Below are 230,686 nucleotides of genomic sequence, written 5' to 3'. Positions count from 1 at the left end.
GCGTGTGTCACGAAAGCGACAGGTAAACTGGAACAGGAACTGGCAAGCGAAATGTATGGCCAGCATTTTTATTCATTGTTGCTTTTCTTCTATTATAAAATCGTACTGCTCAAATTGGCTCATGAACATTCCCAGATAGATGTGGAAAAAGATCAATCGGATACAGAACAGCTGATTTTCATGATCACTCAGTTTTCTGCAAAGTACTTATTCACTGAAGTGAATAGTACGGCAATCGGTAAAGAGCTTTTCAAAAAAACGGATGAAGCCTTCAGGATTGCCCCTCTCTACAGTGAGGTGAAGGAAACACTTTCCTACCTTTATCAAAATCAGGATAAACTGTCTGGGAAAAGAAGTAATTATCTTTTGCAAATACTAACGATTTATACGGTAGTCTCCGGGATATTCGGAATGAATCTATATATTGAAGATTGGAAAGGGAAATTACCATGGAAAGCGTATATGGATTACACCTTATACGAATGGGTAGCTGTCATTGTAACGACAAGCGGTCTCATCATTTCGGCCATCCTGGGCTTTATCTTCCTGAAAAAATGGCTCCAAGAGAAAAAAAGCCGAAAAAAAAGAATGCTCTAGAATCCTGAACATTATGTACATGACCCAGGCTGTAGGCAAACTCGATGAAGATTGAGTTTGCCTACGTTTTTTAGGGTTTGTACAATTTTGAACGTTGCCTCTAGGCGCTGGCTTTCCGCCTGCGGGTTTCCTTTGTTAGCAGACCCGGCAGAAAGGGAGCTGATTCCTTAAATCAACTTGATCTTTTTTGTGAACTGGACCTTCATCTATTTTTTCTAAAACAAAAGTCCTGTACATAATGTACAGGACTTTTGTTTTAGAAAAAACATGGTTAATTAGAAAAATGAAGAAATTCGGCATGTAAAATCCCCCATTCCCCTAATATTTTGCTAAACTATAGGTATATCATTCTAACTATTCATTAGGAGGAAATCATGAAGAAACTAGCTTTAGTTTCCAGCTTATTGTTGTTGAGCGTATTGTTTCTGGCCGGATGCTCGGATGAGCCAAGTCCGGAAGATCGCTTTGCGGCATACACGAAGCTTTGGAATAAACAGGATTTTGCGAAGATGTACGAGTATCTGTCGCCTGAGACAAAGAAGAAAATCAGTGCGGATGAATTTGCTAAGCGTTATGAGAAAATCTATACGGGCATAGAAGCCGACCAATTAAAGGTGGACTATAAACAGCCAAAAGAAGAGAAAGACCATAAAGATGGGGAAAAGGTAAGCCTTTCATATACCGTTGATATGTCCACTATGGCGGGTGCCGTCAGCTCTGATCATAAAGCGACACTTGTCAAGGAAGGGGAAGGCGAGGAAGAAAATTGGTATATCAAGTGGGATGAAAGCTACATATTCCCTCAATTGAAAGCTGGCGAGAAGGTATCGGTTGAATCGTATCCAGCCATTCGCGGGGAAATTGTCGATAGAAATGAACGCGGCCTTGCCATGAATGGAACGGTTGCAGAAGTGGGAATCGTGCCAGAGAAAATGGCCAATGAATCCGAAACGGTTAAAAAGGTCGCTGGAATCCTTAATATGTCCACCGACGAAGTGAATCAGAAATTAAAACAAACATGGGTAAAGCCAAGCTATTTCGTGCCCATCAAGAAAATGTCAAATGATAATACTGCAACCTTGGAAAAGCTATTAAGCATTGCTGGTGTATCTGTCAATAATACGGAAGAACGCATATATCCATATAAAGAGGCTACTGCCCATCTAATTGGATATGTCGGTGAGGCATCGGCCGAAGATCTGGAGAAATTGAAAGGAAAAGGATATACAGCAAGTGATGTTATTGGCAAACGCGGTCTTGAGGAAGTTTTGGAAGCGCGGCTTAAAGGCAAACCTGGCGGTAAAATCTTTATTAGAGCCGAAGATGGCGAAGAAAAAGTGATTGCTGAAAAGCCTGCTGAAGAGGGAGAAACAATTACATTGACCATCGACGCCGAGCTGCAAAAGGATATCTTCAAACAATATAAGAACGAAGCCGGATCGGCATCGGCAATTGATCCGAAGACAGGCGAAACGCTTGCACTTGTTTCAAGTCCGTCATTCGATCCTAATAAATATATTTTCGGAATAACGAAAGCGGAACAAAAAGCGCTTGAAGAAGACCCGGAAAAACCACTTTTGAACCGTTTCAGTTCGACGTTTGCACCTGGTTCAACCATTAAGGCCATCACTGCGGCAATCGCTTTGAAAAATGGCGTGGATCCGAAAGAGTCGATCAATATTCAAGGGAAAACATGGGCCAAATCAACATGGAAAGATCATTCCATTACAAGGGTTTCGGACCCTGGGGTTCCAATCGATATGGAAAAGGCTTTAATTTATTCAGACAATATTTACTTTGCCCAAAAAGCTCTGGGGCTTGGTAAGGAAAAATTCACAAATGGACTCAAGGCATTCGGATTTGATGAGCCTTTGAATTACGATTATCCGATCAAAGCATCGAGCATCGGTAAGATCGATAGTGAGGGACGTTTGGCTGACGCTGGATATGGTCAAGCGCAAGTCCAAATGAGTACGCTTCATCTCGCCATGACCTATTCAGCCTTTTTGAATGCAGGGAACATCCCGGCACCTTCGTTAATAACAGGAGATAAAATAGAAAAGAAAATATGGAAAGAAAATGCGATATCAGCTGACCAAGCAAATCAGGTCACCAAGATGCTGACACAAGTAGTGGAACATCCTAAGGGAAGCGGACATGGAATAGATGATCTTGGCATCAAAATCGCCGCTAAAACAGGAACTGCTGAAATCAAGGCATCCAAAAATGCGGACGGAACAGAAAATGGCTGGTTCGTTGCCATGGACACAGAAGACCCGGAACTTCTCATGGCATGGATGATTGAAGATGTAAAAGGCCGAGGCGGCAGCCATGTCGTTGTCGATCAAATGAAACCGGTGTTGAAGAAGTATTTGAAGTAAAGAAAAAAGTCACCCATCAGCAAGCATTTACCAAAATAAAAGCAGGACATGGTTTCTTCCATGTCCTGCTTTTATTTTGGTTGTGGATTCCGATTACACAATAAAGCCGGATTTGAAGGATAATGCGGCGTACATACAGAATGTAAAAAGAGAGTTCAGTAACCTACAAGTAAATAGTTTTCTCATGCCAATAGATTGAACAGGGTTAATTCAAAAGTCTTGAAAAGATAAATAGAAAAGGAATGAGGATGAAGGGGAATGAGAAGTTTAAAGTATTTGTTTATCGCTTTCTTTATCACTTTTTTTGCATTTCCTTCTCATGAAGCAACGGCTGTGGAAGAGAATACAACAATGGAAGTGAAACTGAAGAATTATTTGGGGAATAGAACCAGTGTTAAAATAACGGCAACCGGGGACTACCGTAATTCAGGGGGAGAGATATTCATCAAGGCGGGTGAAAGTCTGACTCTGAAAGCGGAGTCGGCTGAACTTGCCGTTTACAAAGGTTCTCAGAAAACGGGATCTTATGCTTCCTTTAAGGTAATGCCAGTTAAACCTGAAGCTTCATTGTCCATAAACGGCCGTCCGTATCAAGGCTCAATGACATTTACAGTGGAGGACGGTTACATCCGGCCAATCAATGCTGTTTACATTGAAGATTATCTAAAGGGCGTTGTCCCGCTGGAGATGCCCGCACTATGGCATGCCGAAGCCTTAAAAGCACAGGCGATTGCCGCCCGGACGTATGCACTTCGCCATCAATCGTCAATCATTGATGATACAGTTTCTTACCAAGTATATGGCGGGGCTGCCGGTCATTATCGAACTGATTCAGCCATTGATCAGACAAAGGGCATGGTAATCAAACATGATGGCGAAATAATCGAAGCGTTCTTTTCATCAAGCAATGGAGGGATGACCGAATCGAATTCAAATGTTTGGTCAAGAGGCAACCCTCTTGCATATTTATCTATCAAAAAAGATTTCTATGATTCAAAAACCAATTGGTCGATAACGCTGGACAAGCAGCAAATCGACCTGTCAAAAATGGATTTATCTAAACCTGAAGAATGGTGGACAAGTGTAGAGGAAAAAGATAAAACGGTTGTGCCGAAGCTGAAGGCTTGGCTGACGAATAATGGATATGCGAAGAAAGATATTAAAATAACGGAGATTCCCTTGTTAACTTTTACAGATGAAAAAACGGGAGGTCGGGTTACGAAAGGCTCCATACAAATGAATTTCTATGTAAGGGATCTCGTTGATGATAGGGGAAAACTTTTGCAGCAAACGGTTAAGCTTACTAATGTAGCGGCTTCCAAAATCAGGGGCATGGTGGGGCAAGAGGTGATGAAAAGCTATTTGGTTGACCATTCATCTTCCGATCCTTCCAAAATTGCAATCGAAGGATCAGGATATGGGCATGGGGTCGGACTAAGTCAGTTTGGAGCGAAAAACAGAGCGGAAGCTGGACACTCATATCAAGATATTTTGGGTTTTTATTATCCTGACACAATTATAGAAAAGGAATATGGACCAGGCGCTGGATCTAAAACGGATATTGTTGTAAAGGAAGAACCGAATTCAGTAAACATGAAAGCGAAGACGGATCATTTAAATGATGAGGTTGGAATCACATACTCCCTAAAAGAAGATGCTGTGGTAACTCTCACGATTAAAGATAGGAAAGGTAATGCCTTAGCTAGCCCAGTCCGTGATCAAACAATGAAAAAGGGTACCCATTCAGCTATCTGGAACATAATAGCGGTAAGTAACGGGACATATGAAGCAGAATTATCAGCAATGGAACGAGGCGGGAATGAAGGTTTGGAAACAATGGCGATAAAAATCAGTAGAGATTCGTCGGCACCTAAAATCACGGATGTCAAAACATCGGGTGATTACAGTACAGAGAAAGCGAACATAACGTATTCAATTAATGAAAACGCTAATGTAACGGTGGAAATCAAGAACAGTAAAGGTAAGGTTGTCGGCATCCTTTCTGAAAGGCAGTTCCATAAAGGCAGTCAATCGGCAACCTGGGATTTCAAAAATATGTCCAACGGGATATTTACGGTAAAAATCTCCGCTAAGGATGAGAGTGACAATCAGAAAACCATTTCAACGAAAATCTCGATTAGGAAGACGACGGGAATAGTGAAAGCAAACGAATTATCTATTAAAGAAAGTAGAAATGCAGCTTCTGAAACGATTGGCACTCTTCACAGGGAACAAGCCGTAACGATACTGGCTCAACAAGATGAATGGTATAAAGTGAAAAAGGGAAGCCAAATTGGGTATGTATTAAAAAAGCACATAAAAAAATAAATGAGTAGGACGCCATGTATGGCGTCTTTTTTTGACCTTATAAAGAGTAGAAGCACTACACTTACAAGAAAACAGCACGAATTCGCGAGTAAATCGCAAACTCACGAGTAAAAGCACTAAACTCACGAGTAAAGGGCGCAAACTCACGAGTAAAAGCACCAAACTCACGAGTAAGCGCCTCAAATTCACGAGTAAAAGCACCAAACTCACGAGTAAACGCCTCAAACTCACGAGTAACAGCACTAAACTCACGAGTAAATCGCAGATCAATGAGCAGATTCACCAACCTCATGAGTAAATGCTCCAAAACTTCAAAGAAATACCCCAAAACTTGAGTAAACGCATCTCAAAAGAAAGGTTAATGAGGAAGAAACTTAAAAGAGGATGTAATGATGTCATTCCTCTTTTGTTTTATGCTGCCCGGGTGTGAACGGAACACCGGCGGCTTTTGTGATGATTTTCGAAATATCCGTATTTTCAATGACTCCATCAAAGGCTTCACTGCCTGGACCCGAAGCGAAAACGGGAATCATATTGGCTGTGTGCCCTCCTGTGGAACTGGCCGCCCGTATGCTTCGATCAGCTATACCCGCCTTATAATGCCTGGCGATGGTGCTTCCGATTTCCCAATCTATTTGATGCTGTGGATAGACAAGCGTTTTATTTTTTCTTACGTTATCGATGAATTGATCGACTTCCTGATCCGTAAGGGATATATGTGCATACTTTTTGAATGTGGAAACGACGCTTTCTGGATTGATTTCATTATTTTTATCGAATGTAAGCTGTTTGGACATATATTCAGATGAAACCCTGATTTTTTTTAATGCCGTGATATCCATTGTTTCAGAAGCGGAGGTCCCCATTGTTTCGTGGTCTGCAAGTACAACGATCAACGTATCATTTCGATTTTTTGCCCAATTTACAACCTCTTTCACCGTTTGGTCAAATTCAATCGTTTCTTTCCATATTCCAGTGATATCGGCTGCATGCTCCATATGGTCAATACGCGCACCTTCGGCCATCAAGAAAAATCCCTTATCACCCCGTGATAAAATATCCAACGCTTTGGATGTCATTTCGGTTAGAGATGGCTCTTGAGAATGTAATACTTCTTTATCCAGTTTAAAATTCATATAGGTAGGGTGAAATAACCCTAAAAGTTTTTCCGGTTTATTTATGGAACTAAGTTCTTCTTTAGTCGTCGTAATCCCATAGCCAGCTTGTTTAAATTTACCGATTAAATCCTCGCCTTTCTGCTTATCCGCCTCGAAATAGCTGGCACCTCCGCCAAGGATGACGTCGATCCGGTTATCAAAGAGCTGCCTCGCGATATTTGCGCCGCCTGTCCAGCGGTTAGGAACACTTGCACCAAAGGCAGCGGGGGTGGCATCGACTACCATATTGGTTGAGATGATCCCGACTTTTTTTCCATTGTTCTGAAAGGCATCCAATACACTATCGACCTCTGAACCATTGGCATCGACTCCGATCGATTCATTGTTCGTTTTTATACCAGTGGCAATCGCGGATCCTCCTGCTGCCGAGTCAGTGACGTAATTATTGGCGGAATACGTGCGCATCAGGGCAACATGCTCCAGTTTTTCCAAATGCAGTGCACCTGTCTTTCCATATTCCAATTGCCGGGCAATTTCTATCGCCCCTAACCCCATGCCGTCGCCAATCAGCAATATGACATTCTTGGGGGTATTTTTTGATTCTGCTTGAATAGGGGAGCTCATGCAAATAAAACAAATCATAAGAACGCATAATCCAAAGCGATGTGGTTTATGTCTGGATTTTTTATTCATCTGTAATCCTCCATTGGGTGAAAGTCTTCCTATTATTTGTCTAAATCGATAAAAAAACCCCTCCCTGATATTCAGGATGGAGCTAATCTTTTTAGCACTGTTACCGGCAACCAGTCGGTTTTTGCGTAATTTATCTTTCAAAAAAAGAAAGAATTTCTATATAATTACAATATGAAGTTGATAATTTATAAACAGTAAATACTTAACTGATATAATTTCACTAAAGGTCAATTCAAATAATGGGAGAGAGAACCCTATGCTATCCAGTATGAAAAAGTTCTTCAAAGAAGGTTCTAAAGACTTGAAGAGAATTTATAAGTTGGTAGAAGAAGTGAATCGGCTAGAGGGTAAATATGAAAGATATTCAGATCTGGAATTAAGCGGAATGAAGGATAAATTTAAAAGCGTATTGGATGCTGGTGACAATATATTGGATATACAAGCCGAAGCTTTTGCGGTCGTGAGGGAGGCTTCCAAGCGAGTATTGAATCTTAGGCACCATGATGTTCAGATTGCAGGCGGTTTTGTCCTGAGTGAAGGGGGCATTGCACAAATGAATACGGGCGAGGGGAAGACGCTTGTCTCCACTTTGCCTAGCTATTTACATGCACTGTACGGTAATGGTGTGCATATTATTACGGCCAATGAATATTTGGCCAGACGTGATAAAGAGTTGATGGGAAAAATTCTAGAATATCTAGGACTGACGGTTGGTTTGAACATTTCCCAAATGGGGACTTCTGCAAAACGTAATGCGTATGCCGCAGATATCACATATGGGACGGCAACAGAGTTCGGTTTTGATTATTTGCGTGATAATATGGTCTACCGAAAAGAAGACAAGGTTCAAAGAGGACACCGATTTGCCATTGTCGATGAGATTGACAGCATCTTGATTGATGAAGCGAGGACACCATTAATCATTGCGGGCAGGGCAAGCGACGGAACCGAGCTTCACCAGATCACGGCACAAATCATGAAGTCATTTGTAGAAAATGAGGATTACGAGATTTACATCGATTCAAAGTCCGTCTTTTTCACGGATCAAGGGGCTTCCAGGATTGAAGCGGCCTTTGGTATCGACAATCTGTATGGAATGGAGCATCAAGAGCTATTACATAATGTTACACAGGCGCTAAAAGCCCATGCAATCATGAAATTGGATGTCGACTACATTGTCGTCGATGAAAAGATTGCAATCATCGATAAATTCACAGGCAGGGTGATGGAAGGGCGAAGTTTCAGTGAAGGGCTTCATCAAGCGATTGAGGCAAAAGAGGTCTTGGAGATTTCCGAAGAGAATGAAACACAGGCTATGATTACTGTCCAAAATTATTTTCGATTATATCATTCAATGACTGGGATGACAGGCAGTGCCATGCCATCCAAGTCTGAATTCTGGGAAATATATCAGCTCCCAGTCATTGAAATTCCAACTAATGAGCCTATTATTCGAGTTGATGAGGTTGATTTGATTTATAAAGATGAAACAAGCAAAATCAACAAAATCGTCACGGAAGTAAAACGGATTCATGATGGAGGCAGACCCATTCTGATCGGGACGACCTCCATTAAGCAATCTGAAAAAATTTCGGTTCAACTAGAGAAGGGGAGAATTAAACATCAAATCCTTAATGCGAAGACGGAAGAGGATGAAGCGGAAATCATCGCGAATGCCGGGCAAAAAAATCAAGTGATGCTGGCTACGAACATGGCTGGTAGAGGAACGGATATAATACTTGGAAATGATGTCAAGGAATTGGGCGGCCTTCATATTATCGGTACGGAGCGACACGAGAGCCGTCGGATCGATATGCAGCTAAGAGGACGTTCCGGCCGGCAGGGTGATCCTGGTTCAACACAATTCATCATTTCTTTGGAAGATGATTTGTTTGATTACTATGATGAAGAAGAAATCGGACGTTATATCAAGAAAATCAAAACGGATGAAAATGGATTGGTGCTGAGCCCTGCACCCGATAAATTCGTTAAATTGGTTCAGGAAACGGTAGAGCAAATGCATCAATCAAGCCGTTACCATTTATTGAAGTTAGAGCATGCATTAAATGAGCAGAGTAAAATCATCTATGCAATGAGAGATCGTATTCTTGAAATGGAGCCTGAACGGATGTCGGCCATTTTACTTGAATATATCAAAAAATACATTACTCGGCTCACAGTGAAATATTCCCCTGAACATAAGATGGAACCTGATTCCTCTGCCTTAATTGAAGAGCTTTCCCCTGTTTTCCAGGCGTTAGGTTGGCAGGCAAGTGATTTGCAGGATTTAGATGGCCAGATCCAAGGAAAAGCGTTGGATGCTTTTGGTGAATTGGAATCGAGATTGGTGATCTTTCAGGACGATGCAGAATGGGGAAACCAGTTGCGCGCTTTCATGCTGCAGCATATCGATACAAATTGGATGAACCACCTGGATCAAATGAACAGTGTGAAGGAAGGCGTTGGTTTAAGCGGATATGGTCAGCAGGACCCATATACGTTGTTTGAAAAAGAAGCTCTCAATCAATTTAACCTTCTATTAATTAAAATTGAGTCGGAGATAAGCATCCGCTTTATAGAATATATGAATAGCAATCAGGAAGATGAAGCTGCTTTGGAGGGTGAGGAGTGATGAGTTTATTTGAAAAAAGGGATAATACACAAAAGTTATCAGATCAGGATGACACCGTTCATACTTCCTTGATGTTTCACAAGGGGTGGGAAGTTTCCAAGCAAGAGGAATATGTATATAAATTCCACCATCAAAGGCTTCCTGCATTAAAACCGAACCAAATTTCATTATCCGGCATCAAGCTGACTAGGGTGGAAGATGATGTAATCATAGAGGCTTTTCTACGAAATTCAATAGGAAAAGCTGTCAGTTTTGATATCGTGGATTTACTGTTAGTTGATGGAGATGGAAAATTCCTCGCAAAAAAGGCATTCGATCTTTCAGAGCTTGGTGAGCTTCCAGCACTTTCAAGCATCCCCTGGCGTTTCTTATTCGAGGAAGGGGATATGTTGGCGGAATCGATTCCTGATGAAGGTTGGAAGATTGCTTTCGAATGGAAGAGAAAATAGGGAAGTACCCGCATGAGTCTAGCGTCAACCGGCAGCTATTTTGCCGGAGATCCAAAGCAAAGCCCTCATCCTGTTAGTGATGAAGGCTTTTTGTTTATAAAGGAAGTCATTAGTGCCAAATATTTATGCCGTTTTCTGTGTGCAATTTCTCATAAATGGCAACGCTAAGTAATATTTATAAGTAATCTTCCGCAATCAGGCTTAACTAAGGCTTGGAAATAATGAAGAGGAAAGTGGCAGGAGCATGAAGAATAACCGTAATCAACGATTGAAGGAGAGACTATTTGAGTTATTGTCATTCTCAATCGTGGCCATGCTTTTCATTTATACGAATGATAGGATGGGTAACGATCTTTCTATTGGGATAATTACGATAATCATCGGTGTTGCCGGTTTTATTGTTTATCTGAAGGAATGGATACCGAATCAAATCGTAAAGGGCATCATTTTTTCAGTTTTCCTTCTTTCGATCATGGTCTTTTTCCTTGGGGACATCTGGTTTTACCGTTATTATTCGACACCTATAACATCTTATATGTGGATGCAAAAAAGCAACCTGAATGGGCTTGGTGAAAGTATATTCAGTATGATGGAAGTGAAGGATGCAATCTTTCTTCTGGCAGGCATTCCAATCGCTGAGTCATTTGTGAAGAAAAAATACCCCCTCAAGCATATGGCACTCGTCCCGGCCGTAATATTCCTGATGATAGCAGGTTTGAAGCCGGTCAAGAACATCTTTATCGACAAAGTAGATATAACCAGGCGTTATGAGGCAAATACCTTCTTGCGAAACTGGGGCCCGATCGGTCATCACGCATTGGATACGTATGCCTACTTTACTGATTCGGGAAGGCCTGGAATGTCTTCACAAGAAAAGATGGCCGTTTCTGATTACTTCAATAAAAAGAAAAGAAAGGGAAACGGGCATTCAGGCTCCTTGGAGGGGAAGAATCTCATTATCATCCAGGTGGAATCTTTACAGGCGTTTCCGCTCTTTCAAAGCAGTGCCGGGCAGGAGGTCACTCCATTCATGAATGAACTGGCGAAAGGTGGGTTGTACTTCCCGCATGTATATCCGCAGACGGTATTTGGGAATTCATCAGACGGAGAGCTTATCGTGAATACCGGATTATTTCCTTTAAAGCAGGGTGCGACCTTTTTTCGATTCCCATATAATGATTTTCCGGGTCTTGCTAAGGAATTAAAAAAGTCGGATTATCAAAGTTTTGCTTTCCACGGAGATGAAGAGGACTTTTGGAATAGGCAGCATGCATATCCCTCGCTAGGGTTTGATGACTACCTTTCCATAGAGGATATGTCGCAAGATGAGATGATTTCGATGGGGTTGGGAGACCGCAGTTTCTTCAATCAAAGCTATGATTTCCTAAAAGATAAACAAAATCCCTATTACGCTTTTTTCGTTACATTGACCAGCCATGTACCTTTTTCACTGCCAAAGGAACAGATAACATTGAAGTCTGAAGTTGGAAAAGAGAACAGTTACCTGACTAAATATTTTGAAGCAATTCATTATACAGATTCAGCCATCGGGGATTTCGTAAAGAGGTTGAAGGATGACGGGAAATTGAAAGACAGCGTGATTGTCATTTACGGAGATCATGATGGGCTATTTTTAAAAGATAAACACGAGGTAGAAGCGTATTACGGTAGTAAAATTAGCGATGAAGAGTGGATTGAAAAATATATGCCCATTCCTGTGATCATTTATCAGGAGGATATGAAAGGGAGAACGATTGATAAGGTAGCGGGCCAAATCGATATTTTACCAACTCTATATGATCTGTTCAATATTAAGAGTTCTTCATACTTTGGAGAGAGCATGCTGAATGGCGAAAATGGTGATGCTTTGATATTAAAAGGGGATTATGGTACTCAAATGAAAATAAATGGGGAAGGTAAGGTCGAAGAATTTTCACCTGAAGACCAAAAGGAGATTGATCTGAGTGATCAAGTGATACGCTCTGATTACTTTAAACAAATGAAGGAAGAGAAAAAAGGTGAAAAAAAAGAGGATGACTGATAAAAGCCATCCTCTTTTTTCTTATAATCCCAAATGCGTTTTCACACGATTTTGGGCTTCGAGCTTTGTATCTTCCGGAACGATGTTGTACCAAACGCCATCTACCCGTTGATTGTCACCTTCAAGTGTATATTGTTCAATATTTTTGAGGGATGATTTGTAGTTATTTTGGATGCTCAACATTTCATTGAAACTTAAATTGGTTTCCACGTTTTTACCTAAAGCTTCGAATATATCGTCATAATTGGTAAGTGTCGATAGGCTTGACCCTTTTTTCATGACAGCTTGGATAACCTGGCGTTGCCGCATTTGCCGTCCATAATCCCCGCGGGGATCTTCCTTACGGATTCGGGAATAAATCAAGGCCTCTTTACCATTTAAGTCTATTGTGCCTTTATTGAAAGTATAGCCTTTATAGGCAAGGTCCATATCATTATCGACTGTGACGCCACCAACAGCATTCACAATATCCTGAAAGCCTTCCATATTCATTTTGACGTAATAATCAATCGGAATATCCAAATAGGCTTCCACTGTATTTATCGACATGGCAACTCCGCCATATGCATAGGCATGGTTCATTTTATCATTTATACCTTTACCGATGATCTCTGTACGCGTATCCCTCGGTAAACTCAATAACTCGATCGATTCTTTTTTAGGATTAACCGTCATGACAATCATCGTATCTGATCGACCTGAGTCATTTTCTCTTTCATCCACACCAAGAATCAGCAATGAAAATGGATCTTTGCTCTTGAACTTGATGTCCTCTACCCGTTTATCCGTTTTATGGGCTGTCCCCTGCATAGTGCTGATCGCACCAGCTAATGATTGATAAACTGAAGCGCCATAAACACCTGCGCCAATGAAAAGGATTAAAAGGGTGAAGCCGATTATTTTAAACGTTTTGCGTTTCTTTTTCTTTTTTTTATGTTCGGATCTCATTTTATATTCCTCCCTTAACCATCCCACAAAATGGAAGGTGTGAAAAAGTACCTAGTCGGTATTTTTAACTATACCTTTTTTTTGTCAAAAATAGAATAGTTTCTTTTTGTACTTAGAGTACATATTTACCTTTTTTCATCCAAAAAAACGAAGGATTCCAGAGAAACCGAATTCCTTCGTTAGTACAACATTAGAATGTTTCGTTAATAGTAACCTCTGAAAAGGATGCTATGATTCTTTTACATGAAATTGCCAGACTTTAAGGGAAAGTCTGGCAATTAAATCTTATAGACTTCTATAACCGATGATTTTACTCTTGAAATAAGAGTTTGAAGTAGTACTGATTGTTACTCCCTTGCTTGATGAGGCATGAATGAATTCCCCGCCGCCCAAGTAGATTCCCATATGGCTTATCACTGATTTATTGGAACCCGTTGCAAAGAATATAAGATCGCCGCTTTTCGGTGAAGTAACCTTTTTACCCATATCATAATATGTGGAAGATGAAAGCCTCGGCACGTCATACCCAGCCTTCTTGAATGTATAGTAAATGAATCCGCTGCAATCGAAACCTGATGGGGAGGAACCCGCCCACGAATATGGTGTACCAATTAATTTTTTTGCTTCGGAAACGAGCTTGGCCACTTTGTTCCCCGAACTTGGGGCTTCCACTTTTCCCTCATCGTTTTTATCCGCTGGGGCAGTACTTGCCGATTTACTTAGTTTTAGCTTTTGACCCACTCTGATTAAATCGGACTTTAAAGAGTTGATTGATTTAAGCTGAGTTACAGTCAAGTTGGTTTTTCTGGATATCTTGGAAAGAGTGTCACCTTTTACCACAATGTATGTAGACGAATTGACTGGGGTCTGTGTAACATTGGATGGTTTGGAGCTGCCGGGTAAATCAATGGTAGTGGTAGTGGTTGATTTAGATACGATAAGTTTGTTACCTGCATAAATTCTATCGGATTTTAAGTTATTCAGTTTCATCAATTCAGCAAGTGTAAGGTTATGCTTGTTTGCTATCCTGGTTAAGGTGTCACCTGAAACAATGGTATATGTGGTTTTCTTTGTTTTTTTCACGGAAACTGAAGAAGCATTGGATGTTGTTTTGGAGTTGGGTGTAATTAATTTTTGATTGATTTTCAAAAAGTCTGATTTTAAGTTATTAAGCTGTTTTAAGTCTTTTACCGTCGTATGATGCTTCTGGGCGATTTTACTTAAGTTATCACCGCTTTTGACAGTATATGTACCGGCAAGGGCAGGAGAAACAAAAGTCGAAGATAAAATGGCTAATGTCGAAAATGCGACAACACTTTTTTTCACAATTTTCCACCTCTAATATGTCTTTTTCCCTATTCTAACAAAATAAACAGGTTTAAACATATTACATTTTTGTTACAAGGGGAAAATAGTAGTATTTTACTGGTTTATATTGGCGAACTTTGAGTAATGTAATCTACAATATTTTCTATATTGTGAGTCTTTTTTCACATTGAGGGGTTTTGTGTTTTCTTTTGTAATTATATGTAAAAATAACCCTGTTTTTGGATGCGCATTTCCGTTTAAAAAATGAAAACCCACTTCGTAAAACGAAGTGGGTTTTTTATTTAAAAAGGAAATCAACTAAATTCCTGCTTGAATTTCCTGTGGAGTATTCATTCCATTTTTGGTTAAAGGAAGCGATCTTCAGTAATGAATGATCGGCGGCACGGATTTTCTTTAAGAGCTCTACTGTGGTAGATACCACGGGTCCGGGCATGGAAGAGGAGTAATCCTCCCAGAATCCCCGTTCCTGCACATACTTTTCTAAGTCATATGCAAAGAATATCATGGGTCTTTCCAAGAAAGAGAATTCAAATGGTATCGATGAGTAATCGGTTATTAAAAGATCCGTACTGATAAGCAGTTGGTTAACGTGAAATTCACTATCGACAGGATAAATGAATCCCGGGAATTTATCTTGTAAATCATGCTCTGCTTTAACTGCTGGATGCAGTTTTAGTAATAACGCATAATTTTCGCCCTGAAGTTCCTTGTAGAGCAATTCCAAATCAAGTGCAATCTCTCCGCTGTTCAAACCGTCATTACGGAATGTAGGGGCATACAGCATGATTTTCTTATGCTCAAGTTCTGGATACCTGTCCAGCAAAGCATTGCGGGCATTTCTTTTTGATTCATCATTGAAAAAGAAATCGGTCCGAGGTATCCCTGTCCTTAGGATATGCGATGCCGGCAGTTGAAAACTTTCTTGAAAAATCTCGGCCATTCTCTCTGAACCTGCCGTAACATAATCGAATTTGTTATATACCTCAAAAAATCTTTTCCTTGCACCGGCTGAGCGGTTTTGAATGGAAGGGTCTTTTGCCCCGAATTGCTTAACGGCACCGGCTGCATGCCACACTTGGACACATGTCACTTGCTTTTTGAATGCAATGGCTGAAAGAAAGCCAAAATAATTATCGATGATGATCCATTTTGATGTAGCCAGATGATAAATCGATCGGATCATGGCCATGATATTTTTTGATTCAAACGGAAGGACGATGGTTTCCCCATCGTCCTTAACTTGCATGGAACTGCTCGATTTCATTAAAAATATTTTTTGAACGGAAATGTCCTGCTTGTCCATTTCATCTGCGATATATTGGCAATTGTCCCCGAATGATGTGACAAAGGTCGTTTTGTCATATAAAGGGAAAAGTTTAAAGATAGAGAATAAAACTTTGAAACAAAAAAGATAAATCCCTATCGCGAATTCTTTAGCCATTAGTAACTTGTAAAAGGTCATCTTTAATTTGGGAAGTCGAAATGCCGATAGTTCTTGGAAGGTAGACCACTTCACAAACTTCGGATAATTCATCGAATTGGCCTTTCCAGTCATCGCCCATTACAAAGATATCTACACCTTCACGAACGATGTCTTCCCTCTTTTGTTCCCAATTGTCTTCCGGTATGACTTCATCCACATAGCGGATTGATTCAAGGATCATTTTTCTGTTTTCAAAACTATGATAAGCTTTTTTATCTTTTAAAGCATTGAATTCATCCGTGGAAATGGCAACGATCAGATAATCCCCTAAATCTTTAGCGCGTTTTAATAGATTGATATGACCCCAATGAAGCAAATCAAAGGTTCCGTAAGTGATTACTTTCTTCATCTTTATTCCTCCTTTAAGACTCTTAAACTGTTATTCAATCAAATTAATATATATTTGGTCTATTAGAATATGAAATGGAACAATAAAACAGGCAACTAGCATTTAAATTTCTGCTTGTTGTTTTCCTATATTTTTAGGCAATGGCATTCTCTAACTAATTATAACTTAATAGCTTTACAAATAAACCACAATTTTTTTACAAATAAACCACAATTTTTACATTGATGATTATTGTAAATATTATTTTTTAAGCTAAAATTAAATGTTGACTATTTTGTAGGGCATAATAAGGTGTCTATATGAATGTATGGTTTATACTGAATGGTATTTAAAAATAATTTCTCTTCACTTTACTTAAAGTAAGCTGATGAACGATTGATAAGAAAAATTATTATTCTTGCTGCAATCAGAATAAGCCATTCACAATTTTACCACGTTTAGGAGAGAACAACTAGAGGAGCTTCATTAATCCCTGTTTTCTAATAGTGAAGGTGAAGCGACAGAATTGTATGAAGGACAGATGATGGGCATATATTAGCCATAAATCTATCGCCTAACATTTTTTAAGTATCCAATTAATGAAGTGCAAGTATTGATTTGAAAGCGTTAACTTTGATGTCATGAAGACTTCTTTGCAATTAAGAGAATTGTTTTTGCTATTCCCTTTCCATTCTGGCAACATGGAAGAACGGCAGTACTTTCTTGGAAGTCTTATATTTACGAATGTTTTTAAGTTTTAGTATGTTTGTTTTCGATTATGTACTAACCAATATTGTCTTTTTTGTTCATTAGAGGATTTATAGTAAATATATGGGCAGTTCGCCTGTCTGTTAATGATATTGAGGAAAAACCTAAAAAAGTTTATGATTTTAAAGTACATTGAATGATTCGTTTTTATTTAAATAATTTGTAATAGGTGGTCTAAAATGATTAAAAAGCTTCTTGGAAAAGGGAAAGCAAAAAAAACTCCTAAAATTAAGCTGAAACAAGTTCTGACCATTGCGCAAGAGAAAGATACACTGTTGATAAAAGGTGAATTTTCAATAGAACATTATTGCGCAAAAGAACTATGGTTATATTCTAGGGATTACGAAGATCAAAAAATAAAAATAGCCGAGTCGGTGAGTTCATCTAAATTTGAGTTTAAAGTAGATTTGAAAGATTTAATGCGGAAATTAGACGGTGATGAACCGACTGTTTATGACTGTTATATAAAGGTTTCCGTTCCAGTTGAAAAGCTGAGCAAAAAAGCGATACTTAGTATCGAGCATAAAGCTGAATATGTAGAAGAGAACGAACAGGTTAATATCGAATATCCAATTCGTCTAGGGCGTTTCCAGGAAACGCACATGAACAATTTGAGTATTTATAACTATGAAGATAAACAAAGTATATTCTCTATAACAAATAAAGGGAATTTATCTCTTTACTTCAATAAAACCCCTAAAATTTCGATTAAGTCTCAAATTGAAAAAATCAAAAGCAAATCGAAGGCCATGCAAATTAATGGTCAAATTTTCACCAAGCATTCAAGGATCATAAAAGGTGAGGGCCTTGTAAAAGGAAGACAAAGTGACAAAGAATATCAGGCAAATATCTCTTTTATTCATAATAAGGAAATGAATATTAAGAAATATGGACTGAATCGTTATATATATGATTTGAGAGTGGATTTAGAACAATTAGTCAGTGCGGATTTGGAAGATGATGTATATGACATTTACATGAAATTACATTTGCATGATCAGGAAGAGCCGAAAATGGTACGCGTCGGAAGACCAACCACCAGAACTAAATTATTTACTAAAGAGACCGATGTCAGCTCGAATAATGGAGTTGCTATCGTCAATCCATACTATACCTTTAAAGCATCCAATTTATCATTGGAAGTGTTTAACTTCTCTACGGAAAGTTATCGATATTTAAAAAGGATGATGGGGTGGAGGCGGTTTTTGGCCTTATTTAAAAAGAAAAAGGATGTCTGGCTAATTGGAGAAAGAACGTATAAAGCCCAGGATACCGGATATCACTTTTTTAAATATATGAGGGAAAATCACCCAGAAAAAGAAGTGTATTATGTAATAGAAGAAAATTCAGTGGAAGCCAAGAACGTCGAGCCCTTTGGAAATATACTTTATTTCAAATCAAAGGATCATATTAAAAAGACTATGGAATCGACCCGTATCATTTCATCACATCATCCGGATTATTTATATCCTTTAAGAACTTCTGAATTTAAAAATCGTGTTAAGGGAGTTAAGGTATTTCTTCAACATGGTGTTATGGGCACGAAGAATATGGTGGCAAACTACGGGAAAAATGCAGTCTCAGGCTTTAGTACGGATGTTTTTCTGGTAAGTTCAGATTTCGAAAAGGATATGATTGTAACAGATTTTGGATACAACGAAAAAGAAGTATTCACGACGGGACTTTCGAGGTTCGACTCGCTGTTCAAGGATGATGTTTTAACTAAGCGGCAATTATTGATCATTCCAACATGGAGAGATTGGATTACATCCGATGAAATCTTTTTGGAAAGCGAGTATTTTGAAAGGTATCAGAAATTAGTGAATCACCCGGTTTTACATGAGTTATCTAAAAACAATGGATTCGAAATCATTTTTTGCCTTCACCCTAATATGCAGAAGTTCACGTCTTATTTCAAGGATGCCCCTGTCAGGGTGATCAGTCAGGGTGAAGTGGATGTCCAAAGATTAATTAAGGAAAGCGCGATTATGATCACGGACTATTCAAGTGTAGCGTTTGATTTTAGTTTCCTGCATAAACCGGTAATTTACTATCAATTTGATAGAGACCGTTTCATAGGGAAAAGACCGTCACATTTGGATTTGGATAACGATCTTCCGGGTGAAATCGTTGATGAATTGGATGAATTGTTAGGTGTATTAGCCGAATATGCCAACACTGATTTTGTCATGAAGAAAAAGTATATGGATAAGGCCAATCGTTTTATTAAATATCGCGATGTCCATTCTAATTCAAGGATATTCGAAGTGATTCAAAATGCAGAAAAAGATCAAAATTCAATAATTAAATTATATAACCATCCGATATCGAAACTCATTATGAATCGGTTCAGGAAAAGTGATAAGTATTTCCCTGTCATGAAAAAGGTTTATAAAATCATGTCCAAGGTTATCCCGGTTGACCGGAACCTTATTCTTTTTGAAAGTGGGATAGGGAAGCAATTCGCCGATAGCCCGAAGTATATTTATGAAGAACTGGTCAAAAGGGATAATAAATATAAAAAAGTTTGGGTGTATAATGGTAATTTACCAATAAAAGGTAAGAACACAAAGCTGATTAAACGCTTAAGTCCGGAATACTATTATTATTTAGCCAAAGCAGGTTATTGGATAAATAATCAAAACTTCCCTACCTATTTAAGCAAAAGGAAGGAAACGACATATATCCAGACTTGGCATGGTACCCCTTTGAAAAAAATGCTATTTGATATAGATAATATTCAGGGAAGAGACGATGGGTACTTAGATCGAGTGCATGGTGCAACGAGAACTTGGGATTATTTAATATCACCAAGTCCATACGCATCCAATGCATTCAGAAGCGCTTTCAAGTATGAAGGGGAAATTTTAGAAACGGGATATCCAAGAAATGATTTGTTTTACAGGGAAGATGCTTCAATGATTTCCAAGTCAGTGATGGAAAAACTGAAGATACCAAAAGGAAAAAAAGTCATCTTATATGCTCCTACATTCCGGGATAATCAAACTTCAAAAAACAATAAATTCATTTTCGAACTGAAATTTGATTTGGAAAGAATGAAGGAAGAATTAGGGGATGAATATATCCTGTTGTTAAGGATGCATGTTGTTATAAGTAATAATCTAAGCATCCCGAGTGAATTTGAGGATTTCGTGATAAATGTATCCAATTATTCAGATATTCAGGAACTTTACCTGATTTCTGATATATTGATCACGGATTATTCTTCAGTAATGTTCGATTTTGCTAATACTGCTCGGCCGATTTTGTACTACACTTATGATTTGGAAGATTACCGAGATAACATCCGTGGATTCTATATGGATTTTGAAAAGGAAGCACCAGGTCCATTTTTAAGTACAACTGAGGAGATTATCGAAACTATTACCAATATCGATGATATAAACATGCAATATAAAGAAAGATATGGTTTATTTAGAGAGAAGTATTGTGGAATAGAGGACGGTAAAGCTACCCGGAGAATCGTGGATAAATTTTTTAATGATTGATTCCTAAAATAAAGGGTATTGTTGCTTAAGTAACTGGTGAATTTGGCTGCCCAAGTCGAAACGTCTATGTTACCTCTAGACATAAAAGGAGAGAGGAATCGTATGAATTTCTTGGTACGTCAAAAAGCGAGGGAACTTTTAAAGAGCGGTAATATTCAATTGAAAAATAGTCCTGTAAGCTTAAGAAATAAATTTTTAGGAAAAGAAAAAAAAGTCACGGTAGTCACTGCTGCATATAATGCTGAAAAATTCATCAGAAAAACGATTGAATCAGTAATCAATCAAACCATCGGTATTGATCAGATTGAATACATCATTATTGATGATTGTTCGACAGATGGCACCAATAAAATCATTCAAGAGTATGCAGCCAAATATAAGAATATCTGTTCAGTTACCCTTCAAGAAAATAATGGGTCACCCGGGACTCCGAGAAACATTGGAATAGAATTGGGAACATCCAAATATATAACTTTTTTAGACGCGGATGACTGGCTTGCACATGATGGATTGGAAAGCCTCTATAACATCCTGGAGGAAACCGGTGATGATTATGTGGTGGGCAAAACGGTAAAAGTAGAATCCGGGTCAGAGAGCGTCATCGGTGAGTTTGCTTCCATTAAAGAAAGAAGAAGCATCACCCCTCTGGATGTTCCGCACTTTTTTTATCATATGGGTCCAACGGCAAGGATGATGAATCTGCCTATGGTTAAAGAAAATGAAATTGGTTTTCCGAATATGAAATTCGGTGAGGATAAATGGTTTTTTACTGATGTTTTCTTTAAAGTTAGAGCAGTATCAACTACTAAAAAACCTATTTATTATGTCAATAGAACGTCTGAAAACCCCTCTTCTTTAACACGTGTCACGAATGTGTTGGACAAAAGGAAAGCGGATATTGAAATAATAAAGTATATTCAATCCAAGGATATTGCCATTGAATTGAAAAAGGTGGCTCTTAACCGGATTTATGAGTACGATATTGTAAAAACGTTCGACAGTCAAACCTTTGTGAAATCCAAGAATAAAGAAGATTTTATAGAAATATTAAAGGAAGCTGTCGAAACAGCGAAAAACTTGTCATATGACTTCAAGAATGAATTTAAAGTACCTATTTATAAATTGGCACTTGAATTATTCATGGAGGATCGTGTTGATGATTTCATAAAGTTGTTTGAATGGTTAAAGCGAGATTCCAATAAAAAATATCATATAAAAGATGGTTTACCTTATTACGAACTTCCATTTCTGGAAGGTGAATATCGCTTTGTCAGGATACCGATGCTTGCCCGTGCACTGGATTCTTATATTATGGATAATGTCTACCACCAAAGGTTTGAGATTTATGGTGATGATATAAACAACATAGATTCTGTATTGATACGTGATAGGACAAGAATCGACAATGAAATCAATTGCGGAGTTCAAATAGAAGGTAATAGAGGCCATTTCACTGTTTCATTGGATGAAATTGATAAAATGGAAAAGTCCTTATTTACGTTGTTCATTCGCTACAATGATTATCAATTGGTGAATATTAAAAGGATCCTGAAAAATAAGATGACGTATAATAAGAAAAATGTGGAGTTTTATACAACAGTGGCAAATAATTTGGGACTGGCAATAAAGTCTTTGGAGTAGCTGTTAGAAGCACACCAAAAATAAGCTCTCCCTTCTATTGGGCGAGCTTATTTTTAATTCGATTTATTAACATGGTTCACTTATCATTAATCAATAAAAAGGGAGATCGGATATGTCAAATGAAAAAATACAAACCTCAAAGAGACCTTCCTTTCTATCGCTAGTTAAAAATAAGGCTAAAGCAATTATTTTAAGAGGATATAAAATGGCCTTTGCATTGGTGGGGACAGTATTGCCAGTGGACCGGAAGCTGGTTATTTTTGAGAGCTTTTTGGGCAAGCAGTATAGCTGCAATCCCCGGGCGATTTATGAATACTTGCAGAGTAACCATCCTGAATATAAAATGTATTGGAGCGTAGATAAAAGATATACAGCTCATTTCGAAGAGGCAGGCATCCCATATCTCAATCGCTTTTCATTTAGTTGGTTGCTCAAAATGACAAGAGCCCAGTATTGGGTAACGAACAGCAGGCTCCCGCTTTGGATTCCGAAGCCGAAGCACACGATCTATCTGCAAACGTGGCATGGTACTCCATTAAAGAAACTTGCGGCGGATATGAATGAGGTTCATATGCCTGGAACAACGACGGATAAATATAAAGAAAATTTCCATGCCGAATCAAGTAAATGGGATTATTTAATTTCACCGAACGCTTATTCAAGTGAAATTTTTGCACGTGCCTTCAATGTCGATACTGCTAAAATTCTGGAAACCGGTTATCCTCGCAATGATATACTTTACAATGGGAATAATCGTGATACAATCGACTCATTGAAACAGAAGTTGGGTATACCAATAGAGAAAAGGATCGTTTTATATGCACCAACTTGGAGGGACGATGAGTTTTATAGCAAGGGAAAATATAAGTTTGAAATAAAACTCGATCTGAATCGAATGAAACAGGAATTGGGGGAGGAGTATGTCATTTTGCTCCGTCTTCATTACTTGGTTTCCGAGAACTTGGATTTATCGGCGTATCAAGGATTCGCTTATGATTTATCCAGTTACGAAGATATTAGTCATTTGTATCTTATTTCGGATTTATTAATAACTGATTATTCCTCCGTATTCTTTGATTACGCAAATTTACAGCGTCCGATGCTTTTCTATGTATATGATATTGAAAATTACAGGGACAAGCTTCGCGGTTTTTACTTTGATTTCGAAAAGAGTGCACCTGGTTTGTTAGTCAAAACATCTGATGCGGTCATTGATAGTATCAAGACGATGAAATATGAAAATACCAATGATATCAATCATTTTCACGAGCGGTTTTGTGCACTCGAGGATGGCCAGGCTTCACGCCGTGTCGTAGAAAAAGTGTTTTTAGGAAGGTCTGTGTAATTTATGAGTTCAGCTTTGACCGTTTTAAAAGAACAAATCAATAATTTTTATTTGGTAAGGCGTTTATCTGTTTATGAGATGAAAAGTGCCAACAGCAATAACTACCTGGGAGTCTTATGGGAAATCATCAATCCAATGATACAGATTGCGATTTATTGGTTTGTATTCGGATTTATAATCCTAAATCGCGGGGAAAATTTCCTTCCATGGCTGATGGCAGGGATCGTTGTCTGGTTCTTTGTGAATCCTTCGATAACCCAAACGTCCAAATCCGTCTATTCCCGACTGAATATGGTATCCAAGATGAGCTTTCCGATGAGTGTAATTCCATCGTACGTCATCTTTGCCAAGTTGTATCAGCATCTCATGCTGCTGGGAGTCATCATCATCCTATTAGGTTTTACTGGATACCTTCCAACAGTTTATATCATACAACTGCCGTATTATGTTGCCGCGACGGTCTTGCTATTATTTTCAATTGGGTTAATCTCTTCAACATTATCAACCATTATTCGTGACGTTCATAATATAATCGTGTCCTTAATGAAAGTCTTGTTTTATTTAACACCAATCCTTTGGGTATTGGATGCTAAGGAGCACCCTATCATACTAAACATCATGAAGCTGAATCCGCTATATTATATTGTGGAAGGGTATCGGGCTTCATTGTTGGGGGAATCATGGTATCTAATAGCGCATTGGGAATATACCCTTTATTTCTGGGCAGTCGTTATCATCTTATTTTTGATAGGTTCCTCGCTGCATGTCAGGTTTAGAGATCGCTTTGTTGACTTTAAGTAAACTGGAAGTGAGAAAAATTGGAAAAATCGGTAATTGTCAAAGATATAACGAAAAAATATAAATTATATAATAAAAACTCGGAAAAATTATTGGATCTTCTTTTGCCCAAAAGCTATGGGGAAGAGTACTTTGCTCTGAGGAATGTAAGTTTTGAAGCGGAAAAGGGCGATGTAATAGGATTTGTCGGGGTCAACGGGTCAGGTAAGTCCACATTGTCCAATATTATCGCCGGCATCATCCCACCCACGGACGGAAATGTCCAAACTAACGGGAAAACGGCTTTGATTGCCGTTGCATCGGGCCTGAATAATCAGTTGACGGGCAGAGAAAACATCGAACTGAAAATGCTGATGCTCGGATTCGATAAAAATCGGATCAAAGAACTTGAGCCTGAGATCATTGAGTTTTCGGAACTTGGTAAGTTCATTGACCAACCGGTGAAATCCTACTCAAGCGGCATGAAGTCCAGGCTTGGTTTTTCCATTTCCGTGCATATCGATCCAGATATCCTGATTATTGATGAAGCCTTATCAGTCGGGGATAAAAACTTTGCTGAGAAGTGTTTAGAGAAAATGAACGAATTTAAGGCAAAAGGAAAAACGATGTTCTTTGTCAGCCATTCAATCGGTCAGATGAAGAAATTTTGCCAAAAGGCTTTATGGCTTGAATATGGAGAGTTAAAGGCATATGGTGCCATGAACGAAGTAATGCCGCAATATGAAGCATTCTTAAAAGAATATAACGCCATGTCTAAACAAGAACAGAAAAAATACCGTGAAGAACAAATGAAAAGGCGCAGTTCAGCACTGGTATGAAAGTGAAAAGCAGACCCGGGCTACGGGTCTGCTTTTTTTAGTTAAGCACTTTTTCATAAGCTTTCTCAAACCGCTCGGCAGCTGAAAGGTGGGAGTATTCGCTTTCCATTTTATATCTTGCTTTCGCAGCTAAATTTGCTGCATATTCAGGATCATTAAGCAGGTTGGAGATGGCTTGTGCAAGTGCGTCTTCATTTTTTTCCGCTACTAACAGACCATCTTCTCCATCAATGAGAATCTCCTTTAAACCTCCGATTGCACTTGCGATGACGGGTGAGCGGCAACTCATCGCTTCTAAGGCAGAAATGGAAGTCGCTTCTTCCACCCCGTGGGAATGAACGCTTGGGATGAGTACGATGTCCGATGCTTCATAGAGGTTATGCATTTTCTCGAACGGCACTGAACCGAGAAAAAGTACGGAATCTGATATTTTGAGCCTGGCTGCGGTTTCCTCGAGCCGGCTTCGCTGTTCACCCGTCCCTGCATAGACCAATACTGTTTCAGGATGGTTTTCCAGCACCTCCGGCAGAGAAAGAAGCGGGTATATGACACCGTTCTTTTCCGTCATTCTTCTCGGAACGAAAAGCATCTTTTTATGTAGCGGTATTTGAAAGTCCCGGCGAGTTTGCTCCCGCTTTGCGCTTTCGGGTTTGAAAGCAGACACGTCAATGAAGTTCTTGATCGTATCCGCTTCTATATGTGCCAAATGATTGATATAGTCTTTGATCCTTTGATCGACCGTCACTACTTTTGCAGCGGACTGATAAGCTTTCCTTTCTAGTTCGCGAATGATCAAATCTTCTTCACTATCCGGAAGAAGGGCGCCCCTGCTGACTGCCTCGAATGAATAATACCCATGGACGGTTTGCACCGTCGGTATCCCGGATTCGATGGAGGCAAGCGTTGCGAAAATGTCTTGAGCATTAATGACATCATAGTTCTTTTTCAAGGCTTTAATAGATGAAGCCAACAATTTTTGGCGTTGCCGGTCATTGAAAAGCTGGCCGCTACCCTGTTTTACTTTATTTAATAAAAATCCTGGGGCCTGGGCGAGCATTTTCCTCTTGAAAGGGTGTAATTGAGAGAAAGATAAAATGTCCACATTATGGCCCCGTGAAATTAACCCCTTTTTTAACGTAGTGATATGACTCGATAGCCCTCCTTCATGAGGGTAGTTGAAAATCGTTGTGATTAAAATGTCCATAGTGGCACTCCTTCTTCTAATGCATTAATTTGATGATCTGATTCTTTTCAGAGCTTGCAGGCTGCTTACTTTAAAAAGAATGGATAATGCGAGATATAGTCCGAATACTAGCAGCGATATGAACACTAATTCCATGATGATGGGCAACTTTAGGGTAAGCGGGTGGACCCAGAGAGCCATTCCGTAAATGACGGTTCCGATGATGGTAAGCTTGCTGCTTTCCTGAAAAACATCCCTGAAAGCGGCCTTGTCCGCTCTTGCTGTCTTCAGCCATAGGTAGACGAAAAGGTAGAGAGATTGCAGGAGCATGGAAATGCCCGATGCTAAAGCGATTCCGCCGACGCCGAGATAACGTGATAGGACCCAGCTGAGCAGGACGTTAAGCAATACGGCAATCAAGCAGGAATACATCGCCACTTTCGTTTTCTTCAAGGCGTAGAAAGCGTTCATCAAATAATCCCTCAGTGCAAAGAATGGGAGGCAGGCAGAATAAAAGACGAATGCCCTATAAGTCATTTCGGTTGCTGAAGCATCGAAAGCCCCGCGTTGGAAAGCCAGAGTGATTAAGCTGTTTCCGCTGATTAACATGACGACCATGAACGGAATCGCTAAAAATAACAGCGATTTCAACCCCTTTAAGGTCAAATTAAGGAAAGATTGATAGCCTATAAGCGCGCGCTCGACGATTGAAGGGTACAATACGGTAATCAGCGGCGTGAGGACAATGCTTAATGGCAGCCAAAGCAGGCGATTGGCATAGTTCAAGGCCGAGACGCTTCCGGTTTCGAGCGAGGTCGCAATAATCCGATCGACGACACTATTCAACTGGATCGCCAAAGCGGCGATAATGATTGGATAAAAGGTGTACAGTGTTTGTGCGATCTGCCGTTTATGAGGCAGGAAAGAGACGATGGGCCGGATACCGTACTGCTTCAATGATGGGTATTGGATAAGGAACTGGCTTGCTGCACCGAGCACAAACCCCCAAGCCAACCCTTCAATCCCAAACGGAGCAGCCAACAATACGGTAGCTGCGATAATTACCGTGTTTTGTGCAGTTGAAGTGAGTGCTGGCAGAATAAAACGCTTATTCGCATTGAGGACCCCCGTCGCCATGTAAGAAAGCGTGAAAAATAGTAAACTTGGCAGCATGATCCGGGTCAGTGACTCCGTCAGGACCAGTTCCGAATCAGAGAAACCCGGGGCCGTCAACACGACGAGCGGCTTTATGAAAATCATGCAGGCAATGGTCAGGATTCCGGCAACCAGCATAAAGAAAGAACCTAAAACACTGATGAATTCATCAGCTTTCAACGGGTTATCCGCCTTCTTTTCCAAGTAAATGGGGATAACGCCGGCCTGAAGACCGCTGCCGATAGCCGTAAAAAGAATGGTTGGTATAAGGCTTGCCACGAAAAAAACATCTGCCATCGATGATGCCCCGAAATAGGCGGCTATGATCGATTCCCGCCCGAATCCGAGGACTTTTCCAATGGCAGCAATAATAGTGACGAGCCCGACCGATTTAATGACATGTGAAAGAGTAGGCATATTTTCAATCCTTTAATATGATGTCCTTCTGTAAACAGAATCCTAAACAACTATAAAATATCAGCGTAAACATTTTATCTTCGAGAATATTGTAGAAAAGTCCTGCTAATAATGCGGCCAACATCAGGCAGATGGTGAACGCTGCCAAAGTGCCATTTTCCGATTTCAGGATTGTACGGCAGGTGAAAAAGATGAATGCAAGAACCGCAAGAAAGCCCAGCACACCAGTTTGCACCAGAATCTGGATATATTGATTATCGGTATACATCCTTTCACCAATTTGATATTCCCGATAAATTGGTGAGGAAAAGGATAGTGTGGCAGAATCTCCGAAGGTTGCTAACCCTGTACCGATTATCGGGTGATCTTTGAAAATCTCAATTCCCTTGATCAGGACATATAACCGGCCCCACTCTGTACTCTGGTGCAGTGTCTTATCAGAGAACATATCTGAAAAACGATTGGAAAGGGCATGTTCGTGTTCAGTAGAGGGGGTGCTGCCGATTATCACATTTTCCATGGGAATCGATGCGGACACCTCCACTTTACTTGATGCAAATAAAGCTGGGTAATAAATAAGAAGCAGGCCGAGACAAAATGCTCCTACAGCATATTTGAAAAATGGTTTATTTCTGGTCCATATCATAAAGACAAGCGCCGCGAACCCGAATGCAATCATCGTGCCCCGTGAATAGGTAAGCAGTAACGTTCCGGAAAACAGGATGGCAGCAAGAAAGACGATCCATTTATATTTTTTCATCGACTGAAATAGAAAGAAACTAAGGAATAACTGAATGCTTAAGAATAAGGCGAATACATTGGGATTGGCAGGTGCTCCATAAATCCTCATCCGGTTTGTCGGCGAAAGATTCCACATTTCCCATGAGTGTGGAAGCAGGATCGTACGAGAAAAGATTTTCTCCACTATGCCATGCAGGCAAAGTAAGATTGTAAATATTAGCATTACCTTCAAAAAGCGAAAGATATCCTTTCTTTCTAGATTTAATTCACCGATAATGTAAAGAAGCAAGAATGTGATAAGCAATGCACGAAGTTCAAATATGATGGGGAGGATTCCCACTCCGTTCATGAGTGCAGCTGCGGCGCCAATTAAACAAAACAACCAAAATGGCGCAGTAAAATGATATTTCGAAAATTGCCATTCGTTCTTTTTGAATCTTTCAATAAGCAAAGAAATGAATAAGGTGAGGATGATCAGGTCACCTGTATAGGTTAAGCCGCTATTCAGTTCCATAAATAAGGGACGGGCAGGGAAATAAATGAATAGAATTAATAACAGGTTTTTTTTATTTATACCGATAAAAACGAGCATCAACGCCGTTGCCAAGTAACCGGCGATAGGGTGAGGCACTGCAGATGGGACGAGCAGGCACAGTAATAGAATGGGTAACGATTGTTTTTCTAGAAACTTCAATTGATTAACCACCTTTGAATCAAAAATCACGTTCTATGATGTGTATGAAAAAATTTCTTGAATAATACCCCACCCTTTAGATGTATAGTACATATGAAAGGCTGAAGTGAAATGACAGAAAAGTTTGTTGAGATACTATCCATACCATTCATTGATAGCAATATGGATGAATTCATGAATGGAATGATATATCCAAGATTGATGAATCAGGAAAAAACGTTTGTCGTTACGGCAAATCCGGAAATAGTTGAGTATGCAAATGAACATCAGGATTATAAAGACATAATTTTATCTGCTGATTACATCACTCCGGATGGCGTTGGTATTATTATGGCCTCTAAATGGCTAAATCAACCTTTACAAGAGCGGATTACAGGATTCGACTTGATGAATGAATTATTTCGGGTCGCTGATGAAAGAGCGCTCAAGGTATACATGCTTGGAGCGGAGGAAAACGTGATTGAAGCGGCGGCCCTGAAAGTAAAAGAACTATACCCGGGTCTCGAGTTGGTCGGATACAATCATGGTTACATTGATATCAAGGATGATACCCTGCCTAAGTCGATAGCGGAACTTGAACCTGACATCATTTTGACTGCATTGGGGTTCCCTAGGCAGGAAAAATGGGTTTCCAGGCACTATGAGTTATTCAATAAAGGGTTATTCATGGGAGTTGGGGGGAGCTTTGATGTACTTGCGGGTAAGGTGAACCGCGCCCCGGTTTTCTGGCAAAAGATGCGTCTTGAATGGTTGTACCGACTTATCCAGCAACCTTCACGGTGGAAACGGATGCTTGCACTGCCAAGATTCGTATTAAAGGTTAGGCGATTGAGGAAATCGGTGCAGCGTTCCTGAACATAAGGAGTGGACTGGATGAGGATCTTGCATTTAAACGCCGGTAATGAAACCGGCGGCGGTATGTTTCATATAATGTCCTTACTGAACCAATTGAATAAAGAGGAGTGTTTGCTTGGTTTATTTGAAGATGGTGAACTTTACCGGCGGGCCATGTCCTCTGGGATACAAACCGAACTTTTCAGGCAACATTCCAAATATGACCTTTCAATTTTGAAACCTTTAAGGGACTTTATCCGTCAAAATAATATAGACATCATCCATACACATGGTCCGCGGGCGAATATATATGGTGCCTTTATAAAGCGCCTCGTTAAATGCCCTTGGCTTCTTACTGTTCACAGTTCACCCCATCATGACTTTTTGGGGCAGGGTGTAAAAGGAAAATTGTTTACGGGCCTTCATGTAAGGTCATTTCAATATGCCGATCATATACTGGCAGTTTCCGACCGCTTTAAGCAGGACTTGATTGACCAAGGAATCCATTCGTCCAAAATAACAAAGATCCTAAACGGAATTGACTTTGAAAAGGAATTGCCTTTCCCATTTCAAAGAGAAGATTTTGGGTTTGGGAAAGACGATTTCATCGTCATCATGCCTGCAAGGCTTGAGCCGGTGAAAGGTCATGAATTTGCTTTAGAAGCATTAAGCGAAGTTGTATCAGAGTTCCCCCATGTAAAGCTGTTGCTTGCAGGGGACGGGAGCAGGAGATCCGCTTTGGAAGAGATGGTCTCGGAAAAGGGATTATCAGATCACGTGCACTTTTTAGGGTATCGTGAAGATTTAGATCGAATCTACCCGTTGGGGGACATCACATTATTGACTTCCTTAAGCGAAAGTTTTCCACTGGTTTTACTTGAAGGAGCAAGATCGGGTCTTCCGGTAATCACAAGTAATGTCGGCGGTGTAAAGGAATTGATTCCCGATCGGGGCAAGGGCTGGATTACGGATATCGGCAATGTCGAACAGCTGAAATTGGCCATCTGCAATGCTTTAGAATTAAAAAAATCCGGCAACCTGACAAAGATAGGGGCGGATTTACAAAAATTTGCAAAAAACAACTTTTCTATAGAGATTTTAGCCAATAACGTATATAATGTTTATTTGAGGATGAAAAATTAAAATAAGCATTTATATATAGGTTTTCTTATAGATCGTTACGGGTATTAGATTTTTAGTTGAATTGAGGTGGTTTTTGATGTCGTTCCTGATGTTAATAGGGGCCTTGTTGGTATCCTTTTTATTATCCATTTTTTTGACTCCTTTTGTCGGAAAGCTGGCCTTTAAATTAGGAGCTACCGATAAACCGAATGAGCGAAAAGTGCATAGTAAAGTTATGCCGCGCATGGGCGGTTTAGCTATATTTTTGAGTTTTTTCATTACTTTCTTGCTTTTCATGAATGATTTTTGGGAGAAGTTGCCCCTCATGAATGATTTTTGGGAGAAGTTGCCCCTCATGAATGATTTTTGGGAGCATTTGCCCCTTCTGGTGGGAGCCCTTGTCATCATTTTGATCGGGATGGCAGATGATATTTTTGAATTAAGAGCTGCACCCAAATTCCTGGGCCAGGTTTTGGCTGCCCTCATTATCGTATTATGGGGCGGTCTTGAAGTGGAATTCATCAATTTGCCGTTCTTTATAGATACACTTGAATTTGGTGTTTTAAGTATACCGATAACCATTTTGTGGATTGTCAGCATCATTAATGCAATTAACCTAATAGATGGACTGGATGGTCTTGCAGGCGGTGTCTCAACGATCGCATTAGTGACAATTGCAACAATGGCCCTTATTAAAGGGGACCTATTTGTTGCTATGGTAGCATTGATCGTGATTGGAAGCACTCTTGGCTTTTTGAAATATAACTTTCATCCGGCAAAGATTTTCATGGGAGATACAGGCGCATTATTCTTAGGTTACATCATTGCCGTTCTGTCCCTGCAAGGGTTTAAAAACGTTACGATGATTTCATTGATCGTACCGATCATCATTTTGGGTGTGCCCATTTCGGATACATTTTTCGCGATTATCCGCAGGGTCGTCAATAAACAGCCAATTTCGGCTGCTGATAAATCCCATTTACATCACTGTTTGATAAACTTGGGATTCACTCATAAGCAGACTGTATTGCTCATTTACGCTTTAGCTGCTTGCTTTGGCTTAGCGGCAATAATCTTTCAATTTGCAACAGTGTGGGGAGCTTTGATACTTGTAACGGGACTCCTGCTGATCATAGAAATTTTTGTGGAGAAAATTGGTTTGGTCAATTCAAACTATCAGCCGTTGCTCAAGATGCTTAACTTTAAAAACAAACCATGATCATTTTGGAAATAGATTACTAGATTAGCTAAATTCGCTAGTGTATATATGAAAAGCCACCAACCGTTTAATGATACGGCTGGTGGCTTTTTTGCTCCTAACTGGAGGGGGCGCAAAGATAGCAAAAAAGGAAACCCCCACTCATAAAGAGTGGGGGTTTCACTTTATTCTTGTATTTGTGATTGAACTGCTTCAGTTTGAGTGGCTTCAGCTGGTCCCAGGTTCAAGTGAGATTGAAGCAACAGCTTAGTGTTTGCTAATGATGTTTCGTTCAGCTGATAATAATAGGTTCCGCTAATGGTAGAATCCTGACCTTCAAGTTTGATGGTTTCAAGATTAAGGCCTTTATCGGTAGTTACATATTTTATGAAACCTCTCATTTGTGAGAATTGAAGGTTCGTTGTCATATTGTCACCGACAGCTTCCATTACGTCCGTATATTTCGTTAGTGATCCAGCCGAGGTTGCTTTGGCGATGATGGCTTTCAGGACTTCCTGCTGACGCTCACCACGTTGGATATCACTGTCCTTTTTACGTGTCCGTGCAAACGCTAATGCTTCTTCACCATTAACGGTCTGTATTCCTTCTTCAAGGTGGATGGCATTCTTCTTGTCATTTGAATCCATTTCATTCAATTCATAAGGTACGTCGACTTCGATACCGTCCAATGAATTCACGACATCGATGAAAGCATTAAAGTTCATGCGAACATAATAATCGACAGGGATATCGAGTAACTCCTCAACGGTGTCCATCGTCGCTTTTGGTCCGCCGGCAGCATGGGCAGCGTTGATTTTTGTGGTTACGCCTTTGGCTGGTACGTACACATAGGAATCACGGGGAATGCTTAGTAGTTTTATAGATTTCTGATCTTTATTGAAAGTGGCCAGAATTAAAGCATCCGAGCGTGAGTTGCCTTTAAAATCACGTTCCTTACTATCATCGATTCCGATGAAAAGAATGGAGAAATTATCTTCGAGCGGGTCGATTGCTGCACTTCGCTTTGCTGATGCTTCCACAGGGTCATAGGAATCATTGAATACATTCTGGGCTTTCATATACAGCGTTGCAGCATAAGTAGAAGCACCCAGACCAAGTACCAGCAGGGGAACAAGCAATAACCAAAGCCTCTTTCGCCTTTTTTTCTTTGTTTTTTTAATTTTATAAACACGCCTAGTAGTAGACATCTTTTTCTTCTCCTTTTAAATAACGAACATCAGACATATATCGCTATTTTTCGAATCCTGCAGTTTATATTTCGTCATTTATTACACCTAATTTTACAATGATTTAATAATTTCGTAAAATAAATATTTCTTTTCAATTATATTACAGCATAAAAAAGGAAAAATATGCAGGAGTATATCAGGAGAATTCCTCTTCCAAATAAAGCATTTCTTCCTCAGTGATGTGGCCTTGGCCATTTGTCAGCTCTGTAATCCAAGCGGTATATGTCTCTTTTTGTGTTTCCTCGACATATACAAGGATATTGACCTGATCAAGGTACTGAATTTCCTTTATTTGATAAATGGAAGATCGCAATTCGTTTTCCAATTTTCCAAGCCAGGTGTAGTCGACGGTTGTCGAAATGACACGCATTAGTTTTCTAATGACCACACCAGTGGAATTTATTCCTTCTGAAGTCGCTTTGCTGTAAGCGCGAATGAGACCGCCAGCACCAAGTTTGATGCCGCCAAAATACCGTGTGACCACAACTGCGGTGTCTTTCAGATCCTTTTTCTTAAGCACTTCTAGGATAGGGACGCCTGCCGTTCCGCTCGGTTCCCCATCGTCGAGGGCTTTTTGGATTTGATTTTGTTCCCCGATCATATAGGCTGAACAATTATGTGTAGCATCTTTGTGCTTTTTCTTGATTTCCTGGATAAAGGCCTGTGCGGCATCTTCGGTTTCAACCCGGGCGATGTGGGAAATAAAACGCGATTTTTCAATGACGATTTCATGTTCGCCGCGACCTGCCACCGTTAAATATTGAGTGAGCATTACTATTCCACCTTCGTACTTCCTATTAGTTGATTTATTATAAGGCTTTGCGGAAAAAGTGGCAATGACGATTCATTTACATACCGCATGTGTAAAGAAACTTTAATATAAGATAAAGCTGTACGTGTTATAATTAATTTCATTGCCTGTTATTGTTATTAGCTGGTCATATATGCTTAAAAGAATAACATTGTAGGAAAAACATGGGTTCTGTGCCATTATCCTGGCTTTACCTTAACGTGTCCTCTCTTTTCAAGGATTTTGCCATTTAATAAATGCATCTGTTTCATATGATAATCAATGGAGCGGAATATCCCATTTGATTGAAAAGGATAATTTGTATTAGGATAATAGAAATGGCTTTCTGCCTTTAAAAGGCAGACTTAATGGCCGGGAATATGAGATGTATAGTAAATATGTACATTTTATGGAAATCATAAAAGGAAATTAACGTATTTTTAAACTTTTTTTGGTACAATATGTTCATGAAGGTTACTTCATACAAAAGTTTCCTGAAATTTAACCATTCATGAAAAAGGAAAAGAACTTTTTTCCATATACATAGTCTTTAAGACAATAAATTGTTTAAGTCTTTTGGTAAGTGGAGGGATCTTAATGTCCATAAAAAAGGTTGATGCTAAAGCATTGGACAAGATCTTAGAAACAATGGTGAGCACTGTTAGTGAAAGTAAGGACGAAGTCTTTGATATCGGCGAACAATGCCGAAAGGATTTCGAGTCATTATCAAAAGAGCTTGATGATGTGAAAATCAGGGTTGCCATTGTGATAACCGACAGCGATGCACTGGATTCAAAAGCCAGGTTTGCTCGAAAAAGGCTTTCAGAAGTCAGTATGCACTTCAACCATTTTTCTGAAGAACAGGTACGCGATGCTTATGAAAGGGCACATAAGCTACAAGTCGATTTACAAATTAACCGGCAATTGGAGAAAGAGCTCCGTAATCGCCGGGATGAGCTTGAGTTAAGGTTAAGGGGTTTACAGCAGACAATCGATAAAGCGGTGCATCTCGTCTCGCAAATATCGGTAGTACAGAACTATTTGACACAGGATCTTAAATTTGTCGGGGAAGCACTTCAAGAAGCGAAACGCAAACAGGACTTCGGCCTGAAAATAATCGAAGCCCAGGAGCAGGAACGTAAAAAGCTCTCACGTGAAATTCATGATGGGCCGGCGCAAATGCTGGCAAACGTCATGATGCGCTCAGATCTGATAGAACGAGTGCAACGGGAGAGAGGCCCTGATGAAGCGTTAGTTGAAATCCGCAGTTTAAAGGTCATGGTAAGGAATGCTTTATATGAAGTGCGCAGAATCATCTATGACCTTCGTCCTATGGCGCTTGATGATTTAGGACTAGTTCCTACCCTCAGAAAGTACCTGCAAACGACCGAAGACTATAATAATGGCGTGAATCTTAATTTCGTCAATCTTGGGCAGGTCAAAAGGCTTCCTTCCGATATGGAGGTCGCTTTATTCAGGCTGGTTCAAGAGGCAGTACAAAATTCATTGAAGCATGCGGACCCAAAACAGATTCAAGTTAAACTGTCCATTTCCAAGGAGATGGTGACCGTTGTCGTCAAGGATGATGGAAAGGGGTTTGACTCTTCGATTCAAAAAGAAGGTTCATTTGGCTTGGTAGGAATGAGAGAAAGAGTCGAGCTACTGGAAGGTGAAATGACGATAGATTCACAACCAGGGGCAGGCACTTTAGTATTTATACAAATTCCCTACCATATATAAACGATAGAGAATAGACTTTTTAAATAGAAACTAGGAGGAAGAAGCCGTTGAAGACTAGTATCATCATTATCGATGACCATCAGCTTTTCCGTGAAGGCGTAAAGCGCATATTAGATTTTGAATCATCCTTTGATGTTGTTGCCGAGGGTGATGACGGAAGCGAAGCTATGGATCTCGTTGAAACACATAAACCTGATGTTGTTATCATGGATATCAACATGCCGAACATGAATGGGGTCGAAGCGACAAAAATGCTCGTGAACCGTTACCCTGAAACAAAAGTCATCATCCTTTCCATTCATGATGATGAAAACTACGTACAGCACGCATTGAAAACAGGAGCACAAGGCTATCTGTTGAAAGAAATGGACGCGGATGCGTTGATTGATGCTGTGCGAGTAGTAGCTGAAGGCGGATCATACCTTCATCCAAAGGTGACCCATAACTTGGTTAAGGAATATCGCCGATTGGCAGCTGAAGAGGGTGCTGATCGTGATTCCGTACATACAATAGAAATCAGGAGGCCGCTTCACCTATTGACTCGACGCGAATGTGAAGTGCTCCAACTTTTAGCGGATGGTAAAAGCAACCGTGCCATCGGTGAAACTCTTTATATCAGTGAAAAAACAGTCAAGAACCATGTAAGTAACATTCTTCAGAAGATGAATGTGAATGACCGTACACAAGCGGTTGTCCTAGCTATCAAAAACGGCTGGGTAGAAGTGAAGTAATTAAAACGATCGATAAGTCCGGCTCTTCAGATTCCGCAATGCGTGCTGAAGGGCTGGATTTTTTTTGTAGGAAGGATGACTAACTGGATTCATATTTTTGGTAATGGAGAAAGCAATTTAATGCAAAAAAATGCATTTTCAGATAGAATGGTGAGTATGATATGAAGTAAATTTTTATAAGGATGGTACTATTATGAAAACTGCAGTCGTAACAGATAGCACTGCATATATACCTGAGGAAATACGTGATCGTTTACATATACATATGATGCCGCTTAATGTCATTTTTTCCAATGAAGCTTATCGGGAGGAAGTTGATATCACTGCGGATGAGTTTTATGAGGAAGTAAAGAGGCAGGAGAAATTGCCAACCACTTCACAGCCTCCAATAGGGAAGTTTGTCGAGAAGTTCGAGGAGCTGCAAAAAGACTATGATGATGTTATTTCCATTCATTTATCGAGCGGCATCAGCGGAACGTTTCAAGGAGCGGTATCGGCGGGTGAAATGGTCGATGGAATTAAGGTTCATGCCTTTGATTCGGAGATCAGCTGCATGGTACAGGGGTTTTATGTGATCGAGGCGGCAAAGATGGCACTTGATGGTAAAAGTGCAGAAGAAATCATGGCCAGGCTTGAAGAGATGAAGCCATCGGTCAGGGCATACTTCATGGTAGATGACCTTTCCCATCTGCAGCGCGGGGGACGCTTAAGCAGTGCTCAAGCATTGATTGGCAGTTTGCTTCAAGTGAAGCCGGTTCTCCATTTTGTTGATAAGGTCATCGTCCCATTCGAAAAAATCCGTACAAGAAAAAAAGCGATGAAACGGATTGCCGATTTGCTTGGAGAAGACGCGGCGAGCGGCGAGAAATATAAAGCCGTCATCATTCATGCAAAACGGGAAAGTGAAGCTAAAGACTGGAAAGAGGAACTTGAAGCCCGGTTCCCGAATGTCGAGTTCGACATCAGCTACTTCGGTCCAGTAATCGGAACGCATCTGGGCGAAGGCTCGATGGGGATGGGCTGGTATAAAATTTAAGCTATTTAACGCCTTTCCTAAGTGGAAGGTGTTTTTTTTATGAAGCAAAAGGGAATTCGGGAGTAAAAAGCGAATGATAAGGAGGAGCGTGATATATCAAGAAAAGGAGGTTGCAGTTTGGAAAAAATGAGCATTTCCCCGCCATATTCCCCGGAACTTCAGAACCATCTCACCGGAAAACATCTTTTGGCATTCGAAATCCCCTTCTCTCAAGAACTCCTCGCAGAGCACCTCAAGAATGGGTATGTCTCAGAAACTTGCGGCGTGCAATACGGTAACGGCAGTTATCACTGTGTACGCTGCGGTAACAAAGATCAAACTTTGTTTTATACATTCCCTTGCAAGATTTGCGATCAAGATTGCACTTACTGCCGCTCATGCATCATGATGGGACGGGTCAGTGAATGTGCAAAACTATTTAGGTGGACCGGACCCGGCATTCAGTTTCAGATTCCTGACATAGTGATGTGCTGGGAAGGCACTTTATCGGAAGGTCAACAAACTGCCTCCGACCTTGTCGTTGAAGCTGTAAACGGAAAAGGTGAACTCCTGGTATGGGCTGTATGCGGGGCAGGAAAGACGGAGGTCCTATTCCCGGCGATTGAGGCAGCATTGCATGCCGGGAAACGGATTTGTTTGGCAACACCCCGGACCGATGTCGTTCTCGAACTATCCCCTAGGTTAAAAAAAGCCTTTCCTGCCATTGAGGTCGCGACCCTCTATGCCGGCAGTGGCGATCGACATGGATTTTCGCCACTAACCGTTTCCACGACACATCAGCTTTTCCGTTTTATTGAAGCTTTCGATGTCATCATCGTTGATGAAGTCGATGCGTTTCCCTACTCAATTGATGATTCGCTGCATTATGCGGTCAATAAATCAAAAAAGGTTTCTGCGGCAACCATCTACTTGACCGCCACACCTTCGAAACGGATGCAGCGGCTATACCGCAGCGGCAAATTGAAAGCCGTCATAATACCGGCCCGTTATCATCGTCAGCCAATCCCTGTCCCTGAAATGAAGTGGAGCGGCAATTGGCAAAAAATATTTCTTCAAAAAAAGATTCCCCCAGCAATCATCGGATGGGTAAGTGAACGCCTTGAGCAGAACATCCCCTTCCTCTTGTTTTTTCCAAGCATTGAAGTGATGGAGCAGGTCATTCCGCTGTTTCAAATGCTGTCCCCAAAATTATCGATTGTCCACTCCCGGCACCCTGATCGAAAGGAAATAGTAATGGCATTAAGGAATGGCTTGGTTCCAGGATTACTGACCACGACCATACTGGAACGCGGCGTGACTATTGAGCGGTTGGAGGTAGCCGTGATCGGTGCTGAACATGAAGTGTTTTCTGATAGTGCTCTCGTTCAGATTGCTGGAAGGGTAGGGAGGAGTTTTGCTAATCCTGCAGGGACGATCACCTTTTTTCATTACGGTAAAAGTAAAGCGATGGTCGAGGCGGTTCACCATATTCAAATGATGAATAAAGATGCCAAGATAAGGGGGCTGCTCTATGAATAGATGTCTTGTTTGTGATGAAGGAATGAAGCAGGCATTGACATGGAGGAGCTTGCTTAAGCAGGCCGAGGCAAGAGCAGTCTGCGCAAGATGTGAGGGGAAGCTTAATAGGATTACCGGAGAAACATGTACAATGTGTTCAAGGGAGCTTGGTGGGGTTCATATTACCGGTGACCTCTGTCTGGATTGTTCAAGATGGGAAAGGAATAAGGAATGGAGCGGTTATTTGTCGAAGAACATATCGCTATTTCATTATAATGAATACTTAAAAGATATTATTGCTAAATATAAGTACCGTGGGGATTATGCATTAGCTGAGGTTTTCGTCCCTTTTTTGAAAGAAAGGTTAAAGGACATGGAGTTTGACCTGGTAACGGTCATCCCGCTTAGCCATGAACGGCTTACGGAACGTGGATTCAACCAGGTACAGGCCTTGGCAGACCTTCTTGGAATTCATACGGTTGAGATCTTGACAAGAATCCATACGGAAAAACAATCAAAAAAATCACGTCAAGAGAGAATATCATTACCGCAGGTTTTTCAGGTCATGCAGTTAGATTTGCTTGAGCATAAATCAATTTTGATCATCGATGACATTTACACGACAGGCACCACTCTCAGGCATGCAGCAAAGGCATTGATAACGGCTGGGGCCAAAGAAGTATCATCCATCACCCTGGCTAGGTGAAAAAGCTTATTTTAATAAAACATCCTAAAGTATCGCAGGTATTATTCGATATATACAGTACTGAAGAATATCGCTGTGATGGTGAAGGAGGGTCCTCGATGGAAGTATTCAACTGTCCAAGCTGTAATTCGTTATTCGTTATGACTAAATTCCGTGATGTATGCGATGCCTGTTATAAAGAAGAAGAAGACCAATATGATAAAGTGTATGCATATATTCGCAAGAAAATAAATAGAACGGCGTCCATGATGCAGGTGGTTAAGGAAACCGGCGTTGAAGATACGTTAATTATTAAATTTGTGAGAACAGGAAAGCTTAGAATTTCGCAGTTTCCCAATCTAGGAATTCCATGTGAAAAGTGTGGCGCTAACATCAAGAGCGGAAGGCTATGCGGCAAATGCAGCGATTCATTGCGTACGGATTTGCAGGCATTTGAATATGAGGAAAAGCGCCTGACTGAAATTCAAGGAAATGATAAAAAAAATACGTACTACATGAAGGATGATCAAAAAGGATAAATCATGGAAACATGATGCAGTATTTGTTAAAATATTCGATATTGAGAACAAGATTCGACAATGGGTGTCGAAGGAAAGATTACAAGAAACAATTAAAGAAATCCATTCCTTGTCGATAATAACGATAGGGAGAATAACACATTCCAGAGCCATTTCATGTGTTAAGGAATCGAAACATTATGGGATTTATAAAATCGACCGAAGGAGAGGATCTGGAATATGAAAATCAATAACGTCGGTATGACAGGTGTTAACCCTTATAATCTTCAAGCCAATAAAACAGGGAATATCAAGGAATCCAAGGTCAAATCCTCGGATAAAGTTGAAATTTCTTCAGCGGCAAAAGAAATGCAGCAATCGTCACCGATTCTTGCTGCAAGACAAGCAAGAGTGGATGAACTGAAAATCCAAGTTGAAAAAGGAAATTATAAATTGAATGCACAAGCAACGGCTAAGGGTCTCATCGATTTTTACCGGAAATGAATTTTTAATGAAAAAGCTTGAATGAAGAGGACGGAGCCATTTTCCGTCCTTCATTTATGAGTGAGGAGGCAGCAAAATGTCTGCACGGAACATCATCGGATCGCTTGAAAAATTGATCAAGTTTCATAAAAGCTTCAATCAATTGGCGATAAGAAAAACGGCCATTTTGAAAGCAAATGATACAGAGGCAATCACTGCCCTGCTAATTTCAGAACAAAAACATATTAAAGCGATCAGTCAGACGGATAAGGAAAGAGAAAGGGAAGTCGAGGAATTCCTTTCAGCCAATGGAACGGTGGGACAGCCTGCCTCCATCCATACCGTAACGGAACTGACAGGACCTGAAGAAACGGAAATCCTTGAAAGGCTAAAAGCGGAATTGATTGATGAGGTGGCAAAGCTGAAAGAGCGAAACAGTTTAAATCAGCAATTGATCTATCAGTCCCTTCAATTCATCAATGTCTCTTTGGATATTTTGAGGCCGCAGCACCAGAACCTGAATTATGGGGATTCGGTTGGGAAAACGGCGAAAATCGGCATGGGAATGTTTGATTCCAAAGCTTAATAAGCAGAAAAAAGATGGAGGTGTGAGCAAATGATTTCAACCTTTATGGGTCTTGAGACTGCCAAACGCGGATTATCCACCTCTCAAGGGGCCTTGTATACAACAGGAAATAACGTGGCCAATGCCAATACATTAGGATATTCAAGACAGCGGGTCAACCTGGTCCAGACGTCTGGCTTTCCTACTGTCGGTTTGAACAGCCCGCGCGTTGCCGGCCAAATCGGGACAGGGGTGGCTGCTGAAACGGTTCAGCGGATCCGGGACAGTTTCCTGGACGCACAATACAGGACACAAAGTAATAAAATCGGTTATTACGGGGCCATGAGCGAATCCCTGACGAAAATGGAAGGCGTCATGAACGAGCCGACCGACAGTGGATTAGCCGCCACGATGGAGAAGTTCTGGAATTCGCTGCAGGGGCTGACGGCGAATACGGAAAACTCCGGGGCGCGTGAGGTCGTTGCCTCGACGGGCGTCATGGTCGCGGATACCCTAAACTACTACTATAACTCGCTAACGAATGTTCAAACGGATATTGGAAATCAGGTAAGCGTCAAAGCGAACGAAATCAATACGCTAATCAGCAGTATTGATCAGCTTAACCAACAGATCAGCAAAGTGGAGCCGCATGGATATATCCCCAATGACCTTTATGATAAACGTGATGTACTCGTAGACAATCTCTCACAGCTTGTCAGCATTAAAGTGAATAACGTCATTCCGACGGATTACGGCAGAGCAAGCGATGTGGCCACAGGGCTATACAATATCGAATTGATGAAAGAAGACGGTTCGTCTTTTGTGCCGCCCATCAATCTAGTCAGTGTTAACCAAACCGGGATGGTGGGAACTTCGAAAGTTGAAGTTAGCCATGATAAAACGACAGGTATGGTGGATGGATTGAAGTTTGGTTCGAAAACATTGACGGATTACAATTTCTCGGGAGAACTATCCGGTCTGATCAAAAGCTTTGGCTATAAGAAGGCTGATGGCACGATCGCCGGCGCTTATCCTGATATGCTGAAAAAGCTCGATAATATGACGGCTGCTTTCGTGAATGAATTCAATGCCATCCATAAACAAGGCTATGCCCTGGGTGATGACAGCACTTCCACATTGAACTTCTTTGAAATCGAACCGGGTAAGAGTGCCGCCCAAAGCATCAAGGTGAATGGTGAAATCGTTAAGGATCCCACAAAAATTGCCGCAGGCGGTAAAAGTGGAGGGGCATCCGGTGATAATGAAAACGCCAAACTCCTGGCTGACCTTAAAAAGAAGGCGTTCAGTGAGTACTCGACTAAAGACCAAAACTCCGACGAATTGACGGGTAGCTTCGACACCTATTATTCCGGTATCATCGGAAAGCTTGGTGTGGATTCCCAAAGCGCCCAAAAGAACCTTTCCAACTCTGTCGTGCTTGCTGCCTCAGTCAATCAAAATAGGGAGTCTGTCAGTTCCGTATCCCTTGATGAAGAAATGACTGACATGATCAAATTCCAGCAGGCATACAACGCATCCGCAAGAATGATGACGATGATGGATGAAATGCTCGATAAAATCATAAACGGAATGGGTACAGTTGGCCGATGATAGGAGGAGACGAATATGCGGGTAACGCAATCGATGCTAACCAATAATATGCTGAGCAATTTAAGCAGCAGTTACGAAAAGATGTCCAGGCTGCAAGAGCAGGTTTCCTCTCAAAAGAAGTTCTCCAAGCCTTCCGATAACCCTGTTGCGGCCATGATGGGAATGGGGTACAGGACAAACCTCAATCAAATAGGGCAGTATCAAAGTAACATTGCCGAGGCGACCAATTGGATCGACAGCACGGATGATGCCATTACTGAAAGTGTTTCCGCCCTGCAGCGGATTCGTGAATTAACCGTTCAAGGCAGCAATGGCACGTATGAAGGGGAGCAACTTAAAACAATTACTGAAGAAATTAAACAATTAAAAGAACATCTCATAACTCTAGGCGACACACAGATTGGCGGGAAGTATATCTTTAACGGCCAGGATACGAATGTGAGACCGTCGTCCGTTAAAGATGGGAATGGAAATACCGTGTATGGCACAGGGGACATAAACCTTGAAGTTTTTTCGGGGATTTCCCTTAAAATCAATACGGACGGTTCCAAGATTTTTGGTGATGCACTAGCTGCCGGCGGAAGCATCGACCAGACAATCGAGGCACTCGAAAACGGCGGGGACGTGAGCGACACACTGGAAGGACTTGACGCAACGATAAATACTTTCTTAGGCATGCAGGCACAGGTTGGCGCAAGGCAGAATCGGATTGAGCTGATGACGGACCGTCTCAAGCAGCAGGAGGTTTTTGCCACTGAAATCCTTTCGAAAAATGAGGATGTCGATATCGAAAAGGCGATCATGGATTTGACGACCCAGGAAAGTGTCCATAGTGCTGCTTTAAGCATCGGAGCAAAGATCATGCAGCCGAGTTTATTGGATTTTCTTCGCTAAGCTATTCTTAAATGGATAGCTTTTTTCTATAAGGAGTGTTGATAATGCAGATTCCGCAAATTAGATTGCAAACCACCCCAATGAAGATTGGAGTGAATATAGAACAGCCTGTACAGCAGATCGAACAGAAGGCTGCGGTCCAATCAATCAAACAGCCGCAAGCGATCCTCGAGATTCAAATGACCCCAGGCAAGCTGACGATCGATCAGTCACAAGCAAGGGAAGACATGGATTTGAAAAGCCTTTCAGTAAGAGTCGATGAATTTGCGGAGCAGGGATATCAGGATTGGCTGGCGGGTATGGCAAGACGTGCCCAGCAGGGAACTGAGCTGAGGCATATTGAAAAAGGGGGTAATCCACTCGCTGAACAGGCTAGGCAAAACAGCAAAGGCCCTGAGAAGCAGTTCAATCTCGGCTGGATTCCCTCTCCATTCAGCGTAAAGCTTGACTACCAGCCAGCAGAAGTGAAGGTTGAAGCAACCGCCCAAAAACCGATCATTGATGCTCAAATCAATAGGGTTAACCATACATACACACCAGGTAGTGTGAATGTCGAAATTCTACAAAAAAATGCGCTGGATATAGATTTCATCAATTTAAATCCGGATGAGATAAGGTAGTGAAAACATAGATGATTCTACAAACAAAATTTCATGGCGAACTCGAATTGGCAGAGAAAGAGATTTATGTATTTGAAAGCGGGATACCAGGATTTTTAGAAGAAAAAGAGTTTTGCTTGCTAGCTTTGGATGACACGCCCTTTTTCGTCCTGCAATCGATAGAAACAAAAGAGCTTGCCTTCATTGTGACGAATCCATTTGAGGTGTTTCCTGATTACGAAGTGAAGCTTACGGATGAGGTGTTATCTTCTTTACAAATAGAAACGGAACTGGAAGTCATTACTTTCGTCATTTTAACGATTCAAGACCCTTTCAATGAAACGACGGCGAATCTCCAGGCCCCAATCATCATAAACGGCCCAAAAAAAGTCGGAAAGCAATTCATCATGAATGCTAGTGAATACCGTACAAAGCACAAACTGTTTGAACCTCCAGCGGAACAGGGGGGGAAAGGATGCTCGTTTTGACCAGAAAACCAAATGAAGCGATCATGATTGGGGATGATATCGAAATTACGATCCTGTCCGTCGAGGGGGAACAGATCAAACTGGGGATCAATGCCCCTAAAAACGTCGATATCCATAGGAAGGAAATCTACCTGTCCATTCAGCAGGAAAATAGAAAAGCCTCTAAAACAGAAACTATTTTTCTGGAAGGTATAAATGAGTATTTCAAGAAAAAATCGTAAAATCCGCTAAATATGTTTCCATGCAGGTCGATATTAAGTATACAACGATGGGCAGTGAAATAGGCGGCCGACTTAGTCACTGCCCATCGTAAACAACCACATGGACGTGGGGACTTAAGACTCAAGGAGGAAACAAAAATGATTATCAATCACAATATCTCAGCTCTAAACACGCACCGTCAATTATCAAGTGCAACGAATGCACAATCAAAATCAATGGAGAAACTAGCATCGGGCATGCGCATCAACCGTGCAGGCGATGACGCAGCCGGTCTAGCAATCTCTGAAAAAATGCGTGGACAAATCCGCGGATTGGACCAAGCTTCCCGTAACTCACAGGATGCCATCTCATTGATCCAAACTGCTGAAGGTGCATTAAACGAAACGACTGACATTCTTCAACGTATGCGTGAACTTGCTACACAAGCATCAACGGATACTAATACAACTAGTGACCGTGGAGAAATACAAAAGGAAATGGATTCATTAACATCTGAAATCAACCGTATCGGTAATACTACTGAATTCAATACTCAGAAACTATTGAATGGTTCTAAGGATTCTGATACAAAACTTTCTACTGCTAGCTTGACTGGTTCAGGGGCGGCAGGTGCTGTTACAACTGGCGGTACATTAAGTCTTAAAATCGATGGGAAAGATGTCGATGTTACAATCGGAGATGGTGATGCAGCTGCTGATATAGTGACTGCTATTAATACTGCAGCAAATACTGCACTTGGAACAACTGGTGAAGAGTATGCGTCCCTTGATGGTGATGGTGCTTTAAAGCTTGATACCTTAACTGCTGGCGCTAAAGGTTCCGTTGAAATAGTTGGTGCATCTGCTGGTACTGCTTTAGCTGATTTAAAAATAAGTAGTTCTTCTTCTACGGGTACTGATGCTGGCGCAGGTCTTCAATTCCAAATCGGTGCAAATGAAAACCAAAGTCTGACACTTGAAATCGATGACATGCGTGCTAGTAATCTAGGATTAACTGGTATTGGTGATGGATTCACTGCAACTACAAATGTAAGCAATGGTACAGATTCTAAAGGCGTTGAATCCGGTCTGGATGTTTCTAATGCTAAAAATGCATCTGCAGCAATCACAGTTATTCAATCTGCAATTGACACTGTATCAGCTGAACGTTCTAAACTAGGTGCTAACCAAAACCGATTAGAGCATACGATCAACAACTTAGGTACTTCTTCTGAAAACCTGACTGCTGCTGAATCACGTGTTCGTGATACAGATATGGCTAAAACAATGATGGAGCAAACTAAAAACTCTATCTTGGCGCAAGCATCTCAAGCAATGCTAGCTCAAGCCAACCAGCAACCGCAGGGCGTTCTTCAGTTACTTCGTTAATTGAATAGTTAGCTTAACAATAAGGGACTGACACTTTGTGTTAGTCTCTTTTTTTTTGTACTGATTGAAGTGTTAAGTAACACTGCGATGTAGAAAAAAAGAGAATACTGCCCCTTAATAAGAAAGGGATCATTCGTTTATGTCACCAAGGAATCTTATGGCTACAATCCTAATAGAGTATGATGGTACTGCAAAATACATAGATGAAGATGTCAGTAATGTGTATGGTGGAATGACTGGTTAATACAGCTATCAATCACAAGCCGGATGGGATATATCGATTCCTAGTATGTTCGTTGATTCATTTGAATAAAAAGAGAAGTCCTATAATTAAATAGTCAGTCATATTTTTTTCCAAAAGTAGAAGTGATTATCACCTCAGTTTTAACTTAGGTAAAAATAGCAATCTAACTGTTAAAACAAAGTTGATTGGAACGGAAGGTGCGAGACTCCTGCGGGAATACGCGTCCAAGGGAGACCCCGCAGGCGCAATGGCGCCGAGGAGGCTCCCGGACCGCCCGCGGAAAGCGAGTGCCTGGAGTGGAAGTCAACGGTCACAGTATAAAATCCTCAAAACGTGTGGGCAATTGGGGTTCCATCTTAGATTTCATAATTTTAAAACCAAAAAACTGTAGACTCCAGATATTTTTCTGGAGTTTTTTAGTAGAATCTCTTTAATAGCAAAGGGTCATTAATGAATGTCTGCAGGTGCAACCAAGATCTAAGAGTGACTAAATATAAAATCTTAATTACCGATATAAAAAGTAAAGATATCATATTGGGGGCTATTTAGATGCTGGAGAGTTTGTCCACAAATATCCTTTCCTCACAACTTAGAACAGCAATCTCGGAAGGAATCAGTTCATTTTATCAGCGGGAAATGAATACGCTAGCCTATTCGGAGCAAAGTGTGGAATCTACTGATATGCCATCAAAAGAAAAGGTGCAGGAAATGGTGGATAGTTTGAACACCTTCCTGAATCCGACACATACGGCGGTTCGTTTTGAATATCATGAGAAGCTGAATGAGTACTATGTCAAGGTAGTGGATGATGTAACGGATGAGACGATCAGGGAAATTCCCCCGAAGAAGTTATTGGACTTCTATGCGGCAATGACGGAGTTTGTCGGCATAATGGTGGATGAAAAAATATAAGCGGGTGATCAATTTTGGTACGAATCAGTGGTTTAGCAAGCGGGATGGACATTGATGAATTAGTTAAGAGCATGATGCAGGCAGAACGGGTGCCATTGGATAAACTGACACAGAAAAAGCAGTATTCCGAGTGGCAGCGCGATGATTACCGTTCGATAAATACAGCTTTATCAGAATTGGATACGCTCATTCGTGATGGAATTGGGAAGCAGTCTTCCTTCATTAAAAAGAAGGTGACGGTATCGAATCCAGATGCTGTATCAGTGAGAAATGTGAATTCGACCAGTGATTTTTCCGGGAATATAAAAGTGAATGGACTTGCCAAGGCAGCAACCATGACAAGTACAGAAAAAACAGCTGTTACCGACCCCAAAAAGAAACTATCGGAATTGGGAATCACGACTCCTCAAGATATTACGATACTGTCCATCAATAAGGATGGCGGTTTTGATACGGAAGTAAAAGATGGCGCAACAGTGGAAAAACCGTACACTCTTACCCTTAATGCGGACGATACGTTAGAAAGTGTAATAAATAAAATTAATGCAAACTCGGGAGTGACTCTATTTTTCGATGAAACGTCCCAGAAGTTTTCCATCACTGCTAAAAATACAGGTGATATAAAAGATCGGCCTGAAATTGAGTTAGGGAGTACCGGAGATTTCTTCAATGTGCTAAAAATGAGCAGTAACAATGAAGGAACTGGCGGCACAATAGGGGAAAATGCATCGATTACTTATAATGGACTGGACATTTCCCGGCCTTCGAATACGTTTCAGATTAATGGAGCGGAAATAACGGTAAAGCAAAAAACGACGGATACAGTCACATTCTCATCAACAGCTGATGTGGATGCCATCCTGGACACGATCACTCAGTTTGTGAATAAATACAATGATGTCATTAAAAAGGTTCAAGATAAAACGGGTGAAGCTAAATATCGCTCCTTTACCCCGCTTACCTCTGAGCAAAAGAAGGCAATGACCGAGGATGAAGTGAAGCTGTGGGAAGAAAAAGCGAAGAGCGGAACGTTAAAAAGCGATTCGACGTTAAAAAGCCTCCTGATCACAATGAGGTCATCCCTATACACCTCGGTGGATGGGATCACAGGAAAAAACAATCTCAGCAGTTTGGGGATCACCACCACCAAAAATTATTTGGAGGGCGGTAAATTAACGATTGATGAGGACAAGCTCCGGGCAGCCATTAGTGAGGATCCGAATGCGATTTATGATATGTTCATGGCCAATGGGCCAGAAAAGAGCGACAAAGGCCTCGCGCGCCGGTTAAGGGATGATATAGAATCATCAATGAAGGCGATTACTGAAAAAGCCGGAAAGGCCGGATTTGTTAATAACAATTTTACAATCGGAAAATTGGTTGATGGGCTGAATAAGAAGATTTCAACATTTGAGGCAAAGCTAACGAAATTGGAATCGCGCTATTACAACCAGTTCACGGCGATGGAAAAAGCGATTCAAAAGGCAAACAGCCAAAGTGCATCGTTAGCTTCTTATTTTAGTTAAGGTAAGTCGGAAAGGAAGTTAAATATGGCAATAAATAATCCTTATCAATCGTATCAGCAAAATTCAGTCAACACAGCATCCCCGGGAGAGCTTACATTAATGCTTTATAATGGCTGTTTGAAGTTCATCATGCTTGGGAAGAAGGCCATTGAAGCAGGAAATATCGAAGCGAAGAATACGAACATCATCAAGGCGCAAAATATCATCCGCGAATTGATGGTGACGCTGAATATGGATGCGGATGTATCCAAAGCTATGATGAGTCTATATGATTTCATGAACCGGCGTCTGATAGAAGCGAATATGAAAAATGATGTTTCTACCTTGGAAGAAGTGGAGGGCCTTGTTACTGAGTTCCGGAATACTTGGAAGGAAGTAATTCAAATCAATCGGAAAAAACAATTTACCCAAAGCGGTCAAGTGTAATGGTGATTAGGACCTTTCATGATTTGACTGTTGAATTACTTGCCGTTCTGGAAAATCACACGATTACAGAGCGTGATGATAAAATAGAAAGGATCACAAAGCTGATCGATCAGCGAGATGGACTTCTTTCTCGAATCAAACCGCCTTTTACTGCAGAAGAGCAGCAGCTGGGACGTGCAGCACTGTTGCTCAACCAAAAGGTCGATCACTTGCTGAAGCTCCAAAAGCAGGAGATAAAGCGGGATATCCAGGAAATAAACAAGAAGAAACGATCATCTAATAAATACACGAACCCGTATGAAAGTCTATCAGTGGATGGTGTGTTCTATGATAAAAGAAATTGATTATACGACCGTTTGGATTCCAAAAGGTTTTTATGTTAATTATTTTTAAATTTTCTGTAAATAAAATAGGCTTAATTTTTTCTTTATAGCATAGCATTTGATATAATGAAGCTAGGGCAGACATCAACCCCTTTCCAAACCTTCCGACAATTGTTTCATTATTTCGACATATTTCATGATGTGTTTCTAAAAGGAACCGGAGGGGTATTGTAGAATCTAACTGTATAGTCTTAATTTAAGGAGGACTCACTTTATGAATTACAACGTACGCGGTGAAAACATTGAGGTAACTCCAGCAATTCGAGAATACGTCGAAAAGAAAATTGGCAAGTTAGAACGATATTTTAACAATACACCAGATGCAAATGTGTTAGTGAATTTAAAAGTGAACAATAATACATCAAAGGTCGAAGTGACGATTCCCATGCAGAATTTGGTTCTTCGTGCTGAAGAGGAAAATGCGGATATGTATGCTGCCATTGACTTGATCAATGATAAGCTTGAACGCCAAATTCGTAAACATAAAACGAAGGTCAATCGTAAGTTCCGGAACAATCTATCAGCTGCACCAGATGCATTCGCCTTCAATATGGAAGTTGACGAAGTGGTGGATGAATTCGAAGACGATAATGATATTGAAGTGGTCCGCAATAAGCGCTTTGATTTAAAGCCGATGGACAGTGAAGAAGCGATTCTACAAATGAATATGCTTGGTCACAGTTTCTTCGTTTACACGAATGCGGATACTAATACAACGAACGTAGTGTACCGCCGAAAAGATGGACGCTATGGATTGATTGAACCTAGTTAATTATTATTCTAAGATCAAAAGCACAGCCCAGCCTTTGGGTTGTGCTTTTTTAATGCCTGTTGATAGAATTCGTTTGAAAAGGAAAAGAATGATTGCTTCTTTTGTTCTCTATAAAATACAAATCAACGAAAAATCCTTTTGAAGAACAATTATTGTTCTTTATTAAGATAAATAGTCAGTTTTACCTATTTAATAACCCCCTTCTTTTGCACTATACTCAAATTGTAAGTTCTTTAAAAAGAACGGCTGATTTTTTATATAAAACAATTTGATCAAGGTGCAGAGGGGTTGGATTACTTGTATCGAAAGAATTGCCATACTTGCCATAGGGCTTCTTTTAGCAGTGCGGAATATGGAAAGTGGCTTTGCCCGACCTGCGGTGAGGATTTAACTGCGCAAAAAGCCTTGGATGCACTTACAATGGAGAGAATCAATACAAAGCAACGAAATATTAAGAAGAGCAATATTCACTATTATACAAAAAAACGAAAATGAATTAGTCTATGATAAATTACCTGCACTATGAATTTTCTTAATTTTGTAATAATTTGTCGGATAAAAGTTTTTGCATTTAGGTAGATTACCGACATAAAATAGCAATATATGGAGTGGGTATCCGTTATAATATGATTATAAGTAATGTATTTGGTAATAAATACCACGACAAAGGCAAACTTATTGAAAGATGAGGGCGCAAAGGCACAGGTCTAAGGTCCTCGAGACTATGATGGCTGGTCTGCCTGAAATACAAGGAGTATTTTAGGAGGTAGAAGAGGTGGCTAATGTGGAAGTGGATCAAGAATGGGTGAAATTGATTTCAGAAGCAAGGAGCTTGGGTTTCAAAAAGGAGGAAATCAGTGCTTTTTTGAAACGGGAAAGCCTTGAGGTAACATTAGAGGAGAACAATGGAAAATAGCTTACGAAAAAGTTCGAGAACATCCCTATAAACAGTAATTCGATTCATTAGCTGTTTATAGGGTTTATTCTTCCTTGAGATTCTACAAGTCTAGCTTATTCAAACTGTATTCTTCAGGATTATGTAGGTAAACTAGTGTACTACCACTCTACTCTTCTTTATCTTTTCTCCATTTATTAAACTCGATGAATTCCCTGAATTGTTGTTTTGAGACACCCGAATTCATGGCTTCCTCAACGATTTTCATCCAGTCAGTGTCCAAGGTTTCCTTATTTGGTGCATCATAAAGCAGGGCATCAACAGGAATGTTTAGTACGGCGGAGATTTTTTCAAGAAATTGAATAGAAGGATTCGTTTGTAAGTTCCGCTCGAGCGAACTTAAATAAGACTTTGCCACACCCGCTTTATCGGCAAGTTCAGTCATCGACATTTTCTTTTCTTCTCGCAGTTTTTTTACACGTTCACCAATCATCAATACCACCTCGAAACATGTTCTATTTATCTTCCGCTAATAAGTGTCAGTAGCCAATCTTATCATTCAAAACAAGACGACTGTAAGGTTGGATTACCTTGACATGCTATCGCTAGAGAGGACACACAGCATCTAGTGATGGAAGGTTATGGATAATTCTCATTTGCATATGGAATAGTGGGGAGTTAGCAACATATTTTTTATACTTCCTTCTATTTTAACAGTTTTACTCCTCATTTATCCATTGTTTTTCGCAAGAATTGAATTCAGGTCTATACCAGGGAAGTGACATGAAGTTGTACCTCTATGATAGAAGTGGTAAAATTAAGCGTGCATTAGTAATAATAGAAGTGTGTTTCTTCTTACTTATATGAATTTTGTCATTGAACGATCATTACCATAATAGAGGAGCGTTATTGAATGCTTAATATATTAAATAAAGTTTTTGATCCGAATAAGCGAGAAATCAAACGTTTAGAAAAAATCGCCGATCAGGTCGAAGCGCTGGCTGATGAGACGGCGGGGTTATCGGATGAACAGTTGCGTGCCAAAACGGGTGAATTTAAAGAGCGTTATCAAAATGGGGAAACCGTTGATGATTTGCTTGTTGAGGCTTTTGCGGTTGCACGTGAAGGGGCAAAGCGTGCTCTGGGTTTATATCCTTACCGTGTTCAAATCATGGGTGGGGCATCACTTCATGATGGAAATATCTCCGAGATGAAAACAGGGGAAGGTAAAACCTTAACATCCACCATGCCGGTTTATTTAAACGCGCTTACCGGTAAAGGTGTACATGTCGTTACTGTCAATGAATACTTGGCACACCGTGATGCCACCGAGATGGGTGTATTGTATGATTTCCTTGGTTTGACCGTCGGGTTGAATTTGAACAGTCATTCTAAAGAAGAAAAACAGGCGGCGTACAATGCTGACATTACGTATAGTACGAATAATGAGTTAGGTTTTGATTATCTTCGTGACAATATGGTGTTATATAAAGAACAAATGGTACAGCGCCCGCTGCACTTCGCTGTCATTGATGAGGTCGATTCGATTTTGATCGATGAGGCAAGAACGCCATTGATCATTTCCGGCTCCGCACAAAAATCGGCTCAGCTGTATATCCAGGCCAATGCGTTTGTAAAAACCTTGAAAAAAGAAACCGACTACACATATGATGAAAAGACAAAAGGTGTTCAGCTGACGGAAGATGGGATGAATCGAGCTGAAAAAGCGTTTAATATCGATAATTTATTCGATATTAATCACGTTACTTTGAATCATCATATCAATCAGGCGTTAAAGGCACATGTTTCCATGCATTTGGATGTGGATTATGTTGTCCAGGAAGGCGAGATAGTCATCGTTGACCAATTCACTGGCCGTTTGATGAAAGGCCGCCGTTACAGTGAAGGTCTCCACCAAGCGATCGAAGCGAAAGAAGGACTTGAGATTCAAAATGAAAGCATGACTCTTGCGACGATTACATTCCAGAACTATTTCAGGATGTATGAAAAGCTTTCAGGTATGACCGGAACAGCCAAAACGGAAGAAGAAGAATTCCGCAATATTTATAATATGAATGTAATTGCGATCCCGACAAACAGGAATATCATCAGGGACGACAGGGCAGATCTTATATACGCGACAACTGATGGCAAATTCAAGGCTGTTGTGGAAGACATCGCCGAACGCTATACAAAGGGTCAGCCTGTGCTTGTCGGTACGGTTGCCATCGAAACATCTGAAGTCATATCTGCCTATTTATCAAAAAAAGGAATCCCTCACGATGTTTTGAATGCCAAGAACCATGAGCGTGAAGCGGAAATCATTGCGAATGCAGGTAATCAAGGCTCAGTTACGATCGCTACGAACATGGCAGGGCGCGGTACGGATATCAAGCTTGGAGAAGGTGTCAAGGAGCTTGGGGGCCTTGCTGTAATCGGTACGGAACGTCATGAAAGCAGGCGTATAGATAACCAGCTGCGTGGTCGGTCCGGCCGTCAGGGAGATCCAGGGGTCACTCAATTCTATTTATCAATGGAAGATGAATTGATGCGCCGCTTCGGTTCGGATAACATGAAAAACATGATGGCGCGCCTTGGTATGGATGATTCCCAGCCAATTCAAAGCAAAATGGTGACAAGGGCCGTTGAATCCGCACAGAAACGGGTCGAAGGCAATAACTTCGATTCACGTAAGCAATTACTGCAGTATGATGATGTTCTCCGTCAACAACGGGAAATTATCTATAAACAGCGTTTCGATGTCATGGAAAGTGACAACTTACGTGAAATCGTCGAAACGATGATCACGGCATCCATCCAGCGAAATGTTGTCGCGTTTGCACCAATGGGTGATGAGGAAGGCTGGAATTTACAAGGCCTTGTCGATTACCTGAATGGTAACCTATTCAATGAAGGTTCAATCACTGTAGCTGATTTGGAAGGGAAAAATGAATCGGAATTGGTTGAGTTCATTTTAGCAAAAGTGAAAGAAAGCTATGACCAAAAAGAAGAAGAGCTATCTGAAGAACAAATGCGTGAATTCGAAAAAGTAATCGTTCTTCGTGCCGTCGATAGCAAGTGGATGGACCATATTGATGCGATGGAGCAATTGCGCCAAGGGATCCACCTTCGTGCTTATGGCCAGATTGATCCGCTTCGTGAATATCAATCAGAAGGTTTCGCAATGTTTGAAGCGATGATTGCTTCAATGGAAGATGAAGTCGCAAAATACATCATGAAGGCCGAAATCCGAAACAATTTGGAACGTAAGGAAGTCATAAAAGGACAAGCGGTCAATCCGAAGGAAGAAGACGGGGGAAAAGTGAAAAAAGCCCCTGCCCGTAAAAAGGAAGACGTTGGCCGAAACGCGTTATGCCCATGCGGCAGCGGTAAAAAATATAAGAATTGCCATGGCAATTTAGGTTAAAGTTAGGTGTATAATGATTATGGGACGGTTAAGTGTAAGGCTTGCCGCCTCTTTTCATGTTTTGTTTGCATAAAGGTATACATTTGCATATAGTTTGTAGAGGTTTTATTTGTAATGAAGGGAATCCCTCTTCAGGGATTTTTTTTAACATACTTAATGAGGTGAAGAGAAATGGAATTAGCAGAAATTAGAAATGAACTTGAACGGACAGCGCAACGATTAACGGACTTTAGGGGGTCTCTTTGACTTAGATGAAAAAGAGGCACGAATCGCACAGCTAGAAAATGAGATGACACATCCCGATTTTTGGAATGATCAGCAAAAGGCACAAACTGTCATCAATGAAACGAATGGTTTAAAAGAACAAGTCAATCAATTATCCGACCTGAATGAATCATATGAAAATCTGGATTTGACATATGAATTAGTGAAAGAGGAGAACGATCAAGAACTTTTAGCGGAGCTGGAAGAAGAGATCACGGTTCTTGCACAAAAGATGAACGACTTTGAACTTCAACTTTTACTAAGTGAAGAATATGACTCGAAAAATGCCATTCTTGAACTGCATCCTGGTGCAGGCGGAACGGAGTCCCAGGATTGGGGTTCCATGCTGCTGCGCATGTATACAAGATGGGGTGAAAAAAGAGGCTTTAAAGTGGAAACCCTTGATTACCTTCCAGGTGATGAAGCTGGTATCAAGAGTGTCACTTTAATTTTCAAAGGCCATAACGCCTATGGTTATTTGAAAGCGGAAAAAGGGGTACACCGTCTTGTTCGTATTTCTCCTTTCGATTCCTCAGGACGACGCCATACTTCATTCGTTTCATGTGAAGTCATGCCGGAATTCGATGAAACGATCAATATAGAAATACGTACGGAAGATTTGAAAGTCGATACGTACCGGGCAAGTGGTGCAGGTGGTCAGCATATCAATACAACGGACTCGGCAGTCCGGATCACCCATATACCTACGAACACCGTGGTAACGTGCCAAAACGAGAGATCTCAAATCAAAAACAAGGCCCAAGCAATGAATATGCTGAAAGCCAAATTGTATCAACGTGAAATTGAACAGCAACAAGCGGATTTGGATGAAATCCGTGGTGAGCAAAAGGAAATTGGCTGGGGAAGCCAAATTCGTTCTTATGTTTTCCACCCGTATTCCATGGTTAAAGATCACCGTACCAGTGCGGAGACCGGAAACTTGGGAGCAGTCATGGATGGGGATATCGATATGTTCATTGATGCGTACCTGCGTTCAAAATTATAAGATCAGCCAGTCGGACCGGTTTCCCCGGTCCGGCTTTTTTGTGTTTTTTTCTTTTTAACGAATCTTCTGGCTGACATTTACAGGATTGAAAAGGGATGCTCTACCTCGTTCGGCCAATACTAGATAATAATGATGGTTCGAGGAGACTTATGCAAAATGAAGAAAAGATACCGGGAGCAGAAGCACCCTTTAATTCAAAAGTTAACGGAGTATGGATTGGTGATTGTCGGTTCATCCATAATTGCCATTGGTTTTAATGTATTCTTACTGCCTAACCAGGTCGCATCTGGCGGGGTCAGCGGGATTAGCACGATTCTCGATTCAACACTCGGTTGGGAGCCAGCCTACGTCCTTTGGGGTTTTAATATCCCTTTGTTCATTGCAGGGCTTATTATCCTTGGTAGACATTTTGGAGCCAAAAGCTTGATTGGAACCTTATTTCTGCCTTTAGTGGTATTTCTGACAAAGGATTGGGATGCATGGACGAATGATGCATTGCTTGGTTCAATTTGCGGGGGGATGATGGTCGGACTTGGGTTGGGGATCGTCTTTCGCGGGAAGGGTTCCACAGGGGGGACCGATTTGGCGGCACAGATTTTCCATAAGTATACCCATCTGTCATTGGGGACCTGTGTGGCTGTCATTGATGGAATCATCGTTTTAAGCGCTGCCATCGTTTTTGATATTGAAAAGGGGCTTTATGCATTGATTGGATTGTATGTGACAAGCAAGACGATCGACCTCGTCCAGATTGGATTGAACCGTTCGAAGATGTCATTAATTATCACGAATAAAGAAATGGAAGTAAGGGATGCTATCATACATGAGCTGGACCGGGGTGTAACAGGCATATCCGGGTATGGCGGCTATACGGATGTTACTCGTCCAATTTTGATGTGCGTAATAGACCAGTCGGAATTCACCAAATTGAAACAATTGGTGAAACTCGTTGACCCTAAAGCGTTTGTAATTGTAATGGATGCATCGGAGGTACTTGGGGAGGGTTTTAAACTGGATTGAAATTGGTATAATGTTCTTGTGCTGGTATAAATCAGAGGGGGTAAATTCAATGAAAATGAAGTGGTTAGCCTTAGTTTTGGGTACTTCTTTGGCCTTGGCTGCATGCGGTGGAAACGATGATGCTGCAGATAAAGAGCCTGCAAGTGAAAATAATGAAACGACTACGGCAGGTGCCGGTGATGCCGCAAAAATTTATGAAAACAAATGTTCAAGTTGTCATGCAGTGAATCTTGAAGGCGGCGTAGGACCGAATTTAACGAAGGTCGGTTCTAAGCTATCAAAAGCAGACATCGAAAAAGTCATTGCGAATGGTCAGGGCGGAATGCCAAAAGGTATAATCCAGGGCAAGGAAGCGAGCATGGTCGCTGAATGGCTTGCTGATCATAAATAATTATTAATGAAACGTTCTGCTTAGCAGGACGTTTCATTTAGTCTCCTTTAAATCCTCGAACAACTCACATTTAACCCCCTTTTCAAGCAATCAAATCCTGGAATTATTACATAGATGTTGATATATGTCTAACTGAAATGAAACTGTAATATTTTTTATGCTTAATTTGACAAAATATGATGTTATAATGTTTCTGTGCTCAAGTAAGAGAAATTCCTGTCAGATTTCAGTGAAAATTGTCGAAATAGCTGTCGATACATAGTGATAATCCAAGCAAATTAGGTGGTTTTAGAATGATAGAAATGATAGATGTGAAAAAGACATATCCAAATGGTGTAATTGCCATCAATGGAATCAATGTGAAAATAAAGCCAGGCGAGTTCGTTTATGTAGTGGGTCCGAGCGGTGCCGGAAAATCGACCTTCATCAAAATGATGTATAGGGAAGAAAAGCCTACAAGCGGTAATATCTTGGTCAATGGCCTTAGCCTGCCAAGTATCCGTAATTCGAAAGTTCCTCTATTCCGCCGTAATATCGGTATGGTATTCCAAGATTTTAAACTCCTTCAAACATTCACTGCATATGAAAATGTTGCTTTTGCCATGGAAGTTATTGAAAAGGAACCAGAAGAAATCAAAAAGAGAGTCATGGAAGTCCTTGATCTGGTTGGCATTAAACATAAAGCAAGAATGCTGCCCTCCGAGTTATCGGGTGGAGAACAGCAAAGGGTTGCAATAGCCCGTTCTATCGTAAATGATCCCAAGGTAGTCATAGCCGACGAGCCTACAGGTAATCTTGATCCCGAAACATCATGGGAAATCATGAACATATTTGAAGAAATTAATAAACGCGGAACTACACTTGTCATGGCCACTCATAATAGGGACATCGTCAACAATATTAAACGACGTGTCATTGCCATTGAAAGTGGAAAAATAGTTCGCGATGAACATCGAGGTGATTACGGATATGAAATTTAGAACATTGCTCCGTCACTTCCGTGAAAGTTTTAAAAATATTGGCCGTAATGGATGGATGACGTTTGCTTCAGTCAGTGCAGTAACGGTCACTCTAACTTTGGTTGGCGTCTTTTTAGTGCTCATGATGAATTTAAATCATATCGCGGGAAATGTGGAGAAAGATGTCGAAGTTCGTGCACATATTGATAATGCGGCGAATGATGACGATATAAAAACTATCGGTAAGCAAATTATGGAGATGAACGGCATTGAATCAGTGATCTTCTCTCCAAAGGATGAAGAGCTTACGAATTTAATAGATGATTTAGGAGATAATGGCGAGGCGTTTAAACCATTTGAACAGGATAACCCATTAAGGGACGTTTATGTTATCAAAACCAAATCTCCGCAAGATGTCATCAAGGTGGCAAAAGAAATCGAAGGTTTGGAGTATATCCAAAGTGTTAAATATGGACAAGGCTACGTCGAGAAACTATTCAGCTTTGTTAATATTGCTAGAAACATAGGGATCGTACTTATTGTAGGTTTACTATTTACTGCAATGTTCCTGATATCGAATACGATTAAAATTACCATTGTAGCCAGAAGAAAAGAAATTGAGATCATGAGATTGGTAGGAGCAACGAATACGTTCATCCGTTGGCCATTCTTCTTGGAGGGACTGTGGTTGGGAGTCCTCGGTTCCATTATTCCGATAGGTCTGATTGCAGTACTCTACTATAATCTTTATAAATACGCAGCACCGCAGATTACGTTCAAATTCATCGATTTCCTGCCTGCAAATCCGTTTATTTATCAAGTTTCGGCCATCCTCATCGTAATTGGAGCCGTTATCGGTATATGGGGCAGCTTGATGTCCGTCAGGAAGTTCTTGAAAGTATAAAAGTGTATCTTTGCTCGAAAGCCAAAAGAAGACAGACATAAATAGAGAGACGTTACAAGGCACGGATGTAACGGGTTGAAAGGGGAAATGAATCGTGAAAAAAAATATCATTGCCATGAATGCCTCCATCATGATCGGGTTGGGAAGCATTCTAGCGGCACCTTCGGTTTATGCTGAGTCGATTTCGGACTTAGAAAAACAGAAAGAATCCATCCAGGAAAAACGTTCGGGTGTTGAATCGAATATTTCCGACACGGAAAAGAAAATCGATAACCTGCAGGATAAGCAAATGACAGCAGAAGACCAAATCGCTGCCATTGAAGCAAAAATTGCAGAGTCCGCAAAAAAAATCGATGCTAAAAATGCTGAAATTAAACAAACGAAAAAAGAAATCGAGGCATTGAAAGAAGAGATTAAAGTATTAAAAGAGCGGATCGCCAAACGTAATGAAGTATTGAAGGAAAGGGCACTTTCTTTCCAGGAGACTGGCGGGGACGTGAACTACCTTGAAGTATTATTCGGATCATCCAGTTTTGGGGATTTAGTTGACCGTGTTGGAGCTGTAGCGACAATCGCTGAAGCGGACCGCGATATTTTAAAGCAGCATGAGCTGGATAAAAAGGATCTGGAAGAAAAGCAAAATGCCGTTGAAACGAAGCTTGCCAGTTTAGAAGTGGCAAAAGCTGAACTATTGGAAATTCAAAAGCAACAAAAACAGCAGAAGCAAGAAAAGGATGCTTTAGTTAAGAAATTAAAGCAACAAACTGAAAAGCATGAACATGAGAAGATGGGTCTAGAGGAAGAAAAAGCGAATCTTGCTGCTCAAGAAAAGGCCATCAAATCGGCCATCAGCTTAGAGCATCAACGTCTAGCCGAATTGGAAGCAGCTCGTAAAAAAGCGGCAGCCGAAGCGAAAAAACGTGCAGAGCAAGAAGCTGCTCAAGCGGCTGCACAAGCAGCATCACAAGCATCCGAATCAAAAAAACAATCCACTTCTTCAGGATATAGTGCAAAAAGCAACAGTTCATCATCATCTTCACAACCTTCGTCTAATGTAAGTCAAGCGCCAGCGCCAGCAGTATCATCGGGCACTTTCACTAGACCAAGTGCAGGATATGTATCTTCAACAATGGGTGAACGTTGGAATAAACAGCATGCTGGCATCGATATCGCTGCTAGCGGAACGGTTCCAGTTGTAGCGGCAGCCGACGGAGTCGTAAGCCGTTCTTACTTCTCAAGTTCATACGGTAACGTCGTCTTCGTTACCCATTCAATCGGCGGTCAGCAATGGACTACTGTGTATGCACACTTAAGTTCTAGACAAGTAGGCGAAGGTGCTGTAGTTGCCAAAGGTCAACAAGTTGGCATCATGGGTAACACAGGACATTCCTTCGGTCAGCATTTACACTTTGAGCTACATAAAGGCGCATGGAATTATAGCAAGTCAAATGCTGTTAATCCATTAGATTATATACCTAATTAATACCCAATATATGAACGAAAAAACAGATCAGGAAAAATTCCTGGTCTGTTTTTTTGTGTAATGTCATCATTTTCTATAAGCATATTTCTTCCATTCCCCTCATATAGTGAAATACATATCAGGTCAGAAATGGGGATAAATATGGTCAAAAAATGGGTACTTCCTCTAGCAATCGTCATGTCACTAGCCATTGGAGCAGTGGGGGGCATATATTGGACAAGCTTTCCGGCTAAGAATGAAGCAAAGGATGAAAGTCAAGAAATAACGAAGGATAAGGAATGGGCAAAAGTGGAACAAGCTTACGGTTTGATCGTAAGTCAGTATGTAGAACAGGTGGACGGCTCCAACCTGGTGGAGGGTGCCATCCAGGGCATGCTGTCAGCGCTGAAAGATCCTTATTCCGTATATATGGACAAGGAGACCGCCAAGCAATTCAATGAAACCCTGGACTCCTCTTTTGAAGGGATCGGGACTGAAATCGGAATGGAAGATGGTAAGGTCATAATTGTTTCTCCTTACAAAGACTCGCCTGCTGAAAAGGCTGGATTAAAGCCGAAAGATCAAATCCTTAAGGTGAATGGTGAAAGTGTAGAAGGTTTGGATCTGTATGAAACACGCCTGAAAATCCGCGGCAAAAAAGGATCTCCCGTCAAAATGGAAATAAAGCGGGCAGGGGTGGACAATCCACTTGAATTCAATATGGTGCGTGCCGAAATTCCGTTGGATACCGTATTTTCATCAATTAAGGAAGTTGCCGGAGAACAAATCGGTTATATCGAGTTGACCACTTTCTCGGAAAATACTGCGTCTGATTTCAAAAAGCAGATGAAAGAGCTCGAAAAGAAGGGAATCAAGGGCTTGGTCATAGATGTACGCGGCAACCCAGGTGGCCTTCTTTCTAGTGTGGAAACGATTCTTGGCGAGTTTATCACAAAAGACAAGCCTTATTTGCAAATTGCAGAAAGAACGGGTGAAAAACAATCGTTTTTTACAAGCCTTAAGAAAGCGAAAAGTTATCCCATTGCCGTCTTGACGGATAAAGGCAGCGCCTCGGCCTCGGAAATCCTAGCCGGCGCGATGCAAGAGGCGGGAGGCTATCCATTGGTTGGCGAGAAGACCTTCGGGAAAGGCACAGTACAGCAAGCTGTACCAATGGGTGATGGCAGTAAGATTAAACTTACATTATATAAGTGGCTGACGCCTTCAGGGAACTGGATCCATAAAAAAGGGATCGAACCGACAATCAAAGTGAAACAACCGGAGTATTTTGATGCCCATCAGCTGGCCATTGAGAAGGTGTTGCAGCGGGATATGAATGATGAACAAATCCAGTATGCCCAAAGCATTCTGAAAGGACTTGGATTTGAGCCGGGCCGTGAGGATGGATATTATGATTGGAGTACAGAAATCGCAGTAAAAGCATTCCAAAAACAATTTGGCCTGGAAGTGACTGGTAAGCTGGACGCTAAAACCGCAGCACATTTGGAATCCGCCATTCTGGAAAAGATCCAGGATGAAGATAATGATATTCAGTTACGCACGGCTTTGAATTATTTAGTGAAATAACTTGATGGCACCGTTCCCTTGGAGCGGTGCCTCTTTTGCATTTGTTTGAGTTCGCCTGCGAACATGGAGGCAGTATAGGGGAAACTTAAGATAAAGCTACTTTTTCTGCATCTTAATAGGCATGGAGGCTACATTTTTGATAGAATAGGAGGTAACTGACCAGAACGAAATTGACAAAATTTTGATTACTTTTGAGGATGGTGGAAAGAAATTGACAACGGATTGGCTGATAGCATGCTTAATGGGATTAGGAAAACTCTTCCTTCATCCTTTGCTTTATGTTTCGATTGCCTATTGTTTATTCATCGGCTATCTTCGCGTTAAACGGGAACGCCATGATTTTAATACGAAGATCTACAGTTTTTCCATGGAGCTGCGTTCCATGTTACCTCAAGGATTGATATGGGGATTGATCCTTTCCTTCCTTACGTTGGCTACTGGACTCGCCATTCCTATGGCGGCGCTGTTCATCATGGCAGTGGTAACGGTCTTGTCCATGCTATCCATGAAAAGGAGGTTTGTTTCCCCCGTTTATACAGTGGGACTCACCTTCTTTATCCTTTTCTTTTTATATGATAGAGATATCAAGCTTACGTTATTTCAGGATGCCTTTAATCAGCTGGATCGGTCCGTATATCCGACACTTGTCATTTTAATAGGGTTATTACTGATTGCTGAAGGGTTTTTGATTGTTGGCAACGGAAGTAAAAAGGTCTCTCCTCAGTTGGAGGTATCCAAGAGGGGGCAGCCGATAGGTGTGTATGTTTCACAGCGGATCTGGCTAATTCCCATGTTCGTTATGGTTCCTGGAGGACAACTTCCAGTGCCTTTCGAATGGTATCCGGTTTTTTCAATCGGGGACATATCCCTGTCGCCGATCGTACTGCCCATTTTAATCGGCTTTAAGCAAAAAGTGCATGGGACGCTCCCAGAACTGGCCATTAGGGCGCAAGGCAAAAAGGTAGGGGCATTGGGAATTGTGATTACGCTTTTGGCGGCAGTTGGCTACTGGTACCCCCCATTGGCAATCATGACGGCTGTATTAGCAATCCTCGGTCGTGAATTTCTGCATTATTCCCAAAAGGCAATGGATCAAAAGCTTCCTTTTTATTTTTCGAAAAGTAAGCTGGGTGTCCAGATCTTAGGCGTTATCCCTCAATCTCCGGCAGATAAAATGGGGTTGCTAAAAGGCGAGGTCATTTCGAAAATAAATGGTGTCGTCGTCAGGGAAGAAGAAGAGTTATACAGGGCGCTCCAAATAAACCGGGCACATTGCAAGCTTGAGGTCATCGATAATAATGAACAGATACGTTTTGTGCAAAGAGCTCTATTTGACGGGGAGCATTACGAATTGGGCCTCTTATTCGTTGACGATCAATTGAAGGAAAGCGGACAAGTGGGTTAATTGTGATTTTTCATAATCACTTGGAATAGCGTCTTAATTCCAGACTAATAATATTTAAAGATACTTTTATTTCGATGAAGAGACAAAACCTCATTGAAATGAATTTGAAAAAAAGAAACGGCCTTTCTCGATTTATATATCGAGAAAGGCCGTTTCTTATTATGAATATTACTTTTCAAGCATTATTTTTTCTATATCATCTAGCATTTTGTTAGCTGCAATAACACCGCCAGCCGTATTCCAAAATGCGTCATTAACCTCATATGCATTTCCTTTTTTCACTGCATCTAGGTTTTTCCAAAGAGGATCATTTGTCATTTCTTTTGCTGTACTTAGGGCTTGTTTGTCACCTTCAGGTGCGTATGTGAAGTAGAAAATAATATCTCCATCCATTTTAGGTATAACTTCTTTTCCTACCTCAATAGCAAAGTTTCCAAGTTTATTATCTGCAGTAAATAGTTCTTTCTGCTGCTCTGCACGTTTAAATCCTAATTGATCCAAAATTGCTCCAGAGAATGTATCTGTGTAATAAATACGTGTTGTTCCAGCCATAAAACGAACTACAGAAACTTCTTGATTTACCTTATCGCCCAGTTTAGTCTTTACATCTTCTGTGTGGGCATCGAATTCAGCAATTACATCGTTCCCTTTTTCTTCAAGGTTTAATGCTTTTGCATATAATTTAAAGTTTCCTTTCCAATCTGCATTAAGTGTTTCTGAAAAAACAGTAGGAGCAATGGCACTTAATTTGTCATATACGGCTTCCTGGCGAACTTTAGTGCCGATAATTAAATCAGGTTTTAATGCTGCAATTTTCTCTAAGTTTACCTCATGCTCAACACCAACAACTTCAACGTCATCCATATCCTCTTTAATATGATCGTACCAAGGATCTCCAGTCCAAGATTGAGCAGCTCCAACTGGTTTTACTCCTAAAGCTAGTAATGCTTCTGTACCTTCATTTGTTAGAACGACGACTCTTTCAGGCTGTTTTTCTAATTTTGTGGTTCCCATTGAATGCTCAATTGTATAGCTTGTATCTTCTTTTTTGTCATCAACCTTGTTTCCCTCTGCTTGATCATTCGAACTTCCGCAAGCTGCTAGTAGGAAGGCTGCAAATAAAGAAATAATAGTAAAAAGTGATCTAATCTTAAACATCTTATGTATTCCTCCTAATTTGAGCAAATGATAATCATTCGCACTTACCAGCATCATCATAAAATGAATATACTTTTATGTCAATATATAATTGAAAATGATTCTCAAAATCATTGGCATATACAAATTGGACGGCGAGCATTACGAATTAGCATACTGTTTGTTGACGATCGATTGAAAGAAAGTGGACAAGCAGGGTAATTGTGATTTTTCATAATCACTTGGAATAGCGTCGTAATTCCATGCTAAAAATTTATTATTCTTGATGTGATCGATATAGAAGAAAATAGTTGCCGAGACGATTTCATGTAGGCTAATAATAATTTCAATAATACTTATACTTCGATGAAGACAAAACCTCAATTGAAATGAATTTGAAAAAATGAAAAGGCCTTTCTCGAATTATATCGAGAAAGGCCTTTTTCAATAGAAATGTATTATTACTTTTCAAGCATGATCTTTTCTATATCTTCAAGCATTTTATTAGCTGCAATTACTCCGCCAGCTGTATTCCATGTTGCGTCGCTAACCTCATGGGCATTTCCATTTTTGACTGCATCAAGGTTTTTCCAAAGTGGATCATTCGTCCATTCTTTTGCTGTGCTTAGGGCTTGTTTGTCGCCTTCAGGAGCGTAAGTGAAGTAGAAGAGAATATCTCCATCCATTTTAGGGATGACTTCTTTCCCAACCTCAATGGCAAGGTTGCCTAATTTATTATCTGCAGTGAAAAGTTCCTTCTGTTGTTCTGCACGTTTAAATCCTAATTGATCGAAAATCACTCCAGAGAATGAATCTGTGTAATAAATACGAGTAGTTCCAGCCATGAAACGAACAATGGAAACTTCTTGATTTACTTTATCACCCAATTTAGCTTTAAGATCTTCTGTGTTTTTATCGAATTCTGCAATTACATCGTTCCCTTTTTCTTCAAGGTTCAAGGCTTTTGCATATAGTTTAAAGTTTTCTTTCCAATCTCCTCTTAACGTTTCCGAGAAAACGGTAGGGGCGATTGCATTTAATTTATCATAAACAGCTTCTTGGCGTATCTTGCTTCCGATAATCAAGTCAGGCTTCAGTGATGCGATTTTCTCTAAATTAACTTCATGTTCAACACCAACAACTTCGACCCCATCCATATCATCTTTAATATGGTCGTACCAAGGGTCACCAAGCCATGATTGAACGGCACCAACAGGTTTAATTCCTAAAGCAAGCAATGCTTCAGTGCCTTCATTTGTTAGAACGACCACTCTTTTAGGTGTTTCTTTTAACTTGGCAGTACCCATGGCATGCTCAATTGTGTAGCTTTTTTCCTCTTTCTTGTCTTCAGCTTTATTTCCATCGGCTTTCTCATCCGAATTCCCGCAAGCTGCTAGAAGGAAGACTGCAAATATTGTAAAAATCGTTAATAATGACTTAAATCTAAACATCTATGTATCCCTCCCAATTTTCCGGCAAATGATAATCATTCGCACTTAACAGCATCATCATAAAATGAATATACTTTTCTGTCAATATATAATTGAAAATGATTCTCAAATTCGTTGACATAATCCTGTTTAGACCAGTAAAATATTACTATACAAACGTGATTGGAAAGGTAACTGGATATGTTATTAAAAAATTCATGGCAGAAATGGATGGGGCTGTTCATTACCATTCTTTTGCTGCTATTTTTACTGTGCTCAAGCATTGTATACGGTTATACAGATACAACGTGGAAAATGGCCATCGATGCTTTTACCGATTTCAATGGGACGAACGAACACATTGTCATTCAATCAGTCAGACTTCCGCGGGCCCTGATAGCTTCGGCAATCGGTGCAAGTTTGGCCATTTCCGGGGTGTTAATGCAAACGCTAACTAAAAACCCCCTCGCATCTCCAGATATATTCGGGGTCAACGCCGGGGCGGGATTGGCGGTTGTAACAGGTGTCACCGTTTTTGGAATAAGTAATCTTCAAGTATTCACATGGCTGTCATTCATAGGGGCGGCCATAGCCGCGATAAGCATATATCTGATTGGAAGCATGGGACGAGGCGGCTTGACACCTATGAAGCTGACATTGGCTGGTGCAGCCATGACGGCCATGGTAGCTTCACTTACACAAGGTCTTCTTGTTTCTAATGAGGCTCTTTTAGAGCAAGTCCTATTCTGGCTTGCCGGATCCGTCTCCGGTAGAAGTCTGGACAATTTAGTTGCTGTCCTGCCTTATCTTGTCGTAGGCTGGGGCCTTGCCTTGATCATGTCCGGTAAAATGAATGTGTTGTCCATGGGTGAGGATGTTGCAAAAGGTCTTGGATTGAATATAGTTTTCCTTAAGCTGGTTCTGGGGCTGGCAATCATCCTTCTCGCTGGCGGATCAGTGGCGGTTGCGGGTCCGATTGGCTTTATAGGAATCGTCGTTCCACATCTTACCCGTTCTATAGTAGGCATCGATCATCGCTGGCTGATTCCCTTCTCTGGACTTTTCGGGGCGGTGCTTTTGATTGCGGCCGATGTCATATCCAGGTATATCCTGATGCCTCGAGAGGTTCCGGTCGGAGTCATGACAGCCATAATAGGGACCCCATTCTTTATTTATATAGCTAGAAAGGGGTTCAGCGGTCGATGAAGTCATATAAGAGCTTTCGTTTGTTTAATGAAAAAATATCATTCTTGATGGATAAAAAAGCTATGATCGTGATTTTCATATTATTTGTAGTCACTTCACTAGTGTTTGTGATCAGTACTGGCGTGGGTGAAATGAATATAAATCCGCTAAGTGTCCTCCAGGTCCTTTTCGGAGGGGGAACGGAGAGCGATCGGCTTATCATCCAATCTTTCCGCCTGCCTAGAATAATTGTTGCCCTGTTGGTGGGGATGGGCCTTGCTGTTGCTGGCGGAATCCTTCAAGGGATGATTCGGAATCCACTTGCTTCGCCTGATATCTTGGGGATAACGGGAGGAGCGACAGTGGCGGTCGTTGGATTCTTGGCCATTTTTAGTGATAAGAATCATTCATTAACGGTGAGCATCAATTGGCTGCCGTTAGCTGCGTTCATTGGGGCGACAGTCGTCGCCTTACTTGTTTATTCATTAGCCTGGAAAAATGGAGTTCCCCCGATCAGGCTTGTGTTGATCGGAATTGGGGTGATGGCCTTAATGAAGGCACTCACTACGATGATGATGATTCTTGGTCCAGTCTATCAAGCGAGCCAGGCCAACCTTTGGATCACGGGGTCAGTGTCTAACTCCACCTGGAATAATATCGCTGTTCTGGCACCATGGACGATTCTATTCCTATTAATCGCCTTCCTGTATGCCAGAAATATTAATTTACAGGAGCTTGGCGATGACCTTGCAACGGGTCTTGGGGGACATGTCCAAAAACAACGGTTTACATTATTGATGATCAGTACGGCCTTGATTGGGGGTTCCACAGCTTTTGCTGGAGGAATAGGCTTTGTTGGATTAATGGCCCCACACATGGCCAGAAGGCTTGTTGGTTCTAGTTTTGGAGTGTTACTGCCCACTTCAGCTTTGCTTGGCGGCATCCTGGTTATGGTGGCGGATTTGATTGGACGGACCCTATTCTCACCTTTGGAAATACCGGCTGGTGTCTTCACAGCGAGCATCGGGGCACCATACTTCATTTATTTACTTTATAAAACGAGGAATTCGTAACACCGGTAAATGTAGAAAGAAGCAGCCATCCCTAGGATGGCTGCTTCTTTATTAATTAAGCTTCTTTTGCAACTTCGATTTCGATGGTAAGCGTGATTTGATCGCCGATCAGTACGCCGCCTGTTTCTAAAGCTGCGTTATAGGTTAAACCATAATCACTGCGTTTGACTTTACCTTTTCCGCTAAAGCCTGCTTTTTCATTTCCCCATGGATCTTTTCCTTGGCCTTCGAAGGTGATGCTGAAAGTTTCTTCTTGTGTGATTCCATTAAGAGTCACATTTCCAGTTACATCGTATTCATCTTCATCCGTTTTCACAATTTTTGTTGATTTGAATGTTAATGTAGGGTTTTTTTCTACATCAAAGAAGTCAGCGGAACGCAAGTGATTATCCCGGTCTGCATTGCGTGTGTCAATACTGGCCACATCAACGGTAAAATCGATCTCTGCAGTTGTTAGATCCAATGGGTTTGCTAGAATGTTTGCTTCGAACTTATTAAAACTTCCTTTTACTTTAGCGATCATCATATGTTTTACGGAAAATTCAATAGCACTGTGAGTCGGGTCGACTGTCCATTTTGTATTGGTCATGATAATTCCTCCTAATTATTAATCTTGAATTTATATATCTTTAATTTGAGATATCTTAACTTAATGTAATTATAAGAGGTGGAAGCAATAGTGTCAAATGAAAGTTTTCCTTAATTTTGAAAACATGAAAAACCCTGTGCATTTATGAGGCACAGGGTTTTTCATTATGAAGAAAAGTAAAGCTGACTACCTTAATTAATTGGCATGATCTTTCTCTTCTTGATCGGTCACTTTACTTGGCCAAAAGGCATGGCGGCCAAGCAGGGCGGTAATCGCAGGAACAAGGAACGGGCGCACAATGAATGTGTCCATTAACACACCAAGAGCAGTAATGAGCCCGAATTGAACCAATACTTGAATCGGAAGTGTGGCTAGAACGGAAAAAGTGGCTGCCAAGATTATTCCGGCAGAAGTGATGACACCGCTAGTTTCGGCAACGCCTTTTCTGATGGCCTGCTTGATTGGCATCGTTTCTTTCTTACGCCAAATGCTTGAAACCATGAAAATGTTATAGTCTTCTCCAAGTGCAACAAGGAATACGAAAGAATAAAGTGGAATCGTCCCCTCTATGGCATCGACACCCATGAAATAGTGCAGGATTATCCAACCTAAGCCCATAGCGGCAAAGAATGAGAGAATCACTGTCCCCATTAAATACACCATGGCTGTCACAGATCGCAAGTAGGCTAAAAGGAGTAAGGAAATCAGGACGATGATGATCGGGATGATCATGAATTCATCTGCCTTTACGGTATCCCTTTTATCGAATTGCGTCGCAGTTTGCCCGCCAATCCAAACCTTATCTTCGACGGAAGATATATTGGCGGCCTTCAATTCTTTCTCCGCAATTGTGCGGATTTCCGGAATGGAATCAATTGCCTCGATATCATATGGGTTGATGTTGAATTTGACCTCATAGGATTGCAGATCTTCATTGGATTTACTTGTGACTGGATCGGCCACACTTTCAACAATATTCATCCCTTCTAATGTCGGCGCTAAATCGATATCTTCACCATTCGTGTCTACAACCACTGTGGCTGGTGCCAGTTCACCCGGTGAGTACGAGTCGGAAATGACAGAATAGCCTTCACGGGAGTTCATATCTTCAGGAAAGGAAGAGAGAATATCATATGAATATTTTATTTGTGAAGAATATCCAGCTAATACACTGAAGATGATCAAGCATGTAAGAATGACGGTCCATGGCTTGGTTGTGACGATATGACCAATCCAGTTACCGATGCGGCCTTCTTTATGCTTTTTGACGGCTTTTCCCTTTTTCTTAGCCCGTATTTCTTCCATTTCTGGTGTACGCGGAACGATTGGGTAGAAGGAAGCCCTTCCGAATACAGAAAGCAATGCCGGTACAAGTGTTAAAGCTGCCAGCATCATAATTAAAATGGACAAGCTGAATGGTACAGCGAAACGGTGGTAGGCTCCGTATTTCGCTACAAGCAATGTTAGCAGCGAGATGACGATCGTAAGGCCGCTCATCGCAATGGCGCCTGATGAATCTTTAAATGCGGCGATCATGGCTTTCCGTTTGCTTTCATGATTTCTTAATTCACTTCTGTAGTGAGAAATTAAAAATAGACAATAATCCGTTCCGGCACCGAATAATAATACGGTCATGATCGAAATGGCCTGTGAATCGACTGTAATCCAACCATGATCTGCCATGAATCCAAGGATCGGGCTTGTGACAATATAGGCGAAGCCTACTCCGATTAAAGGGATGATGGCTAAAAGCGGGGAACGGTAAATGAGTAATAATACGACAAGTACAAGTATTACGGTCGCTAATAGCAATTTGAAATCAGCACCTGAAAATAATCCTGTTGCATCGACGGATATCCCTACAGGGCCTGTCACTCGAAGTGATAATTCATCTGAATCTGTAGGGACCTTGAATGGGTCAGATCCAATGCGTTCCGAAACTATTTCATTAATGCTCTCAAGATTTTTTTCAAGAATTTCAGTCTCGGTCTTTTCTTTAAAGAAAAGCGGCTGTACGAAAGTCGTTCCATCTTCTGAAACCGAGCCTTGAAGAGCAGGCAACGGAATTTCATGAAGCGGCGGTAAAAAAGACTGCTGTGTCAAAGGGTTATCTGTCAATTCCTTGGAAAGGTACTGGATTTCGGCCAAGTCGGCCTCTGTCAGTCCACCTTCCCGATGCCATGTAAGCAGGGCAGGTATTCCAGAGGAATTTGGAAACTCTTCTTTAATAAGTTCATCAGCCACGACGGAAGGTGAGTCTTCAGGCAAGTCGGCGGCATTATTTGCTGTTCGATCATTAACGGCAGGCAATGTGATGGTTAATCCAATTGCTGCAATTATCCATACAGCAATGACAACCCAACGACTGATTTTTCCTGTCATCATCCTGCCAAGTTTTCCTAATATTGATTCGTCCAATGAAGGCACCCCGCTTTTTGATTTTTTTATCCTTAGTTCATTATAATGGTGTGCTGTTGACATATACAAAAATGGGTATGCTCACTCCAACTGCTAAATGCTTCAAGTCGTTAATGGCATGAAAATCTGCTCATCGATATATAGGGGAAAAGTACTTATTTACTAATTTCAATTAAATTTTGAAGATTGAAGAGTTAAATATAGGAGATGGGGGAAAGTATAGTAGTATTGTGGCTTTTATTAACAAGGGAGGGATTTTTTTGTCTGATAAATCAAAAAAAACAAATGATGAATCGAAAGAAACATTAACGAACAGGCAAGGGCACCCGGTAACGAATAACCAGAGTATTAGAACTGTAGGGAACAGAGGACCTAGTACACTTGAGAACTATGATTTCCTGGAAAAGATCAGCCACTTCGATAGGGAGCGTATCCCTGAACGGGTTGTGCATGCCCGCGGTGCAGGTGCGCATGGTTATTTCGTTCCGACCGGTAAGGCGGGGGACGAGCCGATTTCAAAATATACGAGAGCGAAGGTTTTTCAGGAAGAAGGTAAAAAAACCCCGGTATTCGTGAGATTTTCATCTGTTATTCATGGAGGGACGTCCCCGGAAACGTTACGTGACCCAAGGGGATTTGCCGTTAAATTTTATACGGAAGACGGAAACTGGGATCTTGTAGGCAATAACCTGAAAATTTTCTTTATCCGTGATGCCATGAAATTCCCGGATTTGATTCATGCCTTCAAACCGGATCCGGTCACGAATATTCAGGACGGCAGGAGGATTTTCGATTTTTGCTCGAGTTCGCCTGAAACATTCCATATGGTTACCTTTGTGTTTTCCCCATGGGGCATTCCAGCTAACTATCGCATGATGCAAGGATCAGGGGTCAATACTTATAAATGGGTGAATGAGGAAGGGAAAGCAGTGCTTGTCAAGTATCATTGGGAACCGAAACAAGGGATCAAGAACCTGACACAGCAAGAGGCCAATGAAATTCAAGCTACGAATTTCAATCATGCCACACAGGATCTTTATGAAGCGATCGAACGCGGGGACTATCCTGAATGGGATCTCAACGTACAAATCATGAGTGATGATGATCATCCTGAGTTGGATTTCGATCCGCTGGATGATACGAAGATCTGGCCGAAAGATGAGTTCCCTTGGCTGCATGTCGGTACGATGGTATTGAATAGAAACCCTGAAGACTATTTCACTGAAGTCGAACAGGCTGCATTCGGCACAGGTGTCCTAGTGGATGGACTGGACTTTTCTGATGACAAGATGTTACAGGGACGTACATTCTCTTATTCCGATACACAGCGTCACCGTGTTGGCGCGAATTATCTGCAATTGCCGATCAATGCTCCGAAAAAACGAACAGCCACGAATCAGACTGGCGGACAGATGCAATATGAAGTTGGCAGAGGCAGCCAAAGCCCCCACATCAACTACGAACCATCAACTGTCGGCGGCTTGAAAGAAGCCAAGCAGACGGGCAAGGAGCATACACCTATGGTGGAAGGGAAACTTGTTCGTGAGACAATCGATCGTCAAAATAATACGAAACAGGCCGGGGAAACATTCCGTGAATTCGAGGATTGGGAAAAGGACGATTTAATTTCCAATTTAGTGGCGGCATTGGCTCCTGCCGACAAGCGCATTCAGGAAAAAATGATAGCACTTGCCGAAGAGGCCGATGAAGAGTATGGCCGCAGATTGAAAGAGGGACTGGCCTCGGCTTCTGAACATACGGAATCTTCAAAACCACTGGGCGGGACGGATAACCCTGAGGATGCCGTTAGTAAAGGACATGAAGCGGATCCATATTGATGGGACTAAAAAAGAGGCAAACTTCCCTATAAAGGGGTTTGCCTCTTTTTTTAATGGGCATAATTGATGGAAGTGTGGAAGGTTCTTCTGATGATGCCTTGAAAATCAAGTGGGAAATTGATTGGCAAAAAACTTGATAATCATTTAAACTGAAACTACTCTATTTTTCTCTTATAAAGGAGATGAAAAAATGATTAAATTTCTTTCTGCCCTTTTCCTTCCTTGTCTACTCGTCATGCTATTTTCAAGGGTCACCTATAACAATGTCGTGGGCCTTGTTTTAACTGTTGCCTTGATTACAGCTTCCGCATATAAAGGTTATACGCATACAAACTTATTGATCATCGTCGATGCCTTATCCCTAACAGTGGGATTTTGGTTATCAAAAAGAATGATGAAACGTACATCCAAGAGCGCCTGACACAAAAGGTGCTTTTTTTGTACCCAAACTTGTAATTCCCCTCAACACATCATGAAGTCCATAAAACAAAAATAGAATGGATGTTCGCTTATTGCTGGTTTGTTTTAAGGCTATTGTGGTAGAATGTGTATATATGCTTTATCAAACCGGAATAAATAGAAGGGATATAGTTATGTCCCGTTTTCATATAAAAATATTTCAATAGGAGGCTATGCTTGGTGAAGGATAAGTTTGAGTTAGTCTCAAAATACTCTCCTCAAGGAGATCAGCCGGCAGCAATTGAAATGCTGGTCGAAGGGATTAAGGAAGGCAAGGAAATGCAGACGTTATTGGGGGCAACGGGGACAGGGAAAACGTTCACCGTTTCCAATGTGATTCAAAGAATCAATAAACCGACTCTTGTCATTGCCCACAATAAAACGTTGGCAGGGCAGCTTTATAGTGAGTTCAAAGAGTTCTTCCCTAATAATGCCGTTGAGTACTTCGTTAGCTATTATGATTACTACCAGCCAGAGGCTTATGTTCCATCCACGGATACATTCATCGAGAAAGATGCAAGCATCAATGATGAAATCGATAAACTGCGTCACTCGGCAACCTCGTCTTTGTTCGAAAGGAAAGATGTCATCATCATTGCCAGTGTTTCGTGCATATATGGACTCGGTTCTCCTGAAGAGTACCGGGAGATGGTCGTTTCCCTCCGAACAGGCATGGAGATAGACCGGAATGCCTTGCTGCACAGACTCGTGGATATTCAATATGAACGTAATGATATTGCTTTCCAACGGGGGACCTTCCGCGTTCGCGGCGACGTGGTCGAAATTTTCCCGGCCTCACGTGATGAACATTGCGTACGGGTCGAGTTTTTCGGGGATGAGATTGACCGTATTCGTGAAGTCGATGCCCTGACTGGCGAAATTACCGGTGAACGGGATCATATCGCCATTTTCCCGGCTTCCCACTTCGTAACCCGCGAAGAGAAAATGCGGATAGCCATTCAAAATATCGAAACGGAACTGGAAGAACGATTGAAGGAATTAAGGGAAGATGAAAAACTCCTTGAAGCGCAGCGCTTGGAGCAGCGGACCCGTTATGATTTGGAAATGATGCGTGAAATGGGCTTTTGTTCAGGGATCGAGAACTATTCCCGCCATTTGACGCTTCGTCCCTCAGGTGCGACACCATACACTTTAATAGATTACTTTCCAGAGGATTTCCTATTGGTCGTGGATGAATCACACGTAACCCTCTCGCAAATCCGCGGAATGTTCAATGGAGATCAGGCGCGTAAGCAAGTGCTCGTCGATCATGGCTTCCGTCTGCCGTCTGCGAAAGATAACCGCCCGCTAAGATTTGAGGAATTTGAAAAAAAGGTCCATCAATCCATATTCGTTTCGGCAACTCCGGGACCATATGAACTCGAACATACCCCGGAAATGGTTCAGCAGATCATCCGTCCTACCGGATTGCTGGATCCGACGGTGGAAGTGCGGCCGATTGAAGGGCAAATAGATGACTTGATCGGTGAAATTCAGGAACGCGTCAAAAAGAACGAGCGTGTGCTCATAACGACCTTGACGAAAAAGATGTCTGAGGATTTAACTGATTATTTAAAGGAAATCGGCATCAAGGTCCAATATCTTCATTCGGAAGTGAAGACCTTGGAAAGGATAGAAATCATCCGGGAACTTCGAATGGGCAAATATGATGTTCTAGTTGGAATCAATCTTTTAAGGGAAGGCCTCGATATTCCGGAAGTGTCGTTAGTGACCATTCTGGATGCCGATAAAGAAGGGTTCCTTCGCTCGGAACGTTCGCTTATTCAAACGATGGGCCGTGCAGCCCGTAATGCGAACGGCCACGTCATCATGTATGCAGACCGAATCACGAATTCGATGGAACTTGCCATCAATGAAACGAGGCGGCGCCGTGAAATCCAGGAAAATTATAATAAAGAGCATGGAATATTGCCTCAAACCATTCAAAAGGATATCCGCGACTCCATAAGGGCGACTCATGTTGCCGAAGAAGGCGAAGAGTATAAGGAAGACCTTGCACCAAGCCTCGCGAAGCTTCCTAAAAAAGAGCGTTTAAAAGTGATGGCAAGCATGGAAAAAGAAATGAAGGAAGCGGCAAAGGCACTGGACTTCGAGCGAGCTGCCGAGCTGCGTGATTTATTACTAGAGTTAAAAGCGGAAGGGTGACGAAACATGGCAATGGATAAAATTGTGATAAAAGGCGCCAGGGCCAACAATTTAAAGAATATTGATATCACGATACCGAGAGACAAACTTGTTGTGCTGACCGGATTATCCGGATCTGGAAAGTCTTCCTTGGCTTTTGATACGATTTATGCAGAAGGGCAAAGACGTTATGTGGAATCACTTTCCGCTTATGCTCGTCAATTCTTAGGCCAAGTGGATAAACCGGATGTCGATGCGATAGAAGGTTTGTCACCAGCCATTTCCATAGACCAGAAAACGACCAGTCGAAATCCTCGTTCAACCGTAGGGACTGTTACGGAGATCTATGATTATTTAAGGCTGTTATTTGCACGGGTCGGCAGGCCGACCTGTCCCATCCATAATATAGAAATCACCTCACAAACGATAGAGCAAATGGTGGACCGCATTCTTGATTACCCTGAGCGAACCAAGCTTCAAGTATTGGCACCGCTAGTCTCAGGCAGAAAAGGGACACATGCGAAAGTTTTGGAGGAAGTTAAGAAACAAGGATATGTCCGCATTCGTGTGAACGGGGAAATGCATGACCTCAGCGATGAGATCACTCTCGAAAAAAATAAAAAACATTCGATTGAAGTCATCATAGACCGGATCGTCATAAAAGAGGGTATCATGGCCAGGCTTGCAGATTCATTGGAAAGTGCTTTGCAGCTTGGCGAAGGTAAAGTCATCATTGACGTCATGGGTGAGGAAGAGCTGCTGTTCAGTGAACATCATGCTTGTCCATACTGCGGATTTTCGATTGAAGAGTTAGAGCCTAGAATGTTTTCCTTCAATAGCCCGTTTGGGGCCTGCCCGGATTGTGATGGCTTGGGGGCAAGGCTGGAGGTGGACCGTGATCTGGTCATCCCGAATAACGAATTAAGCCTCCGTCAACATGCAATTGCGCCATGGGAGCCGACTAGTTCTCAATATTACCCTCAGCTCCTTGAAGCGGTGGCAAACCATTATGGGATAGATATGGATGTGCCCGTTAAGGATTTACCGGAAGAGAAGATGGATAAGGTCTTGCTTGGTTCAGGCAAAGATAAGATATATTTCCGTTATAAAAATGATTTTGGAAGAGTGCAAGAAGGATATATTCCTTTTGAAGGAGTTTTAAGAAACATCGAAAGGCGCTTCAAGGAGACGAGTTCTGACTTTATTCGTGAGCAAATGCAGAAATACATGTCAGAACATCACTGTCCAACCTGTAAGGGTCATCGATTGAAAAAAGAGAGTCTTTCCGTGCTCATTCAAGGGGTCCATATTAGTGAAACGACAGCTTTATCAGTGGAGGATGCGTTAGTATTTTTCGATGAGCTTGATTTGACTGAAAAAGAAGCTGCAATTGCGAGATTGATTTTACGTGAAATTCGTGAGCGGCTCGGTTTCCTGGCTAATGTAGGTTTGGAATATTTGACGTTGAGCAGGGCAGCGGGAACTTTATCAGGCGGTGAAGCGCAGCGTATAAGATTGGCGACGCAGATCGGTTCCCGATTGACGGGAGTCCTATATATTTTGGATGAACCTTCAATAGGGCTGCATCAGAGGGATAACGATCGATTGATCGAAACATTGAAGAATATGCGCGAAATCGGGAACACCCTCATTGTTGTCGAGCACGATGAAGATACGATGATTGCTGCGGATTATTTGATCGATGTTGGTCCTGGAGCAGGAGCGCATGGAGGGGAAATAGTGGCCGCTGGAACTCCGGAAGAGGTCATGAATAATCCTAAATCCTTAACGGGGCAATATTTAGCAGGGAAGAAATTCATTCCATTGCCATTGGAACGCCGGAAAAATGATGGCCGTGTCATTGAAATAAAAGGTGCCAAGGAAAACAATTTGAAAAACGTTAATGTGAAATTCCCGCTTGGGGTCTTTACAGCCGTAACGGGAGTCTCCGGATCAGGGAAAAGTACATTGGTGAATGAGATCCTCCATAAGTCATTGGCTCAAAAACTGAATCGGGCAAAAGCCAGACCAGGTGATTTCCGTGAAATCAAGGGAATTGAGCATTTAGATAAAGTCATTGATATTGACCAATCACCTATCGGCAGAACCCCACGATCGAATCCAGCTACCTATACGGGTGTATTCGATGATGTTCGTGACGTGTTTGCCTCGACTAATGAAGCGAAGATCCGCGGTTATAAAAAAGGAAGGTTCAGTTTCAATGTTAAGGGCGGCCGCTGTGAAGCATGCCGTGGTGATGGGATTATCAAGATTGAAATGCATTTTCTCCCAGATGTCTATGTTCCATGTGAAATCTGTCATGGTAAAAGGTATAACCGGGAAACACTTGAAGTGAAATATAAAGGAAAAAACATATCCGACATTCTCGATATGACAGTCGAGGAAGGCGTTAGTTTCTTTGAAAATATCCCAAAAATCAAACGGAAGCTGCAAACGATTTATGATGTTGGTTTGGGTTATATCAAGCTTGGACAGCCTGCCACCACTTTATCAGGCGGTGAAGCGCAAAGGGTGAAACTTGCTTCCGAATTGCATCGCAGATCCACTGGGCGCTCCTTCTATATCTTGGATGAACCAACTACCGGTCTACATGTCCACGATATAGCAAGGCTGCTCCAGGTTCTGCAGCGGCTGGTTGACAATGGGGATACCGTTTTGGTGATCGAGCATAATCTGGATGTCATCAAGACGGCGGACCACATTATTGACCTGGGACCTGAAGGCGGAGATAAGGGCGGTACGATCGTCACTTACGGAACACCTGAAAAAATATGTGAAGTTTCCGAATCGTACACGGGAAAATACTTAAAACCTGTACTTACCCGTGATCAAATCCGCATGGAAAATTGGATTGAAGAAAAAGAAACTGAGCATGAACATGCTTAAAAGAAGCCGGTTGGCGAGTTTCAGTTTATCCACTAAAGGGGGTTCGGAAAACGTATCTTTTCATCAAATGGATGTCCGAACCAACTGACCCAAAGCAGTTCAATTCCTTATGTATGGATTTCTAGCTTAATTTTTTAAACGAAGTTGATTGTAGAGGAAGGTGCGAGACTCCTGCGGGAAAAGCACGTGCCTGGATCGGAAATCAACCTGAATTGTAAAAGTAATAATAAAACTGCAGGCAAACTCGTTTTCTTCGAATTTGTCTACAGTCAGGAACAAGCCATCAGGCTTGTTTTTTTGTAGAAAAATGACAGTGTGCATTTAATCAATCATTTGATTAAAGAATGGGAAAACAAGATATTTCCGGGGAAATCATACATCTTCCTTTTCGGAAATTGTCATTTTCCTTTGTCGAAAGATGGGAAAAACGGTATTTATGAAACTTTTTAGATATCTAGGCGTATGTATGAATAAAATGGTAGAAGAAAGCGAGGAATGTTCATGCAGGAGGAAAGAAAGAAGATTTTAGAAATGATTCAGGATGGAAAGTTATCGGCGGAAGAAGCCTTGGGCCTTTTGGAAGAATTAGAAAAAGCCAGTCAGGAAAGTGAAGCTAAAGAGCAAAAATTGCAAAACGAATTATCGACGGTAGTCGTGGATAAGAAAAGTGAAGGAAGCACTCAGGATACGTTTAAAAAGAATATCCAGTCATCGAAAGAAAAGATTATTGATTTCGTTGAAAGTGCTTTTAAGAAAATCAAAGAAACGGATCTTGATTTCAATTTCGGGAAGTCTGTGGAGGTCAGTCATATTTTTCAGCATGAACATGATTTCTTGGATGAGGTTGATGTAGATATAGCAAATGGGAAAATAAAAATCGCCGCATGGGACCATGATGATGTTCGGGTTGAATGCCAAGCTAAGGTATACCGTGTGGAAGAAATAGAAGAAGCCAGGAAAAACTTTTTGGAAGAAGTCGATTTCACGATTGAAAATGGAAAATTGAAGTTCAAGGTTCGTGAAAAATCCATAAAGGTTGATACAATCATGTACATTCCAAGGAAGGAATATGAGGACATCCATGTAAGGATGTTCAATGGCGCAATCACGACTGAATCACTGAAATCAGAGAAGCTTAAAGCGAAAACGGCAAATGGTGCCATTCATATCATGCAGGGTACGGGTGATTTCTGTGAGCTTGAAACAGGTAATGGGATGATCACCATTTCAGATACCAACTTTAATGACTTGGAAGCCGAGACCCTGAATGGAGCGATTAATGCTGCTGGATACTTCAAGAAATTGGATGTCCAAACGTTCAATGGGGAAATCATCTGTACGAATTCAGGGATGGATTGCGATTCGATCCATGCAAAGTCAGTCACTGGAAAAGTCCAGTTGACCCTGCCGCCAGGTAAGGCGATCGAAGGAGAATTGAAGTCAAATTTAGGAAGCTTTAATGTAACTTTGGAAGGGATGACAATCATCGAAGAGAAAAGTGATGTGGTTCAGAAGGTCCTTAAGTTTAAGACGGTTAAAGAAGAGGTTCCTGTGCTTCATGTTTTTGCAGAAACCAAAACTGCAGCGATAACGGTTTCCTGAAGAAAGGGAAAGGCCGTTGATACCACTGGTGGCTCAAACTGTAGGCAAACTCGATGGAAAACGAGTTTGCCTGCAGTTTTTTTATGGCTTGTTCTAAATTTAATAACAAGATTGATTGGAGAGGAAGGTACGAGATTCCTGCGTGAAAAGCGCGACTAGGTGAAACCCCGCAGGAGCAAGCCGAGGAGGCTCCACGACCGCCCGCGGAAAGCGAGTTTCTTGAGCGGAAATCAACATCCAATTTGTATCGGAACCATACCTAAGGAGTTGCTTTGGAGTTGGTTCGGGAACATCATTTGATGAAAGATACGTTTCAGATCCCTTTTGTCTGCAAAGTGAGCCTGCCAATATAAATTGGCTGGCTTTCTTTTATTTTGATGTAAGGATTCATGTATGTTCCTCTCATCTCTTTCCAGTTCACTTGGCCCATCCGGGTGGAGTGAATAAAAAAACAATAAATCGATAATGCTTTGTTTGGTTATTAACAGAAAAATGCTAAAATAGAAAAAGTATCTCAAAAAATAGCATCACTCCAAAAGGAGGAAAGATATATGGCAAAAGTCCGTACAAAGGATATAGTAGAAGCGTTCGGTCTAGAACTTATCAGTGGGGAAGAAGGAATTAACAGACCGATCGTCACGAGTGATTTATCTCGTCCCGGACTTGAAATAGCCGGTTTTTTTGATTATTATCCCGCAGATCGAGTACAGCTTTTAGGTATGACGGAGATGTCCTTTTTTAATCGGCTGAATGAACCGGATCGAGTACAGAGGATGGAAGAGTTATGCAGGGACTTTACTCCAGGCATCATCATTACGCGTGGTCAGGAAGTGCCGATAGAATTGATCGAAGCGTCTGAGCGGGAATCCGTTCCTGTGATGAGATCTAATATGAAGACAACAAGGTTATACAGCCGTCTGACCAATTTCCTGGAAAGCAGGTTGGCACCAACTACTGCTGTTCATGGTGTTTTGGTGGATATCTATGGGTTAGGTGTGTTGATCACCGGGAAAAGCGGCGTCGGTAAAAGTGAGACAGCCCTGGAATTAGTGAAACGGGGTCATCGTCTCGTAGCCGATGACTGCGTCGAAATCAGGCAGGAAGACCAAGATACGCTGGTCGGGAATGCCCCGGATTTAATCGAACATCTTCTAGAAATAAGAGGATTGGGAATCATTAATGTAATGACACTTTTCGGAGCTGGCGCAGTCCGCAGCAATAAAAAGATCTCAATCGTCATCAATCTGGAACTATGGGAAAAAAACAAGCAGTATGACCGGGTTGGCCTTGATGAAGAAAAAATGAAAATCATTGATACGGAAGTGACGAAAATTACCGTACCTGTCCGTCCAGGGCGAAATTTATCTGTCATCATTGAAGTGGCAGCCATGAATTACCGCCTGAAGCGAATGGGAGTAAATGCAGCGGAACAGTTTTCAGATCGCTTGAACCACGCAATTGCAGATCCGGAACATGATGAATTTTAAAAGGTTATAAGAAAAGAGGGGACAAAATGGAACAAGGAATTCAGCCGCTGAATCCAATAGCGATAGATCTAGGTCCCATCCAGGTACATTGGTATGGACTCATCATCGGTTTCGGTGTGTTATTGGGTCTTATAATCGCTTTAAGGGAATCTGAGCGAAGAGGTCTTGATAAGGAAATTTTTACTGACATGATTTTGTTTGCTGTCCCAATCGCGATCATAAGTGCCCGTATTTATTATGTGATCTTTCAATGGGAGTACTATTCACAAAACCCGGGAGATATCATTAAAATATGGAATGGCGGAATCGCCATACATGGTGCGTTGATTGGGTCGGTACTGACTGCAATCGTGTTTGCCAAGGTCAAGAAAGTGTCATTTTGGAAGCTGGCGGATATTGCTGCACCGAGCTTATTGTTGGGGCAGGCGATTGGCCGTTGGGGTAATTTCATGAATCAGGAAGCGCATGGGGGAGAAATAACAAGGTCATTCCTTGAAAATATGCATTTGCCTGAATTCATCATAAATCAAATGTACATAAACGGTACGTATTATCACCCGACCTTTTTGTATGAATCGATTTGGAATATCCTCGGTGTCATTATTCTCTTAAGTTTACGTAAAGTGAACTTGCGCAGGGGGGAACTGTTTTTAACCTATGTAATATGGTATTCCATCGGACGTTATTACATTGAAGGATTGCGGACGGACAGTTTGATGCTGACGGATTCACTGCGTATCGCACAAGTGATCTCGATTGTATTGGTAGCTGTAGCCATCGCTTTGGTGGTCTATAGAAGGGTCCGCGGGCATGCAGACAAAAGATATTTAGATGCATAGGTAATATGTGTAAAGGGAGAGGGCATAGTGATAGTAGATTCGGTTAAAAAGGGACTTCTTTCAGGCTTGAATACAACCTGGTCTTTGGGGAAAGTGATATTTCCGGTTACTCTGATCGTCACTGTGCTTCAATATACGCCTGTATTGCCATTCATCATCAACTTGATAGCGCCTTTGATGAATCTCATCGGTCTTCCAGGGGATGCTGCAATTCCTCTTGTATTAGGGAATTTCCTGAATTTATACGCAGCGATTGCTGGCATATTAACGCTTGATTTGACTGTGAAAGAAGTTTTTATCATCGCTATGATGCTATCTTTTTCACATAATTTATTGATTGAGTCAGGTGTTGCGATGAAAACCGGTGTCAAGCTGTGGGTCATCCTAACAGTACGGATCGGGCTTGCGCTTTTGTCCGCGGTCGTCATCAATCTTGTTTGGCAGGGCGGATCTGAAATGGCCCAGGGAACGGCTATCGGGGAGGCTGCAGAGATTAACGGAGCGGGAGCGATCCTTTTGCATGGGGTCATCCAGGCCCTTTCAGGAATTGGCCAGCTGGCGGTCATCGTTATTCCGCTCATGGTGGCTGTTCAAATCATGAAAGATTTAAAGTGGCTGGAAGCCTTCTCGAAAGCCCTTGCACCCTTCATGAAGGTCCTGGGGATGAAGCCGAATGCTTCCATGCCTTTCGTTACAGGCCTGACTCTCGGTTTGGCATATGGGGCAGGGGTGATGATTCAAGCGGCTAAAGAGGATAATGTTTCGAAGAAGGATATGACGATTGCATTCATCTTTTTAGTTGCCTGCCATGCTGTTGTAGAAGATACATTGATTTTTATTCCGCTGGGGATTCCGGTCTTGCCGTTATTACTTATTCGGATACTCACTGCCATTGTTTTAACGATGGCCGTTGCGTATATATGGAATCGGGCTGACAGGGTACAGAGAAAGGAAGCTGTATATGAACAGTAACATAAATACATTATTATTTGATCTTGACGGGACGTTGATCAATACAAATGAATTGATCATCGCCTCATTTACAGAAACGTTAAACCACTTTTGTCCTGGAAAGTTCAATCGGGAAGATATCATTCCATTTATCGGACCGACTTTGGTCGATACTTTCTCTTCCATTGATCCAAAACGAGTGGATGAAATGATCGCTTACTATCGGGAGCATAATTGGAGGAACCATGATTTGCTTGTCACACAATTTGACGGTGTGTTCGAAACCGTTCAAACATTGAAGCAGAGCGGCTATAAATTGGCAGTCGTTACGACAAAGAAGCGTGATGTCGTCGAAAAGGGCCTGCGTTTAAGCAAACTGGATCAATTCTTTGATGTGGTGGTCACACTGGATGAGGTGGAAAAAGCAAAGCCGGATCCAGAGCCTTTGGTAAAAGCTTTAAATCAACTCGGTTCGGTGCCTGAAGAGGCGATCATGATTGGGGACAGTTATCATGATATTCTGGGAGGGAAGAACACAGGTACAAAAACGGCAGGGGTCTCATGGTCCATTAAAGGCCGTGAATTCCTGGAAAGCTATCACCCTGATTATATGCTTGAGCATATGGCGGATTTATTGAATATCGTTGAGGTTGAAAAGCTCACGGAGGCTAGAAAATGAGACGCACGTCCCGCTATCAAGTTGAAGGGGCTAATTCACTATGGCATGTATATAAGACCGTTCCGTTCTGGAAAGTCGTCAAGAATTTTGTGGTGATACAGCTAGCGCGCTATACGCCTTTTCTGGGCATGAAGAATTGGCTGTACAGGACTTTTTTACATATGAAAGTCGGAAAGCATACTTCGTTTGCCTTGATGGTCATGCCCGATGTGATGTTTCCGGAAAAAATATCAGTTGGAAGAAATACTGTCATTGGCTATAATACGACGATTCTTGCACATGAATATTTGATTCAGGAATATCGTTTAGGAGATGTAGTCATTGGGGATGAAGTATTGATTGGAGCCAATTCGACCATTCTTCCAGGACTTTCAATCGGAAATGGGGCGATTGTCTCTGCAGGTACGCTTGTCCATAAGGATGTTCCAGAGGGAGCTTTCGTCGGGGGAAATCCAATGAAAATCATATATACCAAAGAAGAAATGCTTGAGAGGGAGCAGCAAACTTCCTTGTGAAAAAAGGACTTGCCCATATATGCGGCAGGTCCTTTTTAATGGCATTTTGGGTATAACGGAGTCAGTTCATTCTTTAGATGCTTCATGACTTCGTTGATTGATATATATTCCTGGTTCACCGTAGCTTCATACGTTTCTTTTAAAACTCGAAAAAACCTTTCCTGTGCCTGTTTATCCATATTGAGCTTGTCCTCCTATCATCTATTTATCAAGAGGGGGCTGAACAACTTCAGCCCCATATCTCATTTAACTATTTCCGATTTCAATAAATCGGCAACCAATACGTACCGTTCCGGTGCACTACCAATATATGAAAAAGGATAGCAGGTTGTTACTGTAAGTGTGGCTTTAGGCTTGGGAACGATCACGGTACGGTCATCTGCATCGACGATACGAACCTTCCTCACTTTATATGTAAATGAACCGGCTTCTGTCTTGGCAATCAGCAAGTCGCCTTCGCCGACTTCACCTAGATCTCTGAAAATTGTATCTCGGTGCCCGGATAAAACGGAATTATCCTTTTCACCTGGGAGGACGGAGCCTGCATAATGACCGACGCCCTTTTCAAGTTCATCTTCGTCCGTTCCGTGATAAATTGGGAGTGTTGCCTCAATTGTTGGAATATAAAGCTGACCCATCAAATCTCCTGTCTCCGGCCGTTCTTCATATAGTTCAAGCCCATCGGGAATATTTGCCTTCGTCTTCGGTTCGGGGAGCTTAGCTGTAGCTTCCGTTGTGGCAGATTCATTCCATTTATACAGGGCATAGCCTTTTAACAGTGTATAGGCGTTTGTCGTTGTAAAATAAAAACCTAAGGTTAAAAAGCAAACAGCAGTGACAAGTAACCATTTTTTCTTATGCCTGGATTGCCTATTTTTACTCATCTTAATTAGTGAGTCTTGCTTTTCTAATTAATCCGAAAGCGATACCCATCAACACTAAACCGATTAAAGCACCGAATAAGTAATGACCGGCCGTTTTAGGAAGCACTCCGCCTTTTTCCGTTTTGTGTTCAGGTTTTGCGGGTTTCTTCTTTTCTTTTTGTACCTCAGCCACTTTAGAAATGACCTCGGTGGACTGTTTAATGTCATTACCGGTTTCTTTCACTAAATCGGAACCGATCATTTTACCTGTCAATATAAAATCGAGCAAAAAATTGCCGTTTAAATCATAAATCGAAACTAGTAAACTAGCATTCGTTATTTCCTTAAGCTGGAATAAAGCCTCAAGGGATAGGTTTGTTGTGACACCATCCTGAATTAAGGCGAATTTGAATTGAATTTGCAGCAAGCTTTGAAGATCATTATAAATAGAAAGCAATTCAGCCACTTGTTCTGCAGACAATTCATCAATTGTTTCGAAATTATCAAGTTGATTCATTCTATCGGAGATCGCCATTAAACGAGCTTCAAAAGAAGGGTCTTCGATGATAGGCAAGAGATGATTCATGAATCTGTCGAGCTCTTCGTCTTTTAGACCGATATCAGTAAAGAGGCCATCCATTAAATCGATGATCTTTTCCTCATCATAATCCATCGCGTCCTCATCATAATCCATTTCTAAATCGATGATATCCTCAATGTCGTAAATGAAATGGAAGGTATCGATGATGGAATCTCCCTCTTCCAGTTCACCGTATTCTATTAATAATTCCGTTAGTTCAGCTTCTGTCATTTCATATTGTTTAAGTAGATTCTGTAAGGTCTCAGGAGTGACGGCCGGTCCTAATGTATCACGCAACTCTTCTACCGATTTCAGTTCATTCAATGTTAAGTCGTAATAGGATAAATACTCTTCCAATTCTTCTTGTGTCATTCTAACTTCAGAAAGGTATTCATTAAGCTCATCCTGGTTGATCTTAGTTGCGGCAAAACCCATCGTCCCGCTTGAACCCAGTGAAAAAAGAACGATTAGAGCCACAAAAAATGAAAAATATTTTTTCATTCCCATTTCCCCCTAAAATTTTATAATATTACCAAACTCCTAAATATTATAAAGCAGCTATACCAAAAGGTATACATTAATAACAATGAATGGCTAAAGATAGGGAGAAACATCTAGGTAAAAAGGTGCAACTCCCTGAGTTTGGACTTAAACCGATCATGAAGAATATTAAAGACAGCTGTAGTTTGAAGTAATGGAATTAGGCATATTTTCCTTGACGTAAGATGGGAGCGAGAGTAAACTATTAGTAACTTCAACCTGCTACCATATTAGCGAACTAAAGTGATTTAATAGATTATTGTGAGTATTAATATGATTATGTCATTTTATTTGATACTATTTTTATATGTTATCCGAAATTTGGATTTAAGCGTGAAACCTTGGAATGATAAAGAGATAAACAAAATAAGGAATGGATGCATCGGTTTGTGCCTACAGGCGGACCGATTGGATATAGATAGTAATCAATTCAAAAGGATGTGCAGTCGTGACAAAGCCATTTATGTTTGAAAAACCGTTAGGCATGAGAGATACATTGCCGGTACTGTATGAAACGAAGGTGTTGGCCAGAAATAAAATGAGTGATGAAATCAAGAAGTGGGGCTATCAATTTATTGAAACGCCTGCTTTGGAATATTATGAAACAATTGGCGAGGCTTCGGCAATATTGGATCAACAGTTGTTTAAACTTCTCGATTCCCAGGGGCATACGCTCGTACTCCGTCCCGAGATGACAGCCCCCATTGCACGGGTGGCAGCATCCAAACTGTTAAAACAGCAAATTCCGCTTCGCCTGGCCTATTCCGCGAATGTATACCGGGCACAGCAGCGTGAAGGAGGCAGGCCGGCAGAATTCGAACAGATTGGTATTGAGTGCATTGGAAATAAGTCTATAAGTGCCGATGCTGAAATGATTGCCCTGCTTGCGGATGCTCTAAAGGCTGCCGGGCTTCAGGAATTTAAAATTTCCATTGGGCATATTGGATTTCTGCAAGAATTTTTCTTGAGCATTCTAGGTACGGAGGAAAGAGCCTCTATATTAAGGAAGTTTTTGTATGAAAAGAATTATGTTGGTTATCGCGAGCATGTTAAATCACTGCCGCTTTCATCCATTGATAAGCAACGGCTTATCGAATTCACCTCATTAAGGGGCAGTGAAGGGACCCTGATGAAGGCGCTGGGGTTGGTTGAAAATAATAAAGGGCAGGATTCTTTGGCTGAACTGAAGGAATTGTCTGCGCAGCTGAAAGAATTTGGCGTTGAACAATATGTGAGCTTTGACTTAACATTGGTCAGTCATATGAGCTATTACACAGGAACTTTATTTGAAGTGTATGCCGGACAAGTCGGTTCGCCAATCGGCAATGGCGGCCGGTATGATAATCTGCTTGAGAAGTTCGGCTGGAATGCTTCGGCCACAGGTTTTGCAATCCGGGTGGATCGTCTTGCAGAAGCTCTTGGGGAGCCGATCCAGCCTGTCGCGCCAGAATGTATTTTATATAGTCCCGAACGAAGATTGGAAGCCATTGAATTTGCAAGAATTAAACGCACCGAAGGAAAATTGGTAACGATTCAGGATATTACGGTCGTCCAAAATGTCGATGCCTTTACACGGACATTTTCTGAAGTTCATTTATTCGTAGGGAATGGGGGGTATGGAAAAGATGAATAATAGCTTTTTAACGATTGCCATGCCGAAAGGAAGAATCTTTGAAGAAGCGGCAGAGCTATTAAGAAGGGCCGGTTTTCGTCTCCCTCCCGAGTTTGATGATTCCCGGAAATTGATCCTTGAAGTGGAAGAGGAAAATCTGCGGTTCATTTTAGCTAAACCGATGGATGTCGTAACCTATGTGGAACACGGCGTCGCTGACATTGGAATTGCAGGAAAGGATGTCATGTTAGAGGAAGAACGTGATGTCTATGAGTTACTAGATTTGAAAATCAGTGCCTGCTATTTAGCTGTAGCTGGACTGCCTGGTACGAAGATAAGTGACATCGCCCCTAAAATTGCCAGTAAATATCCGAATGTTGCCTCCAGTTATTTTCGCGAGCAGGGGGAGCAAGTCGAGATTATAAAGTTGAATGGGTCTATTGAGTTAGCACCGTTAATAGGTTTGGCTGAACGAATCGTCGATATCGTTTCTACGGGGAGGACATTGAAGGAAAACGGTCTTGTGGAATATGCGAAAATTGCCAATGTGACTTCGAGGCTGGTGGCAAACCCTGTCAGCTATCGAATTAAAGAAGCAAGGATTACCGAAATCGTGGAACGGCTAGCAGAAATTATTGAATAGTAAAGAATAGCTAATGAGGTGAAGGTATGAAAATAGAACGGTTTGCTGAAGGGATTTCACTGAAACGCTCGGTTGATGCAGGTACTGCCGATCAAAGAAAAGCGGTTCAGGATATTATTTATGATGTCAGGAAAAGCGGAAACGCCGCTTTACATACCTATACCGAACGTTTCGATGGTGTCAGTGCAGGGGAATTACTTGTATCGGAACAGGAAATGGAAGAAGCGACAGCATCTTTAACTGCTGAGCAGCTTGATATTATACAAGAAGCCGCGAATAATATCCGAATGTTTCACGAGAAACAAATTCGAAATTCATGGTTTACGACTGATGATACGGGAACGATGCTAGGACAAAAATTGACACCTCTTGATGCTGTAGGTGTTTATGTACCTGGAGGCACAGCAGCCTATCCTTCGTCAGTACTGATGAATGCGTTGCCTGCGAAGGCCGCGGGGGTGGAAAGGATCGTTATGGTGTCTCCGCCAGGGAAGGATGGAAAATTATCGCCAGCGGTTTTGGCAGCTGCCAAAATTGCCGGGGTGAAGGAAATCTATAAAGTTGGAGGGGCACAGGCAATAGCTGCTCTCGCTTATGGGACGGAAACGATTAAGAAAGTGGATAAAATAGTGGGTCCGGGAAATATATATGTGGCGTTAGCGAAGCGGGAAGTATTTGGAGATGTCGCCATTGATATGATAGCAGGTCCAAGTGAAATAGCGATATTGGCGGACGAAACCGCCATCGCTGCAGAAGTTGCGGCAGACTTGCTGTCACAGGCGGAGCATGATGCCCGTGCTTGCAGTGTTTTGGTGACGACGTCAACGACTCTTGCCGAAGAAGTGGCCGCAGAAGTGACCAAGCAGGTGGCGTTACTTCCACGCCATGATATTGCTGCAGCATCAATAAGGGATTATGGAAGAATCGTTGTATGCGGGAATATGGCGGAAGCTGTTGAAGCGATTAATGAACTTGCACCGGAACATTTGGAAATTGTGGCCCATGATGCACTTGAAATCATGTCTAAAATCCGTCATGCCGGAGCAATCTTCATTGGCCGATTTAGTTCGGAGCCCGTCGGTGATTACTTTGCAGGTCCCAATCATGTGCTGCCTACCAATGGAACCGCCCGTTTTTCCAGTCCGCTTAATGTGGATGATTTCCAAAAGAAATCAAGCATCATCATGTATAGTGAAACGGCCTTCCGCAAAAATGCAGAAAAAATCGCAGCATTTGCCCGAATGGAAGGACTTGAGGCTCACGCCCGTGCCATTGAATCACGTGGTGTGAATGAATCCGGTAAATAGTCCTGAAATATTAAAATACGCGAAATCATTGATATAAAGACTTTTGACATGCTTTTACATCTTGGGAAAAGGGGTCTTACCCCGTTGAGGAGGAGTTGTAATGGAACGTTTTGCTAGTGTGGAGCGAAAGACGAATGAAACGGAAATAAGTTTGAAGTTTGGTGTGGATGGGGAAGGTAATTCCTCCATTAAGACGGGCGTTCCGTTTATGACGCATATGCTTGATTTGTTCACGAAACACGGGAAGTTTGATTTGACCGTAGATGCAAACGGAGATACAGATGTCGATGATCACCATACAACTGAAGATATTGGCATTTGCTTAGGTCAGACGTTATTGGAGGCCCTTGGGGACAAGCGCGGGATAAAGCGTTACGGAAATGCTTTCGTACCCATGGATGAAGCACTCGCCCAGGTTGTCATCGATTTAAGCAATCGTCCGCACCTAGAGTTCCGGGCTGAGTTTCCTTCGCAAAAGGTGGGTACTTTCGATACTGAACTCGTGCACGAGTTTCTTTGGAAATTCGCTCTTGAAGCCAGGATGAACCTGCATGTAGTCGTTCATTACGGTCACAACACACATCATATGATCGAAGCAATATTCAAAGCGCTGGGACGTGCATTGGATGAAGCTACGACTATCGATCCACGTGTCAAAGGCATCCCTTCGACGAAAGGAATGTTGTAAAAATGATCGGAATCGTCGATTATGGCATGGGGAATTTATTTTCTGTAAGTAAAGGGCTTGAACGCCTTGGTGCCGATTCATTCATTTCCGATGACCCAAAAGAACTTTCAAAGTCGAAAGGAATCATACTTCCCGGCGTTGGATCTTTCAGGGATGCAATGAGCCTCTTGGAAAAACAAAAGCTGGATGAATTCCTGCGGGAATATGTAGCCGATGGAGGTTATCTATTAGGGATCTGCCTTGGTATGCAGCTTCTCTTTGATGAAAGTGAGGAAAATGGACCGGCTAAAGGATTATCCCTCATCCCGGGAAAAGTCGTTCGTTTTAAGGGAGTGGATGCGAATGACCAGGTTTATAAAGTGCCGCACATGGGCTGGAATCGTCTTGAATTCAAACACGCTTCACCAGTGAATGAGGGGCTGGAAGAGGAGCATGTTTATTTCGTCCATTCCTACTACGTCGATACCGATGAATCATTCGTCACTGCTTCGGCAAGGTATGATGTGGAAGTGCCTGCGATCGTCGGTAAAGGGAATGTGTTCGGCATGCAGTTCCATCCGGAAAAAAGCGGGAAGATGGGCATGTCACTGTTAAAAAATTATCTGTCATTAGTAGAAGGGAAGGAAGAAGCATGAGCAACTTTACTATTTACCCGGCGATTGATATGCGTGGAGGCAAATGCGTCCGCTTAATCCAGGGAGATTACAATCAGGAAACCGTTTATGGCGATTCCCCCTTTGATATGGCAAAAAGCTTTGCGGACCAAGGAGCCGATTGGATACATATGGTCGACCTTGACGGAGCTAAAGAGGGAGTGCGCATCAATGATTCATACGTAATCAAAGCTGCAAGTGAGTTAGGGGCCCGCATTCAAATCGGCGGCGGCATCCGTACGGAACATGATATAGCCCATTACCTGGATAATGGTGTGGAACGTGTCATTCTTGGCAGCACGGCCGTTTCAGACCCTGATTTCACTAAAGATATGATTAGGAAATATGGAAGCCATATCGCAATCGGGATCGATGCGAAGGATGGCAGGGTTGCCACTCATGGTTGGCTTCAAACGTCTGGGACCCTTGCGATAGATCTTGGTAAATTACTGGCCGATGCTGGTGCAGAGACATTTATCGTGACTGATATCGCGACGGATGGGATGCTTTCAGGTCCGAATGTGAAAGGTATATTGGCCATGGCGGAGGCAACCGGTAAAAACGTTATCGCTTCGGGCGGCATTAGTTCACTTGAAGACCTTATCACCCTCAAAGAGTATGAAGCCCAAGGCATTGCAGGGGCAATCATTGGCAAGGCGCTTTATACCAATCGCTTTACTGTAGAAGAAGCACTAGAAAAGGTGCGTGGTTAAATGCTCACTAAACGAATTATTCCATGTCTCGATGTAAAGGATGGGCGGGTAGTCAAAGGGATACAATTTGTTTCCCTTAGGGATGCAGGAGACCCGGTCGAACTTGCAGCCTTTTACGACCAAGAAGGTGCCGATGAGCTTGTCTTCCTGGATATTTCCGCATCACATGAAGGCAGGGAAACGATTGTCGACGTCGTTCAAGCGGTAGCGGGCAGTCTGGCAATCCCGTTCACGGTGGGCGGCGGCATTAATTCATTGGCGGATATGAAGAAGATCTTACGAGCTGGAGCCGATAAGGTTTCCTTAAATACAGCAGCCATTCTGCGCCCTGATTTAATTAATGAAGGTGCTGATTACTTTGGTTCCCAATGTATCGTGGTCGCCATAGACGCCCGATATGAAGAAGGGCTTGGCTCATGGCGCGTATATACCCACGGCGGCCGGAAACCGACTGAATGGGAAGTGATCGATTGGGCGAAGGAAGCTGTGTCCCGAGGTGCAGGTGAAATACTATTGACAAGCATGGATTGTGACGGCGAGAAACAAGGGTTTAATATCGCTTTGACAAAAGCGGTATCTGAAGCCGTTTCGGTGCCGGTCATCGCCTCAGGCGGGGCGGGCAACGCTGGGCATTTCCAGGAAGCCTTCCAAGAAGGTAAAGCCGACGCAGCATTAGCCGCATCGATTTTTCATTATAAAGAAACATCCGTCAAAGAAGTAAAAGCGTTTCTCAAACAACAAGGAGTGGTTGTACGATGAATCTTGAAACTATTAAATACGACGAAAAAGGCCTGATACCGGCAATTATTCAAGATGCAGGAACCGGCGAAGTGCTGACACTTGCTTATATGAATCAAGAATCACTGCAATTGTCGATTGAAAAAGGTGAAACGGTTTTCTTCAGCCGTTCGCGCAATGAATTATGGCATAAAGGAGCAACCAGCGGTAATACCCAGAAAATCATCGAAATGAAGTATGACTGCGATCAAGATGCATTGGTCGTTCGGGTCGTTCCTGCAGGACCTGCGTGCCATACAGGGGCAACAAGCTGTTTTAGCGAAACGATTTATCAAAACGGTGAAGCCGGACAAGACGTGAAGGCGAATGTGACTTTCTTGACGGAATTGGAAAAATTGATTGAAAGAAGAAAATCGGAAATGCCTGAGGGTTCATATACTACCTATCTATTCGAAAAGGGCGTTGATAAGATCCTGAAAAAAGTCGGTGAAGAAGCGGCAGAAGTGATCATTGCTGCTAAGAACCGCGATGCAGAGGAACTTTCGATGGAAAGTGCCGATCTCCTCTATCACTTATTCGTTCTTCTTCAGGAGCAGGAGTTGCCTTTCCAAGCAGTGCTTGATGTATTGAAGGCTAGACATGCCGATAAGGATGAACCGAAAGAAACTGAATGAATGGTGAGTGCCCTCCGTCAAGGAGGGCTCAGACTGAAGACAAACTCGATGAAAGTCAAGTTTCTCTTCAGTTTTTTTATGGCTTGTACAATTTGGACGTTGATTATCGATCCAGGCACCCGCTTTTCCCGCCGGAGTCTCGCACAACCGCCCCAATCAACTTTTGCTACAAACTTTTGGTAGAAACCATATCTGAGATTTCAAGGTGTTGCTTTGTTCGGGAACATGAAAGAGATATTTCCCAACCCCTTTTGTGTGTATTTACGACAACGAGATCAATCCTGGCTCCCCATTTGACTAGGAATATACCTCAATTTTTTCTTGAAGAAAGCATGGTGATTCCCTTTTTCCATTTTCTTGAATTGTTCGGCAAATTTACTCCAATATGTTATAATACTATGGTTAATCAACTTGAAGATGGAGGATTACATGAGTAAAGACTCTAAATTTGGCCAACAGGCAAAAATTCTAACTTTTCACCCAACAGGTGAGTATTATTTCACCAAGGGTTTAAAAGCTTATCATAGACGAGAACTACCTAAATCAAAAAAATACCTGGAACGTGCGCTGGAACTTGAACCCGCTGAACCGATGATAGCCTGTCAATTGGCAATCACTTGCTCGGAAATCGGAGAATATAATTATTCAAACAACCTCTTGGAAAACATCTTGGATGTGATGGATCCCTATATGTCGGAATGTCATTACTTCCTGGCGAATAATTATGCCCACTTAGGCATGTTCAAGGAGGCTTATCGTCACGCCAGTGCTTATCTTGATAAAGAAGAAGACGGGGAGTTCAGCGATGACGCAGAGGACCTGCTTGAACTGATAACTTTTGAGTCGGATGAGTCAGAAGAAAATCCCTTTAAGCATGATGGGCTCATTACCAAACAGGAACAAGCCCGTGAGTACCTTGAATCAGGCAATTTTCCAAAGGCAATCGAAGTATTGAAAGAGACGATTGCCGAGTACGAGGATTACTGGTCCGCTTATAATAACCTGGCACTTGCCTATTTCTATCTTGGTCAAGTAAATGACGCCTTTGCAACACTTGATGAGGTACTTGAAAAAAGTCCAGGAAACCTGCATGCGCTTTGTAACCTTGTTGTTTTTCATCATTATCAACAAGATGAAGAGAAGGTTGAAGAGCTCATACACATGCTGGAGAAAATTAGGCCGATGCTATCCGAACATCGTTTCAAGCTTGGAGCGACCTTCGCTTTGATAGGAAACTATGCTTCTGCATATAAATGGTTGAAAGTACTGCAAAGGCAAGGGTTCGAGGGAGATGGAACCTTCTACTATTGGTTAACCATTTCCGCTTACCACCTAGGCCATGATCAGGCTGCCAAAAAGGCATGGAAAAAGGTCGTGGAAATGAACCCGGAAAAGGAAGGCATGGAGCCTTGGGGAGATATGAATGCAACTTCAGATGGTTTTGAACATCATTTTCCTTCTATTATAAAAAGGCTGGAAAGTGAATTCATTGAAGAAAGGCTGTTTGCCATTTTCCTTCTGAAACATTCGGTTCATAAACAGAAGCTATTGAAAAACCAGGTCCTCAACCTTAATCAGAATTTCACTGATTTGGAACGTGATTATGCTGAACTTGTTCAAGCTCCTGCTAAAGATCGTCAATTAACACCGATTGATTTTGCCGATCGCACAGCTGAGTTATTATATCAGCATTTCCAACCGATACAATTAAATGAAGCCGGGCTGTATTTAATGTGGTTTTCCGTCTTCATCGAAGCGGTGAAATCAGAGCAAAAGCTAAATAATCCAGCAGGATGGGCATCAGCGGTGGAGTACGTGTGGAATCAGCTTAAAAATGAGAAGGCGAGCAAACAGGCAATCGCAGACAAACATTTCATATCCGTGTCCACCTTATCAAAGTACGTAAAGTTGGTTCAAACCCTGCTTGGATGAGCAGATATTTGGACGAAAAATTATTTGTTATATAGGATAATAGGTAGGGAACACTAACCGTAGTGAAGGTTCCATTTGTAATGGAATATGGAGGAGTGAAAACATGTCTGAAAAAATTTATGACGTTGTTATTATTGGAGCTGGTCCTGCAGGGATGACGGCGGCTGTCTATACATCACGTGCGAACCTTTCAACATTGATGTTAGAACGCGGAGTACCGGGCGGGCAAATGGCCAATACAGAGGAAGTTGAAAATTATCCTGGATTCGACACTATACTCGGACCTGAACTTTCAACGAAAATGTTTGACCATGCAAAGAAATTTGGTGCGGAGTATGCCTATGGGGATGTTAAGGAAATCATCGACGGTGAAGAGTATAAAACGATCAAAGCCGGTTCCAAGGAATTCAAGGCACGTTCAATCATCATTTCATCTGGTGCCGAATATAAGAAAATCGGTGTTCCCGGCGAAAAAGAATTGGGCGGCCGCGGTGTATCGTATTGTGCAGTTTGTGATGGTGCATTCTTCAAGCAAAAGGAACTATTCGTTATCGGCGGCGGAGACTCTGCTGTTGAAGAGGGTGTGTACTTAACCCGCTTTGCTTCAAAAGTGACGATCGTTCACAGACGTGAAGAACTTCGTGCTCAAAAGATTCTTCAAGATCGTGCATTTGCCAATGAGAAAATAAACTTCATCTGGAATCACACTTTGAAGGAAATCAATGAAAAAGGCGGCAAAGTCGGCGGTGTCACACTAGTTTCCACTGAAAACGGGGAAGAGACAGTGATGGACGCAGACGGTGTATTCATTTATATCGGAATGCTTCCGCTAACTAAACCATTTGAGAACTTGGGCATCTTGAATTCCACAGGCTATATTGAAACGAATGACCGGATGGAAACACGCGTCCCTGGTATTTTTGCTGCTGGTGATGTTCGTGAAAAAACATTGCGCCAAATCGTTACAGCTACAGGCGATGGAAGCATTGCCGCTCAATCCGCTCAGCATTTTGTTGAGGAACTTCAAGAAAAATTGCAGCCTAAGGCTTGATTTCACTAGAATATACAATCGTAATTCCGTTTTAACGATGTTGTAACACGCGTGAAATAATGATTGGGTATAGTATGGATAGAAGTTGACCCCCTTTAATTATAAACGTTTAAGGACACAGATTAAGTTTCTGTGTCCTTTTTTTTTTTGTTTCCTGCTTTAAGACTAAATCTTTAGTTCCAATTTTTAGGATGTACCAAATGATTTTTAATGAGAAGTAAGTCCGCCCTTTGCATTTAGGCAGCGAAAGTGGAGAAGAATAGGAGTTAAGCAGGATAAAGGCTTATCTACGTGATTCCTTGGGAATGAATATTCCCCCAATGCAGGAAGTTTACTTTATTGTTAGCTCATTTCAAAAATAGTATAATGTTAAGATATACTAAACATATATATATCTTTCATAAAGGTAAGAAGATGAAAAATACAACTTGTTTGAACTATTAGCATTTGTAAATCGCCAAATGGATATCTAGCGGCGGTTTAAGGATATAAACTGAATCTCTTCAACACGGGGGTGAAGGTTTCTATAGTCGAGCAGAGCCAATTGAGGTGAAGAACGTGCAACGTGTCACAAACTGTGTATTGATCAAGGATAATCAAATCCTCTTATTGAAAAAGCCTAGACGCGGATGGTGGGTAGCTCCAGGCGGAAAGATGGAGCCTGGGGAATCTGTACGCGATGCTTGTATTAGGGAATATCGTGAAGAAACGGGCGTTTATTTAAAAAACCCTTCCATCAAAGGTATTTTCACCTTCATTATGAAGGACGGAGATAAGGTATTGTCGGAATGGATGATGTTCACTTTCTTTGCAACGGATTCCGATGGTGTAAATGTTGATGTTTGTGAAGAAGGGGAACTTAGCTGGCATCCGGTCGAAGATGTTAAAAAGCTGATGATGGCTGAAGGTGATTTTCACATCCTGGACTATATGGTTCATGGAACTGGGATCATTTATGGAACCTTTACCTATACACCTGAGTTTAAACTACTTTCTTACCGATTGGATCCAGGTTAATTTTCACATATAAAAAAGATTGCTATACATGGGGGCGGAGAAACTATGAGTACAGGGCAGATCAGTGAAACGCAATTGGTCATCATTACCGGAATGTCCGGAGCGGGTAAGACAGTGGCGGTTCAAAGTTTTGAAGACCTCGGCTTTTTTTGCGTCGATAATTTGCCGCCCACGCTATTGCCAAAGTTTTTGGAGTTAATGAAGGACTCAGGGAATAAGATGAATAAAGTGGCTCTTGTCATGGATTTGAGGGGTAGGGAGTTTTTTGATTCCTTATTTCTTGCACTGGATAATTTAACGGATTCAGCTGCAGTATCACCAAGAATCCTTTTTCTTGAAGCTGATGACGATTCCTTGGTCCGAAGATATAAGGAAACGAGAAGGACCCATCCGCTTGCTCCATTAGGCCGGCCATTGGAAGGCATTAAAATGGAGCGGGAACTATTGGACGAATTGAAGGGAAGGGCCCAGCTGATCTTTAATACTTCCCAACTGAAACCGCGCGAATTGAGGGAGAAAATCGCATCGGAGTTTTCTGCCGATAAAAGTGTCGGTTTTACAGTCAATGTCATGTCGTTCGGGTTCAAGCATGGTCTACCCATAGATGCCGACCTTGTGTTTGATGTACGCTTCCTGCCAAATCCATATTATATTGACCATATGAGGCCAAGGACTGGCTTGGAACAGGAAGTGTCGAGTTACGTTTTAAAATGGAGTGAGACGCAAAAATTCTTGGAAAAAGTGACCGATTTGCTTGCGTTCATGCTTCCATATTATAAACGTGAAGGAAAAGCACAGCTTGTTGTTGCGATAGGGTGTACAGGCGGTCAGCACCGTTCTGTAGCATTGACGGAGTATATTTCAAACCACTTCAAGAAGGATTACAGGGTTCAAGTATCACATCGCGATATCGAAAAAAGTAAGGGGAAAGCAGATGTTAGATAAAAAGAAACAACCTAAGGTTGTGATCATTGGAGGGGGAACCGGCCTTCCCGTTTTGTTGAGAGGGTTAAAGAAGCATCCGGTTGATATAACGGCAATCGTAACGGTAGCTGATGATGGTGGAAGTTCAGGCCGCCTTCGCGAGGATATGGATATTCCCGCTCCGGGTGACATTCGTAACGTGCTGGCTGCGTTATCGGATGTAGAGCCCCTTGTTGAACAAATGTTTCAACATCGCTTTCAGAGTAAAAATGAGTTGTCCGGGCATTCGCTGGGGAATTTGATACTGGCGGCAATGACCTCGCTGACCGGGGATTTCGTCCATGCGATCCAGGAAATGAGTAAATTTCTTAATGTCCGCGGTAAAGTGCTTCCGGCGGCCAACCAAAGTGTGGTTCTCCATGCGGAGATGGAGGACGGAACGATTGTTACAGGCGAATCCAAGATCCCCTTCTCAGGAAAGAAAATAAAAAAAGTATTTCTGTCTCCTCATCATATAAAGCCGCTCAGTGAAACTCTCCAGGAAATCAAACAGGCAGATCTTATTGTCATAGGTCCAGGGAGTCTATATACTAGCATTCTGCCTAACTTACTTGTTCCTGGTTTAGGAGAAGAGGTTGCCCGTTCGAAGGCGAAGAAGGTGTACATTTGCAATTTGATGACACAAGCCGGAGAGACGCTGGATTATAGCGCGAGCGATCATATAAAAGCGATATATGACCATATGGGAAATGCATATATTGACAGGATACTTGTTAATAATGAGGAAATACCAACCGAAATTCAGCAACGCTATCAAGCTGAATATGCTAAACCGGTCATGTATGATGTGGAAAGCTTAAAAATGATGGGGCTTGAAATCATACAAGAACGCATTTTCAGCTATGAAGGGAATGTAATACGCCATGACACGAAAAAAGTGGCGGATTTGCTCTATAATATGCTTGTAAATGAAACAAAAAGCCACATTGCACCGTAGATATAAGCGGGGACGGTTTTTTGATTGATAAAAATAGATTACCTGCGTTCGATTGGAGGTGAAATGGATGTCTTTTGCTTCAGAAACGAAAAAAGAGCTTACTACATTAGAGGGAAAGGATTGCTGCGGTAAAGCGGAATTGTGTGCGCTTATCCGGATGAACGGATCCCTTTCATTTTCTAATCGGAAGCTTGTTGTGGATATTCAAACTGAGAATGCTGCGATTGCCAGAAGGATTTATACGCTGCTGAAAAAAAGTTATGAGGTCCAGGTCGAGCTGTTGGTCCGTAAAAAGATGAAGCTTAAAAAGAATAATGTATATATTGTCAGGATGTCATCTGGAGGGCAGCGGGTTTTAACCGATTTGGAAATTTTAGGCGATGGATTTGAAATTCTCCATGCTATATCCGATACTATTGTTGGGAAGAAATGCTGTAAGCGTTCTTACCTAAGAGGTGCATTTCTTGCGGGAGGTTCGGTGAATAATCCGGAAACGTCTTCCTATCACCTTGAAATTTTCTCACTTTATAAAGAGCACAATGATGCCCTTTGTGAGCTAATGAATAAGTTTGGCTTGAAGGCCAAAACTCTTGAACGCAAGAAAGGGTATATCATTTATTTGAAAGAAGCCGAAAAGATTGCCGAGTTTTTAAGTATAGTTGGCGCCCATTCAGCTTTATTAAGGTTCGAAGATGTAAGGATCGTCCGTGATATGCGTAATTCAGTGAATCGGCTTGTGAATTGTGAAACAGCCAATTTGAACAAAACGATTGGGGCCTCATTACGCCAGGTTGAAAATATCCATTATATCGAGGATACGGTGGGATTAGGCATTTTACCGGATAAGCTTCGGGAAATTGCGGAGCTTAGGATTGCGTTTCAGGATATAACCTTAAAGGAACTTGGGGAAATGGTTTCTGGGGGAACAATCAGTAAATCCGGGATTAATCACCGATTACGTAAGATTGATGAAATAGCTGACAGGCTCCGTGGGGGAGAGGCTATTGCTGCGAAAAAATAAAGCTAACAGGGGAGATCAAGATGGTGGAAAAACAAGTTGAGGTAAAATTGAAAACGGGTTTGCAGGCGCGGCCGGCAGCTCTTTTTGTACAAGAAGCTAACCGCTTTCATTCAGATGTTTTTCTTGAAAAAGAAGGAAAGAAAGTGAACGCAAAAAGTATAATGGGGTTAATGAGCCTTGCCATCAGTTCTGGCGTGACCGTGAAGTTAATCGTCGAAGGACGCGATGAAAAAGAAGCGTTAGAGGCATTGGAAGAGTTTGTTCAGCAAGAGGGTTAAAAGAAAAGGATGCTTAAAAGAGCATCCTTTTTTTCATTATGCAAAAAAGCTCCGGAAGTCGCTAAAGGCGTTCTCCGGAGCCGGTTGTTGCATGATTATTTAGAGTCTTTTTTATCATCAAGGATGCTGCGCGTGATGACTTTGTCGATCAAGCCATATTCAAGAGCTCTTTCGGAAGTCATGAAGTTATCACGTTCCGTATCTCTTTGAAGGACTTCAATAGGTTGACCAGTACGTTCTGCCAAGATTTGGTTCAGTTTATCTTTCAAGTGAAGGATACGGCGGGCAGCAATTTCAATCTCCGTAGCTTGTCCTTGAGCTCCTCCAAGTGGTTGGTGAATCATGACCTCACTGTTTGGCAACGCATAACGTTTGCCTTTTTCACCAGCGGCCAATAGGAAAGCACCCATGGAAGCGGCCATACCGATGCATACTGTGGATACATTAGGTTTGATATATTGCATAGTATCGTAAATGGCCATACCGGAAGTGATGCTTCCGCCAGGGCTGTTGATGTATAGAGTGATATCTTTTTCAGGATTTTCCGCTTCTAAAAATAGTAATTGAGCAACAATGGAGTTGGAAACATTATCGTCAATTGCACTTCCTAGCATAATGATCCGGTCTTTTAATAAACGGGAGTAAATATCGTAGGCACGCTCCCCACGACTTGTTTGTTCGATAACTGTAGGAATTAAATTCATGTTCATTTCCTCCTTCGATTAAGAGAATCATTTAAATTCTTTATGTATGTATGATACACTTTTTGGTCAATTTAGGTCAAACAAAACAAACCCTATAATGGATAATTTGTTCGACAATTTTCTGGCTAAGGCTCCTTTCCGATAGATTACTTTATATATTATGCCGCACAGGGATGAATTTCCACATTACCCATAATACCCAAATGACGAAGTTTTAAACCTGATAACCCTTGCAAAGGAAGGGAATCTATCATATAATGAAGTCTGTTGAAAAAATATTTTCTATTACGCCCTCGTAGTGCAACGGATAGAACGCAAGCCTCCGAAGCTTGAAATGCAGGTTCGATTCCTGCCGAGGGCATTACCAATCTTCTGCTTAATAAAGTGGGGGATTTTTTATTGGTCATTTTTAAGAGGGGCCCTAAAATTTTTGGCGAATTCACTCGATTTCCGTAATATTCCATCGGATCCTGTAATGTAAGCCCTGTCTTGAAAATATACGCGCACACTATTGAAAAATGGTGATTTTTCAATAAAAGTAGTTGTTTAATTTGCATTTCTAACATATAGTATTTAAAACAAATAAACTATTCAGAAAAAAACGTAAGCGTTTTCATGGGTTTTTGTGTAGAATTTTCTCCTGATAATGTAAAATGGAGTGGGGGAGGGATGAATCGATGAGTATGAATATGAAAGCAGGACTTTTTCAACAGCAAACATTAAAGATGGCAATGACGCAGGAGCTTATGCAAGCTATTACATTGCTGCAATATTCCTCGCAGGAGCTATCGGCTTTTTTAGAAAATAAAATGGTGGAGAATCCATTACTGTCCATAGATCAGCCAACATCGGCTTTATTTCAGCCAACTTTTGACCGGAAAAAGGGAAAACGGACTCTTAAGAATACGTATGATGCCAACTATTGGATTGAACAGATCAGTGAAGATACTATATCGCTTGAACAGCATATCATGTCCCAGGTGAATCACCAGCAACTTACCGGTGAGCAGCAGAAGGCGTTGCTGCTATTAATTCATAACCTTGATGAAAACGGTTACTTGAGGACTGAGCTGGATGACATATGTATCCCTGGTATATCTCGGATAGTTTTGGAAGAAAGCCTCACAATTTTACAGGAACTCGAGCCGCATGGAATTGGAGCGAGAAATCTTCAAGAGTGCCTTTTGCTTCAGGTGCAAGCAGAAGGGGTGAACCTGCTTGCAGAATCGATCATAGAAAACCATTTCCTCGATTTTGCTGAAAAGCGCTGGAAAGACCTAAGTAAGAAAATCGGTGTTACAATGAAGGAGATTCAAGAAGTATTTGATTATGTCCAGACATTGAACCCGCGACCCGCATCACTCTTTTTTCAGGAAAAACCTTCTTATATAGTGCCGGATGTGGTCGTGGAAGTTCGGGATGGTATGCTGCTTGTCGGGAATTATGATGGTAACACACCTAATCTTAATGTGGATAAAGGGTATTTAAACCGTATGAAGAGCCATAAGGATCAGGGGGTTCAACGGTTTATCCAGGATAAGTGGCAGGAATACCAATGGATATCCAGAGGGATCCAACAGAGGAAAGAAACTATATTGAAGGTCATTCAGTGCATCGTCGATAAACAGCCGGCGTGCTTTCATCATGGCCTGAACTATTTGAAACCGATGACGATGAAGGAAATCGCCGACGAACTTGGTATACATGAGTCCACAGTAAGCCGGGCGGTCAAAGGGAAATACGTGCAGACACCATTTGGCACGATAGAGATGAGGATATTTTTCACTACTTCTTTACAGTCAGTCGGCCTTGATGAGGATATGTCGGGCATGCAGGCAAAAAAGAGCCTTCAGGCAGCCATCAATGGGGAAAATAAACAAAAGCCGCTCTCGGATCAGGACCTGGCAGAACGGTTGAAAGAAGAGCATGGAATTATCCTGGCACGCCGAACCGTTGCCAAGTACCGGGAACAATTAGGGATCCCTTCTTCATCTAAACGAAAAAGATATGATTGAAAAGGATGAGTGGTTTTGGAATCAAATGCGTTTGTTTTATATAGTAGGGATAAATGCCCGTTATGCGATAAAGCCAAGCAAGTGCTTGAAGAAGTGAAAGAGGAATCAGGCATAGGCTATAAAGAAATCGATATCCACACCGATGATGATTTGCTTGAGAAATTCGGGCTGATGATCCCTGTCGTTGAATGGAAAGATGATATCGTTCAATTCGGAAACGTTGATAAATCAGCTCTAAATAGGCTTTTGGAAAAATAATTTTTCAAATCATTTGAAGAAACATTCCGTTCCTGCTAGAATAAAATATGTAGCAGGAATATTTTTTTGTTTTAAGTGGGACAGAAAATGACTACGCGGGACATTATACGTCCAACTTAACTTTTTAGGAGTTTTAAATATGCGTACATTACTCGAGGTACAAAGAAAATTATTACCAGATTTCCTTTTGGTTATGCAAAAAAGATATGATATCCTGCGTTATATCAAAATGATGCAGCCGGTTGGAAGGCGCAGTCTGTCCGTGAGCCTTAATTTGACGGAGCGGACGCTCAGAGGCGAGGTTGATTTTCTGAAAAGTCAGAACCTGGTTAACATATTCAGCTCTGGCATGACGCTGACTGATGAAGGGATTGAAATCCTGGATAAGTTAGAAGGAATAATGCGTGAAGTAATGGGTATAGACATAATGGAACGGCAATTGCAGGATTTATTGCAAGTGGATGAGGTCATTATTGTCTCAGGAAATTGTGATGAGACCCCATGGGTGAAAAAAGAATTGGGTAAAGCTTGTGCAATCCGTATGAAACGAGAATGGAACTCAAAGAATATCATTGCGGTTACTGGCGGATCGACAATGGCCGAAGTGGCTGATTCGCTGTCACCTGATGAAGCGTCGAAGAAATTGACATTTGTCCCGGCCCGCGGGGGAATTGGTGAAGCAGTGCAGAATCAGGCCAATACGATTGTCGAAAAAATGGCCCAGAAGGCACAGGCCTCATACAGAGTATTGTATGTACCCGATCAATTAAGCGGTGAGGTTTATGCTTCATTTCAGAAGGAACCTGCAATTAAAGAAGTGATTTCCCAAATCAAATCTGCCGATATGATCATTCATGGAATCGGTGATGCCATGGCGATGGCAGAAAGAAGAAATTCTTCGCCAGAAATGTTAAAGAAGCTGTTAGATGGAAATGCTGTAGGAGAGGCATTCGGTTATTATTACGATGAAAACGGTAAAGTTGTTCATAAAGTTTTGACAGTCGGCATCCAGTTAGATGATCTTAGCCCTGAAAAGCGAGTGATAACTGTGGCAGGTGGTAAAACTAAAGCAAAGGCTATCCGTTCCTACATGAAAGGCGCACCTTCATCAACCGTTTTAATCACGGATGAAGCGGCGGCACAAGAGTTAATTCAGGGGAATTACACCCCTTAATATATTTGCGAACTTAAAAGGAGGAATTTTTCATGGCAGTAAAAGTTGGTATTAATGGTTTTGGACGTATTGGACGTAATGTATTTCGTGCAGCATTGAGTAATCCTGGGGTAGAGATTGTTGCTATTAACGACTTAACGGATGCTAATATGTTAGCGCACCTTCTTCAATACGATACAATTCATGGATCTCTTAATGAAAAAGTAACAGTTGATGGGGATTACCTTGTTGTTGATGGTCATAAAGTCAAAGTATTGGCTGAACGTGACCCTGCACAATTAGCATGGGGTGAACTAGGAGTAGAAGTAGTAGTAGAATCTACAGGACGTTTCACGAAACGTGCAGATGCAGCTAAGCATTTAGAAGCTGGCGCGAAAAAAGTAATCATCTCTGCTCCCGCATCTGATGAAGATATCACAATCGTCATGGGTGTAAACGAAGATAAATATGATGCAGCTAACCACCATGTAATCTCTAATGCTTCTTGTACAACGAACTGCTTAGCTCCATTTGCTAAAGTGCTTCACGAACAATTCGGAATCAAACGCGGTATGATGACTACTGTTCACTCTTATACAAATGATCAGCAAATCCTTGATTTGCCACATAAAGATTACCGCCGTGCACGTGCAGCTGCCGAGAATATCATTCCTACAACAACTGGGGCAGCAAAAGCTGTTGCACTTGTCCTTCCTGAACTTAAAGGGAAATTGAATGGTATGGCAATGCGCGTACCTACTCCAAACGTGTCTGTTGTCGACCTTGTTGCAGAACTTGAAAAAGACACAACAGTTGAAGAAGTTAATGCAGCATTCAAAAAGGCTTCTGAAGGTGAATTAAAAGGAATCCTTGAGTACAGCGAACTTCCGCTAGTATCAACTGACTATAACGGTAACCCATCATCATCTACAATCGATGCCCTTTCCACAATGGTAATGGAAGGAAACATGGTTAAAGTATTATCTTGGTATGATAATGAAACAGGATATTCAAGCCGTGTTGTTGATTTGATCGACTATTTGGCTAAAAAAGGATTGTAATTAGAATAATAAAAAACCTCACCAAGGTGAGGTTTTTTTTATCACACCTCTAAAAAAACTTGGCAGAAGATGATATTATTAGTAAGTCATTAATCAGTCAAGCGTTTACATTTCTTGTTTTTGGATAATTTCCTGGAAACCGACTATAATGAAAAAGAGAAAAGGGGAGTTGGGAAATTTACCCTCTCCCTTTTTGGCTAAAAGAATCAAAAATATGATAACAATATCTAAGGAGGTTCTTGGATTATGAATAAAAAGTCGATTAAAGATATTGAATTAAAGGGGAAACGCGTATTTTGCCGTGTTGATTTCAACGTGCCGATGCAGGACGGAAAGATTTCGGATGATACGAGAATCAAGGCTGCACTGCCGACGATTTCCTATTTGACAGAACAAGGCGCAAAAGTCATCTTAGCCAGCCACCTTGGCCGTCCTAAAGGACAAGTCGTAGAAGAATTGCGTCTAGCACCTGTTGCGGAAAGACTAAGCGAACTTAGTGGCAAGGATGTGCAAAAGGCAGAAGAAGCATACGGTGAGACCGTTCAATCAATAATTGATAACATGCAAGATGGCGAGATCTTGTTGTTGGAAAACGTTCGTTTCTATCCAGGAGAAGAGAAGAACGATCAAGAATTGGCGAAGTCATTTGCTGCACTTGCTGATGTTTATGTTAACGATGCATTCGGAGCTGCGCATCGTGCACATGCTTCAACTGAAGGAATAGCGCACCATCTCCCAGCCGTTGCCGGATTGCTGATGGAAAAAGAGCTTTCAGTACTTGGAAAAGCCCTATCCAACCCAGAACGTCCTTTTACAGCAATAATTGGCGGAGCAAAAGTAAAGGATAAGATAGGCGTTATCGAAAACCTTTTGGAAAAAGTCGATCACTTGATCATTGGTGGTGGATTGGGTTATACATTCATTAAAGCGCAAGGTCATGAAATCGGTAATTCTTTATTGGAAGAAGACAAAATAGAATTGGCCAAATCTTTCATCGAAAGTGCAAAAGAAAAAGGCGTAAAACTTCATTTGCCTATCGATGCAGTCGTAACTGCTGAATTTTCACCTGATGCAGAGACGGATAATGTCGATATCGATGCTATTCCAAAGGATAAAATGGCTCTTGATATCGGACCAAAAACAAGCGAATTATTTGCGGATGTAATCAAAAGTTCCAAGCTTGTCATTTGGAATGGACCAATGGGTGTATTCGAGTTCGATAAATTTGCGAATGGAACGAAAACCGTTGCTAAAGCCTTGGCGGAAGCAAAAGATACGTACAGCATTGTAGGCGGAGGGGATTCAGCCGCAGCCGCAGAAAAGTTTGGCTTGGCAGAAAAGATGTCCCATATTTCAACTGGCGGCGGTGCATCTCTTGAGTTCATGGAAGGCAAAGAGTTGCCTGGCGTTGTGGCCTTGAACGATAAATAAGACTGACCGTTACATATTTCAACTTTAGAAGGGATGAGAAACCAAATGCGTAAACCGATTATTGCAGGAAACTGGAAAATGAATAAAACACTATCTGAAGCGACTGCCTTTTTAGAAGAAGTGAGCAATTTGATTCCGAAGCAAGATGTAATCGATACGGTTGTATGTGCTCCAGCTTTATTTTTGGATCAGCTGGTTCAAGCAGCAAAAGGAACTGATGTGAAGATCGGGGCGCAGAACATGCACTTTGAAGAAAGCGGTGCTTTCACAGGAGAAATCAGCCCGATCGCATTGGCTGATCTTGGTGTATCCTACGTCATACTTGGTCATTCCGAACGCCGTGAAATGTTCAACGAAACGGATGAAGCCGTTAATAAAAAAGCTCATTCCGCTTTTGCCCACGGATTGACCCCAATCGTTTGCTGCGGTGAAACATTAGAGCAAAGGGAAGCTGGCGAAACGAATGATTTCGTAGGCAGCCAGATAGAAAAAGGCCTTGCAGGATTATCTGACGATCAATTGAAACAAGCCGTTATTGCTTATGAGCCGATTTGGGCAATTGGAACAGGAAAATCGTCATCTGCTCAAGATGCTAATGAAGTTTGTTCGCATATCCGCTCGGTTGTTGCTGACAAATTTTCAAATGAAGCAGCTGCAGCCATCCGCATTCAATACGGTGGCAGTGTAAAACCTGAGAATATTAAAGAGTACATGGCACAACCTGATATAGACGGTGCGTTGGTTGGCGGTGCAAGCTTGAAATCCGATTCATTTTTACAATTGCTGGAGGCTGGTCACTATGAGTAAGTCGCCTGTGGCACTTATCATCTTAGACGGTTTTGGCTGCCGTAACGAGGAAAAGGGAAATGCTGTTTTTCATGCGAAAAAACCGAACTTTGACCGTTTTTGGGAACAGTATCCGCATTCCCATTTAACTGCAAGCGGGGAAGCGGTCGGCTTGCCTGCCGGTCAAATGGGGAACTCGGAAGTGGGGCATTTGAATATCGGGGCAGGACGGATCGTTTATCAAAGTCTGACCCGTGTGAACCTGGCTATCCGTGAAGGTGAGTTTGCCAAAAACCCAACTTTGATCGATGCCATGAGCCATGCCAAGAAAAAAGGCACGGACCTTCATCTTTTCGGTCTACTTTCAGATGGCGGCGTGCACAGTCATATCGATCATATGTATGCCCTGCTGAAATTGGCCGCTAAAGAAGGAGTTAAAAATGTATATGTACATGCATTTTTAGATGGTCGTGATGTCGGGCCGAAAACGGCGCAAGGTTATATTAAGGAAGCGGAAGCGAAAATGAAGGAAATCGGTGTTGGACAGTTTGCGACCATATCCGGAAGATATTATTCGATGGACCGTGATAAGCGCTGGGAACGTGTGGAGAAATCCTACCGTTCGATGGTGTATGGTGATGGCCCTGCTTACTCTTCCGCGATGGAATGTGTCGAGGATTCCTACGAACATGGTATTTTTGACGAGTTCGTGATACCTTCAGTCATAACGGCGGAAGACGGTAAACCGGTGGCAACGATTAAAGATGATGATGCCGTAATCTTTTATAACTTCCGTCCAGACCGGGCGATCCAGATTTCCAATACGTTCACCAATGAGGATTTTCGCTCATTTGACCGCGGTCCTGGACATCCGAAGCATCTCCATTTTGTCTGCTTGACACATTTTTCAGAAACAGTTGACGGATATGTTGCATTTAATCCGACAAATCTTGATAATACATTAGGGGAAGTACTTTCCCAAAACCAGCTTACCCAGCTTCGTATCGCTGAAACTGAGAAATATCCGCATGTGACATTTTTCATGAGCGGCGGACGTGAAGAGAAGTTTCCTGGTGAAGAGAGGATTTTAATTAATTCTCCGAAAGTCGCTACATATGATTTAAAACCTGAAATGAGTGCTTATGAAGTTACGGATGCATTGGTGGAACAAATTGAGGCTGATCGTTTTGATGCCATTCTCTTGAATTTTGCCAATCCGGACATGGTTGGTCATTCAGGGATGCTTGAGCCTACCATTAAAGCGATTGAAACAGTGGATGAATGCCTAGGCAGGATTGTCGATTTAATCGTCTCAAAAGGCGGTACGGCAATCATCACCGCTGACCATGGGAATGCTGATGAAGTCGTAACGCTTGAAGGCAACCCGATGACAGCCCATACTACGAATCCCGTGCCTGTCATTATCACTAAAAATCAGGTAACATTAAGAACAGGTGGTATCCTAGGTGATTTAGCTCCAACGATGCTTGATTTGCTTGGAGTCGAAAAACCTGTTGAAATGACAGGGAAATCCCTATTATCTAAATAAAATTGTGAATAGGAAAAGGAGAGATTTATAATGCCGTACATCGAACATGTATATGCACGCGAAGTGCTAGATTCCCGTGGTAATCCAACAATAGAAGTAGAAATCCAAACAGAGTCCGGATACTTCGGACGTGCAATCGTACCATCAGGTGCTTCAACAGGAGAACACGAAGCGGTTGAGCTTCGTGACGGAGATAAATCTCGCTACCTGGGTAAAGGGGTACAAAAAGCAGTCGATAATGTAAATGATATCATTGCTGAAGCTGTCATCGGTTTGGATGTTACGAACCAAGCAGGACTTGACCTCACTATGATTGAATTGGATGGCACTGAAAACAAAGGAAACCTGGGAGCTAATGCAATCCTTGGCGTATCAATGGCTGCTGCCCATGCCGCTGCGGAATTTTCAGGTTTACCATTGTATCGTTACCTTGGAGGGTTCAATGCGAAACAACTTCCTACTCCAATGATGAACATCATTAACGGCGGATCACATGCCGATAACAATGTTGACTTCCAGGAATTCATGATTCTTCCTGTAGGTGCTCCTAGCTTCAAAGAAGCAGTTCGTATGGGTGCAGAAGTATTCCATGCCTTGAAATCTGTCCTTTCTGCCAAAGGCCTGAATACGGCAGTCGGCGATGAAGGCGGCTTCGCGCCAAACCTTGGTTCAAACCGTGAAGCGCTTCAAGTCATCATTGAGGCAATTGAAAAAGCTGGCTACAAAGCAGGCGAAGATATCTACCTTGGCATGGACGTAGCTTCATCTGAATTCTATAACAAAGAAACAGGCAAATATGATCTTGCTGGCGAAGGCCGCAATGGTGTTACATCAGAAGAAATGGTAGCTTTCTATGAAGAGCTAGTGAATGAATTCCCTATTATCTCCATCGAGGACGGCCTGGATGAAAATGACTGGGATGGCCACAAACTTTTAACGGAACGCATCGGTTCTAAAGTTCAGCTTGTTGGTGACGATCTTTTCGTAACGAACACGAAAAAATTGGCTGAAGGCATCGAAAAAGGCATCGGCAACTCCATCCTGATCAAAGTGAACCAAATTGGTACACTGACTGAAACGTTTGATGCAATCGAAATGGCAAAACGCGCAGGCTACACTGCAGTCGTTTCCCACCGTTCCGGTGAAACGGAAGATGCAACGATCGCTGATATCGCCGTTGCAACAAACGCAGGACAAATCAAAACTGGTTCCATGTCCCGTACAGACCGTATCGCTAAATACAACCAACTTCTTCGCATCGAAGACCAGCTTGGTGACTTGGCTGTATACGGCGGCTTGAAATCTTTCTATAACCTGAAGAAGTAATTATCAAGCATAAAATACGTCCGAACTTTGTCATACAAGGCACTTTTGGACACTTTGAGTTATGTAGTACATCAACTCGAACTTAGCAATACAAATGTTTAGTATCAACCCCTGATTTATAAGTGAGTGATATCGCTTATGAATTGGGGGTTTTTGCGTGTTAATACAGGACTTGTTGAAAGAATTTACATTTGACTTACAAATTGAAAATTATTCCAAGCGAACTATCGAGACCTACAATTACAAAATGGTATGGCCTATTGGATATTGATATTGCTAAAGATATTGACGATAAGGTCAACTTGTTAAAAGAGGAATTGGGAATTGGATATTGGATAGCCAAAAAAGGCAATCACCAAACTCCAAGGAGTTTATAAAAAAACACAAGGAAATCCACGCATATTATGGCATTCGCTTTAAATATGATGCTTACTGTGCTTATTTAACGAAAACTGAAAGTAAAGTTCGTGAAAGCCTAGAGCTGCCTAAAACTCAAGATGATGCAAAACTTGTGTTCGATATTGTGGCTAGAAAATATAATTTGCAATTAGCAGAAAGGCGACAAATCAACGGTTTCGGTAAAGTGGACAGAGCAATACATCAAGCAAAGATAGATGGAAAGTATGTCCCACTAGCCACGCTTGTTTATGATTACATGGTAGATGGTCATGAGCTGGATGTTAAAAACACAGACGAAAAATCTTATATGCCAAACTTTTAGACCGTTCCAATAGGAATGGTCTTTTTTAGATTGACAGCATAATTTTGGTACTTCATACTTCTATAGTAATAGATGTAACGGAATATTTAGTTAATTAAGAGGACGAAAGCCATGAAACCAGAAATCTTATCAACAGCCATCGAAACGCTAACAGGATTGTTTTTCCGTAACAATAATGAAGGAACTGACTTTCTTGCCAAACGCACATTGGACCATTATATAAACGACCTTGATTTGCTTGGTGATATCAACTCTGTAGCTGTGGAAATTGATAAACAGCGAGCGTGGGCTCTCATTCCCAAGCTACGATTATTTGACAGCAAGAGCGCTGATGAAATCGAAGTTGCTTTAGGTGGGTTGGGATATACCGATGCTGAAATTATTGCCAGTGACATAGTATTTGAGGAGTGGAAAAAATCTCAAAAGCACTGCCAATGATTTTAAAAGGAGGAATACCGATGTGGGGACGATACCTTTGGAAACTCCGATTGTTATTGACCATTCCATATTTGTTATTTGCGATATTAATGTTTTCGTCCATTGGCAACGATAAGGATTATGGTTATTATTGGATGGCGTTTGTGGTCTATGCGATTGTTTCAAATATCATCCTTCATAAAATGGAAAAGAAAGAAAAGATGGAAAAGGAATGAATTTAAGGAGGTAAGCACTTTTACCTCCTTTGCCAATTTCATAAATGGAGGTGGATATTATGGGGCTCAAGAACATTTACAAAAAATCATTGTCTATGGCTCTGGTACGGGCTGGACATGACATTCATCATACTATGCCCAATCGAAACAACAAAAAATACCAAGTGTTTGTTTTCATCCATACCGATGAATTAATAAAAGATTTACTGGAGTTAACCAAACGGGAGGTGAGACAATGACTGAACGTTTCTCTATCGCTATTATAATCTCCTGTGTAGCTGTAGTAATGGGCATACTGATTGATTTAGGAATGCTGTATATTGCATTTATACTTCTTGTAATTTGTGTATTGGCTGTTCTTCCCGTCAAGTGGTTTCGTGATTGGTTATGGAGTGACTAAAATATGCTGGTTGTACATTCAATTGAATATAAAAATTCAAAAATTGGGAGGTATGTCACCAATGAAAAAATACATAAATATAGTTGGAGCATTGGGCTTAATCGTTTTGATTATGGCAATGCCATTTTTCTACACAACCATTTTTTTGGGTAGTTTTATCTTGGACCCAACACCGCATACGAATCCTCAGCCTGGCCATGAAGACCACAATGCAACAAAAATTTGGGAGGGTATGTCAAAAGAGGAATATCAGAAAATTAAATACGTAGAAGAACATAAATATAAATATGAAAATGAAGAACCTGCATTCAACCCAGATGAATCATCAAGTTTCAACCTATTTGAAGTTGAAAATAAAAACGATGAATATTGAAGGACCCCGCCAATTATGCGGAGTCCTTTTTTCGTTGCTTAAATATGCAATGCTCCAAAATTAGGTTTCGTTCTTTCAGTCGTTGAAATCCATTCACCCAATTATTTGGGGATTCTGCTTCTGACGAGAAGATGGATTCTGCACAGTAATTTCTTTTCACCTCCCATACAATGTGAGAATACACATTGTATGGGAGGTTTTTTTGCTTATAAAGTTAGCCGCCAGTCACTGATTCCGGCTTGGTTCAGGGCTGATAAAAGGATTTAATCAAACGTTTGATTAATATAAAAAAAGGTGCCGCATCCGGGCACCTTTTTTTATTTACTCGATACAGCTTCCACTGGTACGGCATTATAGTATTCTTCTAATGTAATCTTCGCTTCAAAGATTTCAGTTGCGGTAGCGACACCAACATAACGGATGTGCCATGGTTCGTATTTATAACCTGTGATGTTTTCCTTGCCTTCAGGGTAGCGAATGATAAATCCGTATTCATGTGCATGTTCAGCAAGCCAGGCAGCTTCATTCGTATCACCGAAGCAGTCTTGGGCAGCGCATGCCCCATCGTGGGTCGTGACATCAATCGCCAGGCCTGTTTCATGCTCGCTTGTCCCAGGCATTGCACTGTAGGTTTTCGCCTTTTCTTCCCCGTCCTTAGCCACATAGTTATTAAAGACCTCGATCTGTCTTTGGTGAGAGCGATAAGCGGAAACGCCGGCAAAGTGCATGTTTTCTTTTTCGGCAGCCTGGAACATTACTTCAAGTGCCTTTCCCGCTTCCTCTCGCATCATTCTTTTTTCAATTTTATCTTGAAAGATGAAATCCACTTTTGGGTAGATGAGGTCAGCAGGTTTGTAATCTTCAGGCAGGCTGTATTGTTTATTGACAAGTACAGGAATGCCTTCCGGATGGGCTAATGTCTGAAGGCCAGCCTGTCCGGGTTTAGCCGTTTCATCAACTTCCACCTGGCGTTGGGCCGATTCTTTTGAATCATTATTCTTGTCGGTTTCTGTCTCCGTCTCCTGGGAGCCCGGTTGTTCTTCTTTTTGCTCTTTTTCATGCTCGCTTGTCAGGTCGGATGAACAGCCAGCCATTAGAATGAAAGATGATAGAGCAGTTGCTGCAAATATAGGTTTTAACATATGAAAGGCCCCTTGCTTTTAATATAAGTTTCCAATAAAAGTAGTTTTGAAAAAAATTATCGGGATAAGTAATCCCTTGTTAATTCACTTTGATATTTATCAAGAAATAAGCCAATCCAGACGACCATCAATAAAAATGGATAATCGTTACGGACTGCGGTTTCCACAACGGGATCAGACCAAAAGCTCGAAAGGAAACCCGATGACATCCTGATTGTCTCGAATGTGACAAGGGCGTGAAGCGATAACCAAAGAATCGTAAGGGTATTGGTCCCAAACCCAATGACCGCCGCTATGACGCTCAGCAAGGCGGCTGCTGCCCCGATCAGGAGGACATTGAAGCTTGATTGGAAAAAGTCAGTACCGCTATTGGAAAGTCCATTATAAATAATAGCAGTAAAATAAACGGTTGTCGTGATATATGCAGCAAATAATAAGTATCGATTTCCGTGATACTTTGCCAGCAGCAATAAAAGCGGTGATAGGATGATTAATAGGACACTGATAAAATTGCTTCCGCCTGTCCATAAAGAATAGCCGGCAACCGCCGAGAATAGGATGGTCAGGAGATCAAGAATCCGGAGTATGGACTTAAACATGTTGACACCTCTTTCTCTATTTATGCAAATTATCTCAAACTTTGATTCAAAAAGAAAATAAATGACTATGGATTTTTAGGAATTCTTACCATCATAGTATAACAAAGATTGTGGATACTTATTGGGTGTGGTAAAGTTAAAGTAATTGTTTATTGGTTCTTCAGGAGGTGTAATTGCATGCATGCATTTCTCATAACGCTTTTAGTGATTGTCAGTATCGCCCTCATTGTGACGGTATTGCTTCAATCAGGTAAGAGTGCAGGTTTATCAGGTGCGATTGCCGGCGGTGCTGAGCAGTTATTCGGAAAGCAAAAGGCACGCGGTTTGGACCTGGTTTTACATCGTGCGACAATAGTATTGGCGATTTTATTCTTTGCTTTAACTTTACTAGTTGCATACTTTGATGTGTAATGGATCAAAAATGAGTCTAGCTAAATATAGCTAGACTTTTTTCTTTGCACAATAGTTACATGAATAGATATAGTGATTTTAGTACTTAATTATAGGATAGGGATGTTTTTAAAATTCTATTTACTGATAAAGGAGCTTAAGATCATGAAAATAAAGCTGCAGCAGCCCTTTACTTTTGAAGGCGGAAAAAGAGCTGTCTTACTTTTACATGGATTTACGGGGAATTCAGCGGATGTACGGATGCTAGGGCGTTACTTGGAGAAACAGGGATACACCTGCCATGCCCCGCACTATAAAGGGCATGGCGTACCCCCAGAGGAGCTGGTGAAAACGGGTCCGGAAGATTGGTGGAAAGATGTAATGATGGCCTACGATTTCCTGAAAAGCAAAGGCCATGAAGAAATTGCTGTTGCCGGACTATCATTAGGAGGCGTATTTTCTCTTAAATTAGGTTACACTGTACCTATAAAGGGTATCGTATCAATGTGTGCGCCTATGTATATCAAAAGTGAAGAAATGATGTTTAAAGGAGTATTGGAGTACGCCAGAGAATTTAAGAAGTATGAAGGAAAAACTCAAGAGCAAATAGAGCTTGAAATGGACCTCCTTGCCGATAAACCGATGAATACATTGAAAGCCCTTCAGGAATTGATAACGGATGTACGAGAGCACGTCGACCTTATATACGCGCCGACATTTGTGGTGCAGGGCAGGCATGATGATGTTATCAATCCAAAAAGTGCCGATATTATTATTGATGCCATTGAATCACCGGTCAAAAAAATCAAGTGGTATGAAGAATCCGGTCATGTCATAACTCTTGATAAAGAAAAGGACCAGCTGCATGAAGATGTATTGGAATTTTTAGAAAGTCTGGATTGGGCCGAATAACAAAAATATACCCTGAATAGGAGGGTTTTCATGGAAGATAACATTCAAGAACATATTAATAAGCTTCTGACATACATGACGGATGAAGCGTATAAGCCCTTAACGGTACAAGAACTGGAAGAGGCTTTGAAAATCGAAGACTCGGCAGATTTCAAGAATTTCGTTAAGGCTCTAGTAAAGATGGAAGAAAAGGGATTGGTGGTCAGAACGAGGAGCAATCGTTACGGGCTGCCGCAAAAGATGAATTTGTTCCGTGGTAAATTAACAGGACACGCTAAGGGATTCGCCTTTGTCACACCTGAAGATAACCCTGGAATGGATGATATTTTCATTCCGCCGAATGAAACGGGCACAGCGATGCATGGAGATGTCGTCATGGTACGAGTATCTTCGGAAACATCGGGCTCAAGGCAAGAAGGCACGGTCATCAGAATTCTTGAACGCGGTATTACACAAGTGGTCGGTACATACTCCGAAAGTAAAAGTTTTGGTTTCGTCATCCCTGATGATAAAAAGATCGCAAACGATATTTTCATTCCGCAGCATGCTTCACATGGAGCGGTAGAGGGCCATAAGGTTGTCGTCAAGCTTACTTCTTATCCTGAAGGACGCATAAGTGCCGAAGGTGAAGTCATTGAGATTCTTGGACATAAAAATGATCCTGGTGTAGATATTCTTTCCGTGATCCATAAATATGGTTTGCCAATGGAGTTCCCGGATGACGTCATGGAACAAGCCAATGCCGTTTCGGATACCATTGAAGAAAGTGAAATTGGAAGCCGCAGGGATTTGCGCAATGATGTTTTGGTCACGATTGATGGAGCGGATGCAAAGGACCTGGATGATGCCGTCACTGTTTCCAAACTTGAAAATGGCAATTATAAGCTGGGTGTTCATATTGCTGATGTCAGCCATTATGTGAAGGAAGGATCACCAATCGATAAGGAAGCCTTGGAAAGAGGGACGAGCGTTTATTTGGTGGACAGGGTCATCCCGATGATCCCGCATCGTTTATCGAATGGCATTTGTTCCTTGAACCCACAAGTCGATCGCTTTACACTCTCTTGTGAAATGGAAATTACGCCAGAGGGCAAAGTCGTCAACCATGAGATTTTTGAAAGTGTCATTAAGACGACGGAACGTATGACATATGGAAATGTGAACAAAATCCTTGTCGATAAAGATGAAGAACAGCTCGAACGCTATGAAGCGTTGGTGCCGATGTTCCAGGACATGGAGAAGTTAGCTGCCATCCTGCGCAAGAACCGGATGAACCGCGGTGCGATTGACTTTGATTTCAATGAAGCTAAAGTCATCGTTGATGAAGAAGGCCATCCGACTGATGTGGTTTTACGTGAAAGGTCGGTTGCCGAAAAGCTGATTGAAGAGTTCATGCTTGCGGCTAATGAAACCGTTGCAGAGCATTTCCACCGTCTTGACGTACCGTTCATTTACCGTATTCATGAAGATCCCAAGCCGGAAAAACTGCAGCGTTTCTTTGAATTCATAACGAACTTCGGATATATTGTCCGGGGATCGGCCAATGACGTTCACCCTAAGGCGTTACAGGAAATCATTGAGGCGGTAGCCGGTAAACCGGAAGAAACGGTCATATCCACCGTCATGCTCCGTTCCATGCAACAGGCGAAATATGATCCGGAGAGCTTAGGTCACTTTGGTTTATCTGCTGAGTTTTATACACATTTCACATCGCCGATTCGCCGTTATCCGGATTTGATCGTGCACAGGTTGATCAGGACCTACTTGGTGGAAGGTAAACTGGATGAAGCTACGAAGGAGAAATGGAATGCCAATTTACCTGAGATTGCCGATCATACATCGAAACGTGAACGTCGCTCAGTCGATGCTGAACGGGAAACGGATGATCTGAAGAAAGCGGAATATATGCTGGATAAAATCGGCGAAGAGTATACCGGGATCATTGGTTCGGTTACGAATTTCGGGATGTTCGTCGAGCTGCCGAACACCATTGAAGGACTTGTCCATGTCAGCTTCATGACGGATGATTATTACCGCTTCGATGAGCGTCAGCTTGCAATGATCGGGGAACGTACCGGTAATGTGTTCCGGATTGGCGATGAGATCGACGTACGTGTTTCCAACGTCAATAAAGAGGAACGCGCCATCGATTTTGAAATTATCGGCATGAAGGTAAGCCGTCCGCGTCCATCTGGCGAGAAGAAAATATTCAAAGCCAATTCAGGTGAACGTAAACGCGGCCGTGGAGGCAATGGAGGACGTAATGAAGGTAAAGGCGGCGGCCGTAATGGAGATTCGCCTTCTAATGGGAGAAAATCGAAAAAGAAGAAAAAATTCTTTGAAAATGCGCCAGCTGCCAAGCGCAAGAGAAAACCAAAAAAGAGATAAAGATTGAGGCGGGGGATGATCATTTCATCCTCTTGCCGCGATTGGATGTAAAAAGGGGAGAGTTAGATGCCAAAAGGTTCAGGTAAACAACTAGCACAAAATAAAAAGGCTTATCATGATTTTTTTATTGAACAAACGTTTGAAGCCGGAATCGTTTTGAAGGGAACCGAAATCAAGGCCATCCGTGCGGCCCGAGTGAATTTAAAGGATGCCTTCGCTAAAATAGAAAATGGAGAAATCTATCTTTATAATATGCATGTAAGCCCTTATGAGCAGGGAAACCAGTTTAACCATGACCCGTTGCGGACACGGAAGCTTCTTTTGCATAAGAAGGAAATCAGTAAACTGATCGGTGTAACAAAGGAAACAGGCTACACGATCGTACCGTTGAAAATGTATTTGAAAAATGGCTTTGCCAAGGTTTTAATCGGTCTGGGTAAAGGGAAGAAGCAATATGACAAGCGTGAAGACCTGAAGAAGAAGGAAGCGAAGCGTGATATTGAACGTGCATTCCGTGATCGACAGAAGATGTAGAACTGCCAAGACCTTACAATTGATTTTTTGAGCCAATCTGTTATAATTAATCCTGTACCGATGACAATTGAATATCAGCCAACTTGCTGACTATTCTTCTCTCGTACGCTCCATTTATATCATGGGGACGTTACGGATTCGACAGGGATAGTTCGAGCTTAAGTTGCGAGTCGAGGGGATCGGCCTCGTTAAAACGTCAACGCCTATAACTGGCAAACAAAACAACAACCTAGCTTTCGCTGCTTAATAACAGTCGATAGCTGTTCCTCCCTCCATGGCCCACGTGGTAGGGTAAGGGACTCACTCTAAGTGGGATACGCCGGAATCCACCGTCTGAGGATGAAGGAAGAGACCAATCAGACTAGCTGCTCTGCCGCCTGTCGATAGGCTAATGAGTTCGCGAAATGCGAATATATCGACTACACTCGTAGAAGCTTAAGTGCCGTTATGTCTGGACGTGGGTTCGACTCCCACCGTCTCCACCAATACATATATTGGTGGTTTTTTATTTGGTTTTGTAAAATTAAGCATAAATTGTCCAGTTGGACAATTTATGCTTAATTTTTTATATGGACAACTTATGGTTAATTTTTTTAAACAAGGCTTTGTTAAAGATTAATGTTGATTTTTGAACAAATAAAAGAGACCACCTAATAAGTGGTCTTCTTTAGTGCATCCTATGGAACTAACGCACCCGTTAGCTTAATAAATAATGAATAACAAAATATGAGAAACGAATCCCCTAATAGTAACGCTAATCGTGTTTAGCGACTATCAAAAAACAAGTATATCAAGTAATTATCGAATGGGTTTAATCCTTCAAATTCTCTTCCCCCCAATCATGCATTGCCTCTATAATTGGAAAAAATTTTGATCCTAAATCTGTTAATGAATACTCTACTTTTGGCGGAACTACCTTGAATACTTCACGATGGATTAATTTATCCTGCTCCAGTTCCCTCAACTGTTTTGTCAACATGGACTCAGTAATCTCCGGAAAACATCGACGGATCTCTCCAAAACGCCTAGGCTCCTCTGAAAGATACCATAGTAGTAAGAGTTTCCATTTCCCTCCTAACATTTGTTGAACTTTTGATAAAGCACAGTCAGGTGTACGGAACTTAGTATTTTTAGTCATATTGCTCCTCCTAAAATTTCCAATTGAAATCTCATTACTATCAAAAAACATAGTACCTATTAAAAATAACAGTACTTGTGATTATCACTTAAAAGAAATAAGGTAATAGTACCACATTTGCTGTGGTTTTAAAATAATTTGTTTCATGTGAGGAATGGAAATTGAAGGGCTCAACTTTACGTGAGCATTTAGGAGTACCTTATCAATATGGACGTGAAAACAATCAATAGAAAGGATGTAGGCAGAACATGGTTCAACGTTTATCTATATTGGATATGGCTCCAGTCGATCTAGAAACATCAGCCAAACAAGCTTTAATAAATTCGGTTAGACTAGCGAGTAAAGCGGATGAACTAGGTTACGAACGCTTTTGGGTCACGGAGCATCATAATATTTCCTCCGTAGCCAGCGCTTCGCCCGAACTTTTAATCGGTCAAATAGCTGCGAATACGCAGCGCATAAGGGTTGGTTCAGGTGGCGTCATGCTTCCCAATCATTCTCCGTTGAAAGTAGCTGAGAACTTCAAACTACAATTAAGAGGATATGACCATCCTTCAGAGTCGTTGTCTGATGATTCAAACTTATGATGACTAGCAAATCATAATAACGAATGAACAGGAAAACACTAGGTGAGAGGAATTATTAATCTAATACAAAAATTTGGAGGATAGAAATATTATGAAAATTGGATTTATTGGAGTAGGTCAAGTCGGGCAGAAATTAGGTTCACTATTCAACAAACTTGGTCATGAAGTAGCTATTTCGAGTTCGCGCAGTCCTGAAGCCTTGGCAGACACGGCCACGCAAATAGGCGCACAAGCTATGACTGTAAACGAAGTTATGACTTGGGGTGACATTATTGTCCTCTCAACACCGATGAATGTTGTTCCTTCATTTGCTACGAATAACCTGCAAGGGAAAATTCTGGTCGACACGAATAATTATGGCCCCATACGAGATGGGGATATTCAAGAAATATTAGACGGGAAACCAACCACACAGTGGGTTTCTGAACATTTTCCAGGAGCACGTATAGTAAAGGCATTCAACAATATTATGATGAATGAATTTGACGAATACGCTCGTCCAAAGGGTGCTGTACAACGGTTTGCACTACCGGTTTGTAGTGACGATAATGAAGCGAAGGTATTAATCATGAATATAATTGAGGATCTCGGTTATGACGCTTATGATGCAGGCTCAATTGCTGAAAGCTGGAGACAACAGAGCTTTCAGCCTGCCTATTGTATTTTTTCAGAGCTTCCGGAATTGAAACAATTGCTTGCTGAAGCTGAATTACCTATCCCATCAGTTATATTGAAAGCAAATAGCATTGAAGAAACAATAAAGATATTTGCGAATCATAAACGAGATACGCAGCAGAGAGCTGATGCCATGGCTTTGTCACGAAAAGCATAAACGAGTACAGGAACAAGGGATTTGAATATCTCCCATACGCTTCTTGTTGCAATCCATCTATAGCACTTAATTAACAACATTCTGGAGTAGGTGCATAAATTTGAAACCAAAAAACGCGAAGATTGCTTCTTTATTGAATTGATACACCATTAACACGTTAAGCTAACGGGGAACGTTAGTTCAATGACAGAAGGGGAGATTGCCGCGGCAATCTCCCCTTCGTCTCGTTGTCATATCGTTCAAATTTCTTAGCATACGGTTTTCCTGGCGACTACACATGGCAACCAATCAGGTGGCATCAGCAAGTTCGGGCCGATAAGCTACTCAGTCAATGACTCTTAGCGTACGATTATTTCCGTTTCGTGAGGGGACCCCAGTTACTTCATCTAAATTATTACATTTACCGACTATTACCCTAATTTCGGCTTTTCCATTACTATCATCTACACGACCTGTAGTACTTACGGTTAAAGAGTCACTACCACTAAACTCTTTTGAGTCAATAAATTCACTTGGATTTCCAGCCTCATCTTCCTCATAAACTGTAACAAAATAGTCATTATACGAAAGGGCTTGAGTTACTTCAACCTTAATATTTCCACTAGCTGATACAGCTTTATGTATTGAACCTTTTCCTGTATCTAAGAATAAAGGATTTGCATATACAGCATCCCATTCACCAGCGCCCATAGGGTCTACTTTGACTGTCTTTGCAAATGCTGAAGTTTGAATTGCCAAGGTAGCAGCAAGAATCATAAATCCACGTTTTATCTTTTATCAAACCTCCCCTCAGAACCATTATTGGGATGGAAAGAGATGGTTTAAATTGAATGTATGATTATTGTAAGAATCATACATTTAAAAGGCCGCCAATTGGCGGCCTTCTTATGGCCCTAACACACCGGTTAGTTCAAGAAGGATCAGCTTCTATAAACTGTTCATAATACTTTTTAGGGTTACTTATTTTGTTTTTAATGAAAAATTCAGCCTGGTTTTTAACCATATCAATATAGTCACTATCACTTTCACCCTTACGAGTATTCTCGACACTGCCTTCGACGTTAACATAATTTGATTGTACATTTACAATTACCGTCATAATTTTCTTATCTTTAAACGAAACTGTTCCAATAACTTCTTTATTTTCTAAATCAACAGAAGGATAGTCCACTGTTATCCCAGAGGATTTGTACACAGTAAACCCTGGTATTGGTACCATTGGTCTAATATATTTAAATGTAATATAAAGACCAATGCCAACAATCGGTATCAACAAAATTTTCAAGACAAGCGAACCACCCATTACTGTCCTCCTAACAACAATTCTCTTTCCTAAATAATACCATAAAGTTGAAGTTCCTTCTTAAACTAACCTGCCCCGTTAGTTCATCAAGAAAATCAACAACATCGACAACAGCCTTTAACAGAGCCTTAAACAAAGCAATTCGTATTCTAATTCCTTAATTTTTTCTTCTTGATTCATTAAATCATCCACTCCAATGCTAATCTTATCCAATACGCTACACTTTCAGCAGTTTTCAGCAACTAAGCCCAATGATAGAAAAAAGACTCAAAAGAAGCTTCTCTTGAGTCTTTTTTCCGAGTCTATTCTTTTAATTCCTTGCCCATCCCCTTAAGGAAGTGGACGCCAAAGCCGATCGCCCGGTTTATGTCTGGATCATTCAATGTTTTCATTAAATCCAAAACGCCGATCTTTTTATCGGCCTGAAGGAACTTGTTTCCTTCATCGATTCCTGCAAGTGCACTGTTAAGCAGTTTCGTGGATTGTGCGGCATCGGCATTCATCAAGGCTCCTGTTGCCCCCATAAGGGTATTGATCAGGTTTGTGACAGGTTGTCTTGTGATTTGTTGAAGAGCGATTTTGGCAATTTGTTCTTTTCCTTGAAGCATGGAGGTCGCGGCTTCGAATACTCCTGAGTCATTCAGTTCATTGACGATTTTAAACATATTGTTCAAGGCATCTTCATTATCGGTGATCAGCGTTTTCAGTTCCTCCAGTTTTTGAAGCTTTATTTCTTCCTCAGTAATGGGATTATGGATTTCCGTAATAGGAGCTGCCATGATCTTCACCCTCCTTGTTTATTTATCCGTTAAGTGAACATACCCTGGACGTGCCCACTTACGTTCAACCTCGACACCATTTTGAGGATGGCGTTTTTTGTTCCGTGGATTGGTACCCGGTAATGGGATATCCCCGCTTGCGCTTAATACTTCCATGCGGACCATCGTCTGTTTGTAAGCAGGCGTGCTTGTGCGTTGATCATAGATAGGACCGGTCAGAAAGTTAATGGCAGAGTCTTTATCAACGGAGTTCATCGGTAAAAATAGCTCATTATTTTTAACGCGGTCTGTGATCAGGGCTTTTAACTTAACGGCCCCGAATGGAGACACTAAGCGAACGAGTCCGCCATCACTGACTTTACGTTCTTGTGCAAGTTCTGGTGAAACCTCAACGAAAATATCAGGTACTTTCGATTGGATTCCATTGGATTTGTTCGTCATATTGCCTTCATGGAAATGCTCCAGCATGCGTCCATTATTGATATGAAGGTCATATTCTTTCGGGAATTTATGCGGCTCCACCCAGTCAGCCAGTGCAAAGCGCGCTTTCTTATCAGGGAAGTTGAAGCCATCCACATAAAGAAGCGGCGTGCTTGATCCATCATGGCTTCCCCATAGGAAGCTGTTCCATCCTTCCAGCACCTCGTAATTCGCTTGGCTGAATATCGGTGACAGGCTTGCCATTTCATCATAGATTTCACCAGGATGTGTGTAGTTCCAATTCGCACCTAAGCGGTTAGCGATCTCTTGAGTGATTTCCCAGTCGGCTTTAGAATCTCCCATAGTGGGAAGGGCTTTATATAAGCGCTGTACACGGCGCTCCGTATTGGTGAACGTTCCGTCTTTTTCAAGAGATGGAGCTCCGGGCAATACCACGTCGGCATATTGGGCAGTCCTTGAAAGGAAAATATCCTGGACAACAAAGAAATCCAATCCGGATAACACTTTATCAACATGGTTTGCATCTGCATCAACAAGTGCCATATCTTCACCTACAAGATACATGGCCTTCATGTCGCCTTTTTCTATCGCTTTAAGCATTTCAATATTGTTCATGCCTGGTTTGCCATCGATTTTCACTCCATATGCTTTTTCGAATTTAGCACGTGCCACGTCATCGGTAACATGCTGATATCCCGGAAGCCATGTTGGAAGGGTGCCCATATCGCAAGCTCCCTGTACATTGTTATGGCCGCGAAGCGGATAAGCTCCCGCTCCTGGGCGACGGTAGTTGCCTGTAGCTAATAGCAGGTTGGAAATTGCAGCCGAAGTATCGGAAGCACCGGTGTTTTGTGTAACGCCCATTCCCCAAAGAATGCATGTTCCGTCTGCATCGCGAATGGTTTCAGCTATTTGGATCAATGTTTCTTTTGAAATACCTGTGTGTGTTTCTGCATATTCCAGAGTATATTTTTCAAGTACTTCTTTATAATCGTCGAAGAAGTTAACATTTTCATTGATGAATTCTTGATCATGCCAGCCTTGATCGATCATATATTTTGTAACCGCCATCAACCATACTTGATCCGTTCCTTGTTTTGGACTGATATGGATATCGGAACGCTCTGCCATTTCGTTTTTGCGGATGTCAGCTACGATCAGTTTTTGTCCGTGAAGCTTGTGAGCCCGTTTAACGCGTGTCGCGAGTACGGGATGGCCTTCTGCCGGGTTGGCACCAACGATGATGACAAGACCTGCTGCGGCGATATCTTTGATCGTACCGGCATCTCCGCCCATGCCGACTGTACGGAACAGTCCGTCTGTTGCCGGAGATTGACAGTAACGAGAGCAATTGTCCACGTTATTCGTTTCGAACATTTGCCGTGCCAGTTTTTGAATTACATAGTTTTCTTCATTCGTGATCTTGGAAGAGGAAATGAAGCCTACTGAATTTCCGCCGTATTGCTGTTTGATCGAACCGAGTCTGGATGCAACCAAATCAAGTGCTTCATCCCAGCTTGATTCAACGAATCTTCCATTTTTCCGAATCAGGGGCTTTGTCAAACGTTTTTCCGAGTTTACGAAGTCCCAACCGAATTTCCCTTTGACACATGTGGATATCGCATTGACGGGTGCTTCATGAGTAGGTTGGACTTTAAGGATTTTACGGTCTTTTGTCCAGACTTCGAATGTGCATCCTACCCCACAGAACGTACAGACCGTTTTTGTCTTCTTCGTTCGTGTATCACGCATTGCCGCTTCAATCTCCGAAATGGCAAAAATCCCGCTGTATCCAGGCTCCACTTCTTTGACAAGGTCTATCATTGGTTCAAGCATATCGTTTTTCAAACCTGACATGAAACCAGCCTCGCCCAGCATTGATTTTTCCATTAATGCATTACATGGACAAATGGTTACACACTGTCCGCAGCCTACACAAGATGAGTTATTGATTTCCGTTCCTTCATCCCAGATTACCCGAGGGCGTTCTGCTTCCCAATCGATGGACAGCGTCTCGTTGACCTGAAGGTTTTGGCAGACTTCAACACATTGCCCGCATGCGATGCATTGATTGGCATCATAGCGGTAAAATGGATGGGACATATCGACGGCACCCAATTTCACTTTCGGTGTGTAAGGATATTTTTGGTGTTCAATTTCCATTAATTCTGCCGTGTTATGCAGTTTGCAATTTCCGTTATTATTATCACATACAGTACAGTATAAAGAATGGTTTTCCAGGATACGGTCCATGGCCTCGGTTTGGGCTTCTTTTGCCTTGCTTGAGTCCAAGGCTATATCCATGCCGCTCACTGCTTTTGTCGAACATGACCGGACGAGTTTCCCATTAACTTCGACGATGCATGTGTCGCATGTTTGGATCGGGTCCACTTCAGGAACATAACAGATCTGTGGATGAGCCATCTCATTTTGGTTGATGACCTCCAGTATTGTCGCTCCTTCATTAGTGGTATAATCCTTCCCGTTGATTTTGATGGTGATGTTTGAATCGCTCATTATATTTCCCCCTTTTATAGCCAAAAAGACGCAAAAAAACCACCATGATTACACCTCCGTCTCTGAACGGAAATGTAGGTCATGGTGGAATAGTTTAATAGCAAAGCTTGCCAATATACCAATCCATACCATAATGGATAATTTTAAAAAAGATAGGACAAAACAGTACACTATTATGCTCCCAACTTTCATCATTGATATTATACCTTTAATTATTAAAAGAAACAATCCTGCAAAGAGGGTATCATTCCCAAATTCCTTTCGTTTTTCTTCGCGTTGATTTATGATAAGAAAATTGAGAACTAAATTTTCTTGAATTGGAGTGACGCAACGGTGTCAAAAGTTATCCATGAATTCAATGATATGATTCGTAAGCTGCGCAAGGAACTATTCGGTAAAGGACCAGAACGCATACACACGGTTTTCGTGGAAAATATGGCCGTTTCTACGTTATATGGAAATTTGACTCCTACGGAAATGTTCATATCAAGATCGGAGGAAGGAAGGGACATGGTCCATTCTGCACGAACCAAAATGGTTCAGGATGTGTATTCGGAGAGTCCTCCTGATGGAATGGAAGAACTGGTTGGAGCTAAACTGCTTCATTTGTTTTCAGACATAAAAATCAAAGAGAACATAGCGATTTCCGTATTCGTTTTTGATAAGAATATTGCGGACAAACTCAACGGGCATTGACCATGGTCCTACATATTGGTCAATTGGCTCCTGGATATTAAAAGGAGTGGGAACATGAAAGCGATTGAAATCAAGAGGGACATCATCCGGATAACCAAAGGTAACACTGAGCGTACGGAAGATGCGATTGTAACGGAGTATCCCGTTACTGTCAAAGTAAATGGCCAGGAATTCGTCACGATGGTTTGTACACCCGAATACATCGAGGATATGGTGATTGGTTATTTGGCTTCGGAAGGCATCATCAAAAAATATGATGAGATAAAAGAAATCTGGGTCCAGGAAAAAGAAGGCTTTGTTCATGTGAAGACAGATAAAGTGAATCCTTACTTCCAGGATTTTCAAAACAAGCGGTATATTACATCATGCTGCGGAATGAGCAGACAAGGTTTCGTCTTTGTGAATGATGCATTGACTGCCAAGAAAATGGATCATATTTCGGTGAAACTGACTCCTGATGACTGCTTCCGCTTGATGAAGGATTTACAAAATTCTGCCGTCACCTTCCAGAACACAGGTGGAGTCCACAATGCCGCTTTATGTGATGTCGATGGCCTCGTATTAAGCAGGATGGACATCGGACGGCATAACGCATTGGACAAAATATACGGCTATTGCCTGAAAAATGGTATTTCGATAGAAGGAAAAGCTATCGTGTTCAGCGGCCGGATATCATCGGAAATTCTCTTGAAGGTGGCGAAAATCGGCTGTGAGCTGATACTCTCGAAATCGGCTCCAACCGATTTGGCCTTGGAGTTGGCTGAAGGATTGGGAATCACCACGGTCGGATTCATTCGTAATGATTCACTGAATATCTACACATGCCCTGAAAGAATTCAATTGAATGAATGATCATCATTCGCTTAAAAGGTACTTATCGGAAAGTCCTTGCCAACATGGCTTGGGCTTTTTATGTACTTGTAAAAGAATATATCGATCAGGCCTTTTGTGATACAGTTTGGATAAAACATTCAAGGAAATGCGTATCGGGGGAAGGGTTATGAACGAAAGGGATTGGCATATTTTAAAGGTGTTGCATGAACACAAGAATATTACTAAAACGGCGCAAAGTTTATATATCTCGCAGCCTTCTTTAACGAAACGGATTCAACAAATAGAGAAGGAATTCAATCTAAAGATTGTGGAGCGGGGAACAAGGGGAGTGCAATTCACGCCTCAAGGGGAATATTTGGCCATCTGTGCAGATGAGATGCTGATCAGGCTCCGGCAGATAAAAGAGACGGCATTCAATATGGGTCAGGAAATCAGTGGAACATTACGGCTGGGTGTTTCCAACTATATTACGCTGCATAAATTGCCAGGCCTGCTGAAATTATTTCGTGAGCGATATCCCAAAGTGGATTTCCATGTGACAACTGGATGGAGTAAAGAAGTGCTGAACCTCATTTACAAGGAGGAAGTGCATGTCGGAATCGTTCGGGGGGACTATCAATGGTCAGGATCAAGGCATCATCTTTTTGAGGAAACGATTTGCATTGCTTCCAAGGAAGAAATCGAAGTCCGGAACCTGCCTTTTTTGCCGAGGATCGATTATGGGACAGATGCTCTTTTGAAAACAATGATCGATAATTGGTGGAGAGACAATTTTTCCGGACCTCCTTTGGTGGGGATGGAAGTGGACAAAGGTGATACATGCAAAGAAATGGTCAGGAATGGCCTGGGATATGGCATCCTTCCCAGTGTTTTATTGGAGAAGGACCAAAATCTCCGTCAAATGGACCTTAAGGATAAGCAAGGTAATCCCCTTATCAGGAATACGTGGATGTTATATCATGAAAAGTCGCTGGAATTAAAGCTGGTCAAGGAGTTTGTCGAATTTGTCAAAGGCGTCGATTTCATGAGGGACATTTAACCGGAAGCGCAGAAACCTCTGTGCTTTTTTGTCATTCCTTTTTTGAATGGATAACGATAATTTATTGGTATTTTAATTATGGTTATCCCGGCATTATGATAAATGGAGATGTAAATGTAAATCATCAGGTATTGCCTAAGGAATGGAGAGGAAGTCAAGTGAGTGTCCTGTTTCTGATCGTATTGAATGTCATTGTGCCGGTCTTTTTCCTCATAGGGGCGGGGGCCATTCTGCATCGTAAATTCAAGTTGGATATGAATACGCTGTCTAAATTGAATCACTTCCTGCTCATGCCGGCGATTAGCTTTATTAATATTTATCAAAGTAAAATGGGCGGGGGGATGATCTTCCAGATATTCAGCTTCCTTGCTCTTCAAGCAGTAAGTCTCATCATCGTGAGTACAGTGATTGCTAAACTTGCCAGGTTTGATCAAAGCCTTTCGGCCACGTTTAAAAATAGTGTAGTCCTGAATAACTCAGCCAATTTCGGATTACCCGTCAGCCAGATGGTTTTTCACGGAAATCCTCTTGGGCTGTCGATACAAGTCATCGTGATCATCTTTCAAAACCTGTTGACCTATACCTATGGATTGATGAATTCCGTTTCCGTCCATACAAAAAGTGCGAAGGGCGCCATTCGCGAGTTCTTGAAGAACCCCGTCATTTATGCTTTATTACTCGGTTTTCTATTACATTCCTTTTCTTTCGACATTCCGCTGTTCTTATGGACCCCGATTGAAAATATCGCTAGTGCCTTCATAGCCATTGCCTTGATTACATTGGGTGCACAGAGTGCCTATTTGAAAATGACGCAATTTCCGCTTCCGCTTATACTTAGCTTGATTGGCCGTTTAATACTCTCGCCATCCATCGCCTTCCTGATCATCCTCATGCTGGGCTTGGAAGGGACTGTCGCCCAAGGGTTGTTTATCGCAAGCTCATTTCCCACATCAAGAAACAGCGCATTATTCGCTTTGGAATATGACAACCATCCGGAGTATGCGGCACAGGCAGTCTTGATGTCGACTTTATTCAGCAGCATAACGGTAACGATGGTCGTATATCTATCAAAAATACTATTCTAGCAGGGCTGCTCAAAAGTGCAGTCTCTAACTGTAAACAAACTCGATGAAAATCGAGTTTGTTTACAGTTTATAGTGTTTGTAAAACCGAACCGTAATTTCCACTCCAATCACTTTGTTTTATTTAGATAGAACCCCTTTTGTCTACAAACTTGGACTGCTCTGAAGGAGCAGTCTTTTCCCCCTTTTCCTGCTATAAAACTTTATGAACAATATGGAAGTTATGGAAGTTATGCATTTTAGTTGGGCAATAAAATAAAAGGAAGATATTTTTGTAGAATTAAGAAAACGCTTTCAAAAAGGGGGATTATTATGTTTTCTCGTAAAAAGATTTCAGCGGTCATATTGGCGGGTTCGTTAGCTTTAAGTTTAGGTGCATGCAGCAGTTCGGGTACATCAGGAGAAAAGAAAGAAAGTACAGGTTATCCGAAAAAAGCCATAACGGTCGTTGCTCCATCGGGCGCAGGCGGGGGATGGGATTTAACCGCCCGTTCATTTACAAAGGTCTTGGGTGAGACAAAACTGGTTAACCAGCCATTAACCGTCGAAAACAAACCCGGTGGCGGGGGCGCTGTCTTCATGGCGGATTATGCAACACAGCAAGCTGATAACAATGACATGCTGTTCGTGAATTCACCGCCTGTCATCATCAATAACCTCAAAAAAGAAGGCAACAGTCCTTATGGATATAAAAATACGACTCCTTTGGCGCAGCTGACAAAAGATTATGGGGCAATAGTGGTAAAGGCAGATTCTGAATTCAAGGATTTGAAATCAGTGCTGGAAGCAGTGAAAAAAGATCCGCGTAAATTGACCTTCGCAGGAGGATCGGCTCCGGGATCCATGGATCATTTGATTTCCATTCTTCCAGCATATGAATATGGCTTGAATCCAACCGAACTTAAATACGTTTCGTACGACGGTGGAGGGGAAGCGATTACGGCATTGCTTGGCGGAAATGCAGATGTGATCGGAACGGATGCATCCAGTGTCAGGGAATTTTTAAAGGCAGGAAAGATTAGAGTGTTGGCCGTAACCTCGACGGAACGTTTAGGTGGAGATCTAAAAGACATACCGACGGCAAAGGAACAGGGTGTTGATGCTGAATTCACGATTTGGAGAGGCGTTTTTGGACCTCAGAATATGTCTGGTGAAGCGAAAGCCTTTTGGGACGGAACCATAGAGAAGCTAGTTGAAACTTCTGAATGGAAAAAGGAAGTGGAAGTTCAAGGATGGGAACAAGAGTATAAAAATAGTGAAGAATTCAGCAAGTTTTTAGAAGAACAGGAGAAACAGGTGCAGCAATTATTGGAAGCCTTAGGCATGGAAAAATAATCGAGAAGAAGGGGGTGCTTTCACCTTCTTCTTATTTTCTGAAATGGAGGGATTGTGATGGATGTTAAATTTGATCGCTTTGCATCTGTAGCCTTTCTGGCTGTCGGAGTGCTGTTTATGATAGGAAGCAGAAAGCTGGCCAGTTCTTCTTATGGAAGTTCGGTAGGACCGGACATTTTCCCTTTTGTATTGGGACTCGTTCTTGCTGTTTTAAGTATTCGCCTGTTTTATGAGGCATTTCGGAGCAATGTACAGGAATCGGGTAAGGGAAAGCTGGAATATAAACCTTTTATCATCATTCTGCTCTCCACCTTGATTTATATTTTGACATTGGAAACGATAGGATATGTCATTACGACCTTTCTGTTTTTGTTTGTTTGCTTTCAAACGATGGAGCGAAATAAATGGGTGACATCGCTCATCATATCCGCAGGATTTTCCGGAATCATCTATTATTTATTCGTGAATGTTTTAAAGGGAACACTGCCGGGTTGGCCAATCTGGTTTTCATAAAGGGGAGGGGGATGTGAAGTGGGCACTTTTGATTATTTGATGCATGGTTTTGAAACGGCACTAACTTGGTATAATATACTTTTTGCATTTGTCGGAGTATTGATCGGTACGGCTGTCGGCGTTTTGCCGGGGATCGGGCCGATGAGCGGTGTGGCTCTTTTAATTCCGGTAACCGCTTCGATTACAGGGGGACTTCCCCCAGAGCAAGCGGCAACAAGCGCCATCATTTTACTTGCAGGTGTTTATTATGGAGCGATGTATGGAGGATCGACAACTTCAATCCTATTGAATACACCTGGTGAATCTTCTTCTGTCGTCACCACACTGGATGGCTACCAAATGGCCAAGAAGGGAAGAGCCGGGAGTGCTTTATCGATTTCGGCAATCGGTTCCTTCGTCGGAGGGATTGTCACGCTTGTCGCCATGATTGCCTTGGCTCAGCCATTATCGACGATTGCCATTAAATTCGGTCCGGCTGAGTATTTTTCGCTCATGCTTCTAGGGTTGGCGGCAGTCAGCGGCCTCGCGGGAAAATCCGTAACCAAGGCACTGATCATGACGGTTTGCGGTTTGTTGATCGGGACGATAGGCATCGATAATGTATCCGGGATCGCCCGTTTTACATTCGACATTCCTTGGCTGTATCAAGGGGTAGAATTCCTGACGATCGCAGTAGGCCTATTCGCCCTTGGGGAAGTATTCAAGACAATCTTGGAAAAAGACGAGGATGATGGGGAAATTGCAAAGATCAATAATTTGATTCCTTCAAAAGAAGAATTCAAGGAATCTGCAGGGCCGATTGCGAGGGGATCGCTCTTAGGTTTCTTTGTAGGAATCCTGCCAGGTGCAGGGGCCACTCTTGCTTCCTTCTTCTCATACCTTATGGAAAAACGGATATCAAAAAAACCCGGGAGATTTGGTACGGGAGCAATCGCTGGAGTGGCTGGTCCTGAAACGGCCAATAATGCGGCTTCTGGCGGAGCGATGATTCCATTATTGACGCTGGGAATTCCGGGTTCAGGTACAACGGCGATTTTAATGGGTGCGTTGATGATGTACAATGTTCAGCCAGGTCCATTATTATTCGAAGACCATCCCCAGGTTGCCTGGGGACTTATCGCCAGTATGTTCATCGGGAATCTGATGCTCCTCATCCTTAATCTCCCGCTCGTTAAGGTTTTTGCGAAAATCATTGAAACGCCAAAGAAGTATTTGATACCAATCATTATCGCGATCTCCATTTTTGGCGTTTATGCGGTACAAGTATCGACTTATGATTTATTGCTATTACTAGGATGCGGGATCTTGGGATATTTCTTAAGTAAAAATGATTATCCAATCGCCCCGTTGGTCTTAGGACTGGTTTTAGGACCGATGATAGAAAATAATATGCGCAGGGCACTGACGATATCCGATGGTGATTACAGTTTGTTTTTCACTCGGCCGCTTTCGCTGACATTCCTGGTCGTAACGGCATTATGGCTGCTCATTCCGGTTTTACTCAAGAAGAGAGGGAAGGATGTTGTCATCAATATTGAAGGTTAACCAATATTTTCTGAATGTTGTGAAAAAACTCCTTTTTTAAAGGGGTTTTTTTTTATATGATGTAAGTAGAGGTGATTGAATGCGTTTACACACCAAGTTGATGCTGGGCATCTGTACGTTAATCATCTTAATGGGTGGAATCTTTGAAGTTATTTTCATAAATATCCTGGAAAATAACCTGAAGCAGGAAACAGGGGAAAAAGCATTGTCGGTTGCCCAGACCATTTCTTTGCTGCCTGAAATTAAACAAGCTTTTAGAACGGACAATCCTTCTGTAATCATCCAGCCCATCGCGGAAAAAATTCGCAGGCAGATCGATGCGGAATTCATAGTAATAGGGGATGAGAATGAAACAAGGCTGTCCCATCCAGATCCAAACTTGATCGGGAAGAAAATGGTAGGGGGAGATAACGCCGAGGTGTGGGATGGGAAATCCATCATCACGGAGTCCACTGGGACATTGGGACCTTCCATTAGGGGGAAATCCCCGATCATCGCCAATGAAAAGGTCATAGGTGTCGTCTCCGTTGGCTACCTTCAGGACGATATTGAAAAAGAATTGTCCAGTATACAAAGAAAGATCGTCTGGATCATCTCTTTTATATTAGTTGGCGGTTTGTTGGTAGCCTTCTTCATTTCATTCAATATAAAAAAGGCGATATTGGGCCTGGAGCCGAAAGAGATCGCCTGGATGTTTCAAGAGAAGCATGCCATTTTGGAATCCATTCATGAAGGCATCATTGCCATTGATGTTCATGGAAAAATCACGGTCGTCAATGAAACGGCGCATAAAATCCTTCATATTCCTAAAGACGTCATGCTTCGCGGGCAAAAAATTGAAGAAGTCATAACTCATACACATTTGCTTGATGTAGTCAGCACGGCACGGGCCGAGTATGATCAGGAATTCATGATTGACGGTGAAGTTTTTTTGGCTAGCCGGATTCCGATCTTGAATGGACAGGGAGAAATCATTGGTGCAGTTGCAAGTTTGAGAAATAAATCGGAACTATCCAATCTCCTTCAGGAACTGTCACATGTAAAGGCGTATGCAGAAGGGCTGAGGGCCCAGACACATGAATATTCGAACCGGCTCTATACACTGCTAGGCTTGATTCAACTCGGTTCATATAAAGAAGCAATGGATTTCATATCGAAGGAAGTCGATGTCACCCAAGGCTTCATTCACTTTCTAATGAAGGAAGTACCTGATCCGATCATTGCTGGGTTCATCTTAGGGAAGGTAAGTTTAGCCAGTGAGCTGAAAATTGATTTTACCATTGATAGAGAAAGCAGTTTTAAAGATATTCCATCTGTAATAGATCGAGATTTATTGGTGACGATCATCGGCAATCTCATCAATAATGCCTTTGAAGCTGTACGGGAAAACGAAAGGGAAGAAAAGAGGGTATCGTTGTTCGTCACGGACTTGGGTAAAGAGTTGATCATAGAGGTTGAAGATAATGGAAAAGGGATGAACTCAAATGTTACCGAATTGATTTTCCAGGACGGTTTTACGACGAAAAGCCATCAAACCAATTCAGGTATAGGTTTGAGCCTTGTTCAGGAAGCGATTGATGGATTAGGGGGATATATCACTTTTTCGACGAAAGAAGGGGAATATACGATTTTTACTGTTGCACTGCCAAAAACCAGAGGGGTGATTAAATGATGGCCATTCGCGATATAGAAGTTTTGATCGTAGAAGATGACCTGCGGATTGCGGAGATACAAAAGCTGTTCATCGAAAAGATTGAGGGGTTTCAAACGATCGGAATCGCGTCAAGCTATGACGAGGCTAAAAGCTTCATCGAAATCATGCAGCCGGATCTATTGCTGCTCGATATGTATTTTCCGGATATGAATGGGCTCGATATCCTGAAGGAAATCAAGCAGCAAAGCAAACAAATGGATGTCATCATGATTACGGCGGCTAAAGAAATCGAAAAAGTCCAGGAAGCCATCAAAATCGGCATATTTGATTATATTATCAAGCCTGTCGCATTTGAACGTTTCAAGCAGTCCTTACGCAGGTATCAAGAGTATCACATTAAACTGTCTGAATTGGAAAAGGGCAATTTTCCTGTAACGCAGCAACAGGTGGATAAGCTTTTGCGAAAGGAAATGAATGAAAAAGAGAGGGAACAGACTTTACTGCCAAAAGGGATCGATCGGATGACTTTGGAGAAGGTGATGGTTGTGTTGGGAAAATCCTCCCCGGGTTTAACTGCCGAAATAGTGGCAAAGGAAATCGGTGTGAGCAGGACAACGGCAAGGCGTTATCTGGAGCACTTGATGTCAGAGGAAAAAATTGATGCCGATTTAACATATGGCACGGTAGGACGTCCTGAAAGGGTTTATGCCATCAAGATATAAATGGGTTCGCCAAGCGGCGGATCCTTTTTTATTTGCTCGAATAAATGTAAGGCTATTTCTTGGAATCAGATTGATGGGATTTCATCGTTTTTTAAGTGTAAAAATGATGAATGAGGAAAAAATACGTGTGAAAAGTTTTGAAGCAGACAAGTATATGACAAGTGTCATGGCAAGGATTTGACGTTTATGACTATAGAAAATCGGTTATTATTCCTATACTTAAAGAAGAGATGCAAGCATAACCGATCCATTTAAACACTTCATTCCTATATTTTTTGAGGAGGAAATCATGAGTAATCATAATCAAAAACAATTGAGAAAAGATGTTGCCCCTTTTGAAAAATCCAATACTAAATCAAGCGTGAAACAGCTCATAAATACATTTCCGCCATTTTTCCTGTTATGGTTTTTAGCTTATCAAAGCTTAACCATTTCATACTGGCTGACACTTGCATTGGCCGTTCTTGCTTCAGGATTCGTAGTCAGGATTTTCATCATTTTCCATGATTGCTGTCATCAATCGTTTTTCAAAAGCAGGAAAGCGAATAACATCCTGGGTACAATCAGTGGGATCGTTACATTATTTCCGTATGAGCAATGGAAGCATAGCCATTCCATACATCATGCAACAAGCAGTAATTTAAACAAACGCGGTACAGGGGATATTTGGATCATGACCGTTGATGAATATATCGCCGCTACATTCTGGGGGCGTCTTGCTTACCGTTTATATAGAAATCCGATCGTCATGTTTGGATTGGGTCCATTTTATCTATTCCTTGTATCGAACCGTCTGAATAAAAAGGGCGCTAAAAAGAAAGAACGGATGAATACGTATTTGACAAATGCTGCAATCGTGGCAATTTATGGTCTTTTATGCTTGGCTATCGGATGGCAGGCATTCCTGATGATTCAGGTACCGATGCTTTTTGTAACGGGATCACTGGGCATCTGGCTGTTTTATGTACAGCATCAGTTCGAAGATTCTTATTTCGAAGAGGAATCTGAATGGGATTACGTGAAGGCTGCCATTGATGGAAGTTCTTATTATAAACTTCCAAAGGTTTTGCAATGGGTAACTGGTAATATCGGTTTTCATCACGTGCATCACCTTAGTCCAAGAGTGCCGAACTATAATCTGGAAAAAGTCCATGAATCCACCCTGCCTTTGCAGCAGGCAACGACAATCACCCTTAGTTCAAGTTTAAAATCACTTCGCTTCCGCCTTTATGATGGCGAAAACAAGACGTTTGTCAGTTTTAAAGAGATTAAGGACCGTCTAAATGAAACAAAATCAAAAATTGAACTCAATACTGAACGTCCAAGTCTTCAAAAAAAATAAATTGTTCACCAAAAAACCATTCGATTCCCATTGGATGGTTTTTTGATGAAACTCCTTAGTATATACTAGGATAAAAAGAAATAGAGGCGGCGCCATGCAAAGTTGGTATCATATCTTTCCGAAAAACACAGGGCTGAGCCCTTATGTCTGGATCATTTTTTGTATCCTTCCTTTTTATTTCATCTTCAAATCCTCTTCGATGTTGGAGATAGTCTTTGGAATCGTCATGATCATATTGTTTTTCATATCATATGGTCTCTCATTCGTTTCGAAGGGATGGCCCGTATACGTATGGACCGCGATACAAATAATCATTTCGATATCGATGACCATATTTTTCAGCTACATTTACTTTTCACTTTTTTTAGCATTCTTTATTGGGAATGTTCAAAATAAGGTTGGCTTTTTCGTATTATATTCAATCCAGCTATTGGCTACCATCGTGTCTGTCAATATTGGCTTCATCATGAAAGACCCTACCTTCTTTTCGCAATTTCCCTTTATGCTCATTTGTGTGGTAGGTGTGATCCTGCTCCCTTTCAACACGTATAATCGGAATAAACGGGGCATGCTGGAAGAACAATTGGAGGACGCTCATAAAAGAATATCAGAGCTTGGCAAAATGGAAGAACGTCAGCGGATTGCCCGTGACTTACATGATACACTTGGCCAAAAGCTGTCTTTGATTGGCTTGAAAAGTGACCTTGCAGGGAAGTTGATCGATTTGAATCCGGAGACGGCCAAGAAGGAAATCAAGGATATCCGTCAAACGGCGAGGACGGCACTCAAGGAAGTACGTGAAATGGTGTCGGAAATGCGTGGGTCCAAGCTAAGCGATGAAATCATCCGGGTCAAGCAAATATTGAAAGCCGCAGAGATAGAATTCAATTTGGAAGGGACCACGGAATTGCAAGAAACCCCATTGCTTGTTGAAACGGTTTTGAGCATGTGCTTGAAGGAAGCTGTGACCAATATCGTCAAACATAGCGGTGCCGACTGCTGTAATATCGTCATCGAAGAATTACAAACAGGGGTGACGATCACAGTACAGGATAATGGAGTGGGACTTTCACATAGATCAGAGTATATTAAAGGCAATGGACTTCAAGGAATGAAAGAAAGGCTAGAATTTGTTAATGGCAGCCTGGATATTAAATCAACAGAGGGAACGACACTTTATATAAGGGTTCCGAATGCTATAAAAAATAATGGATAGGTGGGATTAACCTTGATTCGAATCGTAATTGCCGAAGATCAGCGGATGCTGCTTGGCGCGTTAGGTTCCATCCTTGATTTGGAAAGTGATCTGGAAGTTGTAGGAAAAGCGAGCAATGGGGAAGAAGCAATGAATCTCGTCAATCAATTAAAGCCGGATATCTGCATAACAGATATTGAAATGCCAGTTAAAACCGGGCTCGATGTAGCGGAGGAGATCAAGGATCAAGGCCACCAATGCAAGGTCATCATTTTAACCACCTTTGCACGTCCTGGGTATTTTGAAAGAGCCAGAAAGGCCGAGGTAGGCGGATATCTTCTGAAGGATAGCCCAAGTGACGAACTGGCGAACTCTATCCGTGTCATCATGGATGGTCGGCGCATTTATGCTCCTGAGCTGGTGGATATGGCTTTCGAAGAAGAAAACCCTTTGACTGAACGAGAGTGCCAAGTGCTCAAATTGATCGCGGATGGTAAGACCACAAAGGAAATCGCAAGCCAGCTTTATCTGACCAATGGAACGGTACGTAATTATATATCGGTCATCCTTGATAAATTGGATGTGAGCAACCGCGTTGAAGCGATTGTAAGATTCAAGGAAAAAGGCTGGTCAAAAGATTGATCAAAGGTAAATCCATGGCGGCTTCGCAAATCAAAAAAGCGCAGTGTCAGAATTGAATATGGTATATTAATTTTTATTACATACGGAGAGGATGACCATTATGCAAAAGGCTACATTTGCTGGAGGCTGTTTTTGGTGCATGGTGACACCATTTGAAGAACAACCGGGGATTGGGGGAATCGTATCCGGTTATACGGGAGGACATGTTGAAAACCCGACTTACGAGGAAGTGAAGACGGGAACTACGGGGCATTATGAAGTCGTGGAAATCACTTTCGATCCTCAGTTATTTCCTTATGAAAGATTGCTGGAGCTATATTGGCAGCAAATCGATCCAACCGACGATGGCGGTCAATTCCATGACAGAGGAAGCCAATATCGGACGGCCATCTTCTATCATGATGAAGCTCAAGAAAAACTGGCTCTTGAAGCGAAAGAAAAGGTAGCAGGCAGCGGGAAGTTCCAGAAACCAATCGTAACGGAAATCCTTCCGGCCCAAACCTTTTATCCTGCCGAGGAATACCATCAAGGCTATCATAAAAAAAACAAAGATGATTATAAAGCGGACCGTGCGAAATCGGGACGTGATGAATTCATTGACCAGCATTGGAACGGTGAATGAAATGGATCGGGTGTGCTTACACATCCGGTTCTTTTTTTGACCTTTTAAAGGTACAAAAATTTAAATCATTATTTCATCGGATTTTTATGCGCAGGGGTCAATTTCTCATGATATTTTCATATTTCTTCAGTACACTAAGGGGTAGGTGGTGATGATCATGAATAAGAGAATTTTAATAATAGAAGATGAAGAAAAAATAGCGAGGATTCTCCAGTTGGAACTTAATCATGAGGGTTATCAAACAGAATCGGCTTTTACCGGAAAGGCTGGTCTGGAAAGGGCAGAAGCCGAAGAGTGGGATTTAATCTTATTGGATGTGATGCTGCCCGAGTTGAATGGCATAGAAGTACTTAGGCGTTACCGGAAAAAGAATGGATCGACACCGGTCATCCTCCTAACCGCAAGGGATGCTGTGCCAGACAAGGTGAATGGCCTGGACCATGGTGCGAATGATTATGTAACGAAACCGTTTGAAATTGAAGAGCTGCTTGCACGGATCCGTGCTTGTTTTCGTACCAATGTACGGGAGAGCCAATCAGAAGTGGAAGTGGATGAACTAAAAATCCATGATCTGAAGTTGAACCTCGGTACAAGGGACATTCACAGGCAAGGCAATAGGATTGAGTTGACTTCCCGCGAGTTCGATTTGCTGGTTTATCTTTTGCAAAATAAAAATCAAGTACTTTCAAGGGAGCAAATCCTGACCCATGTATGGGGATATGACTTTGCAGGGGATACGAATGTGGTTGATGTGTATATCCGTTATTTGCGCAAAAAAATAGATTATCCCTTTGAGGTGCAGCTCATCCATACTTACCGCGGGGTAGGTTACAGCTTGAAGGAGCCAGTATGAAGATTCGGACGAAAATCCAATCGTATTCCAGTCTTTTTTTAAGTGTCATGCTTATCTTGTTGAGTATCATCGTTTTAATCGCCTTCCTTTGGATATCGTTAGAGAGGGAACGGGATCTGCTTGAAGATCAAGCTTCATTAATAGAAGAAAATATCCTGACGAAAGATTTGATTTCCGGTGATTCCGATTTAATGGAGCCATATATCCCGGACGATGGAATGGTGCGGATATTCGACACGGATGGAAGGCTGGTAAAATCATTTACGGATGAAGAGGACCTTAAGGGGCTTGCGGTTAAAGCCATTGACGAGAAAGGATATGATTTTGCCAAAGTTGACGGTGAATATGTATTGACCTACCGTTTTCCTTATCCTGATGAGGGGAAGAAGCTGGGGATGATCGAGGTCACACAGCCGCAGGATACCCTCCTTGATAATTTATCGACGCTTGCCCTCGTTTTGGGCGGTGCATCCTTTTTTGTCATTCTGTTATCGATTCTTGCCGGTAAGTGGCTGGCCAACCTGATCCTCAAACCGATATCGGTCATGAGCGGAACGATGAAGGATATTGAGAAAAGCGGGGAATTCAAACGGATACCGCTATCGGATCAATCAAAGGACGAGCTGCAGGTGATGGGGGCGGCATTCAACAGGATGATGGAAAGGCTGGAAAGGAATTATAACCAACAGCAGCAATTCCTTTCAGATGCTTCACATGAATTGAAAACACCGATTACGGTCATCGAAAGCTACTCCTCTCTATTGAAACGCTGGGGCATGAAGGATGAAGCGATTCAGGAAGAGGCAGTGGAGGCAATCCATCATGAAGCCATCCGGATGAAAAAACTGACGGAGCATCTTTTGCAGTCAGCTTCCCAAATGGAACCTTCAGAAGATGTGGAAGGGAAAATAGAACTCATTTCATTTTGTGAAGGGATTGCCCAAACATTCAGAAGGACGGGAAATCGTGAAATAACGATAGAGTCAGAGTTTAAGGAAATCTATGCAATGACCATTTCCAGTAAGCTTGAACAGGTGATTGTCATCCTATTGGACAATGCAATGAAATACAGTCAATCAAGTATACAAATCATGATAAAGCGGCAGGATAATGAAATTGTCATCGGTGTGAAAGATCACGGTGGAGGGATATCACCAGAACATCTCCCCCATGTATTTGACCGTTTTTATCGCGTTGATTCATCGAGGGCAAGGAAAACGGGAGGCAATGGACTCGGGCTTTCCATCGCCCGGACGCTTGTAGAGTCATTCGACGGTAAATTGGAGATTCAAAGTGAGGTGGGAGAGGGAACGTTGGTGACTCTTACTCTTTCTCATCAAATTCTAATCTAACGCTCATGTTCGTTTCATGAAGGGTGCTTATTATTAAGGTAACAACTTAAAGGAGGAATTCATTCATGAAAAAACAGTGGAGTACGATTAAAGAAGGCATCATTCAAAGGAAAAAGGTAATCATGACGGTGTCCATAGCTTCCGTATTGCTTTTCGGCGGTGCTGCTGGAACGGCAGTATATGCAGTCAATAAGGGGAACCTATCCGAGGATGAGGCTGTCAAAATGATTTCAGAAAAACTAGGCGGGGAAGTTACTCAATTTGAAAAGGATTGGGACCAGCCGATGACATATGAGATGACCGTTAAAACAAAAGAAGGCTATCAAGACGTTGATGTTGATGCTGAAAAGGGAGAGATTCTTTCTCAGGAGATGGAAGAGGATGACGATGAGGATATGAGCACACAACAAGCCGTGGAAACTGCAAAAGTCAGCAGTGATCAAGCTGAAAAGATTGCCTTGAAAGCGGTGGATGGTCAAGTAACGGATATGGAGCTTGATTCAGAGAATGGCACCCTTGTGTACGAGCTGGAAATAAAACAAGGACAAAAGGAATATGATGTTGTGGTGGATGCAACCACAGGTAAAGTATTGAAAAACCAATTGGATGATTAATCAGCAATATTTGATATATGAATGCTCTTGAACTGAATTGTATGAAAGGATTTGCCAAGTGGCAGATCCTTTTTTTAATTGCGATTATGAATCTCAAGCGAAATTAGGCGGAAGGAAGTAGAAACTTCCTTTCGATGAAGAGGCCTATGGGTGGGAGAACCAACATGTAGCTGATGATACTCTGAAAACATCTGCGGTTATAAAGGAATTAAAAAGAAGAAACGCGAATAGAGGCAATAAGAATTTATTCAATGGAGGATTGATTATGGGGAATTTGGAAGAGGCACTGTCATTAAGGAAAAGGAAAGAATTCGAAAAATCCAATCGATTATTGATGGGTCTGGCAAAGCAAAATCCCGGTGATGCAGTCATACAGTATCAGTGTGCCTGGAGTTTGGATATTCTCGGACTTGAGGTAAAGGCGGTGCCCTATTATGAAGCGGCACTCGAATTAGGTTTGCCGGAGGAGGATGCAAAAGGGGCCTACCTCGGGTTGGGCAGTACATATCGCACCATAGGGGAATATGAAAAATCAAGACGGACATTGGAATCCGGGCTGGCGAAGTTTCCTGGGGATAAGACTTTATTGGTATTCAGGGCCATGGCATTTTATAATTTGGGCCAACATGATCTTGCGATGGAATCTCTATTGAAGATCATTGCCGAAACGTCGAGGGATCGAGAAATACAATCTTATGCTAAGGCCATAAAATTTTATAGTGATAAACTGGATAAAGTTTTCACATAATCGTGATCATCCCCAAACTATCCACAAAGCCTGTATTAACCAAGTCATCCTTACATCGCTGAAATGAATTAATCAACAATATGACGGGGGATTTCTGGCATTTGGCACTTTTACGGATAAATGAATGTGGATAACCCCGGATTGTGGATAACTTTTTGGTATTATCCACTACTTTTCCACAGGTCATCCACATATTCACCTTTAATATGATAATAAACACTCGCGATTAAGTCTTCAGGAACTTTTTATTGTAATGACTTAAGGCTAAAAGGGGATAAATATAGCGATAGCTATGATAATGGATATACAAGAAATCTGCCATTCCCTGGCCTGCAGGATAATCATTGGTCCAGCTTTCTTGTTGACCTGCACGGATGAGATAGTCAATTCCTTTTTCGATCTCGGCTGTCGGCTTTTCTGACGCCGATATCAACGCATCCACAGCCCAGGCTGTATGTGTCAGTGTGCTTGTTCCGAGGGGGATATATCGTTGCTTGATATCACTGTAACAGGATTCACCCCAGCCGCCATCTTCATTTTGGATTTTCTTCAACCAAGTTAGGGCTTTTTGGATGGATGGATGTCCAGTGGATTGCCCTGCTGCCTTCATGCCGGTCAGTGCAGACCAAGTGCCATATAGATAGCAGATGCCCCAGCGCCCATACCAGGAGCCATCACGCTTCTGGTCTTCCAATAGCCAATCCACCGCTCTTTTACTGACTTCTTCCGACTTTTTCATATTTGTATAGTTCCCCAGGAATTCCAGCGTCCTTCCTGTCAGATCAGCGGTAGAAGGGTCAGTCAGGAGATATTTCGAACCCTCAATAGGAAGAAGCTGCAGCCATTTATGGTCGTTATTCCGTTCGAAGGCTGGAAATCCGCCATCATCATTTTGCATGGATATCGTGAAGGAGACACCGCGCTGCCAGCTGTCCCGATTATCCGGTTTTGCTTGAAGTTGTTTAGCCAGCGCCCGCAGGGAGGCGGTCGTATCATCGACATCCGGATTCATGGTATTTAAATCCGAGAACCCCCAGCCGCCTGGAATCGCGTTAGGATTATGGATCAGCCAATCTCCATACATATAATGCTGGCGTGACAGTAAGTACTGATTAGCGGACATTACCGCTTTGTCTTTGGAAGGTATGCCCGCTTCTTGAAGGGCGTAGCTTATTAAGGAGGTATTCCAAACATGGGGCGTAGTGAACTGGATATGTGTATGTCCCTCAATGGAGCAGGCCATCCCCTTCAGACCGGCCATGGCCTTTAGAATCACTGGATCTCTTTTCGAATATCCAATGGAAAGGAGGGCAAAGATCATGAAAAAGGTAGAACCGAAATAATTGTACAGTGTCCCGTCTGGTTCCAGCCTGTCGAGCATGAACCTTTTCGTTGAATCCAATGCTAAGGAATGCAAATAATCCGGATAACCAATCAAGGTTTTAACGCCTGTTTGAAGTTTAGAGAAAAAGGAACGATATTCTTCGGTACGATACTCTTCCCACATACGCTCTTCGGATCGGTCCTCCCTTGTTTGAAATAAATCTTTTAGATTTGGAGTGTCAGGGGTCTTGATTTGAAACCTTTTATGGCCAAGCAATAGCAATGGAATCATGTTGACCCGCCCATATACGGAAAGATCATAAATGCTGACGAAAAAGGTCGGAGGCAGTAAGACCACTTCGAGAGGAATGGGGAATAGGCGAGGCCATTGATATTGTCCGGTGACGGTAAGCATCATTTTCGTTAACATTTTGGCCTGTTTGATGCCGCCCTTGGAAAGAATGAATTGTTTGGCTTTTCTCATATGGGGATGATTCTTATTGCGGAGTCCGCTAAAAAGAAGGCCATAGTAGGCCTCGATCGTAACCGTAACATTGCCGTCCTTCTCGTCTTGGAAAAGTTTCCATGAACCGTTTTCCGTTTGCCTGCTTTCGATTCTTTTTACTAAAGCCTCTATAAGAGGAGTGTCTTCCATATCTAAAATTTTCAATAATATGATCATATAGGCATCTGCCGTTATCCCGGTGTCGAAGGGATAATTCCACGAACCATCAGCGGATTGGTCTTGTTTCAAGCGATGAACAAGGCGGTTGATTTCCAATTGTACATGTTGGTTCAATGACTTTCCTCCTCTAAAAACACATTTTCCGTTAATATGTATATTCAAAACTTGTCGTTGCATTCAAGAAATCAAAGGAGGGGGGAAACTAAAAAACGCTTTGGCAATGAAAGCTGCCAAAGCGTCATTTAGATACTATGCATCATTTAACGGGTAAGGAAGATGGCTGCATATAGCGGTAAATCGGCAATTCTTTTCCCTTGTCAGCCGGGATGAAATTGAATGTCACATAGCTGTCCATGCCTTCAGGTTCGAGGGCAAGGGAGATGAAGTTGGCATCAGGCTGGGCCATGTCGAAAACATAGCTTCCTTTTGGGAAATCCCGGGTTTTTGAAGTAACCGTGGTCGTTACTTCCCTTGTGGAATGTCCGCTTTCCAGTTCAGCGGAAACTTTTAAATCCTTGACCCTATAGCTTTCAACAGCTACTTTCATAGGTTTTTTTAATTTTTTCACTTCCACTCCCAATATCTGAAGTTTCTGGGCGATATTTTTATATTCTGGTGGAAGGATATAAGCTGTCGGACGATCTCTGACAAGGGTAGGGGAGGCATCGGTAGAATCCAGCCAATCGATGGAGGCATCGACCATTTTGGCTTTCGCTAAATCGACTACTGTCAATTTTTGATCCTTAATCAATTTATTTTCGCTGGTGATGACAATTTTATCGTTATCATTTGCTTTTCGCCCTTTTCGCACGACTTCAGTTTCTGCCTGACTAACGGCTTTTTTAACCTTACTGGCCTGTTCGGCTGCCGTTTTGATGAATGCTGCCTGTGCTGTAGCTTGTGCAAAAACACGTCGTTTAAAATCCGTACGGCCGATATTGATCCCCCTTGTTTCAATTAAATAGGTCATTGTATTTTTCAAACCGAGGGCGTTTCGGCCAATCCGGGCTTCTGTGCTTCCTTCTGTGGCGGTAAGGACTCCATCATCAGAAGTGGCCAGTGTATAGTAATCGTGATAGGAAAGCTTTTCTTTTTCCAAAGTTTTAAAAACATTAGGCAAAAGCAGTTCATCGGAAGCTTTTCGAAGCTGTGCGGGAATATTTAAATTCTTGGCTGAGGAGATGAGTAAATCATAGGAAGCGATCGATCCATTTGCTCCCACCTTTTTCAGGGGGGCAGGATTCACTGTATATTCATGTACATCCAGAATGACTTCAGGTTCATAATCATCGATTGACTGATGAATCGTCTGCACTTCAGGATACTCCACTTTTAAGTAGTCCCTATTCGCATCCATGTCATTTGCGGTATATCGTTTGAAATAATAAGAGCCATCAGGATTGACTCGTGGAACGATGGCAACATTCACTTTATCGAGGACATCACCAAGCTTGCCTTCAGCCAGCCATTGTGCAAGGACTAATGTAGATTCACCTGAGGCGGGTTCATTGCCATGGATTTGACCTTGAATCCAAATCAATGGTTTATGGGAATTCTTAATCTGCCTTTTTGAATCCTTGCTGAAAAGAAGCATCGGGATGTCGCGTCCTTCTGTGGATTTACCTATCGTCTTGACCTGGATGTTTTTGTTTTTATGGGAGAGGGACCTGATGGAATCCAACAATTCTTCCTGGCTCGTAAAGGCGACCTTGTTCTGTTTAAAGGCAGGGGTCTTGAAAGAAACATTAGGGTCAGGGAAAAGGTGGGAGAGGTTATCTGGTTGAATGTAGCTTGGACCATTTCCATAATAAGGGGTGAATTCTTCCGCCTTGGCTATAGGGCCAGGCAATCCAGTGACAAGACCTAGTGTTACGACAGATACGATGGTAGGAATGATTTTTTTCATGGACGTCCTCCTGTCTATCTTTTTCCATAAATTATCATATTTCAAGCTGTTTATACAGTGAAAACGTTTGAAATAGTGAAAAACAGGAAGTAACGACTAGATTAATGATTCCATAGCACAATTCGCAATGCCTTTTAATAGATGTTCATCACCTGTATTCTGTATAATTACAGGTGGAAAGTAAAAATGACACGTTCAAGCAATTTGCTTGGCCCGTATCATTTCAATTGACCTTGTAACTTATTTAAAAGATCCTGTGAATCTTCGCCACTCATTATCTGGCCATTCACTTTCGCATAGGGGGTATTCTTACAAAGTTTACACTCACTTAAACATTCATATTCCTTATATTGAATCCTTGGATTCTCTAAGAACTTACCATAATCGGCAACAGTTTGTTCATTAAGGAAGCGGTCAAGATTATTTTGGCAAAATTCAATTTGGATTTTCGCCTTTTTTGAGAACACTTTGGATAACAAGTTTTTCATCATATCGCTTCTTTCATTGGAAGAGTAAATATTTGTTATTTTGATTTTATCATTTCCTGTAACGAAATGCATGATTGGTTCATCCAAATTCTTTACAATCTGACTATCCGGAGAATATCAAACTAATTCACTTGTATATATTGACACATATCTGAGAGATGATAGAATAAGAATGACTGATAATGATAATGAATCTCATTATCACGAATGGAAGAACCTTGTAACTATTGCAACTTCATGATCGCGATTTCATTAGTTGACTTTGCGATAGTCTGTATTCAAATATATTTAATTAAAAATATTATCGCTGTATTAGGTGAGATAGGAAGAGTAGGAAATGTAGATGAAGATAAGATATTTATTCATGGCGTTAATTGTTTTATCATTTACGTCATTATTCATTGGTGTAAAAGATATTACCCCCCTGGATTTATTGGATCTAAGTGATGATAAAGTGCAAATCATGCTGCAAAGCCGTTTCCCCAGAATGGTGACCATAGTCATTGCCGGTATCGTGATGAGTATAAGCGGTCTGATCATGCAGCAATTGAGCCGCAATAAATTTGTATCCCCGACGACTGCCGGTACCATGGACTCTGCAAGGCTGGGACTTCTTCTTGCCATTATAATTTTTCCATCGGCAGCACTTATTGAGAAAATGGCATTCGCTTTCATATTCGCTTTGGCAGGTACATTCTTGTTCATGAAAATTCTTGATCAAGTGAAATATAAGGATACGATTTTCATTCCATTGGTTGGTTTGATGTTTGGTAATATCGTCGGATCCATCTCGACTTTCTTTGCCTATAAATATGATTTGATTCAAAGCCTCAACACATGGATGAATGGGGATTTCTCGATGATCATGTCGGGAAGGTACGAACTTATATATCTAAGTATCCCTCTCGTCATTCTCGCATACTTCTTTGCCAATAAATTCACTGTTGCAGGGATGGGTGAGGAGTTTGCTATCAATCTAGGACTCAATTATAAGCTTATAGTCAATTTTGGGTTGATCATCGTGGCATTATCCTCCACTGTCGTTTTGTTAACGGTGGGAACGATTCCTTTCATAGGGTTGATCGTACCAAATATTGTATCCCTTTACCTTGGTGACAATTTGAAAAAGAGTCTTTCTCATACAGCATTGCTAGGGGCAGTTTTCCTATTGATCTGCGATATTCTGGGCAGGATCCTCATATATCCATTTGAAATCCCGATCGGACTCGTGGTTGGTGTGATAGGAAGCGCCGTATTTATCTATCTGATAATGAGGAGAAAGGCATATGAATAATAAAAGTAGAATCATTATATTGGCTGTTCTTGCAGCTGCTTTAACGGCAGGTTATATCTTTTGGGACCTTGGCCCGAATTGGGATTATGCTCTGCCGAGAAGGGTCATAAAAATCATCGCCATCATCGTGGTAGGCTGTGCAATAGCTTTTTCAACAGTGATTTTCCAAACGGTCACGAATAATAAAATCCTGACACCAAGCATTTTAGGGTTGGACTCCATGTATATGCTGATCCAAACGGGAGTCATTTTCATCTTCGGTTCAACGCATATCATGATCATGAATAAAAATCTCAATTTCCTGATTACACTTGCGGCCATGCTTATTTTTGCAAGCCTGCTGTTCAAGTTCATGTTCAAGAAAAACCGCAATATTTACTTCCTATTGCTGATCGGTATCATCTTCGGAACCTTATTCGGCAGCATGTCTTCATTCATGCAGGTATTGATTGATCCGAATGAATTTCAAATCATTCAAAATAAAATGTTCGCCAGCTTCAATAATGTCAACACGGACCTATTAACGTTAGCTATTATCCTCATGATAGCGGCAATGATATATTTCATGAGATTTTTGAAGTATTTAGATGTCATGTCCCTGGGGAGGGACCAAGCCATAAACTTGGGTGTGGATTATGATTTTGTCACGAAGCGGGTTTTAATCGTCGTTACGGTTTTAATCTCCATTTCGACTGCCCTGATCGGTCCAATCACGTTCCTCGGATTGCTTGTTGCAAATGTGGCTTATCAATTCATTAAGTCCTATCAGCATAAACATATCATCCCGGGTGCAATGCTGATCAGTGTGATTGCCTTGGTCGGCGGCCAATTCATCGTAGAGAGGATCTTTACGTTCTCAACCACATTGAGTGTCATCATCAATTTTGTCGGCGGCGTCTATTTCATCTATCTTCTATTAAAGGAGAATAAATCATGGTAGAAGTGAAAAATTTATTCAAAAAATATAATAATAAAACGGTTGTCGAGGATGTTTCCATTGAAATAAAGAAAGGGAAAATCACATCCTTCATCGGTCCCAATGGAGCGGGGAAAAGTACCGTCCTTTCGATGATCAGCCGTCTCATTACCCGGGATTCAGGAGAAGTCCTGATCGAGGGTAAGGATATGGGGAAATTCAATAGCAATGAACTTGCGAAGAAGATTGCCATCTTAAAACAGGCTAACCATATCAATATCCGTTTAACGATTCGTGAACTCGTCGCCTTTGGCCGTTTTCCTTATTCACAAGGCAAACTGACTAAAGAGGATTGGAGATACGTCGATGAAGCGATTGAATATATGGAACTCGCTGACATGCAGGATAAGTTTCTTGACCAGCTTAGCGGCGGGCAGCAACAGCGGGCCTTCATTGCCATGGTTATTGCTCAGAACACGGAGTATGTACTTCTTGATGAACCCCTGAACAATCTTGACATGAAGCATTCCGTCCAAATCATGAAGGTATTGAGGAGATTGGCCGATGAATTGGGGAAAACGGTCATTATCGTCATTCATGATATTAATTTTGCATCCTGTTATTCCGACTATATAGTCGCATTGAAGGATGGCAAGGTTGTTCATAATGGACCTACCGAACAAGTCATCAATTCCAATGTATTAAAGGAAATCTATGATATGGATATTGAAATCCAAAGCATCAATGACAATAAGATCTGTGTGTACTTCACTTAAGACAATTCCATTTGGTTTTAAATTACTTCAGTATTCGTAGCCGTCCCAGAATATCTCAAACGCACATTAGGCTGTTAAGAGTTGGCGGGCGCCCAGGACTTTAGCCGCCTCCTGTTCATATGGCAGGGAAAGTGATGAAGGTAAACTCTGTGAAGGTGAGGATTCAATATGTAATTTTAAATAAAAAAATACTTTTCGAGGTGACCATAATGATTAAGAAATTATCTTTACTGCTTTTGGTTGCAATGCTGGCTGTAGTGGCTGTAGCTTGTGGATCAGATAAGGAAAAAGAAGAATCAAGCGCGAAAAAAGAAAATGCTAAAAGCGAAGAAATTACAGTTAAGCACCAACTAGGCGAGACGAAAGTAAAAACAAACCCTGAAAAAGTCGTTGTATTCGATATGGGTACTCTTGATACTCTTGATAAATTGGGTGTGGAAGTAGCAGCTGTTCCTCATGATGGCCTTCCAGAATACCTTTCTAAATATGAAGGTACAACTGAAAATGCCGGTGGGTTAAAAGAGCCTGACTTCGAAAAAATCAACGAAATTGCTCCTGACTTAATCCTAATTTCTGGCCGTCAATCTGAAGCATATGAAGAATTAAGCAAAATTGCCCCTACTGTTTTTGTTGGTGTAGATACAACAAAGTATATGGAATCCTTTGAAGAAAACGTAACACTTTTAGGTAAAATCTTCGATAAAAAAGACGAAGCAGCTAAAGAATTGGCAAGTGTTGAAGAAAACATTAATGCTTTGAAGGAAAAAGCTCCAACTGACAAAACTGGTTTAATCGTTCTTTCTAGCGGCGGAAAAGTAAGTGCTTACGGACCGGATTCAAGATTTGGAATCATCCATGATGTATTCGGAGTACCTGCAGTAGATGATAAATTGGAAGTATCGACACACGGTCAAAGTATTTCTTTCGAATATATTGCTGAAAAGAATCCTGACTACCTATTCGTTGTAGATAGAGATGCTGTTGCCGGTGATGGTGCTGCAGCGAAAGAAACGATTGAAAATGACATCGTAAAAAATACAAAGGCATTTAAAGAAGGTAACATCATTTATCTAGACCCTAACTACTGGTACTTATCAGGCGGCGGTTTAGAATCTGTTAACGCTATGGTTAAAGAAGTTTCAGAAGGCGTTAAGTAATATAAATATGATTAAAGAAAATCCTGTCCTCGATCGAGGGCAGGATTTTTTTTTTTTTATAATAAAGCTCGATGAAACCAATATACTAACAAAGGGGACAAAAGAATTCACATATAAAGTTGAGAAACACAGGTAAGCTTATAAGGTCCCCCACGACCAAATTAAGGGGAAATGGGAAAAGGACAAGGTATATTCACACCAGTTGCTTTTTATAGCTTATATAGGCTGAAATCGAAGGAATGTGACCCTGCAGCCGATATGAAAAAATTCAGTTTCTTCCTATTATAATGTCAAATCCATGGATACTTGAAGCTTTCCGTTTCCAAGAGGAGTTTTATAAATTGTAATTTAAGTTAATTTTGGTAAATCAAATCTTTTATGGATGATAAAAATTATCCTGAAAGTGAAAATATAAAACTAATATGATCAGGATTTTCAGGAAATATTTTTGAAAAAAGCTAATAAAGAAGCCGGAGGGAATGATGTCGATATTACACGAAATCCATTTGTTATTTTATGGGATTTTGGATGCAATTATGAATGAGTCAAACTTTTGCACGCTTGGGTTTTGAATGGGGTAACAAAAGTGCGGAGGAGAGATGCCATCCATGTATTCGGCAATCCAGTTTCAACTGTCGAATTATCGGGAAAGGAATCCTCGGAATTACAGGTATTTTTCAATAATTGAAGATTTATATCCTTACATATTTTGTAATGTACTGGTTTTTTTATAAAGAGTCGTTTATAATGGAAAAGGTTCAAGGACGTGAAACTAAAACAGTGACTGTCATCCGCAGTCACCCCAAAAAGTTACGGTAATATTTATTGGATTAAGACATGGAGTTCCTATATATTTGTTATAGGTGCGCTGAACATTCGAGACGGGCGAACCTCTGTATTTTTTCAAAGGCTTGTTCATAAGCTAAAGAAGTGTTCTGGATTTAGAGTTATGGATGTGACAAAAGGTGGTTTTCACAATCTTGACTATCCAAGTGAAAGAATGCTATTATAAGGTTTCCGTTTTTCCGTCTTTTGTAAGTTTGTAAAAATTTATATAAATAAACCACTAGATTAATAGAGGTGAAAGCATGAATAATTTTCTTAAAAAAAGCCGGCATTTATTTGCAGATAACATACTAGGCTTTTTCTTTATTGCGGTAGTCTTGTTTTGGATAAAAACTTATATTGGATATCGAATTGAATTTAACTTAGGTCTTGAGAATGGACTGCAACAGTTCTTGCTGTTCATAAACCCGATTAGTTCAGCCATATTATTCTTTGGCTTGGCACTATTGGCTAGAGGCAGAAAATCGTTTAAATGGATCATCAGGTTGAATCTATTGATGTCCCTATGGTTATTCTTCAATATTGTATACTACCGGTCATTTACCGATTTCATTACATTGCCAACCCTGACGCAAGTACAAAATGCCGGGGATTTAGGACCGAGTATTTTAGAATTATTTAAAGGTCATGATGTATTTTATTTCCTTGATACGGTTCTTTTGATCGTATTGTACAGATTCAAAGACTTTAAAGTGGAAGACTTCAAAGTCAAACGCCGTACAGTCGGAATGGTTTACCTAGCGGGACTTGCAATTTTCGCGATCAATTTAGGACTTGCTGAAAAGGATCGCCCGCAATTATTATCAAGAACATTCGACCGAAACTATATCGTCAAATATTTGGGCATGTTCAACTACACGGTTTATGATGCCGTTCAGAACACTAAAACATACGCTCAGCGTGCGACTGCTAACAGCACGGATATCGCAGAAGTCGTCAACTATACGAAAGCAACAAGTGCTGAACCGAACCCTGAGTATTTTGGTGCAGCCAAAGGTAAGAACGTCATCTACCTGCATTTGGAATCAATGCAGAATTTCCTGATTGATTATAAGTTGAATGGGGAAGAAGTAACTCCATTTTTGAACTCACTTGCAGCAGATAAGTCAGATTTCATGCACTTTGATAATTTCTTCCATCAAGTAGGCCAAGGTAAAACGGCGGATGCTGAATTCATGCTTGAAAATTCCCTGTTCGGTTTACCACAAGGGGCAGCATTCACAAACCGTTCCCAAAATACGTATCAAGCGGCACCAGCTATTTTAGGACAACAAGGATACACATCTGCTGTGTTCCATGGTAATTACAAATCTTTCTGGAACCGGGATAATATGTATAAGTCTCTTGGTTTTAACCAGTTCTTTGATGCTAACCATTATAATATGGAAAATAAAGAGGAAGTACTAAGTTATGGATTAATGGATAAGCCCTTCTTCAAGGAATCGATTCCAATGTTAGAAACGCTTAAACAGCCTTTCTATACAAAATTCATAACGGTATCTCATCATTTCCCATATGCCATGGACCAGGAAAAAGCAACTATCGGTAAGCATACGACAGGCGATGCTTCCGTTGATAGTTACTTCCAAACTGCACGCTATGCCGATGAGGCGCTTAAAGAGTTTTTCGATTATCTGAAGGAATCTGGTCTATATGATAACTCGGTAATCGTTATGTATGGTGATCACTATGGTATTTCCGAAAACCATAAAGAAGCCATGTCAAAAGTGCTTGGCGAGGATGTTGGCGCATTTGAGAATGCCCAATTGCAACGTGTACCTTTATTGATTCATGTTCCAGGTGTTGAAGGCGGGGATATGCACCAGTACGGAGGACAGATTGACCTTCTCCCGACTTTATTGCATCTGTTAGGAATCGAATCTAAAGATTATGTACAATTCGGTTCGGATTTATTGTCAAAAGATCATAATGAAGTGGTACCTTTCAGGAATGGTGATTTTGTAACACCTGATGTCACTTCAATTAAAGGGAAATACTACGACACGGATACAGGGGAATTGGTGGAGGAAAATGATGCCATCCTCAATTATAAAAAGAGAGCTGAAACGATGCTCAATTTATCAGACCAAGTAGTGAACGGTGACTTACTCCGTTTCTATACTCCAAATGGTTTTAAACCGATAGACCCTGCTGATTATGATTACACATATGATGAAGAGGCTTCTAAGGAAGATAAGACCGATAAATAAGGCTAATGAAAAAACAGGCAGGAAGCCATCGCTTCCTGCCTGTTTTTTATATGTGTCATTCTTTATTGGTCATCATGGCAATATACTTTCTAATTTCATCAGGCTTCCCTGCATATTTTTCAGCACGCTGTTCATCCTTCATGATTTTATCCTTCGCTTTATTCAGGATTGCTTCACCCTTGGCTTGTGGCACGACCACGACTCCATCCATGTCACCTATGATGATGTCACCTGGAAGTACGTTGACACCTCCACAGGAAATGGGGATATTTGTTTGGCCTACACCTGCCTTGCCGCTTGAGGCAACCGTCGTCCCTTTGCTGAAAACAGGGAAATTCAATTCTTTAATCGCTTCAAGATCGCGAATGACTCCATCGATAACGAGACCGCCAACTTCCATGGTCTGCATCATGCCGACGACAAAGTCTCCTGCTATAGCCCGGTATGTATCACCCTTGCTGTCAACGACAATTATATCCCCAGGCTTTGCTTCACCAATTGCTTTTAACACGGCTGAATTATCACCGACTGGCATCTGTACGGTCAAAGCTCGTCCGGCCAGACGAAACTCTTCCTTTAAGGGTTTAATCGCCGGTTCCAGATTGCTCAACCCGTCCATTGCATCAGAAATCGCCGTGGTGGGCAAATTTCTGAACTGTTGAATAAGAGTATCCATGACTATGATTCCTCCTTAAGAGTTAATGAATATAGCCTAATTATACACAAATTCTGTAATTTTCTAATAACTTTCCGTTTGATAAAATGGCAAATGTAGTGTAAACAATTTATGAAGGGGGAGGGAAGTTCTTCTGTCGCAAGGGGGTTCAAGTCAAATTCCTTTTTAATCAATCGTTTGATTAAACTTTATAGATCACTGTTATGAAGGAATTGAAATCACTTAGCAGTAAGGGTGAAATCCAACGCGCCGGCCTGTTGCCTGCTTGGTTCCGTATGTACTTCTGAATGTTGCGCATACCCTCGGTGTTTTCCTGATGTGGGTGTCAGCGAAGAAATCCATAACTCAACCAGTGTGCGGGAGGCTACTTACAATCTTCAAAGCAGGAGCAGAATCAAGACGGATGTTGCCAGTGTAAGCCAAAGGGGACTGAATATTTCTGGATGAATGATTAAAAAAATGATTCCTGCAATAGTGGCAGCCTGCTGTATGGTCATATGTCTGATAAAGTGGATTCCAGCTTTAAAACAGGCTTTAAGCAGAGGCATTTGATTCATTTTCATTCCTCCTTTTTCTTTCAATAATATGACCAGGCATAAAAGAAAATACATAGGGATTCGTTTTCTGCTCAATTATTACGGGTATAGTAAAGGTAAAATAAAAGGAGGAATCTAGGTGGTCATTGTATATATTAGTCTTGCCCTCTTTATCGGAGCGATTATCTATTTAGCGTTTTTTGCTTTTAAAACATTTAAGGATTCCAAACCCACAATTGAAAATGTGACTGAAACCGTTACACGCATCCAGGCCAAAACGGACCAGATTAAATCGGAGACGGACCAACTCGCCATGACACAGCAAGAAATCACTGAAGATGTCCAATATAAAAAAGAGGCCGTGCAATATACGGTTGAGGCGGCTAAAGAAATACCTGAACCCTTTAAAAATATTTGGTTTTCAATTAAAGGTGACAAGTGGAAGCTTAGAAACCGAAGCGATGCATAAGTGTTTGACCGATTTGAAATGTACATGATATAGTATGGAAATAATAAGTTTCTAGGGTTCCTCGGCTGAATTTTACCGGAATGGTCCAAGAGAAACGCGCAGAAACCTGCGTACACGGAGGGAAAAAAGCCCGGGAGGTTATGATTTATGACCTTTCGGGCTTTTTTTGTAATTGGAGGGAAAATAGATGGCATGGGTTCAATTGGTGATTGCAGGATTATTTGAAGTGGTATGGGCGACAAGTTTAAAGTATACCGAGGGTTTTACGAAATTATTACCTTCTATCATTACGATTGCTGGCATGGTTATTAGTTTTTACTTTTTGTCATCGGCTATAAAAACGCTGCCTATGGGGACAGCGTATGCAATTTGGACAGGAATAGGGGCTCTTGGAGCTGTTCTGGTAGGCATCATCGTATTTAACGAGCCTAAGGATGCGATGCGTTTGGTATTCGTCGGTTTCATTTTGGTGGGAATAATCGGCTTGAAGGTAACTTCTTCTGAATAATCTATCCACTCCTCGCAAATAGTAATGTTAAATGATTTTTGAGGAGTGAAGAATATGAATTATAAAGCGATAGTATCAAGTGCGATGATGGCTTTAGTGATTACAGGTTGTGCGACTAATGATAACGAAGGAGCCAGTGAAAATCTTGGCCTGAATCGTTCCCATCAGGATAATTTAGATAATCCGATGAATGTAAGCGACACAAGGCAAAATGTTAATGATGAAAATAATGCTAATAATAATAATGGTATTAACGGTATGAGAGTCTCCGATGATATCTCAAATCGAGTTGAAGCCATGAAGGAAGTAAGTAATGCGAGTGTCATCGTGACTGAAAATAATGCTTATGTAGGGGCAGTATTAAAAGATGGCGGGGATAAGGATATCTCGAATGACCTTAAAGAAAGGGTTGCTGATACAGTAAGGGGGGCCGATCCATCAGTAGACCAAGTTTATGTATCGGCAAACCCGGATTTTGTTCAAAGAATGGAAGGGTATGCGAATGATATCGAGAATGGAAAACCCGTTGCAGGATTCGCTGAAGAGTTCCGTGAACTTGTAACACGGATTTTTCCAAGTCAAAGGTAATTGGTTATTATTGAATTAAAGACTTATCCGGTGGATTCCGGATAGGTCTTTTCCTATTTTAAGGATATCGGTGGATCATGACTAACTTTAAATAGGGTGGTTACAATAATCGAATGAACTAAAAAACTTTTGAAAGGTAATGGGGGTGGGATGGTGAGGTTTTTTAAGGGCAGGGAGAAAATGGATGAAGCATCCTTTCAGGTTACTTCCAAGGATTTTCAGGAACTCCTTAAAAAATTTAAGGCATCTGATGATTTTCTTACCTTCCAATTCCCGAATGATGATGGCTATATCATCTCCTACTTCAATTCACTGGTTAGTGCACAACAGCTTCATGAACAAGTATTGGCAGTCATGTCGAATCAACCAAAGAAGGATCTTAAGCAACTAAAAGGCGATATTCCGATGGAAGATATGAAATTGACTGCTGATCTAAAAGACATTCAAAGGTTGGTTTTGGCAGGATCGATCATGATCCAATACAAGCAAGATGATGAAATATGTTTGCTCATTCCATGTATTCACAGTGTGAAAAGGCAAATTTCCACACCCGAGTCGGAATATACCGTCGTTGGGTCCAAGGAGGCCTTTGTTGAATCGCTTGATTCTAATTTGAATCTGATCCGTAACCGGTTGCCCACTCCTGAATTGCAGTCCAAGGAATTTCGGGTCGGGAGCATCTCGCAAACAAGGATAGCGGTACTCTACATAGATGGGGTGGTAAATCAAAAGATCATTAAGACAGTCATGCAGAGAATTGAAGATATAGAATATGATACAATCGTCGATATTTCGTTTGTAAGCCAGATGATCACGGATAATCGGAATTCGATGTTTCCGCAATTGATTGACACGGAGCGGCCTGATCATCTGGCCAGTGTATTATCGGAAGGGAAAATAGGAATCATGCTGGATGGGTCTCCTCATGCATTGGTTGGTCCAAATACCATCATTTCATTCTTCTCATCATTTGAAGATTATTTTCAAATTTGGAATCTCGGTACTTCATTCCGTTTGATTCGGCTTTTCGCAGTGCTGTTTTCCGTTTTGTCTTCACCTCTGTATGTGGCCGTTTTAACCTATCATTATCAAGTGATTCCAACGGATTTGCTGCCAATCTTAATATCATCCAGGGGAGTGATCCCTTTTCCGCCGATCTTGGAAGCGATCGTGCTGGAAGGGACGATCGAATTGCTGAGGGAAGCGGCGGTCAGGCTGCCTGCTAAGGTTGGCTCTACCATCGGCATTGTTGGCGGTATAGTCATCGGTACAGCCGCTGTGGAAGCGGGATTTGTCAGTAATGTCTTGTTGATGCTTGTCGCTTTGGCTGCCTTGGCTTCATTTACGGTGCCGATTTATCAAATCAGCAATACGATTCGTCTTATCCGCTTCCCCTTTCTAATTGCAGCCCAGTTATACGGGCTGTTTGGAATAGCGTTATGCAGTGCCTTCATCTTAAGTCATTTATTGAAATTGACTTCGCTTGGCAGTCCATATTTAGACCCGCTTTACCCCTTAAGAATTCATGACTTTAAAGATAGTCTGATTCGCCTCCCTTTTTCAAAACAGAAAAAACGCCCGCAGTTTCTGCGGACGGAAAATCCAATAAGGATAAGGAAGGAGGCGGAAACGGTAAACTCCCATAATGATATCGATGAATAAGGTATAGAAAGCGGTGAGAAGGTATGGAAGTCAAACCAAATGAAACTAAACAAATATCTCCATTTTTTGTTTTTTTTCTGATGCCGGGCATGCAGATTGGAGTAGGGATATTGGGGTTTGAACGGATCATAGCGAAAGAGGCTGGCCAAGACGCATGGATATCGGTCCTCATATCAGGGTTGATCATAAATGTTCTGCTTTGGATGTGTTTCAAGCTTTTAGGCAGGGGTCCCCAAACAATTGACTTGGTCGCCATCCACAAGGATTTGTTTGGTAAATGGGTCGGAAATGCTTTCAATATTTTATTCATCCTCTACTTTATAATGATCTCCATCATTCTTATCAGGACTTATTTAGAAGTCATTCAGGTTTGGATGTTCCCTGGTGTCAATGTCCTGATGCTAACAACCATCATTCTTATGCTCGTGTATAGTTTTGTGGAGGGAGGTTTCAGGGTCATTACCGGTTTTTGCATAATCGGGCTTATTATCGGATCGCCATTATTCCTTTTGAATTATTTCCCATTGAAGTTTGCCCACTTTGAAAATTTGGGTCCTTTTCTTGATCATTCCTTTTTGGCAATCATGAAGGCCTGTAAGAAAATGACCCTGAATTACCTTGGCTTTGAATTGCTCCTCATTTATTATCCTTTCATTAAAAATCGTGAAAAATCTCAAAAGTGGGCCCACTTAGGGGCGTTGTTTACTATGTCGATTTATTTAGTATCGATTGTTGTTTCATTAGCCTACTATCATCAAGATCAGCTGAAAGATGTAATTTGGGCAACTTTGACGTTATGGAAAATCGTAGACCTTCCATTCATTGAAAGGTTCGAATACATAGGGATTTCCGTTTGGTTGTTCATGGTGCTGCCGAATGTTTGCATAGGGGTTTGGGCAGCAAGCAGGACAGCAAAAAGAGTATTTGGGTTAAGACAGAAAAAGATGTTGGTTTTCATTCTTATCATCATCTTAGTTTCCTGCATTTTTTTGGATAACCGCTATAGAATCGATAAATTTAACACGATCAGTTCGCAAATTGGTTTCTATATCGTTTATTTGTATCTTCCACTCCTATTCCTATGGCAGTCGATCGTCTATAAAGTCAGGGGGCATAAATCATGAAAATCAAACTACTCTTGATACTATTAGCAGGCTTTTTGATGACGGCGTGCGGCGTGGAAAAGCAAATATTAGAAGATATATTAATTGCTGAAGTCGTAGGTTATGATGATGCTGAAGAGAAAAGAATCAAAGGTACGGTCGTTGTCAGTGTTCCTCAGCCTGGGGAGGAAGCAGATCTGGGTAAAGAAGTATATGAAGCGAACTCCCATGATATAAAGGCGGCCCGCCAGCAAGAAAATGCAAAAACACCATACCCGATTGTCGGCGGGAGACTGTCAGTCATTCTATATGGTGAAGAATTGGCAAGTAAGGGGTTGAATGATTATGTCGATACATATAGGCGTGACCCAATGGTGGGAAGGGATTTGTATTTAGCGGTCGTTCATGGCAAAGCGGAGGATGTAGTTAAAATGGAGCCGAAGTTGATTAAAACTCCAGGAGTTCAAGTGAAAGAGCTGATCGAACAGAATATAAGGACTAATTTGCCTGATGTAGATCTTCACAGGTATTTATATGCGTATCATGGTAAAGGAATCGATCCGGTCATGCCTTTATTGGAAACAACAGGAGACCAAATACGGGTGAGAGGGATCGCCTTGTTTAAAAAGGATCGTTATATCGGTAAATATATCCCTTATGAAGACGGCTTTTTATATAAAGTCCTTAGTGAAAACTTTAAGCTGGGGAGTTATGAAATTAAATGGAAGGAAAATGACTTTACCGATATCAATAACGTGGAGTCACGTGTCCATTATCATATTTCGAATGCCAATCAAGACCCCAAGGTCAGGATTGGAGTGAAAATGAAAGCGAGTCTGCTAGAGGTCCAAGGCTATGACTTGGGCAAAGCGGTCGACCTGAATAGAATAGAGGCCAGGGCCGAGCGGATCATTGGTAAAAAATTAAATGAGATGGTAACCATGTTTCAGGAGAACAATATAGATCCGCTTGCACTCGGTGATCACGCTAAAAGTAAAACAAGAAATTTCAATCAAAAACATTGGGAGGAGGCATATCCCGATATTCCAATCGAGGTCGATCTGGATATTGAAATGATTCAAACGGGAATAGCTGAATAAAAGTAGAATATTCTGGAGTTTCCCCCTTTATAATAGGGTATTGGTGTAATGATTGTGTCAATGCGGCTAAAAAGGGGGAAAAGCATGGACAAAGCATGGTGGAAAGAGGCAGTTGTGTATCAAGTGTATCCAAGGAGTTTTATGGATAGTGATGGTGATGGGATAGGGGATATAAACGGGATATTGATGAAACTCGATTATTTACAAGAACTGGGTGTGAACGTGATATGGCTATCCCCAGTTTATCAATCTCCCAATGATGATAATGGGTACGATATCAGTGATTATAAATCAATCATGACTGAATTCGGGACAATGGCTGACTTCGATAGGTTGTTGAAGGCAGTTCATGAACGTGGAATGAAGATCATGATGGACCTGGTGGTCAACCATTCTTCAGATGAACATCCGTGGTTCGAGGAATCGCGATCCTCAAAAGATAATCCGAAACGTGATTATTATATTTGGAAACCTGGCAGGAATGGGAAAGAGCCAAATAATTGGGAGTCCATTTTTAAAGGTTCAGCATGGGAATATGATGAAGGAACCGATGAATATTATTTACATTTATTCAGCAGGAAACAACCGGATTTAAACTGGGAGAACCCTAAGCTCCGTGAAGAAATCTACAGTATCATGACATGGTGGCTGGATAAGGGTGTCGATGGCTTCCGGATGGATGTCATCAACTTCCTTTCAAAAGATCAAAGCTATACAGATGGAGCCGTTCGCCATGAGAAGCAGTTTGGTGACGGAAGCCCATTTTTCCTGAATGGCCCGCGCATACATGAGTTTTTACAGGAAATCAATCAACGGGCGCTTTCTGGGTACGACGTGATTACGGTTGGGGAGATGCCAGGAGTCACACCGGAGGACGCACAATTGTTCACAGGTAGAGATCGTGGTGAGCTACATATGGTCTTTCAATTCGAACATATGGATTTGGGGAGAGGGCCTGAAGGAAAGTGGAGTAATGATAAGTGGAAGCTTACCGATTTAAAGCGAATTCTTTCCAAGTGGCAGACTGGTTTGGAGGGGGATGGCTGGAACAGTTTATACTGGAACAACCATGATCAGCCCCGGGTTGTCTCAAGGTTTGGTAATGATGGAAAGTATCGTATTGAAAGCGCTAAGATGCTTGCTGCTTGTCTTCATATGCTTCAGGGTACACCTTATATATATCAAGGGGAAGAGCTGGGCATGACCAATGTTGCATTTGAAAGCATCGATGAATACCGGGATATCGAAACATTGAATTCATATGACGAACTAGTCAATTCTCATGGCTGGTCAAAAGAGCGGATGATGTCAGCCATTCACGCCCGCAGCCGAGATAATGCGAGAACACCGATTCAGTGGAATGACTCCCGGAACGCAGGATTCACGCAAGGGACTCCTTGGATTAAGGTTAATCCCAATTTCCCCGAGATTAATGCAGAAAAGGCCTACAATGATCACAATTCCATTTTTCATTTTTATAAAAAGCTTATCCAATTACGCAAGGAACATGATATCGTCGTTTATGGCCGTTTTGAACTGCTGTTCCCGGATGATGAACGAATATTTGCCTACACGAGATCGTTGGAAGAAGAAAAGCTGTTAGTGCTATGCAACTTTAAAGAAGAGCAGGCCTCCTATACTTTGCCTGAAGAGCTGCATGCATATTCTGCCACAAAGCTGATCGGCAATTATGATCAGGAGGAAGAAGGAATCTCCAGCAAACCCCTGCAACCATATGAATGCCGTGTTTATCAATTGAAATGAAAAAAGGACCTGTTCTTCTTCGATTAGGAAGAACAGGTCCTTTGCGTATTATTTTGATTTAAGGTCACATTCCTCTAGGGGAATGATTTTCGTTTTGTGCTTAATTTTATAGCCGAACCATAAGACGAAAAATAGAATCAAGCCAATGTAGGAAACGAACATTGAATTCCAGTCGATCCCATCGCTGCTGAAAGCTTGATAGCCTTGTCCGATAATAATGATAATACAAAGGACAAGTGCGAATATAGGCCCGAATGGGAAGCCTTTTGCCCGGAATGGTAAAGCATTCATATCAAGGCCTTGAGCTGCGTAGGCTTTGCGGAACCGATAATGGGCAATCGCAATCCCTACCCAGGTGACGAATCCCGCCATGCCTGAAGCGTTCAATAACCAGATATAAACGACGCCATCACCGAAAAACGAAGCTAAGAATGCAACGCAGCCAACTAAAGAAGTCACGATAAGGGCATTCACGGGTACTCCTCTTTTATCTAACTTGCCTAGGAATTTCGGTGCTTTACCATCACGTGCCAAGTCCCATAGCATACGGGTTGAAGCGTACATGCCAGAGTTACCGGCTGAGAGTACGGATGATAAAATAATCGCGTTCATGATGGATGCAGCAAATGCAAGGCCGGCCCTTTCAAATACAAGCGTAAATGGACTTACGGCAACATCTTCACTCAATAAACGTGAATCGGTAAACGGAATGATCATGCCAATTACAAAAATGGCTAAGATATAGAATAAGATGATACGCCAGAAAACGGATCTGATCGCTTTTGGGATATTTTTTTCTGGATCCTCACTTTCACCTGCAGTCACTCCAAGCAATTCCGTACCTTGGAATGAAAAGCCGGCAGCCATGAATACGCCTAGAATCGTGAAGAATCCTCCGTTAAAGGGACCTTCGCCCATTGTGAAATTGGAAAAACCGATTGGGTCTTTGCCACCCATGATTCCGAGAATGATCAGAACACCCGTGATCAAGAATATGACGACTGTCACGACCTTGATCATGGCAAACCAGAATTCTGTTTCCCCGAAACCTTTAACTGACATGTAATTGATAAGAAACATAATGATTAACGCAATGGCACTCCAGATAATTGAAGGGCTATCCGGGAACCAGAACTTCATAATTAAGACAACGGCTGCCAATTCGGCAGCAATGGTGATTGCCCAGTTATACCAGTAGTTCCAACCAATCGCAAAACCGAAAGACGGATCGACGAATTTGGATGCATAGACACGGAACGAACCGGCCACTGGCATGAACGCTGCCATTTCTGCAAGACTTGTCATTAAGTAATAAACCATGATGCCGATGATTGCGTATGCCACCAAGGCACCGCCGGGTCCGGCTGAATGAATGGCCCCGCCACTAGCTAAAAATAAACCTGTTCCAATCGTTCCACCTAATGAAATCATCATTAAATGACGCGCTTTCAGGCTCCTTTTCAGTTCAGTAGGGCTTGATGGTGATTGTGAATTTGACAATTGATGTTACACTCCTTTTTATTGGAAGGGAACGAAAAATAAAAAAACAGCAGTCGAAAAAGATCGACGGCTGTTTATAATAAACCCGTTTATCCTTCCGAAGATAGCTCCCCACGCTTTTTTGAAAAAACGTGACAGTGGTGTTCCTGTTCGGTTACACCGCCAGCAAGAATATACATGGAATATACCCTAACTTCGGCAACTTATCCTTTCAAACGGAGTCTTTAATTTTCCAGAATCTCGTCCGTTTTACTTTTATAAGCTGCAGCCTCTAACTCATCGGTAAATGAGGAAGTATTCAATTTTCTAAAATCGTTTGCGTCAGTTTAATAGGTGACGTCGGACGATTGTACTCATGAAATTCATGCAATCGTTAATAGATTGCTAGTAATTGAGTAAACTTTACTATATCAAAATTATAAAATAACTTCTGGGATATCGCAATGATTATTTTATGTGGTTATTTTTTCCTAGTTGAATGATGGCAGTAAGGAAGAATTCAAGTGACGATATACTAAAATAAAGCATCCTGATAACTAAACGGTTTTCCTTTTTATTAGGGCGTAGTCCAGTTTTACATGTTTGACCTCTCCAGGATTCTCAAATAGGTCCACTGCCATTTTCCCAATCCATTCCAGCGGTAAGGAAATGGTCGTGATGTCGAGCATTTCGCCAAGGCTATCATTATTGAAGCCGAGAATGGCCACATCTTCCGGTACCCTTATACCCGATTTCTTAGCGGTAAGAATGAATCCTGCCGCCGTGTCATCATTCGTGATGATGATGGCTTCAGGTTTATCCATCATCGAATTCCATTCCTGAAACAATTGTTCACCGTCTTTGATGTGATAACTGCCTTCAAACAGCCATTCTTTATTGTTTATAAGTTGATGTTTACTCATGATATCGTTAAAGGCTTTTGTGCGGTGGGAACTATTTCTGCTTTTTTTACGGCCGAGGCTGTATCCGATTTTCTTATATCCTTTAGCGATCACGTACTCAAGGGCACAGGAGAAAGCTGCATAATGATCAATGCTGATGGATGAGAATTCAGCCTGAGCTGTATCTTCACATAAAATAATCGGTCCGTATTTTTGATATTCCAAGAGGATTTTCATTTCTGAAATCCTTGAACAAACGATAATGCCATCGAGCTGCTTCATTTGCAGCATATTAAAAGCCTGGATTTCTTTCTCTCTATCATAATTTGTTTGAAAGATGACGATATGACAGCCGATTGCATTTGCCTGTTTAGTGATTCCGTTAACGATTGCCCCGTAATATGGGTGATTGTTGAAGGGGATGATGATGCCGATAAGATTGGTCTTGCCTTTTGAAAGATGAATGGCGTTGATGTTTCTCGTATAATTCAAACGATTGATCGCTTCTAAGACGCTCTTTCTTTTATCGGGGCTTACATATGGATGATCATTCAATACACGAGACACTGTTGAGACAGATACACCAGCACATTGAGCTATTTCTTTAATATTTGTCATGGTATCACCGTTTTTTCTTTTTTTTTATTGTACAGTATGAAACCCATTTCAGGGCAAGGGAACAGTGTGGGACTGCTGAAGATTTCTTCAAATAAGGTCTTGTTCTGGTATTGGTTTCATCCTTTAAGATTTGTTTAAGTCTTAGAGGAGGAGGAAATCATGATGTTCCAAACTTTAATCACCCTGGTTGTGCTTTGCGGAATCGAATTGGGATTTGCGTACTTGGCAATTTCATTGAAACAGGAAAAATGAGTGGCAATGCCAGTCAAGAATTCCGCGGTATTACGCGAGGAAACCACGTTTACTCGTGAATTTCATGTCGTCCAGAAATAGCTCCCCTATTTTATATTCACCATTAAAACTCCACAATATAAATATAACTTCATCGTTACGTTTCATGTACGGAATGACTGGCTGTCAGGGAGCTCCCTAGTGAGATTCCTGACAGTTTTTATTGTGTGTAAAAGTCATTCGCCTTTTTGAAATGTTTAAAAAATAGTTGCACTTTTTTTGTATATTTGTGTATAGTATAAAATAAGTTGTGTAGAGGAAACTTTTTAGCATTTACGACAATGTAAAAAAATTTACACTTAATTTTGCGTTCGGCAAACATTTTTAGGGAAATGAAAAAGAGGAGGGAATATGGATGGGTTTTCTAAAATCTATTGGGGGTGTGCTTGCTGCATTGCTGATTTTAACGGGGTGCGGTAATGATACAGCCGATAGGGATAAAGGCAATGGCAAGCTAAATGTCGTTACAACAACGGGAATGATTGGGGATTTGGTTGAGAATATCGGCGGTAAACATGTCGAGGTCACCAGTTTAATGGGACCGGGAGTCGACCCCCATCTATATAAAGCGACACAGGGTGATGTTAAGACACTGGATTCGGCTGATATGATTTTTTATAACGGATTGCATCTTGAAGGGAAAATGACGGATATATTTGAAATGATGAGTAAGGATAAACCGACGATTGCCGTAACGGAGGACTTTAAGGAGAACCAGCTTCGTAAAGTGAGTGCAACGGACCATGATCCCCACGTATGGTTTGATGTAAAGCTTTGGATCGTTGCGGCGGAGGCAGTTAAGAAAGAATTGATTGCCAATGATCGGGAACATGAAGCAGAGTATCGTGAAAATTATGAGGAGTACGTCCTGCAATTGGAGGAACTTGATAAATATGTTCAAGAGGAAATTAATAAAGTACCGGAAGATCAACGGGTTCTCGTTACAGCACATGATGCTTTTGGATACTACGGGCAGTCATATGGCCTGGATGTAAGAGGGCTCCAAGGGATCAATACTTTATCGGAATATGGATCAAAAGATGTGACGGATATGCGTAATTATCTTGTGGAGAACAAAATAAAAGCGATTTTCATTGAGTCAAGCGTACCAAGGAAGGCTATCGAGGCTGTCATTCAAGGGGCAGGTAAGCAGGGTCACAAAGTGGAAATCGGCGGGGAATTGTTCTCGGATGCAATGGGTGAAAAAGGGACGGAAGAAGGAACGTATATCGGAATGGTCCGTCATAATACAGACACCATCGTCCGTGCATTGAAATAAGGGGGAGAAACTATGAATCAAGCAGCTTTGAAGGTCGAAAATTTAACGATTGCTTATCATAAGAAGCCGGTTGTCGAAGATGTCTCGTTTGAGGTGCCGGAAGGAAATTTAATTGGTATCATAGGCCCCAATGGAGCAGGGAAGTCCACTTTGATAAAGGGAATACTCGAATTGATTCCAAAAATATCGGGGCAAATCACAATAAAAGGATCTACTTATAAATCGATGAGGAAGAGTATCGGTTATGTACCACAGCGGGAGTCAGTGGATTGGGATTTTCCGACCAACGCACTCGATGTCGTGATGATGGGCAGATATGGTCATCTCGGATGGCTGAAGCGGCCAGGGAAGTCCGAAAGGCAGAAGGGGATGGAGTGCCTGGAAAAGGTGGGGATGGCTGAATATGCTAACCGCCAGATCAGCCAGCTATCAGGCGGGCAGCAGCAACGGATATTCCTGGCCCGCGCATTGGCACAGGAAGCGGATATTTATTTTATGGATGAACCGTTCGTAGGGGTGGATGCCGCAACGGAGAAAGCAATCATACAATTGCTTATGGAATTGAAGGAAAAAGGCAAAACCGTCCTGGTTGTGCACCATGATCTATCCACCGTGAAGGAATATTTCGACTGGACGATGTTATTGAATAAAAAGGTGATGAAAATAGGTCCGACAGAGGAAGTGTTCATTCCCGAATACTTACAGGAAACATATGGAGGCCGCCTAGCGATACTATCAGACACAAAATCCGGCCTTTTATTAAAATGAGGTGTACACGATGAACATACTGGATATTATTACTGATCCAAATACAAGGTGGATATTGCTTGGCACGATGTTTCTCGGATTAAGCAGCGGGGTCATCGGCAGCTTTGCCTACCTCAGAAAGCAGTCTTTGCTTGGTGACACGCTCGCACATGCAGCATTACCCGGTATCTGTGTGGCCTTTATGTTAACTGGAGTGAAATCCACTTCCTACTTTCTAATAGGTGCCGCACTGGCTGGCTTAGTGGCTGTCTTCTTGATCAGTGTGCTTACGAGATACAGTAAGATCAAGCAGGATGCGGCATTGGGAATCGTCTTATCTTCCTTCTTTGGCTTCGGAATTGTCATGCTTACGCAGATCCAGCAGAGCGAGTATGGAAACCAGAGTGGATTGGATACGTTTTTATTCGGGCAGACGGCGTCAATGGTCATGTCCGATGTGTATATGATGATGACGGTTTCTTTTATTCTCATATTCACTTGTACCGTATTTTTTAAAGAATTCAAATTACTTTCCTTTGACCCTGGGTTTGCTAAGGGGATGGGATTACCAGTTGTTTTTCTGGATTATTTCATCATGATGCTGATAGTGGCAGCTGTAGTGATCGGTATCCAGGCTGTAGGCGTCGTATTGATGGCATCTTTACTGATAACGCCTGCGGTATCCGCGAGATATTGGACGGAGCGCCTGCATATCATGGTCATCCTGTCTGGTATATTCGGAATGTTGAGCGGTGTGTCTGGTACGTTGATCAGTACATCGGTCAATGATTTGCCAACAGGACCGTTAATTGTCTTATCCGCGACGGTATGGTTTTTCTTTTCCATGCTTTTTGCACCTAAACGCGGAGTGCTTTCATCTGTATGGAGAAGGGTTTCGACGAAAAAGAAATATTCTCTCGAACAGGATAGAAGGAAAGGGAGCCACACATCATGAATGATTTTTGGATTATCTTAGTCGGAGCATTAGTGGCGGGTTCTTGCAGTGTATTAGGGTGTTTTTTGATAGTCAGGAAAATGACGTTGATTGGAGATGCAATCAGTCATTCCGTTTTGCCGGGAATCGTATTGGCATTTTTAATAACCGGAACCCGTGATTCCGTTCCAATGCTGATAGGGGCTGCTGCGCTCGGATTGCTTACCGTATTCTTGATCCAGCTTTTCCAATCGTCGGGCGTTCAATCCGACGCAGCGATCGGGATTGTATTCACTTCCCTTTTTGCAACGGGGATCGTACTCGTGAGCCTGTATACGCAACAAATAGATTTTGACCTGGAACATGTCCTATATGGCGAAATAGCCTATACTCCCTGGAATACGATGACAATCGCGGGAATCGAGGCTGGACCAAAAGCTGTTTGGATAGTCGGCAGTTGTTTCATCCTGAATCTCGTACTGATCTTCCTTTTCTTCAAACAGTTTAAACTCGTGTCTTTTGATCCGTCACTTGCTGCAGCAATGGGTATTCCTGTACTGTTCTTCCATTACTTATTGATGAGCCTCATCTCACTGACAACTGTAGCTTCTTTTGATAGTGTAGGTTCCATTTTAGTAGTTGGAATGCTCATCATACCTGCGGCAACAGCATACCTGCTGTCAGACCGTTTAAGCAGCATGATATTGGTCAGTATCGGGGTAGGGGTGCTAAGTTCCGTCATCGGCTACTATTCTGCCACCATTTTGGATGCCTCGATTTCAGGCTGCATGGTGGGGTCGGCCGCCATATTATTCGGAATGGCCTTTCTCTTTTCCCCAAACCATGGATTGGTCAGCTTATTGCTGAAACGGAGAAAATCAAAGGAATCACATGCATAGCTCTCTCTGCATACAGGCTTCATGGAAATAACTCCATGAAGCCTGTAAACTATTCTTCTATATAGTTGTGATTTTATTTGTTTAAAGTATAATGAATAAGTGTATTTATAGATATATCGCAGGAGCCTTTTTAAGGGAGAGTTAAGTATGGAAGAACAAAATAAATTTTCATCACGAATAGATTTTTCTTTGGTCACAATATTGCTGTTATTATGCGTTGGAAGTTGCTTAGCAATCTATAGTGCCCAAACGACTGGACAGTACGCTGAAAACTTCTTAATTAAACAAATTTTTTGGTATATAGTTGGAATCGGAATCGTATTAGGTTTCATCACCTTGGATTCTGATCAGTTGAAAAAAATATCTTGGTACGCCTATGGCTTCGGATTGTTTTTGCTTTTTTTGCTGATCATTATGCCGGAAAGCATCGTTCCTGTCCGGAATGGTGCGAAAAGTTGGTTCATCATTCCGGGAATCGGTTCGATTCAGCCATCGGAATTCATGAAGGTTTTCCTCATCCTGGCTTTAGCGAATGTCATCTCAAACCATCATCTCAAAAACACGCTGAAAACGATTCAAACGGATATCTGGCTGCTTATTAAAATCGGTCTTGTGACCGGTGCCCCCTTATTGTTAATCATGCAACAGCCGGATTTAGGCACCTCGCTTGTCATCATGTCCATCATGCTCGGAATGATTTTCATCTCAGGGGTAACGTGGAAGATCCTGCTGCCAATCGTTTCGGGAGGAATTGTCGTCGCTTCAGCGGTCCTGTACTTTGTACTTTGGAAGCCGGAAATCCTGGAAAAATACCTAGGGGTAAAATCCTATCAATTCGGCCGTATCTATTCTTGGCTGGATCCATATAATTATGCCAGCTCCGAAGGATATCACTTAACCAAATCTTTACTGGCCATCGGCTCCGGCCAGACCACAGGCAAGGGAATCGGCTCGAGGGAAGTGTATTTGCCTGAGAGTCATTCGGATTTCATTTTCAGCATCATCGGTGAAGAATTCGGCTTCATCGGATCAAGTATCATTATTTCCTTGTTTTTCCTATTGATTTACCATATAACAAAAACGGGAATGGACACGAAAAATAACTTCTATACATATATCTGTGTTGGCGTTATAAGCATGTTGACGTTTCACGTTTTTCAAAATATCGGCATGACTGTAGGCCTTTTACCAATAACGGGGATTCCGCTTCCATTTGTCAGTTATGGAGGAAGCTCGCTAATGGGGAACATGATGGCCATGGGCTTAATATTCAGCATTCGGTATCACTATAAGAAGTATATGTTTTCAACGGATATCTAAATATAAAGCCGGCCCCCGATGGGCCGGCTTTATTTGTAGCAAAAAAAACAAAAGGAGCAGAATCTCCCCTGAATGTTTGCTTATTGAATGTTCGTTCCAGTTGGAAATTGATTTTTATAACCGGAAAATTGTTGATACGATTGGCTTAAGCTGGTAGCTTGCGCCTTTTCTAAACTATACCAGCCTTTTTCGAACATAAGGTTATAGAGTTCGCGCTGCATCTCTTGATTTTCTTTGGCAACGGAGAAAATGTCTTGGAATAAGGCTTGGTTACTCATTTCATGCAGGGCAACGGAAAGGGAGTTGCAAAAGTACTTTTCAGTTGAAAGCATATCATTTATAAAATCCCTGTCATTCATTTGCGGTGTCTTTGCCACGGGAGATTCTGGATTTTGGACTTTGTTTTCATTGGGCATCAAGAACCCTCCTTTACTGGTATTGTTGTTGACCCTGATTTTGGTCGGGGTTCAAATGTTTCAATATGGTATCGTAATGACGTTGATGCATGAGTCCGCACCGATTTAAAGCATCAATGATTTGCGGATCCTTGCATTGTGTGGCAAAAAAATGTGCTTTTTTAATTGCATTCAGATTCCATGCAAGCATATCGGTTAAGTATAAGCTATCTTTCACCGTAACCATTTCCGGCGGCTGTTTCATAAAGCCGGTGGACTGCTGTTGGCTGTTAAACGAATTTTGCTGTTCCATCATTGCTACCTCCTTAAGTGTTCTTTAAACGAGCTTAATTTTCCCTTCTGGATTTTTTTTATTCTTGATTCTAAATATCTGAAAAGTGCATTAAATGGTAAAATAATCTTGTGCATCTATTTTCCAAAATGATTTGGAGGGGAATGCAGTGGAAAGAATATTGAAAAATCTATTCCTTTTTTTATCAAAGAACAAGGGCATGACAAAGGCAGCGAAAAAATACGGGCTGCGGTTTGGGGCATCTCGTTTCGTGGCAGGAGAATCCTTGGATATGGCATGTGAAGTGATTGCAGATCTTAACCGGAAAGGGCTTGCCGTCACTATTGATTATTTAGGTGAATTCATTGAAGATGAACAAGAAGCAGGGAAGATGGCAGATGAGTGCATTGAAGCAATCCGCATGATTGGCAGAAATGAACTCGATTCACAGTTATCCCTGAAGCTGACCTCGATGGGCTTGGATGTGTCCGAACGAGTCGTAATGAATAACATGCGGAGGATCTTGGATGAAGCTAAAGCCCATCAGGTTTTCGTGACGCTTGATATGGAAGATTTTCCGCGCTGTCAGCCGACTTTGGATGTATTCAAAAACCTAAAGTCTGAATATAATGAATTGGGGACTGTCATCCAAGCTTATCTGTATCGGACTGAGAAGGATATTGAGGAGCTGGATGCATACCATCCGAATCTAAGGCTTGTTAAAGGGGCTTATAAAGAACCAAGGGAAGTGGCTTTTCCCGAGAAAAAAGATGTGGATGAGAATTTCAAGAAAATCATCAAGAAGCATATGCAAAATGGCAATTACACAGCCGTTGCCACACATGATGACAAAATCATTGATTATACGAGGGACTTGGTCAAAGATCAGGGAATTCCCCGTGATCGATTTGAATTCCAAATGTTATATGGCATCCGCAATGAAAAGCAGCTCGAACTTGCTAAAGAAGGATATAAGGTAAGGGTGTATGTTCCTTATGGTACGGATTGGTATGGATACTTCATGCGCCGCCTTGCAGAGAGACCGGCCAATATTGCTTTCGTTTTAAAAGGCCTATTCAAGAAATAGGAAGCGAGAGCCGCCCCGGAAAAGGGACGGCTGCTCAAATTAAGAAGGATTATCTTTTGAACTGATTGTTCTGGCTGTTCACTTTATTGATTCCGTGTTGACGTTCAGCGCCAGGGCCGGCATTGCCTTTAACGCTTGCTGCGCTTACGGCTGCTTTAGAAGGATTATCTTTACGCTTCATTATATAAGTCACCTCCACTCCGGTTATTTTTTACTGAACGGAGGAGAAATAACCGAAGGAACTCGGAGAAAAAAATATTTTTTTCCTGTTTAATCATTGCGGAATTTCCAAATATATTCTATATTAGTAATAAGAAAAAATATTCAAAATTTTTTTGAATTAAAAATGAATGAGCATTCATTCAATAAATTGTGTAAGGGGGATATGAACTTGGTTCGACAAATACGAAAGGCTGCTGTTCTAGGGTCAGGAGTTATGGGATCAGGGATTGCTGCACACCTTGCTAACATCGGCATTCCGACTTTATTATTGGATATTGTACCTCGTGAACTAACTGAGGATGAAAAGAAAAAGGGACTGACATTAGATAATAAACAAGTGCGTAACCGCATCAGCCAAACAGCGATTACGAAACTTTTAAAACAGAAACCAGCTCCGCTTTCGGCTAAGGGAAACATTGCGTTGATCGAGGCAGGAAACCTGGAAGATGATATAAGTCGTTTAAAGGATGTCGATTGGATCATCGAAGTGGTCGTTGAGAAGCTTGAGGTTAAGCAAAGTGTGTTCGCCCAGGTTGATCAGCATCGTAAACCAGGAAGCATCGTTTCATCGAATACCTCCGGAATATCAATTGAAGCAATGGCAGAAGGCCGTTCGGAGGACTTTCAAAAGCACTTCCTGGGAACCCACTTCTTCAATCCGCCGCGTTATCTTAAGTTGTTGGAGCTTATTCCAACTAAAGCAACTTCACCAGAAGTGCTCGAATACATGAAACGATTCGGCGAAGATGTACTGGGAAAAGGTGTAGTCGAAGCCAAGGATACCCCTAACTTTATCGCAAACCGAATTGGAACTTATGGTTTATTGGTCACTCTGCGGGAAATGCAAAAAGGCGGATACAGTGTTGGTGAGGTCGATTCGGTTACAGGTCCGTTGATTGGAAGGGCAACTAGTGCGACTTTCCGGACACTTGATGTAGTTGGATTGGATACCTTTGCACATGTTGCCAGAAACGTATATGAACAGGTGGATGGAGAAGAAAAAGAAGTTTTCAAAATACCTGATTTCATGAATGAAATGCTTAAGAATGGGTGGCTTGGAAGCAAGTCAGGCCAAGGATTTTTCTTGAAAAAAGGAAAGGAAATCCTTGAACTGAATCCCGATACCCTTGAATATGATGCACGAAAAAGATTAAAAACGCCTTCCATTGAAATGGCTAAACAGGCCAAGGGCTTTGAAAATAAAATGAAAGCGCTTGTTTATAGCGAAGACCGTACCGGCCAATTACTTTGGAATGTCCTGAATCCGGCGCTTGTGTATTCTGCCCAGCTGCTTGGGGACATCGCGGATGACATTGTGGCGATCGATCAAGCGATGAAATGGGGCTTCGGATGGTCAACAGGACCATTTGAAACATGGGATGCGATAGGGGTAGAAAAATCGGTAGCCCGAATGGAGGCGGAAGGCATCACCGTTCCGCAATGGGTGAAGGATATGCTCGCTAAAGGCATCACTTCCTTCTATAAAGAAGAAAATGGCATAGTTCACTATTATGATAATGGTGAATATAAGGAACTTGTTGCAAATCCTAAAGTGATAAATCTTAAAGCGATAAAGAAACAAAAAGGCGTAATCAAGAAAAACAGTGGTGCAAGCTTGATGGATATCGGCGATGGAGTGGCTCTTCTTGAATTCACTTCACCGAATAATGCAATCGGTCTGGATATCATACAAATGATCAATGCGGCGGTCGACGAAGCGGAAGCGAATTTTAAAGGCTTGGTCATCGGAAACCAAGGAAAGAACTTCTGTGTAGGCGCTAATATTGCAATGATGCTGATGGAAGCACAGGATGACAACATTTTTGAACTCGATATGGTCATCAGCCAATTCCAAAAGGCGATGCTTAAAATCAAGTACAGTGCTGTTCCTGTAGTGGTTGCACCGTTTAATATGACACTTGGCGGGGGAGCTGAAGTATCTCTTCCGGCAGCGCGCATCCAGGCAACGACAGAAACGTATATGGGACTAGTGGAAGCTGGTGTAGGTTTGATTCCAGGCGGCGGCGGGACTAAAGAACTTTATGTGAAGACGTTGAGGAATATGCCGAAGGGCGTCGACTTCGACTTACAGAAAGTGGCCAACCAAGTATTTGAAACGGTCGCCATGGCAAAAGTTTCGACCTCCGCCGAGGAAGCGAGAGGGAACAATTTCCTTAATTCAGCGGATGGAATAAGCGTGAATGCAGATCATCAGCTATATGATGCGAAACAAGCGGTAATTTCCATGCATGAACAAGGCTATATCGCTCCGGCCCGCACAAAAATCCCTGTCGTAGGTGAAACGGGATATGCCGCACTTCTATTAGGGGCGGAATCCATGCGCCTTTCAGGTTTCTTATCAGAACATGACCTTGTCATAGCCAAAGAGCTTGCATATGTGCTGGCGGGGGGAAAACTCCCATTTGGCACGGAAGTAGATGAACAGTACATCTTGAACCTAGAAAAACAGGCATTCCTGAAACTGATTTCGACTTCGAAATCCCAAGCAAGGATGCAGCATATGCTTGTTAAAGGCAAACCACTCCGTAATTGATGACTAGACGAAGAAATGGCCAAAACGAAGATTAATAGATCAATAGCTTAAAAATGAGTAAGGGGGATCCTCATGAAAGAAGCGGTAATAGTAGCTGGAGCAAGGACTCCGGTTGGAAGAGCGAAAAAAGGTTCTCTTGCCAGTGTACGTCCTGATGATTTAGGGGCTCTTGTCGTAAAGGAAACGTTAAAGCGTGCAGGAAATTATGAAGGCACCATCGATGACCTGATTATCGGTTGTGCAATGCCTGAAGCGGAGCAAGGATTGAACATGGCTCGTAACATTGGTGCATTGGCAGGATTACCTTATACAGTACCGGCCATAACGATTAATCGTTACTGTTCAAGCGGGCTGCAAAGCATCGCATATGGAGCGGAAAGGATCATGCTCGGCCAAAGTGATACTGTCATTGCAGGCGGAGCGGAATCCATGAGCCTTTTGCCAATGATGGGCCATGTAACACGTCCGAACGCGAGACTTGCGGAAACGGCACCGGAATATTATATGGGTATGGGCCACACTGCTGAAGCCGTTGCAAAAAAATACGGCATTTCCCGTGACGATCAAGATGCATTTTCTGTTCGTAGTCATCAAAAGGCGGCGAAGGCCATTGCAGAAGGAAAGTTTTCGGATGAGATCGTGCCGGTTGACGTAACCCTTCGTTCAGTGGGACCAGATCTTAAGTTAAAGGAAAAAACATTTACATTTACACAGGATGAGGGCGTTCGTCCAGGCACCACTGCTGAAGTGCTAAAAAAACTAAGACCTGCATTCTCTGTTACAGGCTCCGTAACAGCAGGGAATTCCTCACAAACGAGTGATGGTGCAGCCGCGGTCATGGTCATGGATGGGGAAAAGGCCTCTTCATTAGGGATGAAACCGATGGGTAAGTTCCGTTCCTTTGCTGTAGCGGGAGTACCGCCAGAAATCATGGGTATCGGACCGATTGCAGCCATTCCTAAAGCTTTGAAGCTAGCGGGTCTTGAGTTATCGGATATTGGTTTATTTGAATTGAATGAAGCCTTTGCTTCCCAATCCATTCAAATCATTCGTGAGCTCGGTTTGAATGAAGAGATTGTCAATGTAAATGGCGGAGCCATCGCCTTAGGCCATCCACTAGGATGTTCGGGGGCAAAACTGACATTAAGCCTGCTACATGAAATGAAGCGCAGAAACCAACAGTTCGGAGTCGTGACAATGTGTATTGGCGGCGGAATGGGTGCTGCTGGAGTATTTGAATTATTGGCTTAATCCCCCCTCCCGGAAGCTGTCATGCTTCCGGCGGATTTACTATCTTAAATACTTAGGAGGAAATAACATGTCCAATCAAACTACAGATAACCTCATTAAAGGCGGAGCCTTTTTAGTAGAAGATATTACGTATGATCAAGTGTTTACACCGGAAGATTATTCTGATGAGCATAAAATGATCGCCAAAACTACCGAGGATTTCGTAGAGAATGAAATTCTGCCGCAGGTTGAACATTTAGAAAACCATGAATTTGACCGTTCCGTTAAATTACTGAAGCATGCAGGTGAAATCGGTTTACTTGGTGCTGACGTTCCTGAGGAATACAGCGGACTGGGTCTTGATAAAATCAGTTCGGCATTGATCACAGAAAAAATGGCACTTTCAGGCGGCTTTGGAATTACGCATGGTGCACATGTAGGTATCGGATCTTTGCCGATCGTATTATTCGGGAATGAAGAACAAAAGAAAAAATACCTCCCTTTACTGGCAACGGGTGAGAAGATTGCTGCGTATGCCTTAACGGAACCAAGCTCAGGTTCAGATGCCTTGGGAGCAAAAACGACAGCGAAATTGAATGCCGAAGGAACACACTATATTTTAAATGGTGAAAAACAATGGATTACAAATGCAGGTTTTGCAGATGTCTTCTGTGTATACGCCAAAATCGACGGCGAACAATTCTCCGCTTTCATAGTTGAGCGTGATTATGATGGCGTATCAACTGGTGCTGAAGAGAAGAAAATGGGAATCAAAAGCTCATCTACACGTACATTAATCCTTGAAGATGTACATGTGCCAGTCGAAAACCTTTTGGGTGTAGCCGGAAAAGGACATGTCATCGCTTTCAATATCCTGAATATCGGCCGTTATAAATTAGGTGTCGGTGCTGTCGGCGGATCTAAACGCGCCCTTGAGATTACAGCAGCTTATACGAATCAACGTCAACAGTTCAAAACGAAAATTTCCGATTTTAACTTGACGAAAGAAAAACTTGCAACAATGGCATCCAAAATTTATGCAGCAGAAAGCTCTGTATACCGTACCGTTGGCCTTTATGAACAAAGACAAAGCAAATTGACGGATGAGCAAGTGAAAGATGGGAAATCAATGGCTGCTGCAATCGCTGAATATGCCATTGAGTGTTCATTGAATAAATTCTTCGCTTCCGAAGTGTTGGATTATGTTACGGACGAAGGCGTACAGCTTCATGGTGGCTATGGTTTCATGCAGGAGTATGAAATTGAAAAAGCATATCGTGATTCCCGGATTAACCGGATCTTTGAAGGTACAAATGAAATCAATCGATTGCTTGTCCCTGGAACTTTCCTGAAGAAAGCACTTAAAGGGGAATTGCCGCTTCTTCAAAAGGCTCAAAGCCTACAAGAGGAATTAATGATGATGATGCCGGAAGAACCTGGTGATGAGCCATTGGCACAAGAAAAAATGCTTGTTAGAAATGCTAAGAAAATCGGGATTCTGGCAGCTGGCCTTGCTGCACAGAAATACGGCAAAACTCTTGATCAAGAACAAGAAATCCTCTCCAACATTGCTGATATCGCATCCCTTGCCTATGCAGCGGAATCCGTGGTATTGCGTACGGAAAAAGCAATAGCAGCTACAGGTTTGGAGAAGAACAAACAAAAAGTGCTTTACACAGAAATCTTCGTTCAGGAAGCTTTCAATGAAATAGAACAGCACGCAAAGGAAACGTTAATCGCAGTGGAAACAGGCGATACTCTTCGCATCATGCTTGCGTCGCTCCGTAAGCTGACAAGGCATAATCCGATCAATGTCATTGCGAAAAAACGTGAAGCTTCCGTCAAGGTAATCGAAGCTGAAAAATATGCTCTTTAAGAAATGAATCAAAGGAAATAAGGGAATGCCCGAGAAGGCATTCCCTTATTTCCTTTGATGAAATCGCATTGGAAAATCAAAAGACAATTCGTTGTATTGCGTGATGAAAACGGGTATTCTATTGATAGGTGGTGAAATGATGGGCTTAACATTATATTGGTACCCAAAATGCGGCACATGCCGTAACGCGAAGAAGTGGCTTGATAATCATGAACTGCAGTATGAAGCGATCCATATAGCGGAAAATCCGCCTTCGCGAACAGAAATAGAACAACTATATAAAATCAGCAATTTGGAGTTGAAGAAGTTTTTCAATACTAGCGGTCAAAAATATCGGGAGCTTGGCTTAAAGGATAAGCTGAAAGAAGCTTCTGAAGCAGAGATGCTTGATATATTGTCCACAGATGGCATGCTTCTGAAAAGGCCGATTGTTACGGATGGCACCAAAGTGACGGTAGGTTTCAAAGAGGAGCAATTCGAACAGGTTTGGAACTGAAAATTTCTCGAAATATTTGGTTAATTCCTTACTTAAACAAACAATCTACCTTATAATGGAATAGATAAAATAAGATGTACATATGGAGGGTTAATAATGACAACAACACCAAAAGAACTTCGTTACACAAAAGAACATGAATGGGTCAAAACGGAAGATGGAACAGTGCGCATTGGAATTACAGCTTTCGCACAGTCCGAGCTTGGGGACATCGTATTCGTTGAGCTTCCGGAAATCGGCGATGAATTGAAAGCGAACGAACCATTCGGAAGTGTTGAATCCGTTAAGACCGTTTCTGAGCTTTATGCACCTATCAGTGGCAAGGTTGTTGAAGTAAACGAAGATTTAAGTGACAACCCTGAATATGTAAATGAGTCTCCTTATGAAAAGGCATGGATGGTTGTGCTTGAACCATCTAATAGCAGTGATATTGAAAGCCTGATGAGCGCTGAAGAGTATGAGAGTTTAATCAACGGTTAAAAAAAGGAGAGGGGGGACTGAAAAGGCCTGCTCTCTTTTTCATTTTGTACCGTGGCAGTTGCACACATAATTCGTGAGATGGAGTGATGACATGGAGTGGGGCGAATTCGATAAAGTGATCATTGTAGAAGGCAGTTCCGATAGAAGAAAAGTTGCCTCCGTTTTAAATGAAGATGTGGAAATAAGATGTACGAATGGGACCATATCATTAACTAAGCTGGATGAATTAGTGGATGAATTGATGGACCGTGATGTTTATCTCCTTTTTGACGCAGATGAATCAGGAGAAAAGCTGCGGAAGCAGTTCCGAAGGGAAATGCCTGAGGCGAACCACCTGTATATTAATAAAATGTACAAAGAAGTGGAAAGCTCACCCGAACATCATATCGCAACTGTGCTTCTATCTGCCAATATGAATGTGAAAATGAAATTTTTAAGTCAAAGGGTGAACGACTAATTGATGCAGGAATGGAAAGAAGAAGAGTGTAAGCTTGCTGTTGAACATGGGGAAACCTTTTGCTTATATTTATATACCCCTTTATGCGGCACTTGTCAGGTTGCCTCCAAGATGCTGACGATATCCTTGGAGCTATTCCCGGAATTGAAGGCAGGCAAAATGAATATGAATTATGTCCAAGCAATTGCCGAATCATATGAAATTGAAAGTGTTCCATGTTTATTGTTTTTCAAAGAAGGACGGCTGCACAAAAAAATATATGCCTTTCAATCCGTTCCTTATTTGTACGGATTGCTTAAGGAAATCAGCTAAGAAACCAATCGGAACCGTGGTTGGTTTCTTTGTTGCGGACATATGAATGTTAGATGAAATTAAACAAAGAATATTCTAACAATTCATTGACTGATTTAATCTAAAATGCTATATTTTGAATTAAGTAACAGCAGAATTTAATAGTTCTTATCAAGAGTGGCGGAGGGACTGGCCCGACGAAGCCCGGCAACCGGTATAAATTTTTATATACGGTGCTAATTCCAGCAGAGTGTTGGCTCTGGTAGATGAGGTGTATTCTTGAAACCTCTTCTTATTGAAGTGGTTTTTTTGTTTATAAAAGGCCAGACATCATATAATTCCAACTAAATCCATAGAAAAAGGTGAAATCATATGTCAGGGAAAAAATTGCGTTTCGAAACATTGAGTGTTCATGGCGGTCTGCAAGCTGATGAAACAGGTGCACGTGCAGTTCCTATCTACCAAAGCAATGCATACTTGTTCAAGGACACCGACCATGCAGCGAATTTATTTGGCCTAAAGGAGAATGGCTATATATATTCACGACTCCATAATCCCACGATCAGCGTTTTTGAGGAAAGAATGGCCTTATTGGAAGGCGGAATCGGCGGATTGGCAACAGCAAGCGGAATGGCTGCCATCTCACTTTCAATCCTGAATATTGCCGCTGCAGGGGATGAGATTGTTTCAGCATCTACATTATATGGCGGTACGTATAACCTTTTTGAAAATACTCTTCCTAAATACGGGATTAAAGTGAAGTTCGTTTCTCCTGATGACCCTGAAAATTTCAAAAGGGCGATTACGCCAAGAACTAAAGCCATTTTTGCTGAAACCATCGGAAATCCAAGTTTGAGGGTGCTTGATATTGAAGCGGTAGCGAAAATCGCCCATGATGCCGGAATACCTTTAATCATTGATAATACCTTTGCGACACCGTATCTATGCAGACCAATTGATTTTGGAGCGGATATTGTCATCCATTCCGCTACAAAATGGCTTCTGGGAAATGGAACTACGCTTGGCGGTGTCATCGTGGATGGAGGGAAATTCGATTGGAACTCGCCAAATTACCCTGGCTTCACAGAGCCTGACCCAAGTTACGACAATCTGGTATACGCCGAGGCAGTTGGACCTGCCGCATTCATAACGAAAGCCCGAGTCCAGTTACTCCGTGATTTAGGACCTGCGCTAAGTGCCCAAAGTGCATTCCAGTTTACGCTGGGACTTGAAACGCTGCATGTAAGGATGAAAGAGCATCTATCAAACACCAAGTCTGTCATTAAATATTTAAAAAACCATCCTGCGGTGACTTGGGTTTCACATCCTGGTGATGAGGATCATCCCGATAAAGCCCTTGCGGAAAAATATTTGCCAAAGGGAGCTGGATCTGTTGTGACTTTTGGGATACAAGGTAATCGAGAAGCTGGGGCAAAACTTATCAATTCGGTGGAATTATGGTCCCATGTAGCGAATGTTGGGGATGCGAAGAGCTTGATCATCCACCCAGCCAGTACGACCCATCAACAATTGAATGAGGCAGGTCTTGCGAAAGCGGGTGTGAGTGCCGACCAAGTCCGTTTATCGATTGGGATTGAAAATGTAGAGGATTTAATAGAAGATTTGGAGCAGGCAATTGAAAAAGCGACGAATATAGTCTCCTTGACATCCAAAACGGTTTAAGTAAAGTTTCTGTATGCTTGTACTAGAAATATTATACATTGCACTCCTTTTTTATCTATGATAAAATTTCTCCATACTAAAGAACTTAATGATGTACAAATATTCTATATATTAGCTCTTATCAAGAGAGGTGGAGGGATGTGCCCGATGAAACCCGGCAACCGACAAGGAGATTTCCTTGGAAAGGTGCCAATTCACACAAAGTTTAATCACTTTGGAAGATGAGAGGAAGGCCTGTTTCTTCACCTGCCTTTCTGCTCATGCAGAAAGGTTTTTTCTGTTTTAATTGGGTAAACTTTTACATGATATGAGAAACAGACTAATAATGTAGAGAAATCAACTAAGTTCATAGGTTTTATTGGATAAAAGAGGTGAGGGTTAATGATTACATTGACGAAAGTCAGTAAGCTGTTCCGAACAGGAAAAGGAAACAGTGAGACAATCAAGGCTGTAAATAATGTGAATGTTGAAATAAATAAAGGCGAGATTTTCGGTATCATCGGTTACAGTGGAGCGGGGAAAAGTACTTTGATCAGAATGCTCAATGGATTGGAAACACCAACAGAGGGATCTGTTGTAGTTGCTGAGAAGGAAATTTCAAAAATTAAAGGGGCTCAGCTCCGCAAGGCCCGTCAAGAAATCAGCATGATTTTCCAACATTTCAATTTATTATGGTCGAGGACCGTTCAGGAGAATATATCTTTCCCATTGGAAATTGCAGGAGTTTCTAAACCTGAGCGAACCAAGCGTGTGAACGAATTGATCAAGTTAGTAGGATTGGAAGGCAGGGAAAAGGCCTATCCATCACAATTAAGCGGAGGGCAAAAGCAAAGGGTGGGAATAGCCAGGGCTCTGGCAAATGACCCTAAAGTGCTGCTGTGTGATGAAGCGACTTCTGCCTTGGATCCGCAGACTACCGACTCCATACTCGAATTGCTTGTTGACATCAATCAGCGTTTGGGGTTGACGATCGTCTTGATAACACATGAAATGCATGTGATCCGCAAAATCTGCCATCGCGTCGCCGTGATGGAAAGTGGGCAAGTTGTTGAACAGGGACCTGTCCTGGATGTTTTCAAGAACCCTAAAGAACAAATGACGAAGCGTTTCGTGCAACAGGTAACGGAACCGGAAGAAACGAAAGAAACGATGGACCATTTGCTCGAACGCTATCCTGCAGGCAAAGTGATTCAATTGACCTTTGTAGGCGATCATGCCGAAAGCCCGTTGATCACCAAGCTTGTACGTAACTTCGAGTTGGATGTCAATATCGTTCAAGGTAAGATATCCCAAACAAGAAGCGGTTCATATGGAACATTGTTTATCCATCTTGATGGCACTGAGGATGAAATGCTCCGCGCAATCGAATTCATTAAAGCACAGCAGGTAGGCGTGGAGGTGATTACTCATGCTTGAAGAATTATTGCCGAATGTTGATTGGGAAGACATTATTGAAGCTACGAGGGAAACGCTTTACATGACAAGCGTCTCTGTAGTGGCAACCTTTTTTATAGGCATAATATTAGGATTGATCCTGTTCCTGACAGGGAAGGGTAATATGTGGGAAAACCGGGCAGTCAACGGGATCATGAGTGCTGTCGTCAATATTTTCCGTTCCATTCCATTTCTTATTTTGATCGTGCTGCTCATTCCTTTCACTAAAGCGCTAGTCGGTTCCATGATCGGAGAGAACGCTGCACTGCCGGCACTTATTATCGGTGCGGCACCATTTTATGCGCGTATGGTAGAAATCGGCCTTCGTGAAATCGATAAAGGTGTAATTGAAGCTGCTAAATCGATGGGAGCAAAAACGAGCACGATCATTTGGAAGGTCCTTCTTCCAGAGTCAATGCCTGCCCTTATTTCTGGGATTACGGTAACATCGATTGCATTGGTTGGATATACCGCAATGGCCGGGGTCATCGGCGCAGGCGGGCTTGGTAATCTAGCCTATTTGGACGGCTATCAAAGAAATCAAAATGACGTTACACTAGTGGCGACCATCGTTATTCTAATTATCGTCTTCATAATTCAAATTATTGGAGATGTGATTACATCTAAATTGGACAAAAGATAAAGGGAGATGAATAGGATGAAAAAGTTTTTAGGATTTGCATTAATTTTAGTGTTGTCTATCGCTTTGGCTGCTTGTGGAAGTGAAAAGGATAAAAGCGGCAGTGATACGGAGAAAGAATCGAAGAAAATAGTTGTAGGGGCATCCAATGTTCCTCATGCTGAAATCCTTGAGGAAGCTAAGCCGCTTCTTAAAGAAAAAGGAATCGAATTGGAAATCGAAACTTTCCAGGACTATGTTTTACCGAATAAGGCGTTGAATGATAAGGAATTGGATGCTAACTACTTTCAACATATTCCATATTTAGAGGGGCAAATTAAAGAAAATGGATATGACTTCGTTAATGCTGGCGGAATCCATATCGAGCCGATTGCTCTATATTCACAAAAATATAAAAGCATTGATAAACTTCCGGAAGGCGCAACAATTATTATGAGCAGCTCTGTTGCTGATCATGGGCGCGCTTTATCCCTTTTGGAAAAGAATGGCCTGATCACTTTGAAAGAAGGCGTCGATAAAACGACGGCTACAACTAAAGACATCGTTGAAAATAAGAAAAACCTTAAATTCGATGCTGATTATGAAGCGGCCCTGCTTCCTAAAATTTATGAGAGTGGCGAAGGCGATGCAGTCTTGATCAACTCCAACTATGCAATTGACGCCGGTTTGAATCCGCTTGAAGATTCGATTGCGATTGAAGATTCGGAATCTCCATATGTGAATGTCATTGCCGTAAACAAAGGTGACGAAAATAAAGAAGCAATAAAAGCGCTTGTAGAAGTATTGCATTCTAAAGAAATTCAAGATTTCATTCTTAAAGAATACAAAGGTGCAGTTGTACCGGCGGATAAATAATTCAAGAATGGCGACCTGATTTAACTCAGGTCGCAGTTTAAAAACAAAAAGGTTTCGGAATGGTCTCATTCCGAAACCTTTTTGTTTTTATTTTGGATTTGAACCGATAATAGCCCTCTTTATTTGTTGTTGAGTGCCGATGGACAGAGATAACAACCAAAACGCTCATATTACACATAGCCATGGTTGCGGAATCTGCGTCAAAAGCTTCAGGTTTTCCAGCTTTCTTAATCACTTGTTCAATCAGAGGCTCTTAATACGAGTATTTCCGGGTGTTACTATCGTCCCATCACAAATCCGTTACGGTCTTCTGACGCATAAATGAATAAGCGAGCTGGTTTGTCCGTTCAGCTTTTACATAATGCGTCGCTCGTAATTTTTTCGGACTTAGAGAAGTGAGGCACTTCATTTTGAAAACATTAGGTGAAAGTGATTCTATCTGATTGTTTAGACTTAGTGGATTGGAACGGAAGGTACGAGACTCCTGCGGGAAAAGCGAGTCAAGGGAGACCCCGCAGGCGCAAAAGCACCGAGGAGGCTTCCGGACCGCCCGCGGAAAGCTAGTGCCTGAAGTGGAAAGTAACGTTCAAATTTTGAAACCTAAAAACCTAAAAAACTGTACAAACTCATTGATGATCCAGTTTGTTTTAGTCTGCGGCTTAATTTAATTCATTTCATGTTTAATCAGGAAAGGAAAGGGTATAGAGATAATGCAGGTAATAAAATGATACACAAATTTGAAAGGATGGTTCACTATCAATACTCTGGATTTAAATGTAACAAGCGAAATGGAAAAGGCGATGCAGTCTTCACATGGGATTGGCTACAGTGAGTACAGTAGAAACTTAGACCTCCGTATTGAGGTTGAGAAAGAACGGGATAGGGAACATGTAAAGTGCAACAAAATGGTCCAGGACCTACAACGCAAAATTCACGGCTAAGCATATAAAAGAATTCTTTAAAAGATCGGTCTGTAGAGGTAAAATGGAAAGTGGTCCATAAAATAAGGGTTTCCTTATTGGATAAACTTACATAATACCTGACAGTCCGATTTTTTTCTTTTTAAAGCGGAACGTTCATACCTTGCAATCGAATTCTTCGAACATATATTAATAAGGACGAAGATTTGCCGAATAATAAGATAATTTTAACAAAAACTAAAATAAGTATGATTATGCAGTAAATAGGCTATATCTGTTAGTATAGTAAGAATTGGGACAGGTTTTTAACATGGAAGAAGTGGAAACCCTATCTATTTAGTTGATTCCAAATTGGATTTGTTATAAAATTGGAATGAGAATAAAGTGAGAATGCTTTTACGGAAATTATAGTGATAGAAAGTAATCTTTACTTTCTGGTAATAAAATTGGAATTAGTTCACGGAGGTATTATTATGTCAGCTTCTACATTAACGGTTAAAGATCTTCACGTATCAATTGAAGGTAAAGAGATTTTAAAAGGGGTAAACCTTGAAGTTAAAGGTGGAGAAATCCATGCGATCATGGGACCAAATGGAACTGGTAAATCCACTTTATCATCAGCAATCATGGGTCACCCTAAATATGAAGTAACGAGCGGAAGCATCACATTCGATGGTGAAGATGTATTGGAAATGGAAGTCGACGAGCGCGCTCGTGTCGGTCTATTCCTGGCTATGCAATATCCAAGTGAAATCAGCGGTGTTACAAATGCTGACTTCTTACGTTCTTCCATTAACGCACGCCGTGAAGAAGGCGATGAAATTTCATTGATGAAATTCATCCGTCAAATGGATCAAAAAATGGAATTCCTTGAAATGGATGAAGATATGGCGCAACGCTATTTGAATGAAGGTTTCTCCGGCGGAGAGAAAAAACGCAACGAGATTCTTCAATTAATGATGATCCAACCTAAAATTGCAATCTTGGATGAGATTGATTCAGGTCTAGATATCGATGCACTTAAAGTCGTTTCAAAAGGAATCAACGAAATGCGCGGAGAAGACTTTGGATGCTTGATCATCACTCACTACCAACGTCTATTAAATTACATCACTCCTGATTTTGTACATGTAATGATGCAAGGACGCGTCGTAAAATCAGGTGGTCCTGAACTTGCTGCCCGCTTGGAAGCGGAAGGTTATGATTGGATCAAACAAGAATTGGGCATTGAAGACGAAACTGTTGGCGAAGAAGCGTAAGTAGGAGGATTTGCAATGACTACAGAAACGAAATTACCGTTTGAACAAGAGGATATAAGCTCCTATTCAACTAAAAATAATGATCCAGCTTGGCTATCCGAGCTTCGGATTCAAGCGTTTTCTGAATTAGAAAAGCTCCCGATGCCCAAGCCGGATAAAACGAAGATCGATAAATGGAATTTTACTTCTTTCCAGAACCATACGGTTGAAAGTGAAGCTTTTGCCTCTTTAGAGGAGCTTCCGGAAGAAATAAAATCCATCATTGAAGAAAATGAAAACTTATACATTCAACGCAATAATACGCCGGCACATATCAATCTGTCAGCAAACGTGAAAGAGCAAGGCGTCATCTTTACAGATATTTTAACAGCTGCTCGTGACCATGCTGAGCTTGTGCAAAAATATTTCATGAAAGATGGCGTTAAAATAGATGAACATCGTTTAACGGCACTTCATGCTGCATTAGTTAATGGGGGGGCATTCCTTTATGTTCCGAAAAATGTAGAAATCAAAGAGCCGATTCAATCGGTATTCCTGTTGGATAATCCTGATACTACACTTTTCAACCATGTCTTGATCGTAGCGGAAGATAATAGCTCTGTCACATATGTAGAGAATTACTTCTCAAGCGTTGAGTCTAACGAAGGGATTGCCAACATCGTAACGGAAGTATTTGCAAATGCGAATGCCAAAGTCGAATACGGAGCGGTCGATACCCTTTCAAAAGGCTTTACGACATACGTTAACCGCCGTGGAGTGGCAGGACGTGATGCTCGTATTGAGTGGGCGCTTGGCCTTATGAACGACGGAAATACGATTTCAGATAATACAACATATCTAATGGGCGATGGATCTCACGGAGATACAAAAACAGTTGTAGTCGGACGCGGGGAACAAAAGCAGAACTTCACGACTGCCATCATTCATTATGGCAAACGCTCTGAGGGCTATATCCTTAAGCACGGTGTCATGAAAGACGCCGCATCCTCCATTTTTAATGGAATTGGGAAAATAGAGTATGGTGCTACAAAGGCCAATGCCGAACAAGAGTCACGCGTTTTGATGTTAAGTGAAAAAGCGCGCGGAGATGCCAATCCGATCCTCTTGATTGATGAAGATGATGTAACGGCTGGTCATGCTGCTTCCGTCGGCCGTGTCGACCCGCTTCAACTGTATTATTTAATGAGCCGTGGTATTACAAAGAAAGAAGCAGAAAGACTTGTCATTCACGGATTCTTGGCCCCTGTTGTTAACCAGCTTCCAATTGAGGGAGTTAAAAAACAATTAGTAGCGGTCATTGAAAGGAAAGTACAGTAATGAACCCATACGAAATTCGTAAGCTTTTTCCAATATTAGATCAAGAAGTCAATGGTCAGCCATTAGTTTATTTAGATAGTGCTGCAACCTCTCAAAAGCCGGCTGCAGTGATTGAAGCGATTGAGCAATATTACCGCGGATACAACTCGAATGTTCACCGCGGAGTGCATACACTAGGAACAAAAGCTACGGATGCGTATGAAGGTGCTCGTGAAAAGGTACGTAAATTCATTAATGCTTCTTCTACAGAAGAAATCATCTTTACCAGAGGCACAACGACTGCTTTGAATACTGTAGCAAGAAGTTACGGTGGTGCAAATATTAAAGAGGGTGACGAGATCGTCATCTCTTACATGGAGCATCACAGTAATATCATTCCGTGGCAGCAGCTTGCCAAAGAAAAGGGCGCTGTATTGAAGTATATTCCGCTTCAAGAGGATGGCACGATTTCCCTTGACGATGTGAGGGCTACAATTACGGAAGCAACGAAAATCGTGTCCATCATGCAGGTTTCGAATGTACTTGGTGTTATCAATCCTGTGAAGGAGATTGCAAAAATTGCCCATGATCATAATGCTGTTATGGTAGTCGACGGGGCACAGAGCACGCCGCATCTAAAAGTGGATGTCCGTGATTTGGATTGTGATTTCTTCGCCTTCTCAGGTCATAAAATGGTCGGTCCAACAGGTATCGGCGTATTATATGGCAAGAAAGACCTTCTTGAAAAAATGGAACCGATAGAATTCGGCGGAGAGATGATTGATTTTGTAGGTTTGTATGAGTCTACATGGAAAGAACTCCCGTGGAAATTCGAAGGCGGTACCCCAATCATTGCCGGTGCAATCGGCATGGGGGCTGCAATCGATTTCTTGGAAGAAATCGGTTTGGATAATATTGAACGGCATGAACATAAGCTCGCCGCATATGCAATGGAGAAAATGTCAGCAGTTGAAGGGCTGACTATATACGGTCCTAAAGATGCAGAAAAGCGTGCGGGTGTAATTACCTTTAATATTAATGACGTACATCCACATGATGTCGCTACCGTTCTTGATGCAGATGGAATTGCTGTTCGTGCCGGTCATCATTGCGCACAACCATTAATGAAATGGCTTGACGTATCAGCGACAGCAAGAGCAAGTTTCTATCTATATAACACGGAAGAAGATATTGATAAGCTTGTGTCCGGGCTTGTTAAAACGAAGGAGTATTTCAGTAATGTCTTTTGATAACCTAGATACACTTTACCGTCAAGTCATTATGGATCACTATAAGAAACCGCGTAATAAGGGCATGCTAGAAGATGGAAGCATGACAATCGATATGAATAACCCAACTTGCGGCGATCGGATTCGGTTAACGATGAAAATCGAAGATGGCAAGGTCAGCGATGTTAAATTCGATGGTGATGGTTGTTCGATATCCATGAGTTCAGCTTCCATGATGACTCAAGCCATTAAGGGCAAAGACGTTGATACTGCTCTAGCTATGTCCGAGACTTTTTCCTTAATGATTCAGGGAAAAGAATACGACGATGAGATGGACCTTGGGGATATCGAAGCCCTTCAAGGCGTTTCCAAATTCCCTGCACGAATCAAGTGTGCTACCCTGGCTTGGAAAGCCATGGAAAAGGGATTGAAGGAATAATTAAATTAAAATGAGCTGTTGTAATTCAGCCATTTGAAATGGAGGAATACGAGCTATGGCAAAGAAAATGCCTGATATCGGCGATTATAAATATGGTTTTGCGGATAAAGATGTTTCCATTTTCCGTTCAAAGCGTGGTCTGACAAAAGAAATCGTGGAAGAGATTTCTCGAATGAAGGATGAACCGCAATGGATGCTTGATTTCCGTTTGAAATCATTGGAGCATTTTTACAACATGCCAATGCCTCAATGGGGCGGCGACATGCAGAGTCTTAACTTTGATGAAATCACATACTATGTTAAGCCATCAGAGAAATCAGAGAAGTCTTGGGATGAGGTTCCTGATGAAATCAAACAGACTTTTGATAAATTGGGAATTCCTGAAGCTGAACAAAAATACCTTGCTGGCGTATCTGCTCAATATGAATCAGAAGTGGTTTACCATAGCATGAAAGAAGAATTGGAAGACTTGGGTATCGTGTTTAAAGATACGGACTCAGCACTTCGTGAAAATGAAGATATCTTCCGTGAGCACTTTGGAAAAACGATTCCGCCAACTGACAATAAATTTTCGGCATTGAACTCGGCAGTTTGGTCAGGTGGATCTTTCATCTATGTACCAAAAGGCGTTAAAGTGGATACTCCGCTTCAAGCATATTTCCGGATCAACTCTGAAAACATGGGTCAATTCGAACGTACGCTAATCATTGTTGATGAAGGCGCATCCGTTCACTATGTGGAAGGTTGTACAGCTCCTGTTTATACAACTAACTCCCTTCATAGTGCCGTTGTCGAAATCGTCATCAAGAAAGATGCTTACTGCCGTTACACGACGATCCAAAACTGGGCAAACAACGTGTTTAACCTGGTTACGAAACGTGCCGTTTGTGACGCAAACGCAACAATGGAATGGATTGATGGTAACATCGGTTCTAAACTGACAATGAAATACCCTGCTGTCATCTTAAAAGGTGAAGGTGCACGAGGTATGACATTATCGATTGCCATTGCCGGCAAAGGCCAACACCAAGACGCTGGAGCAAAAATGATTCACCTAGCGCCAAATACATCTTCAACGATTGTATCAAAATCAATTTCTAAACAGGGCGGTAAAGTAACATACCGTGGTATCGTTCATTTCGGACGTAAAGCGGATGGAGCTCGTTCCAACATTGAATGTGATACATTAATCATGGATAATCAGTCTACATCCGATACAATCCCTTACAATGAAATCTTGAACGATAACATTTCCCTTGAACACGAAGCGAAGGTTTCCAAAGTATCAGAAGAACAATTGTTCTACTTGATGAGCCGCGGAATTTCTGAGCAAGAAGCAACGGAAATGATCGTAATGGGCTTCATCGAACCATTTACAAAAGAACTTCCAATGGAATATGCGGTTGAAATGAACCGTCTGATCAAGTTCGAAATGGAAGGCTCCATCGGATAATAACCGACTGGCCTGCCTGTAAGGCGATTTAGAATAACCATTCATACAAAAGCCTGCCGGGTCTGACTGGCAGGCTTTTTGTTTTGATATTCGTCACCTTTATACCAAAGATTAGATATGGCTCAATAAGGGTAAAAATAACAATAGAAGTCAGGAAAAGGGGCCTGTCCCGAGGGAGTGATGATGCAGATGATTTATGTTGGTGTGACCGGTTGGGGAGATCATGATAGTTTGTATCATGGCGGTGTGTCTCAACGTGATAAGCTTAAAGAGTACGGAGCTCATTTTCCCATTGTGGAGGTGGATGCCTCTTTTTATGCAGTCCAGCCAAAGAGGAACAGTGAAAAGTGGGTATCCGAGACGCCTGCATCATTCCAGTTTGTCGTTAAAGCTTATCAAGGGATGACAGGACATCAACGTGGGGAAATCCCATTTGAAAGTAAGAAGGAAATGTTCAAGGCATTTTGCGACTCTCTGGAGGCTTATCAGAAGTCCGGAAAGCTCGCGATGGTCTTATTTCAGTTTCCGCCATGGTTTGATTGTAAACGTGAAAATGTAAATTACCTGCGATGGTGCAAAGCTGAAATGGGCGATATCCCAGCGGCCATAGAATTTCGGAATCAAAGCTGGTACAGATCTAACGTAGTCCAGCAAACTTTGGATTTTATCGAAAAGGAAGGCTGGATCCATACTGTATGCGATGAGCCTCAGGCTGGAGAGGGATCCATTCCAGTCGTTTTGCAGGCCACCGATAAAGATAAAACCCTGATACGCTTTCATGGCCGTAACCTGCATGGTTGGCAAAGGCCTTCTTCGGGTGATAATTGGCGTGAGGTCAGGTACTTATATCGATATAATCAGCAGGAATTGACTGAATGGGTGGAGAAAATCAGGATATTGGAAAAGGAATCCAAGGATATATATGTCCTGTTCAATAATAATTCAGGCGGAGATGCCTCCGATAATGCCAAACAAATGATTGAGTTGCTTGGTATAGAATATGAAGGACTGGCTCCTAAGCAGCTTGGTTTGTTTTAAGAGGATATATATAATTAAATAAAGAGATATTGTGACAACTAGTAGAGGTTATATCCTCACAAACAGGTAAAGGCGGATTTCTACATGGTATGGTTAGTATTAGTGGGTATTGGATTATTTGCGGGAGCGATCGGAGCTCTTGTCGGTCTTGGAGGCGGCATCATCATTGTACCTTCTCTTTTATATTTAGGTACATCTACAAATATTATCGATGAGCTGACTCCTCAGGTCGCTGTAGGTGTTTCAACCGTAATCATGATTTTTACCGGCTTATCTTCTACTTTATCTTATTTAAAACATAAAGTGGTGGATTATAAGGCCGGCTTAATCTTTTTTATTGGCAGTGCGCCTGGTGGAATAATAGGGGCATATGTGAATAAAAATCTTAACGCCGAAGCTTTTTCATTGTACTTTGGTATTTTCATGGTTTTCATGGCCATTGTGTTATTAGTGAAAAATCGTTTGAAGCCAATGCTTTTCAAGCCTGGAAAAGGGAAAATAGTGAAAACGTATGAAACTGAAAATGGACATTCATTTTCTTATGGTTATCACCCCGTGTTAGCTGTATTGATTTCCTTTGTCGTGGGATTCAGCTCCGGATTATTTGGAATTGGCGGTGGGGCCTTAATGGTTCCCGTCATGATGCTACTTTTCTTCTTCCCTCCGCATATGGCTGTAGCGACTTCGATGTTCATGGTATTTTTATCATCCATCACTAATTCGATTACCCATATTTCCCTTGGAAATGTTAATTGGCCATATGCTTTTGCCCTGATTCCGGGTGCTTGGTTCGGTGCTAAATTGGGCGCATTCATCAATACGCGCCTAAAGAGTGCGTCGCTGGAAAATATGTTGAAAATAGTGCTGATAATCATTGGTTTACGTCTTATATACCAAGGTATTACAGGATAAACGAGGAGGAGAAATGATGTCAGAAATCATTCATTTATATCACACCAATGATCTCCATAGTCATTTTGAGAATTGGCCTCGTATTGATAAGTTTCTTAAAGAAAGAAGAAAACTTCATCAAGAAACGGGAGAAGAAGCGATCATACTGGATATAGGCGATCATGTGGACCGCTGGCATCCATATACAGAAGGTACGTTAGGTAAAGGAAATATTGAGCTGCTGAATGAAGCGGGCTACCAATATGTGACCATCGGCAATAATGAAGGGATCACTTTACCTCATGATGCGTTAGACTCCTTATATGATCATGCAAGGTTCAAGGTCTTGGCAGCCAATATTTATTACAGTGATAATGAAAGGCCGGAATGGGCGCTGCCATATTGGATACATACAACGGTAAAAGGCACCAGAATCGCCCTGATAGGTTTGACAGCCTTTTTTCAAAAGTTTTACTCTGCGATGGGCTGGGAAATAACAGAACCGTTCGTGGAGTTAAAGGCACAGCTTGAAAGGGTCAAAACAGAGGCGGATGTAATCATCATCCTTTCCCACCTGGGCATCCATGATGATGAGAGGATGGCAGAGGACTTTCCGGAGATTGACATCATACTTGGCGCGCATACCCACCACATTCTCCACCAGGGGAGATTGATCAATGACACACTCCTTTGCGGTGCCGGGAAATATGGCTTCTTTGTTGGACAGGTGGAAATGACCGTCAATCAGGAAAGGGAAATTAGCCAGAAGAGTGCCATTCTTTATGATACCAATGACTTTTTGGAATTGGAGAATGAACGGTCATGGATTGAAGAGATATACCAGGCCGGAGGGGAAACGCTAAAACAGGTTGCAGTGGACTTACCAAAAGCACTGGATAATGATTGGTTCAAAGTAAGTCCTTTGACGGAAATCCTAGGGGAGGCCCTAAGGGAGTGGAGTCAGGCGGATTGTTCCTTTTTGAATGCAGGCCTCTTGCTTGAAGGGCTGCCGGACGGTCCTGTCACAAAAGGGGATATTCACAGAATCTGTCCACATCCCATCAACCCTTGCGTCGTTGAAGTTAATGGGAATGAATTAAAAGAAATCTTAATGCAATCGAGAAATGCGGAATGGCCACATATTCAGGTGAAAGGTTTCGGTTTCCGCGGAAACATAATGGGAGTCATGCATTATGATCAAATTGAATTTAACGAAATGGAGAATGGTATCGTAAAAGGGATTCTTATAAAAGGAGAGAAACTGCAGGCGGATAAGTCCTATAAACTGGCCATACCTGATATGTTTACATTTGGGCACTTCTTTCCAAGTATCCAGCGCTCCAATCGCAAGAAATACCTGCTGCCGGAATTCTTACGGGATATCCTTTTATGGAAGCTGAAAAAAATATACACAAACGCCTAACGCTAAATCACGGTTTCGCCCTTTTTTTCATAAAGTATGGGGAAGAGAGGGGCGAAACCAATTGATTAACATGATACCAATAATTCTTGATAATCATACATTCCTAGCCATTTCTGTCCGACTTCCAAAAACGAATTTACTTGCTGTCGCGTCCGAAAAAGGGTATATAATGTGCGGTGCGTTAGATGTTGGACTGCTGAATGATAAATTGAAACATCGTAAAATCCTTGCAGGGAGGGCTACAGGAGTTAAATCGATTGAAGAGTTATTGGAAGCGCCGCTTGAATCGGTTACCTGGGAGGCTGTGGAAAAGGGCATTCATCCGGGAATGATTGGTAAAGAGGCATTAATCAAAATGATTTGAAAAGGTGGGCTTTCTTTTTTTTAGAAGGGGGCCTTATTTTTTTATTTTAAAATGCTGATATTCTTTCAATAAATATATTCAAACAGATTCATTTATCAAAATATTTTCCGATAATCTTTATAAAGGAAAGAAACGGTTTGATTTACAAATATTTAATGGGGAGATGGGGTACAAGTATGAGGCTAGCTATTACAAAGTCCCTAAGCCCTGGAGCAAGGCTCGGTAAAAACATCTATAATGAGCGGGGCCATGTCCTATTGTGCGAGGGCCTTACATTAACGCAGAAAATGATCAATCGACTGGTGTCCCTTAATATACCCTTTGTTTACATTCAAGATTCCAGGACGGATGACATCATTCCAATGCCCCCAGTGTCCGGGAAACTTAGAAGAGAAGCCGTTAATACGATTGAAACCACTTTCCTGGACATAAAGAACAAAATGAACCTTGATGGATCATTCACGATAGAGCAGGCTAACGTCAAGTTCACTCAAATAGTCCGGAACATCATGGACGAGCTGAAAAGGAATAAGGAGTTAATGACTTTATTGGCCGACGTTTATACATACGATGACTATATCTTTACTCATTCCTTCAATGTGACCTTATATACCCTGGCGATCGGGATGGAATTGAATATCAATAATAAGAATCTTGAAATTCTTGGGCTGGGGGCGATTTTACATGATGTCGGCAAAATGCTCGTGCCTTTGGAAATCCTCCATAAACCCGGCAAACTGACGGAAAAGGAGTTTGAACAAATCCAAAAACATGCCGATTACGGATTTCATCTAATCAAAAATGTTCATACCGTTTCACTTTTAGTTGCGAACTGTGCCTATCAGCATCATGAAAGGTTAGATGGATCTGGATATCCCCGTGGGATAAAGGGGGATGAAATCCATTATTTCGGCAAGATCATTGCCGTTGCCGACGTGTTTGATGCCGTTACTTCCAATCGGGTTTACCGTAAGGCCATGCTGCCGCATCAAGGTTTGGAAGTTCTTTATGCCGGAGTCGGGAAAAAGTTCGACAATACGATCATCGAGGCTTTCCGCCGGGCGGTTGCCATTTATCCTAATGGTCTATCAGTAGAATTGAATGATGGAAGGAAAGGAGTAGTATCCGCTCAAAATGAGGGGATTGGTGACCGCCCCATGATAAGGATACTGGAAGAAGATGGGGAGCGGATAAAAGAGCCCTATGAAGTGGACTTGAATAAAAACCTGCATTTGCTTATCATGAAATGTCTAAATATACAAGAACCAGCCTAACCTCAAGGATAAGCTGGTTTTGTCATTCCTTGTTTTCCTTCATGATCGCAGGTGCCACCGAACCGTTTCCGTTACTAAAATAGCTTGGAACATCACCTTCGATCAACAGGCTTCCGACTGTCACTTCCTGACTCACCTTGGTCTCCTTTGTGAAAGAGGGGATGACGATTTGAATATTGACATCAAAATCCACAATCAATTCATAATAAACATTATTGATGCCTGCGTTTGTCAGTTTTGTCCTCAAATCCGATTCAACATTCCCGATGACCGACATTTTCACTGGGATTTCTGGTCCGTAATTGGAAAGGAGGTTATTCCCGGTCACAACACCAAATGGTATATAATAGACCACACTTTTATATTGTTCATCGTTTATTTTGGCTGAACCTGTTTTAAAAGGATTTCCCTGTTTGATGCCAAGTTTCTTTTGAATATCCTTCGTTATGTTAGCCCGCAATTCACTGTATATGACCGGATTGAAGCTATAGGAGGAACTGGAGTCCTTACCACCCTTATTGTTGGTGATGATTTTGTTCATATCGACCTTGGCTATATTTTCATCAACCGATTCATGAATCGTTTCCGTTGCAATCCGTTTGATTTCATATTCGGCTACACTCATGATCACGGGTTCGATTGATTTGTCCACGTACCAAAGAGTCATGATGCTTGATATGATAAACAGGATGAATGAATAGAGAAATACTTTTCGGGTGGGAAGAGGCCCCTTTTTTCGGAATTTCTTCGGTCGAAATCTTTTTCGGAACACGCTTTAGCCCCCTTTACTAATACCTATGCATCAAGTTCAGGGGTTTATGTTGAAATCAAAAAAAAGCAGCGTAAAATTCACGCCGCTCACTTTCGTTTTTTAGCCAAATCTTTCCTTTCCCATAATTTTAAATAAGGGTAAGGATCAAAGCTCCATTCTGTGATTCCATTGTCTTTGTACATCCCGTAATGAAGATGCGGAGGGAATTTTCCCGAAGTTCCCGGAGGACCGTAACCTGTACTGCCGACACCTCCGATGACTTGTCCGGGCTCGACGATTTGTCCGACTTTCAACCCTTTGGCAAAGCCGCTTAAATGGGCAAAGTAATGATAGGTATTATTTAAATCCCGTATCCCTATCCTCCAACCGCCGAATTTATTCCAGCCTTTCATCTCGATGATTCCATAGCTGGTGGAACGAACGGGAAGGCTATAATCGGCAAAAATATCAGTGCCCTCATGGATTCTCCTTCCGCCCCATCCACGAGCGCTTCCCCATGTATTCAAGTACGTATAATGAGTCCGTACGGGAACAGGGAAGGCCTTTTCATGTAAATCCAACCGGCCATATTTCTTATAAATCTCGGCATTGCCGATAATGATGCTGACTGCTTTATCTCGTTTATAATAATCCCACAAGCCGATCCGGATATTATCTTCATCTGCACCATAAGATTGGAGATGCTTCGAAAAAGCATACAATCGATCGGTATCATTATTGATATCTGCTTTTCCATCACCATTTCCATCCTGGCCCAATCCGTCAAAAAATGTGATCGTGAGCGGGTTCACGTCATTTAAGTCAGGATTGAGGGCCCCGCTCCACTTTGAAGGCTCGATGTGGATGCCTATTAAACCCTTTGCCGGCTCTAAGTCCCTTCGTGCAGCCCTGAGGCTATGCTCATATTGATCTGCTCCAGCAAGGTAATACCACGGGATTTGGAGAGTAGCCTCCATATTTTTATATAGCTCCATTCTCCCGGGATAAGCATCTGGGGTATCGGCAGCATCAGCCACTTGGCCTGGTGCATTCAAAATTAACAAACAAGTTATGGTAAGAAGGAATAATTTATTCAACGGGGCAGGCTCCTTTCATGACATTCTCCGTAATTAAAATACATCAGTCCATCCATCTTTTATAGTTTTGCTGATTTAGCTATAAACATGAAAAATAAATAATGGGAAACCAACTATAACTTGTATAAATGCTTTTTTATTGTTAAAGTAGGGTGTGTTAATTTCTATAGAATGGAGTGGCATTTTCATGTCTTCTACAAATAAAGAAATTCTTCGTAAACCAGATTGGTTGAAAATAAAGCTTAATACTAACGAAAATTACCTCGGTTTAAAAAATATGATGCGCGAGAAAAATCTTCATACAGTCTGTGAAGAGGCAAAATGTCCGAATATACACGAATGCTGGGCAGTGAGAAGAACGGCTACTTTCATGATCTTAGGTGAAATCTGTACAAGGGCATGCCGTTTTTGTGCTGTTACAACTGGACGTCCGAATGAATTGGACTGGGCTGAACCTGAGCGTGTTGCCGATTCCGTTGTTTTGATGAATTTAAAGCATGTCGTCATTACAGCTGTTGCCCGTGATGATTTAAAGGATGGAGGCGCTGAAGTTTTCGCTGAAACAGTCCGTGCGATCCGTCGCAAAAATCCATTTACTTCTATTGAAGTATTACCGTCTGATATGGGCGGAGTGTTTGAAAATATCAAGACATTGATGGATGCTAAACCAGATATCCTTAACCATAATATAGAGACTGTCAGAAGTTTATCCGACCGTGTACGGGCTCAGGCCAAGTACGAACGTTCTTTGGAGCTTTTAAGAAGAGCCAAGGAACTGTATCCGGAAATCCCGACAAAATCCAGTTTAATGGTAGGTCTGGGTGAAACGCGGGAGGAAATCCTTGAGACCATGGATGACCTAAGGGCTAATAATGTCGATATCATGACAATCGGCCAGTATTTACAGCCGACTAAAAAACATTTAAAGGTGCTGAAATACTATACGCCTGAGGAATTTGCCGAACTGAAAGAACGTGCATTGGAAAAAGGCTTCAGCCATTGTGAATCCGGTCCGCTTGTCCGTTCATCCTACCATGCCGATGAACAAGTTAATGCTGCGGCTAAACATAAGCAAAACAAAGGTGAAGAATTATTGAAATAGAGAAATAAAGGACCGAAAAAAATTCGGTCCTTTTTTATTCAACGGTTATCCATTTTTTGATGGATGTTATCATGATGATCTCTTTTATCGTTAACCATTTCTCCATTTTCATTTTCTGCGTCACTCATTTTGTATCCTTGAGGCGATTTCAGCATTTCTTTGATCGTTTGTTCGATCGTATAGTCAATCCCTTTGCTGCCGGATTTCACTGTAGCGAAATTTTCGACATCTTGGGCAAGGTTTTGATAATCATCACTGACGTAGACATGATAGTAGCGAGGCACGACGGACATGGCAGTACGTTTAACTTGGTCGGCGGTTTCCGTCCGATCCTTGTCATTGGTATCATATACGACAAGTACTTCCTCATCAGTAACGAGTGTAGCGGCGTCATTGACATTTGGAATTTGAACACTAAGTTTTGAAATGACATCAGACAATTGTTCACGGTCAATGGAAGCAGCTTTGTTGGAAATGTTACGGCCGTCAATGGTTGCACTATTGGTGCGAGTAAAACCAAAATCATCACTTTTGTTGTCATTATTACGATAATCCTCATCATAATATTGAGTTGGATTATTTACGTTTGTTGGGTTGCCTGCATTGTTTTTTGCACCGAGCCCCTGGTCTTTTTCTTTATCAGCACATCCGGTTAGTGCAATAATCGAGCTTAAACCTATCGTTATTATCGTTTTTTTCATCAATAACACCCCCGTAACTTTAGGATGAACATATTTCTCTATTTTTCGCTTAGTAATTGATGGGGAATCAGTTATAATTTAAAGAAGAAATGTATTTATGAGAGGTGAAAACAATGATTACCATCAATAACATGACCTACGAAATAATTGAAGATGAAAGGGAAGGCTATAACGAAGAAGCGTTTAAAGCCAGATACAGTGAGATTTTAACGAAGTATGATTATATAGTAGGGGATTGGGGTTACGGACAATTGAGGCTGCGTGGATTTTTTGATGATTCCAATCAGAAAGCGACCTTCGATACAAAGATAAGCACGCTTAGTGAATATTTATATGAATACTGCAATTTTGGCTGTCCTTATTTCGTCGTGAAGAAAGTAAAGAAATAAAAAGGCCAGAATTCACTCTGGCCCTTCCACGTTAAGAGTTACCATATCCTTTATATGGAGGCTGTTCATCTTTTTCTGGATCATCATGTGTCGGATGAGCACCAGGATATTGTCGAGGTAAGCCTTCATGCAACGATTTATTTTCATAATTGAAGGCACTTTGATATCGTTGCCCTTCCTGCCACGGTGTGTTTTTATTCTGGACTGGTTCATCTTTTGCAATGGCTGATCCAAAAGGTCCTTCGGGAAATTCTTCAGGAATTAAATAATCCCTCTGTTTTTCGACATTGGAAAAATCGTGGTATTCTTCTTTGTCCAAGATAATCCCCCCTCATGTAATCGATCTTACATTCAGTAGGTTTTCCCGTTTAAGAAAAAAACTTCAGCACTCAGACGATTTCCATTAAAAAGTGACGCAGTTCCTCGGCTTCCGCTTCTGACAACTGAAAGGCGTGCTCAAGATAGCCTTCCTCTTCTAAATCATCAGGCCCAATAATCGCGAAACGGTTACTCTGCATATTCAAAACAAGCTTCTTTCCATAAAACCGATCGGTAGTCGTAATGGCCAAATCGAATCTTGATTCCTCTCCCATGAAGCTTATGAACCGGGTTTTTGAATCAACGACGTCATTGTATAAATAAAAACGATCTTCCATAGTCTCATTCCCTTCTTATCTTCACATTTGTATTTCCATCATAACAAAGTGACTTCAATAGGGGAACAGACATTTTTCTGGGCTGCCGAGTGTAGAAATTAATCCCTCCCCATGATGCTTCAGAACCTCGAGCAATCATTGCGTTATCGATTAGATGAAAGTGGTTAAGAATATAAATGGAATCATGAATTGGTTTTCTTGGAGTGGACGTCGGAAAATGCCCCCTCCTGTGAAAAGGCAATGTGTAAGTCAATGCACCTGTTAGTAATTGGATTGTACAATGGTTGGGGTTGAAGGAATTGAGAGTAAGGGAGAAGCTATGGTATTATCAAGGAATAAGGTTGGTTCGGCACAGGGTCTTAACTATGCCGCTCATTCAACCAATGATTCCCTATATCATCTTAGATCAGAAAGGATCTGGAAATAATGTACTTTGTAGACCGCCAAAAAATTGAACAAATATTAGGTTTTCTTGAAAAGCAGCTTGGACTTTTTGAAGGGCATGATAATTGGGATGGAGACCTTTCGGAACTTATCGCAGAAAGGCTCATACAAACTTCCATCGATTCCGTGTTGGATGTAGGAAATGCGGTAATTGATGGTTTCATTATGCGTGATCCAGGAAGTTATGAAGATATTATCGATATCCTTCAAGATGAAAAAGTGATTTCAGAAGAAAAAGCGATACAATTCAAAAAGGTTTTGCCATTAAGGAAAATGCTGGTTCAAGACTTCATTGAAGTGAATCACAAAGAACTGCATGCCGTATTTTCGGAAAATATCGAGGCATTCAAGCAATTCCCTGATTTGGTGAGGAACTATTTAACAAATGAATTGGGACCTGTATCAGCTTTTAAAAACTAGCAGCGTTAGGAAGGCGAATTCAAATGAAGTCGTATAAAGGATATTTAATTGACTTAGATGGCACCATGTATCGCGGAACTGAACAAATTGCGGAAGCGGCAGGGTTTATCAATGACCTAAGGAAAAGGGATATCCCTTATTTATTCGTCACCAATAATTCATCCCGGACTCCGGCACAAGTAGCGGATAAGTTAAGAAGCATCGGCATCTCAACAGAGGATGAACAGGTTTTCACGACAAGCATGGCCACTGCCAATTACATAGCCGAACAAAAGAAGGATGCATCGGTCTATGTGGTGGGTGAAGAAGGCATCATCGAGGCTCTTAAGGAAAAAGGAATGAAGCTTGTCGAAGAGCATCCAGATTTTCTGGTAATGGGCATCGACCGCGGCATCAATTATGAAAAGTTGTCAAAGGCCTGTCTTGCTGTTAGAAATGGGGCTGTTTTCATTTCGACCAATGGTGATATTGCCATTCCAACTGAGCAAGGCCTTTTGCCTGGGAATGGTTCCTTGACATCCGTTGTTTCCGTTTCGACTCAGGTACAGCCGATTTTCATTGGAAAACCTGAATCCGTTATAGTGGAGCAAGCACTAAGAGTATTAGGGGTACCTAAAGAAGAGACAATCATGGTTGGCGATAACTATGATACGGATATCCTTGCCGGCATTAACGCAGGGATCGATACACTGCTTGTACATACTGGCGTGACGACAAAAGAACGCCTAAAGCAATATAAGGAGCAGCCTACGCATGTGGTGGACACACTAGACTTATGGAGCTTCGAATGAAAAAAACAGGCCTGCGATTGCAGTCCTGTTTTTTTCATGCCGTTTTATTCTGCATTTTCGGTTCTATGGGCAAGCCGGCTTGAAGCGGCAGCTGCAATCGCTCCAACGATATCATCTAAAAAGGTGTTCACCTTACCTGTGCTTTTATCGTTTAGATATTTTAAGATTCCCGGCTTTTGTTTATCAATGAAACCATAATTGGTAAAGCCGATCGATCCATAAACATTCACAATTGAAAAAGCCAATATTTCATCGACCCCATATAGACCTTCATCTATTTCAATTATGCTCAGCAGAGGCTCCTCGAGCAGCTTTTTCTCAGCTAAAATATCCAACTGAATGCCGGTAAGGATGGCATTTTGGACCTCGCGTTTTGAAAGGACCCGTTCGACATTGTGAAGGCAATCGGACATTTGGAGATTTTCATGGTAACCAGATTGTAAATACATGACTAGCTCAGCGATATCCTCCAATTTCACTCCTCGTTCAATTAGCCATCTTCGAGCCGTTTTTTCAGACATTGATTGTTCAATATTAGCCATGTCATCACCCATTTCTCTATATTTTAAAGGGATAGTTCTAATGCAGGTAGGTTGATTTGATTAAAATGAAAAGCCATGAAGGATGTTTTGATCCGAATTTCTAATAAGGTTTCGATAATCATTCAGAAAACGGGTTATTCCACATATATATAAGTATATGATGTCCAATATTTCTATTATATCCATTTGATGAAGGGGGCCATTCCATGATAGAAGAAATCATTTTTAATAATTATGGCATACAGGTGGAGCTTGAAGAAGCCAATAGCAGGTTTCCAAGCTTCCGTTCAGGAAATATGGTTTACAGCATCGTTCCCATTGAAAATATGGAGCAGGAGGAATTAGTGGAAAGGTATAAAATGTCTCAACATCTGATTTCACAAGGAGATCGTCACGTATCCGCCTTTGTCCTTGCCAATCATGGAAGTTATGTTTCGGAAGCGGATGAACAATTATTCATCCTTCTTGCCAATCAGGCATTGGAAGGTCCGAAAAATTTCAATCCAGGAAGACGCCTGGCAAGATTTCATCAGCGTGGGAGAAATATTAATGAAACGATTCGAACATGTTCAAGGATCGGTAAATGGAAAGAACTATGGGAACAAAGGATCGATCAGTTAGAAAAGATTTGGCGGGATAAGCTCAACGCCCATCCTGATAACCAGTTTGAAAAATTATTTATAGAAACCTTTCCCTATTATATGGTCCTGGGTGAAAATGCGATTCAATATTTAGTCGACACGGAAATTGATGATACCCCGCAAATTGTCGATAGTGGAACGGTTTGTTATGAACGTTTTTTACATGATACGTGGAAAAGCAATAAGTGGATGAAAAATCCGTTCGATTGGGTATTCGACCATGGAACCAGGGATGTCGCAGAATGGGTGAGGGAACACTATTTTCAAAATGTGCATACCCATCAACGGGGCATTGGCCAATTCTTTCACGAATATCAATCCATAGAACCATTCTCCAGCTTTTCAGCCCGGTTGTTATATTCGAGGATGCTATTTCCCATTCATTATTTTGAAACTGTGGAAGAGTATTTTTCAAAAACGACGGAATCAAGGTCGAATGAGTTGGAGGATAAAATATCTTCCATCACGAAATCCTCACAACAATATGAGTCCTTCCTCAAACATTTTTATGAATTGGCGGAGGTCCCGGCCAAGCAATATGATTTGCCTAAAATTGACTGGATTTAGATAAAAACGGGAAAGAAATATGATTCATCCTTACTTACTATGTTATGATGATAACAAGATTTTTTAGAATAATTAGATATTTAATCACTACGGAAGGATGGGACCATGAAAAGATTGATGATGGCCGCCCTTTTAGCTCTTTTAATCATCCAAACGACAAATCTTGCAAAGGCTGAAACGAAAACAAATTGCGAAGCAAATCAATTCAAGATTGTCATGAAGTCTGCTGCGGATGTGAAGGAAAAGGCGTCGGCTGCAAGCAAAACATTAATAACTTATAAGAAAAACAAAGAATTATCGGCAAGTGGAAGAACTGGAAACTGGTATAAGGTCTGTCACTCGAAAAAGACAGCATATATCAATATGGCAGATGCTAATGAGGTTTTCGGCACCAGTGAAAACGCCCTTCTAAAGAAATTCGATAGTAGAAAAGGCGTTAAACAAGTTGTATCGGTGACAGGAAAAGCGATGAGTGATACAAAGGTTACGATCCAAACGTATGAAAAGAAACAAGGGGAATGGCGCCGGGCATTGAAGAAGATGGAGGGTGTCATTGGAAAGAACGGCTTCACGAAGAGCAAAAAAGAGGGTGATGGAAAATCCCCGGTTGGAATTTATTCATTCGGTACGTCTTTTGGAAGTGGAACGAAGCCAACCGGAATGAAAATGGGTTATAAGAAAACGACCAAATATGACTACTGGATTGACGATCAGACATCCAATGATTATAACAAGTGGAAAACCTATAAAGGAAATCCTGCAGTTAAATGGAAGTCTTTCGAAAGGATGAATCATGAACTCTATAAGTATGGCGCGGTCATTAATTATAATACGAATCCCATCATAAAAGGAAAAGGCAGTGCAATCTTTCTTCATGTATGGAGAGGGGATACAAAGCCGACTGCGGGATGTACAGCCACAGCCGAAAAGAATGTCCTCAATTTACTGAAATGGATGGATCCCGTGCAAAAACCACATATTGCAATGGGTACAAATGATTCATTGAAAAGCGTTAAGTAATAATCAGCAAAATGGTTTTCCTATAAAAAAAATTAGCTTTACCCGTTCTTACTCGTTCAAGGGATGGGCGAAAAAAGTTCGTGCATCCATCTTTTCTAACTATTGATAATTATTTGAATTAAACTTATAATGTCTACTATACAAATACAAATGTTTTCTTCAGGCAAACAGTTTTTAAGGGGGAACCAAAATATGAAAGCCATCTCGATCGGTTTATTGGGGTTAGGTACAGTCGGTTCAGGAGTCGTACAAATCATTGAAAGTCATCAGGACAAGCTCATGCATCAAGTGGGCTGTTCCATATCCGTTAAGAAGATACTAGTCAAAGACACGACGAAGGAGCGGCTTGTCGAGGTCGATAAAGGAATGTTAACTGACAATCCTGAGGATATCCTTTCGAATCCCGAGATTGATGTTGTAATAGAAGTGATGGGTGGAATCGAAGAAACACGCAGTTATCTGATAGAAGCTATAAAAAATAAAAAGCATATCGTTACGGCCAATAAAGACCTAATGGCTTTATATGGACCGGAACTGCTGGAATTGGCCACCGAGAATCAATGTGATTTATTCTATGAAGCAAGTGTTGCAGGGGGAATTCCGATTTTACGCGGTCTTGTAGATGGATTATCTTCTGACCGCATCACGAAAATGATGGGAATCGTCAATGGAACGACAAACTTCATTTTAACGAAAATGAGCAAGGAAGGCAGAGCTTATGATGACGTATTGAAGGAAGCTCAGGAGCTGGGATTTGCTGAAGCCGATCCGACAGCCGATGTAGGCGGATTGGACGCGGCCCGTAAAATGGCGATCCTATCAACACTCGGGTTCTCAATGAACATTGGTTTGAATGATGTTGAGGTACAGGGCATTACCGAGATATCCGAAGAGGATTTGAGATATAGTAAGAAGCTTGGTTATACAATGAAATTGATCGGCGTCGCTTCCAGGGCAGGGGATAGGGTCGAAGTAAGTGTCCAGCCTGCACTTCTTCCGGAAGCACATCCGTTAGCATCGGTAAATAATGAGTATAATGCTGTATACGTTTATGGGGAAGCCGTAGGGGAAACGATGTTTTACGGACCGGGGGCCGGTAGTCTTCCTACTGCGACTGCAGTCGTTTCGGATATGGTGACGGTCATCAAGAATATGAGGCTGGGCGTAAATGGCCGCAGTGCCGTTTCTCCTCAGTATCCGAAACAATTAAAAGATGCCACTGAGATTTTCGCTAAGTTCTTCATTCGTTTACATGTTCAAGATGAAGTTGGTGTTTTAGCCAGAATCACGAATTTATTTGCCGAGCATGGAGTAGGATTCGATAAAATCCTTCAATTGCCTCTGGATGAAAAGGAATCTTCCGAAATTGTATTGGTTACGCACACTGCCACAAAGGCTGCATTTGAGCAAATAATACAGAAATTACATGATTACAATATGGTAAGAGAAGTGAAAAGTACATACAGAGTTGAAGGAGAGGACATCAAATGAGCTGGCAAGGACTTATAAGCACGTATAAAGAATTTTTACCCGTTAATGATAACACACCTGCACTAACCCTTTTGGAGGGTAATACACCTTTAATCAAACTGAATCGATTATCCGAAGAGTGGGGAATCGACTTACATGTAAAATATGAAGGGGCGAATCCAACTGGGTCGTTTAAAGACCGCGGAATGGTCATGGCCGTCGCCAAAGCGATAGAAGAGGGCAGCGACACGATCATCTGTGCTTCCACAGGGAATACATCGGCAGCTGCAGCGGCTTATGCGGCCCGTGCCAACCTGCGCTGCATCGTTGTCATCCCGGAAGGGAAAATAGCCATGGGCAAGCTTGCCCAAGCCGTCATGTACGGGGCGGAAATCATCTCGATCGAAGGGAACTTCGACCAGGCTCTAAAAATCGTCCGTTCACTTAGTGAGAATTCACCGATAACTCTTGTGAATTCGGTCAACCCATACCGGATTGAAGGGCAGAAAACAGCGGCTTTCGAAATTTGTGATGCCCTCGGATCCGCACCGGATATTTTGGCGCTTCCAGTCGGGAATGCAGGTAATATTACGGCTTACTGGAAAGGGTTTAAAGAATATAACGAATCGAAACAAACGGGTCTTCCTGAAATGAGAGGATTCGAAGCTGAAGGTGCGGCTGCAATTGTCCGGGATAGCATTATTGAAAATCCAGAAACGATTGCAACAGCCATCCGGATTGGAAATCCTGCAAGTTGGAGCTTTGCTGTGGAAGCAGCAAATGAATCCAAAGGCAAAATTGATGAGGTGTCAGACGAAGAAATTCTGGAAGCCTATCATTTCCTTGCTAAAAAAGAAGGGGTATTTGCAGAGCCGGCATCTTGTGCTTCCATTGCAGGCATCTATAAACAATTAAAAAGCGGTGAAATCAAAAAAGGAAGTAAGATTGTTGCCGTTTTGACTGGAAATGGATTGAAAGATCCGAATGTGGCAGTCAATACAAGCACGATTCAGCCGACATTGCTGCCAATGGATGAAGAGGTCATTTTAGAACATCTGCAGGGTGTGAAACAGGCATGAGTGCGGAATCAGAGATGTTCTTGATCCGTGTACCAGCAAGTACGGCCAACTTAGGACCAGGATTCGATTCCATCGGCTTGGCGCTAGGACTTTACTTGGAAATACACGGATCTTCATCAGATCATTGGGAAGTCGTTCCACTTTCAGAGGAAATGTCTGTTTTTCCAACGGATGATCGTAATTATATCGTCCAAATTGCCAAGGAAACGGCGGCATCCTATGGAAAGGAACTTTCCCCATGCCGGCTTTTCGTCTCTAGTGAAATTCCACTGGCGCGTGGGCTTGGAAGCAGTGCTTCTGCCATTGTGGCGGGGATTGAATTGGCGAACATCGTTGGTGAACTTCAATTATCCGAAGAGGAAAAGAATCGGCATGCTTCCCTCTTTGAAGGGCATCCGGATAATGCGGGGGCATCAGTGTATGGTGGATTGGTTGTGGGCCTGCATACGGAGGAAAGAACGGATGTCGTGTCTTTTCCAATCGAGGGAGTTAAGGTGATTGCTGTCATTCCCGATTTTGAATTGCTTACAGAGGATTCAAGAAATGTCCTTCCGAATTCGCTTTCCTATAAAGAGGCGATAAGCGGAAGTGCAGCCGCAAATGTTTTGCTGGCAGGAGTTCTATCTAAAGATTGGAAGCTTGTTGGTGAAATGATGCAAAGTGATCGTTTCCATCAACCATTTAGAGCAGAGTTGGTCCCTCATTTAGCGCTTATTGAAGAAGTTGTCCTCAATGAAGGCGGATTTGGTGCGGCTCTAAGCGGAGCAGGTCCAACTGTTTTATGCTTATCATCCGCAGAAAATAGTGAAAGTTTACTCACAGTATTGAAGGAAACATTTCCGGAATTTCTTGTGAAAGAATTGGAAATCGATAATGAAGGCAGTTATACGGCAACCCTTTCAGAACAGGAAAAAAAGGAATTGAAATTTTTGAAATCGTGAACCATGCTTCATTCATTGTCCATAAAAAAGCTGACTCGCGTCAAGCCGTATCAATTTGATAGGGCAAAAGCCGAGTCAGCTTTATTTTTATTGCAGTCCAGAAAAGATTCCGGCCTGTATAAAAAGGTTGAACGTGTATAGATGAAGTGAGCCTACATCCATACGCTGCATGTTATTTAAAGGGCCATTAGAAAACTTGTTCAACTTCCACTACACCAGGAACTTCTTCAAGAAGGGCACGCTCAATCCCAGCTTTTAGCGTAATGGTCGAACTAGGACAGCTTCCGCAGGCTCCTAGTAATCGTAATTTTACAATTCCATCTTCTACGTCAACTAGTTCACAGTCACCGCCATCACGAAGAAGAAACGGACGAAGCTTATCTAGGACTTCTTGAACTTGAACTTCCATTGTTTGTTCAGACATTGCAATCGACTCCTTTCCTAATCATATTATAAAGCGAAGGTAGTAAAAAATCCAACTGTAACTTTGCGGAAATATAATCTATATTATTCTGGTATGATGGAAACAGGTGAAGTTTTTAAACATTATTCAAAATGAAGGAGGAAGAGTAGGTAATGAAAGAAATTGAGATAGAAGTATATGGTGCGGAGCAAATTTGCGCGAGTTGTGTTAATCTCCCTTCTTCGAAAGATACATGCGAGTGGCTTGAAGCCGCTTTAACGAGGAAGTTTCCTGAGCAGAAATTCAAAATATCCTATATAGATATGTATAATCCTCCAGAAACGCAAAAGCAAAAGAGCTTTGCTGCGAAGATGATCGAGGAAGATTTATTTTATCCACTGGTCCTCATCGAAGGAGAAATCATCGCAGAAGGAAATGTGCGTCTCAAAAAAGTGGTGGAAACGATGGAAAAATACGGGTATACAATGCAAGAGTGATATATAATGGAAGAAATAAGAAAAACTGACCCGTGAATGAGCTGCATGCAGCTCATTGGGCCAGTTTATGAAATGTAGTATAGATGGGTTGGAATCAACCGTTATGGTATTTGTACATCCAGAGAATGCCTGATTTCATCAGGCGTGCCACTCTACCTGTGATTGGGCGATTTGCAACAAGACCGAAACCTTGTTTTTTCCCAAGAGAACCTAATGTCCCTTTTAATTTCATTGTCGGGAAGCTTTCAGGAAGTGGTTCATTTGCCCATTTCTTTACAAGAACCTGTACGATTTGCTCAGCTTGGGACTCCGCTAATTGAGCACTAGGTGCATGAGGCAGGCTCGCGCAGTCGCCGACGACAAAGATGCTGTCATCATTAGGAAGGAAATGCTGAGGAGTCAGAACGGCTCTTCCTTGACGGTCTTTTTCTATATCCATATCGCGGATGATCTTACTTGGCTGGATTCCAGCTGTCCATACGATGACGTCGCTTTGAACGGCCTCGTCACCATTATAAAGAATGTTTGGCTCAACTTTCGTTATATTTGAATGATGGACGATTTCGATTGTATGTTTATCGAACCATGATTCGACAAAGGTGCTTAACCTTTCTGGGAAAGCAGATAGAATATGCGGTCCACGGTCGAATAGCTTAACGTTTAAATCTGAACGGCTTTCAATCAATTCACTTGCAAGCTCAACACCACTCAGTCCGCCACCAACGATAGAAACGGTTGCACCGGCACCTAAATTATTCAGGGCTGAATATGTGCGGCGTGATTTATCGATTGTTTGGATACTGTAGGTATGTGTGTCTGCACCAGGAATATTGTGGTATTTATCTTCGCAGCCAAGGCCAATGACTAAATCATCATAAACGACAGGATCTTGATTTTCTATAATGACTTGTTTATTTTCCATATCGATGGAAAGTACTTCTCCGTATACGTTCTTCAAGCGAGGATGTTCAGGAAATGCAACACGGATGTGCTGATCTGGAATGGTACCTGCTGCTAAAGCATAATATTCCGTTTTTAAGCAGTGATAAGGATTACGGTCGATAAGCGTGATGCTCACATTTTCAGGAAGCTGATTAGGCAGCAATCTTTGCAACATGCGCATACCACCATACCCGCCACCAAGTATGACTAGATTCTTCATATGATTTTTCCCCTTTATTTGATCTCTTGAAAAATTTGACTAGCATTTAACTATAGGATTCCCCCAAATGGTCCCCTTTAAAGTTTAATTAAATATATATACCCCAATTAGTAGCAAGAATAAAAAATTAGATAATTTTCTTTTATTTACGTACCCCGACAAAAGTATAACGAATATAAAAGGAAATCACAACCGATATCTTGAAATCGGCTGATTTTTTATGCGTAAATATTGACTGTAAAAGGGAAAAGTATTAAGATGGTTTGTTAGTAACTGTGAGGTGAAACAATGTACCCGATTATTGAATTTTGTGTAAGCAATCTGGCCAGCGGCGCTCAGGAGGCTCTGGAAAGATTGGAGCGGGATCCAAATTTGGATATCATAGAATATGGTTGTCTGGGTTATTGCGGCAGATGCTCCAGTAACTTATATGCGCTTGTAAACGGTGAAGTGGTCTTTGGTGATACAACGGATGAATTGGTTGATAAAATATATAAGTACATTGATGAATTTGAAATGTTTTAATCATCAACGGTGAATAAAAAGGCTGTTCCTTAGTGGACAGCCTTTTTAATATAAGTGCTGCAGCAACGAGTGGGGTGTTCGTTGCTGCTTGAGTTCCTGAAAGCGGTCCCGCCATCTGGATGATGGAGGCTACCCGGGCATTGTTTTGACCTTCGAATACTAATGAAAAATACTTGATGGCTGCCTTTTCATTTCCTATCCTCCTTGAGATGTCGCCAGCGAGATATAGGATTCTGGCTTCGGATACCTGGGTGCCGCTGAAGGATGTGCTTCATATTCCTTTAGGGCGAACCTCAAAAATCTTTCTTCTTGTTCCTTGTTTTTGTTGATCCTATATAACCATGCTATCTGTAAACAGATTCCGGCAAGGATTATATGTTTTTCCTTTTTTAAAGCTCCGCAATAACTCGTCAGCTTGTATGTATTGATCGCGTCTTTGATCTCTCATTGCTAAAATTGTGGGGAACCCACTGGGAGCTTACTTTTTCCATAATGATTTCCATTGTAGTGGGGGGAAGTACCGGGAGAAATCCTCCGAATGCGAAAAGCCGCAGTGAGGGCAAACAAAGATATTATAGTAAAGTGCGTTAACGGCTGAATCAACATAACGGGGCAAAATTTAGCAACTTTTACAAAACTCGACCGTACCTTTTTGTTGGTTGATTTTTGCTTGCATAAAAGGCATTCCATGCTTTTATCTTATAGAGGGTGTATGCCTTCGATCTAATTTTAATTGGTAAAATAGGTGGGGGAATATGAATTTTTTCAAGCTGGAAAATTGAGCGTGGGAATTTCTTTGGTATATACTATAAAGAGTAATAGTTCTATCTCACATATCAGAAGAAGGAGGGATTTATTGTGAGTGAAGTTGTTCAAATAACGGAAGCTGCCGCTTTTCAGATAAAAGAAATGATGAAACAAAATGGTGAAGAGGGTTCCTTTTTAAGAGTGGCCGTTAAAGGCGGAGGCTGCAGTGGATTATCCTACGGAATGGGTTTTGAACAAGAGCCCGGAGAAAAAGATAGCCAGCTGGAACAGTTTGAAATTAAGATCCTTGTTGATGCCCAAGATGCAGATATATTGAATGGAACGGTAATTGATTATAAACAAACGATGATGGGTGGAGGCTTTACGATCGAAAACCCAAATGCTATCGCTTCATGCGGTTGCGGGTCTTCCTTCAAAACGGCTAAAAACGCCGGTACGCCGGAAAACTGCTAAGAAATCTTATCATTGAGAAAAGGGGGGCACTTTAACAAGTGCCCCCTTATTATTGGAAAAAGGGATTTGGAATGGTCTCATCGCGAACCATGATTTTAAAACAGGGCCAGGTACGTGGACGGTCGAATAAAGTGCCGGTGACGGTCGAATAAAGTGCAGTGAAGGTCGAATAAATTCGAGAACGGTCGAATAAAGTGCAGTGAAGGTCGAATAAAGTACGAGGACGGTCGAATAAATCCACAGGAAGGCCGAATAAACGCTCCAGCTGAAAACAGCTGGAGCGCTTATTAAAGAAAAAACCAGGCAAACATCAAATTTGACTACAGTCTAAGGTCTAAGGGGGCACTAAAAAAGTGCCCTTTTTCATGGTTATTTGCTGCTTTAAATATTGTGCAGGGCCTCCGTGATTGGGAGGGTGCCGCTGGAAATCTCGAATGTTTTATTGAATGTTTTTTCTTCTGTGATTGATTTTGCAAGAACGTCGGCGACATCGGCTCTTGGAATGGAATTGTCAGGATGATCCACTTTCTCATCCGCAAATATTTTTCCGGTAGCTTGTTCATTTGTCAAAGCAACCGGCCGGACAATCGTGTATGTCAGCCCGCTTGCTTTTAAATGTTCATCGGCATCATGCTTTGCTTCGAGATAATGGTGCATTCCTTCTTGGGCTTGTTCAGGATTATCGGAACCGACAGAGCTTAGCATGACAAAACGTTCGATTCCCTTCTTCTAGGCGGCAACAACCAGTTTAATGGCTCCATTCTTATCCACAGCTGTCGTTTTATCGGGCCCTGTTTTTGGTCCAGATCCGGCTGCAAAAATGATGGCCTCCATGTTATCCACTGCTTTATCCACATTTCCCTCTAAATCAGCAAGGATTGGATGCCCGCCGAGTGCTTTTATTGTTTGGGCCTGTTCCTCTTTCCGGATCATTCCGTAAACAGTCATTTGCGGATTTTTTGATAATTCCCCAATGATCTGCTTTCCTGTCGTTCCATTGGCTCCAGCAATTAAAATATTCATTTATGCATTCTCCTTTCATGGCTTCCCCTACTCTTTACCCTTAGAATGACAAGGTTAAGCGCTGTGGATAAGTAATGAAAAAAAGTTATCCACAATAACCGAATTGGGGACAACAAAAAACCCGGCTATGAAAGTCGGGTTTTTGCGTAATTTTTAAAACATGGAGGAACTATGCATCGGCTGAACTTTTGCCTTTGGGTCAATATATTGTTTGGCGTGATTGACGGCAGTGGGTGCCTCACCAAAACCACTTGCAATTAATTTTACTTTGCCATCATATGTTGCAATGTCACCTGCTGCATAAATTCCGGGGATATTCGTTTCCATTCTGGAATTCACCAAAATACTGTTTTTCTGGATATCAAGTCCCCATTCCTTGATGGGACCAAGAGAAGAAACGAAGCCGTAGTTAACGATGACTGCATCCACTTCCATCGTCTCTGTATCTTCACCGTTCGTATCCTTGATGACAATTGTATGGATTCGTCCGTCTGTACCAATCAACTCTGAAGGTATGTAAGGAGTCTTTATTTCAACTTTTGAATTTTTAAGTGTTTCTACACTATGTTCGTGGGCACGGAACTTATCTCTTCTGTGAATGATGCTCACTTTCTCGGCGATAGGCTCCAGCATCAGGGCCCAGTCCACTGCTGAATCCCCACCTCCGAAGACCACCACTTTTTTGCCGGCAAAATGGTTGAGGTCGTCGATGAAATAGTGAAGGTTGCCGCGTTCGTATTTTTTTGCATCATCAATTTCGATGCGGCGGGGTTGGAAAGCCCCATTTCCAGCTGTGATGATAATCGTTTTGGAGTAATGGATTTCTTTATCAGTCGTTAACTTGAAAACTCCATCAGCTTGCTTTTCCACTTTTTGAACGGCTTGCTCCAGGACAATATCCTGCTCGAACTTTGCCATTTGTTCCTTCAGGTTATTCACTAGCTCCTGAGCCCGCACTTTGGGAAAACCAGCGATATCGTAGATGTACTTCTCAGGATAAAGGGCAGACAATTGTCCGCCTAATTGTGGCAGGCTCTCGATGATTTTTACGGATGCCTGTCTCATTCCTCCATAAAATGCAGTGAATAATCCAACTGGGCCTCCGCCAATGATGGTAATATCATAAACTTTTTCATTAACTTCCAACGTTATCCCTCCGATATACTAGGTTTGCTGAAATTTATTCTCTTATTTTAACATAGATGGTCTTTGAAAAAACGGAGAATGTTAGAAAAGTGAGAAAGTTTTGACTATATACAGGCGGTTTCATGATGAATGTTTTTTATCCTCTTTCAAAAGTGGGGAAAATTGCCCTTTGCCAATGTTAAGCATATCGTAAAAATATGGATAGCAGCCCGCTGAAAAGTAACGTTTTTCGGCGTGATTTTAACCCGAAAAAGTTCGGTTTGTTACTTGAAAAAGGTATGGAAAAAGACTAATATTTACTTAGACATCATTTGGTAAAATTTTTATGAATTTTTCATGACAATTACGAAGTGTTACGTGAAATACGTCACAAATGTATAAGAGTGCTTTTTATAATGGAAATTAATAAGATAGACAATATATTTTAGTTATGGAAAGCATCACAAGAAAATATCGTAAAGGTGGAAGAATACTTTTGAAAAAGCCAACTATCGTTGTTTTAGGAGCAGGTTATGGTGGATTGATGACTGTTACTCGCTTACAGAAGGCATTAGGTCAAAATGAAGCAGAAATCGTATTAGTTAACAAAAATGATTACCACTATGAAACAACATGGCTGCATGAAGCATCGGCTGGAACGCTTCATCATGATCGTGTGCGGTATCCTATCAAAAGTGTCATTAACAACAAAGTTAAATTCATCCAGGATTCTGTTTTGGAAGTGAAAACAGAGACCAAAAAAGTCATCCTTGAAAACGGCGAAATTTCTTATGATTACTTAGTGATTGGACTTGGACCTGAATCGGAAACGTTTGGAATCCAAGGGCTGAAAGAATATGCTTTCTCTATTTCTAACGTGAACACGGCACGTAAAATCCGTGACCATATCCAATTGCAATTTGCTACGTACAGTTCTGAGGTCGAAAAGAATGAAGACCGCTTGACGATCGTTGTTGGAGGAGCAGGATTTACGGGAATCGAATTCCTAGGCGAATTGGCTAACCGTGTCCCTGAACTTTGTAAAGAATACGACATCGATTTCCAAAAGGTTCGTATGTATTGTGTGGAGGCAGCACCAGCCGTCCTCCCTGGCTTCGATCCGGAATTGGTGGATTATGCAGTATCTTACCTTGAGAAAAAAGGCGTCGAATTCAAAATCGGAACACCGATCAAGGGAGCGACTCCTGAAGGCATCATCGTGGCAAAAGGCGAAGATGAAGTGGAAGAAATCAAAGCGGGAACCGTAGTGTGGGCAGCTGGCGTACGAGGTAACTCCGTGATAGAGGCTTCCGGTTTTGAAGCTATGCGCGGACGTATTAAAGTGAACCTTGACATGCGGGCACCGGGTCATGACGATATCTTTATCGTAGGGGACTGCGCTTTGATCATCAACGAGGAAATAAACCGTCCATATCCACCTACCGCACAAATCGCGATGCAGCAAGGTGAGGTCATTGCGAAGAACCTGACTAAATTGGTTCGTAACGAAAGTGACCTTGAAACGTTCACTTTCGAAAACAAAGGAACGGTATGTTCACTTGGTGAAGACAACGCGATTGGTGTTGTATTCGGCAAGAAAGTTACAGGTAAGACTGCATCATTCCTGAAGAAGATGGTTGATAACAGAGCGTTGTTAATGATTGGCGGAGCTTCCCTTGTTGCTAAAAAAGGTAAATTCAACGTCCTTTAATTTTTTCTATATATAAATAAAGGCCATTTGGGGAATTTCCCTGAATGGCTTTTTCATTGACATCCCAACAATGGGTGAGCGTGCCATCAATCGGAGTATGCACGGTTCTTATGTGGAATATAATGGGGTTTGGATGACGAAGCTTAATCATATGGTCTTCTGCTGTTTGAAGTTTACTATGAATATAGGGGGGAGTGGTTCTTGGTGGAACGATGCAAAAATGTTTGGCTTGCAGTGTCCGGCCTTGTGATATCTGATAAGGGTGAATGGCTGGTCGTGAATAAAAGGTATGGCGGATTGAAAGGGCAATGGTCGCTTCCGGCAGGTTTTGTCAAAAGTGATGAAACCGTCGATGAAGCTGTCGTAAGGGAAGTGTTGGAGGAGACGGGTATTCATACAGAAATTGAAGGCATTGTAGGAGTGAGAAGCGGAGTCATTAAAGGGAATATTAGTGATAATATGTTGATATTTTTACTTAAACCGGTCAGTTTTGAAGTAACCGCTCAGTTGGATGAACTATATGAAGCTAAATTTTATGACCCTGATTTACTCATGCAGGAAGGGAAGCAATCATTACTATTGGAACAGCTTTTAGCTTTTAAAAAGGAGAGAATGCAGACGATGCTTGACGGATTGAACCCGGGAGATCAATTTGGGTATACATCATATAAATTATTCATGTGATTTGGGTAATTATCTTTTCTTCGGAATTATTTGGTATAAGTCGTTGACGCAGCAATTATTTTTTCAGTAAACTAAAGGTGTCGGTTTTTAAGGAGGGTCAAGAATAACATGCCATTGCCTGTTTTAATTATCTCAATACTCTTATTTTTCATATTGTTTTTCGGAATTGGCTTTTTGCTGAATATGCTCTTTCGTTCTTCGTGGATCATGGTCATCTTATTTCCAATTGTCTTCATCATCATTGTCAATGAAACAAAGCTAATAGAATATTTTAGAAATCCGGGAATTTCTTTTTCGAATCTTGGAACGAACCTCACTTCCTTGCATACGGCAGACATCATCATTTTATCAAGTGGGCTGCTTGGCGCGGTTTTAGCTGGTGTGGTCATCAGGATTCTAAGGAATAAAGGATATCAAATGTTTTAATAATGAGAAGGGCCGTCATTTATGGACGGGCCTTTTTTTGTAAGAAAAATTAGATCTTTTCATGCTTTATGAATACTTTCACTCTGGAAGGGGAACAAATATCCTTGTGAGAGGAGTGGAACTAATACATATGAAGATTGTCAAGGCGTTATTTTTGAGGGTTGCTATTATCATATTATTTATCTTGGCCATCGACTCGACCTTAAATCATGTTTTTGGGGCCGTGCCTGTGGATCATCCTTTTGAAGAGGTGATGAGAAAGCATCGAATGCTTGGTCTCGAATATAAAGCCATCCATAGTGGAGGTCAAGTGGCGACGCTAATGGCATCCGCATCCACGAGCGATGGTCCCGTGACGATAGCGGAGGCAATCGAGCTCTCGAAATATCCGAAGCATGAAGTCTTGGCTACAGGATATACAGCAGGGTATGAATCTACCGGAAAGTACCCGGAAAGCCCATCCTATGGTATCACTTATTCAGGGGTGAAGGTTAAACGGGATCTGTTTTCCACCATTGCCGCCGATCTTACCGTATTCCCTCTCGGAACCATCCTTTGGATTCCGGGCTATGGATATGGGGTTGTAGCGGACAAGGGTGGTGCAATCAAAGGAAACCACCTGGATCTATACTATGAAACGGTACAAGATGTATATGAGAATTGGGGGAAGAAAACCCTTGAAGTATATGTTGTCCAAAAAGGGAACGGCGAGTTATCCGAAGAACAGTTAAGCAAGTTGAATGAAACCAAGATCAGGCAGGTATTCAAGCCTAAAATCGCTCAGAAAACATTGAACGATAATGTAGCTTCCTTTGCTTTTTAATGATGGACAAAGGTGAAAGCGAAAGGCTGCCTCAATTGAGGCAGCCTTTTTGATTGTCTGTTTTCCGTTCGGGACGCCTTAGTCCATGCTTTTGTAGGCTTCAGGATGCAGAGTCTTTGCCAATTTGGAAAGGCCATCCAGTAATCGCGGGGAGGGGCGGCAGAATAAAGGCTCTTCCATTATGTGAATATTGTTATTCCGGACTGCCTTCATATCAGTCCACCCTTTCCGTTTCTTGACCAGCTCCGGGTTTACTTTTCGTAAAGGGATACCGACCCAAGCTAAGCAAATATGGTCGGGATCCTTTTTTTGGACCTCTTCGGAAGTGACTTGAATGCTTGCCATGTCGACATCTTCGAAAAGGTTATATCCTCCCGCAAGCGTGCTGATCTCGGATAACCAATTAACTCCCCCGGGGCTGAATAAGGGATTAGGCCACCATTCCCAATACAGCGACGGCTTTGTTTCGATTTTGTCTGCGACGTTTTTGTATTGAAGGATGGCATCACGGAATTTGGCAGCCTGTTCCTCTGCTTTTTCCTTAAGATTCATGGCATCGCCCAAGGTCAGTAAATCTTTTGCGATATCTTCAAGTGATTGCGGGTTGAAGATGATATGAGGGATGTTCCGTTCTTTTAGCCCCTCAATATTTTTTTCCATGCCCGGTACACTTAGTGAAGCCAACACCAAATCGGGTTTTAGTGATTCTACATGATCGATATCAATGGATAAATCGGGCCCCACCTTAGGAAGGTGCTGTAAGGTTTCAGGCCAATCAGAGTAGTCATCGATGGCGATCAGCTGATCTTCAATCCCTAGATATGTGCAGAGTTCCGTATTGCTGGGGCAAAGAGAGATTATTTTCAAATTGAACACCTACCCTTGAAAGATGAAAAAGTGAAGTGCCAGCGCAATGAATACTCCGGTCAAGGCTCCGAAAAATACCTCGATTGGCTTATGTCCCAACAGTTCCTTTAATTGTTGCTGTTTCTGTTTATCTGCTTTTTTCTGCCAGTTCTTTGCTTGCTCGACAAATGTATTGAAGTCCGTAACGAGCTGGTTCAAGACGGCCGCCTGTTCTCCTGCCTGCCGTCTCACACCTGTCGCATCGAACATCGTGATGACTGCAAAAATCGCGGCAACGGCAAATACAGGTGATTTCATACCGGTTTCGATCCCTACCGCTACGGTTAGGGCTGACACGGCCGCTGAGTGGGAGCTTGGCATACCGCCTGTTGAGTTAATGAGTGACCAGTTCACTTTACGAAATGCTATGAAGTGGATGGGCACTTTAATGAATTGAGCAAAGAAAATGGCAATCAATGCTGCGATTAAAGGGAAGTTGAGTAATAATTCCAAGAGTATCAGCCTTCTTTCTAGTTATAAGTAAAGATGAAAACCATATATGGGTAATTACATCCTGCTCGGAATAAGGCCCTTATTATTAGTTCCATTCAGTCCTGTCGATTCCCTGCTGGTATAAGTATAAATATGATCTTTCTTATACTATTACTCTAAAGTCACTCATTCTAAACAATATCACTTGTTATTATTATTTTTGCGGGCCTTATTCGAAAATTTTTGAAGATTTCGTTATAATGAATGTAATCGAATGGAGGAGGTAGCAGAATGTTCACAGTAAAAGATTCCTTGAATATAGATTTGATTGACGAATGCCTGATTCTAGGCGTATTTGACAGACCCGTAAAATTCTCAGGCATAGGAAAAGAAGCAGATGAACGATTGGACGGCCAGCTAACAGAGTTAGTGAAGGAGGGGGAAATCTCTTCCAGGAAAAAATCAGTGGTCAAAATACATACATTAGGTAAATTAGGCATAAAGAGATTGATTTTTGTAGGGTTGGGCAAGGAAAAGGAGCTATCCTTTGAAACGCTCCGCGAAGCGTTGGGAAAAGCTCGTAAGACGATAAAAGAATCCAAGATTACGAAACTTTCAATCGCTTTGGATACATTCACGACTGAAAATCTGGATGCGTTGGATGCAGCGCATGCTTGTTCCGAGGCTTTCGAACTTGCTTCCTATAAATTTGACGGATACAAGCAAAAATCGAACCAGGTCGAAAAAAGCCTTGAATCGATTACGGTATACAGTGAATATGATCAAGAAGAGGTCGGTGCCGCGCTTCATGTAGGGAGAATTTTCGGAAGGGCGACGAATTCAGCGAGAACATTGGTCAACACGCCAGGCAATTTGTTGACTTCCACGGATTTGGCGGATTATTCATCTGCCTTGGGTGAACGTTATGGTTTTGAAGTGGAGATCCTCGAGAAGGAGGATATGCTTAAGTTGGGAATGGGTGCACTCCTTGCTGTCAATCAAGGTTCGGTCGAGCCTCCGAAAATGATCGTCCTGAAGTATCAAGGTAAGGATGAATGGAAGGATGTTATCGGGTTGGTAGGTAAAGGCATCACATTCGATACGGGTGGATACTCATTGAAAACGAAGGCCGGAATCGTTGGAATGAAGACGGATATGGGCGGTGCGGCAGCTGTTTTAGGTGCAATGGAAATAATCGGCGAATTAGGACCGGACCAAAATGTCGTGGCTGTCATTCCTTCCACTGATAATATGATCAGCGGTGATGCATTCAAGCCGGATGATGTGATCACTGCCATGAGCGGCAAGACGATAGAGGTATTGAATACGGATGCGGAAGGCCGGCTGGTTTTGGCGGATGCCATGACATACGCTAAACATCATGGTGCAGACTATCTTATTGACGTTGCCACTTTAACGGGTGGTGTCATAACGGCACTGGGCATGGATATGACGGGAGCAATGACAAATGACACGGAATTCTATGAACAAGTGGTCAAAGCCTCAGAGGAGGCCGGGGAGCCCATTTGGAGATTGCCGATTACAGAAAAGGATAAAGAGCGGGTACGCAACAGTAAAATAGCGGATTTGAATAATTCACCTGGAGGGGCAGGACATGCGATCATGGGCGGGGCCTTCATCGGCGAATTTGCCGAAGACACTCCGTGGGTCCATCTGGATATTGCCGGAACATCCACTACCTCGAGCAGCTCTGAATTGTGCACGGCGGGGGCTACCGGTGTCATGGCACGCACGCTTGCACTATTGGTCGAAACCTTTGAAAAGAAAACAAGATGAACCAAAATATCCGAAGCCGAAAATAGGCTTCGGTTTTTTTACCAAAAAGGTGTTGGACGAACGTTATACATCCCTCCATTTCAAGCTGACGATGATATGGCAATTTTCTTCCCCTGCTTTAGGATAGAAATCAAAACGGATCCCATCGGGGTTATACGTGATATCAGGTTCGTTCTTAATTCCTATCTTTCGGATCATATCGATCACGACATTTTTTTGTGATGCTTGGGCAGCAGTCATCAACCGGTTCGAGAAGGGTTTGGATGTGGCTAAAGTATCCATGACTTTTTTTACATCAACCATTAGGGATTGCGAGGTCTTTGCCGATTTAACTAGCAGATCCGGATTGGTTGCCGAGTAGGGACGCAGTGTTCCTTCCCGTTCCCAATTCATATTCATTGCTCTGGCGTGAGGCGGAAACAGGATAGGGTCGTATAAAAAATAAGGGAAATCCTCCAAAAGGTTTTCTTCCTTTCCTTAAGTCTGTCTATAGACACGTTTTCGTTATACGTTAAAATATGTATAAAGGCCAGCCGATATGATAGCGGTTTGGGATTGACCTTTCTTCTGCAAATAAACTTCTTGAAAATTATGATCAAAGACACACTATTATTTGTAAACTGCTTCATTGACAGGTATAGTGTATAGTAATATACTTACTTACCTAAAGTAAGGAGAAGGCACACTATAAATTATAAAATAGGTGATGTTAACATGAAAATAACCGAGGAAACAAAAAACCTTTTAATAGATAAAATGAATATCATAAAAACACCGGGAAAAGCTGATATATGCCTTGTAGGGCCTGTGAACCTGCCTGTTGAGCAAGGAGATTTCTCAACGGTTTTCCAATGGTATACATGGCTACAGCTTGATGGCACGGATAATGGCAAGGAAGCGTTGCTTGATTCGCTCTCGGAAGCCAACCTCGCTTTCGGACAGCAATCCTCCGTATTGGTGTATGGTGACTTTAAAAAGTCGGAGGATGCACTTGTCCGGATGCATAGCATCTGTCACACAGGTGATATCTTCGGCAGTAAACGCTGTGATTGCGGCTACCAGCTCCACCAATCTATGAAGATGATAGCCGAGCATGGGTGCGGGGCCATTTTTTACCTTGCGGACCATGAAGGAAGAGGGATCGGCCTGTTTTCAAAATCTCTTGCCTATTTGCTTCAGCAGGAAGGTTATGACACGGTCGAGGCGAATGAGGCTTTAGGATTCGAAGATGATACGCGATCTTACGAGGGAGCCATCCGCGTGTTGAGGGAACTGCGCGAGGATCCTGTGACTTTAATCACGAACAACCCCAAAAAGCTGGATGCCCTCATGAAGCATGGACTTGCGGCAAAGGACCATATTCCGCTTTGGGGCGGTTTGACGGAAGATAATAGTTTCTATCTCGATACAAAAGTTAAGAAGTCTGGACATATTCCTCAAAAGAAGCCAACTTTGATTGTATAAGGAGAGCTATAGTATGAATGATGATCAATATTACATGAAGCTGGCACTGGATTTGGCAGCCAGTGCTAAAGGAAAGACGAATCCGAATCCGGTGGTCGGTGCAGTCATAGTCAAAGACGGTGTGATAGCCGGGACAGGGATTCACCGTAAAGCGGGTGAACCGCATGCGGAAGTACATGCTTTCAAAATGGCGGGTGAGTATGCAGAAGGTGCAACGCTATATGTGACTCTTGAGCCTTGTTCCCATTATGGAAAGACACCTCCTTGTGCAAATTTGGTGAAAGAATCAGGTGTCCGGCGGGTTGTCGTGGCTACTCAAGATCCGAATCCGGAAGTAGCCGGCAGGGGGATATCGATCATAAAGGATGCGGGCATTGAAGTGGAAGTTGGCGTCCTGGAAAAGGAAGCTCAAAGGCTGAATGAGCGTTTCATTCACAATATGCTGACGAATCGTCCATTTGTCATATCGAAGTATGCGATGACGCTCGATGGAAAACTTGCAACCCACACAGGTCATTCAAAATGGATAACAGGAGAAGAATCACGTCACTCCGTTCATTTGCTGCGTGATGAGGTGGATGCCATTCTAGTTGGTATCGGGACTGTGTTGGCCGATGATCCATCACTGACGACCAGACTTCCGGCGGGTGGAGGGAAAAATCCGATCCGAGTCATTTTAGACAGTGAATTACGGGTTCCCTTGGATGCCAATGTTGTACAAGCATCAGATGCGAAAACCTTGATCGTGACGCAGGAAAATGCACCTGTGGATAAAATGGACCTTCTACGTGAAAGAGGGATCGAATTCATTTTCGTCCCCAAAAACGAGACGGGACTAAATCTAAGGGCTTTGATGGAAGAGCTGTATAAAAAGGGGATTACGGATGTCTTGCTGGAAGGCGGAAGCGAAGTGAATGCCTCATTCCTTAGGGAAGGGCTCATCGATAAATTCTTGATTTATATAGCCCCTAAACTATTGGGCGGAAGAAACTCACTAACACCGTTTACTGGAATGAATGTGGATACGATGGATGAAGCGATGGATGTTACCTTCTCTGGCGTGGAAACGTTTGGTGAGGACATACGCATCACGGCTTATCCTAAATAAAAATAGACAACAGGTGAAGAAGCATGTTGGTTAAATCAGATGTATGCATAGTCGGATCAGGTCCTGGTGGAGCGCTGCTGGCTTACCTATTGGCCAAGCAGGATATTTCAGTCGTTTTGCTTGAGAGGCATTCTGAAGTTTCGAGGGAGTTCAGGGGCGAGTTCTTGAACGATGAAGGAGAGGGCATTCTTAAAAAGCACGGTTTATTCGAGAGTGTGGAAAGACTTGGCTTGCTAAGGATGGAACAAATTGAATATTGGCATGACGGCGAAATATTCAAAAGGATTTTCCCTGAATGGCCGGTCGATCATGTTGGGATACATGTCCCTCAAAATCATCTGCTTACAGCTATATTGAATCAAGCCATAAAGCTGGACTCTTTTAAATTGATGATGAATACGAAGGTTACTGACTTGATACAGGATGAAATGGGCCGTTTTACGGGAGTCAAGGCTCGAAATGGCGGAAATGACCTGGAAGTGCAAAGTTCATTAATAATCGGAGCGGACGGCAGATTTTCCATCATTAGAAAAAAAGCGGAGATACCAGTAGTGATTAAAAATCATGGCTATGATTTACTGTGGGCAAAAATTCCTGCTCCGGAGGGGTGGAAGCCTTCGATCAAGATGGCATTGGTCAATGGCTCCCAGGTTGCCCTCTTTACCCAGGCTGGAGGTTTCATCCAAATTGGCTGGAATATAGAACATGGTTCATATCCCCATTTGCGAAAACAGCATTTTGAACCGTTCATAGAAGATTTGCTTTTTGCCTTCCCTGAATTAAAAAAGGTTGTGTATGAAAATATCCGCTCTTGGCAGGACTTCATTTTATTGGATGTTTACAGCAGCTATTGTGAAACGTGGACAAAGGATGGCGTTGCTCTATTAGGTGATGCAGCCCATACGATGACACCTACAGGTGCGTTCGGACTCAATTGTGCCATGAAGGATGCCGATATATTGGCCGAGATTATTTCTGGCTGCATCCTGCAGGGGGATACTGGCTTCCTTGGACTTAAAATGGCTGAGCCAAAAAGAAAAGCCGAGATTGAAAGATTACAGGCCATTCAGGTGGACAAGGAAATGTCCTTCGCATCACAGTTTGCCGCAGCTTATGTTTGAATAGGAGTGAAGGATATGAAATTCGGTTTTGATATTGACGATACCCTTATTAACTTGAGGGAGTTCGCGTTCCATCTTTATAATGAAAAGCTTAAGACGAATATAGAGTTAACGAAATTCAGAGCTTTAAAGACGTTGGAGATCCATGAAGCTTTCGGGCTTGATAAAGAGGCTGGGGGCAAAATGTGGAACAGCCTTGCCGATGAAGTGTATTATTCATCCTGTCCAGCCTTCGAGGGCGCAGTGGAAACGCTGCAGGAGCTTGAACGTGATGGCCATGAAATCTATTACATTACCGCCAGAAAAAAGGAGCATGGTGAACGGACGAAAAAATGGCTGATTGAAAACGGCTTTCCGGTTAAGGATGACCATTTTTACTGTGGGATGAAGGATCATGAAAAAATTGATACGATCCGCAAATTGGAATTGGATTATTATTTTGATGATAAACCGGCGGTGCTGGAAACGTTATTGGATATTCCAACGAAAGTGTATGCAATGGATAACTCCTATAACAGGGAATTGGATATTCCGAGACTGACAAGCTGGTTTGAATTAAAAGAAATCCTCTCCAAATAATACATTTACATTATTGACGGATGACTTGATAGACTTGGGTCATCCTTTTTATGTATACTATTATGAATAGTGATTCATTTTTTGGTAAAAAAAACATGAGAGTCGGGGGTAATGGGATGGAGAGAAATATTGAAAAGTCATTGATAGGCACGCTTGGGATTGAAATGAAAGAAGTCGGCGAGGGGAAAGTCATTGCGACGATGCCTGTTGATGAACGGACTAGGCAGCCGTATGGTTTATTGCATGGGGGAGCGTCCGTTGCCCTTGCGGAATCCGTTGCAAGCTTTGGAGGAATGATGCTGGTAGATAGTACAAAACAAGCTGTCGTCGGCCTTGAAATCAATGCAAATCATGTTAGGGGCGTCCGTTCCGGTGTTGTTACCGCAGAAGGGAACATCATCCATCGCGGGAAGACGACGATGGTGTGGGACGTGAAAATCCGTGATGAAGAGGATCATCTTATCTGCATTTCACGCTGTACATTGGCGGTTATCGACTTACCAAAGCCAAAGTGAATCAAAAGAACGATTTCAATAAAGGGACGCAATGATTCTACAGTGTCCGGTTTAAGTATAAGATGGCAGTAGACTATTGTATGAAAAGAGGTTTTTTATGCTGGTGGGTCATATACAAGAAATCACCCGTCATCCTGTAAAATCATTCACTGGTGAACAGGTACAGAAAACGAAGGTGATGGACTATGGACTATATGGAGATCGCAGCCATGCCTTTAAAGATAAAAATGGGAAGTTCCTGACGATAACCCAAGTCCCGGAAATGGTCCGTTATCAAGCTGTTTTTTCTGGTGAGGAAACCCTTGGCCAATATCCGGAAATCAAAGTGAAGACTCCTTCAGGAAACGTGCTGACATGGGGAGAGGGAGCCTTTCAGGAGGAAATGGACCGATTGTTGAAACAGGAGGCAGCACCCGTTGTTTATCATCCTGCACATATTCCGTTAGGAGCGATTGAAGAAGAAAACATCCTGCTTGTCAGTGATGCCTCGATTGGCGAATTGACAAAACTTTGGGGAAAAGAACTGGATGGCAGGAGATTCAGGCAAAATTTAGTGCTATCTCTAGTGAACAAAACGCCCTTTGTAGAAGAGAAATGGTTCGGAAAAAGGATTCTAATCGGAAATGAAGTGGAATTGGAGATCAAAAGGCATTGTGAACGCTGTATGATCATAACTGTCGATCCAAGCGATTCCCAGAGAGATCCATCACTTTTGAAAACTGTGGTCAAGGAAAGGAAAAATTATTTTGGCGTATATGCCTCGGTCATGCAAACAGGTGAAATCAGAGTGGGCGATGAGGTATTTTTAAAGGATTGAGGCAGAAAAGAGCTGCTCCTGTAATCAGGGCAGCTCTTTTGCAATGGCAGGAATCACCGGGTTTTCTTTAAATCATCCTGTACACTCCGATCCCACATTTTTACGCCAGTATGATAAGCCGAGCGCATGATTAAATGTCCAGCAACAGGGCTGGTCATGAAGATAAAGATGATTGCGAGCACGACCCTGAAATCGAAATGGCTATGTTTATAATAAAAATATAACAAGGTGCCGATCAGGATGAACATGATTCCAAGTGTCGAACTTTTTGAGGCAGCGTGATTTCTTGTATAGACGTCGGGCAGCCGGATGATGCCGAAAGCCGAGACTAAAAAGAGAAAGACTCCCATTAATAGGAATAGGGCCGATAGGATTTCAGCGATTGCGGTCATCTTCGATTATCTCCCCTTTCTCAAGGAATTTGGCGAAAGCGACCGTTCCGATGAAAGATAGGATTCCGAGCAGAAGAATGGCTTCCAGATATGCGCTTGTATCCATGACAATGGAGGCAAGTGCAACGATTGCGATAAGATTGATTCCCATTGCATCGAGTGCGATGACCCGATCCGGTACGGAAGGCCCTTTGATTAAACGGTATAAGAATCCAATCATGGAAAGCGAAACACCTAGCAGCGCGATTTTAAGCATTAGATCGAACATTATTTGCTCACCTCCATAATCGCTTTTTCAAATGTATTTTTAATGCTGTCCACGGCCTCGACCTTGTCGGCAATATCCATCGCGTGGATATAAAGAATCCGATTATCTTCCGATACTTCAACGACAAGTGTTCCTGGTGTCAGGGTAA

Annotated in this window: 224 protein-coding genes, 1 tRNA gene, 1 other RNA gene, 2 pseudogenes and 5 riboswitches (2 of these 233 only partly in view); of the genes and pseudogenes, 173 read left to right on the top strand and 55 right to left on the bottom strand. The window is 41.8% G+C overall.

Annotated features, from left to right (window positions below; all coding sequences use genetic code 11):
• The 3 genes from ACWF5P_RS05455 to ACWF5P_RS05445 form a co-directional block, all read left to right on the top strand.
• Positions 1-597, top strand: partial view of a hypothetical protein gene (locus tag ACWF5P_RS05455; protein WP_452444695.1) — the 3' end only. Its footprint begins 840 nt before the window's first position; 597 of the gene's 1,437 nt are visible here — the last part of the coding sequence; the start codon falls outside the window, past its left edge; its stop codon occupies positions 595-597.
• Positions 598-971: 374 nt separating this feature from the next.
• The gene (locus ACWF5P_RS05450; RefSeq protein ID WP_452444694.1) at positions 972-2,978 is read left to right on the top strand and encodes a penicillin-binding transpeptidase domain-containing protein; all 2,007 of its coding nucleotides are present in this window, start codon (positions 972-974) and stop codon (positions 2,976-2,978) included.
• A 258-nt stretch (positions 2,979-3,236) separates the two neighbouring features.
• The gene (locus tag ACWF5P_RS05445; RefSeq protein WP_452444693.1) at positions 3,237-5,306 is read left to right on the top strand and encodes a SpoIID/LytB domain-containing protein; all 2,070 of its coding nucleotides are present in this window, start codon (positions 3,237-3,239) and stop codon (positions 5,304-5,306) included.
• Between the two features lie 61 nt (positions 5,307-5,367).
• Here the strand turns inward: ACWF5P_RS05445 and ACWF5P_RS05440 are convergent, their stop codons facing one another.
• Both ACWF5P_RS05440 and ACWF5P_RS05435 read right to left on the bottom strand, forming a co-directional pair.
• Positions 5,368-5,598: a hypothetical protein gene (locus ACWF5P_RS05440; protein WP_434168125.1), complete on the bottom strand. Its 231-nt coding sequence runs from the start codon at positions 5,596-5,598 to the stop codon at positions 5,368-5,370.
• 103 nt (positions 5,599-5,701) lie between these two features.
• The gene (locus ACWF5P_RS05435) at positions 5,702-7,117 is read right to left on the bottom strand and encodes an alkaline phosphatase (protein ID WP_452444692.1); all 1,416 of its coding nucleotides are present in this window, start codon (positions 7,115-7,117) and stop codon (positions 5,702-5,704) included.
• A 256-nt stretch (positions 7,118-7,373) separates the two neighbouring features.
• On the opposite strand from ACWF5P_RS05435, the gene secA (ACWF5P_RS05430) reads away from it, so the two are divergent.
• From secA (ACWF5P_RS05430) to ACWF5P_RS05415, 4 genes are all read left to right on the top strand, one after another.
• The gene (secA, locus tag ACWF5P_RS05430) at positions 7,374-9,749 is read left to right on the top strand and encodes a preprotein translocase subunit SecA (protein WP_452444691.1); all 2,376 of its coding nucleotides are present in this window, start codon (positions 7,374-7,376) and stop codon (positions 9,747-9,749) included.
• The gene (locus tag ACWF5P_RS05425; protein WP_452444690.1) at positions 9,749-10,198 is read left to right on the top strand and encodes an SLAP domain-containing protein; all 450 of its coding nucleotides are present in this window, start codon (positions 9,749-9,751) and stop codon (positions 10,196-10,198) included. The genes secA (ACWF5P_RS05430) and ACWF5P_RS05425 overlap by 1 nt, the downstream gene beginning before the upstream one ends.
• 12 nt (positions 10,199-10,210) lie before the next feature.
• Positions 10,211-10,366 carry a hypothetical protein gene (locus ACWF5P_RS05420; RefSeq protein WP_434168122.1) on the top strand — a complete coding sequence of 52 codons (156 nt, stop codon included), beginning with the start codon at positions 10,211-10,213 and terminating at the stop codon, positions 10,364-10,366.
• Between the two features lie 76 nt (positions 10,367-10,442).
• Entirely contained in the window at positions 10,443-12,239 is a 1,797-nt protein-coding gene (locus ACWF5P_RS05415) for an LTA synthase family protein (RefSeq protein ID WP_452444689.1), read from the top strand.
• A gap of 21 nt (positions 12,240-12,260) precedes the next feature.
• Here the strand turns inward: ACWF5P_RS05415 and ACWF5P_RS05410 are convergent, their stop codons facing one another.
• From ACWF5P_RS05410 to tagD, 4 genes are all read right to left on the bottom strand, one after another.
• The gene (locus tag ACWF5P_RS05410) at positions 12,261-13,187 is read right to left on the bottom strand and encodes an LCP family glycopolymer transferase (RefSeq protein ID WP_101223786.1); all 927 of its coding nucleotides are present in this window, start codon (positions 13,185-13,187) and stop codon (positions 12,261-12,263) included.
• A 285-nt stretch (positions 13,188-13,472) separates the two neighbouring features.
• Positions 13,473-14,513: a C40 family peptidase gene (locus ACWF5P_RS05405; RefSeq protein WP_101223785.1), complete on the bottom strand. Its 1,041-nt coding sequence runs from the start codon at positions 14,511-14,513 to the stop codon at positions 13,473-13,475.
• Between the two features lie 280 nt (positions 14,514-14,793).
• A complete protein-coding gene (locus tag ACWF5P_RS05400) occupies positions 14,794-15,957 on the bottom strand; it encodes a CDP-glycerol glycerophosphotransferase family protein (RefSeq protein WP_452444688.1) in 1,164 nt (387 codons plus the stop codon).
• Positions 15,950-16,348 (bottom strand): glycerol-3-phosphate cytidylyltransferase, encoded by a 399-nt coding sequence (gene tagD / locus ACWF5P_RS05395; protein WP_057278149.1) that lies wholly within the window; start codon positions 16,346-16,348, stop codon positions 15,950-15,952. The genes ACWF5P_RS05400 and tagD overlap by 8 nt, the downstream gene beginning before the upstream one ends.
• 926 nt (positions 16,349-17,274) lie before the next feature.
• On the opposite strand from tagD, the gene ACWF5P_RS05390 reads away from it, so the two are divergent.
• The 5 genes and pseudogenes from ACWF5P_RS05390 (at position 17,275) to tagH (ending at position 25,206) form a co-directional block, all read left to right on the top strand.
• The gene (locus ACWF5P_RS05390; RefSeq protein ID WP_452444687.1) at positions 17,275-20,604 is read left to right on the top strand and encodes a CDP-glycerol glycerophosphotransferase family protein; all 3,330 of its coding nucleotides are present in this window, start codon (positions 17,275-17,277) and stop codon (positions 20,602-20,604) included.
• A gap of 102 nt (positions 20,605-20,706) precedes the next feature.
• Complete coding sequence (locus tag ACWF5P_RS05385) at positions 20,707-22,245, top strand: glycosyltransferase family 2 protein (protein ID WP_452444686.1); 1,539 nt, start codon at positions 20,707-20,709, stop codon at positions 22,243-22,245.
• 139 nt (positions 22,246-22,384) lie between these two features.
• A pseudogene (locus tag ACWF5P_RS05380) lies at positions 22,385-23,590 on the top strand (CDP-glycerol glycerophosphotransferase family protein); the annotation flags it as partial.
• Positions 23,591-23,593: 3 nt separating this feature from the next.
• The gene (locus ACWF5P_RS05375) at positions 23,594-24,391 is read left to right on the top strand and encodes an ABC transporter permease (RefSeq protein ID WP_101223780.1); all 798 of its coding nucleotides are present in this window, start codon (positions 23,594-23,596) and stop codon (positions 24,389-24,391) included.
• Positions 24,392-24,408: 17 nt separating this feature from the next.
• The gene (tagH, locus tag ACWF5P_RS05370) at positions 24,409-25,206 is read left to right on the top strand and encodes a teichoic acids export ABC transporter ATP-binding subunit TagH (protein WP_101223779.1); all 798 of its coding nucleotides are present in this window, start codon (positions 24,409-24,411) and stop codon (positions 25,204-25,206) included.
• Positions 25,207-25,243: 37 nt separating this feature from the next.
• Here the strand turns inward: tagH and ACWF5P_RS05365 are convergent, their stop codons facing one another.
• Genes ACWF5P_RS05365 through ACWF5P_RS05355 form a run of 3 tightly spaced genes read right to left on the bottom strand, consistent with a single transcriptional unit; the run spans position 25,244 to position 29,396 of the window.
• Positions 25,244-26,410, bottom strand: a complete 1,167-nt coding sequence (locus ACWF5P_RS05365; protein WP_101223778.1) for a glycosyltransferase family 4 protein — start codon at positions 26,408-26,410, stop codon at positions 25,244-25,246.
• A gap of 24 nt (positions 26,411-26,434) precedes the next feature.
• Entirely contained in the window at positions 26,435-27,961 is a 1,527-nt protein-coding gene (murJ, locus tag ACWF5P_RS05360; RefSeq protein WP_434168117.1) for a murein biosynthesis integral membrane protein MurJ, read from the bottom strand.
• A 4-nt stretch (positions 27,962-27,965) separates the two neighbouring features.
• The gene (locus ACWF5P_RS05355) at positions 27,966-29,396 is read right to left on the bottom strand and encodes an O-antigen ligase family protein (protein WP_434168116.1); all 1,431 of its coding nucleotides are present in this window, start codon (positions 29,394-29,396) and stop codon (positions 27,966-27,968) included.
• Positions 29,397-29,507: 111 nt separating this feature from the next.
• On the opposite strand from ACWF5P_RS05355, the gene ACWF5P_RS05350 reads away from it, so the two are divergent.
• From ACWF5P_RS05350 to ACWF5P_RS05340, 3 genes are all read left to right on the top strand, one after another.
• Positions 29,508-30,251 (top strand): WecB/TagA/CpsF family glycosyltransferase, encoded by a 744-nt coding sequence (locus tag ACWF5P_RS05350; RefSeq protein WP_434168115.1) that lies wholly within the window; start codon positions 29,508-29,510, stop codon positions 30,249-30,251.
• A gap of 18 nt (positions 30,252-30,269) precedes the next feature.
• Positions 30,270-31,373 carry a glycosyltransferase family 4 protein gene (locus tag ACWF5P_RS05345; RefSeq protein ID WP_230176141.1) on the top strand — a complete coding sequence of 368 codons (1,104 nt, stop codon included), beginning with the start codon at positions 30,270-30,272 and terminating at the stop codon, positions 31,371-31,373.
• Between the two features lie 88 nt (positions 31,374-31,461).
• Positions 31,462-32,571, top strand: coding sequence for a glycosyltransferase family 4 protein (locus tag ACWF5P_RS05340; protein WP_452444717.1), 1,110 nt, complete (start codon positions 31,462-31,464; stop codon positions 32,569-32,571).
• Positions 32,572-32,735: 164 nt separating this feature from the next.
• Here ACWF5P_RS05340 and ACWF5P_RS05335 read toward each other — a convergent pair whose 3' ends face one another.
• A complete protein-coding gene (locus ACWF5P_RS05335) occupies positions 32,736-33,758 on the bottom strand; it encodes an LCP family protein (RefSeq protein ID WP_101223773.1) in 1,023 nt (340 codons plus the stop codon).
• Positions 33,759-33,936: 178 nt separating this feature from the next.
• Complete coding sequence (locus tag ACWF5P_RS05330) at positions 33,937-34,572, bottom strand: YigZ family protein (RefSeq protein WP_402943445.1); 636 nt, start codon at positions 34,570-34,572, stop codon at positions 33,937-33,939.
• A gap of 615 nt (positions 34,573-35,187) precedes the next feature.
• On the opposite strand from ACWF5P_RS05330, the gene ACWF5P_RS05325 reads away from it, so the two are divergent.
• From ACWF5P_RS05325 to ACWF5P_RS05225, 21 genes are all read left to right on the top strand, one after another.
• Positions 35,188-36,330, top strand: coding sequence for a sensor histidine kinase (locus tag ACWF5P_RS05325; protein WP_101223771.1), 1,143 nt, complete (start codon positions 35,188-35,190; stop codon positions 36,328-36,330).
• Between the two features lie 47 nt (positions 36,331-36,377).
• Entirely contained in the window at positions 36,378-37,061 is a 684-nt protein-coding gene (locus ACWF5P_RS05320; RefSeq protein ID WP_101223770.1) for a response regulator, read from the top strand.
• A 193-nt stretch (positions 37,062-37,254) separates the two neighbouring features.
• Positions 37,255-38,097 (top strand): DegV family protein, encoded by an 843-nt coding sequence (locus tag ACWF5P_RS05315; RefSeq protein WP_452444685.1) that lies wholly within the window; start codon positions 37,255-37,257, stop codon positions 38,095-38,097.
• 126 nt (positions 38,098-38,223) lie between these two features.
• Positions 38,224-39,615 carry a DEAD/DEAH box helicase gene (locus ACWF5P_RS05310; RefSeq protein WP_452444716.1) on the top strand — a complete coding sequence of 464 codons (1,392 nt, stop codon included), beginning with the start codon at positions 38,224-38,226 and terminating at the stop codon, positions 39,613-39,615.
• On the top strand, positions 39,608-40,300 hold the full coding sequence (locus ACWF5P_RS05305) for a phosphoribosyltransferase family protein (protein ID WP_452444684.1): 693 nt from the start codon (positions 39,608-39,610) through the stop codon (positions 40,298-40,300). Before ACWF5P_RS05310 ends, ACWF5P_RS05305 begins: the two co-directional genes overlap by 8 nt.
• A gap of 98 nt (positions 40,301-40,398) precedes the next feature.
• Entirely contained in the window at positions 40,399-40,818 is a 420-nt protein-coding gene (locus ACWF5P_RS05300) for a TIGR03826 family flagellar region protein (RefSeq protein WP_230176145.1), read from the top strand.
• 219 nt (positions 40,819-41,037) lie between these two features.
• Positions 41,038-41,301 carry a flagellar biosynthesis anti-sigma factor FlgM gene (gene flgM, locus ACWF5P_RS05295; RefSeq protein ID WP_230176146.1) on the top strand — a complete coding sequence of 88 codons (264 nt, stop codon included), beginning with the start codon at positions 41,038-41,040 and terminating at the stop codon, positions 41,299-41,301.
• A gap of 76 nt (positions 41,302-41,377) precedes the next feature.
• Positions 41,378-41,866: a flagellar protein FlgN gene (locus ACWF5P_RS05290; RefSeq protein ID WP_452444683.1), complete on the top strand. Its 489-nt coding sequence runs from the start codon at positions 41,378-41,380 to the stop codon at positions 41,864-41,866.
• Between the two features lie 30 nt (positions 41,867-41,896).
• Positions 41,897-43,456: a flagellar hook-associated protein FlgK gene (gene flgK, locus ACWF5P_RS05285; RefSeq protein ID WP_452444682.1), complete on the top strand. Its 1,560-nt coding sequence runs from the start codon at positions 41,897-41,899 to the stop codon at positions 43,454-43,456.
• A gap of 15 nt (positions 43,457-43,471) precedes the next feature.
• Positions 43,472-44,350 (top strand): flagellar hook-associated protein FlgL, encoded by an 879-nt coding sequence (gene flgL, locus ACWF5P_RS05280; protein ID WP_452444681.1) that lies wholly within the window; start codon positions 43,472-43,474, stop codon positions 44,348-44,350.
• 44 nt (positions 44,351-44,394) lie between these two features.
• Positions 44,395-44,970: a DUF6470 family protein gene (locus ACWF5P_RS05275; protein WP_101223761.1), complete on the top strand. Its 576-nt coding sequence runs from the start codon at positions 44,395-44,397 to the stop codon at positions 44,968-44,970.
• A gap of 11 nt (positions 44,971-44,981) precedes the next feature.
• Positions 44,982-45,437, top strand: a complete 456-nt coding sequence (gene fliW / locus ACWF5P_RS05270; protein WP_452444680.1) for a flagellar assembly protein FliW — start codon at positions 44,982-44,984, stop codon at positions 45,435-45,437.
• On the top strand, positions 45,425-45,658 hold the full coding sequence (gene csrA, locus ACWF5P_RS05265) for a carbon storage regulator CsrA (RefSeq protein WP_260358761.1): 234 nt from the start codon (positions 45,425-45,427) through the stop codon (positions 45,656-45,658). Before fliW ends, csrA begins: the two co-directional genes overlap by 13 nt.
• A gap of 138 nt (positions 45,659-45,796) precedes the next feature.
• A complete protein-coding gene (locus ACWF5P_RS05260; protein ID WP_452444679.1) occupies positions 45,797-47,026 on the top strand; it encodes a flagellin N-terminal helical domain-containing protein in 1,230 nt (409 codons plus the stop codon).
• Between the two features lie 793 nt (positions 47,027-47,819).
• On the top strand, positions 47,820-48,182 hold the full coding sequence (gene flaG, locus ACWF5P_RS05255) for a flagellar protein FlaG (RefSeq protein ID WP_452444678.1): 363 nt from the start codon (positions 47,820-47,822) through the stop codon (positions 48,180-48,182).
• Between the two features lie 14 nt (positions 48,183-48,196).
• The gene (locus tag ACWF5P_RS05250; RefSeq protein ID WP_452444677.1) at positions 48,197-49,708 is read left to right on the top strand and encodes a flagellar hook-associated protein 2; all 1,512 of its coding nucleotides are present in this window, start codon (positions 48,197-48,199) and stop codon (positions 49,706-49,708) included.
• 24 nt (positions 49,709-49,732) lie between these two features.
• The gene (gene fliS / locus ACWF5P_RS05245; RefSeq protein WP_452444676.1) at positions 49,733-50,134 is read left to right on the top strand and encodes a flagellar export chaperone FliS; all 402 of its coding nucleotides are present in this window, start codon (positions 49,733-49,735) and stop codon (positions 50,132-50,134) included.
• Complete coding sequence (locus ACWF5P_RS05240; RefSeq protein ID WP_230176151.1) at positions 50,134-50,478, top strand: flagellar protein FliT; 345 nt, start codon at positions 50,134-50,136, stop codon at positions 50,476-50,478. The genes fliS and ACWF5P_RS05240 overlap by 1 nt, the downstream gene beginning before the upstream one ends.
• Before the next feature lie 253 nt (positions 50,479-50,731).
• Positions 50,732-51,289: a ribosome hibernation-promoting factor, HPF/YfiA family gene (hpf, locus tag ACWF5P_RS05235; protein WP_137016562.1), complete on the top strand. Its 558-nt coding sequence runs from the start codon at positions 50,732-50,734 to the stop codon at positions 51,287-51,289.
• A gap of 297 nt (positions 51,290-51,586) precedes the next feature.
• Positions 51,587-51,784, top strand: coding sequence for a hypothetical protein (locus ACWF5P_RS05230; protein WP_157831063.1), 198 nt, complete (start codon positions 51,587-51,589; stop codon positions 51,782-51,784).
• A gap of 163 nt (positions 51,785-51,947) precedes the next feature.
• A riboswitch (cyclic di-GMP riboswitch) is annotated at positions 51,948-52,033 on the top strand.
• 31 nt (positions 52,034-52,064) lie between these two features.
• On the top strand, positions 52,065-52,205 hold the full coding sequence (locus tag ACWF5P_RS05225; protein ID WP_452444675.1) for an anti-repressor SinI family protein: 141 nt from the start codon (positions 52,065-52,067) through the stop codon (positions 52,203-52,205).
• Positions 52,206-52,353: 148 nt separating this feature from the next.
• Here the strand turns inward: ACWF5P_RS05225 and ACWF5P_RS05220 are convergent, their stop codons facing one another.
• Positions 52,354-52,677, bottom strand: coding sequence for a helix-turn-helix domain-containing protein (locus tag ACWF5P_RS05220; RefSeq protein ID WP_063233922.1), 324 nt, complete (start codon positions 52,675-52,677; stop codon positions 52,354-52,356).
• A gap of 420 nt (positions 52,678-53,097) precedes the next feature.
• Between ACWF5P_RS05220 and secA (ACWF5P_RS05215) the strand changes: the two genes are divergently transcribed.
• The 9 genes from secA (ACWF5P_RS05215) (at position 53,098) to ACWF5P_RS05175 (ending at position 64,609) form a co-directional block, all read left to right on the top strand.
• The gene (secA, locus tag ACWF5P_RS05215) at positions 53,098-55,611 is read left to right on the top strand and encodes a preprotein translocase subunit SecA (protein WP_101223752.1); all 2,514 of its coding nucleotides are present in this window, start codon (positions 53,098-53,100) and stop codon (positions 55,609-55,611) included.
• A 171-nt stretch (positions 55,612-55,782) separates the two neighbouring features.
• Positions 55,783-56,881 (top strand): peptide chain release factor 2 gene (prfB, locus tag ACWF5P_RS05210; protein ID WP_230176154.1). Its coding sequence is split into 2 segments (ribosomal slippage): positions 55,783-55,845 and positions 55,847-56,881, totalling 1,098 coding nucleotides; the frame shifts between segments, so codons are not numbered across the junction.
• A 156-nt stretch (positions 56,882-57,037) separates the two neighbouring features.
• Positions 57,038-57,901, top strand: a complete 864-nt coding sequence (locus ACWF5P_RS05205) for a YitT family protein (protein ID WP_434168100.1) — start codon at positions 57,038-57,040, stop codon at positions 57,899-57,901.
• 49 nt (positions 57,902-57,950) lie between these two features.
• A complete protein-coding gene (gene cccB / locus ACWF5P_RS05200) occupies positions 57,951-58,292 on the top strand; it encodes a cytochrome c551 (protein WP_434168099.1) in 342 nt (113 codons plus the stop codon).
• A 293-nt stretch (positions 58,293-58,585) separates the two neighbouring features.
• The gene (gene ftsE / locus ACWF5P_RS05195) at positions 58,586-59,272 is read left to right on the top strand and encodes a cell division ATP-binding protein FtsE (RefSeq protein ID WP_061141190.1); all 687 of its coding nucleotides are present in this window, start codon (positions 58,586-58,588) and stop codon (positions 59,270-59,272) included.
• The gene (gene ftsX, locus ACWF5P_RS05190) at positions 59,262-60,155 is read left to right on the top strand and encodes a permease-like cell division protein FtsX (RefSeq protein ID WP_434168098.1); all 894 of its coding nucleotides are present in this window, start codon (positions 59,262-59,264) and stop codon (positions 60,153-60,155) included. The genes ftsE and ftsX overlap by 11 nt, the downstream gene beginning before the upstream one ends.
• A 94-nt stretch (positions 60,156-60,249) precedes the next feature.
• Positions 60,250-61,638: a murein hydrolase activator EnvC family protein gene (locus ACWF5P_RS05185; RefSeq protein ID WP_452444674.1), complete on the top strand. Its 1,389-nt coding sequence runs from the start codon at positions 60,250-60,252 to the stop codon at positions 61,636-61,638.
• A 141-nt stretch (positions 61,639-61,779) separates the two neighbouring features.
• Positions 61,780-63,204, top strand: a complete 1,425-nt coding sequence (locus ACWF5P_RS05180; protein WP_434168096.1) for a S41 family peptidase — start codon at positions 61,780-61,782, stop codon at positions 63,202-63,204.
• 211 nt (positions 63,205-63,415) lie between these two features.
• Positions 63,416-64,609 carry a PDZ domain-containing protein gene (locus ACWF5P_RS05175; RefSeq protein ID WP_260358756.1) on the top strand — a complete coding sequence of 398 codons (1,194 nt, stop codon included), beginning with the start codon at positions 63,416-63,418 and terminating at the stop codon, positions 64,607-64,609.
• A gap of 168 nt (positions 64,610-64,777) precedes the next feature.
• Here ACWF5P_RS05175 and ACWF5P_RS05170 read toward each other — a convergent pair whose 3' ends face one another.
• Entirely contained in the window at positions 64,778-65,767 is a 990-nt protein-coding gene (locus tag ACWF5P_RS05170) for an ABC transporter substrate-binding protein (RefSeq protein WP_434168095.1), read from the bottom strand.
• A 440-nt stretch (positions 65,768-66,207) separates the two neighbouring features.
• Complete coding sequence (locus ACWF5P_RS05165; protein WP_434168094.1) at positions 66,208-67,197, bottom strand: ABC transporter substrate-binding protein; 990 nt, start codon at positions 67,195-67,197, stop codon at positions 66,208-66,210.
• A 180-nt stretch (positions 67,198-67,377) separates the two neighbouring features.
• Here ACWF5P_RS05165 and ACWF5P_RS05160 point away from each other — a divergent pair, with 180 nt between their 5' ends.
• Positions 67,378-68,382, top strand: a complete 1,005-nt coding sequence (locus tag ACWF5P_RS05160; protein WP_452444673.1) for a FecCD family ABC transporter permease — start codon at positions 67,378-67,380, stop codon at positions 68,380-68,382.
• Entirely contained in the window at positions 68,379-69,434 is a 1,056-nt protein-coding gene (locus tag ACWF5P_RS05155; RefSeq protein ID WP_101223743.1) for a FecCD family ABC transporter permease, read from the top strand. Before ACWF5P_RS05160 ends, ACWF5P_RS05155 begins: the two co-directional genes overlap by 4 nt.
• Before the next feature lie 55 nt (positions 69,435-69,489).
• Here the strand turns inward: ACWF5P_RS05155 and ACWF5P_RS05150 are convergent, their stop codons facing one another.
• Both ACWF5P_RS05150 and ACWF5P_RS05145 read right to left on the bottom strand, forming a co-directional pair.
• Positions 69,490-70,023: a YceI family protein gene (locus ACWF5P_RS05150; RefSeq protein WP_101223742.1), complete on the bottom strand. Its 534-nt coding sequence runs from the start codon at positions 70,021-70,023 to the stop codon at positions 69,490-69,492.
• A gap of 195 nt (positions 70,024-70,218) precedes the next feature.
• A complete protein-coding gene (locus ACWF5P_RS05145) occupies positions 70,219-72,441 on the bottom strand; it encodes an MMPL family transporter (RefSeq protein WP_434168093.1) in 2,223 nt (740 codons plus the stop codon).
• Between the two features lie 260 nt (positions 72,442-72,701).
• Here ACWF5P_RS05145 and ACWF5P_RS05140 point away from each other — a divergent pair, with 260 nt between their 5' ends.
• From ACWF5P_RS05140 to ACWF5P_RS05095, 10 genes are all read left to right on the top strand, one after another.
• Positions 72,702-74,279 (top strand): catalase, encoded by a 1,578-nt coding sequence (locus tag ACWF5P_RS05140; protein WP_434168091.1) that lies wholly within the window; start codon positions 72,702-72,704, stop codon positions 74,277-74,279.
• Between the two features lie 190 nt (positions 74,280-74,469).
• On the top strand, positions 74,470-74,700 hold the full coding sequence (locus tag ACWF5P_RS05135) for a CsbA family protein (RefSeq protein WP_101223739.1): 231 nt from the start codon (positions 74,470-74,472) through the stop codon (positions 74,698-74,700).
• A 218-nt stretch (positions 74,701-74,918) separates the two neighbouring features.
• Positions 74,919-76,904: an excinuclease ABC subunit UvrB gene (gene uvrB, locus ACWF5P_RS05130; protein WP_101224004.1), complete on the top strand. Its 1,986-nt coding sequence runs from the start codon at positions 74,919-74,921 to the stop codon at positions 76,902-76,904.
• Between the two features lie 6 nt (positions 76,905-76,910).
• Positions 76,911-79,790 (top strand): excinuclease ABC subunit UvrA, encoded by a 2,880-nt coding sequence (gene uvrA / locus ACWF5P_RS05125; RefSeq protein WP_101223738.1) that lies wholly within the window; start codon positions 76,911-76,913, stop codon positions 79,788-79,790.
• 501 nt (positions 79,791-80,291) lie between these two features.
• Positions 80,292-81,392: a DUF4097 family beta strand repeat-containing protein gene (locus ACWF5P_RS05120; RefSeq protein ID WP_402943519.1), complete on the top strand. Its 1,101-nt coding sequence runs from the start codon at positions 80,292-80,294 to the stop codon at positions 81,390-81,392.
• Between the two features lie 551 nt (positions 81,393-81,943).
• Entirely contained in the window at positions 81,944-82,879 is a 936-nt protein-coding gene (gene hprK, locus ACWF5P_RS05115) for an HPr(Ser) kinase/phosphatase (protein WP_101223736.1), read from the top strand.
• A 26-nt stretch (positions 82,880-82,905) separates the two neighbouring features.
• Positions 82,906-83,718, top strand: coding sequence for a prolipoprotein diacylglyceryl transferase (lgt, locus tag ACWF5P_RS05110; RefSeq protein ID WP_434168090.1), 813 nt, complete (start codon positions 82,906-82,908; stop codon positions 83,716-83,718).
• 27 nt (positions 83,719-83,745) lie between these two features.
• Positions 83,746-84,690: a nucleoside recognition domain-containing protein gene (locus ACWF5P_RS05105; protein WP_101223734.1), complete on the top strand. Its 945-nt coding sequence runs from the start codon at positions 83,746-83,748 to the stop codon at positions 84,688-84,690.
• Complete coding sequence (gene ppaX, locus ACWF5P_RS05100; protein WP_434168089.1) at positions 84,680-85,348, top strand: pyrophosphatase PpaX; 669 nt, start codon at positions 84,680-84,682, stop codon at positions 85,346-85,348. Before ACWF5P_RS05105 ends, ppaX begins: the two co-directional genes overlap by 11 nt.
• Positions 85,345-85,863, top strand: a complete 519-nt coding sequence (locus tag ACWF5P_RS05095) for a DapH/DapD/GlmU-related protein (protein WP_434168088.1) — start codon at positions 85,345-85,347, stop codon at positions 85,861-85,863. The genes ppaX and ACWF5P_RS05095 overlap by 4 nt, the downstream gene beginning before the upstream one ends.
• A gap of 35 nt (positions 85,864-85,898) precedes the next feature.
• Here the strand turns inward: ACWF5P_RS05095 and ACWF5P_RS05090 are convergent, their stop codons facing one another.
• From ACWF5P_RS05090 to ACWF5P_RS05080, 3 genes are all read right to left on the bottom strand, one after another.
• Positions 85,899-86,042 carry a hypothetical protein gene (locus tag ACWF5P_RS05090; protein ID WP_434168087.1) on the bottom strand — a complete coding sequence of 48 codons (144 nt, stop codon included), beginning with the start codon at positions 86,040-86,042 and terminating at the stop codon, positions 85,899-85,901.
• Between the two features lie 63 nt (positions 86,043-86,105).
• Positions 86,106-86,747 carry a class D sortase gene (locus ACWF5P_RS05085; protein WP_452444672.1) on the bottom strand — a complete coding sequence of 214 codons (642 nt, stop codon included), beginning with the start codon at positions 86,745-86,747 and terminating at the stop codon, positions 86,106-86,108.
• A 1-nt stretch (position 86,748) separates the two neighbouring features.
• A complete protein-coding gene (locus ACWF5P_RS05080; protein ID WP_452444671.1) occupies positions 86,749-87,807 on the bottom strand; it encodes a processed acidic surface protein in 1,059 nt (352 codons plus the stop codon).
• A 487-nt stretch (positions 87,808-88,294) separates the two neighbouring features.
• On the opposite strand from ACWF5P_RS05080, the gene ACWF5P_RS05075 reads away from it, so the two are divergent.
• The 15 genes from ACWF5P_RS05075 to ACWF5P_RS05005 all read left to right on the top strand — a co-directional run bounded on the left by ACWF5P_RS05075 (position 88,295) and on the right by ACWF5P_RS05005 (position 102,094).
• Positions 88,295-89,479 (top strand): ATP phosphoribosyltransferase regulatory subunit, encoded by a 1,185-nt coding sequence (locus ACWF5P_RS05075; protein WP_101223729.1) that lies wholly within the window; start codon positions 88,295-88,297, stop codon positions 89,477-89,479.
• Complete coding sequence (gene hisG / locus ACWF5P_RS05070; protein ID WP_034311625.1) at positions 89,472-90,101, top strand: ATP phosphoribosyltransferase; 630 nt, start codon at positions 89,472-89,474, stop codon at positions 90,099-90,101. The genes ACWF5P_RS05075 and hisG overlap by 8 nt, the downstream gene beginning before the upstream one ends.
• A gap of 26 nt (positions 90,102-90,127) precedes the next feature.
• Positions 90,128-91,408: a histidinol dehydrogenase gene (hisD, locus tag ACWF5P_RS05065; protein WP_260358751.1), complete on the top strand. Its 1,281-nt coding sequence runs from the start codon at positions 90,128-90,130 to the stop codon at positions 91,406-91,408.
• Between the two features lie 100 nt (positions 91,409-91,508).
• Positions 91,509-92,096 carry an imidazoleglycerol-phosphate dehydratase HisB gene (gene hisB / locus ACWF5P_RS05060; protein WP_063233950.1) on the top strand — a complete coding sequence of 196 codons (588 nt, stop codon included), beginning with the start codon at positions 91,509-91,511 and terminating at the stop codon, positions 92,094-92,096.
• A gap of 2 nt (positions 92,097-92,098) precedes the next feature.
• A complete protein-coding gene (hisH, locus tag ACWF5P_RS05055; protein ID WP_137016666.1) occupies positions 92,099-92,731 on the top strand; it encodes an imidazole glycerol phosphate synthase subunit HisH in 633 nt (210 codons plus the stop codon).
• The gene (gene hisA / locus ACWF5P_RS05050; RefSeq protein WP_101223726.1) at positions 92,728-93,462 is read left to right on the top strand and encodes a 1-(5-phosphoribosyl)-5-[(5-phosphoribosylamino)methylideneamino]imidazole-4-carboxamide isomerase; all 735 of its coding nucleotides are present in this window, start codon (positions 92,728-92,730) and stop codon (positions 93,460-93,462) included. Before hisH ends, hisA begins: the two co-directional genes overlap by 4 nt.
• Positions 93,463-94,221 (top strand): imidazole glycerol phosphate synthase subunit HisF, encoded by a 759-nt coding sequence (gene hisF, locus ACWF5P_RS05045; RefSeq protein ID WP_434168084.1) that lies wholly within the window; start codon positions 93,463-93,465, stop codon positions 94,219-94,221. It begins immediately after the preceding gene.
• The gene (gene hisIE, locus ACWF5P_RS05040) at positions 94,218-94,874 is read left to right on the top strand and encodes a bifunctional phosphoribosyl-AMP cyclohydrolase/phosphoribosyl-ATP diphosphatase HisIE (RefSeq protein ID WP_101223724.1); all 657 of its coding nucleotides are present in this window, start codon (positions 94,218-94,220) and stop codon (positions 94,872-94,874) included. The genes hisF and hisIE overlap by 4 nt, the downstream gene beginning before the upstream one ends.
• Before the next feature lie 429 nt (positions 94,875-95,303).
• Positions 95,304-96,806, top strand: coding sequence for a tetratricopeptide repeat protein (locus ACWF5P_RS05035; protein WP_101223722.1), 1,503 nt, complete (start codon positions 95,304-95,306; stop codon positions 96,804-96,806).
• Between the two features lie 103 nt (positions 96,807-96,909).
• Complete coding sequence (gene trxB / locus ACWF5P_RS05030; protein WP_434168083.1) at positions 96,910-97,857, top strand: thioredoxin-disulfide reductase; 948 nt, start codon at positions 96,910-96,912, stop codon at positions 97,855-97,857.
• Positions 97,858-98,415: 558 nt separating this feature from the next.
• The gene (locus tag ACWF5P_RS05025; protein ID WP_101223721.1) at positions 98,416-98,874 is read left to right on the top strand and encodes an NUDIX hydrolase; all 459 of its coding nucleotides are present in this window, start codon (positions 98,416-98,418) and stop codon (positions 98,872-98,874) included.
• A 45-nt stretch (positions 98,875-98,919) separates the two neighbouring features.
• Positions 98,920-99,819, top strand: a complete 900-nt coding sequence (rapZ, locus tag ACWF5P_RS05020; RefSeq protein ID WP_101223720.1) for an RNase adapter RapZ — start codon at positions 98,920-98,922, stop codon at positions 99,817-99,819.
• Positions 99,809-100,795, top strand: a complete 987-nt coding sequence (locus ACWF5P_RS05015) for a gluconeogenesis factor YvcK family protein (protein WP_101223719.1) — start codon at positions 99,809-99,811, stop codon at positions 100,793-100,795. Before rapZ ends, ACWF5P_RS05015 begins: the two co-directional genes overlap by 11 nt.
• A 67-nt stretch (positions 100,796-100,862) precedes the next feature.
• Positions 100,863-101,816, top strand: coding sequence for a DNA-binding protein WhiA (whiA, locus tag ACWF5P_RS05010; protein ID WP_101223718.1), 954 nt, complete (start codon positions 100,863-100,865; stop codon positions 101,814-101,816).
• A 20-nt stretch (positions 101,817-101,836) separates the two neighbouring features.
• Complete coding sequence (locus ACWF5P_RS05005) at positions 101,837-102,094, top strand: HPr family phosphocarrier protein (RefSeq protein WP_101223717.1); 258 nt, start codon at positions 101,837-101,839, stop codon at positions 102,092-102,094.
• Positions 102,095-102,189: 95 nt separating this feature from the next.
• On the opposite strand, the gene clpP is transcribed toward ACWF5P_RS05005, so the two are convergent.
• Entirely contained in the window at positions 102,190-102,798 is a 609-nt protein-coding gene (gene clpP, locus ACWF5P_RS05000) for an ATP-dependent Clp endopeptidase proteolytic subunit ClpP (RefSeq protein WP_063233960.1), read from the bottom strand.
• A 289-nt stretch (positions 102,799-103,087) separates the two neighbouring features.
• On the opposite strand from clpP, the gene ACWF5P_RS04995 reads away from it, so the two are divergent.
• The 15 genes from ACWF5P_RS04995 to ACWF5P_RS04925 all read left to right on the top strand — a co-directional run bounded on the left by ACWF5P_RS04995 (position 103,088) and on the right by ACWF5P_RS04925 (position 114,524).
• Positions 103,088-103,159: transfer RNA gene (locus ACWF5P_RS04995), tRNA-Arg, on the top strand.
• A gap of 316 nt (positions 103,160-103,475) precedes the next feature.
• Entirely contained in the window at positions 103,476-104,813 is a 1,338-nt protein-coding gene (gene rpoN, locus ACWF5P_RS04990) for an RNA polymerase factor sigma-54 (protein ID WP_434168082.1), read from the top strand.
• A gap of 9 nt (positions 104,814-104,822) precedes the next feature.
• Positions 104,823-105,071 carry a glutaredoxin family protein gene (locus ACWF5P_RS04985; RefSeq protein WP_397315546.1) on the top strand — a complete coding sequence of 83 codons (249 nt, stop codon included), beginning with the start codon at positions 104,823-104,825 and terminating at the stop codon, positions 105,069-105,071.
• A 139-nt stretch (positions 105,072-105,210) separates the two neighbouring features.
• On the top strand, positions 105,211-106,245 hold the full coding sequence (locus tag ACWF5P_RS04980; RefSeq protein ID WP_101223715.1) for a sugar-binding transcriptional regulator: 1,035 nt from the start codon (positions 105,211-105,213) through the stop codon (positions 106,243-106,245).
• Between the two features lie 32 nt (positions 106,246-106,277).
• On the top strand, positions 106,278-107,285 hold the full coding sequence (gene gap / locus ACWF5P_RS04975) for a type I glyceraldehyde-3-phosphate dehydrogenase (RefSeq protein ID WP_076368241.1): 1,008 nt from the start codon (positions 106,278-106,280) through the stop codon (positions 107,283-107,285).
• A gap of 246 nt (positions 107,286-107,531) precedes the next feature.
• Complete coding sequence (locus ACWF5P_RS04970; protein ID WP_230176168.1) at positions 107,532-108,716, top strand: phosphoglycerate kinase; 1,185 nt, start codon at positions 107,532-107,534, stop codon at positions 108,714-108,716.
• Between the two features lie 45 nt (positions 108,717-108,761).
• Complete coding sequence (tpiA, locus tag ACWF5P_RS04965) at positions 108,762-109,523, top strand: triose-phosphate isomerase (RefSeq protein ID WP_434168081.1); 762 nt, start codon at positions 108,762-108,764, stop codon at positions 109,521-109,523.
• Entirely contained in the window at positions 109,516-111,051 is a 1,536-nt protein-coding gene (gpmI, locus tag ACWF5P_RS04960; protein ID WP_230176169.1) for a 2,3-bisphosphoglycerate-independent phosphoglycerate mutase, read from the top strand. The genes tpiA and gpmI overlap by 8 nt, the downstream gene beginning before the upstream one ends.
• Before the next feature lie 30 nt (positions 111,052-111,081).
• Positions 111,082-112,377, top strand: coding sequence for a phosphopyruvate hydratase (gene eno, locus ACWF5P_RS04955; RefSeq protein ID WP_034309992.1), 1,296 nt, complete (start codon positions 111,082-111,084; stop codon positions 112,375-112,377).
• A 331-nt stretch (positions 112,378-112,708) separates the two neighbouring features.
• Positions 112,709-113,098, top strand: a complete 390-nt coding sequence (locus ACWF5P_RS04950) for a hypothetical protein (protein WP_434168080.1) — start codon at positions 112,709-112,711, stop codon at positions 113,096-113,098.
• A gap of 111 nt (positions 113,099-113,209) precedes the next feature.
• Complete coding sequence (locus tag ACWF5P_RS04945) at positions 113,210-113,536, top strand: hypothetical protein (protein ID WP_141992827.1); 327 nt, start codon at positions 113,210-113,212, stop codon at positions 113,534-113,536.
• A 20-nt stretch (positions 113,537-113,556) separates the two neighbouring features.
• Complete coding sequence (locus ACWF5P_RS04940) at positions 113,557-113,751, top strand: hypothetical protein (protein WP_101223709.1); 195 nt, start codon at positions 113,557-113,559, stop codon at positions 113,749-113,751.
• A gap of 59 nt (positions 113,752-113,810) precedes the next feature.
• Complete coding sequence (locus ACWF5P_RS04935; RefSeq protein ID WP_141992828.1) at positions 113,811-113,990, top strand: hypothetical protein; 180 nt, start codon at positions 113,811-113,813, stop codon at positions 113,988-113,990.
• Positions 113,987-114,151 carry a hypothetical protein gene (locus tag ACWF5P_RS04930; protein WP_157831060.1) on the top strand — a complete coding sequence of 55 codons (165 nt, stop codon included), beginning with the start codon at positions 113,987-113,989 and terminating at the stop codon, positions 114,149-114,151. The genes ACWF5P_RS04935 and ACWF5P_RS04930 overlap by 4 nt, the downstream gene beginning before the upstream one ends.
• 61 nt (positions 114,152-114,212) lie before the next feature.
• The gene (locus ACWF5P_RS04925; RefSeq protein WP_230176172.1) at positions 114,213-114,524 is read left to right on the top strand and encodes a hypothetical protein; all 312 of its coding nucleotides are present in this window, start codon (positions 114,213-114,215) and stop codon (positions 114,522-114,524) included.
• 317 nt (positions 114,525-114,841) lie between these two features.
• On the opposite strand, the gene ACWF5P_RS04920 is transcribed toward ACWF5P_RS04925, so the two are convergent.
• Together ACWF5P_RS04920 and ACWF5P_RS04915 are read right to left on the bottom strand one after the other, a co-directional pair.
• On the bottom strand, positions 114,842-115,666 hold the full coding sequence (locus ACWF5P_RS04920; RefSeq protein WP_452444670.1) for a M15 family metallopeptidase: 825 nt from the start codon (positions 115,664-115,666) through the stop codon (positions 114,842-114,844).
• Positions 115,667-115,722: 56 nt separating this feature from the next.
• Positions 115,723-116,265 carry a hypothetical protein gene (locus ACWF5P_RS04915; protein WP_101223706.1) on the bottom strand — a complete coding sequence of 181 codons (543 nt, stop codon included), beginning with the start codon at positions 116,263-116,265 and terminating at the stop codon, positions 115,723-115,725.
• A 177-nt stretch (positions 116,266-116,442) separates the two neighbouring features.
• Here ACWF5P_RS04915 and secG point away from each other — a divergent pair, with 177 nt between their 5' ends.
• From secG to ssrA, 5 genes are all read left to right on the top strand, one after another.
• Positions 116,443-116,676, top strand: a complete 234-nt coding sequence (gene secG, locus ACWF5P_RS04910) for a preprotein translocase subunit SecG (RefSeq protein ID WP_034309999.1) — start codon at positions 116,443-116,445, stop codon at positions 116,674-116,676.
• Between the two features lie 144 nt (positions 116,677-116,820).
• Complete coding sequence (locus tag ACWF5P_RS04905) at positions 116,821-117,567, top strand: alpha/beta hydrolase (RefSeq protein WP_101223705.1); 747 nt, start codon at positions 116,821-116,823, stop codon at positions 117,565-117,567.
• Positions 117,568-117,597: 30 nt separating this feature from the next.
• Positions 117,598-119,955 (top strand): ribonuclease R, encoded by a 2,358-nt coding sequence (gene rnr / locus ACWF5P_RS04900; RefSeq protein WP_452444669.1) that lies wholly within the window; start codon positions 117,598-117,600, stop codon positions 119,953-119,955.
• A gap of 66 nt (positions 119,956-120,021) precedes the next feature.
• The gene (gene smpB / locus ACWF5P_RS04895) at positions 120,022-120,489 is read left to right on the top strand and encodes an SsrA-binding protein SmpB (RefSeq protein WP_101223703.1); all 468 of its coding nucleotides are present in this window, start codon (positions 120,022-120,024) and stop codon (positions 120,487-120,489) included.
• 123 nt (positions 120,490-120,612) lie between these two features.
• Positions 120,613-120,974, top strand: a transfer-messenger RNA (tmRNA) gene (gene ssrA / locus ACWF5P_RS04890).
• A gap of 326 nt (positions 120,975-121,300) precedes the next feature.
• Here the strand turns inward: ssrA and ACWF5P_RS04885 are convergent.
• Positions 121,301-121,627: a winged helix-turn-helix transcriptional regulator gene (locus tag ACWF5P_RS04885; protein WP_434168078.1), complete on the bottom strand. Its 327-nt coding sequence runs from the start codon at positions 121,625-121,627 to the stop codon at positions 121,301-121,303.
• A 248-nt stretch (positions 121,628-121,875) separates the two neighbouring features.
• Here ACWF5P_RS04885 and ACWF5P_RS04880 point away from each other — a divergent pair, with 248 nt between their 5' ends.
• Positions 121,876-122,214 carry an LLM class flavin-dependent oxidoreductase gene (locus ACWF5P_RS04880; RefSeq protein WP_452444668.1) on the top strand — a complete coding sequence of 113 codons (339 nt, stop codon included), beginning with the start codon at positions 121,876-121,878 and terminating at the stop codon, positions 122,212-122,214.
• 91 nt (positions 122,215-122,305) lie between these two features.
• A complete protein-coding gene (locus tag ACWF5P_RS04875; RefSeq protein WP_434168076.1) occupies positions 122,306-123,046 on the top strand; it encodes an NAD(P)-binding domain-containing protein in 741 nt (246 codons plus the stop codon).
• Between the two features lie 324 nt (positions 123,047-123,370).
• Here the strand turns inward: ACWF5P_RS04875 and ACWF5P_RS04870 are convergent, their stop codons facing one another.
• The 4 genes from ACWF5P_RS04870 to fdhF all read right to left on the bottom strand — a co-directional run bounded on the left by ACWF5P_RS04870 (position 123,371) and on the right by fdhF (position 128,086).
• A complete protein-coding gene (locus ACWF5P_RS04870) occupies positions 123,371-123,802 on the bottom strand; it encodes a hypothetical protein (RefSeq protein ID WP_434168075.1) in 432 nt (143 codons plus the stop codon).
• A gap of 154 nt (positions 123,803-123,956) precedes the next feature.
• The gene (locus ACWF5P_RS04865) at positions 123,957-124,349 is read right to left on the bottom strand and encodes a hypothetical protein (RefSeq protein ID WP_434168074.1); all 393 of its coding nucleotides are present in this window, start codon (positions 124,347-124,349) and stop codon (positions 123,957-123,959) included.
• A gap of 302 nt (positions 124,350-124,651) precedes the next feature.
• The gene (locus ACWF5P_RS04860; protein ID WP_063595796.1) at positions 124,652-125,128 is read right to left on the bottom strand and encodes a DUF1641 domain-containing protein; all 477 of its coding nucleotides are present in this window, start codon (positions 125,126-125,128) and stop codon (positions 124,652-124,654) included.
• A gap of 18 nt (positions 125,129-125,146) precedes the next feature.
• On the bottom strand, positions 125,147-128,086 hold the full coding sequence (gene fdhF, locus ACWF5P_RS04855; RefSeq protein WP_452444667.1) for a formate dehydrogenase subunit alpha: 2,940 nt from the start codon (positions 128,084-128,086) through the stop codon (positions 125,147-125,149).
• A 333-nt stretch (positions 128,087-128,419) separates the two neighbouring features.
• Here fdhF and ACWF5P_RS04850 point away from each other — a divergent pair, with 333 nt between their 5' ends.
• The 17 genes from ACWF5P_RS04850 (at position 128,420) to ACWF5P_RS04770 (ending at position 144,874) form a co-directional block, all read left to right on the top strand.
• Entirely contained in the window at positions 128,420-128,782 is a 363-nt protein-coding gene (locus ACWF5P_RS04850) for a DUF2294 domain-containing protein (RefSeq protein WP_095390832.1), read from the top strand.
• Positions 128,783-128,836: 54 nt separating this feature from the next.
• Positions 128,837-129,634, top strand: a complete 798-nt coding sequence (gene fdhD / locus ACWF5P_RS04845; RefSeq protein ID WP_434168072.1) for a formate dehydrogenase accessory sulfurtransferase FdhD — start codon at positions 128,837-128,839, stop codon at positions 129,632-129,634.
• 148 nt (positions 129,635-129,782) lie between these two features.
• Positions 129,783-130,655 (top strand): LysR family transcriptional regulator, encoded by an 873-nt coding sequence (locus ACWF5P_RS04840; protein ID WP_101223699.1) that lies wholly within the window; start codon positions 129,783-129,785, stop codon positions 130,653-130,655.
• A 158-nt stretch (positions 130,656-130,813) separates the two neighbouring features.
• Positions 130,814-131,740, top strand: a complete 927-nt coding sequence (locus tag ACWF5P_RS04835; protein ID WP_101223999.1) for an AEC family transporter — start codon at positions 130,814-130,816, stop codon at positions 131,738-131,740.
• Positions 131,741-132,049: 309 nt separating this feature from the next.
• Positions 132,050-133,072, top strand: a complete 1,023-nt coding sequence (locus ACWF5P_RS04830; protein WP_101223698.1) for a Bug family tripartite tricarboxylate transporter substrate binding protein — start codon at positions 132,050-132,052, stop codon at positions 133,070-133,072.
• A gap of 57 nt (positions 133,073-133,129) precedes the next feature.
• Positions 133,130-133,585 (top strand): tripartite tricarboxylate transporter TctB family protein, encoded by a 456-nt coding sequence (locus ACWF5P_RS04825; protein ID WP_101223697.1) that lies wholly within the window; start codon positions 133,130-133,132, stop codon positions 133,583-133,585.
• A gap of 18 nt (positions 133,586-133,603) precedes the next feature.
• Positions 133,604-135,130: a tripartite tricarboxylate transporter permease gene (locus ACWF5P_RS04820; protein WP_230176175.1), complete on the top strand. Its 1,527-nt coding sequence runs from the start codon at positions 133,604-133,606 to the stop codon at positions 135,128-135,130.
• Positions 135,131-135,209: 79 nt separating this feature from the next.
• The gene (locus tag ACWF5P_RS04815; RefSeq protein ID WP_434168071.1) at positions 135,210-136,802 is read left to right on the top strand and encodes an ATP-binding protein; all 1,593 of its coding nucleotides are present in this window, start codon (positions 135,210-135,212) and stop codon (positions 136,800-136,802) included.
• Positions 136,799-137,506, top strand: a complete 708-nt coding sequence (locus ACWF5P_RS04810) for a response regulator (protein ID WP_402943600.1) — start codon at positions 136,799-136,801, stop codon at positions 137,504-137,506. The genes ACWF5P_RS04815 and ACWF5P_RS04810 overlap by 4 nt, the downstream gene beginning before the upstream one ends.
• A gap of 289 nt (positions 137,507-137,795) precedes the next feature.
• The gene (locus tag ACWF5P_RS04805) at positions 137,796-138,848 is read left to right on the top strand and encodes a fatty acid desaturase (protein WP_452444666.1); all 1,053 of its coding nucleotides are present in this window, start codon (positions 137,796-137,798) and stop codon (positions 138,846-138,848) included.
• 94 nt (positions 138,849-138,942) lie between these two features.
• Complete coding sequence (locus ACWF5P_RS04800) at positions 138,943-140,064, top strand: sensor histidine kinase (RefSeq protein WP_101223692.1); 1,122 nt, start codon at positions 138,943-138,945, stop codon at positions 140,062-140,064.
• A 12-nt stretch (positions 140,065-140,076) separates the two neighbouring features.
• Positions 140,077-140,685 (top strand): response regulator transcription factor, encoded by a 609-nt coding sequence (locus ACWF5P_RS04795; RefSeq protein ID WP_260358730.1) that lies wholly within the window; start codon positions 140,077-140,079, stop codon positions 140,683-140,685.
• A 100-nt stretch (positions 140,686-140,785) separates the two neighbouring features.
• Entirely contained in the window at positions 140,786-141,307 is a 522-nt protein-coding gene (msrA, locus tag ACWF5P_RS04790) for a peptide-methionine (S)-S-oxide reductase MsrA (protein ID WP_101223690.1), read from the top strand.
• Between the two features lie 157 nt (positions 141,308-141,464).
• The gene (locus ACWF5P_RS04785; RefSeq protein ID WP_101223998.1) at positions 141,465-142,160 is read left to right on the top strand and encodes a response regulator transcription factor; all 696 of its coding nucleotides are present in this window, start codon (positions 141,465-141,467) and stop codon (positions 142,158-142,160) included.
• The gene (locus tag ACWF5P_RS04780) at positions 142,157-143,512 is read left to right on the top strand and encodes an ATP-binding protein (protein ID WP_452444665.1); all 1,356 of its coding nucleotides are present in this window, start codon (positions 142,157-142,159) and stop codon (positions 143,510-143,512) included. The genes ACWF5P_RS04785 and ACWF5P_RS04780 overlap by 4 nt, the downstream gene beginning before the upstream one ends.
• Before the next feature lie 65 nt (positions 143,513-143,577).
• On the top strand, positions 143,578-144,126 hold the full coding sequence (locus ACWF5P_RS04775) for a PepSY domain-containing protein (RefSeq protein ID WP_452444664.1): 549 nt from the start codon (positions 143,578-143,580) through the stop codon (positions 144,124-144,126).
• A gap of 265 nt (positions 144,127-144,391) precedes the next feature.
• The gene (locus ACWF5P_RS04770) at positions 144,392-144,874 is read left to right on the top strand and encodes a tetratricopeptide repeat protein (protein WP_452444663.1); all 483 of its coding nucleotides are present in this window, start codon (positions 144,392-144,394) and stop codon (positions 144,872-144,874) included.
• 226 nt (positions 144,875-145,100) lie between these two features.
• On the opposite strand, the gene shc is transcribed toward ACWF5P_RS04770, so the two are convergent.
• The 3 genes from shc to ACWF5P_RS04755 form a co-directional block, all read right to left on the bottom strand.
• Positions 145,101-146,996, bottom strand: a complete 1,896-nt coding sequence (gene shc, locus ACWF5P_RS04765; protein ID WP_260358727.1) for a squalene--hopene cyclase — start codon at positions 146,994-146,996, stop codon at positions 145,101-145,103.
• 142 nt (positions 146,997-147,138) lie between these two features.
• Positions 147,139-148,788 (bottom strand): M14 family metallopeptidase, encoded by a 1,650-nt coding sequence (locus tag ACWF5P_RS04760; protein ID WP_260358725.1) that lies wholly within the window; start codon positions 148,786-148,788, stop codon positions 147,139-147,141.
• A 218-nt stretch (positions 148,789-149,006) separates the two neighbouring features.
• On the bottom strand, positions 149,007-149,348 hold the full coding sequence (locus tag ACWF5P_RS04755) for a DUF1450 domain-containing protein (RefSeq protein WP_452444662.1): 342 nt from the start codon (positions 149,346-149,348) through the stop codon (positions 149,007-149,009).
• Between the two features lie 271 nt (positions 149,349-149,619).
• Between ACWF5P_RS04755 and ACWF5P_RS04750 the strand changes: the two genes are divergently transcribed.
• The 5 genes from ACWF5P_RS04750 (at position 149,620) to ACWF5P_RS04730 (ending at position 156,475) form a co-directional block, all read left to right on the top strand.
• On the top strand, positions 149,620-150,570 hold the full coding sequence (locus ACWF5P_RS04750) for an ABC transporter permease (RefSeq protein WP_452444661.1): 951 nt from the start codon (positions 149,620-149,622) through the stop codon (positions 150,568-150,570).
• Complete coding sequence (locus ACWF5P_RS04745) at positions 150,563-151,510, top strand: iron chelate uptake ABC transporter family permease subunit (RefSeq protein ID WP_101223683.1); 948 nt, start codon at positions 150,563-150,565, stop codon at positions 151,508-151,510. Before ACWF5P_RS04750 ends, ACWF5P_RS04745 begins: the two co-directional genes overlap by 8 nt.
• Positions 151,504-152,262 (top strand): iron ABC transporter ATP-binding protein, encoded by a 759-nt coding sequence (locus ACWF5P_RS04740; protein ID WP_101223682.1) that lies wholly within the window; start codon positions 151,504-151,506, stop codon positions 152,260-152,262. The genes ACWF5P_RS04745 and ACWF5P_RS04740 overlap by 7 nt, the downstream gene beginning before the upstream one ends.
• Positions 152,263-152,474: 212 nt before the next feature.
• Positions 152,475-153,419, top strand: a complete 945-nt coding sequence (locus ACWF5P_RS04735; protein WP_434169740.1) for an ABC transporter substrate-binding protein — start codon at positions 152,475-152,477, stop codon at positions 153,417-153,419.
• 1,088 nt (positions 153,420-154,507) lie between these two features.
• On the top strand, positions 154,508-156,475 hold the full coding sequence (locus tag ACWF5P_RS04730) for an LTA synthase family protein (RefSeq protein WP_452444660.1): 1,968 nt from the start codon (positions 154,508-154,510) through the stop codon (positions 156,473-156,475).
• Between the two features lie 55 nt (positions 156,476-156,530).
• Here ACWF5P_RS04730 and ACWF5P_RS04725 read toward each other — a convergent pair whose 3' ends face one another.
• Positions 156,531-157,151: an RraA family protein gene (locus ACWF5P_RS04725; protein ID WP_452444659.1), complete on the bottom strand. Its 621-nt coding sequence runs from the start codon at positions 157,149-157,151 to the stop codon at positions 156,531-156,533.
• Positions 157,152-157,528: 377 nt separating this feature from the next.
• Positions 157,529-157,708 carry a hypothetical protein gene (locus tag ACWF5P_RS04720; RefSeq protein WP_101223679.1) on the bottom strand — a complete coding sequence of 60 codons (180 nt, stop codon included), beginning with the start codon at positions 157,706-157,708 and terminating at the stop codon, positions 157,529-157,531.
• Positions 157,709-157,826: 118 nt separating this feature from the next.
• Between ACWF5P_RS04720 and ACWF5P_RS04715 the strand changes: the two genes are divergently transcribed.
• From ACWF5P_RS04715 to ACWF5P_RS04685, 7 genes are all read left to right on the top strand, one after another.
• Complete coding sequence (locus ACWF5P_RS04715; RefSeq protein WP_101223678.1) at positions 157,827-158,156, top strand: DUF948 domain-containing protein; 330 nt, start codon at positions 157,827-157,829, stop codon at positions 158,154-158,156.
• A gap of 40 nt (positions 158,157-158,196) precedes the next feature.
• Positions 158,197-158,295: riboswitch (guanidine-I (ykkC/yxkD leader) on the top strand.
• A gap of 48 nt (positions 158,296-158,343) precedes the next feature.
• On the top strand, positions 158,344-158,664 hold the full coding sequence (gene sugE, locus ACWF5P_RS04710; RefSeq protein WP_101223677.1) for a quaternary ammonium compound efflux SMR transporter SugE: 321 nt from the start codon (positions 158,344-158,346) through the stop codon (positions 158,662-158,664).
• A 54-nt stretch (positions 158,665-158,718) separates the two neighbouring features.
• Positions 158,719-159,252, top strand: coding sequence for a YhcN/YlaJ family sporulation lipoprotein (locus ACWF5P_RS04705; RefSeq protein ID WP_101223676.1), 534 nt, complete (start codon positions 158,719-158,721; stop codon positions 159,250-159,252).
• A 150-nt stretch (positions 159,253-159,402) separates the two neighbouring features.
• Positions 159,403-160,914 (top strand): spore germination protein, encoded by a 1,512-nt coding sequence (locus ACWF5P_RS04700; protein ID WP_452444658.1) that lies wholly within the window; start codon positions 159,403-159,405, stop codon positions 160,912-160,914.
• A 23-nt stretch (positions 160,915-160,937) separates the two neighbouring features.
• Positions 160,938-162,038, top strand: coding sequence for a GerAB/ArcD/ProY family transporter (locus ACWF5P_RS04695; RefSeq protein WP_230176183.1), 1,101 nt, complete (start codon positions 160,938-160,940; stop codon positions 162,036-162,038).
• Positions 162,035-163,117, top strand: coding sequence for a Ger(x)C family spore germination protein (locus tag ACWF5P_RS04690; protein WP_452444657.1), 1,083 nt, complete (start codon positions 162,035-162,037; stop codon positions 163,115-163,117). Before ACWF5P_RS04695 ends, ACWF5P_RS04690 begins: the two co-directional genes overlap by 4 nt.
• 84 nt (positions 163,118-163,201) lie before the next feature.
• Positions 163,202-164,881: a glycoside hydrolase family 13 protein gene (locus ACWF5P_RS04685; RefSeq protein ID WP_452444656.1), complete on the top strand. Its 1,680-nt coding sequence runs from the start codon at positions 163,202-163,204 to the stop codon at positions 164,879-164,881.
• Between the two features lie 48 nt (positions 164,882-164,929).
• Here ACWF5P_RS04685 and ACWF5P_RS04680 read toward each other — a convergent pair whose 3' ends face one another.
• Positions 164,930-166,381 carry an amino acid permease gene (locus tag ACWF5P_RS04680; protein ID WP_230176186.1) on the bottom strand — a complete coding sequence of 484 codons (1,452 nt, stop codon included), beginning with the start codon at positions 166,379-166,381 and terminating at the stop codon, positions 164,930-164,932.
• Positions 166,382-166,477: 96 nt separating this feature from the next.
• A riboswitch (Lysine riboswitch) is annotated at positions 166,478-166,663 on the bottom strand.
• Positions 166,664-166,917: 254 nt separating this feature from the next.
• Positions 166,918-167,880 (bottom strand): LacI family DNA-binding transcriptional regulator, encoded by a 963-nt coding sequence (locus ACWF5P_RS04675; protein ID WP_101223671.1) that lies wholly within the window; start codon positions 167,878-167,880, stop codon positions 166,918-166,920.
• Between the two features lie 646 nt (positions 167,881-168,526).
• On the opposite strand from ACWF5P_RS04675, the gene ACWF5P_RS04670 reads away from it, so the two are divergent.
• From ACWF5P_RS04670 to ACWF5P_RS04650, 5 genes are all read left to right on the top strand, one after another.
• Positions 168,527-169,450 carry a metal ABC transporter solute-binding protein, Zn/Mn family gene (locus ACWF5P_RS04670; RefSeq protein WP_101223670.1) on the top strand — a complete coding sequence of 308 codons (924 nt, stop codon included), beginning with the start codon at positions 168,527-168,529 and terminating at the stop codon, positions 169,448-169,450.
• Positions 169,451-169,462: 12 nt separating this feature from the next.
• The gene (locus ACWF5P_RS04665; RefSeq protein WP_101223669.1) at positions 169,463-170,218 is read left to right on the top strand and encodes a metal ABC transporter ATP-binding protein; all 756 of its coding nucleotides are present in this window, start codon (positions 169,463-169,465) and stop codon (positions 170,216-170,218) included.
• Between the two features lie 10 nt (positions 170,219-170,228).
• Complete coding sequence (locus ACWF5P_RS04660) at positions 170,229-171,152, top strand: metal ABC transporter permease (RefSeq protein ID WP_101223668.1); 924 nt, start codon at positions 170,229-170,231, stop codon at positions 171,150-171,152.
• Positions 171,149-172,030, top strand: coding sequence for a metal ABC transporter permease (locus ACWF5P_RS04655; protein WP_101223667.1), 882 nt, complete (start codon positions 171,149-171,151; stop codon positions 172,028-172,030). The genes ACWF5P_RS04660 and ACWF5P_RS04655 overlap by 4 nt, the downstream gene beginning before the upstream one ends.
• Before the next feature lie 147 nt (positions 172,031-172,177).
• Positions 172,178-173,350, top strand: a complete 1,173-nt coding sequence (locus tag ACWF5P_RS04650; protein WP_101223666.1) for an FtsW/RodA/SpoVE family cell cycle protein — start codon at positions 172,178-172,180, stop codon at positions 173,348-173,350.
• A gap of 80 nt (positions 173,351-173,430) precedes the next feature.
• Here ACWF5P_RS04650 and ACWF5P_RS04645 read toward each other — a convergent pair whose 3' ends face one another.
• Complete coding sequence (locus tag ACWF5P_RS04645; RefSeq protein ID WP_101223665.1) at positions 173,431-173,766, bottom strand: spore coat protein; 336 nt, start codon at positions 173,764-173,766, stop codon at positions 173,431-173,433.
• A 13-nt stretch (positions 173,767-173,779) separates the two neighbouring features.
• Complete coding sequence (locus tag ACWF5P_RS04640) at positions 173,780-174,058, bottom strand: hypothetical protein (RefSeq protein ID WP_101223664.1); 279 nt, start codon at positions 174,056-174,058, stop codon at positions 173,780-173,782.
• Positions 174,059-174,257: 199 nt separating this feature from the next.
• Here ACWF5P_RS04640 and ACWF5P_RS04635 point away from each other — a divergent pair, with 199 nt between their 5' ends.
• Positions 174,258-175,124, top strand: coding sequence for a proline dehydrogenase family protein (locus ACWF5P_RS04635; protein ID WP_402944053.1), 867 nt, complete (start codon positions 174,258-174,260; stop codon positions 175,122-175,124).
• Between the two features lie 49 nt (positions 175,125-175,173).
• Here ACWF5P_RS04635 and ACWF5P_RS04630 read toward each other — a convergent pair whose 3' ends face one another.
• Complete coding sequence (locus ACWF5P_RS04630) at positions 175,174-175,308, bottom strand: YuzL family protein (protein WP_072273724.1); 135 nt, start codon at positions 175,306-175,308, stop codon at positions 175,174-175,176.
• Positions 175,309-175,515: 207 nt separating this feature from the next.
• Here ACWF5P_RS04630 and ACWF5P_RS04625 point away from each other — a divergent pair, with 207 nt between their 5' ends.
• From ACWF5P_RS04625 to ACWF5P_RS04525, 21 genes are all read left to right on the top strand, one after another.
• Positions 175,516-177,900, top strand: coding sequence for a 3-hydroxyacyl-CoA dehydrogenase NAD-binding domain-containing protein (locus ACWF5P_RS04625; RefSeq protein WP_434168056.1), 2,385 nt, complete (start codon positions 175,516-175,518; stop codon positions 177,898-177,900).
• 72 nt (positions 177,901-177,972) lie between these two features.
• Complete coding sequence (locus tag ACWF5P_RS04620) at positions 177,973-179,151, top strand: acetyl-CoA C-acetyltransferase (RefSeq protein ID WP_101223661.1); 1,179 nt, start codon at positions 177,973-177,975, stop codon at positions 179,149-179,151.
• Positions 179,152-179,218: 67 nt separating this feature from the next.
• A complete protein-coding gene (locus tag ACWF5P_RS04615; RefSeq protein ID WP_101223660.1) occupies positions 179,219-181,006 on the top strand; it encodes an acyl-CoA dehydrogenase family protein in 1,788 nt (595 codons plus the stop codon).
• Positions 181,007-181,145: 139 nt separating this feature from the next.
• Entirely contained in the window at positions 181,146-181,502 is a 357-nt protein-coding gene (locus tag ACWF5P_RS04610; protein WP_063234020.1) for an arsenate reductase family protein, read from the top strand.
• A 96-nt stretch (positions 181,503-181,598) separates the two neighbouring features.
• Positions 181,599-181,982: a glycine cleavage system protein GcvH gene (gcvH, locus tag ACWF5P_RS04605; protein ID WP_101223658.1), complete on the top strand. Its 384-nt coding sequence runs from the start codon at positions 181,599-181,601 to the stop codon at positions 181,980-181,982.
• Positions 181,983-182,073: 91 nt separating this feature from the next.
• On the top strand, positions 182,074-182,439 hold the full coding sequence (locus tag ACWF5P_RS04600) for a toprim domain-containing protein (RefSeq protein WP_048688210.1): 366 nt from the start codon (positions 182,074-182,076) through the stop codon (positions 182,437-182,439).
• 3 nt (positions 182,440-182,442) lie between these two features.
• A complete protein-coding gene (locus tag ACWF5P_RS04595; RefSeq protein WP_434169739.1) occupies positions 182,443-182,751 on the top strand; it encodes a thioredoxin domain-containing protein in 309 nt (102 codons plus the stop codon).
• Positions 182,752-182,895: 144 nt separating this feature from the next.
• Positions 182,896-183,003, top strand: a riboswitch (SAM riboswitch).
• A 99-nt stretch (positions 183,004-183,102) separates the two neighbouring features.
• Complete coding sequence (locus ACWF5P_RS04590; protein ID WP_202190602.1) at positions 183,103-184,413, top strand: O-acetylhomoserine aminocarboxypropyltransferase/cysteine synthase family protein; 1,311 nt, start codon at positions 183,103-183,105, stop codon at positions 184,411-184,413.
• A 115-nt stretch (positions 184,414-184,528) separates the two neighbouring features.
• Positions 184,529-184,641, top strand: a riboswitch (SAM riboswitch).
• A 153-nt stretch (positions 184,642-184,794) separates the two neighbouring features.
• Positions 184,795-185,829: a methionine ABC transporter ATP-binding protein gene (locus ACWF5P_RS04585; protein WP_101223657.1), complete on the top strand. Its 1,035-nt coding sequence runs from the start codon at positions 184,795-184,797 to the stop codon at positions 185,827-185,829.
• The gene (locus ACWF5P_RS04580) at positions 185,822-186,490 is read left to right on the top strand and encodes a methionine ABC transporter permease (protein ID WP_101223656.1); all 669 of its coding nucleotides are present in this window, start codon (positions 185,822-185,824) and stop codon (positions 186,488-186,490) included. Before ACWF5P_RS04585 ends, ACWF5P_RS04580 begins: the two co-directional genes overlap by 8 nt.
• Positions 186,491-186,505: 15 nt before the next feature.
• A complete protein-coding gene (locus tag ACWF5P_RS04575; RefSeq protein ID WP_434168054.1) occupies positions 186,506-187,342 on the top strand; it encodes a MetQ/NlpA family ABC transporter substrate-binding protein in 837 nt (278 codons plus the stop codon).
• 1,393 nt (positions 187,343-188,735) lie between these two features.
• Positions 188,736-189,521 (top strand): Fe-S cluster assembly ATPase SufC, encoded by a 786-nt coding sequence (gene sufC / locus ACWF5P_RS04570; protein ID WP_034310141.1) that lies wholly within the window; start codon positions 188,736-188,738, stop codon positions 189,519-189,521.
• Positions 189,522-189,536: 15 nt separating this feature from the next.
• Positions 189,537-190,838: a Fe-S cluster assembly protein SufD gene (gene sufD / locus ACWF5P_RS04565; protein WP_101223653.1), complete on the top strand. Its 1,302-nt coding sequence runs from the start codon at positions 189,537-189,539 to the stop codon at positions 190,836-190,838.
• Entirely contained in the window at positions 190,838-192,067 is a 1,230-nt protein-coding gene (locus ACWF5P_RS04560; protein WP_101223652.1) for a cysteine desulfurase, read from the top strand. The genes sufD and ACWF5P_RS04560 overlap by 1 nt, the downstream gene beginning before the upstream one ends.
• Positions 192,057-192,485, top strand: a complete 429-nt coding sequence (gene sufU / locus ACWF5P_RS04555; RefSeq protein ID WP_034310148.1) for a Fe-S cluster assembly sulfur transfer protein SufU — start codon at positions 192,057-192,059, stop codon at positions 192,483-192,485. Before ACWF5P_RS04560 ends, sufU begins: the two co-directional genes overlap by 11 nt.
• Positions 192,486-192,540: 55 nt before the next feature.
• Positions 192,541-193,938 (top strand): Fe-S cluster assembly protein SufB, encoded by a 1,398-nt coding sequence (sufB, locus tag ACWF5P_RS04550; protein ID WP_034310152.1) that lies wholly within the window; start codon positions 192,541-192,543, stop codon positions 193,936-193,938.
• 189 nt (positions 193,939-194,127) lie between these two features.
• Complete coding sequence (locus ACWF5P_RS04545; protein ID WP_260358861.1) at positions 194,128-194,976, top strand: DUF72 domain-containing protein; 849 nt, start codon at positions 194,128-194,130, stop codon at positions 194,974-194,976.
• 84 nt (positions 194,977-195,060) lie between these two features.
• Positions 195,061-195,888, top strand: coding sequence for a sulfite exporter TauE/SafE family protein (locus tag ACWF5P_RS04540; RefSeq protein WP_101223650.1), 828 nt, complete (start codon positions 195,061-195,063; stop codon positions 195,886-195,888).
• A 16-nt stretch (positions 195,889-195,904) separates the two neighbouring features.
• Complete coding sequence (locus ACWF5P_RS04535; protein ID WP_434168053.1) at positions 195,905-197,290, top strand: 5'-nucleotidase C-terminal domain-containing protein; 1,386 nt, start codon at positions 195,905-195,907, stop codon at positions 197,288-197,290.
• 61 nt (positions 197,291-197,351) lie between these two features.
• Positions 197,352-197,654 carry a YunC family protein gene (locus ACWF5P_RS04530; RefSeq protein WP_101223648.1) on the top strand — a complete coding sequence of 101 codons (303 nt, stop codon included), beginning with the start codon at positions 197,352-197,354 and terminating at the stop codon, positions 197,652-197,654.
• Positions 197,655-197,830: 176 nt separating this feature from the next.
• Positions 197,831-198,928 carry an HD-GYP domain-containing protein gene (locus ACWF5P_RS04525; protein ID WP_427573638.1) on the top strand — a complete coding sequence of 366 codons (1,098 nt, stop codon included), beginning with the start codon at positions 197,831-197,833 and terminating at the stop codon, positions 198,926-198,928.
• Between the two features lie 22 nt (positions 198,929-198,950).
• Here the strand turns inward: ACWF5P_RS04525 and yunB are convergent, their stop codons facing one another.
• Both yunB and ACWF5P_RS04515 read right to left on the bottom strand, forming a co-directional pair.
• Positions 198,951-199,700, bottom strand: a complete 750-nt coding sequence (gene yunB, locus ACWF5P_RS04520) for a sporulation protein YunB (protein WP_101223646.1) — start codon at positions 199,698-199,700, stop codon at positions 198,951-198,953.
• A gap of 86 nt (positions 199,701-199,786) precedes the next feature.
• Entirely contained in the window at positions 199,787-200,776 is a 990-nt protein-coding gene (locus ACWF5P_RS04515; RefSeq protein WP_397315513.1) for a M23 family metallopeptidase, read from the bottom strand.
• 187 nt (positions 200,777-200,963) lie between these two features.
• On the opposite strand from ACWF5P_RS04515, the gene lipA reads away from it, so the two are divergent.
• Positions 200,964-201,878 carry a lipoyl synthase gene (lipA, locus tag ACWF5P_RS04510; protein ID WP_063234033.1) on the top strand — a complete coding sequence of 305 codons (915 nt, stop codon included), beginning with the start codon at positions 200,964-200,966 and terminating at the stop codon, positions 201,876-201,878.
• Between the two features lie 38 nt (positions 201,879-201,916).
• On the opposite strand, the gene ACWF5P_RS04505 is transcribed toward lipA, so the two are convergent.
• Positions 201,917-202,579 (bottom strand): YhcN/YlaJ family sporulation lipoprotein, encoded by a 663-nt coding sequence (locus ACWF5P_RS04505; protein WP_434168052.1) that lies wholly within the window; start codon positions 202,577-202,579, stop codon positions 201,917-201,919.
• Positions 202,580-202,692: 113 nt separating this feature from the next.
• Between ACWF5P_RS04505 and ACWF5P_RS04500 the strand changes: the two genes are divergently transcribed.
• On the top strand, positions 202,693-202,968 hold the full coding sequence (locus tag ACWF5P_RS04500; RefSeq protein WP_101223644.1) for a YutD family protein: 276 nt from the start codon (positions 202,693-202,695) through the stop codon (positions 202,966-202,968).
• A gap of 31 nt (positions 202,969-202,999) precedes the next feature.
• Here ACWF5P_RS04500 and ACWF5P_RS04495 read toward each other — a convergent pair whose 3' ends face one another.
• Together ACWF5P_RS04495 and ACWF5P_RS04490 are read right to left on the bottom strand one after the other, a co-directional pair.
• Positions 203,000-203,287, bottom strand: coding sequence for a cytosolic protein (locus ACWF5P_RS04495; RefSeq protein WP_434168051.1), 288 nt, complete (start codon positions 203,285-203,287; stop codon positions 203,000-203,002).
• A gap of 70 nt (positions 203,288-203,357) precedes the next feature.
• The gene (locus ACWF5P_RS04490; RefSeq protein ID WP_098371475.1) at positions 203,358-203,624 is read right to left on the bottom strand and encodes a DUF3055 domain-containing protein; all 267 of its coding nucleotides are present in this window, start codon (positions 203,622-203,624) and stop codon (positions 203,358-203,360) included.
• Between the two features lie 426 nt (positions 203,625-204,050).
• Between ACWF5P_RS04490 and ACWF5P_RS04485 the strand changes: the two genes are divergently transcribed.
• Entirely contained in the window at positions 204,051-204,488 is a 438-nt protein-coding gene (locus tag ACWF5P_RS04485; RefSeq protein ID WP_101223642.1) for a DUF86 domain-containing protein, read from the top strand.
• A 23-nt stretch (positions 204,489-204,511) separates the two neighbouring features.
• Positions 204,512-205,279 (top strand): TIGR01457 family HAD-type hydrolase, encoded by a 768-nt coding sequence (locus tag ACWF5P_RS04480; protein ID WP_230176198.1) that lies wholly within the window; start codon positions 204,512-204,514, stop codon positions 205,277-205,279.
• A gap of 44 nt (positions 205,280-205,323) precedes the next feature.
• Here the strand turns inward: ACWF5P_RS04480 and ACWF5P_RS04475 are convergent, their stop codons facing one another.
• Positions 205,324-205,821, bottom strand: coding sequence for a phosphatidylglycerophosphatase A family protein (locus ACWF5P_RS04475; protein ID WP_063234039.1), 498 nt, complete (start codon positions 205,819-205,821; stop codon positions 205,324-205,326).
• 206 nt (positions 205,822-206,027) lie between these two features.
• Here ACWF5P_RS04475 and yutH point away from each other — a divergent pair, with 206 nt between their 5' ends.
• The 5 genes from yutH to thrB all read left to right on the top strand — a co-directional run bounded on the left by yutH (position 206,028) and on the right by thrB (position 211,539).
• On the top strand, positions 206,028-207,029 hold the full coding sequence (yutH, locus tag ACWF5P_RS04470) for a spore coat putative kinase YutH (RefSeq protein WP_402943708.1): 1,002 nt from the start codon (positions 206,028-206,030) through the stop codon (positions 207,027-207,029).
• A gap of 105 nt (positions 207,030-207,134) precedes the next feature.
• Positions 207,135-208,049, top strand: a complete 915-nt coding sequence (locus ACWF5P_RS04465; protein WP_434168050.1) for a L,D-transpeptidase family protein — start codon at positions 207,135-207,137, stop codon at positions 208,047-208,049.
• Between the two features lie 192 nt (positions 208,050-208,241).
• Positions 208,242-209,540 carry a homoserine dehydrogenase gene (locus ACWF5P_RS04460; protein ID WP_230176201.1) on the top strand — a complete coding sequence of 433 codons (1,299 nt, stop codon included), beginning with the start codon at positions 208,242-208,244 and terminating at the stop codon, positions 209,538-209,540.
• Positions 209,537-210,598 (top strand): threonine synthase, encoded by a 1,062-nt coding sequence (gene thrC, locus ACWF5P_RS04455; protein ID WP_434168049.1) that lies wholly within the window; start codon positions 209,537-209,539, stop codon positions 210,596-210,598. Before ACWF5P_RS04460 ends, thrC begins: the two co-directional genes overlap by 4 nt.
• Positions 210,595-211,539 (top strand): homoserine kinase, encoded by a 945-nt coding sequence (gene thrB, locus ACWF5P_RS04450; RefSeq protein ID WP_101223637.1) that lies wholly within the window; start codon positions 210,595-210,597, stop codon positions 211,537-211,539. Before thrC ends, thrB begins: the two co-directional genes overlap by 4 nt.
• A 187-nt stretch (positions 211,540-211,726) precedes the next feature.
• On the opposite strand, the gene ACWF5P_RS04445 is transcribed toward thrB, so the two are convergent.
• Positions 211,727-211,963, bottom strand: a complete 237-nt coding sequence (locus ACWF5P_RS04445) for a NifU family protein (protein WP_034310199.1) — start codon at positions 211,961-211,963, stop codon at positions 211,727-211,729.
• A gap of 152 nt (positions 211,964-212,115) precedes the next feature.
• Here ACWF5P_RS04445 and ACWF5P_RS04440 point away from each other — a divergent pair, with 152 nt between their 5' ends.
• Positions 212,116-212,439, top strand: a complete 324-nt coding sequence (locus tag ACWF5P_RS04440) for a YuzD family protein (protein ID WP_434168047.1) — start codon at positions 212,116-212,118, stop codon at positions 212,437-212,439.
• A 94-nt stretch (positions 212,440-212,533) separates the two neighbouring features.
• Here ACWF5P_RS04440 and ACWF5P_RS04435 read toward each other — a convergent pair whose 3' ends face one another.
• Positions 212,534-213,601 carry an NAD(P)/FAD-dependent oxidoreductase gene (locus ACWF5P_RS04435; RefSeq protein WP_402943721.1) on the bottom strand — a complete coding sequence of 356 codons (1,068 nt, stop codon included), beginning with the start codon at positions 213,599-213,601 and terminating at the stop codon, positions 212,534-212,536.
• A 288-nt stretch (positions 213,602-213,889) separates the two neighbouring features.
• Between ACWF5P_RS04435 and ACWF5P_RS04430 the strand changes: the two genes are divergently transcribed.
• The gene (locus ACWF5P_RS04430) at positions 213,890-214,126 is read left to right on the top strand and encodes a YuzB family protein (protein ID WP_063234046.1); all 237 of its coding nucleotides are present in this window, start codon (positions 213,890-213,892) and stop codon (positions 214,124-214,126) included.
• A 195-nt stretch (positions 214,127-214,321) separates the two neighbouring features.
• Here ACWF5P_RS04430 and ACWF5P_RS04425 read toward each other — a convergent pair whose 3' ends face one another.
• Complete coding sequence (locus ACWF5P_RS04425) at positions 214,322-214,540, bottom strand: DUF2225 domain-containing protein (RefSeq protein WP_434169738.1); 219 nt, start codon at positions 214,538-214,540, stop codon at positions 214,322-214,324.
• A gap of 64 nt (positions 214,541-214,604) precedes the next feature.
• On the bottom strand, positions 214,605-214,742 hold the full coding sequence (locus ACWF5P_RS04420) for a DUF2225 domain-containing protein (RefSeq protein WP_452444655.1): 138 nt from the start codon (positions 214,740-214,742) through the stop codon (positions 214,605-214,607).
• Between the two features lie 242 nt (positions 214,743-214,984).
• Here ACWF5P_RS04420 and ACWF5P_RS04415 point away from each other — a divergent pair, with 242 nt between their 5' ends.
• Complete coding sequence (locus ACWF5P_RS04415) at positions 214,985-215,347, top strand: HesB/IscA family protein (RefSeq protein ID WP_101223634.1); 363 nt, start codon at positions 214,985-214,987, stop codon at positions 215,345-215,347.
• 381 nt (positions 215,348-215,728) lie between these two features.
• On the opposite strand, the pseudogene ACWF5P_RS04410 reads toward ACWF5P_RS04415, so the two are convergent.
• Positions 215,729-216,370, bottom strand: a pseudogene (locus ACWF5P_RS04410) (SDR family oxidoreductase).
• A gap of 153 nt (positions 216,371-216,523) precedes the next feature.
• Positions 216,524-217,516, bottom strand: coding sequence for an FAD-dependent oxidoreductase (locus ACWF5P_RS04405; protein WP_434168044.1), 993 nt, complete (start codon positions 217,514-217,516; stop codon positions 216,524-216,526).
• Positions 217,517-217,991: 475 nt separating this feature from the next.
• Between ACWF5P_RS04405 and ACWF5P_RS04400 the strand changes: the two genes are divergently transcribed.
• From ACWF5P_RS04400 to ACWF5P_RS04385, 4 genes are all read left to right on the top strand, one after another.
• Positions 217,992-219,206: an NAD(P)/FAD-dependent oxidoreductase gene (locus ACWF5P_RS04400; RefSeq protein WP_101223631.1), complete on the top strand. Its 1,215-nt coding sequence runs from the start codon at positions 217,992-217,994 to the stop codon at positions 219,204-219,206.
• A 204-nt stretch (positions 219,207-219,410) separates the two neighbouring features.
• Positions 219,411-219,890 (top strand): NUDIX domain-containing protein, encoded by a 480-nt coding sequence (locus ACWF5P_RS04395; protein ID WP_241592845.1) that lies wholly within the window; start codon positions 219,411-219,413, stop codon positions 219,888-219,890.
• Positions 219,891-219,998: 108 nt separating this feature from the next.
• Complete coding sequence (locus tag ACWF5P_RS04390; protein WP_063234052.1) at positions 219,999-220,316, top strand: YuiB family protein; 318 nt, start codon at positions 219,999-220,001, stop codon at positions 220,314-220,316.
• A 268-nt stretch (positions 220,317-220,584) separates the two neighbouring features.
• Positions 220,585-221,139 (top strand): 3D domain-containing protein, encoded by a 555-nt coding sequence (locus ACWF5P_RS04385; protein ID WP_397315667.1) that lies wholly within the window; start codon positions 220,585-220,587, stop codon positions 221,137-221,139.
• 78 nt (positions 221,140-221,217) lie between these two features.
• Here the strand turns inward: ACWF5P_RS04385 and ACWF5P_RS04380 are convergent, their stop codons facing one another.
• On the bottom strand, positions 221,218-222,006 hold the full coding sequence (locus tag ACWF5P_RS04380) for a cobalamin-binding protein (protein WP_452444654.1): 789 nt from the start codon (positions 222,004-222,006) through the stop codon (positions 221,218-221,220).
• Between the two features lie 9 nt (positions 222,007-222,015).
• Positions 222,016-222,498, bottom strand: a complete 483-nt coding sequence (locus ACWF5P_RS04375; protein ID WP_101223628.1) for a divergent PAP2 family protein — start codon at positions 222,496-222,498, stop codon at positions 222,016-222,018.
• A gap of 270 nt (positions 222,499-222,768) precedes the next feature.
• Here ACWF5P_RS04375 and ACWF5P_RS04370 point away from each other — a divergent pair, with 270 nt between their 5' ends.
• The gene (locus ACWF5P_RS04370) at positions 222,769-224,274 is read left to right on the top strand and encodes a leucyl aminopeptidase (protein ID WP_434168042.1); all 1,506 of its coding nucleotides are present in this window, start codon (positions 222,769-222,771) and stop codon (positions 224,272-224,274) included.
• Positions 224,275-224,337: 63 nt separating this feature from the next.
• Here ACWF5P_RS04370 and ACWF5P_RS04365 read toward each other — a convergent pair whose 3' ends face one another.
• The gene (locus ACWF5P_RS04365; protein WP_434168041.1) at positions 224,338-224,733 is read right to left on the bottom strand and encodes a hypothetical protein; all 396 of its coding nucleotides are present in this window, start codon (positions 224,731-224,733) and stop codon (positions 224,338-224,340) included.
• 255 nt (positions 224,734-224,988) lie between these two features.
• On the opposite strand from ACWF5P_RS04365, the gene ACWF5P_RS04360 reads away from it, so the two are divergent.
• The 6 genes from ACWF5P_RS04360 (at position 224,989) to ACWF5P_RS04335 (ending at position 229,878) form a co-directional block, all read left to right on the top strand.
• The gene (locus tag ACWF5P_RS04360) at positions 224,989-225,738 is read left to right on the top strand and encodes a GTP cyclohydrolase II RibA (RefSeq protein WP_434168040.1); all 750 of its coding nucleotides are present in this window, start codon (positions 224,989-224,991) and stop codon (positions 225,736-225,738) included.
• A gap of 13 nt (positions 225,739-225,751) precedes the next feature.
• Positions 225,752-226,846 carry a bifunctional diaminohydroxyphosphoribosylaminopyrimidine deaminase/5-amino-6-(5-phosphoribosylamino)uracil reductase RibD gene (gene ribD, locus ACWF5P_RS04355; protein WP_452444653.1) on the top strand — a complete coding sequence of 365 codons (1,095 nt, stop codon included), beginning with the start codon at positions 225,752-225,754 and terminating at the stop codon, positions 226,844-226,846.
• Between the two features lie 23 nt (positions 226,847-226,869).
• The gene (locus ACWF5P_RS04350) at positions 226,870-227,967 is read left to right on the top strand and encodes an FAD-dependent monooxygenase (protein ID WP_452444652.1); all 1,098 of its coding nucleotides are present in this window, start codon (positions 226,870-226,872) and stop codon (positions 227,965-227,967) included.
• A gap of 15 nt (positions 227,968-227,982) precedes the next feature.
• Entirely contained in the window at positions 227,983-228,546 is a 564-nt protein-coding gene (locus ACWF5P_RS04345; RefSeq protein ID WP_452444651.1) for a 5' nucleotidase, NT5C type, read from the top strand.
• Between the two features lie 116 nt (positions 228,547-228,662).
• Positions 228,663-229,061 (top strand): hotdog fold thioesterase, encoded by a 399-nt coding sequence (locus ACWF5P_RS04340; protein ID WP_101223621.1) that lies wholly within the window; start codon positions 228,663-228,665, stop codon positions 229,059-229,061.
• Between the two features lie 97 nt (positions 229,062-229,158).
• Positions 229,159-229,878 (top strand): MOSC domain-containing protein, encoded by a 720-nt coding sequence (locus ACWF5P_RS04335; protein WP_452444650.1) that lies wholly within the window; start codon positions 229,159-229,161, stop codon positions 229,876-229,878.
• Positions 229,879-229,931: 53 nt separating this feature from the next.
• Here the strand turns inward: ACWF5P_RS04335 and mnhG are convergent, their stop codons facing one another.
• The 3 genes in view from mnhG to ACWF5P_RS04320 are tightly spaced (at most 11 nt apart) and all read right to left on the bottom strand, a layout consistent with a single transcriptional unit that may run on beyond the window.
• Positions 229,932-230,270, bottom strand: a complete 339-nt coding sequence (gene mnhG, locus ACWF5P_RS04330) for a monovalent cation/H(+) antiporter subunit G (protein ID WP_101223619.1) — start codon at positions 230,268-230,270, stop codon at positions 229,932-229,934.
• Positions 230,254-230,526: a Na(+)/H(+) antiporter subunit F1 gene (locus ACWF5P_RS04325; protein ID WP_370023645.1), complete on the bottom strand. Its 273-nt coding sequence runs from the start codon at positions 230,524-230,526 to the stop codon at positions 230,254-230,256. Before ACWF5P_RS04325 ends, mnhG begins: the two co-directional genes overlap by 17 nt.
• Positions 230,527-230,537: 11 nt before the next feature.
• Positions 230,538-230,686, bottom strand: partial view of a Na+/H+ antiporter subunit E gene (locus ACWF5P_RS04320; RefSeq protein WP_101223618.1) — the final stretch only. 328 nt of this gene lie beyond the right edge of the window; 149 of the gene's 477 nt are visible here — the last part of the coding sequence; its start codon lies beyond the right edge, outside the window — the gene reads right to left on this strand; it ends in the stop codon at positions 230,538-230,540.

The sequence above is a fragment of the Peribacillus sp. NPDC055009 genome (assembly GCF_053608705.1).
Note: the sequence above shows the minus strand (reverse complement) of the source record. Positions and strands in the feature narration are given on the sequence as shown.

Excerpts from the sequence above, each read along its gene's own strand:
- ACWF5P_RS05450 (WP_452444694.1), top strand. The coding sequence starts at position 972 with ATGAAGAAACTAGCTTTAGTTTCCAGCTTATTGTTGTTGAGCGTATTG.
- ACWF5P_RS05445 (WP_452444693.1), top strand. The coding sequence starts at position 3,237 with ATGAGAAGTTTAAAGTATTTGTTTATCGCTTTCTTTATCACTTTTTTT.
- ACWF5P_RS05440 (WP_434168125.1), bottom strand. The coding sequence starts at position 5,598 with ATGAGGTTGGTGAATCTGCTCATTGATCTGCGATTTACTCGTGAGTTT.
- ACWF5P_RS05435 (WP_452444692.1), bottom strand. The coding sequence starts at position 7,117 with ATGAATAAAAAATCCAGACATAAACCACATCGCTTTGGATTATGCGTT.
- secA (WP_452444691.1), top strand. The coding sequence starts at position 7,374 with ATGCTATCCAGTATGAAAAAGTTCTTCAAAGAAGGTTCTAAAGACTTG.
- ACWF5P_RS05425 (WP_452444690.1), top strand. The coding sequence starts at position 9,749 with ATGAGTTTATTTGAAAAAAGGGATAATACACAAAAGTTATCAGATCAG.
- ACWF5P_RS05420 (WP_434168122.1), top strand. The coding sequence starts at position 10,211 with ATGAGTCTAGCGTCAACCGGCAGCTATTTTGCCGGAGATCCAAAGCAA.
- ACWF5P_RS05415 (WP_452444689.1), top strand. The coding sequence starts at position 10,443 with ATGAAGAATAACCGTAATCAACGATTGAAGGAGAGACTATTTGAGTTA.
- ACWF5P_RS05410 (WP_101223786.1), bottom strand. The coding sequence starts at position 13,187 with ATGAGATCCGAACATAAAAAAAAGAAAAAGAAACGCAAAACGTTTAAA.
- ACWF5P_RS05400 (WP_452444688.1), bottom strand. The coding sequence starts at position 15,957 with ATGGCTAAAGAATTCGCGATAGGGATTTATCTTTTTTGTTTCAAAGTT.
- tagD (WP_057278149.1), bottom strand. The coding sequence starts at position 16,348 with ATGAAGAAAGTAATCACTTACGGAACCTTTGATTTGCTTCATTGGGGT.
- ACWF5P_RS05390 (WP_452444687.1), top strand. The coding sequence starts at position 17,275 with ATGATTAAAAAGCTTCTTGGAAAAGGGAAAGCAAAAAAAACTCCTAAA.
- ACWF5P_RS05385 (WP_452444686.1), top strand. The coding sequence starts at position 20,707 with ATGAATTTCTTGGTACGTCAAAAAGCGAGGGAACTTTTAAAGAGCGGT.
- ACWF5P_RS05375 (WP_101223780.1), top strand. The coding sequence starts at position 23,594 with ATGAGTTCAGCTTTGACCGTTTTAAAAGAACAAATCAATAATTTTTAT.
- ACWF5P_RS05365 (WP_101223778.1), bottom strand. The coding sequence starts at position 26,410 with ATGGACATTTTAATCACAACGATTTTCAACTACCCTCATGAAGGAGGG.
- murJ (WP_434168117.1), bottom strand. The coding sequence starts at position 27,961 with ATGCCTACTCTTTCACATGTCATTAAATCGGTCGGGCTCGTCACTATT.
- ACWF5P_RS05350 (WP_434168115.1), top strand. The coding sequence starts at position 29,508 with ATGACAGAAAAGTTTGTTGAGATACTATCCATACCATTCATTGATAGC.
- ACWF5P_RS05345 (WP_230176141.1), top strand. The coding sequence starts at position 30,270 with ATGAGGATCTTGCATTTAAACGCCGGTAATGAAACCGGCGGCGGTATG.
- ACWF5P_RS05340 (WP_452444717.1), top strand. The coding sequence starts at position 31,462 with ATGTTAATAGGGGCCTTGTTGGTATCCTTTTTATTATCCATTTTTTTG.
- ACWF5P_RS05335 (WP_101223773.1), bottom strand. The coding sequence starts at position 33,758 with ATGTCTACTACTAGGCGTGTTTATAAAATTAAAAAAACAAAGAAAAAA.
- ACWF5P_RS05330 (WP_402943445.1), bottom strand. The coding sequence starts at position 34,572 with ATGCTCACTCAATATTTAACGGTGGCAGGTCGCGGCGAACATGAAATC.
- ACWF5P_RS05325 (WP_101223771.1), top strand. The coding sequence starts at position 35,188 with ATGTCCATAAAAAAGGTTGATGCTAAAGCATTGGACAAGATCTTAGAA.
- ACWF5P_RS05315 (WP_452444685.1), top strand. The coding sequence starts at position 37,255 with ATGAAAACTGCAGTCGTAACAGATAGCACTGCATATATACCTGAGGAA.
- ACWF5P_RS05310 (WP_452444716.1), top strand. The coding sequence starts at position 38,224 with ATGAGCATTTCCCCGCCATATTCCCCGGAACTTCAGAACCATCTCACC.
- ACWF5P_RS05305 (WP_452444684.1), top strand. The coding sequence starts at position 39,608 with ATGAATAGATGTCTTGTTTGTGATGAAGGAATGAAGCAGGCATTGACA.
- ACWF5P_RS05300 (WP_230176145.1), top strand. The coding sequence starts at position 40,399 with ATGGAAGTATTCAACTGTCCAAGCTGTAATTCGTTATTCGTTATGACT.
- flgM (WP_230176146.1), top strand. The coding sequence starts at position 41,038 with ATGAAAATCAATAACGTCGGTATGACAGGTGTTAACCCTTATAATCTT.
- ACWF5P_RS05290 (WP_452444683.1), top strand. The coding sequence starts at position 41,378 with ATGTCTGCACGGAACATCATCGGATCGCTTGAAAAATTGATCAAGTTT.
- flgK (WP_452444682.1), top strand. The coding sequence starts at position 41,897 with ATGATTTCAACCTTTATGGGTCTTGAGACTGCCAAACGCGGATTATCC.
- flgL (WP_452444681.1), top strand. The coding sequence starts at position 43,472 with ATGCGGGTAACGCAATCGATGCTAACCAATAATATGCTGAGCAATTTA.
- ACWF5P_RS05275 (WP_101223761.1), top strand. The coding sequence starts at position 44,395 with ATGCAGATTCCGCAAATTAGATTGCAAACCACCCCAATGAAGATTGGA.
- fliW (WP_452444680.1), top strand. The coding sequence starts at position 44,982 with ATGATTCTACAAACAAAATTTCATGGCGAACTCGAATTGGCAGAGAAA.
- csrA (WP_260358761.1), top strand. The coding sequence starts at position 45,425 with ATGCTCGTTTTGACCAGAAAACCAAATGAAGCGATCATGATTGGGGAT.
- ACWF5P_RS05260 (WP_452444679.1), top strand. The coding sequence starts at position 45,797 with ATGATTATCAATCACAATATCTCAGCTCTAAACACGCACCGTCAATTA.
- flaG (WP_452444678.1), top strand. The coding sequence starts at position 47,820 with ATGCTGGAGAGTTTGTCCACAAATATCCTTTCCTCACAACTTAGAACA.
- fliS (WP_452444676.1), top strand. The coding sequence starts at position 49,733 with ATGGCAATAAATAATCCTTATCAATCGTATCAGCAAAATTCAGTCAAC.
- ACWF5P_RS05240 (WP_230176151.1), top strand. The coding sequence starts at position 50,134 with ATGGTGATTAGGACCTTTCATGATTTGACTGTTGAATTACTTGCCGTT.
- hpf (WP_137016562.1), top strand. The coding sequence starts at position 50,732 with ATGAATTACAACGTACGCGGTGAAAACATTGAGGTAACTCCAGCAATT.
- ACWF5P_RS05220 (WP_063233922.1), bottom strand. The coding sequence starts at position 52,677 with ATGATTGGTGAACGTGTAAAAAAACTGCGAGAAGAAAAGAAAATGTCG.
- secA (WP_101223752.1), top strand. The coding sequence starts at position 53,098 with ATGCTTAATATATTAAATAAAGTTTTTGATCCGAATAAGCGAGAAATC.
- ACWF5P_RS05205 (WP_434168100.1), top strand. The coding sequence starts at position 57,038 with ATGAAGAAAAGATACCGGGAGCAGAAGCACCCTTTAATTCAAAAGTTA.
- cccB (WP_434168099.1), top strand. The coding sequence starts at position 57,951 with ATGAAAATGAAGTGGTTAGCCTTAGTTTTGGGTACTTCTTTGGCCTTG.
- ftsE (WP_061141190.1), top strand. The coding sequence starts at position 58,586 with ATGATAGAAATGATAGATGTGAAAAAGACATATCCAAATGGTGTAATT.
- ftsX (WP_434168098.1), top strand. The coding sequence starts at position 59,262 with ATGAAATTTAGAACATTGCTCCGTCACTTCCGTGAAAGTTTTAAAAAT.
- ACWF5P_RS05180 (WP_434168096.1), top strand. The coding sequence starts at position 61,780 with ATGGTCAAAAAATGGGTACTTCCTCTAGCAATCGTCATGTCACTAGCC.
- ACWF5P_RS05170 (WP_434168095.1), bottom strand. The coding sequence starts at position 65,767 with ATGTTTAAGATTAGATCACTTTTTACTATTATTTCTTTATTTGCAGCC.
- ACWF5P_RS05165 (WP_434168094.1), bottom strand. The coding sequence starts at position 67,197 with ATGTTTAGATTTAAGTCATTATTAACGATTTTTACAATATTTGCAGTC.
- ACWF5P_RS05160 (WP_452444673.1), top strand. The coding sequence starts at position 67,378 with ATGTTATTAAAAAATTCATGGCAGAAATGGATGGGGCTGTTCATTACC.
- ACWF5P_RS05155 (WP_101223743.1), top strand. The coding sequence starts at position 68,379 with ATGAAGTCATATAAGAGCTTTCGTTTGTTTAATGAAAAAATATCATTC.
- ACWF5P_RS05150 (WP_101223742.1), bottom strand. The coding sequence starts at position 70,023 with ATGACCAATACAAAATGGACAGTCGACCCGACTCACAGTGCTATTGAA.
- ACWF5P_RS05135 (WP_101223739.1), top strand. The coding sequence starts at position 74,470 with ATGATTAAATTTCTTTCTGCCCTTTTCCTTCCTTGTCTACTCGTCATG.
- uvrA (WP_101223738.1), top strand. The coding sequence starts at position 76,911 with ATGGCAATGGATAAAATTGTGATAAAAGGCGCCAGGGCCAACAATTTA.
- ACWF5P_RS05120 (WP_402943519.1), top strand. The coding sequence starts at position 80,292 with ATGCAGGAGGAAAGAAAGAAGATTTTAGAAATGATTCAGGATGGAAAG.
- hprK (WP_101223736.1), top strand. The coding sequence starts at position 81,944 with ATGGCAAAAGTCCGTACAAAGGATATAGTAGAAGCGTTCGGTCTAGAA.
- lgt (WP_434168090.1), top strand. The coding sequence starts at position 82,906 with ATGGAACAAGGAATTCAGCCGCTGAATCCAATAGCGATAGATCTAGGT.
- ppaX (WP_434168089.1), top strand. The coding sequence starts at position 84,680 with ATGAACAGTAACATAAATACATTATTATTTGATCTTGACGGGACGTTG.
- ACWF5P_RS05095 (WP_434168088.1), top strand. The coding sequence starts at position 85,345 with ATGAGACGCACGTCCCGCTATCAAGTTGAAGGGGCTAATTCACTATGG.
- ACWF5P_RS05090 (WP_434168087.1), bottom strand. The coding sequence starts at position 86,042 with ATGGATAAACAGGCACAGGAAAGGTTTTTTCGAGTTTTAAAAGAAACG.
- ACWF5P_RS05085 (WP_452444672.1), bottom strand. The coding sequence starts at position 86,747 with ATGAGTAAAAATAGGCAATCCAGGCATAAGAAAAAATGGTTACTTGTC.
- ACWF5P_RS05080 (WP_452444671.1), bottom strand. The coding sequence starts at position 87,807 with ATGAAAAAATATTTTTCATTTTTTGTGGCTCTAATCGTTCTTTTTTCA.
- hisG (WP_034311625.1), top strand. The coding sequence starts at position 89,472 with ATGAATAATAGCTTTTTAACGATTGCCATGCCGAAAGGAAGAATCTTT.
- hisD (WP_260358751.1), top strand. The coding sequence starts at position 90,128 with ATGAAAATAGAACGGTTTGCTGAAGGGATTTCACTGAAACGCTCGGTT.
- hisB (WP_063233950.1), top strand. The coding sequence starts at position 91,509 with ATGGAACGTTTTGCTAGTGTGGAGCGAAAGACGAATGAAACGGAAATA.
- hisH (WP_137016666.1), top strand. The coding sequence starts at position 92,099 with ATGATCGGAATCGTCGATTATGGCATGGGGAATTTATTTTCTGTAAGT.
- hisA (WP_101223726.1), top strand. The coding sequence starts at position 92,728 with ATGAGCAACTTTACTATTTACCCGGCGATTGATATGCGTGGAGGCAAA.
- hisF (WP_434168084.1), top strand. The coding sequence starts at position 93,463 with ATGCTCACTAAACGAATTATTCCATGTCTCGATGTAAAGGATGGGCGG.
- hisIE (WP_101223724.1), top strand. The coding sequence starts at position 94,218 with ATGAATCTTGAAACTATTAAATACGACGAAAAAGGCCTGATACCGGCA.
- ACWF5P_RS05035 (WP_101223722.1), top strand. The coding sequence starts at position 95,304 with ATGAGTAAAGACTCTAAATTTGGCCAACAGGCAAAAATTCTAACTTTT.
- trxB (WP_434168083.1), top strand. The coding sequence starts at position 96,910 with ATGTCTGAAAAAATTTATGACGTTGTTATTATTGGAGCTGGTCCTGCA.
- rapZ (WP_101223720.1), top strand. The coding sequence starts at position 98,920 with ATGAGTACAGGGCAGATCAGTGAAACGCAATTGGTCATCATTACCGGA.
- ACWF5P_RS05015 (WP_101223719.1), top strand. The coding sequence starts at position 99,809 with ATGTTAGATAAAAAGAAACAACCTAAGGTTGTGATCATTGGAGGGGGA.
- whiA (WP_101223718.1), top strand. The coding sequence starts at position 100,863 with ATGTCTTTTGCTTCAGAAACGAAAAAAGAGCTTACTACATTAGAGGGA.
- ACWF5P_RS05005 (WP_101223717.1), top strand. The coding sequence starts at position 101,837 with ATGGTGGAAAAACAAGTTGAGGTAAAATTGAAAACGGGTTTGCAGGCG.
- clpP (WP_063233960.1), bottom strand. The coding sequence starts at position 102,798 with ATGAATTTAATTCCTACAGTTATCGAACAAACAAGTCGTGGGGAGCGT.
- rpoN (WP_434168082.1), top strand. The coding sequence starts at position 103,476 with ATGAGTATGAATATGAAAGCAGGACTTTTTCAACAGCAAACATTAAAG.
- ACWF5P_RS04980 (WP_101223715.1), top strand. The coding sequence starts at position 105,211 with ATGCGTACATTACTCGAGGTACAAAGAAAATTATTACCAGATTTCCTT.
- gap (WP_076368241.1), top strand. The coding sequence starts at position 106,278 with ATGGCAGTAAAAGTTGGTATTAATGGTTTTGGACGTATTGGACGTAAT.
- ACWF5P_RS04970 (WP_230176168.1), top strand. The coding sequence starts at position 107,532 with ATGAATAAAAAGTCGATTAAAGATATTGAATTAAAGGGGAAACGCGTA.
- tpiA (WP_434168081.1), top strand. The coding sequence starts at position 108,762 with ATGCGTAAACCGATTATTGCAGGAAACTGGAAAATGAATAAAACACTA.
- gpmI (WP_230176169.1), top strand. The coding sequence starts at position 109,516 with ATGAGTAAGTCGCCTGTGGCACTTATCATCTTAGACGGTTTTGGCTGC.
- eno (WP_034309992.1), top strand. The coding sequence starts at position 111,082 with ATGCCGTACATCGAACATGTATATGCACGCGAAGTGCTAGATTCCCGT.
- ACWF5P_RS04945 (WP_141992827.1), top strand. The coding sequence starts at position 113,210 with ATGAAACCAGAAATCTTATCAACAGCCATCGAAACGCTAACAGGATTG.
- ACWF5P_RS04940 (WP_101223709.1), top strand. The coding sequence starts at position 113,557 with ATGTGGGGACGATACCTTTGGAAACTCCGATTGTTATTGACCATTCCA.
- ACWF5P_RS04935 (WP_141992828.1), top strand. The coding sequence starts at position 113,811 with ATGGGGCTCAAGAACATTTACAAAAAATCATTGTCTATGGCTCTGGTA.
- ACWF5P_RS04930 (WP_157831060.1), top strand. The coding sequence starts at position 113,987 with ATGACTGAACGTTTCTCTATCGCTATTATAATCTCCTGTGTAGCTGTA.
- ACWF5P_RS04925 (WP_230176172.1), top strand. The coding sequence starts at position 114,213 with ATGAAAAAATACATAAATATAGTTGGAGCATTGGGCTTAATCGTTTTG.
- ACWF5P_RS04920 (WP_452444670.1), bottom strand. The coding sequence starts at position 115,666 with ATGTTAAAACCTATATTTGCAGCAACTGCTCTATCATCTTTCATTCTA.
- ACWF5P_RS04915 (WP_101223706.1), bottom strand. The coding sequence starts at position 116,265 with ATGTTTAAGTCCATACTCCGGATTCTTGATCTCCTGACCATCCTATTC.
- secG (WP_034309999.1), top strand. The coding sequence starts at position 116,443 with ATGCATGCATTTCTCATAACGCTTTTAGTGATTGTCAGTATCGCCCTC.
- ACWF5P_RS04905 (WP_101223705.1), top strand. The coding sequence starts at position 116,821 with ATGAAAATAAAGCTGCAGCAGCCCTTTACTTTTGAAGGCGGAAAAAGA.
- rnr (WP_452444669.1), top strand. The coding sequence starts at position 117,598 with ATGGAAGATAACATTCAAGAACATATTAATAAGCTTCTGACATACATG.
- smpB (WP_101223703.1), top strand. The coding sequence starts at position 120,022 with ATGCCAAAAGGTTCAGGTAAACAACTAGCACAAAATAAAAAGGCTTAT.
- ACWF5P_RS04885 (WP_434168078.1), bottom strand. The coding sequence starts at position 121,627 with ATGACTAAAAATACTAAGTTCCGTACACCTGACTGTGCTTTATCAAAA.
- ACWF5P_RS04880 (WP_452444668.1), top strand. The coding sequence starts at position 121,876 with ATGGTTCAACGTTTATCTATATTGGATATGGCTCCAGTCGATCTAGAA.
- ACWF5P_RS04875 (WP_434168076.1), top strand. The coding sequence starts at position 122,306 with ATGAAAATTGGATTTATTGGAGTAGGTCAAGTCGGGCAGAAATTAGGT.
- ACWF5P_RS04870 (WP_434168075.1), bottom strand. The coding sequence starts at position 123,802 with ATGATTCTTGCTGCTACCTTGGCAATTCAAACTTCAGCATTTGCAAAG.
- ACWF5P_RS04865 (WP_434168074.1), bottom strand. The coding sequence starts at position 124,349 with ATGGGTGGTTCGCTTGTCTTGAAAATTTTGTTGATACCGATTGTTGGC.
- ACWF5P_RS04860 (WP_063595796.1), bottom strand. The coding sequence starts at position 125,128 with ATGGCAGCTCCTATTACGGAAATCCATAATCCCATTACTGAGGAAGAA.
- fdhF (WP_452444667.1), bottom strand. The coding sequence starts at position 128,086 with ATGAGCGATTCAAACATCACCATCAAAATCAACGGGAAGGATTATACC.
- fdhD (WP_434168072.1), top strand. The coding sequence starts at position 128,837 with ATGAAAGCGATTGAAATCAAGAGGGACATCATCCGGATAACCAAAGGT.
- ACWF5P_RS04840 (WP_101223699.1), top strand. The coding sequence starts at position 129,783 with ATGAACGAAAGGGATTGGCATATTTTAAAGGTGTTGCATGAACACAAG.
- ACWF5P_RS04830 (WP_101223698.1), top strand. The coding sequence starts at position 132,050 with ATGTTTTCTCGTAAAAAGATTTCAGCGGTCATATTGGCGGGTTCGTTA.
- ACWF5P_RS04825 (WP_101223697.1), top strand. The coding sequence starts at position 133,130 with ATGGATGTTAAATTTGATCGCTTTGCATCTGTAGCCTTTCTGGCTGTC.
- ACWF5P_RS04815 (WP_434168071.1), top strand. The coding sequence starts at position 135,210 with ATGCGTTTACACACCAAGTTGATGCTGGGCATCTGTACGTTAATCATC.
- ACWF5P_RS04810 (WP_402943600.1), top strand. The coding sequence starts at position 136,799 with ATGATGGCCATTCGCGATATAGAAGTTTTGATCGTAGAAGATGACCTG.
- ACWF5P_RS04805 (WP_452444666.1), top strand. The coding sequence starts at position 137,796 with ATGAGTAATCATAATCAAAAACAATTGAGAAAAGATGTTGCCCCTTTT.
- ACWF5P_RS04800 (WP_101223692.1), top strand. The coding sequence starts at position 138,943 with ATGCAAAGTTGGTATCATATCTTTCCGAAAAACACAGGGCTGAGCCCT.
- msrA (WP_101223690.1), top strand. The coding sequence starts at position 140,786 with ATGCAAAAGGCTACATTTGCTGGAGGCTGTTTTTGGTGCATGGTGACA.
- ACWF5P_RS04785 (WP_101223998.1), top strand. The coding sequence starts at position 141,465 with ATGAATAAGAGAATTTTAATAATAGAAGATGAAGAAAAAATAGCGAGG.
- ACWF5P_RS04780 (WP_452444665.1), top strand. The coding sequence starts at position 142,157 with ATGAAGATTCGGACGAAAATCCAATCGTATTCCAGTCTTTTTTTAAGT.
- ACWF5P_RS04775 (WP_452444664.1), top strand. The coding sequence starts at position 143,578 with ATGAAAAAACAGTGGAGTACGATTAAAGAAGGCATCATTCAAAGGAAA.
- ACWF5P_RS04770 (WP_452444663.1), top strand. The coding sequence starts at position 144,392 with ATGGGGAATTTGGAAGAGGCACTGTCATTAAGGAAAAGGAAAGAATTC.
- ACWF5P_RS04760 (WP_260358725.1), bottom strand. The coding sequence starts at position 148,788 with ATGAAAAAAATCATTCCTACCATCGTATCTGTCGTAACACTAGGTCTT.
- ACWF5P_RS04755 (WP_452444662.1), bottom strand. The coding sequence starts at position 149,348 with ATGCATTTCGTTACAGGAAATGATAAAATCAAAATAACAAATATTTAC.
- ACWF5P_RS04750 (WP_452444661.1), top strand. The coding sequence starts at position 149,620 with ATGAAGATAAGATATTTATTCATGGCGTTAATTGTTTTATCATTTACG.
- ACWF5P_RS04745 (WP_101223683.1), top strand. The coding sequence starts at position 150,563 with ATGAATAATAAAAGTAGAATCATTATATTGGCTGTTCTTGCAGCTGCT.
- ACWF5P_RS04740 (WP_101223682.1), top strand. The coding sequence starts at position 151,504 with ATGGTAGAAGTGAAAAATTTATTCAAAAAATATAATAATAAAACGGTT.
- ACWF5P_RS04730 (WP_452444660.1), top strand. The coding sequence starts at position 154,508 with ATGAATAATTTTCTTAAAAAAAGCCGGCATTTATTTGCAGATAACATA.
- ACWF5P_RS04725 (WP_452444659.1), bottom strand. The coding sequence starts at position 157,151 with ATGGATACTCTTATTCAACAGTTCAGAAATTTGCCCACCACGGCGATT.
- ACWF5P_RS04720 (WP_101223679.1), bottom strand. The coding sequence starts at position 157,708 with ATGAATCAAATGCCTCTGCTTAAAGCCTGTTTTAAAGCTGGAATCCAC.
- sugE (WP_101223677.1), top strand. The coding sequence starts at position 158,344 with ATGGCATGGGTTCAATTGGTGATTGCAGGATTATTTGAAGTGGTATGG.
- ACWF5P_RS04705 (WP_101223676.1), top strand. The coding sequence starts at position 158,719 with ATGAATTATAAAGCGATAGTATCAAGTGCGATGATGGCTTTAGTGATT.
- ACWF5P_RS04700 (WP_452444658.1), top strand. The coding sequence starts at position 159,403 with ATGGTGAGGTTTTTTAAGGGCAGGGAGAAAATGGATGAAGCATCCTTT.
- ACWF5P_RS04695 (WP_230176183.1), top strand. The coding sequence starts at position 160,938 with ATGGAAGTCAAACCAAATGAAACTAAACAAATATCTCCATTTTTTGTT.
- ACWF5P_RS04690 (WP_452444657.1), top strand. The coding sequence starts at position 162,035 with ATGAAAATCAAACTACTCTTGATACTATTAGCAGGCTTTTTGATGACG.
- ACWF5P_RS04685 (WP_452444656.1), top strand. The coding sequence starts at position 163,202 with ATGGACAAAGCATGGTGGAAAGAGGCAGTTGTGTATCAAGTGTATCCA.
- ACWF5P_RS04675 (WP_101223671.1), bottom strand. The coding sequence starts at position 167,880 with ATGACAAATATTAAAGAAATAGCTCAATGTGCTGGTGTATCTGTCTCA.
- ACWF5P_RS04670 (WP_101223670.1), top strand. The coding sequence starts at position 168,527 with ATGGGTTTTCTAAAATCTATTGGGGGTGTGCTTGCTGCATTGCTGATT.
- ACWF5P_RS04665 (WP_101223669.1), top strand. The coding sequence starts at position 169,463 with ATGAATCAAGCAGCTTTGAAGGTCGAAAATTTAACGATTGCTTATCAT.
- ACWF5P_RS04660 (WP_101223668.1), top strand. The coding sequence starts at position 170,229 with ATGAACATACTGGATATTATTACTGATCCAAATACAAGGTGGATATTG.
- ACWF5P_RS04655 (WP_101223667.1), top strand. The coding sequence starts at position 171,149 with ATGAATGATTTTTGGATTATCTTAGTCGGAGCATTAGTGGCGGGTTCT.
- ACWF5P_RS04650 (WP_101223666.1), top strand. The coding sequence starts at position 172,178 with ATGGAAGAACAAAATAAATTTTCATCACGAATAGATTTTTCTTTGGTC.
- ACWF5P_RS04645 (WP_101223665.1), bottom strand. The coding sequence starts at position 173,766 with ATGCCCAATGAAAACAAAGTCCAAAATCCAGAATCTCCCGTGGCAAAG.
- ACWF5P_RS04640 (WP_101223664.1), bottom strand. The coding sequence starts at position 174,058 with ATGGAACAGCAAAATTCGTTTAACAGCCAACAGCAGTCCACCGGCTTT.
- ACWF5P_RS04635 (WP_402944053.1), top strand. The coding sequence starts at position 174,258 with ATGACAAAGGCAGCGAAAAAATACGGGCTGCGGTTTGGGGCATCTCGT.
- ACWF5P_RS04620 (WP_101223661.1), top strand. The coding sequence starts at position 177,973 with ATGAAAGAAGCGGTAATAGTAGCTGGAGCAAGGACTCCGGTTGGAAGA.
- ACWF5P_RS04615 (WP_101223660.1), top strand. The coding sequence starts at position 179,219 with ATGTCCAATCAAACTACAGATAACCTCATTAAAGGCGGAGCCTTTTTA.
- ACWF5P_RS04610 (WP_063234020.1), top strand. The coding sequence starts at position 181,146 with ATGGGCTTAACATTATATTGGTACCCAAAATGCGGCACATGCCGTAAC.
- gcvH (WP_101223658.1), top strand. The coding sequence starts at position 181,599 with ATGACAACAACACCAAAAGAACTTCGTTACACAAAAGAACATGAATGG.
- ACWF5P_RS04600 (WP_048688210.1), top strand. The coding sequence starts at position 182,074 with ATGGAGTGGGGCGAATTCGATAAAGTGATCATTGTAGAAGGCAGTTCC.
- ACWF5P_RS04595 (WP_434169739.1), top strand. The coding sequence starts at position 182,443 with ATGCAGGAATGGAAAGAAGAAGAGTGTAAGCTTGCTGTTGAACATGGG.
- ACWF5P_RS04590 (WP_202190602.1), top strand. The coding sequence starts at position 183,103 with ATGTCAGGGAAAAAATTGCGTTTCGAAACATTGAGTGTTCATGGCGGT.
- ACWF5P_RS04585 (WP_101223657.1), top strand. The coding sequence starts at position 184,795 with ATGATTACATTGACGAAAGTCAGTAAGCTGTTCCGAACAGGAAAAGGA.
- ACWF5P_RS04580 (WP_101223656.1), top strand. The coding sequence starts at position 185,822 with ATGCTTGAAGAATTATTGCCGAATGTTGATTGGGAAGACATTATTGAA.
- ACWF5P_RS04575 (WP_434168054.1), top strand. The coding sequence starts at position 186,506 with ATGAAAAAGTTTTTAGGATTTGCATTAATTTTAGTGTTGTCTATCGCT.
- sufC (WP_034310141.1), top strand. The coding sequence starts at position 188,736 with ATGTCAGCTTCTACATTAACGGTTAAAGATCTTCACGTATCAATTGAA.
- sufD (WP_101223653.1), top strand. The coding sequence starts at position 189,537 with ATGACTACAGAAACGAAATTACCGTTTGAACAAGAGGATATAAGCTCC.
- ACWF5P_RS04560 (WP_101223652.1), top strand. The coding sequence starts at position 190,838 with ATGAACCCATACGAAATTCGTAAGCTTTTTCCAATATTAGATCAAGAA.
- sufU (WP_034310148.1), top strand. The coding sequence starts at position 192,057 with ATGTCTTTTGATAACCTAGATACACTTTACCGTCAAGTCATTATGGAT.
- sufB (WP_034310152.1), top strand. The coding sequence starts at position 192,541 with ATGGCAAAGAAAATGCCTGATATCGGCGATTATAAATATGGTTTTGCG.
- ACWF5P_RS04545 (WP_260358861.1), top strand. The coding sequence starts at position 194,128 with ATGATTTATGTTGGTGTGACCGGTTGGGGAGATCATGATAGTTTGTAT.
- ACWF5P_RS04540 (WP_101223650.1), top strand. The coding sequence starts at position 195,061 with ATGGTATGGTTAGTATTAGTGGGTATTGGATTATTTGCGGGAGCGATC.
- ACWF5P_RS04535 (WP_434168053.1), top strand. The coding sequence starts at position 195,905 with ATGTCAGAAATCATTCATTTATATCACACCAATGATCTCCATAGTCAT.
- ACWF5P_RS04525 (WP_427573638.1), top strand. The coding sequence starts at position 197,831 with ATGAGGCTAGCTATTACAAAGTCCCTAAGCCCTGGAGCAAGGCTCGGT.
- lipA (WP_063234033.1), top strand. The coding sequence starts at position 200,964 with ATGTCTTCTACAAATAAAGAAATTCTTCGTAAACCAGATTGGTTGAAA.
- ACWF5P_RS04505 (WP_434168052.1), bottom strand. The coding sequence starts at position 202,579 with ATGAAAAAAACGATAATAACGATAGGTTTAAGCTCGATTATTGCACTA.
- ACWF5P_RS04500 (WP_101223644.1), top strand. The coding sequence starts at position 202,693 with ATGATTACCATCAATAACATGACCTACGAAATAATTGAAGATGAAAGG.
- ACWF5P_RS04490 (WP_098371475.1), bottom strand. The coding sequence starts at position 203,624 with ATGGAAGATCGTTTTTATTTATACAATGACGTCGTTGATTCAAAAACC.
- ACWF5P_RS04485 (WP_101223642.1), top strand. The coding sequence starts at position 204,051 with ATGTACTTTGTAGACCGCCAAAAAATTGAACAAATATTAGGTTTTCTT.
- ACWF5P_RS04480 (WP_230176198.1), top strand. The coding sequence starts at position 204,512 with ATGAAGTCGTATAAAGGATATTTAATTGACTTAGATGGCACCATGTAT.
- ACWF5P_RS04475 (WP_063234039.1), bottom strand. The coding sequence starts at position 205,821 with ATGGCTAATATTGAACAATCAATGTCTGAAAAAACGGCTCGAAGATGG.
- yutH (WP_402943708.1), top strand. The coding sequence starts at position 206,028 with ATGATAGAAGAAATCATTTTTAATAATTATGGCATACAGGTGGAGCTT.
- ACWF5P_RS04465 (WP_434168050.1), top strand. The coding sequence starts at position 207,135 with ATGAAAAGATTGATGATGGCCGCCCTTTTAGCTCTTTTAATCATCCAA.
- ACWF5P_RS04460 (WP_230176201.1), top strand. The coding sequence starts at position 208,242 with ATGAAAGCCATCTCGATCGGTTTATTGGGGTTAGGTACAGTCGGTTCA.
- thrC (WP_434168049.1), top strand. The coding sequence starts at position 209,537 with ATGAGCTGGCAAGGACTTATAAGCACGTATAAAGAATTTTTACCCGTT.
- thrB (WP_101223637.1), top strand. The coding sequence starts at position 210,595 with ATGAGTGCGGAATCAGAGATGTTCTTGATCCGTGTACCAGCAAGTACG.
- ACWF5P_RS04445 (WP_034310199.1), bottom strand. The coding sequence starts at position 211,963 with ATGTCTGAACAAACAATGGAAGTTCAAGTTCAAGAAGTCCTAGATAAG.
- ACWF5P_RS04440 (WP_434168047.1), top strand. The coding sequence starts at position 212,116 with ATGAAAGAAATTGAGATAGAAGTATATGGTGCGGAGCAAATTTGCGCG.
- ACWF5P_RS04435 (WP_402943721.1), bottom strand. The coding sequence starts at position 213,601 with ATGAAGAATCTAGTCATACTTGGTGGCGGGTATGGTGGTATGCGCATG.
- ACWF5P_RS04430 (WP_063234046.1), top strand. The coding sequence starts at position 213,890 with ATGTACCCGATTATTGAATTTTGTGTAAGCAATCTGGCCAGCGGCGCT.
- ACWF5P_RS04390 (WP_063234052.1), top strand. The coding sequence starts at position 219,999 with ATGCCATTGCCTGTTTTAATTATCTCAATACTCTTATTTTTCATATTG.
- ACWF5P_RS04385 (WP_397315667.1), top strand. The coding sequence starts at position 220,585 with ATGCTTGGTCTCGAATATAAAGCCATCCATAGTGGAGGTCAAGTGGCG.
- ACWF5P_RS04370 (WP_434168042.1), top strand. The coding sequence starts at position 222,769 with ATGTTCACAGTAAAAGATTCCTTGAATATAGATTTGATTGACGAATGC.
- ACWF5P_RS04360 (WP_434168040.1), top strand. The coding sequence starts at position 224,989 with ATGAAAATAACCGAGGAAACAAAAAACCTTTTAATAGATAAAATGAAT.
- ribD (WP_452444653.1), top strand. The coding sequence starts at position 225,752 with ATGAATGATGATCAATATTACATGAAGCTGGCACTGGATTTGGCAGCC.
- ACWF5P_RS04350 (WP_452444652.1), top strand. The coding sequence starts at position 226,870 with ATGTTGGTTAAATCAGATGTATGCATAGTCGGATCAGGTCCTGGTGGA.
- ACWF5P_RS04345 (WP_452444651.1), top strand. The coding sequence starts at position 227,983 with ATGAAATTCGGTTTTGATATTGACGATACCCTTATTAACTTGAGGGAG.
- ACWF5P_RS04340 (WP_101223621.1), top strand. The coding sequence starts at position 228,663 with ATGGAGAGAAATATTGAAAAGTCATTGATAGGCACGCTTGGGATTGAA.
- ACWF5P_RS04335 (WP_452444650.1), top strand. The coding sequence starts at position 229,159 with ATGCTGGTGGGTCATATACAAGAAATCACCCGTCATCCTGTAAAATCA.
- mnhG (WP_101223619.1), bottom strand. The coding sequence starts at position 230,270 with ATGACCGCAATCGCTGAAATCCTATCGGCCCTATTCCTATTAATGGGA.
- ACWF5P_RS04325 (WP_370023645.1), bottom strand. The coding sequence starts at position 230,526 with ATGCTTAAAATCGCGCTGCTAGGTGTTTCGCTTTCCATGATTGGATTC.